The following is a 230686-nucleotide window of genomic DNA, read 5'->3' as shown; positions in this document are numbered from 1 at the left end:
CCGCGCCCACGATTTGCGTGATCTCGCCGGGAAGCGTGCCGCCATTGGTGTCACAGAGCACAACCCAGCGCGCGCCCGCCTGATGCGCAGCCAAGCAGCAATCCAGCGCATAGGTGGGATTAGCCTTATATCCGTCAAAGAAATGCTCGGCGTCAAATAGCGCCTCGCGGCCTTGGGCCACCATATGGGCCACGCTCGCGCGGATATTTTCAAGGTTCTCGTCCAGCGTGATCCCAAGCGCCGCGGTGACGTGGAAATCATGCGTCTTGCCGACCAGACAAACGGCAGGCGTATTGGCATTCATCACCCCTGCCAGCACATCGTCATTGGCCGCCGAGCGCCCTGCCCGCTTGGTCATCCCAAAGGCCGTGAAGGTCGCGCGGGTCTGGGGGCGCGCGTCGAAAAACTCGCTGTCGGTCGGGTTCGCACCGGGCCAGCCGCCCTCGATATAATCAATCCCGACGGCGTCGAGCGCGCGCGCGATCTCGACCTTTTCAGGCACCGAGAACTGCACCCCCGCCGTCTGCTGACCGTCGCGCAGAGTGGTGTCGTAGAGATAGAGGCGTTCAAGAGTCATAATTTTGCGCCTTCATCAATCATATGCCCCGCTCGGCGGCACGCCGGGTCGCGCCCGAAAGCGCGCCCGCCCTCGGGCCGGTGGCAAACCTGCGGTGAGCACGTCATTACAGGTCCTCCAGTTTGGCGGGGTCGAAATCGGGACCGGGCAGCAGTTCCACGCCCACTTTCGACATCCGCACCTCGACGCCTGCCGCAACAAGGGACGCTTTCATCGCATCGACTGGAGCGAAAGCTGCCGCCTTCTCCTCCTTTGAAATAGCAGCTTTGCCAGCTTCCATCGCCCGCACGCGCAGATCGGAAAGTTTGCTTTCGAAAGCCGTGAGATCAACCGACTTCGCAGTCGTCTCCTTTGCGTATTGGACAAGATCAATCCCAAGGAGCCAACACCCCGCAACTAGCCGCCTACGGATCGCGAGTTGCTCATCACCGCTAATTTGGGCTCCAGCCAGGCCTTCAACTTCTTTGCCCGTGGCAATGAGTTTCGTGAGGGCAAGTGAAGTATTGAGGTCATCGCAAAGAGCATCAAGCACGGCTTGGCCGACATATTTTTTCGCAAATAGATCCTTAGTCTTCGGACTATCCCCAAACTCCGCTTTCACCGTCTCATCTGTGCCAACTTCGGATGACCATATGTCGAGACGACGCTTGGCGGAAACTGCGTAAGCTTGCCGCCAATTCATCGGTTTTGTGTAGTGAGTCTGCAGGAAGACGTAGCGAATGACTGCGCCCGGAACGGGCTCTGGCCCCGGAAGTCCCGCGTCCAGCAAATCGCGCACGGTAAAGAAATTGCCCAAGCTCTTGGACATCTTCTTGCCCTCGACCTGCAGCATCTCATTGTGCACCCAGTAGTTCGCAAAGCTGCCTTCGGGATGGGCGCAGCAGCTTTGGGCGATCTCGTTCTCGTGATGGGGGAATTGCAGATCGATGCCGCCGCCGTGGATGTCGAAACTCGCGCCCAGCAGCTCATAACTCATCGCCGAGCATTCGATATGCCAGCCCGGACGCCCGCGCCCCCAAGGGCTGTCCCAGCCGGGTTCGTTCGCATCCGAGGGCTTCCAGAGCACGAAATCCATCGGGTCTTCTTTATAAGGCGCGACCTCGACCCGCGCGCCTGCGATCATGTCATCAACCGTGCGCCCCGAAAGCGCGCCGTAGTCCTTGTAGCTGCGCACGCGAAACAGCACATGGCCCTCAGCGGCATAGGCGTGATCCTCGGCGACCAGCTTTTCGATCATCGCAATCATCGCCCCGATATAGTCGGTCGCGCGCGGCTCATGGGTCGGGGACAGCGCGCCAAGCGCGTCCATATCATCGTGATACCAGCCGATGGTTTCTTCCGTGCGCGCGCGGATCAGATCCTCCAACGCCCCCTCGGCCCCGGCCTTCTGGCGCGCCAAGGCGGTCGCGTTGATCTTGTCATCCACATCGGTGAAATTGCGCACATAGGTGACATGATCTTCGCCATATACATGGCGCAACAGCCGATAGAGGACGTCAAACACCACCACCGGGCGCGCATTGCCTAAGTGAGCGCGGTCATAGACCGTTGGGCCGCACAGATACATCCGCACGTTTTGCGCGTCGATGGGCGTAAAATCCTCGACCTTGCGGGTCAGGGAGTTGCGCAAACGGATCTGGGTCATGTGTCCTCGCGATAGGCAAAGCTGAACCTGCCAGCGGGCTTACAAGGTCATGGCAATTTTGGAAAGAGACGACCGGCCCGCGTGACAGATGTCAGCGGATAATGCAGCAGATGATGGTGCTCACGGTGTTCATGCGCGCAAACCTAGACCCGGCGCGCGCCGCCGTCCAGCCCTTTTGGACGCGCGGTCCCGCATGTCCTTCACGACGCAAGCGGCATCCGTAAGGGCTTGAACGGTTCGATGCTCACGCGTTTGCCCTCAAAGGTGCAAAATGAGCCCGGCGGCACCTCGTGCCAATCGCATTCACCGACTTCCAGCGGCTCTGACACCACCGCCCGGCCCCGGCGCGTATCTGACCAACGATGATACAGCGAGGGCGCGTGATCATCGCTCGCATAGCGCACCGCATACAGACGCACACCGTCGGAAAACGCCGCCGTCAGCCGCATATAAGGTGCGACCCCACGTTCGCGCGCCAGCGTTTCAAACCGGGCGGTGGCACGTTCAAGCGCGCATTTGGGATCGGCCTCCATCCCCTCAGCCATCGCGACCAAGAACAGCGCCTCGCTATCGGTGGCACCGCGCCGTTCAGGATACAGGCTGTCGGGGATCATCATCTCGCCGGCGCGACGAAACCCGTCATAACCGCCAACCTGCCCGTTATGCATGAATGACCACCGGCCATGGCGAAACGGGTGGCAATTGTTGCGCGAGGTGGCCGAGCCGGTCGAGGCGCGCACATGCGCGAGAAACAGCCCCGACTTCACCGTTTCGGTTAACGAGCGCAGATTAGGGTCCGACCAAGCGGGCATCACGTCGCGATACAGCCCCGGTTCGGGGCGCTCGCCATACCACGCCACACCGAACCCATCAGCATTGATCGCGGTGTGACACATCGTGGCACATTGGCTTTGATGGATCAGGGAATGGCCTGGGCGGCTGACAATGTCTTCAATAAAGATCGGCTCTCCGACATAGGCAGCCCAGCGACACATTCGTTATTTCCTATCAAAACGTTGCAAGACGACCTTAAAGTTCGTCGCTGGCCTCAAGGATCATCAGATCACGCTCGGATGCGCTTTTGGCATGGGCCAGTGCGGCTTGATAGTCGTCCGAGTGATAGCATTGCTCGGCCGCCTCAAGGCTGGGAAACCACGCCAAGACATTGCGCGAACGATCATTGCCTTCAAGCTGCACATAGCGCGTGTTGCGCGCCAGAAACTTGCCGCCATGCTTGGCAATCGCAGGACCGGCACCCGCAGCATATTTGCCATAGGCTTCAGGGTCGGTGACCTTCACATGTGCGATCCAATATGCGCCTGCCATTATAGCCCCTCCAGATAAGATTTTACGGCCGCAACCGCATCTTCAGATTTCGACGGATCGGCCCCGCCCGCCTGCGCCATGTCAGGACGACCACCGCCGCCCTTACCCCCAAGCGCAACCGCTGCCGCCTTGACCATATCCACGGCGCTCGCACGATCTGTCAGATCGGCGGTGACGCCCGCCGCTACAGCAGCCTTGCCGCCCGTATCGGCCACAACCAAGATCACACCGCTGCCGATTTGCTCTTTGAGGGCGTCGACAATGCCGGGCAAATCCTTGCCGGTGACACCGGAAACCACCTGAGGAAGGAACTTCAAGCCATTGATTTCCAGCGTCTCTGCGCCACCAGAGGCACCGCCCCCCATCGCCAACTCGCGACGCAATTGCGCCACCTCGTTGCTCAACGCCTTGCGCTCATCCAGGATCGCTTGCAGCCGCGCAAGAACATCTTGCTCGCTTACTTTCAGCAGCGCTTCCATATCCGACAGCAACAGATCACGACGGCGCAATTCGCTCATCGCGGCGTCCCCTGTCAGCGCTTCAATCCGGCGCACCCCAGCCGACGAGGCCGTTTCGCCGGTCAAAACGAAGCTGCCAATATCGCCGGTGCGCGCCACATGCGTGCCCCCGCAAAGTTCCAGCGAATAGACATCGCCACGCACGCCCTTGCGCGATCCCGGTAGGGTGCCCATCGAGACAACACGCACCTCGTCGCCATATTTCTCACCAAATAACGCCTGAGCCCCAAGCCCGCGCGCGTCGTCGGGTGTCATGATCCGGGTTTCAACCGGCGTATTTTGGCGAATGAATTCATTGACTTCGCGCTCGATCTTGGTGATTTCATCCGCGCTCATCGCTTTGTTATGCGAAAAATCAAAGCGCAAACGGTCGGCGGCATTCAGCGAGCCGCGCTGCGCGACATGATCGCCCAAAGCGCGGCGCAATGCTTCGTGTAGCAGGTGCGTCGCCGAGTGATTGGCCCGGATCGCCGAGCGGCGCGCATGATCGACCTCAAGGCGTGCGCCCTGCCCGACCGCGATCTCGCCTTCGGTCACATCGGCGAAATGGATGAACACGCCAGCAACCTTTTTCGTGTCGCTCACTCGCGCCTTGCCCGTGCCGGTCACGATCACGCCTTGATCGCCGACTTGCCCGCCACTTTCGGCATAAAACGGTGTCTGGTTGGTGACAATCTGCACCTTGCCCTGAGACGCATCCACACGCGCGCCCTCAGAGACAAGCGCCACAATCTGACCCTCGGCGCTCTCGGTATCATAGCCCAGGAATTCGGTCGTGCCGGTTTTCTCGGCAATATCAAACCAGATCGCTGCATCCGCGGCCTCGCCCGAACCCGACCAGCTTGCGCGCGCCTTGGCCTTTTGCTCGGCCATCGCAGAATCAAATCCCTCGGTGTCGACCTCACGCGCCTTTTCGCGCAGCGCATCCTGAGTCAAATCCAGCGGGAAGCCGTAGGTGTCGTACAATTTGAACGCGGTTTCACCGGGCAGTTTATCGCCGTCAGGCAGGTCAACCAGCGCCTCATCCAGCAGCTTCAGACCGCGATCCAGCGTAGTTTTGAACCGCGTTTCCTCGGACAAAAGCGTCTCTTCAATCAGCGCCTGCGCACGGCCCAATTCGGGATAAGCCGCCCCCATTTCGCGCACCAAAGCGGGCACAAGACGATACATCACCGGGTCTTTCGCACCCAGAAGATGCGCATGGCGCATCGCGCGGCGCATGATGCGACGCAGCACATAGCCGCGCCCGTCCGACGCCGGCATCACCCCATCCGCAATCAGGAACGAAGTCGAGCGCAGGTGATCGGCGATCACACGGTGATGCACATTGCCCGGCCCGTCCGGATCGCTCGAAGTCGCATTCGCCGAGGCCTCGATCAGGTGGCGCATCAGATCAGTGTCGTAATTGTCATGCTTGCCCTGAAGCAGCGCACCGATCCGCTCCAGCCCCATGCCAGTATCGATCGATTGCATATCGAGCGCGCGCATCGAGCCATCTTCGAACTGCTCGTTCTGCATGAAAACAAGGTTCCATATCTCGATAAAGCGGTCGCCATCTTCATCGGCGCTGCCCGGCGGGCCACCCCAAATCTTGTCGCCGTGATCAAAGAAAATCTCGGTGCAAGGGCCACAAGGGCCAGTCGGGCCCATCTGCCAGAAATTGTCATTCGTGGGGATGCGGATGATGCGCTCATCGGGCAGGCCTGCGACCTTCTTCCACATCTGGGCCGCCTCATCATCGGTGTGATAGACGGTGACCAGAAGGCGATCCTTCGGGATGTCGAAATCCTTGGTGAGCAATTCCCAAGCGAAAGGGATCGCACCCTCTTTGAAATAGTCGCCAAAGGAAAAATTCCCCAGCATTTCAAAGAACGTATGGTGGCGCGCCGTGTAGCCGACATTATCGAGGTCGTTGTGCTTGCCCCCTGCGCGGACACATTTCTGCGCTGATGTCGCGCGCACATAATCGCGTTTCTCCACCCCGGTGAAGCAGTTCTTGAACTGCACCATCCCGGAATTGGTGAACATCAAGGTAGGGTCATTGCGCGGAACAATGGATGAGCTGTCAACGACACGATGGCCGTTGCGCTCAAAGAAGTTCAAAAACGTGGAGCGGATTTCGTTAAGGCTGGGCATGTTTATCTCGCCTGATCGAGCTGGTTCGCTCCCGTTTAACGCCGCCCCCGCGTGCTGTCCAGCAAGTGAAAAGGCCGGGCATGTAGCCCGGCCAGTCTAAAGCGCGTTTTGCGCGTTTATTCTTCTTCCGTTAACGAGTCGTCCTCACCCGTCACACCAAACTCAAGCCCGTGACTGGCACGGATCTTATCTTCGATCTCATAGGCAAGATCAGGGTGCTCGCGCAGGAAGGTTTTGGCATTTTCGCGCCCCTGCCCGATCCGCTCATCGCCGTAGGAATACCAAGCACCCGATTTATCAACGATCCCAGCCTTCACGCCCAGATCGACAAGCTCGCCCATCTTGGAAATGCCCTCACCATACATGATGTCAAACTCGACCTGCTTGAAGGGCGGCGCGACCTTATTTTTAACAACTTTCACACGGGTCTGGTTGCCCACGACTTCATCACGATCCTTGATCGCACCGATGCGGCGGATATCCAGGCGCACTGATGCATAAAATTTCAGCGCATTGCCGCCCGACGTCGTTTCAGGAGAGCCAAACATCACGCCGATCTTCATACGGATCTGGTTGATAAAGATGACCATACAGTTTGAGCGCCCGATCGAGGCGGTCAATTTGCGCATTGCTTGGCTCATCAAACGGGCCTGCGCGCCAACCGTATGATCCCCCATATCGCCTTCGATCTCAGACTTTGGCGTCAGTGCTGCGACCGAATCTATAACGACCATGCTCACCGCGCCCGAGCGCACCAAAGTATCGACAATCTCAAGCGCTTGCTCGCCCGTATCGGGCTGCGAGATCAGCAAATCTTCCAGCTCGACCCCCAGCTTACGCGCGTAATGAGGATCAAGCGCATGTTCGGCATCCACAAACGCGCAAACGCCGCCTTTTTTCTGCTCTTCTGCGATTGCATGCAGCGTCAGCGTGGTTTTCCCCGAGCTTTCCGGCCCATAGATCTCAACGATGCGCCCTTTCGGAAGGCCACCGATTCCAAGCGCAATATCAAGCCCAAGTGAACCCGTTGACGTCGCCTCGATTTCGCGCACGGGGGTCTCGCCCCCAAGCTTCATGATCGAGCCTTTGCCAAATTGCCGCTCAATCTGCGCAAGCGCGGAATCGAGCGCCTTTTGCTTGTCTGCTTTATTGTGTTTTTCCATCTCGAGAATTTTCGCTACTGCCATTGTCCCAATCCTTATTCCACAGACATGATGCGGCGGCAATGCGTTCCGACGCGACCTGTTCACCCGATGTTCTCATTCCGTTATGTGGACAAAATGAGAACATTTCAAGCGAATTTTTACCAGGCCAGTCTGCTACAGGAAGCTTAATGAAAGGTTTACCGTGCTGCGAGCAGTCGGTATGCAGAGAACATTCTAAGATTAAGGGGGGCAACTTGCTGATTTTCTGGAAACAAAAGTTAGTTTTTCTTGCAACCCCAAAGGCGGGTTCATCGGCAATCGAAGCTGCGCTTGAGCCACTCGCTGAGGTGGCCATAAAACGGCCTGCGGAATTGAAACACATTTCAGCGCAAGACTTTCATCGACATTTCGCCCCCTTTTTGGCGGCGCGCAGCGGCGAATCCTTCACCACTGTCGCGCTGATGCGCCAACCGATCGACTGGTTGCGGTCGTGGTACCGGTTTCGACTGCGCGACGATGATGAGGACCCCAATCATCCGATGATCGGACGCTCATTTGAGCAGTTCGCCCAAGATTACATGTCCGATCCGACACCAGCCCATGCAAATTTTGGCACGCAATCGGAGTTCCTTTGCGACGCCGCCGGAAAACCAAATGTGGATACCATATTTCGCTACGATCAGATCGACAGCTTTGTTCATTTCCTTGAAGAACAGCTTGATTTTGCGATCACCTTACCGCGTGTCAACGTGCCACCCGCGGTGGATGTGGCGCTATCCGAACAAACACAGGCCGATTTGACCCAAGCCATGGCGCGGGATATCGCTCTGTATAACTCTTTGGGATGATCAGCCCAATTGGTTTTGCACCGTTGCGGTCAATTCACTGAGTGAGAAGGGCTTGGGCAAAAAGACGGCATTCTCCACCGGGCAGTCGCCATTCTGGAAGACGTCTTCGGCATACCCAGACATGAAGACGGTCTTTGTTCCAGGACGCATTTCGAGCGCTTTGGCAACCCAAGTTGGCCCGTCCATTCCCGGCATGATCACGTCTGTGACGAAGATGTCGACATCCAGATCGGGCGCGCCAAGCATTTCCAGCGCCTCTTCAGCATTTTCCGCCTCGATCACAGTATATCCGCGCAGTTTGAGGGCACGCGAGGCAAAGGCGCGCACGGGGGCTTCGTCCTCGACCAAAAGCACGGTCGCATTGCCCTGCACAGCCATGTCCGAATGCACACGCACGCCAGTAGGCTCCGGTTGATCAGAGTCGCTCTGCGCAAGGTGCTCATGCACGGGAAGGTAGATTGTGAAACAGGTACCAGATCCAACAACGGAATCGCAGAAAATATACCCACCCGTCTGCTTGACGATGCCATAGGCCGTCGACAGCCCCAGACCGGTTCCTTCTCCGGTGCGTTTGGTCGTAAAGAAAGGTTCGAAAATCTTGCCCAGTTTGTCGGGCGCAATCCCCGTACCCTCATCTGACACTTTGACGGCGACATAATCGCCCTTGGGGACTGTGACCCGATCGCGCGGCATATCCTGTACGAGATGCAGGTTTTCGGTTTCGATCTTGATTTCGCCACCGCCCGGCATGGCGTCGCGGGCGTTCACAACAAGGTTCATCAACACTTGTTCGAGCTGGCGCTTATCGGCCCGGATCGAATGCAATTCCGCGTCATGTGTGAGCGCCAGAAAGACCTTTTCGCCCACCAGACGATTGAGCAGATGCGTCATGTCAGACAGGGTGTCACGCAAATCGATGACCTGAGGCTTGAGCGTTTGCTTGCGGGAAAACGCCAGTAACTGACCGACCAAAGAAGCGGCGCGATTGGCATTTTGGCTGATCTGATCGAGATCGGCGAAATCGGGATCACCTTTATCATGGCGCAGCATCAACAGATCGCAATGGCCCGAAATCGCAGTGAGCAGATTGTTGAAATCATGCGCCACGCCCCCGGCGAGCTGACCAATCGCCTGCATCTTCTGACTTTGGACAAATTGCGCCTCAAGCGTCTTGAGTTGGGTGGCATCCGAGAGCACGGCCATCAAGCCCGCGCGTCCCTCTTCGACGATCCGCGCCAGCGTGACCTGCAAAAAAACCTCTTTGTCCCCGCGGCGCGCGCGCAAGACTTCGGGTCGGCGATCAGCACGCCCGGCGAGTGCATCCGCAACCCAGTCACTCACCGGGCGGCCTAAACCCTCAAGCAGGTCAGACAAATGCACATCCAGTGCCGCCTTGCCCAACAATCCACGTGCCGCACGATTGATGGCGACCACCTCGCCATGCGATCCCAATTTCATCAAAGCCACGGGCAGGTTTTCAAAGCCCCCGGCGTTTGGTTGCGCGTGTTCGGTCGAGATCGGCAAAAGATAGATTTCCGCGCGCCCGCCCCCGCCATCTATCTGCGCTACGGTTGCGCGCACTTTTCCATCCGGGGTCGTGATTTCATGGGTCTCCCCCGAGCGCAGCGGCAAATCCGTAAAAATCCGCTCAAGCGTGCGCATCCGCTCTCCGACAAGACGGCGCATCGCCTCATTCATAAACAAGATCGTGCCGTTTTCCGTCACCGTCAGCATCGGTAGGCTGATCGTTTCGGCTCCGCGCCCTCCCACCGGGCGCTCTGCCATATCTTCGAGCCGCCAGAGATAGCCATCGCCCCCGATCTGATGAACCGACAGACGCACGTGGCCGCGCCGGGTGACCAAATCTTCGCGCGCCGCCCCCAACGCGTTCGCCTTGCTTTGCAAGCGACGCAAAACTGCAGAGGGATTGGCAAACAACTCGCCAAGAGAACGCGCCAAAACCTGCCCACCGCGAGAGCCAAACCGTTCCACCGCAGCCCGGTTTTGAAACCCGACTTCGCCGTCGCGATCCGTCGTGAAGGACGGCGAGGCGTCATGAGAAATAAATTCTGAAATCAGGCTGTGCAACTGCGTGCGCCGCCCGCGCTGATAGATGCTGGCCACCCGTGTTGCCAACGCGAGCCCCAACAAGGTGCCAGATGCCGAGAACAGCGCCCACATTGTCACGCGATCGGGCACCAACACCCCGACCCCCGCCGCAATCACAGCAGCGAAAGCCAGATATATCCCCCCCGGCGCCAGCAGCGCCATCGTGCGGGTCATCGGTTGCAATGTGGCGTCACGGTCCGGCACGCAGCGAACCCTCCCAGAATCGTTTCTCCTATATGCGCGCATAAAGGATTAAGGCCGCGTTAACGGCCATAGAAACGCAACCTAGGATTGAGTCAATCTGCGCGAAAACTCAGGGAATTACTGCGTTCGGCGCAGCACAGCGGCAAAGAAACCATCGCCTCCTGAAAGCGGCGAGAACCGCTGCGCTTGCTGAATTGACCAGCCCTTTGCGACCATTCTCGCCAACTGATCTTCGTTCTCAGCGCGCAAAATAGAGCATGTCATATAGGCCAGCGCCCCGCCCTGCGCGACGAGATCGCACGCTTGCGACAGGATTTGCGACTGCAATTCACACAGCGCTTCCAATCGAGCGCGATCAAGGCGCCATTTCGCCTCTGGCGTGCGTCGCCACGTGCCGGAACCGGAGCAAGGCGCGTCGACCAAAACCAGATCATAGCCCGCGCCTAGCGCCCCTGGCGGAGATTGCGATATCTTGGCCCCGGCGCGTTTGGCGCGCGCGGGCAGGTCTCGCATCCGGCCCGGATCTGCGTCATGTGCGGTGATATGCGCCTGCGGACAGGCCGCCGCCATCGCCAAGGCCTTACCGCCCCCGCCCGCACAATAATCCAACACGCGATCGCCCGGTGCCAAGGGCAAAAGCGCCGCTGCGGCCTGTGATGCGGCATCCTGAACCTCGACCAGACCCGTCAGATAGGCCTGCGAGCGCTGCACGGCGCGCGCGCCCTGCGTGACCTCCAATGCGGTCGCGGCCAGTGGGTGGGGGCGGGTCGCAATCGCCTCAGCCTCCAGCGCGGCCTGCGCCTGATCGCGCGTTCCCCGCGCAAGGTTGACGCGTAGGAAAACAGGGGCGCGGGCGCGCATCGCCTCGCTGATCGCAACGAAATCATCTCCCAATTCGGTCTGCAGGATCGGGCGCAACCACGCGGGCCAATCGCGCGCGGCAAGATCATCGGGTGCAGGCAGCGTCAGCGCTGCGCGTTCCGCTGCGCTCAGAGGCTCTGGCGCATAACCTTCACCCGTGAAAAGCGCATCGGGATCAAGGCCTTGCGCGCGCAACATCCCCAGCATCAAGGCCCGTCCCTGATCGCCCCCACCAAGGGCTGCGAACGAACCCCGACAGCGCAGCGCATCAAAGACGTGATCGCGAATTGCGGCGCGATCCTTGGAGCCAGCATAACGGTTCGCGCGCGCCCAATTGGTCAGCGCACGTTCTGCCGGTTCGCCAGTGGCGATGCGATCCAATAGCGAAATCGCGGCTGAAATCCGCGCGCCCGGGGTCACATCAAACCCGCAAGTTGAAGAGATTTAAACATATATTTCAACACCTTGTCGCGCGATATTAATGTCATACTTCCGGTCGCAAAAACCACAGAATCCAAGCCCTTTTCAAAAAGACCGCGCCTCCTGAATCGGAATCTCGTATTGACGAATGACACCCAATAATCAAGGCGTTTTATAGCGTTCCTGAGGCGTTCGCCCCCGTCCCTTGCCATGGATGCGCGGCAATTTCCACCGCTTGCCCCGTCGCAATCGAGCGCTGAACCGCCTGCCCGATTGCCACCACAGCCGAGCTATCGCCCACCGACATCTCGTGGGCGGAGGACACCCGCGCATCCATGGCAAGGGCCGGGTCGCGGCGATTTCTTCGAGTTGTTCAAGATGGCGAAAGTTCGGGCTGGTGATGACAAGGCTATCCAGCGCCTCCACCGCCAGAAACTCGGCGATCAAGCCCACAAGCCGCGCCCCGGGCGTCAGTGCACAGGCCGTGCGGGCCATCTCGGGATCTGGTTCAAAAATCGCGGCGACCTGCGTGCCTTGCAGCAGCGCAATATTGCGCAAATGCTCGTGGCCCATCATTCCACAGACCATCATCGCATAGCGGATCGTGTCCGTTCTCGCTGCCTGTCCTAACTCATGCGTTTAGCGTAATGTGCGCGGCTTGTGTCAAACGAAGTGCACAAAAATTCGACCGGCGCGGGGCTGTCGACCCAGCTGAAGGGCTTGATATATCCAGCCGTGTCACCGGGGCGGCAGCTTAGCGCGAAGGGTGCCCAAGCGGGCATCGGCGCAAAGCTCACCCGGTCCTTGGCGTTGCGAATCCAGAAACCGCAACCGGCGGATGCGGCTTGCGCACGCGCTCACGCCGAAATCGGGCAGATCAGCGGGCTCGCTCAGCACGTCAATCGACAGCGTTTGCGCAAGTGGAAAACCACCGCCCGCCAGCAATTCGATGCGAAACCTCGAATAGAAATGCCAGCGCAGATTGCGGGCGCGGATGTAGTTGCCCGAGCCTTGCACCCGCTCAAGCAGCCCTTTTTCCTCAAGATCCTCAAGCGCGCGGCGCAAGGGGCCCGCGGCAATGCCCCACTGCGCCGCCATCGCGCGGTCGGGGGCAAGACGCCTTACGAAGCCCTCAGTGGAAAGCTATCGTCAACAAACGGGATGTCCCAAGAGCAACCGCACCTTACACTGTGCGTCTTCAAGGATTATGTCGAGAACGCCTCGAACGGGAAGATAAAGGTCGAGCTGTATATCGGCACCCAGCTTTGCTCAAGCGGGGCGGAAAGTCTGCAATACCTGTGGGATGGCGCAACTTCGCCAACACCAAGAAAACGGTAGAGACGCCCGCCGATCTCAAGGGGATGAAAATCCGCACCGTGGTGGTCGATGGGTTCTATGCGCTGCAACAGGCAACCTTCGCCTCGCCCAAGCGCAAATCGATCAAGGCCTATCAAGACTTCAAAAGCGAGGGTGACCAGATCTATGCTACCCCCGCGCAAAAGGCCGAATTCGAAGCGGCGGCCAAACCGGTTTACAACTGGTTTAAGATGAATGTGAACGACGGCGATCAGGTCTTTGGCGATCTTGAGACAGCGGTGGCTCAGGCCAAGAAAACCGTGGATTTCGAGCGCGCGCGCCATGCAATAAGCGCGCCATTTACCACAATATCCTGCCGACTAGCGCCCTGAGTGTTTCCGTTTTTTGCGGGGCAATCGCAGGGGCTACCCTTGGGTCAGACGCGCCCCACAGCCCGCGGCGCAAAACGCCACCAGACCGTCAATCGTGACCTGCGCCCCCGCCGCCTCTGACAGGGCGGCCACGCGCCATTGCGAGGTCAGAAACGCCAAAAGGGCAGCCACCGAATAGACAAAGGCCTCGGCCGCCACCGCGCGCCCCACTTGCGGATATAACCCCGCGATTTCATCAATGAAACGCTGCGCGGTCGGGTCAAACAGTTCGGCCGAAATCTTGGCCCAGGCGGGATCGGCAGAGACGATCGCAACTAGGCGCGCATAGGCCAGCCATTGCGCATCGCCACCCTCAGCCTTCTCCAGATAGGGCTGGAAAAAGCAGCGCAGAATGTCACTCAGGCTCAGCGCCCCATCCGCTTTGGCCTGCGCAAGCGCGGCCAGTCGCAGCCGCGACAGGGCCTCGGCGCGCCGCTCAACCACTTCGTGAAACAGCGCCTCTTTACCGCCTCCGTGATGATGCACCAAGCCCAGCGGCACCTCGGCTGCGGCAGCGATATCACGCACCTTCGCGCCTTCGAATCCATCCCGCGCAAAAACCAGCTCTGCGGCATCGAGAATTCGTGAACGACTCGCGAGAGAACGCTTGGATGGCGCCCTAAGTCTTTGCTTTTTCTCTTTTTTAACTGTCATCACTTGGGGCTTGCTTATTTTGAACATTCGTTCAACTTAAAGGCTCTCTGGGAGGAGACATAGCATGACAGACACGCGGGGCAAATTCGCCCTTATCGGCGCGGGCCCTATGGGTCTGGCCGCAGCCAAGGTATTGCGCGAACAAGATATCGCCTTTCAGGGCTTTGAGATGCACAGTGATGTGGGTGGGCTTTGGGATATCGAGGGGCCGCTTTCGACGATGTATCAAAGCGCGCATCTGATTTCGTCCAAGCGGATGACGGAATTTACCGATTTCCCGATGCGCGAGGAGGTGGCGGAATATCCCAGCCACCGCGAGATGGCGCGCTATTTCCGCGACTTTGCCGATCATTTCGATTTGCGCCGGTTTTACCATTTCGGCGCGCAGGTGACGCGGGCCGAGCCTGTGGGCGGCGATGGTGAAGGCTGGCGCATTCACTGGCGCGATGCGTCGGGCGAGCATGATGAGGTTTTTGCCGGGCTCTTGATCGCCAACGGCACGCTGAGCGAGCCGAATATGCCTGAGTTTCCCGGTGCGTTCGCGGGCGAGCTGATCCATTCCTCAGCCTATCGCGACCCCGAGCAATTCAAGGGCAAGCGCGTGCTGGTGGTGGGCGCTGGCAATTCGGGCTGTGACATCGCGGTCGATGCGATCCATCACGGGATCAGCTGCGATCTGTCGGTGCGTCGAGGCTATTATTTCGTGCCCAAATACGTCTTTGGCAAACCTGCTGATACGATGGGCGGGGCGATCCGCCTGCCGATGTGGCTCAAGCGGCGGATTGATGGCGCGATCCTGAAATGGTTCGTCGGCGATCCCACGAAATACGGTTTCCCCAAGCCCGATTACAAACTGTATCAAAGCCATCCGGTGGTGAATTCGCTGGTGCTGTTTCACGCCGGGCATGGCGATCTGAAAGTACGCCCCGACATTGCGCGCATCGACGGGCAGACGGTGCATTTTAAGGACGGCACGCATAGCGATTACGACATGATCCTCGCGGCGACCGGCTACAAGCTGCACTATCCGTTCATCAGCCCCGAATTGCTGAATTGGCAGGGCGATGCGCCCCATCTTTATCTCAACGCGATGCATCCCAAGCGCGACGATCTGTTTGTGCTGGGCATGCTCGAGGCAAGTGGACTGGGCTGGCAGGGCCGTCATGAGCAGGCCGAAATGGTCGCGCGCTATATTCGCGGCCTGCGTGAAGGCGCAGAGGCCGCGAAGAAACTGCACGCCGAAAAAGCGAGCGGGTTTGAGCGTGCCACCGGCGGCATGGGCTATCTCAAGCTCGCCCGCATGGCCTATTACGTCGATAAAGCCACCTACCGGCGCGCCGTCACCGGCTGGATCAAGGCGCTTGGCAAAGGGGGCGCGTCATGACCGGGCTAGACGCCGTTCATCTGAATTTCAGCCCCGGAGCGTTGCATCTGCTCAACGCAATCCTTGGCATCGTGATGTTCTCCGTCGCGATTGATCTGGCACCGCGCGATTTTCGCGCATTGCTGCGTCGACCCAAATCGCTGATCGTGGGCTTTGCCTCGCAGTTCTTCGTGCTGCCTGCGCTGACATTTGCGCTGGTCAGCGTGCTGCACCCGCGCCCCTCGATCGCGTTGGGGCTGATCCTTGTGGCGGCCTGTCCGGGGGGGAATGTGTCGAATTTCTTCACCCATCGCGCAGGCGGCAATACCGCGCTTTCGGTCTCGCTGACGGCGTTTTCGACGGCGGCGGCGATTGTTCTGACGCCGTTCAATATCGCCTTCTGGGGCAGCCTGTATGGCCCCACCCGGGCGCTGCTGCACCAGACCACGATTGATCCTGTCCAAGTGGCGATTACCGTCGTCGTGATGTTGCTTATACCGCTGCTGGCGGGGATCGCACTCAACCAAGCGCGCCCTGACATCACGGCACGACTGCGCGGGCCGTTGAAATGGGTCTCAATGGGAATATTCGTGGCATTCGTATTGATGTCTCTGGCCGCGAACTGGGGCTATTTCCTGCAATTCGTCGGGCTGATCGCGGGGATGGTGGTGCTCCATAACGCGCTGGCCTTTGCGGGGGGCTATGGCACGGCAACGCTTGCGGGGCTGTCGCCCTATGACCGCCGCTCGGTCACGATTGAGACGGGGATTCAGAATTCCGGCCTTGGTCTGGTGCTGATCTTTGCGTTTTTCGGAGGGCTTGGCGGCATGGCCATCGTCGCCGCCTTCTGGGGGATCTGGCACATCATCGCAGGCTTCACCCTCTCCACTCTGATGGCCCGCACGGAGGCTGCACGATGACGAAAATCCTGATAACTGGTGCGGGTGGTATGATCGGCCGCGCACTGATGGCGCAACTGGCAAACGGCGTGCATGAGGTGATCGCCACGGACCTCAAAGCGCCCAAGAACCTACCCGAAGGCGTGCGTTTCACCCCGCTTGATGTGACCACTGATGCGCCTGCGCGCGTGATCGCCGCCGAGCGCCCCGAGGTGGTCGTCCATCTCGCCTCAATCGTGACGCCCGGTCCGGGCATGGGGCGCGATATGGCCTATGCGGTCGATGTCGAGGGGTCGCGCAAGGTACTTGAGGCCGCACTGGCCAATGGCGTGCGCCGGCTTGTCGTGACCTCGTCAGGGGCGGCCTATGGCTATCACGCCGACAATCCCGTGCCGCTGCGCGAAAGCGATGCGCTGCGGGGCAATCCCGAATTCGCCTATGCCGATCACAAGCGCCAAGTCGAGGAAATGTTGGCGCAGGCCCGCGCCGAGCATCCCGCGCTGGAACAGGTGGTTCTGCGGGTTGGCACGGTGCTGGGTGCGGGCACCGACAACCAGATCACCGCGCTGTTTCGAAAGCCGCGCCTATTGGCGATCCGGGGCGCGGATAGCCCGTTCGTCTTTATCTGGACCCATGATCTGGCCCGCATTTTGCAACGCGCGGCCACCGATGGCCCAGCGGGAATTTATAACGTGGCGGGCGATGGCGCGCTTGGGGTGCGCGATCTCGCGCGGCGCTTGGGGAAACCCGTGCGCGCCCTACCCGCAGGTCTGATCAAGGCCGCCTTGGCGCTGGCCCATCCGCTGCGGCTCAGCCGTTATGGCCCTGAACAGCTTCGGTTTTTGCAATATCGCCCGGTGCTGGCCAATGACGCGCTCAAACGCGAGTTCGGTTATACGCCCGAGCTCAGCAGCGCCGAGGTGTTCGATCTGTGGTGCCGCGAGGCGGGGTTATGAGCGCGCCTGTCGCCGTGATCTCGGGCGGCGCTGGCGGCTTGGGGCGCGCGCTGTCGGCAGGCTTGCGCGATGACGGCTGGCAGGTGGTCATTCTGGATCGCGACATCGCGGCGCTACCAGCCGCGCCAAACCAACAGGCGATTGCCTGCGATCTAAGTGACCCGGCCCAACTTGAACGCGCCTGTGCGCAGGTGATCGCGCACTATCCGCGCATCAATCTGGTGATCTACAATGCCGGCGTGACCCAGATCGGCGCGTTTGAAGCGCTGAACAAAGCCACGCATCGAAAAGTGTTCGAGATCAACTATTTCGCCGCCACGGCGATGGCGCGCGCATTTCTGATTCCGTTGCGGGAAAGCCGGGGCACGCATTTGGCGATCTCGTCGGTGGCCGGGTTTTCGCCGCTCTATCATCGCACCGCCTATGCGGCCTCAAAACACGCGCTGGAGGGCTTTTTCGCCTCGCTGCGCTCAGAAGAAGCGTGCCATGGCGTGCGCATTCAAATCGCCGCGCCGTCATTCATCGCCACCAATATTGGGCATGCCGAGCGGCAAGAGGACGGGATTTCACGCCCCGGAGCCGCAGCGGACGGGGTGGATTACATGACACCCGAGGCGGCAGCAAAGGTGATCTTGCGCGGGCTGAAACGCGGCTCTGCCATGATCCCGGTGGGGCGCATCGCGTGGCTGTCGTGGTGGATCCAAAGCCTGTCGCCGCGCCTATTTCAGCGCCTGATGGAACGGCGCATCACCACCGACCGCCGCTCCTAAAACACCGCTTCGACGCGGCCAAACCTGATGCGCGTTCTGACGCACGGGTTGCGATTGCCTGCACCAAGCGCGCCCACCCGCATCACTCAGCGCGAGGGGGCCGTGTTCAGGCGGATGCTCCTTCACATCGACGTGTCCTCAGATTGCACGGGAACCAACGCCGCTTGCGAGGGGTTCTCTAAGCAACGTCACACGAAAAGGAGTTATCCCATGTTTAGCATGATTGGCGGCCTCGTAGTCCTCATCCTCGATATTTGGGCCATCGTGTCCATCATCGGGTCAGGAGCCTCAACCGGGGCCAAAGTCTTGTGGATTCTGTTGATCCTCATCCTGCCGATCGTTGGCTTCATCATCTGGCTGATTGCAGGCCCCAAAGGCGGACGCGCGATCGCCTGAACCGGTAACAAAACGCCAGTCGGGAGGAGCACCGCCATGCTGAAACGCAACATCATCCCGATTGGCGCCTTGGGGCTGAGCCTTGTGAGCATCGCGCTTGTTTGGCTCAACCCTTGGTATTTAGCGATCCTGATTGTGACCCTGCCGGTTCTGGGGCTGGGTCTGTATGACTACCTTCAGACTGGCTGGACAATCACACGCAACTACCCGGTCGCGGCGCGGCTGCGCTGGCTGTTTTATGACCTGCGCCCCTTTCTGCGCGCCTATATCGTCGAGGGCGATCTTGAGGGAAAACCCTATTCCTACGAGGCGCGCAATCTGGTGCATGCCCGCGCGCGCGGCGAAACCGACACCCATCCGTTTGGCACCGAACTTGACGTCGAAAGCGAGGCATATACCTGGGTCAACCATTCCATCGCGCCCGAGCCCGACCCCGATGAAGCCCCCCGCGTCAGCGTGGGCAACATGCAATGCACCAAGCCCTATTCGGCCTCGGTGCTCAATATCTCGGCGATGAGCTTTGGCGCGCTGTCAGCCAATGCGATTGAGGCGCTCAATATTGGGGCGAAACGCGGCGGGTTTTATCACGACACCGGCGAAGGCGGATATTCCACCTATCACGCCAAACATGGCGGGGACATCGTGTGGGAGTTGGGCTCGGGCTATTTTGGCGCGCGCGATAACGACGGGCGTTTTGACCCTGCCCTATTCGCCGATCAGGCGCAGCGCGATCAGGTCAAGATGACCGAAATCAAGCTGAGCCAAGGGGCCAAACCGGGCCATGGTGGCCTGCTGCCCGCCGCCAAGGTCACACAAGAGATTGCCGAGACCCGCAAAGTCCCCGCCCATCAGGATTGTCTAAGCCCGCGCGGCCATTCCGCCTTTTCCACGCCCTGCGAGATGATGGAATTCGCCGCCAAGATGCGCGATCTGTCGGGGGGTAAACCAGTGGGGCTCAAGCTGTGTATCGGCCAACCCCATGAGGCGTTTGCGCTCGTCAAGGCAATGCAGAAAACGGGCATTTTCCCAGATTTTATCGTGGTGGATGGAGCTGAGGGTGGCACGGGCGCGGCCCCGCTTGAGCTGTCCGATCACGTCGGCATGCCGCTGATTGATGGCTTGGTGCTGATGCGCAACGCCCTTGTCGGGTCGGGCGTGAAAGACAAGGTACGCCTTGCCGCCTCGGGCAAGGTCTATTCCGGCTTTGGGTTGGCGCATCACATGGCAATCGGCGCGGATTGGTGCAACGCGGCGCGCGCCTTCATGTTCTCGATTGGCTGCATTCAGGCGCAGCGCTGTCATCTGGGCACCTGCCCCACCGGCATCACCACCCAAGACAAGGCGCGCCAACGCGGTTTGCTGCCCGAGGTGCAAGGCGAACGCGCCGCCCGGTTTCATCGCAAGACCCTCGCGGCGCTGGCCGATATCGTCGCCTCGGCCGGACTCAAACATCCAACCGATCTGCAACCCCATCACATCGTGCATCGCATCGGCGTCACGCAGGGGCGCACGATCGACAAGATTTACCCCTTCTTGCCCGTTGGCATTCTCAACGACGATCCCGACAGCACCGATTACGCCGATTGGTGGCATGCGGCAGATCCTGACAGTTTCCATGCCAAAACCGATCTGGTGCGTGACCGGACCAGTTTGAAACACCACTCCGATTTGAAAGAGGCTTGATATGAGCAAAACTGTTTCCGAGGTCGTCGCCGATACATTGCTTCAGGCGGGCGCGCTACGCGTTTATGGGATCGTGGGCGACACGATCAATCATTTCACTGATGCCGTGCGCAAAAGCACGCTGACTTGGGTGCATGTGCGCCATGAAGAGGTCGGGGCGCTGGCCGCGGGTGGCGAAAGCTACATGACGGGCGAATTGACGGTCTGCGCGGGCACCTCTGGTCCCGGAAGTCTGCATTTTGTGAACGGCATTTTCGAGAGCCACCGCAACGGGGCGCCTGTCGTCCTGATCGCGTCGAATATTGATCGTGCAGAAGAGGGTCTGGGTTTTCCCCAAGAGGTCGATCAAAAGAAGATATACGAACAGGCTTCGGTCTTTTGCGAACGCATTCATCATCCCGATCAGGCGCGCCGCATCGTGGCGCAAGCGGCACAAGCCGCCTTGGCCAAGCGCGGCGTGGCCGTGGTGGTCGTCAATGGCGATATGTTCCACGAAAAGACCGATGATGCGCTGCATTGGTCGGTGCATCGCCCGCAACCGGTTTTGCGCCCATCCGATGGTGAGCTGGACAGCTTGGCCGCGATGATTGCGCAGGCCAAACGCGTGACGATCTATGCCGGGATCGGCGCGCGCGGCTCGCAAGATCAGATCCGTGCGCTGGCCGAGCATCTGGGCGCGCCTGTCGTGCACACCACGCGCTCTAAGGAATTCATCGAACCCGACCAGCCCAATAATGTCGGCATGACCGGGATCTTGGGCAATCGCGCAGGGATGGAGGCGATGGGGGATTGCGATCTGCTGCTTTGTCTGGGCAGCGATTTCGCCTATACTCAGTTCTATCCGGACAAAGCCAAGATCGTGCAAGTGGATAGCGATGCCACCCATCTGGGGCGGCGTGCGCCGATTGATCTGGGGCTAGTGGGCGATGTGGGCGACACGATCAAGGCTTTGATCCCACAGCTTGAGCGGCGCGAACCGGGCAAGCATCTGACCCGCGCGCTCAAGCAATACGCCCAAGACCTTCAGGGCTATCTCGACAGTGCGAACGAACCTGACCCCAGCCTGATCCACCCCCAAGCGCTCAGCGAAATGCTGGATCGGCTGGCGGCCAAGGATGCGGTGTTTACCGCCGATGGCGGCTCGCCCATGGTTTGGCTGCTGCGCCACCTCAGTGCCAATGGTCAGCGACGCTTCCTCACCAGCCTGCTACATGGCACGATGGCCAACGCCTATCCGCAAGCGATGGGCATTCAGCTGGCCTATCCCGAGCGTCAGGTGATCGCGCTGTGTGGCGATGGCGGCATAAGCATGTTGATGGGTGATCTGCTGACGCTGGTGCAAGAGAATATCCCCGTCAAACTGCTGGTCTTCAACAACGGCTCTCTGGGTTTTGTCGAGATGGAGCAACGGGTCGAAGGGATGCTGGATGCCTTTACCACGCTGCAAAACCCCGATTTCGGAGTGATGGCGCGCGCGATTGGCATGGCGGGGGCGACGGTGGAGTCGATGGATGATCTGGAAAGTGCAATGATCGCTTGGCTGGCCGAGCCGGGCCCTGCGCTGCTGGATGTCAAGGTCAACCGGATGGAGCTGGTGATGCCCCCCAAGATCGAGATGTCACAAGTCACCTCGACCGCGCTGTTTGGGGTGAAAGCGGTGTTGAACGGGCGCATGAATGAGGTGGTGCAACTTGTGCGCAACAATTTCCTGCGCTGAGACGGTCTTGGCCCGGGGATCGGCCAGCATTCGACTTTTCGCCCCCTAAAAAGATACCCCCTAAAGGAAACATTGGACATCCTGTCAAACGCGTCCACATGGTATGGAAAATCGAAAGGATCGAAAATGGCACTGACAGCAATTATCGAAGCGCATGGCGGCCCCGAGCAGTTCAAATTGGTGGATCGTGATGTCGGTGCCCCCGCAAAAGGCGAGGTTCGCATTGCCCATAAAGCGATCGGTCTGAATTTCATCGACGTCTATCAGCGCAGCGGGCTGTACCCGATGCAATTACCCCATGCGATGGGCATGGAAGCCGCAGGCGTGATCGAGGCTGTCGGCGAAGGAGTGACCCATCTCAAAGTCGGGGATCGTGCGGCTTATGCCTCCAATCCGCCGGGCGCTTATGCCGAGGCGCGTGTCATGCCTGCCGCCCAAGTCTGCCCGCTGCCCGATGGCATCTCGTTTGAGGAAGGGGCAGCGATGATGCTCAAGGGGATGACGGTGGAATATCTTTTCCATCGCACCACGCCCCTGAAATCGGGCGATACGGTGTTGTTTCACGCAGCCGCCGGGGGCGTCGGCCTGTTGGCGTGCCAATGGGCGCGTTCGGAGGGGATCACGTTGATCGCAACGGCTGGAACGGACGAGAAATGCCAGCTAGCGCTTGATCACGGCGCGACCCACTGCCTGAATTACCGCACGCAAGACTGGGCCAAACAGGTGCGCGAGCTGACGGGTGGCACAGGTGTCGACGTGGTGATGGACGCTGTGGGCAAAGATACTTTTGAGGGCTCGCTGAATTCGCTCAAACCATTGGGCATGATGATATCGTTCGGAAACGCGTCGGGGCCAGTGCCCCCGTTCGACATTGGTATTCTAGGCAAGAAGGGCTCGCTCAAACTTACGCGCCCTACCCTGTTCACCCATATTGGGGATCACGCTACCTGTCAGGCCATGGCAGCACATCTCGCGCAAAAAGTGCTGTCAGGAGATGTGAAAATCAACATCGGCCAGCGGTTCTCCCTGCGCGATGTCGCCAAAGCCCATATCGCGCTGGAAGCGCGCAAGACCACCGGCTGCACCATCCTGGAAGTCTAGAGGCGCATTTTGAACCAGTGCGGTTTGCGCGCGATCCAATGACCAACACCGGGCGCAAAACCATGGCGCCCGGTGTTGGCCACAATGCGCAAGACGGGCCCTGCGCCTAAAAAGCGTGTCGAGCACAAGGTCCCTTCGCAGCGGTGCATACAGACTTCAAAGGACGCTGCGTGTGAGATTTTTGATTGCCATCCTTGACTGCCCTTCGCCACTCAAAGTGCTTACGGTCATGTGAAAGCTGCTGCGGCTCCCGTCGGGTGCCAGGACCGTGAGGTCGTCGGTATTCGACGCGGACTCCATCTGGTGGCGAGCATATTTCACACCGTGCATTCTCGGCGGCAATATGGAGTCTATGAATGCCTCAATTTCTTCAGCACCTTTGATTACCCCGAACGCAGAGGCTGTCGACCAAATGCCGTCCGGATGAAACAGGCTCGCGGCTGCAGCACCATCCCGTCTGTCCACGCAGTCAAGAAAGCGCATCAGAAGTGATCTCTGAGAGTGTCTGGCGGCGTAATGTGTGTGCAGCAATTCAAGGGCCGCGGGGGAGTTCGGCTTGCCAAGTTCAGAAGCATATAAAGCCTGAACATCCGCATTCTCGTAAGAGCTTCGGCGAGGCGCTTTCGCGTCGACACCGTAGATCGCCTTGGCGCGTTTTTGCAAAATATCCGGATCCATGGATTTCGGTTCGCCGCCTCCACCAAGGCAGCCGCCAACGCATGCCATGACTTCTATGGCGATGAATTCATTGCGCCAATCCTCCTTTTCCAGCATGCGCTGAGCCGCGGCGATGCCGTTGCACACGGCCACGGTGCCAACGCCGGGAATGGTCGCAGACTTTACGCCATCGCGAACGCCGCGCAGCGACTCCCACTCCAGAGAAAGGGCGTCGTCCGCCCCTTTGAGATGCGAGACCGTGCGGACCATAGCTTCCATGACACCGCCGGATGCACCGAAGATTTGGGCAGCGCCCGTGCTCTCTCCGAGTGGGCTGTCGAACTGTCCATCTTCGGCGAGTGCGCCAAATGCGATCCCTCGGGATCGGATCATTCTGGCCAGTTCGCGTGTCGTGAGTACACGGTCCACGTCGCCGGACATGCCAGGCCGCGCGGCCTCATCCTTCTTGGCCGTGCAGGGCATGACGCTGACAACGTATGGCTCGGTTTTGCCATTGGCAAAGTCTGGCCCCAGAGACCGCGCGAAGCCGCTCCGCTTGGCAATTGCACCGTGCATTTGCTGGGGTGATTTTGTCGTGCTCAGATACGGTAGAAGATCGGGGCGATTGAGCTCGACCCAATTCACCCAACCCGGACAGCAGGATGTAAACAAAGGGAGCCGTGTCCCGGCCTCGATACGCGCCAGAAGTTCCGAGCCTTCCTCCATAATCGTGAGATCGGCGGCGAAATTGGTGTCGAAGACATAGTCGAAACCAAGCTGCCGCAGCGCATTAATCAATCGGCCCGTGCTCACGGTGCCGGGTTTCAGGCCGAACTCTTCGCTGATGGCGATGCGGGTTGCGGGAGCGACCTGAACGACGGAAACGCGCCGCCCTGAATCCAGCGCGTGAAGCACGTCATGCCAATGCGGGGCTTCGATCAAAGCTCCGACCGGACAGACAAGCGTGCATTGGCCGCAGGAAATGCAATTCGTGTCCCCCAAGGGCTGGTCAAAGACAGTGACGGGCCGACGGTCGAATCCCCGGTTGGCAAAACCGATAATATGTTGTTGTTGCACGGCCTCTCCGCAGACATCCGCACACAGGCCACACTCAATGCATTTCGAGAGATCCCGCCAGATACTGGGCGATGTATGGTCGGTCGAGAGACATTCTGAAGCGTCTGTTGAACCAGCGGGAACCTTGGGCCAACGTTCTTCCCACTGGTTTTCGCTGACGAGACGCTGCAGCTGGCAGGCCCCGTTCACCTCACAGCGCATACAGTCATTTGGATGGCGCGCGAGCAGCCATTCAGCATTGGCTTGTCGGAATGACTGCAAGGCTTGGGTATCCGTTTCCACGACATCGCCATCCTTCGCCAAAACGTGACAAGCTGGCTGGGGGTTTTGGGTGCCCTCAACCTCCACGAGGCACATGCGGCATACCGCATGGGCTGGCAGGCCGGGATAATAGCAAAGTGTAGGGATATGGACGCCTGCCGCCTTCGCCGCATCAAGCAAGCTGGTGCCATGATCGACTTCGACTTGCCGTCCATTAACCGAAAGCATGATCATGTTGTGACACCTCCCTGTCACTCTAGCATAGCAGATGCCCTTAGCGATGGTGACCTGCCATGGGATATATTCTCCACCGTCGATTGGGCTCAGGACCCATTGATTTCAGCTGCGAGTCGCGTTTCACCACTGGAAAACAGAGCGGTGACATGTCTGACCTTTTCCGGGCGATGCGCAGATGGGTCGGCGCCAGATCGCTCGCATCAAAGGCGGCATGAACCACTGCCCGGCAGGGCATCGCAAAGCGATGGCCCGAGCGAGAGCAAGCGGCGCGCGCTCTGCAATAGCCTGGGACACCCGATCAGCCTGTTCGTAACCGCCGGTCGCCTCAACGTCAGATGCGAAGGTTGCGTCTGATGCGCCGTCTGCACCTTGCCGCTGGCACCGGGCGTCTCTAAACTTGCGCCATGCTCATTCTCGACAACATCATCAGCGACCGCGGATCGAAATATGCGGTATCGGGCGGGCCATGCACCTCCGAAGAAGAGGCCAAAGCCTTTATCAAAGCATTGTGTCGAAAGAAGAAATTTGCCAAGGCAACACATAACACATGGGCCGTTCTTTGCGCCGACACCCCGGTAAAGAACGATGATGGCGAGGCAGGTGCCGGCATGGTCATCCTGCGCATGCTGGAGAGAGAGAGGCTGCGTGACCATATCATCGTGGTCACACGCTGGTTTGGCGGCAAGCATTTGGGTGGCGACCGCTTTCGCCATGTGCAGGAGGCGGTGCGCATCTATCTCGACGAACTTCGCGCGGCCTGACGTGCGGTGCGCCAATGCGTCCCCGCGAACGAAGGGCTGCTGTGGGCGAACAGTAGACGTTCGCAGCCACAGCGGACATTGCTATCGCTTCCTCAGTGCGAGGACGCGTCACTTCAAACCCGCGCAAAACCGCATCGAATCCGAACGGTCCGCGTCGGTGATCCCGGTATATCAAGCCTCGGACCACCGACTTCAGGGCTATCTCAGGTAGACTTGATCGCCGTTTCGCACAACGCTCACTCTGTCACCGACCCTGAATGTGTTTGACGCCTGAATGACGGTGATCGTACCACCGTTTCTGAGCCTCACCGTCCAAGCCGAAGACGTGTATGTGCCCCCTTGGCTGGCAATATTGCCGCCTACGATAGCACCCGTGATCGCGCCAGCCCCTGTCATCAGGTCCTTGCCAGTGCCGGACCCGAACTGATGCCCGATCACGGCGCCGACCAGCCCGCCAGCGACCGTACCGACGACCCGATCCCCGTCGCTTGACCGCCGCATCGTTACCGGTTGCACCGAAACGATGCGACCATATTCAATGGTCTCGGCTTGATAGGATGCGTAAGGAGCCGGACGCGGCCCGGGACTACCCGAATACGGACCCGGTGTCGGGTTACAGGCGGCTACGGCCAACAGTGGTGGCAGAAAAAGAAGGAAACGCATTGCAGACCTCCAAAAAACGATTGCGCCGTATGCTTTATGCATCCGGACGTGAAAGTTAATTTGCGACAAATCGAGAAGTCTCGCTTTGATATAGGACAAGCCCGCGCATCGGAGGGCGCCGCTTCGGCCGTATTTTCCGAAGAGCCACGGCAAGCCGAGGGTCGATGATTGGCGCGTATTGGGTGGCGTGATTTTCATCAATCGCAATGGTTTGCGTTGGCATCATGCTCCCAAAGAATACGGGCCACCCAAAGCACTCAGCAATCGCTGGCAGCACTGGAGCGAGATAGACGTATTCGCGAGGATCTACGAGGGGCTGGCGGCGCAAGCGACTGACAAGACGACGATCATGATGAACGCAACCTCTTTGAAGGCTCACCGAGCGCAGCTATGTTGCCGGCTGGTTTCGCGAAAATCCCTGCGGCGAAAGGGGATCAGAGCATGTATTTCGGGCCGCAAGCTGCGCAAGCACCGTCGTAAAATACGAATAGCGACGCAACCGCATCAAGATCATGGTCGCACGACTGAAGGACTGGCGAAGGGGTGCGACCCGCTCCAACAGATGCCCGAAGGTATTCCTCTGCGCCATCGCTCTCGCTGCTACCGTCATGTTCTGGTTATGAGACCTGAGCCAAATAAATTGCCTATGCAATTGCTGGGCGCCAGTTCGGCCCGTCCGTGATACGCCCCGACATGACCGCTCTCTTTTGTGGATCATTGCAGACCCACTTTGGCACGCCGATGCCGTCAGGGGGCGATTACATCATCAACGCCCTCTTACTCTATCGTCCGCTCCACGACCCTCATGCCGTCTGACAAGCCCGAAGACGGATAGAGGATCACACGCTCGCCCTCAGACAGTCCGCTCACCACTTGTGCCTGGATGCCATTATTCTTACCGATCTCAATTTCACGCAGTTGCGCGGTGCCAGCACTGACGGCAAAGACTGCCCAGCTGTTGTGACTTCGAAACAGCGCGCTTGCCGGGACAATTAGCGTGTCCTTAGACTCCCATACGATGATCTTGGTCTCGACCCGAAAGCCATGGCCAAGCCCCTTGTAATCCTCGGGTGGGCTGGCAAGGGCGATGACGACATCCACACGCTGCTCTTCTACGCCAAGAGCAGAATATTGGGTAAGACCAAATGGCTCGACCCGCATGACTTCGCCTGTCAAATCCTTAGAGCCACCCCAATCCGTTATGATCACCGGATCACCCACCGCAACCTGAACAGCATCGGTCGACAGCAGTTTGACCACCACTTCCAGATTGCTGGCAATGTTGCCGATCTCCATGATCGGCGTGCCTGCAGGCAGGGATGTTTCACTTTTCTGAATGACCCGCAAAATGCGCCCGTCGGCTGGTGCATAAAGCGGAATGTCATCAGAGCCGTTGCCTATGAAGGCGCCAAGTCCGCGATCTTCAAAGCCAATTAATTGTGCCTGCGCATTTACAACTCCGGCCTCGCGCATGGAAATCGCGGCCTCTGCTGTATCTACATTCGCCTGCATCACGCGCGCATTCTGGCGAGCAAGGTCAAGGGTAGCATCACTGTAAACCCCACGTTCGAACAGCTTTTCGGCCCGTGCAAGCTCGGTTTGGGCATAGTCGCGGTTCGCTATGCTGGCATTCAGATCAGCACGCGCGACACGCAGTGCGGCCTCGGCGGCGGCAACCGCCGCCAGTGCTTGCTCTCGGGTACGCACGTCAAGCGCTGCGGGGTTGCTCGGGCGCATAAGGGCCACAATCGTTTCGCCGCGCACAACCGGATCGCCAGGTTGCACGCTGACACGTTGCAACTGTCCGGCGACAGGCGTCGAGACGATATAGGTATCTTGGACCCGAGTGCGGCCTTCATCATCAATCGTTAGCCGCATGGCGCCGCGCATCACCTCGCCCATATCAACCATCGTGGGTTTGGGCCAGAAGGCGGCGGCCAGCGCCCCTACGACCAAAAGCGTCGTGGCAGTTGTCAGGATTAGCCGTGATCGTTTCTTTGCTTTTGCCATGAAGCTATTCCCTAGTTTTCAGTGCCGAGACCAGTTCAGCCCGGTCGATATCGCGTTTCACCAGCCAGCCCGAAGCGACAGCTGCCCCAATGACCACAATCGCGGCGAAGCCATAGCTTGCCGAGTCAAAGACCACGGGGATTTGGTAGATCTCGCTCGAAAATCCCGCAGCGATGCCGAAGGACAAGTAATAGCCCATTAGCGCGCCCAGCGGCAGTGCGATCAACGTCACGATAGCCAATTCGCCCAGCAAGACAAAAGCGGCTTCGCCTTTGGTAAAGCCGATAACGCGCAAACTGGCGAGATCGCGAGATCGTTCGGCATAGGCGATGCGAGCAGCGTTATAGACAATGCCAAAAGTGATAATAAACGCGATGGCCCCCATGACATAACGAATGGCCCCTGCGCCTGTATCCAGTAAGACCTTAAACGCGATCTCTGCATCAGATTTGAGGCTAACGCCAGCGACTGTCGGCATGTCCTGAAGCGCAGTGTAAATTTTGCTTGCGCGCGCTTTGTCAATGGTCAGATAAGCTCCCGAGACGCGGTTTGGTTCGCGCAAGACGCGGTTCAGCGCGTTCAAGTCCATATAGGCGGGCGATCCAAGAAGACTTTCGGCGACTGCCGTCACTGGAATTTGCAGCGCGGGCTGGCGGCCTTCACGAACCTCGACTGTCATCATGTCGCCGGGCCGGATGTGCAGGATGTCGGCCAGCGCGCTCGCAAGGACAATCCCGCCGTTTTGCAAGGGAATTTTGGCCAGATCAGCGTCGAGCGCACGGACAAGCCGTGCATCTGAGCTAAGTCCGGTTATGACGCTGCGACGCGAGATCAACCCATGGCGAAGCACCACCGGAACATAACGCACGGGTTCGACCAGCGTCACACCTTGCATCCGGCGCAACTCGAAAATCGTGGTGTCCGACGCCGCGTGAGTGAAGCTGACGGTCACATCGCTGCGGTCCATAACGTTGAATGTCAGATCAATGATGCGGTCAAATCCTGCGTAGATCGTGATTATGGATACGCTGAGCGCCATGCCACAAGCGATGCCAATCACGGCACCCGCCATCCGCGCCGGTTGCCGTGTGATCCGGCGCAATACCATGCGCGATGTCTGGTCAAGAAAACGGTTCAGCGCGTGCCCAATGGTTCCTGTTCGGCTATAGTCAGCAGGGGCTGGCGCACGCATGGCTGACGCGGGTGTGAGCCCAAAAACCCTGCGCAACACCAAGAGCCCGCCAACCGATGCCGACAAAATGCTGACGCTGACTCCGATGACAAAGGATGCCGGATCAAGGTCGAATACCAGAAATGGGAATTTGAAGTAGGCAACATAAACCTGGATCAGTGCCCGCCCGCTTGCAATGCCCATCAGACACCCCGCCAAGGCTCCGCCGATCGCAATTGCCATAACCAGTTTGAAGTAATGCGCAACAACTTCGATATTGGTGTAGCCGAAGGCCTTCATCAGGCCGATCTCTTCGCGCTCGGATTGCACCATCCGGTTGATTACGATGTATAACAGGAAGGCGGCGACCGCGAGAAAAATGGGCGGTACGACTTTGCTTGACGTCTCAAGTTCCCCGATTTCTTGGCTCACAAACAGATTGGACATCTGATCTTTCAATGGATAGGCCCCGGTTCCGCCGTATGAACCAAGAAGTCGGTCAACAGCATCAAGCACGGCGGCTTCACTGGCTCCGCGCGACAGCGACAACAGCGCTTCGTTGAATGCGCCCTGCATGTCATAGGCGGCAGCGAGAGCGGAACGGCTCATCCAGATGACACCAAAGCGGGCATCGTCAGGGATCAATTCGCCAGGAGCGGTCGTGTAAAGAAACTCGGGGCTTTGAGCGAGGCCAACAATACGAAAGCTGCGCCGCGCACCGTTCATTGTCGCTTGGATATGGTCGCCGGGACGGAGCCCGTGCACGTTCGCGAAAGACTGAAGCAACAGGATCTCGTCGGTGTGGCTACTATCGATCATCCGCCCATCGGTCAGAAAAACATCGTTCAGGCGGGGGCTGTGAAAATCGGGCAGAGACACGGCCTGTGCCTGCACGGGCAAATCAGTATCGATAAGATCAATGAGCGCAGCGCCGACAACGCGCGGTTCGACTGCGCTCACCCCTTCGATGGCCGCAAGCCGACCTGCCATACGGTCCGGCGCGCGCGTGACAGGTGCGAACACATCGGCGAGGCGATAGCGTTCATAATAAGCGGCGCGGGTTTCTTTCAACGAGGTGACCAGCCCCGTCATCATCACCAGCATACCCACACCGACCGCGATCACCATGCCGATAGCGAATGCCTGTCCCTTCATACGCCACAGATCGCGCAAGAGTTTGTGGTCAAGCGGGCTCACCAATCAATCTCCTCAGGGGTGAGTTTGGTTTTGTTCACCACGACCTCGCGGATCGCACCGTCAGCGAAATGGATCACGCGGTCCGCCATCGCGGCCTGACTGGCCGCATGGGTAACGATCAAAACGGTCGCCCCCAATTTCTCGTTTACGTCCTTGAGAACATTCAACACCGCGCGTCCGGTTGTGCTGTCGAGCGCGCCTGTGGGTTCATCGCAAAACAGAACCGTGGGGTTCTTGGCGACGGCGCGGGCAATGGCGACCCGCTGCTGTTCGCCCCCTGACAATTGCGCCGGAAAATGGTCAACCCGTTCGCTCAGGCCAACCATCGCAAGGGCCTCGTCCGGGTCCATCGGATCACGGGCAATCTCTGTCACCAATTCCACATTCTCGCGGGCGGTCAGGCTGGGCATCAGATTGTAAAATTGAAAAACAAAGCCCACATAATTGCGCCGATAAAGCGTCAGTTGCTTGTCGGTCATTTCAGACAGGTTCTGATCTTGAAAAAAGGCATCGCCTGCAGTGGCGCGGTCAAGACCGCCGATAATGTTCAAAAGCGTGGATTTCCCACTGCCCGACGGTCCGAGCAGCACGACGATCTCGCCTTGCGGAATATCCAGCTCAACGCCGCGTAGCGCATGAACCGCCGAACGCCCCTCACCGTAGACTTTGGTCAGACCCTTGGTGGAAAAAGCTAAAGTCTTCATGATTGCGGGCCTCGGCTCTGCGTCTACGCGCACAACATGGCACGGTATTACATTGGACTGGACAAATTTATTCTATGTGAGTGTAAGATTCAGCAGTCTATCAATTTGCACGCTTTCGAATGCCATGCGGTCGTTCATAGTAGCTGTTGTAGGTTCCAGCCTGCCTGTCTCAGCAGTTTGCTCTGCCATTGGGGCGATGAATTTGTGGCCATTCGACAACGCAAAGATCAAGTCTGTGGCAATATCTATGTCAGTTTCGTTTCGACGCCGCTTCGGTGGTGGGATCCGCCCCATCGTCGCCAGAACTCACGACCGAGGTATTTGGATGCTCCTTAGCGCCTCGTTTCTTGCGCCTGCGTCGGCGGTCACAGCCATCCACGGCTTGGCGCTCTTGCGGGGCGGGATGACGACATGCTCATCGCGATCGGTCCGCTCGCATACGCTGCCGGGCAGCGGACTACATCAAGTTCTTCTACACCCCACAGCGCAAACACTTTGGGAACACAAGGCTGTCACCGATCGCCTTCGATCAGCGGCAGAAACTGAAGCAGCAAGCCGTCTAGGCAACTGGGGGCTATTCAGCGACCCTGCATCAGGGACAGGAAAATCTCTGGTTTGGCGGCGGTCGAATACGGCCTGGATCGAACATCCGATAGGTGCGTAGCGCTGCGGTGCGGCGGCGAAAAATCGGTCGCAAGCCGTCTCCGGGGCGGTCGCAGCCTTCGCTCGGCCTACTGCATCGCGCCCTTCAGATACTCAACCGCCAAAGCGACAGTCGCAATGCGGGGATAGTCCGTTTCGGGAATATCCACACCGGTACGTTCGTGCAATGCCGTCACAAGGTTGAGAACATCCATCGAGTCGAGCTCGAGATCCTCTTGAATATGGTCGTTATCACCGACCGTTTCGGGATCGATATCGGGGGCGATACGAGAGAGCTCTTGCAAATAGATGGCACGGATTTCGGCTTTGTTCATAGGTCTTCCGGTTCTTGAATGAGGGTTTCGAATTCGCTGACAAAGCGGGCAGCCTGCCGACCGTCGCTGACGCGGTGATCTGCGGACAAGGTCAGGGTCACGACACTGCGTGGCACGACCTGCCCCTCTATCACCCACGGCCTGGTTTGCGGGGCTCCGATGCCCACAATTGCGACCTGCGGTGGGAATATGATGCCCGCCATAGCTTCGGCCCCCGTTTCACCCAGACTGGTAATCGTGATCGTCCCCTCGGTCATTTCCGACCCCTTGAGCCGCCCGGTGCGGGCACGTGAGACAAGGTCGCGCATCGCCGCCATTGTCTGATCGAGATCCATCGCCGCGGCGTCCATCAGCGCCGGCGCCACCAACCCACCGCCCCGAAGTGCGACGGCGACCCCGGGGTTCACGACATTGGCAGGCTTGAAAGCACCCTCGACGAAATGACCGTTTACGATCTTGATCTTGCTGGCGGCCAGCGACACGGCCCGCACGAAAAGCGCGCCCAACAGGACCCGTTCACCGGGCGGTCTGTCGGCGTTGCGCCGGGCTAGAAAATCGATTGCAGGCTGAACATCAATCGTTTGCGAAAGATAGAAATGAGGAATGGTCTGCTTTGCGCGGGTCATCGTCGCAGCGATAGCCCTGCGCATCTCCTCTACAGGCGATCGTGGTTCGGATGGCTGTCGTTCACCCCCAATTGGCGCGCCATCGACATCGGCCAGAATGATCACCCCGCCCGGCCCGCTGCCCTGAAGCACAGCCAAGTCAACGCCCAGTTCCTGCGCGCGGACCCGGGCCGCTGGTGACGCCCTATGGTGGCCCGCAGGTCCTGCTGGCGCAACGGGTAAGGCGGGCGCGGCTTTTCGCTCTGGTGGTGCCGTTTCAACAGGCTGGGCGGCGACCGCAGCTGGCGTCGGGGCGGGTGGCTTTTCGCCCTCTGCCAGAATGACCGCAAGCGGCATGCCGACCGGCACACTTGCACCGGGCGCTGCGGTTAATTCATGCACCGTGCCATCCTCGAACACTTCGATCTCGATCGCGCCCTTCTGGGTCTCGACCACGGCAATCACGTCGCCTCTGGTGACCGTATCACCCGGCTTGACCAGCCACTCGACCAGCGTTCCGGCCTCCATGTCGGCACCGAGCGAGGGCATCTTGAACACCCCCATGTCAGCGGCCCATCATCGTTTTGACCGCAGCAACAACGCCGGGCGTTTGTGGAACCGAGGCATCCTCCAGATGTTTCGGATAAGGGATCGGCACCTCCTGCGCGCAGACCCGTCCAACCGGCGCGTCGAGCGACCAGAACGCCTGCTCCATGATGCGCGCCGATATTTCGGCCGAGATCGACCCCGACCGCCAGCCTTCGTCGATGATCAGCGCGCGGCGGGTCTTGCTCACCGACGCCATGAGTGTCGCGTCATCCAGCGGCCGCAAGCTTCGAAGGTCGATGACCTCGGCATTGATCCCCGCATCTGTCAGCTCTTCGGCCGCCGCAAGAACCTTGTAGAGCGACCCGCCATAGGTGATCAGGCTGATGTCAGTTCCCTCACGCCTGATCGCCGCTTTTGATATCTCGACCGGCCCCGCTTCCATGTCGATCTGATCGGTTCGGTTATACAACATGACGTTCTCGAAAATCAGCACCGGATCGGGGTCCTGCAATGCCGTCCACAGCATCCCACGGGCGTCCTCCAACGTCGCGGGCGCCAGCACTTTCAGCCCGGGTATATGTGCATACCAGCCTTCCAGACTATGGGAATGCTGGGCCGCCAGCTGTTTGCCCGCGCCGGTTGCCATCCGGATGACCAGCGGGACACCGAACTGCCCGCCCGACATATGCCGGATCGTAGCAGCGGTGTTCATGATCTGGTCAAGCGCGAGCAACGAGAAGTTGACTGTCATCAGTTCAACAATCGGACGCATACCGGCAGCGGCAGCCCCGATCCCGGCCCCGGTAAAGCCGCTTTCCGACAGGGGCGTGTCGCGGATGCGATCTTCGCCGAATTCATCCATCAGGCCCTTCGAGACGGCGTAACAGCCACCATAGGCGCCTACATCCTCCCCCATCAGGAACACCCGGTCATCCCGGATCATCGCGTCGCGGATCGCCTGTTTCACAGCCTCGCGATAGGTCATTTCGACCATCTTTCCCGATGGCTGCGGCGGGGCTGGCGGGTCAGGTTGCGGGCCAAGAACGTGATCCGTCAGAGCCTCGAGAGGTTCCCAGGTTCCGGCTTCGGCGAAGGCAACCGCCTCGGCAATCTCGGCCTGAACGGCCTTTTCGATCTCGGAGACATCGCTTTCGTGGATCAGTCCGTTTTCCACCAACCATCCCTGGAAACGGACGATCGGCCCCTTCTTGCGCCATTCCTCAACCTCGGCCTTTTCGCGATAGAGTTGAGCATCAAACATGGAGTGCGCGCGGAACCGATAGGTGCGGCACTCTAGGAATACCGGGCGCCTCGTCTCGCGGATTCGCGCGATGGCTTTACGCGCTGCCGCTTCAACAGCGACCACATCCATGCCATCAACTACATGCGCCTCGATGCCATAGCTTTCGGCCTTTTGGTGGATGTCGGTTTGCGCCTCGGTTCGTGCCAAGGCAGACCCCATCGCGTAGCCGTTATTCTCGCATATGAACAGCACAGGGAGATCCCAGAGTTCAGCAAGGTTCATGGTTTCGTGGAACTCGCCTTCGGCCACTGCGCCTTCGCCGAAAAAGCAGGCGGTCACGTTGGCCTCGCCCTGGAAACGATCGGCCAAGGCAAGCCCTGCGGCCAACGGCAAGCCGCCACCGACAATCGCGTTACCACCATAGAAATTGGTGGCCGCATCGAACAGATGCATCGACCCGCCTCGACCCGCCGAGCACCCATCGGCCTTGCCAAACATCTCGGCCATGATCCTCGTCATCGCAACCCCGCGCACAAGCGCATGGCCGTGCTCTCGATAGGTTGCAACGATACGATCCTTCGGCCCCAGCACGGGGATCACTCCGGCAGCGATCGCTTCTTCGCCGTCATAGAGATGAAGGAAGCCGCGGATCTTTTCCTCGGTATAAAGCTCGGCACATTTCTCCTCGAACATCCGCACCCGGATCATGTCGTGCAGAAGGCTCAGAACGTGCGCCCGGTCAAGGCGGGGTTTGTCGGTCATGCTCATGTCTCATCCGTTTCCAATGTCGAGATGTCACCTTCAGGAAGGCCCAGTTCGCGCGCCTTGAGAAGCCTGCGCATGATCTTGCCCGACCGCGTCTTTGGCAGCGACTTGCGAAACAGGATCGCACGCGGGGCCACGGCTGCCCCCAACCTTTTTCGCGCATGGCCGCGCACCTCGCGCTCCAGCGCCTCCGAGGGCTCAAAACCGGGGTTCAGCGTGACATAAGCCTTGACGATCTCGCCCGCGGTCTCATCAGGAATGCCGATCACACCGGCCTCTGCGATCGCCTCATGCTCGATCAGCGCGCTTTCAACCTCGAACGGTCCAATCAGATGGCCCGAGGTCTTGATCAGGTCATCGGCGCGGCCAATGAACCAGAAATACCCGTCCGCGTCTCGCATCGCGAGGTCCCCCGTCAGATACCAGCCATCCACAAAGCATTTCTGATAGCGAGCCTCTTCATGCAAATAGGTGCGCATCATGGACGGCCAGCCGGGGCGCAGGGCCAGCTCTCCTATCTCCTTGTCCGGCAGCTCCCGCAGTGTTGCGTTCTCACGCGCCACGATCCCGGCCACGATGCCCGGCATCGGCTTGCCCATCGACCCCGGTTTCACCGTCATTCCGGGTTGGTTGGCAATCATGATCCCGCCCGTCTCGGTCTGCCACCAGTTGTCATGGAATGGTTGGCCAAAAACCCCCTCGGACCAGATCACGGCCTCGGGATTCAGCGGTTCGCCGACACTTGCCAGAAATCTCAGCGAAGAAAGGTCGTAAGCGGCAGCAGCCTCTGCGCCTGCCCGCATCATCATGCGAATGGCGGTCGGGGCGGTGTACCAGACCTCCACCTTTTCATTCTGGACAGTTGCGTACCACCGGTCGAGATCAAACTCGGCCTCGTCCACGATCATCGTCACGCGGTTCACCAGCGGCGCTATAATTCCATAAGATGTGCCCGTCACCCAACCGGGATCCGCAGTACACCAAAAGATCGTCCCGGGCTGCAAATCCAGCGCATGCCGCCCGGAAAACGCGTGATAAGCCACAGCATTATGGACATGCAACGCCCCCTTGGGCTTGCCGGTCGTCCCCGAGGTGAAGTGGATCAAGGCAGGATCCTCTGGTGCGGTATGTACCGGGGCAAAATCCGGCGAGGCCGCCGCGAGTTCAGGACCAAGCGCGACACAGCCCTCCGGCGCGTCGTCGCCAACGATGAGCACAAGCTTCAGCGAGGTTATCTGATCGCGCCATTCGGCTATCTTGCGTTTGTAGATCGCGGCGGTGGTGACCAGTACCTTCGCGCCGCCGATCTCCATGCGCGTGCGGATCGGCTCCGGACCAAAGGCCGAGAAAAGCGGCGTAAAGACCATGCCCGCCCGCAGTGTCCCCAAGGCGCAGGCGTAAAGCTCGGGAACGCGCCCCATCAGGACGAAAACACTATCTCCCTTCGCAAGCCCATGATCGCGCAAGACAGAGGCAAACCGGCAAGACAGGTCTTTCAGATCGCCAAATGTGAGTTCCCGCCGGTCACCATCCTTGCCCAACCAAATCAGCGCCACCTGATCGGCGTGACCGTCCACAACATGGCGATCAACTGCCACGTTCGCGATATTGACTGAGCCATCGCGTTCATTGGCAAAAGCATCCGCATCGAAAGGCGATTTGCCAGCGCCCGATTTCACAGTGACATCTATCCGCTGTGAGTTATCCCGGCCCGAAATCTTCGGGTTTCGACGTTGTGCCATTTCATATCCTCCGCAGTGACTATGAAGGAACCAACAGGACACGATATGAGCGAGATCAATTTTCGCAAAAAGTCGTCACTTGGGCTCAGGGCCCGTTCATCTGCTTGAGGTAGTCGGGTCTAAGAGTGTCGAACGTCCGACCACCGGGGGCATGAGGACTCTTTTTTGGATGCGCGAAGATCAGATGGCGCAGCTTGGGCCGTTGCAAGCCTGCGTTTCCGGGCAAGGGAGCAGCAGCAAGCCGCTCTTGCGCATGGCTGCGTCATAGCCGGACCAGTTCATCATGCGGCAGCGGCACAACCGATAATATGTAAAAAATTTTAGTCCTAAAGGTTATTGAAAGGACATCGTGCGAACCTTCAGCGGAATTAGTATCAACGAACCGCGAGAGCACGCGCTATGAAAGTAAAGTTAAAGATCTTCCTTGTGGTGTCAGTTTCGCTGATTCTGGTTTGGGGGGCGATCGCCGCTATGGTTTTCAGCTTGCTGGACCAAAACCGAAAACTGAATGATGGCGCCACGCGCACCGACGCGATCACCGAAAGTTACATTCCGCTTCTGGTCGCGATCAAGGAAATCAAGACCGACGTGATTCAGGTCCAGCAATGGCTGACGGATATCTCGGCGACACGTGCGACCGCAGGCTTTGATGACGGTTTCACCGAAGCTGAACGATACGCAAATAAGTTCGCACAAGACGTGGAAACCGCACGAATTGCTGCTGAACAGATCAGAAAAACGGGAGTTCTGAAGGCTCTTGACGAACTGCAGACCGCTTTTCCACCATTCTACGCGGGCGGAAAAAAGATGGCGAAAGCCTATATCGAATTCGGCCCGGAGGGTGGAAACACCCAGATGGAAGAATTCGACTCCGTCGCGGAAGTCATGGGCCAGACGACTGATCATCTTGTCGCATTGGTCGAGTCTGAAAGCCATCAAGCCTTGACGGAACTGTCCGCGCTTGGCGGGAACCTGTCGACCGGAAATCAAAACCTTGTACGCCGAGTTCTGTTCTTTCTAGGAGCCGTATCGCTCGTTACCGGTGTTGCGATCGCATTGCTGTTTCGCAGTCTTGCGCGCAGTTTCGGGGATCTCGACAGCGATGTTCAGGCCGTCATGTCCGAGGACGACTCCATTGACCTTCGCCTGAATCCGGAGCGCAAGGATGAATTCGCGCCGATTGCCTCCGCATTGATCGCGTTCCGCGAAAGTCTGGCTGAGGGGCGCCGAAAAGAGGCACAGCTGCGCGATGCGATGGCCAAGGAAATGGAAATGTCCATTGAAAACGAGCGCGCGCAGAACGCCAAGGCACAGCAAGAGGCCAAGGAAATCGCTGAGCGCGAGGCCGAGCAAGCTGTCCTGCGTGCCCGCGAAGCGCAGACGATCAAGGAAATTTCCGATGTTGTCGCCGCTTGCGCAGCGGGCGATTTCATCCGGCGCATCGACACCACCGACAAGGACGGCGTTCTGGCGGAACTGTGTCGGGGGATGAACCAGATCGGCGACGTGGCGAATAACGGATTGGGTGCGGTGCGTGCCGCCCTTGACCATCTAGCGAAGAGGGAACTCGGCGTCAGGATGCCGAATGATTTCAACGGCGTCTTCGGCGAAATCGCGTTCGCAGTCAACAGCACGGCGCAAAGTCTGCGTGACACGCTCGGGGTGATCTCTACCTCGGCGGATACCGTCGATTCCTCGTCGCGCGAAATCGCGGGTGCCATGGACGATCTCGCGAAGCGCTCCGAAACGAACGCGGCCACATTGGAGCAGACGGCATCCTCCGTTGTCGAAATGTCGAATTCTCTCAAATCGGCGGTAACTTCAGCAAAGACCGCGCGCACTGCCGTCGACGACATCTCGGCCAAGGCACAGCAAAGCCGCGATGTGGTCGAACGTACCATGAGCGCGATGGATGAAATCCAGTCCTCGTCGGATGCAATCGGTAAGATCCTGCAGGTCATCGACGAAATAGCGTTTCAAACCAATTTGCTCGCGCTCAATGCCGGTGTCGAGGCCGCGCGTGCCGGCGAAGCTGGCCGAGGCTTCGCGGTCGTCGCCTCCGAAGTGCGCGCTCTGGCGCAGCGCTCCTCTGAGGCCGCGCGCGAGATTGCGCTATTGATCGAGACGGCGGGCCGGAATGTCGCATCGGGCGTCGCGCTTGTGAACGACAGCGGCGAGGCTCTCAACACGATCGTTGGCAGCGTGCAGAAAGTAGCTGAGACCATTCGCACGATTGCCTCCGCAATGGAAGAAACAGGTACCGGAGTCGAGGAAATCTCCCGCGCCACGAGCCAGCTCGACAGCACGACACAACAAAACGCCGCAATGTTCGAAGAGACGAACGCAGCTTCGCGGACGCTTCAGTCCGAAGCTACGGCGCTCGCTGATGCCGTCGCGGCGTTCAAGCTGGACGCGCTGCAAGACGATCATGCTATGGAGGACGACTTTGATGACTTCGACCGTGACGTCGCCTGAAAAGCGAGAGGGCCAACCGTCTTCCATCAGCGCGGACCGCCGGTTTCTTGAGTTTTCCGTCTTTGGTCAGACAACGGCCGAGACACCGCATCAAGACGTTGCAGCTTTGCGCGGAGTCCTTGGGGTTATGCTCCGCTCCCCAAGCTTGGGCCGCCGGAAGCTAGATTTTTCCAGCTTCTTCACGATGACGGGCTGGTGACGCCATCAGGATAATGCATGGCAATCGGGGCGTTGTATCCGATCGCGCTCTGGGGTCGGTCCTCGTTGTAGTGCCTACGCCAATCCTCCAGCTTTTTCCGCGAATCTGCAAGCGTTAGGAACCAGTGGGCGTTCAGGCACTCTGCGCGGAACTTGCTGTTGAACGCTTCTATGAACCCGTTGTCAGTGGGCTTGCCCGGACGCGAGAAATCCAAGGTGACGTTGTTTGCATAGGCTCAAAGATCGAGGTCCCGCGAGATAAATTCGCTCCCGTTGTCGACCCTTATTGTCTTGGGGTAGCTGCCCGATTTACAGATCCGCTCCAGGGAATGGACAACGTCTTCGCCCCGATACGTGAACCGCGGGTCCTTCGCAGGACAGAAGCGGGAGTGCGTATCGACGATGGTCAAAAACCGCAGTTTCCGCCCGGTGGAAAGTTGGTCGTGAACGAAATCCATCGCCCAGATATCGTTCGGGCCGACGGCTTCCTGGGGGTCTTCGCGAAGCTTCGCCTTAACCCGTCGCTTGGGATGCTTGTTGCGGAGTTGAAGCCCGAACTCATTGTAAATCCTGCGGGTCTTCTTGATTCTCACCTGCCAACCCTTCCGGCGCAGCAGCACATGCACCCTTCGATAGCCATAGCGTATGCGGGTCTCGCAGATCTCCTTGATCCTTCATTCCAGCGCGGCCTGCCCGGGGCGGCGGGACTTGTAGTGGTAAGTCGAGGCATAGAACCGCAGGGCATCACATGCCCGCCGGATCGATACGCCCCAGTCCACCAGCATCCCGTCAACCAGCTGTCGCTTCCTGACAGGCCTCAGAGCTTTCGGCGGATGACATGCCTCACAACATCTCGCGGTCGAGCGTCAGGTCGGCCACGATCTTCTTCAGCCGGGCATTCTCGTCCTCAAGCGGCTTCAGCCGCCGCATCTCGTCCGGCAGCAAGCCGCCATATCGCGTTTGGCGGGCAAACAATCCCCCGGACTGTTTGCAGCCCCTCCCCCCTCCAGTTGAAGTAGGTCGCCTGACTGATCCCGGCCTTGCGGCAGATCTCTGCGACCGGCGTGCCTTCCTCGCCCTGCTTCAAGATGAACGCCTTCTGCGCCTCCGTGAACTTCGATGCCTTCATCGTTCTCAACTCCTCTCCAAGCCAGGAAAGCTTAGCCAAAAACTCCAGTTCCAAACGGTCCAGTTTTCAGGGGGCAGAGCAGTGCCGCGCTTCAGCAACGTCATCCAAAGCTGGCTGAATTCACTGATCACCGCGTTCGAAGCCCCGCCCCAAGAGTGTCGGCTTGGGTCGGGCGAATGTCACGCGTTCACGTAGTTGCTGGGGAACAGGGCGCGAAGCGAGGCTTCATCACCGGGCGTTTTGAAGGTCTCGCCCTTGCCAATCTGCTGCGCTTTTTCAACGGCGGGGCGTGCGTTGATTGCCTTGAACCAGCGCGCGACTTCGGGAAACCGCTCCAGACCGTCGCCGCCCAGCACACGCTCGCCGCGGATGGCCCAGCCCCATGCAGAAATGTCGGCAATGGAATAGCTGTCACCCACGATGAACGCGCGGCCCTTCAGATGGTCATTGAGCACCTGATAGTGACGCTCGGCTTCGTGCATGTAGCGGTTCTTGGCATAGGGAAGGTCTTCGGGCGCACTGTGGTGGAAGTGAACGCTTTGGCCCGAAAACGGCCCCAGACCCGAGGCAATGAACAGCAGCCAAGACAGCAACGCTCCGCGATCTTCGGGCGCGCCTCCCAGCTTGCCCGTCTTGTCCGCGAGATAGAGCAGGATCGCCGTACTGTCGAACACGACAGTGCCATTGTCATCAATTGCGGGCACCTTGCCATTGGGGTTGATGGCGCGGAATTCCGGCGTGTGTTGCTGACCCTGCGCGGTGTCGACGGGCACCAATTCGCAAGGCAGATCGGTCTCGGCCAAGAACAAGGCGATTTTCAGCGGGTTCGGCGTCGGATGATAGTAAAATTTCAACATATCTTTTCCTGTGGGCTTGAGAACATCTGGGGTCATTCAACCGCAGTTGCGATTTTGTCTTGGGTTCTCGTGTCGAAATCCGAGGCATCGTGGCGCTCGTGCAATTGCTCGTTCAGCGGACCGCGGGTGCGGTTCACGATGCGGCCACGTTGAACGGCGGGGCGGGCAAGGATCTCTTCGGCCCAGCGACGCAAATGGGTGTAGCTTTCCACATCAAGGAACTCGCCCGCATCATAGGCTTCACCCAAGACCAGATTGCCATACCAGGGCCATGTCAGCATATCCGCGATGGTGTAGTCGTCGCCGCCCAGATACCGGTGCTCGGCCAGTTCCCGGTTCAACACATCCATCTGGCGTTTTACTTCCATCGTGAAACGGTTGATCGGATATTCAAACTTTTCAGGCGCATAAGCGTAGAAGTGACCGAACCCGCCCCCCAGATAGGGCGCAGAGCCTTGCAGCCAGAACACCCAGTTCAGGATCTCGGTGCGTTGCGCGGGATCGCTCGGCAAAAACGCCCCGAACTTCTCGGCCAGATACAACAGGATCGAGCCGCTTTCGAACACGCGCGTGCCCGTGTCGCGATCCATCAGCGCCGGGATCTTGGAGTTCGGGTTCAGGGCCACGAAACCCGAGGAAAACTGATCGCCCTCGCCGATCCTGATCAGATGGGCGTCATATTCCGCGCCCGTCTTGCCAAGCGCCAGAAGCTCTTCCAGCATGATCGTGACCTTCTGGCCATTGGGCGTGCCCATCGAGTAGAGCTGAAGCGGATGCTTCCCGACGGGCAGTTCCGCGTCAAAGGTCGCGCCTGCGATCGGACGGTTTGTCTTGGCCCAGTCGCCGCCGTTTTCAGCATCCCAAGTCCAGACCTTGGGGAGGGTGTAGTCGGCCATAGCGTGTCTTCCTTTCAAGTAGATCGAGTGCCTGAACGCGCGCAACACAGCGCCTTCAATGCTGATCAAGCGCGTACAGGTAGAGGTTTTTTTGCTCAAATATGCAGCGCAACTGTTTTCCGGCCTCACCATGACCACCTCTAAATCTGTCAGGGAGGTCGCAGGGCGGCCTGTTTTCAAACTCTCGTTCACTCCATACGAATTCTTGAGTAATCGCTCAACAATTATCACGTCGATCACAGCCTTGTGAAGCGACGGGCAGGAGGATTAGAGCATTCAAGGCGCGATCAGTGGAAGATAAGGCGCGCATATAGGGACGAAACCCAACGATCCGACCCCGTGAGATCACGCCAACGGGCAACAGCTCTTGCCCCCATTATGCGTGGCCTTTCTATCTGCTTTCCAAAGGCCAGCAGAGGGAGTAGGCATCACAATCCTTAAATATTTGGGGCAAATCATGGCGCAAAATGCCACCATCTATAAAGTTGAACTCTCTGTCTCGGACATGGATCGTCACTATTATGAGACCCATAAACTGACCGTGGCCAAGCATCCCTCGGAGACGGATGAACGGCTGATGGTGCGCATCGTCGCTTTTGCGCTCAATGCCCATGAGCATCTGGAGATGACGAAGGGCCTTTCGACGGATGACGAGCCAGACATTTGGCAGAAAAGCCTGAGTGGAGAGCTTGATGTGTGGGTGGCTCTGGGGCTTCCAAGCGAGAAGGTGATGCGTCAATCCTGTAGCAAAGCCGACAAGGTGATTGTCTATCCCTATGGCGGCAGGACGGCCGAGATGTGGTGGGACAAGATCAAAAACAGCACCACCCGTTTTGATAATCTTCAGGTGATAAATTTCTCCGAGACCGACACTGGCGCATTGGCAAAACTGGCAAGCCGCGCGATGAAGCTCCAGATCAATATTCAGGACGGCGAAGTGATGGTCAGTGTTGATGATAGCATCGTTTACGTCACCCCCGTAAAATGGAAGAGCGCTGCGTAAGTCACGCATGCCCGTCGCAAAGACGGGCGTGAGTTGCTCCGAGGTGGCCCCCTCGCTCAGAGGTGATGCGCCAATATCCGTATCTGGCAAGCCGCCCCGCAGCCGCCGATCCCAGTGATCAGCGACGGCTTTGGGTCGGTTTCCCAACAGAATAAGCTGTGAGCGTTCCTTGTTGATGCACCTGATCGAATACTCAGCCAAGCGCCTCGGCGAGGAAGTCGAAGACGAGACGCAGTCGGCGGTTGCGGTGGACCTCGCGGTGCGCGACCAGCCAGACGGGAAAGGTGACAGGAACGAAGTCGGCCAGCGCGCGTGCGACCTGTGCGTCAGCATCGCCGATGCGCGCGTCGATGAGTGCCAGGCCGAGCCCCTGCTTCACCATCGCCCAAGCGGCGAGGTAGCTGGTGCAGCGCAGCGGGAAATTCCGCACGCCAAGGCCCGGGATTAGCGGACCCAAACGGGACAGGAAGTCCACCGGATCGCCCGGCGCGATCAGGCTGGCGCGCGACAAGTCTGCGGGCGTTTTGAGCGGCCCTATCCGGTCGAGATAGGACGGCATGCCATAGAACCGCCCTTCAGCCTCGCGGATCTTGCGCGCGATCAGCTCGGGCTGCTCGGGTCGGAAGTTACGGATCGCGATATCTGCCTCGCGCCGAATCAGGTCAGAGGCGCTATTCTCGGCGATCACGTTTACCACAATCTGCGGTTCCGCCGCCTGCAACCGCGCGATGATCGGCGGCAATAGCAACCCGGCATAGAGGTCAGAGGCCGAGATTGTCACCTCACCCTCCAACGCCTCGCCCTGCCCCAAGGCGGCAAGCGACAGTTCGCGCGCGGCCTCGCCCATGGCGCGGACATAGGTGAGCAACTCGTGCCCCGCCGGTGTCGGTTGCAGCCCGCGGCCAAAACGCTCGAACAGCACAACGCCAAGCTCGGCCTCAAGGGCAGCGACCTGACGACCCAGCGTCGGCTGTGCCAGACCCAGAGCCCGCGCCGCGGCCGACAGCGACCCCTCCTCAGCGGTCACCAAGAAGGCCCGCGCGCAATTCCAATCAAAGGTTACTGACCGCCAATCCATGCTTTTATGCATATCAGATCGGCAGGTTGCGTCAATTTTGTTGAAGCTTGGGATCGGCTAGAGATGCCCTGACATCGCAAGCAAGAGGCCAGATCACATGAAACGCATCTGCATCATCGGTATTTCCGGCAAGCTCGGCCAATACATGGCCGAACACGCGCTGGCGCGCGGCTATGAGGTTGTGGGTGTCTGCCGACCCAAGAGCGTGGCCAAGCTTGCGCGCATTGGCGAGCGCATCACGATCTTTCCCGGTCGCAGTGATGATCGCGCTGTGATCGATGCGGCGCTGCAGGGTTGCGACGGTGTGCTTACCGTTCTCGTCCCTTGGGGCGTCACGGGCTATGCAACTGGAACGGCGCAAGCGGTGCTTGATCTGGCGTCACCAAAGGCGCGGCTGGTCTTTTCCGGCGGCTGGCATCTCTCGCGCGACGGCAGGGATCGCTATTCGCTGAAGTTGCGCGCTTTCATCGCCGTTTTCCGTCGCCTAGCCCGTTGGCTGCGCGTTGCCGATCTTGGAGATCAAGAAGAGGCGGCGCGCCGCATTTTCGCTTCGGATCGTGCTTGGACGCTTGTGCGTGGCTCGGATCTCGAAGAAGGGCGAGGCGTTGGGCTGCCGGTCTGGGCGCGCCATGTCGGGGACCCGTTGCTGGCCTCCAATCGCACCCGGCGCAGCGATTTTGCGCTGTTCATGCTTCATGCGCTGAGCGATCCGACGCTGATCCGCGAAGCCCCGGCGATTGTCGGACGTGACACCGCTTCCGCGCGCGCCCATGCCGGGGCCAGCGCGCGAATCCGCGAACGCGCGCAACCGCAGGCTTGACCCGCGCCGCGTTCCCCCCTAAACACCATCCCGGCTGCAGACGCCCGCCACCCGCAGACGGCAACGTCATGGTGAAGTTCTGCCTCAGATCATTCTCTGTTATTCTTCTTCCGCGTCTCGCGCGGATGGCAATGCGGGTTCCATCGAGCCAAAGCGAGACCCGCATGAGGAACCAGAGATGTCCGATCTCGCCCACAACCGTTTTCTTGACGCCCCCCTGACGGGGCTTTACGCGCGCACCGCACTGCCGATCATTTTCGTGATGGGGATGAACGGGCTTTTGACCGTGGTCGATGCGCTGTTCCTGGGGCATTACGTCGGCCCTGAGGCGCTGGCCGCCGTCACCCTGATCTTCCCGCTTTACATGTTGCTCGTGGCCTTTGCCTCACTGGTCTCGGGGGGCATGTCGAGCCTGCTGGCGCGTCATCTTGGCGGTGGCCGGGTCGCGGCTGCGCATAGGCTCTATGCCAGCGCCCATTGGCTGGCGTTGAGCGCGGGCGCGGCGCTGATCGTGCTTTATGTGCTCGCCGGTGCCCCGATGGTGCGGCTTGCAGCGGGTGGCAATACCGGGCTTGCAGCGATGGCCACGACCTATCTGAGCGTCTTGGTCACCTTCTCGCCGCTGCTCTTCGTGCTCTCGGTCAATTCCGACGCGCTGCGCAACGAGGGTCATGTCGGCGTCATGGCTGCAATGAGTCTGCTCGTCTCGCTGAGCAATATTGGCTTCGACTACCTGCTGATCGCGGTCTTCGATTTCGGTGTCGCGGGCTCGGCTTGGGGCACGGTTCTGGCTCAGGCCTTGGCGCTTTCCCTCATCATGGCGTTTCGCATCCACAAGGGCACGATCCTGCATCCCGGCGCGATTTGGCGCCACGTCACGGCCCGAGATTGGGGGAGCATCCTCGCGCTCGGCGCACCGCAAAGCCTAAGTTTCATTGGCGTGGCGCTCGCTTCAAGCGCGATCCTGACGGCGCTGCAACTGATCGACAGCCCCGATTATGCGGTTACGGTTTCGGCCTATGGCATCGCGACCCGCGTGATGACCTTCGCCTTCCTGCCGCTATTGGGCCTGTCGCAAGCCATGCAGACGATCACCGGCAATAACCATGGCGCGGGCCTGTGGCCACGTCGCGACACCAGCCTGCATGTGGCGGCGGGGGCGGCGTTGATCTTCTGTGCCGCAGTGCAGTTACTGGTGACCCTGTTTGCCGCAGGGATCGGGCGCGCTTTTGTCGCCGATCCGCAGGTGGTGGCCAAGGTTGGTGCCATCCTGCCCACGATGGTAGCGCTGTTTGCGCTTTCTGGCCCGCAGATGATGCTGGCGGCGCATTTTCAGGCGATCGGCGATGCCCGGCGTGCGGCGGTTCTGGGATTGGCCAAACCCTATCTCTTCGTCTTGCCGCTGACGTTCGCGCTGCCGTTGATGTTCGGCGAAGGGGCAATCTGGTGGACCGCCCCCACCGCCGAAATGCTGTTGCTATGCGTCACGACGCTGGTCTTGATGCAAAGCGCGCGACGGCAATCGTTGCGCTGGGGGCTGTTTGCGACGCCGGCGCAGGTGGGGCAATGAGCACTCCGCTTCCCAGCCTTGCCGCAGCTAAGGCCGAGGCCAAGCGCCTGCGAGCCGGACTCCGGGTCAATGCGACCGAAATCAGCCATAGCGAGTCCCTTGAGCGCCTCGCTCATCGCCACGGGTTTCGCGACTGGAACGGCTTGAGTGCTGCCATTGCGGCCCAGTCATCCAAGGGCTTCACCCCCGGCGGGCGCGTGCAGGGGCGCTACTTGTCCCAGCCCTTCACGGCAACGATCCGCAATGCCACAATGCTGTGGCCGGGCTGGTTCCGACTGGAGCTTGACCTCGACGAAGCCGTCGATGTCGTCACATCCGAAGCGTTCTCCAACTTCCGCAAGCGGATCTCGGCGACGGTCGGCCCCGATGGCTATTCGCGCGAGAGAACCTCGGACGGCCGCCCACAGATGGAGATCACCCTATGATGCTGCTGCGCCTTTGTGCCAGAGACTCGGGGGGATCGCGATCGTTCCGACAGATCATTGCAGTGCTCCACCAGAGCCTGGGCGTCGGACATCGCAAACATTGGAGATTGAACAATGCGCCTTCGGAAAATGAGGCCGGACGAATTCGGGGATTACGTCGCTTACTTCGTGCCCGATTACGCGGCAGAAATTTCGACCAATTACGATGTAGATATGTAAACGGCCCGCGCAAGGGCAGAACGCGAAGTCGCACGAAGTCTTCCCAAAGGGGTCGAGACAGCGGATCAGATCCTCTTATGTGTGGTTCACGACGATGCGGATACGGCGGTCGGATATCTCTGGTGTCATCCAGACAAAGAGAGCCAATCCGTCTTTATCAGCGATTTCTGCATCCTGCCCCCCTATCGCGGCCGGGGCTATGGACGATCCGCTTTGGTGGCGCTCGAAGCGATGTTCGCGCAAACCGAGTTCAAGGAACTTCGACTGCGCGTCGCGGCGGACAATTACGGCGCAGAGCGTCTATATCGGTCGATGGGATACCGACCGACAGGCATTAATATGCGTAGACCCATCGCGAACTCTGAGCGACCCTGATGCTGCACGCATCAGTTGAATTGCGGTACAAAAAATAACCTCAAAGCGATGAATGGAGCCTACTTTAGGATCCAAACGGACGAGTTTGAATTCATGACAATCCTACGCAGGGATTAACGGGACATCGCCAACAATATTATCACGGCGAGCAAGAACAATATATCAACGCCCGGAAGCGGCGCTAGCAAACGCCCAAGGCACAATGTCGATTGCCGATATCTGCCCCTTAAACACAGCCTCATCCGCTGAAAACGGTTTTGCGTTGGCTGCCAAGAATTGCCTGAACGACATGGATTACCCCGTGCTTCATCAAAGAAAAAGACTTCCGGAAACAATCCGTCGTTTCTCCCGTCATTGTTCATATAATTGATACTTCTCAAGTGGTTACGTGGATCTTACATAAGGGGACGTAACCTGCTGGCGCCCTCCTGTGAACCTATACTTTAGGACCATATCACTAATATCAGCTTAATCTATTTGCGGTTCCAGAGTTTAGACACGACGACTGGAATTTGAGAAACCCTATGGAAAGCAGAGCCCGGCACGGCTATCGCCGTTTGGGGGCGCAGCTAGATATTCTCGTCAATAACGCGGGCGTCACGTTCAAGACGCAAAGAGGGGCCCTCGCGCCAGTCGCGCATCAATTCCCCCCGTCAGTAAAGTTAACCGTCAGGATCGCCCCCCCCCCACGTCTCTGCGTGCTGCAGATATCTGCGACGCAAAGGGCGGGAAACATACGGAATTGGCTAGGGATTGGCTGTAATGCCGACCCTTAACATTTCTACGCGCCGTCTCGACAGGGGCGCCCAGAACGGTCAGCAACGTGACGGACGCCACCGCGCACTAGGTGTTCAGTCCCGGCATCTGCTGGATCGGATTTTGGATGAATCGATCCAGCTCAGATGTCCATATCTTGCAGATGTATTCGTAGGGCGTGAGTCCGTTGAGGGTCTTGAGCCTACGTGCGAAGTTGTAGGCGTCAATGAAGTCTGCAAGGTGGGTGCGCAGCGGATCGTGGTTGTCGTAATGGAAACGCTTGACCGTCGCCTTCTTGATCGTACGGCCCCGCTGGCTGGCAGGTGCTTGCCAACAAACACCGAGAAGCATGCGCTCGACTTGGCCATTGGGCCACGGATGGTTGAGCTTGGTCAGGTGGTACTTGACCCCATTTGCCTCGTAGATAATGACGAACCGCATCTGCCCCGAATATGCTGCGTTCCGGTTGCGGGGATGCTCGGCAAACCGGATCCCGTTATCAGGGAGCGCCCCACCAAAATTCGTACACTGACATAAGATGCGATTTGTTATCTGCAGATCTTCAACCCCAAGGAGATCAGACCTGTCGAAACGGAAGCAACATCACCTAGGGCATATTGCCAAGGTGGCGTTGGAAGCGTTGAAGGGCGAAGAGGCGGTCAGCGAGTTGGCCGGTCGATTTGGGGTCCGAGGGTCGCTTGTTCTACAATATCTTCGTGGGGCGACGGTGGTAATCTTTGAAAGACGAATGCGTCTATCTGGATGCCGAAAAGTTTGCGGCAGGACTCGATAGAGGTCACGACCCCACCTTCCAGAAACGCAATCCTGAGCCTCGATACGGCCCAAAATCTGACGACACAAGTCTGCCATATCGCCGACATCACAGCCCGCAAGCGGGTGGCCTGACAGAAAGCCACTGGCGATATCTAACGCAGCTAGCGCGAACTCCTCCTGAATCGCTGAAAAGCCGCCATCGGGACCAAGCTGAAGGCGCGCAACTTCGAAAAATAGAAGGTAGAACCCAGGATTGGCACCCTGGGTCTCAACCGGATGACCAGACTTGGCCACCCAGATTGAGACCGCACGGCCCGAATCCCGTCTCGGAAGGCGCGCGCGCCCGAGTGAGCGTCGAGCTGTGAACAAGGCCTTACAATGCCATCGCGCCCCTTTAAGCGCCGTAGGGCACCCAGATGTTTTTCACCTGCGTGGCGCGTTCAAGGAACAAGCGCCCCTGCCCGCCCCGACCGGCCCAGTCGCGCGCGTCATCGGCCTCCGTCCAGCTTTGCTTGAGGTTTCCTGCGCTTTGCGTTTCGACCATCTTGCAACCCGGTTGATCGCCGAAATACCAAATCGCATCGACCCCGTCATGGGCCGCCAGCGTCTTGGCCAGCTCATCGCGCGGGCCGGTCACGATATTGACCACGCCACCGGGCAAATCCGAAGTATCGAACACCTGATAAAGATCGGTCGCCGCCAGCGGATGGGCTTGCGAGGGCACCAGCACCACATTGTTGCCCATCGCAATAGCAGGCAGCACCAGCGAGATCGCCCCGAGCAACGGCTGCGCACTCGGTGCGACCAGTCCCATCACTCCGATCGGCTCGTTCATCGCGAGCGTCACGAATTCGCTTTTCGTGCTATGCACGGCGCCGTCAAACTTATCGGCTTGAGCGGCATACCAGAAACACCGCGTGATAGCGGTTTCGACCTCGGCCTGCGCCGCCTTGCGGTTTGCGCCGAGACTTTCCAGCCGCTCAGTGAACTCGCCTGCCCGCGCCGAAAGGTTCTCGCCGATATAATACAGCACCTGCGCGCGGTTGTGGCCCGTGGCTTTGCCCCAGCCCTTGGTCTTGGAGGCCGCTTCAACCGCGTTGCGGATATCCTTGCGATTGCCAAGACCGGCAAGCCCGACGACCGCCTTGCCGCCCTTCACCTGATAGCTGTAGCCGCTATCGGGTCGCGCTTGCTTGCCCCCGATATACAGCTTGGCGGTGCGGTCGATCTCGCCCGATTTGATCGTATCGGCCGGGCCGGTCGCAAGTGGCTCGGGCGTGCTGCCTTTGCCTTTACCGGTCGCGGCGGCGGGGTTGCGCAGATAGGCGCGCATGCCCTCACGCCCACCCTCACGGCCAAAACCGCTTTCGCGATAGCCGCCAAAGCCTGCACCCGCGTCAAAGATATTGGTGCAGTTGATCCAGATAATCCCGGCCTTCACCTGTGCCCCGATATCAAGGCAGAGATTGACGTTCTCCGACCAGATGCTCGCGGCCAGCCCGTAGCGAGTGTTATTGGCCAGCGCCACCGCATCAGACGGCGTACGGAAAGTGGTGAGCGTAACCACGGGACCAAAGATTTCCTCGGTCGACAGGATGCTGGCGGGTTCGACATCGGTGACGAGCGTGGGCGGGAAATAGCAGCCCTTCGGTGCGTTCGCCTGATGCAGCGTGGCCCCTTGGCTTGCGCCCTGTTCGACAAGATCACGGATGCGGCTCAGTTGCGAGGGATGCACGATTGCGCCCACATCGGTGCTTTTATCCATCGGATCGCCGGTACGCAGCGTCTTCATGCGCGCGCGCAACAGGGTCTCGAACCGCTCGGCTACGGATTCCGCCACCAGAATGCGCGAGCCAGCACAGCAGACCTGCCCTTGGTTGAACCAGATTGCATCCACCACCCCTTCGACGGCGGCATCAAGATCGGCGTCGTCAAAGACGATGAAGGGCGATTTCCCTCCCAGTTCCAACGTCAGCGCCTTGCCCGAGCCCGCTGTGCGTTCGCGCAAGATCCGCCCCACCTCGGTCGAACCGGTAAAGGCCAGCTTGTCGATCCCCTCATGGCCGACAATCGCCGCCCCTGTTTCACCATCGCCGGTGACGATGTTGATCACGCCCTGCGGGATGCCGCATTCGATGGCGATCTCGGCGAAGGCCAGCGCGGTAAGTGGCGTATATTCGGCCGGTTTCAGCACCACCGTATTGCCCGCCGCCAGTGCTGGCGCGATCTTCCAGGCCAACATCAGCAACGGAAAATTCCATGGGATGATCTGGCCGCACACGCCATGGGCAGCATGGCCCGGCATCTCGTCCTCAAGGATCTCGGCCCAGCCCGCATGGTGATAGAAATGGCGCGCAACCAGCGGGATGTCGATATCACGGCTTTCGCGGATCGGCTTGCCGCTATCAAGCGTTTCCAGCACCGCCAGCAGGCGTGAATGTTGCTGGATGTGACGTGCCAATGCGTAAAGATACTTGGCGCGCTGATGGCCTGACAGCTTGGCCCAATCGGGCTGCGCCTTGCGCGCGGCCGCAACGGCGGCATCGACATCGGCCTGCGTGCCTTGGCTGACCTGCGCCAGCACGGTGTCGCTGGCGGGATCGCGCGTCTCGAACAGCGCGCCCGGTTTGGTCATCTCGCCATTGATGTAATGGCCAAAACCATCCTTGTGTGCATCAAGCCATGCGCGTGCGTGGCTGTCATCTTCAGGGGCCACGCCATACTCCATCGTCTCGAGGATCGTCTGAATGCTCATCTTGGTCTCTCCTCAGGCAAGCGCATGGCGGCTGGAAGCGGCATAGCGCCCGGTCACGTGATGTTCGAGTTGGCGTTCGATATCGCCCAGCATCGAGCTGGCGCCAAAGCGGAACAGATCGGGGTTGAGCCAGTCGCGGCCCAACTCTTCTTTCATCAGAATCTGCCAGGCCAGCGCCTCTTTGGCCTGTTTCATCCCGCCTGCAGGCTTGAAGCCTATTGGATGGCCGGTCAACGCGCCGTAATCGCGCAACGCTCGGATCATCACCAGGCTGACGGGCAGCGTGGCGTTTACGCTTTCCTTGCCCGTAGAGGTCTTGATGAAATCAGCTCCCGCCTGCATCGCCACCATCGAAGCGGCGTAAACAGTGTTGAGCGTTTCAAGCTCGCCCGTGGCAAGGATTGCCTTCATATGGGCATCGCCGCAGGCCGCGCGCATCGCCGTGATCTCATCGTGCAAGCCCTGCCAGTTGCCCGTCAGCGCCAGTTCGCGATTGATCACGATGTCAATCTCGGCCGCCCCTTGGGCCACCGCCCAGCGGATTTCCTCGAGACGCAGATGCAACGGCATCAACCCTGCGGGAAAGCCCGTTGCGACCGAGGCCACAGGGATATTGCTCCCTTCAAGCGCCTTCACAGCATGGGGCACCATCGTGGGATAGACGCAGACCGCCCCCACCGTTAGCGCGCCCGGTTTCAGCCCCAGCCCGGCCTCGATATGGGGCGCAATCGGCTGGCGCGCCTTGGCGCAAAGCCGCTTGACGCGACCCGCCGTATCATCGCCCGCCAGCGTCGTCAGATCAACGCAGCGCACCGCATTGACCAGCCACGCTGCCTGATACTCTTTTTTCACGCTGCGCCGCGTGGTCAGCGTCGCGCATCGGCGGTCAGCGGCGGCACGGTTCACGTGATGGCCCTCGAACATCGCGACGTCCAGCTTCATACCGGGGTTTCGCGCATGCTCGGGATGGGCGGCGGTCGTGGGCACAAGTGCCCCTTCTCGCGACTTCAGATCTGTCTGCGTTTTCATCGCATATCTCCTAGCTCGGAGCCTGTTCGCGCATATCGGCAAGGGCGCGGGACGCAACCCGGCCTGCCCTACGAGAACGGCATATCGGTATCAAGCAAGCGCCTGACTGGAAAGAAACGTCACAAATTCTTGGTCCGTCGCATAGCTTGTCTGGGTGCCGCGACGGGTAATTGACAAGGCGGCGTAGCGCGCAGCGCGGGTGAGCGCGTCATTCGCGTCCACCCCCGCCCCAAGGAAATGCGCGAAACTGCCGATAAAGGCATCACCCGCCCCCGTGGTATCGACGGGGGTGACAGCGACCGGCGCTATCTCGGTGACGCTATCGGCGGTAACGCGACGCGCCCCGCGCCCGCCCAGCGTGACCACGACATTGCGAATGCCGCGTTCGATCAGGCTGCGCGCTGCGGCAACGACCGCCTCATCACTATCCGTGGGCAAGCCCGTCAGCAGCGCCAATTCGCTTTCATTGGGGCAGAACCAGTCCAACCCATTAAGCCGCGCAATATCGAGATCGGGATGCGCGGGTGCGGGATTGAGGATCGTCGCGACCCCTTCGCGCGCACCGAAAGCCACCGCATGATAAACGGTTTCCAGATCGACCTCGAGCTGGAGCAGGATCGCAGAGGCTGCGCGCAGCGTCTTGGCGGCAGCATCGACATCTGACGGGGCCAGCGCGGCATTGGCCCCTTTCACGATCAGGATCGCATTCTCGCCATCACGCTCGACAAAGATCGGCGCCACGCCCGAGGCCTTTCCCGCCACCGTGCGCACATGGGTGGTGTCGATCCCGTTGGCCTCAAGGTTGGCGCGCACTTGCGGGCCAAACGCATCATCGCCCACGCAGGTTACCATCGCGACCTGCGATCCCAGACGCGCGGCGGCAACCGCCTGATTGGCTCCCTTGCCGCCAAATCCCATCGCGAAATCCGGCGCTTCGACGGTTTCCCCGCGCTCTGGCATCCGGTCGATATAGGTCACCAGATCCATCATATTCGAGCCGACTACGGCAATCTTGTCAGACATTCTCGCTCTCCGTCATCTCGGAAATCTTGCGCGCTAGCGCGGCGGTTTGCGCAGCCGTCACATAGCCAAAGCGGGTTGCGAAACGCGCGGTTTCACCCGCCGCAAGGCTGCGCAGGTTCCCCTTGGCTTTCTCGGCAGTGTAGCCCTCGGGTTCGCAGGTCGAAGGCAAGGCAAAGGCCGCAACCGAGGCATCCTCGCCCGCCAGTATCCAGCGCGCGAGATGATCAAGTTGATCGGGCCGCCAGCTCATCACGAACCCGTCGCCCTCGGGGCGTTCAAGCAATGCGTGGCTTTCGCCCTGCGCATCGGCGCACGGGTTTTCGATATACAGTACCTGCTCGGGATGCCATTGCTCAGGGTGATCGAGAACGGCGCTGTCTTGCGGGGTCTTGGCGAGGCGCTCAATGAAATCGGTATAGGCTTGCGTGGGCTGCACATGGGCGGGCACCTCGCGGCGCACACGGGTGCGTTCTGGCGTGAAAGGTGCCGCCTGATGGATGCGCCCGCCTTGCACGAAGGCGAAATTCACATGGCACATATACATCAAGTCCATCGGCAGAGCCGAGCGGTTCTCGACCGTCATCGCCATCTCGATCAGCGTGCCTTCGCGCAGCGTAATCGAGGGCATCGCGCGATAATGGGGACCAAAGCCGCGGATATAATCGACATGCCCGCCAAGGCGCACAAACGCGCCCTGCCCGTCTTCGCCGATCTCCAGATACGCCGTATCCATTGTGGCGCAGGCCATCTCGCCATGCAGCGGATGATCGTCCTGTGGTCCGGGGCAGCCGTTGCGCAACAGCCCGCTGTGATAGGCCAGACAGCCATAGGTTTCCACGATCACCTGCGCAGGACGCGGCTCGCAAAAGGCGCTGTCCATCGTCAGGCGCACCCCGTCAAACACCGCATCCCACAGCATCTGCCCCATATAGGGCAGCATCTCGACCCGACCGCGCGGGGTCTCGACCGCCAGCATCTCAATGCCCAGTCCCGTGCGCCAGCCAGTGACGCTGAAGGCGTCGGTCTTTGCCAGCACAGTTGGTGCTAAACCGAACCGTTCACGCGGGAGGGGGATGATTACGCTCATATTACGATCCTTTCCGGCTGCGCCATGAGTTCAGCGCGATCACCCCGATCAGGAAGCCCCCCCAGACGAAGTCGATCAAGTGGTTGGACACGCGCATCATCTGGAAGCCCGAGGATAGTAGCGTCAGCGAGATCAGCGCCAGCGCCACGCCCAGCACATTCCCGCGACCGCCCGCAGGGTTGGTCCCACCCAACACCGCGATCAGCACCGCCTGCAGCAGGTAGGACGCACCGTAATCGGATTTCGCCGCATTCGTGCGCGCCGATAGCAGCACCCCGGCCATCGCGGCCAGCGCCCCCGTCAGCATATAGGAATAAAAGATCATCTGGCCGCGCTTCACACCCGCATAGACCGCCGCTTTCGGATTGGTCCCGATCAGCTTGAGCCGCAGCCCGAAAGAGGTGCGCGCCAACAGCAAGGACAACGCAATGCAGATCAGCACGAAGATCAACAGCGGCACCGGGATACCGAGCAGCTTCCCATTTCCGATCGCGTTCCAACCCGGCGGAAAGCCCACGATCGCGGGGCCGCCCGTCAGCACAAGGCAGAGTCCGATAAAGACTTGCCCAGTGCCGAGCGTCGCCAAGATCGGCGTGATCTTGAGCACCGAGATCAGAAAGCCGTTCAACAGCCCCGCCGCCATCCCCACAAGCAGCGCCACGATCACCCCAAGCGTTACAGGCCCAAGACCAAGCGCAGCCGAGCCACCATCGCCCGCCATCGTGGCAAACAGCGTGCCCGCGGTGATGCCAGCAAGGTTCGCCACGCCTACGATCGACAGATCGATCCCTCCGGTCAGCATCGCGATCATCATCGCGATCGAGAGAATACCGAGTTCGGGCATGAAAAAGGCCATGGACTCGAAATTATAGGACGACAGGAACATCGTCGGCCTGAGCGCCGTCATGGAGATCAGCACCAGAATGCAAACCACGGCTAGCATCAGGTTGGTCTGCGCCGTCTCACCACTGACCAGATTGCGCAGGCCGGGCCGGGTCACCGTCGAATTTATATCGTTCATCTTCATCTCCTGCCTCAGACCAGCGCACGGCGGTCGCGCAGCGCCGTCACCGTAACTGCCGCGATCAGCATCGCGCCCACGACGATGCGCTGCCAGGTCGTGTCGATCCCCATCAGGATCAGCGAGTTCTGGATCATCACCAGGATGAACACCCCCAGAACCGTACCCAGAACCGTTCCGCGCCCGCCAAATATCGACGCCCCGCCCAGCACCACGGCCGCGATCACGTCCAGCTCCAGCCCGACGAAATCACGCGGATTGGCCAGCCAAATCATCGAGGAGTGCAGCAGGCCGGAAAAACCTGCCAGCGCGCCCGCCGTGACATAGACGAAAATCATCGTGCGCCCGGTCGAGAAACCGACCCGCTTGGCGGCCTCGGGATCGGCGCCATAGGCATAGACCGAACGACCGATCATCGTGTGTTTCAACACCAGATGCAGCGCCAGCGCCAGACCGAGATAAATCACGATCATCGCCGTCAGCCCGTAGGTCGAGCCATTCGCGCGCTCCAGCGTGAACAGATCGGTCTTGCCAAACTCGACCAGCGCATCGGGCATCTTGTTGATATTCACATTCGAGGTGCCCACAAGCCCCAGCACCAACCCGCGCACCACCGAGGCAGTACCAAGCGTCACGATCAGCGGGATCATCTTGAACCGATGGATAATGCCGGCATTCATCAGCCCCAACAGCCCGCCGATCAGGATCGCGGACATGAAAGGCAGCACCAGCCCGTTGTAATCCAGCACCACCATCGAACGCACCGTCAGATACATTCCCGCCACGGCAAAGGCGGTAAAAGACACGTCGATCCCACCCGAGATCATCACCAGCAAGACGCCAAGCGCCATGATGCCGATGACCACGTTCTCCTTGAGCAGGCTGAACAGGTTGGACATTTGCCAGAAGGCCGGATTCACGAGGCCGATGAAGATCATCGCCACGACAAGAATTGCCAGGATAATCGCATCCGAGCTGCGCAGGAATCTCATGCGTGTTCTCCTTCGATTTCACGCGAGAGCGCCGCATCAAGCGCCTCTTCGGTCAGCGTCTCACCCGACAATTCGCCCAGAATGCGGCCCTCGGTCATGCACAGCACCCGGTTGCAGTTCGCGGCCAGCTCGGGCAGGTCGTCCGAGATCATCAGCACGGCAAGATCGGATTTGCGGGTCAGGTCTTGGATGATGCCGTGGATCTGCTCTTTTGAACCGACATCGACACCCACAGTCGGCCCGTTCAAGATGAGCACCCGCGCATCCGTCATTAGCCAGCGCCCGATCATCACGCGCTGCGCATTGCCGCCCGAAAGCGTACCGACCGGCACATCTATGCCGGGGGCGGAAATCGCCATCTCGGCAAACATCTTGCGCGTCTCGGCGCCTGCCTTTTCGGTATCCAGCCAGAGATGAGGCGCGAACCGCTCCATCGAAGAGACAATCGCATTGTCGCGGATCGAGCGGGTCAGGAACAAGCCTTCCGACAACCGGTCCTCGGGAACATAGGCCAACCCCGCCGCGATCGCCTCGGGCACGGATTTCGGTGCGACCGGAACGCCATCAACGCGCATCTCGCCGCTCATGTCTTGGCGCAGCCCAAAGATCGCCTGCGCGATCGCCTTGCGCCCGGCCCCGATCAACCCCGACAGGCCGACGATCTCGCCCGGCATCAGGGTCAGATTGATATCACGCGCCTTGTCGCCCACCGAAACATTGCGCAATTCCAGCCGCGGCTTACGCCCCGTGACATCGGGCGCGACAAAGCGGCCCTGATGCAGATCGCGCCCCGTCATTGCGCGGGTGATCGCGCGCTCGTCAAAGTCCGAAATCGGCCCTTCGGTGACTTTCTTACCATTGCGAAACACCGTGAGGCGTTCGGAAATCTCAAGCATTTCGCGCATCTTATGGCTGACAAACAGCGTGGCGATGCCATCGGCCTGCAAGTCGTGCACGATGCGAAACAGCCGCTTGACCTCACGCCCGGTCAGCGTCGTGGTCGGCTCATCCATGATAATCAGGCGGGCATCCGCCAACATCGCGCGAGCAATCGCAACGATCTGGCGCCCTGCGGCGGGAAGGGTTTCGACAGTCGCATCCAAATCCAGCGACACGTCGAGACGCGCCAGAACTTCGCGCGCCATCTTGCGCGCCCGTGTCCAGTCGATGCGCGTCTTGCCCTCGCGCAGGAAGCTGTTGAGCGTGAGATTCTCAACCACGCTCAGCGTCGGAAACAGTGAGAAATCCTGATAGATCACCTGCACGCCATGCGCGATCGAGGTCACTGGATCGAGGCGATCAACCTTTTGACCATCAATGAATATCTCGCCCTCATCAGGCTGGTAGACGCCGGAGACGACCTTGATAAGGGTGGATTTTCCCGAACCGTTTTCGCCAGCCAGACAATGGATGCGCGCGGCATCAAGCGAAAGCGACACATCGTCAAGCGCACGCACGCCGCCAAAGCGCTTCGAGATGTTGCGCAGCTCGATCAGAGGAGCGGATGTCATGGAATTCTCCTGTTGAGCAGGGGCCACAGAGGGTGGCGCGACAGGCGCACCACCCAGCTTCAGGCGTAGACAGCGATCAGAAGTCGTACTGATCCATGTTGTCCTTGGTCACCCCGACCCAGCCAGCGCCGTAAAGCACCTTGGCATCGGCACTATCGGCCTCTTTAAGATCGCTATAGCCCTGCAGGCCAAGATTGGTGCCCGCACCGATATCGGCATGCTCTTTGCCTGCGTCACGCGCCTTCAACTCGGCCAGCGCGATCATGTTCATCGCGTAACCTGCAACAGCCGGATCCCAGAACTGAATGTAGCTGATATCGCCCTGCGAGATATACTGACCGGCCACCGAGGGCAGACCGGTGCCTGCGAAGTGCAGCTTGCCTTGCAGACCGCTTTCCGCGATCAGACGCCCTGCGCCTGCCGAGGTCGGCATCGGACCACCGACGATCCCTGCGATATCGGGATGTGCAGTCAACGCCTCTTTCAGCTTGTTGTAATCGGTGTTGGCGTCGTCATAGGTTTCCAGCCGTTCAGTCGCGAGCGACATCTCCGGATAGGCTTCTTTCTGGCGCGCGATGGCCCCGTCGATCCACTCGTTTTGCGACTTCGAGGTGAGCGAGCCGACAGTGGCGACATATTGCCCCTTCTCGCCCATCTGTGCGGCGAGGTGATCCATCAGTTCTGCACCATAAGCGAGGTTGTCAAAGGCTTCGATGTCGTAATCGACATTCTTGATGTTGGAGGCCTCGTGGCTGACCACGACGATGCCACGATCGCGTGCCTTCTTGAGAACTGGCTCGAGGGCCTCGACCGAGAACGGCACGACGGCAATCGCGTCCACGCCTTGCGCGATCAGGTTCTCGATGAGTTGCACCTGCGCGGCAGCGTCGGCCTGCGAGGGTCCAACCATCCAAGTGTCGCTACCAGTGTCGTCACCGAACTGCTTCACACCGTCGCGCATCCGGTCAAACCAAGCGATGCCATCGACCTTCACCACGGTCGCGATGTGATAGGTCTTTTCCGAGCTGAGCATGGCTTTGTCGACATTGCTCGTGTCGACCACTTGCTGTGCCAGAACCGGGCTGGCGACAGCCATCGCGAGCGCGACAGCCGGAATGAATCCGAACTTCATGGTTACTCTCCCTTGTTGCGGACCTCCTCGCCCGCGTTTCCCGTCTACGGCACGGGTTTCAACCCACCGCACGAGTTATGTTACGATCGCAACATAACCTCGCCGAACATCTATTCGTGAAAAGGAAGTGTCAACCGATTTTTCAGCTGCGCCGCAGAATAAAGCCCGACCTCTGTGACGAGGCCGGCAATCTCATTGATTTCGCAAAACGCGACGGATTTCGATGCGCCGATCTTGCTTTCATCCAGCACGAGAAAGCTTTGATTTGAAAGGGAAATAGCGGCCCGTTTCAGTGCCACTTCGTAGTCGTGAGAACAGCTGACTGTCCCTCGTTTATCAATGCCACCAGCAGACAGAAACGCGACATCTATGGCCAACGGCGCAAGGCGGATTTCCGGATTGTCCGCGTGACAGGACCGGGTGCTGGATTTGATTTCGCCCCCCAAAAACTCCACCGGAACGTCCGAGCGCCCCTGCAGGATCTCGGCGGTGGTAAAGCAATGCGTGATGATTCGACGCGCCTTGCTATGGGCAAGCAGGCGCGCAAGATGGGGCAGCGTCGTTCCGGTATCGAGAAACACCACCGCGCCATCCGGCACGAGTGCGCGGGCATGTTCGCAGGCTGCACGTTTGGCATCGATCGCGCGTGTCATCTGGGCGTCGAAATCATAATGCTCGGTCGTACGGGTGGCCACAATATAGCCGCCCCGACACGCAAAGCCCGACGCTGCCTGCGCCGCATCCCGGCGCAAGGTCATCTCTGTCACGCCAAGTTGGTGCGATAGATCGCGCAGGCGCAGAGAGGGAGAAACGTCAAGCAGCGCGCTGATTTGCGCGATCCGTTCTTGCTGGCGGCTGGGTCGAGTCACGGGCGAGCCTTGGGGCTAAATAGGGAATAAAAAGGAATGTTAGCTGCGCGAATTGTCCGAAACCCATGCGCCAAAAGCAAGAGGGCTTGCTTTCAAGCGCGGAAAACAGATCACGCGCTTGCCTCGGCCATAGACTGGCGCAACGACTTTGCTGTGCCCTGAAGCGTCAGGAAGGCGTTGAACCGCGCTTCGTGAATGCGTGCGACGGCCCCTATGGCAGGGGCAAATCGATCATCGACATGCGACATTGACCGCATCGCCTCTGTCATCTCTCCAAAGCGCCCCCCCGCCAAAGCCCCCAATATCGCCGCGCCCAAAAGGACGGGCTCGTCACATTGCGTAATCACGGTATCGACCCCCGTCGCATCCGCGATGATCTGGCGCGTGAGCGGATGTGAGCCTGCGCCGCCGGAAATCGAGATCTCGGTTATCGGCGCACCATATTTGGCTTGCGTTTCAATGATCTGACGCAGCCCGTAGCCCAATCCACACACCCCGGCGATGTAAAGCATCACAAGAGAATCGAGCCCCGTTTCCATCCCCTGTCCGACAATCACCGCGCGGGCGTCGGGATCGGCAAGGGGCGCCCGATTGCCCAGAAATTCGGGCACCACATGGAGCGATTGCGCAAGACGAACGGCGTCTGACGCCGAACCCGCCAGCGCCAACGCCCGATCCGCAAGAAATTGCGGCACCGAAACGCGCGCATCTTTCGCCAGAGCGTCCGCCTCAGCCGCAGCCGGATGCATCTGAACGAGATGTGCGATCGCTGCACCTGCCGCCGATTGCCCACCTTCGTTGAGCCACATTCCCGGAATCATCGCCGAATAATAGGGCCCCCAGACGCCGGGCACAAAGACCGGCTCGCGGGTCGACGTCATCGTGCAAGAAGACGTACCGAAAACATATCCCAAACACTGGGCCGGATCGTCTATTCCGCCTGAGGCTGACACGGTCCCGACCCCGCCGGCATGCGCATCAATCAAACCTGCCGCGACAGGCGTGCCTGCACATAGGCCAAGTGCCTGTGCAGCGTCGTCACTCAGGCCGGTTCCCAGCGCGGTGCCCGGCTCAACGATGCGCGTCCCGATCCGGGCGAACCCGTCCTCAGCAAGATCCCCAAGTCCGATGGCGTGAAAATACCCCTCATCCCAGCGATTTTCATGCGCCAGATAGGTCCATTTGCAGGTCACGGTGCAAGAAGACCGCTCCAGTGCGCCGGTCGCCTTCCAAGTGAGGAAATCCGTCAGATCGAAGAACTGCGTGGCAGCAGCATAGGTATCGGGGCGCTCCTCTTTGAGCCAAAGAAGCTTCGGGGTCTGCATCTCAGGCGAGATCCGCCCGCCCACATAGCGCAGCACATCGTGGCGGCCCTCATTGATCCGTTTCGCTTGATCGCGCGCTCGGTGGTCCATCCAGACGATGACATCGCGCTCTGGATGGGTGCTGTCGCTCACCGCAAGCCCGCCTTGCGCGCCGATCACAACAAGCGAACAGGTCGCATCGAACCCCATACCCGCCACGTTCCGGGCGTCGATCTGTCCCGTGGTTAAAGCCTCGCGCACGGCAGCGCATACGGCTTGCCATATCTGCGCACTCGACTGCTCGACCTGACCGAAATCGTCAGACCAGATATCTAACGGATGTTTACCCACCGCTAGAAGTTCCCCCCGATCGTCGAATACTCCCGCCCGAGCGGACCCGGTTCCAACATCGATTCCGATGAACAATTTACCCGCCAAGATCGCCTCCCCTCGTTCGCCGCCAACATCCATAACGACATCAACAAGCGAACGCCAACCCGAGACAGATCATATGCCCTGACGGGCAGCGAACAGACAGGCTTGGCCCAATCATCTTGCGCCTCACTTGCTGGTCCAGAGTTTAGCTTTCTGTCCCCCCAAAAATCGTTGGCGATGGTATCGCCCTCTCTGTCGAAGCAATGTCGTTCGCGGGCTCAACCCCCGATCTTGGCATGCAGGTCCTTTCCCAGCTCTTCATCAACGGCTGGGGGTTTCTTGCCTCCACGCACAAAAACGCCCGATGCGCCTTCAAGCAGCGCATGTTTCCATTGAGGAAGCATCGTCGGGTGGACCCCGAAACGGCTGGTCAAATCGCTGCGCATCTCATCGCCGTTCAATGCTTCCAGCGCGACCTTGGCGGTGAAGTCTGGGGGATGTTACGTCAGTGTCCGAATGTCGGGGGAGTTCTGTCGGGTGAAACGTCCCCAAGCGGGACAAAACGATCGTCAGCGTTGCGTAATCAAGTTCTGCTTTCGGCGTAAAATGTGTCCAGCCTGATCGCATAGTGAAGGCCACGCACAGGATTGTTCTTTATGCAGCACAGCGCATGAGCCTGAGCGCAATCAATGATTAGCGCAATCGTATTTTTGGCAAACCCTTGCCTTGAGTATGCTGGTGGCAATTGTGCCTGTTGGCTCAGCAACCCGCAAAAAGGATCAACATGTTACCGAAAGAGACGGACACGGTTATCGTCGGTGGCGGTCAGGCCGGGCTGGCGATGAGTGAGCATCTCAGCAATTGCGGCATCGCCCACGTAGTCTTGGAGCGCGCGCGCATCGCTGAGCGTTGGCGCACAGAGCGTTGGGATTCGCTTGTGGCGAATGGCCCTGCTTGGCACGACCGTTTCCCGAGCATGGAATTTAGCGATACGGACCCGGACGCATTTGCGTCCAAGCACAGCGTTGCGTCCTATTTCGAAGACTTCGCCAAGCAGATCGACGCCCCGATTTACTGCGGCGTCACGGTGCGAAATGCTCGGCGGATGGAAAACGCGACGGGCTTCAGGGTCGAGACATCGGAAGGGCTGATCGAGGCGCGCAACATCGTCGCCGCAACGGGGCCGTTTCAAAAACCGGTCATTCCGCCTGTGGTGCCCGAGCTAGTCGGTATCAAGCAGATGCATTCCTCGGCCTACCGCAACCCGGAGCAGCTGCCCCAAGGCGCTATCATGGTCGTCGGCGCCGGGTCATCGGGGACGCAGATTGCCAGCGAACTACGGCACGCCGGACGCAAGGTTTACCTGTCGGTCGGGCCACATGACCGCCCTCCCCGCAGCTATCGGGGCCGGGATTTTTGCTGGTGGCTTGGCGTTTTGGGGAAATGGCAGGCCAAGACGCCGCCCGCAGGACAAGAGCATGTCACCATTGCCGTCAGTGGGGCCAATGGCGGCGAAACGGTCGATTTCCGCAAGCTTGCCGAAACGGGAATTACACTCGTTGGCCGCACGCAACGATTTGAAAACGGCAAACTGCTTTTCAACGCCGATCTGGTCGAAAACATCGCTGCGGGCGATGCGAACTATCTGTCCCTGCTGCAAGAGGCGGACGACTATGTGGCGCGTGAAGGGCTTGATCTTCCACCAGAGCCAGAGGCCCACATCATTCCGCCTGATCCGGACTGTCTGACAGAGCCGGTTCTATCATTGGACCTGGCGCAGGCGGGGATCACGACGATTATCTGGGCCACAGGATTTGTGCAGGATTTCAATTGGCTAGAGGTTGACGCCTTTGGCGCAGACGGCAAGCCGCAGCATGATCGCGGCGTGTCCACCGCACCCGGCGTTTATTTCCTAGGCCTGCCGTGGCTGTCGATGCGAGGCTCTTCGTTTATCTGGGGGGTCTGGGTCGATGCGCAGTATTTGGCAGAGCATATTGCGGCCAAGCGCCTTGCGGCGACGGGGTAATGGCGCATGCACACGGTTGAAATTCTAAAGGCGCTGATCGGGTTTCCGACGATCAGTGCGGACCCAAATGACGACCTCATCGCGTACTGCGCAGACCTGCTGCGCGAAACGGGCGCAGAGGTCGTGATCATCAAAGACCCCGATCAGCCCAAGGCAAACCTTTACGCAACGATCGGCCCCACCGACCGTCCCGGTGTGCTGCTGTCGGGCCATACCGACGTGGTTCCGGTGGCGGGCCAGAGCTGGTCGATGCCGCCCTTCGCGTTGACCGAGCGCGATGGCAAGTTCTACGGGCGTGGCACGGCCGATATGAAAGGCTTCGTCGCAAGCGCGCTGTCTGCGGCCTTGCGTGCATCCAAGATGGAGCTGAAAACCCCGTTGCACCTCGCCTTGTCCTACGATGAGGAAGTCGGCTGCCTCGGCGTGCGCTCGTTGATCGACATGCTGGCAGTGGCGCCGTTCCGGCCCCAGTTCTGCATCGTCGGCGAGCCGACGCAGATGATGGTCGCCACGGGCCATAAGGGCAAAACCGCGTGCCGCGTTACATGCACCGGGCGCGAAGCCCATTCCGCGCTGGCGCCGACGGCCCTAAATGCCATCCACTTGGCCTGCGATATGATTTCCGCGATCCGCGCGATCCAAACCGACATCAGCCGCACCTCAGTGCCGGATGATGATTACGACGTCACCTATTCGACGCTTCACGTTGGACGCATCAGTGGCGGTGTCGCGCTGAACATCGTGCCGAATACAGCCGAATTTCTGTTCGAAATTCGCAATCTGCCGGCGGATGATCCCCAAGCCATTTTAGAGCGATTGAAAGCCGCCGCAGAGGATCTGCTGGCCCCGCTTCGCCCCGACTTTCCCGAAGCAAACATCGTGATTGAAACGACTGGCAGCTACCCCCCACTTTCCACCGCTCAGGATGCGGAGGTCGTTCGTTTCGTGAAATCCCTCACGGGCCAGAATGCAACACTCAAACTCGCGTTCGGCGCGGAAGGCGGGCTGTTTTCAACGCAACTTGATATCCCGACGGTCATCTGCGGCCCCGGCTCGATGGCGCAGGGGCACCGACCGGACGAATTCGTCAGCGCCGATCAGCTCGCAAAATGCGATGCTATGCTGGACACGCTTCTGGATCGGCTGGTCGCGGGTCTCTAGGGTTGGTCGTGAGAACGCAGCAGACCCGCGGTTTTCAGATGCTCTTTCGCATGTCGAAAAAACGCGGCGACGATAGCAGAACGATAGTCCGACCCCTTGGTCGCCAGCCCCAGAATGACGGGGCGAATGGCCCCCGTCAGCGGAAGCGTGACGAGTTTTTCGCCATCCGGTGCCAGATCGGATCTTGTGCGCATATTCACCAACCCAAAGCCATAGCCATTGGCCACAAGGCTGCGCGCCATCGACATATCAGACGTCCGCTCGGTGATATTCGGGCGCAAACCGCAATCCTGAAAGATCGACAGGAAATAATCGCGGCTCAGCGGCAGATCGAGCAGGATCATCGGCTCGTCCTTCAGGTCTGCTAGGTTCAAGGACGGCTGTTTCGCCTTCGGGTGATTTGTGGCCAACATGACGTATGGCGGCAAAGACACCACGGCATCAAAGTGAATGTCCTTTGGAATTTCAATATCATAGGTGATCGCGACGTCGATTTCAGCCTGTCCCAGCATGCGCAACAAATCTATCTGACTGCCATCTTTCAGGACCACCGACGCATCAGGATACTCCGCCTCGAACGACCGGCGCAGCGGGGCGCTGAGCAGTGGCGCGATCGTGGAAAGCGCGCCAATCGTGATCGGCCCACGCGCCTTTTCAACGATGTCATTGGCAAGGTCATTGAGGCCGTTCGCGCTGAACAGGATCTGTTTCGCCTCGTTGAAAACGCGCCTGCCGCCCGGCGTCAGGGACAGGCCTTGAGCATGATGGCGCACGAATAACTGCACGCCCAGATCGGTTTCCAACTGACTGATCGCCGATGAAATCGACGGTGAGGACACGTTGACGCGCTGTGCGGCCAAGGCAATCGTGCCCGCCTCGCCGACGGCGACCAGATATTCCAACTGTCTGAATGAAAAACGCAAAGGCATGCGCAAGAGTGGCTTTCGGGGCCCGCAATATCAAGCCGTGTTATTCATCCCCAGCCACGCCATAAGACGGAGCCTCACGCGGATCGAGGGCGCGTTGCACATAGGCGTCCAGTTGCGGCTGATAGATGGCCCATGCCGTGGCAACCGCCTCAATCGGGCAGTCCTCGGTCCAGTCGCACCGCAGATCGGCTACGGGCCATGCCACGGTATCGCACATCTGAAGACCTGCCGAATGGATCGGGCCAGCCTCGCCGCCCGCAGCCAATCCGGCGCGCATCGCCGCCAGCAGGCGATCCCCCAGATGGCCGGTCGCATTCTCGAACCCGGCAACCATCGCCTGTGGCACGTCTTCATTCGCCAACAAGTTGCCCGCCGCAATCACGTTCACCCCGCGCGCTTGCGTCCATATCCCTAGCGAGCGCGGCCCCGAATGGATCGCCGTGCGGCCGTTGCGATCAATCGCCAGCACCTGCCGATACTCCATGAACTGCGCCTGACCCTGAATCTGCGCAATCGCGTCCGTAGCGGACAGGCCGCCTTGCATCAAATCCAGCGCCAACGGCCCCAGTGTCGGGTCGGTGATGTTCTGGCTCGACACTGCGCCAACGCCTGCGCGGGTGTAGGAACACCGCGCCGCCACGGCGGGCGAGGACGATGCGATCGCAGTTCCGAACATGCCTGTTTGCGCGCAGCGCGCGACCAATGAAAATGTCATGCCGGGATCACCGCAGTGCCATCGATCTCAACCAGCCATTCCGGCCGCGCCAATGCCTGCACCACCAGCCCGGTCGACACCGGATGCACCCCTTTGATGTATTCGCCCATCGTGCGATAAACGGCCTCGCGGTGACGCACATCCGTAATATAGACGACAACCTTGACCAGATCGGCCATTTCGCCGCCCGCTTCTTCGATCAACTGCTTGATATTTTGCATAACCTTATGGGTCTGCTCTATTGGATCATGGCTCTCGATGTTTTTGAAGTCATCCAGACTTTGCGGACATTGTCCGCGCAGATACACCGTCTTGCCGCCTTGCGTCACAACCGCTTGGCACAGATCATTGTCGAGCGACTGTTCGGGATAGGTATCTTTGGTGTTGAATTTGCGAATGCGTGTATGGGTCATGAGTTGTCCTACTGATGGTCCGCTGCCTGTATGCGTGCGTTGATATACTGCGCAAAATCATAGTTCGGCCGCTCCAGATGGGACAGATGCCCCGGCGATGCCGATTGTGAGCGCAGCCCCCGATAGACCTTCTCCGTGCACCCCCTATCCTCGACGTTCACGTCATCCAGCAAGGTCTTGAGCTGCACGAAATTGGCCTGCGCATCGGGATCATCTGCGTAGTCATTGGACATGCCGCCGCCAAAGCCGATGCGGACTTGGCCCACGCCGTGCGGATGCAGCGTCAGATACCAGAAATAGCCCGGCGTCAGCGTAATCAGCAGACTCGGATAGATCGCCAACAGAAAGGTTGTGCGACGACGCTCGCCCTGCATCCGCGTGTTATTGGGATGCGCCATCGCGATCCTGAGGGTCTCGTCCTTTAAGATCGTATGATAGTTGAAGCTGTCTTCACCGGGCGGGCAGATCATTTCATTCAACTTGGACAGGCCACCGATTGTCCCCGCATGGCAGACGGGCAAATGGTAGCTCTCCATGAAATTTTCGGCCAAGACCTTCCAGTTGGTGTCCCAGATATGGGTCTCGAAAAAGGTCTCGGTGTAATTTGTCATGTCGTAATCAGCGACAAGGTCTTCGACCTTTGCCAGTTGCTGCGCCACGGCGGGGATGTCGGGGTTTAGCGTCACGAAAACCCAACCAAGCCATTCTTCGCAGCGGATATCCGGTAGGCTGTAGTCCGATTTGCAAAACCCTGCGTTCTGATCCATCGCAGGCGCGCCGCGCAGCGATCCGTCCAGATTGTAGGTCCAGGCGTGATAGGGGCAGACAATGCTGCGCGTGTTGCCACGGCCTTCAAGCAAGGTCGACATCCGGTGGCGGCAGACATTTGACATCGCGCGCAACGCGCCAACCTTGTCGCGCAACACGATGATCGGCTGATCCGCGAGATCCAAAGTGATGTAGTCACCGGGATTGGCCAGCGCATCGGCGCGCCCGGCGCAGAACCAGTCATGGGCAAAAATCGAGGACGTCTCGCGCGCCAAAAACGCCTCGGACGTGTAAACGGAGGGCGGCATCGCGCGGGCTTGTTCAAACGGAAGTGACACGTTTTTGCGAAGGTCTTCGGCTGCGTCTTTCATCTTGTGTCCCTTCGTGATGATCGGGCGTCGGTCAAAGTTTTTATGGCAGATAACGAAATCGCGAAATGCTACGGCAGAATACCTTCGCAGCCTCGGGTCGAACGGCTTTCAAAACGTTGCGCTTTTACGCCTCCACACATCGTCGAAGACCAAACACAAATAAAGCAACCTCTTTCGCAGTCTTGCTTTGCCAAAAACTAATCATGGCCAGCAAGAAAAAGCCGCCATTCGCAGCATCGTCGAAAATCGTCAAAATGCGGTCATGCGACGGCAGGACACAGCCTTCTTGGCGCTCTCAGTCACCATCAACGGTCCCGCCCCTGTCGCATCGGCTAAGTCGGAATTAGCGGTCATCAGAGCGGAATGACGCAGCCTCGCGAGTGCTGCATCGCAAGTTTTGTCTGACATAGATCAAGGCAGCCTGACGCATCATATGCGCAAATGCGCATAAAGGAGAATGCCCCATGATTCTGTCCGCTCTGTCTGCCCTCGCCGAACCGACGCGTCTTGGCGTGATTCCGCTTCTCGCGGATGGATCGGAACATTGCGTCTGCGAATTGATGAAAAAGCTCGACGCCACGCAAAGCCGGATGTCGCGCCACATGCAGGTGCTCAAGCAGGCCGGGTTGGTCGTGGATCGGCGCGACGCGCAATGGGTGCGCTACCGACTTAACCCCGACATGCCGCCCGAGATCCGTGCGGTCATAGAGGCTGTTCTCGCCGCAAGCGCGGCGGAAGCCGAAGAAAGGAAAGCCGCATGAGCGTCGATATCACAAGCCCACCCCGTCCTGCGCGCCCCGACTGGCTTTGGCATCTGGGGGTGGCCGCCTTCGTGCTTGGCTGGTGGCTGCTTTATGGTCAGCTCGTGCCGATCTCGGAATGGATCACCGCGCAACTTCCCGTCGCGCGCCACAGCCACACCGGTGAGGCAATCGCCTTTTTCTTCTACGACGTGCCCAAGGTGATGATGCTCCTCACGCTTATTGTCTTCGCGATGGGCGTCGTGCGCAGCTTCTTCTCGCCCGAGAGGACCCGCGCGGTCCTGTCGGGGCGGCGCGAAGGGGTAGGCAATGTGCTGGCCGCCGGGCTGGGGATCGTGACGCCGTTCTGCTCGTGCTCGGCAGTCCCCTTGTTCATCGGTTTTGTTTCGGCGGGGGTGCCTCTGGGAGTGACCTTTTCGTTCCTGATCGCGGCACCGATGGTGAATGAGGTCGCGCTGATCCTTTTGTTCGGCCTTGTTGGCTGGAAGGTGGCGGCGATTTACCTTGGCTTCGGCCTTGCGATCGCGATCCTTGCGGGCTTCGTCATCGGCAAGCTGCATCTTGAGGGCTGGCTGCAGGATTGGGTGCGCGACATCCATTCCGGCGCGAACACCGCCGGGATCCTCGACGAAGAGCACCTGACGCTGGTCGATCGCTATCGTCTTGGACTTGAAGCGGTGCGCGAGATCTTCGCCAGAGTCTGGGTCTGGATCATCCTCGGGATCGCGATGGGCGCGCTGATCCACGGCTATGTGCCCCAAGACCTGATGGTGCGCATCATGGGCGCGGGGACGTGGTGGTCGGTGCCCGCAGCGGTGCTGATGGGCATTCCGATGTACACCAATGCCGCGGGCGTCATCCCGATCGTCGAGGCGCTTTTGGGCAAGGGCGCGGCGCTTGGCACCGTGCTGGCTTTCATGATGAGCGTGATCGCGCTGTCCCTGCCCGAGATGATCATCCTGCGCCAGGTCCTGACGCTACGCCTGATCGCCGTATTCATCGGCGTGGTGGCAAGCGGCATCCTTGGCGTCGGCTTCCTCTTCAACCTGATTTTCTGAAAGGACTATCCAATGAAAACCGTCAAAGTATACGGCCCCGGCTGCAAACGCTGCGCAGCAACTGAGGACATGGTCAAGGACGCGGCCGCGCGCCTTGGCATCGCGGTTGAGGTCGAGAAAGTGTCCGACCCGCGCGCCATCGCGATGGCCGGAGTCATGTCGACCCCCGGCATTTCCATCGACGGCAAGCTGGTTCACGCAGGCGGCCTGCCGGACCAGACCAAGCTGGAAGGCTGGCTGTCGGCTTGACGGCAGGTTGCGCAACGCGCTTGAGGGGATGGCCGTCTAGGTTTGGCAGCGGTGTCATATCAGAAGCGGCGGGCTTGGCTCACGAAGCAGTCATTTCTTTTGCCGAAATGCGCTGCGCGCCTCAAACCCTATTTCACCTTCAAGAAGCCCTATGAGATTGCCTAAGTGTCTCGGCATGCGCTTTCGCGTTTTGTCATCATCAAAGCTTCCAATAACGGCAGCCAACCTATTGGTTGGTATAGAAAAATAATCGATCTTGGAAAGAATTCTGGTTGCAAGGTCCGCATCAATGCAAGGCATCATATGTTTCCTTTGCCAGCAGCCGATCTTCTATACTTTAAGCAAAGGTAAGTGCCACCTTGACCGTCTGCAACGGGCCCAGAGCCGCCCTTGTTGGAAACCATAATACGCTTAGCCGGGTGTTACGCTCGTAGCATAGCGGCATTCTTCCCCTCAGGCATGCGCCCCAAGCGCTTGCAGCCTAGTCACACCTCCCTCCCCCTCTTGCACAGGGCCTTCTGGCAAGACTGCGGCGCGCTTTAGATCGCGGCCTTGGCCAAGTGCGGTTGCCAGAAATATCGCACCAAGGCCTGACGCGCGTAGGCCGGACGGCTGAGTTTTTGCGGCTTTGGGACGTCTTTCGCGACCTGCTGAAACAATGCCCCGGCAGCGACAATATCCTCCGCAGAGGCCCGCCCTTTCAGGTCAATGCCATGAAAGCGCTCTAAAAACATAAGCGCTGCTTTGCGCCCCTCCCAATACTCTCGTCCGATGATATCGTCTCCCGGCCTGATCTTGGCCAAATCGACGGATGACATACCGGTCCGCGCAAATATGTAGTGAATAATCCAGTTGACCTCATCTGTAAGCGGCGCGCCCTCTAGCCCGGGCCGCTTCAGTCGAACAAGGCTGAAGCACTGAACATTCAGAAAACCGCGCACGAATGGATCATTCCACGCCTTCACCCCGATCCATTTGCCCGAGGGGTTGCGCAGGAGCGGCAACATGAGATTAGAGACCTGATGCGCAAGGGCGGTTTTCTTCCTACGCAGCAAGTCCCAGAAATACCCGTAGCGACCGTAGTCTCGCGCAAGACGTGCGACGAGCCAGAGGCCCGTTAAGGCACTGAGAATAAGGCTGCCGCCGATAAGGACTGTCGGCGCTGGAGAGAACGCAGGCGCGATTTTTTTCACGACCGCCACCGCCACCCCCACGACAAGCATCCAAAAAAACCAGCTTAAATACGTCAGAACCGCCAAGTTGAATGCATGGCGCACAAGACCATCGAGTGACCATCGCCCGCAGCGCCACAGGAATCGAAGCAGGAAGAAGGCAGCGATTGCACACAGCAGCGCGGCGATCGGTAGCAGGACATAATACCAGAGTGCGTTGGCGATAGACTGCTGGTTTTTGCCAATCCACTGAAGACCGGCATAGCCCAATCCCAACAACACGATGGCGCCAAGCGCACCGCCTCCCGAGCCACCAGAAGACCCGCGCGGTCCCTTTCGGATTCTAGCCGGCTCATTCACATAGCCAAAACCCTGGCACCGTTGACATTGCATGAAATCATCGGCCGCGCCGTAAGCCGCGCCACCGGATGCATTTATCCGGCCTGTGCCATTGCAGGCTTTGCATCGCGACATCGCCACACCCCCAAGTGCCGTTGCGGAAATCGCCCTCCCATTGAAGTTAACAAGGGTATCACGGTTTTCTGAACACCCAAATTCCTAGGGCAAGACAGCGGTCGGGCCGAACGCCCCCACTCAGCCCATGCGATTTGAGCTGTAGCTACCGGGCGAGGCCATGAAGACCACGGTCTTGTTTGCGTTCAGAAAAACCCGGTGATGGGCATGGGCGGCTCGCGCCAGCCGGTCATAAGCCCGGCCGCAATCAGCAAAGCCCATGCCGCGCGCCCCCAAAAAACTTTGGGGGTGAGAGGGCGCGCGGCAGCCTAGCTATGCCTATGCGCGCCATGCGAGAACAGCGGCCGGTTGGTCTTGTCCAGCAGCACCTGCTTGAAGCGCGGGCGGTGGCCCATCAGGCTGTCGGCCCCGAGCTTGGCAAAATCCAGCACCACCATCCAGACGAGGTTATAGACCCAGACCAAAGCGATGATATGCCACGGAAGCGCTGGCATCAGCCAGCCAAAGCCTGTCATCAACACCGCCAAGACCTGCGTCGCAAGGATCGCCGAAACCAGCGGCCAAGCCGGATAAGGTTTGCGCCAGAAGCTTTTGCGATTGCGGGTGACGAACAGCATCAGATGGCCACCGACCACGAGTTGCAGGAATATCATCGTTTGCAGATGCGGCGTGTCCATCGCGAACGGGATCTTGCCCAGATACATCAGGCCAAAGGTCTGGATCACCGACAAAAACCCCAGCAAAGACGAGACCCCCAGCACCCAAGGCATGTTCCAGCGCACCGGTTTCTTGCTCAGCCATGTGTTGTCATAGGCGATGGTCATGATCGGAATATCATCAAGCAAAGCCAGCAGGATGATCATCACCGCCGTCAGCGGATAGACCCCAAAAATCAGCATTGCGAGCACTACGAACAGCATGATGTCGATGGTCATCGCGATGCGGTAAATCGTGTAAGAGGTCATGCGCTCAAAGATCCGCCGCGCCTCTTCCACCGCTGAAATGATGGTCGACAACCCCGGCGTGGTCAGGATCAGATCGGCTGCGGCGCGCGCGGCATCGGTGGCGCCCGACACGGCGATCCCCACATCGGCCTGCTTGATCGCGGGGCTGTCGTTCACCCCGTCTCCGGTCATGCCCACAAGGTGGCCGCGATCCTGCAAGGCCTTGACGATGCGGTATTTATGCTCGGGGAAGACACGGGCGAACCCGTCTGCGGCCTCGACCTGTTCGGCGGCATCTGCGGGCACCTGAGTGCCATCGCTCCCGAACAGATCGGTGGCAGGGCGGATATTCGTGCCCAGCCCCAGCTTGCCCGATATCTCGCGCCCGATGGCGGTATCGTCGCCAGTCACCATCTTGACCTCAATGCCATGGGCGCGCGCCTCGGCGATGGTCTGCGCGGAATCTTCGCGCGGCGGATCAAACAGCGGCAGGATGCCAAGAAAGACCCAGCTTTGCCCGGCATCGTCCGAGCGCGCCACACCCAGCGTGCGAAACCCCTTGGTGGCGAGGGCATCCACGATCCCCTTGGCGCGCGTGATGGTGGCGTCATCGGGCGCGCAGAGGCCCAGGATCACCTGCGGCGCGCCCTTGCTGACGCGAAAGGCCCCCTGCGGGCCGGTCACATCGGCCTGCGTGCGTTTGCCCACCGGATCAAAGGGGGTAAAGGCGGTCTGCGTATAGCCAGCAAGAGCGGCCTCGTTCAGTCCACCGATCACGGCAAGGTCGATGGCGTCTTTGTCTTCCGCCTTAGAGGCGAGCGCGCCCGCAAGGATCAGCGCGGGCGCATCGGTGGCCGCGAACAGCTCAGGATCGCCCAAGGTCAGCTTGTTCTGGGTCAGCGTGCCGGTCTTGTCCGAACACAGAATATCGATGCCCGCCATTTCCTCGATGGATTGCAGGCGCGACACGATCGCCTTCTTCTTTGACAGCGCCAACGCGCCCAGCGCCATCGTCACCGACAACACGGCAGGCATCGCCACCGGGATCGAGGCCACGACAAGGATCAGCACGAATTGCAACAGCCTCGCGGGGCTTTCTCCGCGAAACAGCTCGACCAAGATCAGCACCGCCGAAAGAACCAGCGCCACGAGGATCAGGAAATCCCCGATCCGCAAGACGGCGCGCTGGAAATGCGACACCGCGCCCGCGCCTTCCACCAGCTTGGCGGTGCGCCCAAAGAAGGTGTTCGCGCCCGTCGCTATGACCTGCGCCACCATCTCGCCCTGCTTGGCAATCGAGCCGGAATAGGCGTCTTCACCGGGCTTTTTCGCCACCGGCAGGGACTCCCCCGTCAGCGCGGCCTGATCGATCGAAAGATACGCGCCCTCTCGCAACCGCACATCGGCCGGGATCACATCGCCAAGGCGAATGCGGATCACATCGCCGGGCACCAGATCGGCGGCGTCGATCTCTGCCCATTTACCGTCGCGCAAGGCGCGCGCCCTCAGCGCAAGTTGGTTCTTCAGTGCGGCCAAAGCATCATCAGCCTTGCGTTCCTGCCAAAACCCGACGCCTGCATTAAACAGCAGCAGCACCAGAATGATCGCCAGATCCGCCCAATGCGCATCCAGCGCCGAAAGCACCGCCGCCGCCTCGATCATCCACGGGATCGGCCCCCAGAAATAGCCAGCCAGCTTTTTCAGCGGGCTGACCCGGTGCTCTTCCAGCGCGTTGGGGCCGAATGTCTCTAGCCGCTTGCGGGCCTCAGCCGCGCTTAGCCCCGCCGTCAGATCAGTTTCCTCAATCGGCGCGGCAGCATTTGCGCCCGCCGTCATGACACCGCCTCCATGATCCACTTGGCGATACCCGGCCAAGTGTCTTTCAGCGTATTGGAGCCCATGAACAGTCCGATATGCCCGCCCGGCACCGTCTGCTTGACCATCTTTGCAGGATCGGTGCCAACAAGATGCTCGGCAGCGTAGACCTGCTCCCATGTCGTGATGTCGTCGCTTTTGCCCGCCAGCATATACAGCGGACAGGTGATCGCCTTGAGATCAAGCGTTCGCCCCAACCCGACGAATTGGCCCTTGGCGAACATGTTTTTCTTAAACAGCAATTCAATCGACTGCAGGTAATACGGCCCCGGCAGGTCGATCGGGTTTTCATACCAGCGCTCAAAAGCCTTGGTGCGTTTGAGGTATTTTTCATCCGTCGCATGGGCGTAGAGGTCGATGAATTTGCCTAGGTATTGCTCGCCCGGGTGCATATTCTTCCAGCCTGCCAGCATATATTGCCCCAGCATCCGCCCACCGCCGCTTTTGACCATCTCGCGATACAGATCGAGCGGCATTTCATGCGCCAGCTTGCGGATCGGTCCGTGTCCAGCATTGGTGTCGATGGGCGATCCCGCCAGCACCAGCGCGGCCACCTTTTCGGGGAAGCGCGCGGCATACATTGCCGACATCCAACCGCCCTGACACAGCCCGACCAAGGCCACGCGCCCGCCCAGATCATCGACCACCGCGTTGATCTCGGCAAGATATTTGTCGATGTTGAAATCACGCATTTCGGGCGTGGCCGCCTTCCAATCCATCGCCAGCAGACGCGGCACCCCGGCATCCAGCAATGTTTCGATCAGGCTTTGCCCTTTTTGGTAATCCGCGATGGTCGAGCTGTGCCCGGCATAGGGCGGATCAATCAAGACCGGCACGCCACCCTGCCCTGCCCCTTTGCGGGTGAAATCGCGCAGCCGCATCGTGTCCATCTCTTGGAGAACGCGGTTTTCCGTGGCCCAGACCGAGGGCTGCGGATCGGTGATCTCGGCAATCTCGGCCACGGCTTTCATGTTCTGGCGAAACAGGTCCAGACCGTCCTGACCCATCTCCATGCTCATGGCCAAGGGCCAGAACCATGGAACGGAATGGTCGATTTTCGGAGTTTTAATGGGTGATGTCGTCATGATCTTTCCTTTCGAGAAATCGGCACGCGTCTCCTCCCCAAGCGCGGCACTTGCTTGCGTTACTGGGCGGTAGATCCGCCATCGACCACCGGCGCGCTGCCGGTGGCGCATTTCATCTTAGCCGATGCCAGTTACAGCACCGATCCCTGAGCCCTCGTCCTTCACACGATCCAATTTCCTGCCTCCTTAGTCCAACCGCTCCAGCGCTAGCGCGATGCCCTGACCGCCACCGATGCACAGCGTCACCACGCCGCGCCGGATGCCGTCGCGCGCCATTGAATGCAAAAGCCGCGTGGTCAGAACCGCACCAGTCGCGCCGATGGGGTGGCCATGCGCAATCGAGCCGCCCTCGACATTGACGATGTCTTCGGGGATCGACAGCTCCTTCATCACCGCCAGCACGATGGCGGCGAAGGCCTCGTTGATCTCGAAGCGTTCGACATCGCCGATGGACCAGCCCGCCCGATCAAGCGCCTGACGCACGGCGGGCACCGGGCCAAGGCCGAAAAAGCCCGGCTCAACCGCGCCGATGCCGTAAGACACCAGCCGCGCCATCGGGGTGACGCCCTTGCCCTCGGCCCAGCCGCGTTCGGCCACGATCATCGCCGCCCCAGCCGAATTCAGCCCCGGCGCATTGCCTGCGGTGATCGTGCCATCCTTGCGAAAGGCGGGTTTAAGCTTGGCGAGGCTTTCCAGCGTCGTTTCGGGGCGGTTATGTTCGTCCTTGGCAAACATCACCGACCCTTTGCGCGATTTGATCTCGACCGGGGCGATTTCGGCGTCGAACTTGCCCGCTGCCTGCGCTGCTGAAAACCGCTCCTGCGAGCGCAGCGCAAAACGGTCCTGATCTTCGCGGGTCAAACCGAATTTCGCCACCAAATCCTCGGTATGCCAACCCGAATGCTGATCTGAGAACGCATCGTTCAGCCCGTCCAGCAGCATCGAGTCGTAAATCTCAGCATTGCCCATCCGGTAGCCCCAGCGCCCGCCCGCCATCAGGTAGGGCGCACGGTCCATGTTCTCCATGCCGCCACCGACGGCGCTGGAAAGGTTACCAAGCCAGATTTCCTGCGCCGCACTCGCGATCCCCTGCGCGCCCGACCCACAGACCCGGTTGACCGTCATCGCGGGCACATCGACAGGCAGCCCACCCCCAATCGCGGCTTGGCGCGCCGGGTTCATCTTGTTGCCAGCCTGAACGACATTGCCCATGACGACCGTGCCGATATCGCCGCCGCTCAGACCGGATCGCTCCAGAGCGGCGCGGATCGCGACTGCCCCGAGCTCGGTCGCCGGGGTGCTCTTGAGCGTTCCATCATAGGTACCAATGGCGGTGCGCGTCGCAGCCGCGAGAATAACTTCGATCCTGGACATGATTAGCTCCTTGGTTGAATTCACTTATTGTCTCGCGCGCCCCACCACGGCCGGGCGCAGCACGTGCAATGTGTGGCGTGCGATCATCAGATCTTCGTTCGTGGGAATGACGAAGACGGGAACCGCGCTATCCCCATCGCTGATGCGTGGCCCGTCAGTTTGATTGGCAGTCTCATCCAGCCGGATACCCAGCCACTGCGCACCCGCACAGACGCCTTCGCGCACCGGGGCGGCATGTTCGCCAATACCGCCGGTGAAGATCAGCGCATCCAACCCGCCCAGTGCTGCCACCAACGAGCCAAGTTCGCGCCTAATCCGGTAGATGAACAGATCGACGGCCTCGCGCGCCTCGGGGCTGGGGCTGGCCAGAAGCGTGCGCATGTCGCCGCTGATCCCCGACACGCCCAGCAGGCCCGAACGGCGATACAGCAGATCGCTCAGCGCCGTTTCATCCATGCCCCGTTCGCTCATGAGATATAGCAGCACACCGGGGTCAATCGCGCCAGAGCGGGTGGCCATCACCAGCCCGTCAATCGCCGAAAACCCCATGCTTGAGGCAACCGAGCGCCCCTCGCGGATCGCGCACATGCTCGCACCCCCGCCCAGATGCGCCACCACCACACGGCCATTCGCCTTGGCCCCCAGATATTCAGGCAGGGTCGAGGCGATATATTCGTAGGACAGCCCGTGAAAGCCATAGCGGCGAATCCCCGCGTCATGCATCTCGCGCGGGATCGCATAACGGGTGCTTAGCGGCGCGTTGCTGGCGTGAAAACCGGTATCGAAACATGCGACTTGCGGCAAATGCGGATGGCTTGCGCTTAGCACACGCACGGGCACAAGGTTGTGGGGCTGGTGCAGCGGCGCCAGCGGGTTAAGCGCGGCCAGCTTGCGGGTGATCGCCTTGCTCAGGCGCACAGGTGCCGCAAATTCGGGGCCGCCATGCACGATGCGATGGCCCGCGCCGATCAGGGTCATGCCGCTGTCATGGGTCTCGATCCAGTCCAGCACGCGTGCCAGCACCGCCTCGTAATTGCCCGACTCCAGCGCAGTATCAATGCCGCCACTGGCCGCAGAGATTTTGAGATGGGGCGCATCGCCCAACCCGTCGGCCTCGCCATCGGCAAGGGCCGTCGGATCGACCCCGTCTGGCCCCGCCGCGAACAGTGAAAACTTGAGACTGGTTGAGCCTGCGTTGAGGGTCAGAATGACCTCGCTCATGCCACGCCCCCGGCCCGATGCGCATGGATCAACGACGCCACCGCACATGAGGCCAACCGGCTTTGCGCAGAATCCGCGCGGCTAGTCAGCACTATGGGCACCCGCGCGCCCAGAACCACCCCGGCGGCCTCGCTGGAGGCGAGGTATTCCAACTGCTTGGCAATCATGTTGCCCGCGTCCAGATCGGGCGCAAGCAAGATATCGGCGCGCCCGGCCACATCGGAATGGATATGCTTGATTTCCGCCGCCAGCGTCGAGACCGCATTATCAAGCGCCAATGGCCCATCCAGCACCGCGCCGGTGATCTGCCCGCGCTCGGCCATCTTGCACAGGGCGGCGGCATCCAACGTCGAGGGAATGCGCGGATTGATTACCTCCACCGCCGAAAGAATGGCGACGCGCGGGGTTTCAACGCCCAGCGCATGTGCCATCTCAATCGCGTTCTGCACGATCTCGGTCTTGGCGGCGAGATCGGGCGCGATGTTGATCGCGCCATCGGTGATGAACAGCAGACGATCCGTGCCCGGCACATCCATCAAAAACACATGGCTGAGGCGGCGTTTGGTGCGCAGGTTCAACTCGGGCTGCAAGATCGGGTGGAGAAATTCGTCGGTATGCAGACTGCCCTTCATCAGCGCGTGAACACGACCCTCATGGGCCATGCGCGCGGCCGTTTCGGCGGCGGCATCGGAATGTTCGGTGTCCTCGATGGGCCAGTTGGACAGATCAAGGCCTGCCTCTTTTGCAGCGGCCCGGATACGCGCCTCGGGGCCAACAAAGACGGGAGAGATCAACCCGGCCTGCGCGGCCTCGATAGCGCCCGCTATGGCGTTGGGTTCGACCGGGTGCACGATGGCGGTGAGGATGGGCTTTAGTGTTTTCGCCTGCGCGATCAGTTTGCGAAACTTCGCGCCGCGTTCGCCGATAATAAGGTTAGGGCTATCCGATGGGGCGCGGGTGATCTGGTTGGCCGGGGCGGTGACCTGCAAGCTGCCCTCGACCAGTGACTTGCCCTTGGGCCCGGTGCCGGTGCAGTCGAACACGACCGCCCGCGTTGCGAGATCGACACTGCGCACGCGCACCTCGAGATCCAGCGTATCCCCCACCGCGAGCCCCGCGTGAAAGCGCAGATCCACCGCGTCGATCCGGCTGCCCGCACCGGGCAAACGCGTGCCGATCAGCGCCGCAAGGCTTGATCCGGCCCAAGCAATTGGTCCGGTTTCGCAGGCAACTGGCCCGCCGCCGCCGCCAAGGGCTGAGATCAGCTCAAGATCGCGCACGGTCAGTTTGCGGCTTAGCCGGGCGCTATCGCCCGGCTTGATCTGCCCGATGGTGCGATTGGCGATGAGGTCGGTGTCGGTCTGAAGCATCTGCTTTCTCCTGTTTCGCTGTCTCATCGGCGCGTCAAATCAGTCGATGACGTGATAGCCTCCGTCGATATACAGAATGTCGCCGGTCACGCTGCGCGCGCTGTCACTGACCAGAAACGCCGCCATCGCGCCGACCTCGTCGATGGTCGTCAGGCGATGTGACGGGGCCTTGGCGACGGCCTTTTCCATCAGCGCGTCGAAATGCGCGATCCCCGAGGCGGCACGGGTCTTGATCGGCCCCGGCGACAGGCTGTTGACGCGAATGCCGCTACCGCTGAGTTCAGCCGACAGCGAGCGGGTCGTGGCCTCGAGCGCGGCCTTGACCGGGCACATCAGGTTGTAATGATCGACGACTTTCTCGGCGCCGTAATAGCTCATCGACAAAAGCGCGCCGCCCTTGTCCATCAGCTTCTCGGCACGTTTTGCCATACGGATGAAGGAGTGCACCGAGATATCCATCGCGCGCGCAAACCCCTCGGGCGAGCAATCCGTCACCCGACCATGCAGATCCGCAGCGGGCGCGAAGGCGATCGAATGCAGCGCAAAATCAAGCCGCCCCCAGTCCCGTTCGATCTGATCAAACACCGCATCCAGCGCGCCGGGCTTTTCAACATTACAGGGCAGGATGATCGGGCAAGATAGCGCCTCGGCCAGCGGTCGGACAAAGGGCTCGGCCTTGGCGTCGAAATATGTCAGCGCGAGGTCGGCGCCCGCATCACGAAAGGCGCGCGCGCAGCCATACGCGATGCTTGTCTCGTTGGCGACACCGATGACAAGACCCTTCTTTCCACTCAGGGGAAGGTGCATCGGTGTCATCGGCGTCACTCCTGTTAGCGTTGCAACACGTATTCGCCCGGTGCCGGGCAAAGCGGGGGATAGCCAGCCTCCTCGCGCCCCATCTGCGGCAGCGGGCCCGGTTTTCCTGAACGCTTGGCGAGCCACGCTTGCCAAGCGGGCCACCATGACCCCTCATGTTCGGGCGTGCCGTTGAACCACTTTTTCGGCGGCACAAAGCTGGAATTGGCGCAGTGATCGCCGATGCGGTAGTGGCGGCGTGGATGGCCGGGCTCGCTGACGATCCCGGCATTATGCCCGCCACTGGTCAGCAGGAAGGTCACATCGACATCCGTCAAAAGCGTGACCTTATAGACCGAGTGCCAAGGGGCCACATGATCGTGCTCGGTCCCGACGGCAAAGATCGGCGTGGTGATATCGGGAGGGGCCACGGTGACATCGCCCAGCTCGAACCGACCTTCAGAGAAGTCATTATCTAGAAACAGTTTTTGTAGGTATTGCGAGTGCATCTGATAGGGCATCCGGGTGACATCGGCATTCCACGCCATCAGATCGTTTAACGGGCGGCGTTCGCCCATCAGATAGTCATGCACGATGCGCGACCAGATCAGATCGTTCGCGCGCAGCATCTCGAAGGCGCCCGCCATCTCGCCCGCATCAAGATAGCCGCGCTCGGCCATCATATCCTTGAGAAAGGCGACCTGACTGTCATCGACAAACAGCAAAATCTCGCCCGCCTCGGTAAAATCGATCTGCGCGGCAAATAGCGTGAGCGATGCCAGACGATCCTGCCCGGTCTTGCCCAGAAGGGCCGCGGCAAGCGACAAAAGTGTGCCGCCGATGCAATAGCCCACGGCATGCACCTTGGGCCCCGGCACGATTGCCTGCACCGCATCCAGCGCAGCAAGCACCCCCTTTTCCACATAGGTCTGAAGGCTGAAATCACGCTCTTCCTCGTCGGGGTTTATCCACGAGATCATGAAGACGGTGTGGCCCTGTTGCACCAGATAGCGCACCATCGAATTCTTCGGGCTCAGATCGAGAATGTAGTATTTCATGATCCAGGCCGGAACGATCAGGATCGGTTCTGGATGCACCTTGTCTGTGGTCGGCGTGTATTGAATCAGCTCGATCAATTCGTTGCGATACACCACCTGTCCGGGCGTCACCGCCACCTCATGGCCGGGGCGGAACTGCTCGGCCCCTTCGGGCGGCTTGCCCTCTGTTTCGCGCATCAAATCCTCAAAGAAATGCCGCGCGCCCGTCACCAGGTTCTGGCCACCCGTTTCATGGGTGCGGGCAATGATTTCTGGGTTTGTGGCCAAGAAATTGGACGGGGACATCATATCAAGCCACTGCCGGACCCCGAAATTCACCAGATCAAGATGGTGGCGCGACACCCCCGCGATCCCCTTTGTCAGCTCGTCCCATAACTGCTCGGTCGCAAGGAAGGACTGGGCATAGGCTGCGAAGGGCCATTGTTGCCATGCTGGGTCATCGAAACGGTGATCCTCGGGGCGCGGTGTGATCGGGGCCGCGCCCTCTTTGGTGTGATCGACAGCGAGCGCAGAGAGATACCCCGCCAACGCCATCTGACGCGCAAGCGCCGCGCGCAGGATTTCTGATCGTTTGCCCGGCGCATTGGCCAGATGCAGCGCCCAGTCGAGATAGGCGAGCGCGGCAGAGGCCGGTGACAACCCACCCGTCAGCCGCCCTTCACTGGCATGCAGCATCAGATCGAACGGATTGGCGGGCGGTATTGTCTTTGTCATGGTTCAGTTACTCACCTTTGCGGCGGCGCGCTTGCCTGCCCCAGACTCGGGCACTTCTTGCGTCGCGGCCTGCACTTGCAAATCTCCTGCCACCTCGCGAACAAGCTCGGCATAGCGGTGGCCCACCTGATCGGCCAACGCACCCCAGGTTTCGGCGCGCACAAAGGCAGTTTCCATCATCATCCCCAGCAGCTCCAGCTGAAAATCCGCAAACTCTTTTGGATCACGGCTTTGCGTCAATTTCGCAAAATGCCTGGAAACGTCTTCGTGGTCTTTCAGCACAGGGTCGATGTGACGCTGAATGGCGTCGGTATAGAGGCGTTGCAGATCGCTGGCGAAATCCGTGAGGTGCTCAAGCTTGGTATTTCCGCCCGCGATCGTGATGGCACCCGGAGTGTTCAGCCCGTTCCGGGGCAGCGCGGTTCTCTGTTCAAGGCTTTGTTTGAAGACATCCTGCGTATCGGGCATGCGTATCTCCTTAGATGCTATCTGCGGCGGGGAAGCGCCCCGTCCATCGCTGCAATGACACAAGCATCACGCCCTTGATTGCTAGATGGTGTTCGCATTGGCCGCTTTCATCCATCTGACGCTACGCTTCAGCACTTTGTGAAACCTGATCAGAAAAATGAGACGCGCGACACGGGCGTTGCCTCGGGCGCACCGGGAAAGGCCCGGTTGCGCAGGAAGGAAGCGTCACAGGAACGCGGTCAAGCATTCTTCCAAGCCATTTGCGTATCAGGTGATCTAGCCAATGCCAATCCTTGCTAGACAGGATCAGCCCCACTTAGACGGTGAAAAACGAGGTCGCATAAAGCCTCGCCAATCGGGGCGCCTTGGCGCAAATCACCGCCACGCTTTCACGCGATTTCTCTGTCCAAGCTGTCAGACAGCGACCTGCGCCGCCTGTGCAAACGGCCCAATCAGGCGAAATCGAGGCCGCCGCTATCGCTGCCCCATCCGCAACAGACAGGAGCAGAGCATCTCCCAGACATCTTCACCGGGCGCGCCCAGAGTTCGGGCGAGACGTTGGGGAGGTTGCGCATCATCTATCGCCGCGACGATCACCGCATCCTTGGTCTCCATGTTCTGGCCGAAGGAGCCGTCGATCTGATGGGCGAGGCCGCATTGGCGGTGCGCAATGGGCTGACGCTGGAACAGATCGCCGCCAGCATTCACCCGCACCCGCACCTGACCGAGGCCTTTCGCCTCACCGCGCCTTCCGCGCTTGCCCAGCCGCCGCAAGGCTAAGGCTCATCTCAGCGCGGCCATATCGCTGCCAGACGGGGAAAGGTGCCGATCTGTTTCCCGCCATTCCCTTTTGCGGGCATTGCCAATACCCTGTTCGCGCAAAACGCGCGGCGGAGTATCCCTTGCCCCCGTCGCATGCCTGAACCGCATGCCGCCCAAATCTGCCTGAAGGCGGCCAGCGCGCCCTTACCCTGACGCCAAAAGCGCATTGACGAGCTGGCTTGACGGCTCGCAAAGGTCATCGATCACGTCGAAATGATGGCGGCGGGGCGCTGCGATCAGATCGGCGGGGGCCCAGCTTTCGGCAAGCAAGGCGGCTTGGCGCAAAAACTCCGGGCGCTCCGCCGCGCCGACCCAAGCGGTGACCCGCACACCCGGGCGCACGCCGTGCAAAGCCGGGCTTTCGGCGGCGGCGATTTCTGGGGTAAGCCCCAGTATCTCGTTGAGGGAGTTCAACACCAAGGGGCGCAGGTCGTGCAACCCGCTGATCGAGATAACCCGCGCGATGCGTTCGGCGATGGGGGCGGGCAGCGTACTGTCATCTGACACCATCCGCGTCGCCAGATGACCGCCCGCCGAGTGGCCCGCCAGATGGATCGGCCCATCCACAAGCCCAGCCGCCTGCGTGATGGCGCGGCTGATTTGCCCGGTGATGCCCGGAATGGTGTTTTCGGGCGCAAGCGTGTAGCCGGGCATAACCACCGTCCAGCCCCGCGCCAAGGCCCCCGCCGCCAGATGCGACCAGTGATCCTTGGAAAATGCGCGCCAATATCCGCCATGCACGAAGACCAGCAGCCCTTTGGAGTCACTCTCGGGGCGGAAAATATCCATCTTCTCGCGTGCAGCTGCACCATAGGCGACTTCGCTCAGACGGCCTTCGATCTGCGCCCGAAAGGCGGCGGCGCGGTCCAACCAAAGCTGCGGATAGCTCTCGCCGTTTTCGATATGGGAGGCGTTCACAAAAGCATCTTCCCAGTCAATTCCACTTTGATCGTCCATGACGCCTCCCGTTGGTTTTGCGCATCCTGTGCAGCCTCGGCTCACAAGGGTTTGATATTGCGAGCCGCTGCCGGCCTCGCTAACCTCCGCATCAAGCCGAACTCTCTCTCGTAACACTCTGTTTTGCAGAGGAGTCCGGCGCAGGCAACCCCAGGAAACGTCCAATGCAAGGCGGGCGTGTATCTTGCAGGGTCGCGCAGTTTAACGGAGGCGGTATGGCTTACGATCCAGCAAGTGAAGGGGCGAAGATGTCGTTCGCGACGGACATGTCCTATAGCGATTATCTGGGCCTTGATAAGGTTTTGTCGGCGCAGGACACGCTGTCAGATGCCCATGACGAATTGCTCTTCATCATTCAGCATCAGACAAGCGAGCTTTGGATGAAGCTGGCCCTGCACGAACTGCGCTCTGCGCGCGAGATGATCCGCGCCGGAACCCTGCGTCCGTGCTTTAAGATCCTCTCACGGTTGGCCCGGATTTTCGAGCAACTTAACGGGGCTTGGGATGTGCTGCGCACCATGACGCCCAGCGACTACACGCGGTTTCGCGAGGCTCTTGGGGCCTCATCGGGGTTTCAATCTTATCAATACCGCCTGATCGAATTCGTTCTTGGCAATCGCAATCTGGCGATGACGCGGGTGCATAAACATCGCGCCGACATCATGGGTTTGCTCAATGACGAACTGGCGCAGCCAAGCCTGTATGACGAAGCGATCCGCTTTGCCGCCGCTCGTCTTGGGGTGACTGCTGCGAATTTGCCCGAACCCAACCTGAACATGCCGCATGATGCGGATGATCGGATCATGGCGATCTGGCAGCGGGTTTACGAGGCACCCGAAGAGCATTGGGAACTTTATGAACTGGCCGAAAAGCTTGTCGATCTCGAGGACTATTTCCGTCGCTGGCGCTTCAACCATGTCACGACCGTCGAACGCGTGATCGGATTCAAGCGCGGCACGGGGGGCACGGCCGGGGTCGCTTACTTGCGCCGCATGCTTGAGGTCGAGCTGTTCCCAGAGCTTTGGAATGTGAGAGGAAATCTGTAATGGCGAGCCTGCCCAGAAAGCACCTGTTCGATCTGCCCGAAGGGGTGATTTATCTCGATGGAAACTCGCTTGGCCCCTTGCCGCGCGGCGTGGCCGAACGGCTTGAGCGTTGCGTGCATAAGGAATGGGGCGAGATGCTCATTCGCGGCTGGAACGACGCGCAGTGGATGGATCAGCCCGCGCGAGTGGGCAATAAGATCGCGAGGCTGATCGGCGCGCCCGAGGGCGCGGTGGTGATCGGCGACACGCTATCGATCAAGGTCTATCAGGCGCTGGCCTCGGCGCTTGAGATGCGACCCGATCGCAAGGTGGTGCTGTCGGACAATGGCAATTTTCCGACCGATCTTTATATGGCCGAGGGGTTGCTGCGCTCGCTGGGGCGCGGGCATGAACTGCGCACCCCGCCCCCCGAAGAGGTCGCCGATGCGATCACCGAAGAGGTGGCGGTCGTGATGCTGACGCAGGTGGATTACCGCACGGGCCGGATGCACGATTTCACAGCGATCACGCAAAAGGCCCATGCGGTCGGGGCGGTGATGATCTGGGATCTGGCCCATAGCGCGGGCGCAGTGCCCGTCGACATGGTCGCAAATAACGCTGAATTCGCCGTAGGCTGCACCTATAAATATCTCAACGGGGGGCCCGGCGCGCCCGCCTTCATCTATGTGCGCCCCGATATCGCCGAGACGGTACGCCCGGCGCTCAGCGGCTGGCTGGGCCATGAGGCACCGTTCGCCTTTGATCTCGGCTATCGCCCGGGGCGCGCGGTTGAGCGGATGCGCGTGGGCACGCCACCGGTGCTGCAGGCCACCGCGCTTGAAGAAGCTCTGAGCGTTTGGGACGGGCTGACGATGGCGGAGGTGCGCGCACGTTCCATCGAGCTGTCCGAGCGGTTCATCCGCGAAGTCGAGACGCGCTGCCCCGATCTGACCTTGCTCAGCCCGCGCGATCCTATGGCGCGCGGCAGTCAGGTCTCGTTCGGTTTCTCCGAAAGCTACGCCGCGATTCAGGCCCTCATCGAGCGGGGCGTGATTGGCGATTTCCGCGCCCCCGATGCGATGCGGTTCGGCTTTACCCCGCTATACATTGATGAGGGCGACGTGGTGCGCGCGGCTGAAATCATCGAGGATGTGATGACCAACAGGCTTTGGGACGATCCCGCTTATAAGGCGCGTTCGCGCGTCACCTGAAAAACCGCGGCTGATGGCGGAGCCTATTGGCCGAGAAACGCAAAAACCCAACCCGATCAGCAGACGCAAAACGGCGCTGAATTTAGACCAGTGAGCGTCCAAGGATCGGGGGGGTCATAAGGGAAGTTCGTGGCTGCGTTTGACCTCGCGCAGGACGACATTGGTTTCGGCGCTTTGAACCGCAGGCAGGCGGAACAGAAACTCTTCGAGGAAGACGTTATAGGCGTCGATATCCTTGCACAGCAGGCGCAGATGATAATCCGCCTGACCGGTGGTCGCGTAGCACTCCAGCACCTCGGCGCGGGTCGTGATCGCGTCGATGAACTCTTTGAGATGCTCGGGATTGTGCCGGGTCAGGCGCACCTGCACCAAGGCGCTAAAAGCCAGCCCGGCCACGCGCGGCGACAGCTCGGCCTTGTAGCGTTCAATCAGACCCTGCTCTTCAAACAGGCGCACTCTGCGCCAGCATGCCGAGGCTGACATGCCAACCCGCTCCGCGATCTCGGCATTGGAAACACGGGAATCCGCTTGCAGTATTTTGAGGATTTCTTTGTCGCGACTGTCCAGTTCCATTTGGATAATATGACCACATAAGTCACTTATGTCGACACAAGATTTCGAACTATCGGCAGTGATTCCAGAAACGAGATCAGATTATCCAAAAACTGCGTGATATATTTCCGGTGATTTTAGGGGGGAAGGCCGATGAACCAGACCACGCATCAGTTTCAAAGCTACGCATTGTCGGATCGCTATGACGCATCGCACGGCCGGGTGTTTCTGACCGGGACGCAAGCTTTGGTGCGGATCATGTTCGATCAGGCACGTCGAGATCGCGCGGCGGGCCTGAACACCGCAGGGTTCATTTCGGGCTATCGTGGCTCACCGCTTGGCGGGCTTGATCTGGAGCTGTGGCGATCGCGTGCGCAGACCGATGCGGCGGGCATCACCTTCCTGCCTGCGGTGAACGAAGATCTTGGCGCAACGGCGGTGCTGGGGGCGCAACAAGCCGTGCTTGACCCCGATGCCACGGTCGAGGGCGTGTTTTCGATGTGGTATGGCAAAGGCCCCGGCGTTGATCGCTCAGGCGATGCGCTGCGCCATGGAAATGCCTACGGGTCCTCGCCCAAAGGGGGCGTTCTGGTGGTCGCGGGCGACGATCATGGCTGCGTTTCCTCATCGATGCCCCATCAGTCCGACGTGGCGTTCATGACGTGGTTCATGCCAACGCTGAACCCCGCCAATGTCGCGGAATATCTGACCTTCGGAGAATACGGGATCGCGCTAAGCCGCTATTCGGGCACATGGGTCGGGTTCAAGGCGATTTCAGAGACGGTGGAAAGTGGTCAATCGGTGGAATTACCCCAAGACCGGGTGTTTTCGCTCCCCGAGATCGACTTGCCGCCGGGCGGGTTGCATGTGCGCCGCTCGGATTTGCCCAGCCCGCTGATCGAAACCCGGATCGAACACAAGCTGCGCGCAGTCGAAGCCTTTGTCGAAGCCAACCCGATTGATCGCCACATCTATGACATCCGTGATGCCAGCTTTGGCATTGTCACCACGGGCAAAGGCCATCTTGATCTTATGGAAGCGCTGCGGCTTCTGGGGATTGATGAGGCCGCGTGCCGTCGCCTTGGCATTGATATCTACAAGGTCGGCATGGTCTGGCCGCTGGCGCGCCGCGATGCGCTGGCCTTTGTGCGCGGCAAGACCGAGGTTCTGGTGATCGAAGAAAAGCGCGGCATCATTGAGAGCCAGTTCAAAGAGTATTTCTACGACTGGCCCGGCGACAAGCCCAAGAAGATGGTGGGCAAGCACCGCGCGGCGGGCGATCCCCTGGTGCCCTGGACCGGAGAACTAAGCCCGCTTGGCCTAGTGCCCATCGTGGCAGAGCGTCTGAACGCCTATTTCCCCGATGAGGGCCTGCTGGCCAAGGCCCGCGCCCTGACCGATCATCCGCCGAGACTGCTCAACGTGCCCGGCGCGACCCGCACCCCCTATTTCTGCTCGGGCTGTCCGCATAACACCTCGACCAAACTGCCCGAAGGCAGCAAGGCGGCCTCTGGCATCGGCTGTCATGTGATGGCCAGCTGGATGGACCGCGAAACCGGGGGCTATGCGCAGATGGGCGCCGAGGGCGTGCCCCATCTGGTGGCGTCGAAATACTCCGGCGGCAAGCACATGTTCCAGAACCTCGGGGAAGGAACATGGTATCATTCCGGCTCGCTCGCGATCCGTCAGGCGGTCGCGACCGGGGCCAATATCACCTACAAGATCCTCTATAATGATGCGGTCGCGATGACCGGTGGCCAGCCGGTCGATGGCCCGATCAGCGTCAGCGCCATTGCGCAGACCTGCCGCGCCGAAGGGGTCGATCGGATCGCGCTAGTCTCGGACGACATCGCGAAATTCGAGCGCGCAGACTTCCCGCACGGGACCAGTTTCAACCCGCGCGAAGACCTGGACGCCGTTCAACGCGAGTTGCGCGACGTGCGCGGCGTCAGCGTCCTGATTTATGAGCAAACCTGCGCCACCGAGAAACGCCGCCGCCGCAAGCGTGGCACGATGCCCGACCCCAAGCGGTTTGCCTATATCAACCCCTCGGTGTGCGAAGGCTGCGGCGATTGCTCGGTGGAAAGCAACTGCCTGAGCATCGAGCCGCTCGACACCGAGTTTGGTCGCAAGCGCAAAGTCAATTTGTCGACCTGCAACAAGGACTTCTCGTGCCTCAACGGGTTTTGCCCCAGTTTCGTGACCATAGAAGGCGCAGTGCGGCGCAAGAAAACCGGGCGCGACGTGGATGTGGCAAGCTTGCTACGCGCCCTGCCCGCGCCGAAAATGTCAGGCCTTGCCAAGCCCTACGACCTACTGGTGACCGGTGTCGGGGGCACGGGCGTGGTGACGGTCGGGGCGCTGATCACGATGGCCGCGCATCTTGAGGGAAAAGGCGCATCCGTTCTTGATTTCACCGGATTTGCGCAGAAATTCGGCACCGTGCTCAGCTATATTCGTCTGGGCCAAAGCCCGGACGCAATCCATCAGGTGCGCACCGATATTGGCTCGGCCGAGGCTGTTATCGCCTGCGACATCGTGGTGTCCTCGGCACCGCGTGCGTCGGCCTATTTCAAGCCCGGCTCGCGGATCGTGCTCAATACCGCTGAAATGCCAACCGGTGACTTGGTGTTGCATCGCGATGCGAGCCTGAGTGTCGATCTGCGTGAACAGGCGATCCGCAGTATCGCGGGAACCGAGAACGTCTGGAGTTTTGACGCCAACGCATTGGCTGAGACGCTTTTGGGCGACAGCGTGTTCGCCAATGTCATCCTGCTTGGCTATGCGTGGCAAAAAGGGCTGGTGCCGGTCAGCGAAGCGGCTCTCAAACAGGCGATCACCCTGAACGCCGTGGCAGTTGAGAAAAATGCTCGCGCATTCGATCTGGGCCGGGTGCTGGCAGAGACGCCGGATGCCATCCTTGCGCAAGAAACCCCGGCTGCGCCCCCAAGTCTTGAGGCGCTCATCGCCAAGCATGTGGCTTTTCTGACCGAGTATCAGAACGCCCGCTACGCAGAGCGCTACACGCGCTCCCTCACGCGTTTCCGTGCGGCTCTGCGCGATGATCTGGACCCAGCCTGTGCGCAGGATCTGACCACAGCGGCGGCGAAATCGCTATTCAAGCTGATGGCCTATAAGGACGAATACGAGGTCGCGCGCTTACATGGGCAAGACAGTTTCGCCACGGCTCTGGCACAGGAATTCGAGCCCGGCTTCAAGATCAATTATCACATGGCCCCGCCGATTTTCTCTCGCAAGACGGATGCGCGCGGACGGCCCGTCAAACGCAGCTTCGGCCCGTGGATGACACCGGCACTGCGCGCGCTCGCCTCGCTGCGCCGCCTGCGGGGGACCAAGTTCGATCTGTTTGGCTACAGCCAGGAGCGTAAACAAGAAGTTGCCCTGATCGACTGGTTCGAAACCCTTCTTGAAACCCTACCCGCGCTGATCTCGGACAAGACCGCGGCCTCGGCGCAAGAGGCGCTTGAAATACCGATGCAGTTCCGCGGCTATGGCCCGGTTAAAGATGAGGCGATCCGCAGGTTCAAACCCAAGGCAGACGCGCTTGTCAAAGCTATGGCTTAGGACAGGCGCGCCTGAGCCCCTAGCGGTGCTTGCCGCTCGCAAACATCGGGCCACCTTTCCAGCGCGGGAAACCGTAGCCGTGGATCTCGACCAGATCGATATCGCTGGCCTTGTCGGCGATCCCCTCTGTAAGAATGGCCTCGCCTTCGGCTGCCATCGCCGCAATCAGTTGCGCGGCGATCTGAACGTCCTCAAGACCGGGCGCGTCCTTGGCGATGTGGGGCGCAAGCAGTTCTGCCACGCGCGCTGAGGGCTGGGGCGTGCGATCGCCCTCGGTGTAATCATACCAGCCGCCGCCCGTTTTTTGCCCCTTGCGCCCTGCCCCAACAAGGATATCGCCCAGCGTCTCGGGCACGTCCTGACCCGCAGCGCGCGCGCCCTCGCGTTGCAGATAAGCGATGTCGAGCCCGCCCAAGTCTTGCGCCTCAAACGGGCCCATCCGAAAGCCATATCCACGCATCGCGGCGTCGACCTGTGCAATCGGCACACCGCGCCGCACGAGGGTTTCCGCCTCGGCACGGTAGCGTTTGAGAATGCGGTTGCCGATGAAGCCCTCGCAGATGCCAGCGCGGACCGGGATCTTGTTCAATTGCTTGGCCAGTGCGAAACCCGTGGCCAGAACGTCTGGTGCCGTGTCTGGCAGGGGCACGATTTCCAGCAGCTTCATGATCTGGGCGGGGCTGAAGAAATGCAGGCCGATGAAACGCTCGGCCCCCGGCAATCCGGCGAAGATCTCGCGCGGGTCAATATAAGAGGTGTTCGTGGCCAAGATCGCATCGCGGCGACAGTGCGCGATCAGGTTTTCAAACACCTGCCGCTTGACGGACAGCTCCTCAAAAACCGCCTCGATAACCAGATCACACTCCGACAATGCCGCATAATCGGTAGCCCCCGTGACACCCTCCATCAGCGCATCGCGCGCCTGCTCAGTGAGCTTGCCCCGCTTGATCGCGCCGGCGAATGTCTTGGCCAGCGTGTCGATCCCGCGTGCCAGCGCGTGATCGTCGCGCTCGATCAACACCACCGGCAGCCCGGCGCTGCGCAGAGCTGCCGCGATCCCTGCCCCCATCGTCCCGCCGCCCACAACGCCAACCTGCGCCAGCTTGCGCGGCGTCACGTCGCGCAGCGCATCTGGGCGGGGTGCGGCGCGCTCAGCAAAGAACACGGCGCGCAGGGCTGCCGCCTCATCCGAGGTGCGCAGCGCGAGAAAGCTCTCACGCTCTGCGGCCATGGCTGCGTCAAAGGGCAGTTCGGTGGCGCGGCGCAGCGCGGCGAGCGCCTCAAGCGGTGCGCGATGGCCCGGTTTTGCCGCCAGTTTGCGCTTGGCCTCCCAAAACGCGTCATCCATTTTCGCGACCGGACGCGCCGAAATCGGCGCTGGCAGGGGTTTGGCCAAAGCTGCCTTGGCAAAGGCAATCGCGCCTGCCTCGAGATCGCCCTCGATCACCGCATCAATCAGCCCTGCTTCGCGCGCCTTGGACGCCGCCATCGGCTTGCCCGACGTCACCAGATCCACGGCCACCTCGACGCCTGCCAGACGGGGTGTGCGCACGGTGCCCGACGCGCCGGGGATGATGCCAAGCGTGACCTCTGGCAGGCCGATTTTCGCCTGCGGCACGGCCACGCGAAACCGGCACCCCATCGCAATCTCGAACCCACCGCCCAAGGCCGAACCGTGGATTGCTGCGATCCATGGCACGCGTGCGGCTTCGAGATGATCCACCAGATCGGGCAGATGCGGCGGCTCTGGGGTCTGCCCGAATTCGCGCACATCCGCGCCCGCAATGAACGTGCGGCCCTGACAGATCAGGATCGCGGCGCGCAAGGTCGGATCGGCATCGATGTCCTCAACGGCCTGCCACAGCGCTTTGCGCACCGCCGCCGAGATCGCATTGACCGGCGGGTTGTCGAGCGTGACGATAGCGATATCGCCCTGAGGATGGATCGAAACGGGAGTGTTCATATTGGCCTCTTCAGATTCCCAGATAGGCTTCGCGGATGCGCGGATCCGCAATCAACTCGGCCGCGGGGCCAGTCATCGTGATCTGGCCGGTTTCCATGACATAGCCACGATCCGCAATCTTGAGCGCGCCATAGGCGTTTTGTTCCACCAGCAAGATCGTGACATCGCGCGCGCGCAGACTTTCCACCACCTCGAAGATTTGCGCAACGATCAGCGGCGCCAACCCCATTGAGGGTTCATCAAGCAACAGGCAATGCGGCCGCCCCATCAAGGCGCGCGCAATCGCCAGCATCTGCTGCTGCCCGCCGGACAATCCGCCCGCCACCAGATTGCGCTTTTCGCGCAGGATCGGGAACATCGCGAAGGCATCTTGCATATCGCGCTCGACCCGCTCGTCGGTGAATAGGAACGCCCCCAGCCGCAGGTTTTCCTCAACCGACAGGTTGGTGAAAATTTGCCGCCCCTCGGGCGATTGCGCCAATCCGCGCCGCAAGCGGCGATAGGCGGGCACCGAGGTCAGCTCATCGCCGCGAAAATGAATGCGACCCGCACTGACTGGCTGTGTTCCCGACAGGCATTGCAATAGCGTTGTCTTGCCCGCGCCATTCGCGCCCACAACAGTCACGATTTCGCCCGAGCGGACCTCAAGGTCCACGCCGTGCAACACCTCGATCCGCCCATAGGCCGAGCGCAACCCCTCAACTGTCAGCATCGACACTCTCCTCATCTCCCGCGCCCAGATAGGCCGCGATCACCGCAGGATTCTTCGACACGCTTTGCGGGCTGCCTTCGGCGATCTTTTCACCGTGATCGAGCACGACGATATGGTTCGAGATCCGCATCACCATCTTCATGTCATGCTCAACCAGCAAGATCGCAATGCCCGACTGCGCCAGTTCCGCGATCAGATGGTCGATCTCTTCGGTCTCGACCGCGTTGCAGCCTGCGGCGGGCTCATCCAGCAGCAAGACACGCGGCTGCATCGCAAGCGCCCGCGCGATCTCAAGCCGTTTGAGCGCGCCGTAAGACAGGTTGCCCGCCAATTCTTCGGCGGCCTTGTCCAGACGCACCCGTTTGAGAAGCTCTTGGGCCTGTGCGCGTGCAATCTGGGAACGCCGACGCGCGGCGGGCAAGGCCAACAGATCTGCGATCAGCGAGCCGCTTTCGCTTTGGTGAAAGCCCACGATCACATTTTCCAGAACCGTCATTTCCTGAAATATCTGCAGGTTCTGAAACGTGCGGGTCAGCCCCATGCGCGCGAGGCGATGCGGCTCGGCTGCGGTCACATCCTGCCCGTCAAGGCGCACATGGCCGCTATCGGGCAGATAGACCCCCGAAATCATGTTGAACAAGGTCGTTTTTCCAGCGCCGTTGGGGCCGATGATTGACACGATCTCGCCCGGCTCGGCGGAAAACCCGACATTATCGACCGCGCGCAATCCGCCAAAACCGATGCCAAGGCCCGATACTTCCAGCAAGCTCATTCGCCCCTCCCCTTCAACTTGGCCGCGATCGAGGGCAACAGCCCACGGGGCAGGAAAATCATCACAAGGATCATCACCAGCCCCAGCACAAGCTGTTCGTATTCGGCAAAGACCGTCAGCACCTGCGGCAGCAGCGTCAGGATTGCACTCCCCGTCACCGCGCCAAGGACCGAGCCAACACCCCCCAGAACAGCCATCGTCACCATCTCGATCGAGTGCATGAAGCCTGCGATATCGGGGGTGACGAACTGGTTTTGCAGCGCCAGAAGCGAGCCTGCGACCGATGCATAGACGGCCGAGATAACAAAAGCTTGCAGCTTGAGGCGTGCTACATCAATGCCCACGGTGCGCGCTGCCACCTCAGAGCCGTGCAGCGCGCGCATGGCGCGCCCGGTGGCGCTTTGGAACAGGTTGAGCGCGATCCAGACGCCGACCAGCATCGCCAGCGCGCTCAGGATATACCAGAACTCTCCGCTCGACAGCTTCCAGCCCCAGCCGCGCAGGATTTTGCGCAACGCAAGCCCTTGTACCGCCATCCCATCGGGACCGCCGGTCAAGGCGCGCTCATTGGTCAGCACCATGCTCACAAGAATGCCAAAGCCAAGCGTTGCGACCGCCAGATAATAGCCGCGCAACCGCAAGATCGGCTTGCCGATCAACACCGCAAGCACCGCAGAGATCACGGCCCCGAGCAGGATCGACAAGGATGGCGGCAGGCCCAGATGCGCGGGCGCAAGCGCACAGGCATATCCGCCAATGCCGGCAAACCCAGCATGGCCAAGGCTGATCTGCCCGGCATAGCCGATCAGGATCACAAGCCCGGTCACTGCCAGTCCGTTGACAAAAATCAGCGCCCCGACCCGGTAATAATAGCCCGAGGGAAAGAACAGCGGCAGCACCGCAACCAGCACCGCAAGCGCCGCCAGTTGCATCCATTTCGAAGACAGTTTCATGGTTCAGACCCTCTCCGTCGTGCTTTTGCCAAACAGGCCCTGAGGCATCACGAACAGCACCGCGAGGATCACGATGAAGGCGACCGCATCCTTGTATTGCGAGCTCAGATAGCCTGCGGTCAGCGCCTCGAGAAGACCCAGTGAGATGCCCCCCACCAAGGCCCCCTTGGGATTGCCCATTCCGCCCAGCATCGCAGCGGCAAAGCCCTTGAGCGCAAGCCCGACACCTACGTCATAGCCGACCAAAGTGATCGGCGTGACCAGCACGCCCGCCAGCGCCCCGATCGCCGCCGAAAGCGCGAAAGACAGCGTCATGACCCAGCCGGTATTGATCCCCACAAGCTGCGCGGCAAGGCGGTTATTTGCGGTGGCCAGCACTGCTTTGCCCGTCAGCGTCTTGGTGAAGAACAGCCATAGACCGATGAAAACAAGCACCGCGCCACCAATCACCCACAGGCTTTGCGGCACGATTGTCGCGCCAAAGATGTGGATCGGTTGATCGCCGGAAAAGGACGGAAAGCGGTGCAGTTGCTTGTCAAAAATCAGCTGCGCCGCGCCACGGATAAAGATCGAGGCGCCGATGGTGATGATGATCAGCGACACCACGGGTGCGCCGCGCGCGGGCTCCAGCGCAAGCTTGTTCAGCGCGACCCCGACCAGCGATGTGATCGCAATCGCGAGAACAGCCGCGAGGGGCAGGGGCAGCCCCGCCTGATAGGTGAAAACCGTGATCATCCCGCCCAGCATGACGAATTCGCCCTGGGCGAAATTCACCACGTCGGAGGCGTTGTAGATGATCGTAAACCCAAGCGCGACCAGCGCATAAACCGCGCCAACCGTCACGCCGGACAGCAAAAATTGCAACAAGGCGTCCATGAACGTCTCCGATGAAGTCTGGTCCTGTCCGGGGCGATCGCGAAACCGCCCCGGACCGATGAACCTGGCCTGTGGATTAGTCGATCAGCGTCCAGCCGCCATCGCGGATTTCAAGCATCTTGAAGGCCGACAGATCGAGACCAAGGTGATCCTCGGGCGAGAAGCTATAGATGCCCGTGGTGCCGACATAGCCTTGCGTGGCCTCCAGCGCGTCGCGAATGGCCGCGGGATCGCTACCGCCCGTCTTCATCGCATTGGTCATCAAATCGACAGCGTCATGAGCATAGCCCCCGAATGTCGAAACCGTCTCGCCGTATTTCGCCTCATAGGCGGTCTTGTAGGCCGTCACGACAGGCTTTTGCGGATCGCTATCGGGCAGGATCGCGGCCACCAGCAGCGCGGTGCCCGGCAGGCGCACACCTTCGGCCGCTGCAGCCCCGGCAAGTTCGATGAACCCATCTGACGCAACCCCATGGCTTTCATAAAGCGGCAGATCGATGCCAAGCTGGGCCTTGTTGCGCGTCACGATAGCCGGGCCTTGACCGAAACCGGGATTAAGAATGGCCTGAACACCGTCCGTATTGCGGATCTTGGTCAGCTGCGGGGTCATATCGGCATCTTGAGGCCCGTAGGTTTCATCCGATAGGATCTCGATTGCGTATTTCGGCGCAACATCCTTGCACTGCGCCTGCATCGAGGCACCAAACCCGTCCGTCCCCGAGATCATGCCAATCTTGGTGATCCCCTTTTGCTGCATATCGCTGAAAATCTTTTCACAGGCCATGCGATCGGTATGGGGCGTCTTGAACACCCATTTATGCACCGGATCGATGATCTGAATGGCACCCGCCAGCGAGATGAACGGAACTTCTGCATCCTCGGCAACCGACAGGATCGACATCGTCGTGCCGGTGGTCGAGCCGCCGATGATTGCGACAACCTCGTCATCCTCGACCAGACGCGTGGCAAAGGTGCGTGCCTTGTTCGGGTCACCGCCATCGTCATACAGCACCAGATCAATCTTCTCGCCGTTGATCCCGCCAGCTTCGTTGATTTGCTCGACCATCATCTCGATGGTCTTGGCCTCTGGATCGCCCAAGAAGGCCGCCGGGCCCGAAGCCGACAGGCTTGCCCCCAGCTTGATATCAGCCATCGCCGCAGTGCTTCCCAACACCACAAGTGCGCTTACAGCCGTTGTCATTAACAGTTTCATAGATAGTCCTCCCATACTCTCCAAAACCAAAGCTTGCCGTTGGCGTCTCTCCTTATGCCGCTTTCGGCCAGCGGATCATCACGCGCCGGAACCGGGACGCGACGAAGGCGGTGTCAGTCAGGCTGGCATTTCCGGCCGGATTGGCTCCGGTGACGTGGAAATCGGAAAATGCAGCGGACTGATTGACATAGATATTGCCGGTCAGATTGACCGACAGATTGACCCCGGCTGCTGCAAAGGCCATCGCGGCCTGCTCGATCAAGTCCGGGTCATTGGCGTAAAGCGCGGCTGTGATCGCGCCTTTGCGCGTCGCGATGCCTGAGGCACGCGCAATCGCATCTTGCGCATCCTCGCAGGGGATTACAAAGCTCACCGGGCCAAAACATTCGTCGTCTTGCAGGCCAGACCCCGCCCCATCCACCACCACCAAAAGCGGCGTAGCCGAGCGCCCTGCCCCAGTCTCGTCGCTCTCGCGCACCACCTGCCCCGCGTGACGCGCAGCCGCGATACGTTCCAGCGTCGCGGGGTTCACGATGGCACCACAAATTGCCGAGGCGCTTTGGGGATCTGCCAACAAGGCGTCGATCGCCGCCACGATACCGGCGACCACCGCGTCAAAGCTTTTGTGGCCCTCGGCTGTCTGAATGCCACCGCGCGGGATGTAGATGTTTTGCGGCGCGGTGCACATCTGCCCCGAATACAGCGACAGCGAGAAAGCCAGATTGGCGCACATCCCGGCGAAATCGTCCGTGCCGGTGATCGAGACCGAATTCACGCCAGTTTCTTCTGTGAAAACAAGCGTCTGAGTGGCATTCGTGCGCAGCCAATCCGCAAAGCTGGATGAGCCCGTGTAGTCGATGATCGCCACAGCCGAGTCGGTCGCAAGCTCCTTGGTGATTTCGGCACCGGGTGCGTCAACGGCCAGCAGCACCGCGTCTTGCGGCAAACCGGCCTCGGCAAACACCTCACGCAGGACCTTGACCGTCAGCGCCAGCGGCAAGATCGCGTGCGGGTGCGGCTTGACGATCACCGTGTTTCCTGTGGCGAGACTGGCAAATACGCCCGAATAGCTGTTCCACGTCGGAAAGGTGTTGCACCCGATCGCCAAAGCCACGCCGCGCGGCACCAGATGCCAGCGCTTTTCGATCACCAGCGGGTCGGATTTGCCCTGCGGCTTCTCCCAAATCGCTGTTTGCGCCGTTGCCGTCATCTCGATCCAGGCGGCTGCGATTGCCTCAAACCCACGATCCTGCGCATGCGGGCCACCGGCCTGAAACGCCATCGGAAAAGCCTGCCCCGTGGCGTGCATCGTCGCCTCGCCGATCAGGAATGACATCTGGTTCAGCCGGATCAGGGCCTCGATCAACGCCCCCACGCGCGCCTGCATTGAGGCTTTGCCCCACTGCGCCCCCGCCGCCTGCGATGCCGCGATCAGCGCGGCCGGAGGCACCGCAGGATAGCTGATTGCCACATCCTGCCCCCAAGGGGACTGCTCTGCCCCAAGGCGTGCGGTCTCGGGATGGCCGGGCAGCATGAACGCGCCGCCAAGCAGCGCCTCATAAGCCGCATGGCCGTCCCGGCGCGCATCGGCCCCGTAAATTTTTGTGCTAGGCGTTTCGGGAAAAGGCGTCCAGAATTCACGCACGCGCCACGCATGAACAGCACGATCCAGCAAGTCGCGATGGCGATCAAAGAAATCCGTCATGTCTCCTCCCAGAGTTCGATTCGTATCATTGACCGACCGGACGGTTTATGCAACTATTTGTTTGAGGGGCTCGAAAAAGAGCCAGGGAGACAGACATGACATCATCACAAACTTTGCTTTCCTTTCAGGAGGCTGGCGTCCTGAAGCTGACGCTCAACCGCCCGGAAAAGTTGAACTCTTTTAACGAAGAGATGCATCTCGCGCTGCGCGGCGAACTGGAACGCGCCTGCGACGATGACGCGATTCGCGCGGTGCTTCTGACCGGGGCCGGACGAGGGTTTTGCGCAGGCCAAGATCTGGGCGACCGCGATCCGCGCAAGGGTGGACCCAAGCCCGATCTGGGCGCGACCATCGAGACGTTTTACAACCCGCTCCTGCGGCTGATCCGCAGCCTTGAAAAGCCAGTCATTTGCGCCGTCAACGGCGTGGCGGCGGGGGCTGGCGCGAATATTGCCTTTGCCTGCGACATCGTTCTTGCCGCGCAATCGGCGAAATTCATTCAGGCGTTTTCCAAGATCGGGTTGATCCCGGATGCCGGTGGAAGCTGGTCTCTGGCGCGCATTCTGGGCGAGCCGCGCGCCAAGGCCCTCACCCTTCTGGCCGAGCCCCTGCCCGCGCAGACGGCAGCTGACTGGGGGTTGATCTGGCGCGCCGTAGAGGATGACGCGCTCCAAGCCGAAGCCTTGGCCATTGCAAGTAAACTCGCAGCCGGTCCGACCACAGGTCTGGGCCTGACCAAGCGTCTTATTCAAGAGGCCGCGACAAGCGATCTCGACACGCATCTCGATCGGGAACGCGACTGCCAGCGCGAAGCCGGGTTCACCGACGATTATGCCGAAGGCGTCACCGCCTTTCTGGAGAAACGTTCCGCCAATTTCACGGGGCATTGATCATGGCCAAAGATATGAAACCGCTGACGGATATGACACCGCAAGAGCTGGCCGAGGCCTGCGCCGCCGCGATGTGGAACGACGATTCCGCCTCGCAACGCCTCGATATGGAGCTGCGCCACATCGCACCGGGCGCCGCCACTTTGGCGATGACGATCACCAACGCCATGACCAACGGGCACGGAACAGCGCATGGCGGCTATATTTTCACGCTGGCCGACAGCGCCTTTGCCTTCGCTTGCAACACCTACAATCAGGTCACTGTCGCACAGCATTGCTCGATCACCTACATCGCGCCGGGGGCGAGCGGTGATCAGTTGATCGCCACCGCGAAGGAGGTGTCGCGGCGCGGGCGCTCGGGCATCTATGACGTGCATATCGCGCGCGCGGACGGAACCTTGATCGCAGAATTCCGCGGCCATTCGCGCAGCTTGGGCACACCGCATCTGTCGGATGAAACGCCGACAAAAGACGTATGATTTTTGGGAGGAAACCAGATGATCAACCTAAAACCCAGCAAAGAAATGCTCGATCCGATCGAGACCGCCTCGCGTGACGAAATCTCCGCGCTGCAGTTTCACCGGATGCGGCGCTCGCTGACCCATGCCTATGAAAACTCGCCCTTCTATCGCAAACGCTTTGACGAGCACGGCGCGCATCCCGAAGACCTCAAAACACTGTCCGATCTGTCGAAATTCCCCTTCACCTACAAGCAGGATCTGCGCGACAACTACCCGTTCGACATGTTCGCCGTTCCGCGCAAAAGTCTGGTGCGCGTGCATGGGTCGTCGGGCACGACCGGCAAACCCACGGTGGTGGGCTATACCAAGGGCGATATCGATGTCTGGGCCGATGTGGTTGCGCGTTCGATCCGCGCTTCGGGCGGGCGGCCCGGCGATATCTGCCACATCGCCTATGGCTACGGGCTGTTCACGGGCGGGCTTGGGGCCCATTACGGCGCGGAACGTCTGGGCTGCACGGTTGTGCCAATCTCGGGCGGGATGACAGAGCGTCAGGTCACGTTGATGCAGGATTTCAAGCCCGACATCATCATGGTGACCCCGTCCTATATGCTGTCGATCCTTGATGAATTCCGCCGTCAGGGGATCGACCCGCGCGAAAGTTCTCTCAAGGTCGGCATTTTTGGCGCCGAGCCTTGGACCAACAAGATGCGCGAAGAGATCGAGCAGGCCTTCGACATGCATGCCGTTGATATTTATGGGCTATCCGAAGTGATGGGGCCGGGTGTTGCGAATGAATGTGTCGAGACCAAAGACGGGCTGCATGTCTGGGAGGATCACTTCTACCCCGAAATCATCGACCCCGTCACCGGCGAGGTTCTGCCCGACGGCGAGATGGGCGAGTTGGTCTTTACCACGCTCACCAAGGAAGGTCTGCCGATGGTGCGCTATCGCACCCGCGATCTGACGCGCCTATTGCCCGGCACTGCGCGCTCAATGCGGCGGATCGAAAAGATCACCGGGCGCAGCGACGACATGATGATCCTGCGCGGCGTCAACGTCTTCCCGACACAGATCGAAGAGCAAATCCTGAAAGTGAAAGGACTTGCGCCGCATTTCCAGATTGAACTGGTGCGCGCGGGTCGGATGGATGCGATGATCGTGCATGTCGAAGCCACGCCCGAACGCGCCTCAGCTGACGCCCGGTCTGCGGCGTCCAAAGAGCTTGCTCATCACATCAAATCGGTGGTTGGCGTTTCGTCCAAAATCGAAGTGCACGATCCCGGACAGATCGCGCGCTCTGAGGGCAAAGCCAAACGTGTGATCGACAATCGCCCCAAAGAATAACCCGACCGACTGGTCAATCACATACTCACTAGTCTATAGGGGGCAAACTTGCCCCCTTCAGCATTCAGGCCCATCAGGAGGCTGACCCCCATGGCCAGAACACGCGCCAGCGATTTTGAAGAAAAGCAACATAACCTATTACTCGATGCCGCCCGAGTTTTTGCCTCTCAGGGGATGGAGAAAGCCTCGATGTCGCAGATCGCGCTTGAGGCGGGCGTGTCGAAATCACTGCTTTATCATTACTACCCCTCGAAAGACGCGCTTATTTTCGCGATCATTCAGGCCCATCTTGAAGACCTCGATTACGCATTGGCCGAGGCAAATGACGCCACGCTGCCCCCCCATAAGCAGCTCAAGGCTTTGGTGATGGTGGTGCTGGACGCCTATCGTGGCGCTGACGATCAACACAAGGTTCAGCTGAATGCGGGACCGGCGCTCTCGGATGCGCAGAAGGCAGAACTGACCAAGCTTGAGCGCAAGATCGTGGGCTATTTCTCAAACGTGCTGCGCGCGATTCATCCCGAACTTGACCGCCCAGAGCGCCCGCTGGTGATGCCCGTGACGATGTCGCTGTTTGGCATGATGAACTGGGTCTATATGTGGTTCAAGGAAGGCGGGCCGATCTCGCGCGAGGATTACGCCGATGTTGCCACCACGCTGATCCTGGAAGGTGTGAAAGCCGTTCGCTAGAGCCGTGTTTTTGGCACTAATCAACACAAGTTAGTATCAGGGCCCGAAGATTTCCCCGGGCCCTTTTTTCATGTCGCGTCTTCGTAGATCAGGCCGCTTGCGGCCATGTCTTGGCCACCAGTGTCAACACATCATACTGGGCAACGACCTCGTCTTTCTGGTTGCTCACCCGACAATCCCAGCGCACCTCGCCGTATTCGCCATTGGCGCGCGGGTTGATCTCTTTGCAGGTCAGACGCACCTGCAGGCTGTCCCCGAAATAAACCGGTGTCAGAAAGCGCAAGTTATCCACGCCGTAATTGGCCAAAACCGGGCCCGGCTCGGGGTCGACAAACAGGCCCGCCGCGAAGGACGCGATCAGATAGCCATGCGCCACGCGATCCTCGAAGAAGGGATTGGCCTTGGCCGCGTCGCTATTCATATGGGCGTAGAACGTGTCCCCCGTGAAATGGGCGAAATGCTCGACATCCTCTTGCGTGACTTCGCGCGACTTGGTGAGGACCTGATCGCCGATGCGCAGCTCAGCAAGCGATTTGCGGAACGGATGGCCATCGGATTGCGCAGGCGCCCCGTCGACCCATTGCCCGGTTACCGCCGACAGCATCTCGGGCGTGCCCTGAATAGCGGTGCGCTGCATGAAATGTTTGACGCCACGAATGCCGCCCATTTCCTCGCCACCACCCGCGCGCCCCGGACCGCCATGCACCAAAGGCGCCAGCGGCGAGCCATGTCCCGTCGAGGTCTTGGCCGAGCCGCGATTCCCGATCAGGACGCGACCGTGATAGGGGGCAAGCCCCGTGACGACATCGCGCGCAATATCGCGATCATTGGTAAACAGCGAAGACACAAGCGAGCCGCGCCCCTTGCGCGCCAGCGCCACCGCCTCATCCGCGTCTTGATAGCCCATCACCGTAGCGACCGGACCGAACGCCTCGATACCATGTGCCGCATCCGCCGACATCGGGTCGCGCGCCCGCATCAGAACCGGTGTCATGAAGGCACCCTGCCCCGCATCACCGCTCACAAGCGTGACGTTTTCGGGATCGCCCGAAACGATCTCACAATCGGCGGCAATTTCGCGGATCTTCTCGCGCACGCCGTCGCGATCCTTGCGCGAAACCAGCGCCCCCATCTGCACGCCTTCGCCGTCGGGCAGACCAATCGCCGTCTTGGCCAAACGCGCGGAAAGCGCCTCGATCACGGCGTCTTCGAAACGGCTTGGAACGATCGCGCGCCGGATTGCAGTGCATTTCTGCCCCGCCTTGACCGTCATTTCACGCGCGACTTCCTTGACGAACAGATCGAATTCCGGCGTGCCCGGCTCGGCATCTGCCCCAAGAACGGAGGCGTTCAGGCTGTCCGCCTCCATCGTGAAGCGTACGGAATTCTGCACGATGGCCGGCGTCGCCTTAAGCATCCGCCCCGTGCCCGCAGAGCCGGTGAATGTCACAACGTCCTGCTCGCTCACATGATCCAGCAGATCCCCGGCCGAGCCCGTCACCAACTGCAACGCGCCCTCTGGCAGTAGCCCCGTTTCCAGCATCCGGCGCACCACCAGCTCGGTGAGATAGGCGGTCTGGGACGCCGGTTTGACGATGCAAGGCATCCCCGCAATCAGCGACGGCGCGATCTTTTCCAGCATCCCCCAGATCGGGAAATTGAACGCGTTGATATGAACCGCGACGCCTTCCATCGGGCTGAGCACGTGCTGGGCAACAAACGACCCGTCGCGCGACAACCTCTCGACGGGGCCTTCGGTGATCAGTTTCGCATTGGGCAGTTCAAGGCGCGCCTTGGACGAAAAGGTCAGCATCGTGCCGATGCCGCCATCAATGTCGATCCAGCCATCCTTGCGGGTCGCACCGGTGGCGAAATTCTCGAGGTAGAACTCCTCTTTCATCTCCATCAGTTTCAAACCAATGGCCTTGAGCATCAAGGCACGCTCATGGATCGTCTGCTTGCGCAGAGCAGGCCCGCCAACGCGACGCCCCCATTCCAGTGCTGCCTTGAAATCAAGCCCCTCGGTCCCGATCAGCGCGTGGATCTGACCGGTCGCGGCATTGTAAACCGGGCGCCCCTCGCCAGTGCCTGCACGCCAAGCTCCTTCAAGATAGCTTTGCAGACGGCGTGGTTTCACAGCCGTATCCTTCATGCCTTGTCCTTCCATGTCATGCGAGTCCAAGTGCCGCCAGCGCCTCGGCACTGCGTGCCTTCCAGCGCCCCAAAAGCACTTCATTCGGTGCGTGGCGCAGCCCCATCGCGGAGAGGCGATCAAACCTCTCCGAGGCGGCAACGCCAAAGGTCTCGGCCACGCGATCCTGCCAATAGGCAAGCGAAGCCGCGATGTCGGCCTTTCCCTCGGCGGTGGCGGCGATCCGTTCGAGCCCCTCGAACCCAAGCTCCATATGGCGCGTCTCAATCGGGGTGATTTCGCGCATCACTTCGGCAAACGGCGTGTAGGAAACACCCACCATCTCTTCGATCTGCACACAGGTCGCAAGGCCCATCAATGCGTTCATCACGCAGGCATCGACCCAGCCCGACAGAGGGTAGTGAAATACCGACAACCGCATGTCGCCACCCCGGCGGGTCGGGGCGCTTCGATCCTCGCGCGCCCCGCGGGCCGCCCAATCGTGGCTTTGATTGTAAAGCGCCTTGTCGGTGCCGAAATCTTCCATCAGATCCAGCACTTTTTCCGCATTAGAGGCTTTTTCCAATGTAATCCGGCTGGCCGCGATCCGTTCCTTGATACCCGGTGCCCAGTTGATCGCATTGGCAAAACCCGCCGATCCCGCCAACTCACTGTCGACAAAGGAGGACATCATGCGCATCAACTCGGCCCGATAGCGTGGCGAGACGTTTTCAGGCGACGTGACCTTGCCGCCCTGCGCGAGGTATTCAGCGACCGACATCGTTTCTGCATCATTCGTCATAGCTAAGCACCACCTTGTCCGAGAGCGGGATACATTGGCACGACAGCACATAACCCGCGCGCACTTCGTAATCCTCAAGCGCGTGGTTGACGTCCATCTCGACTTCGCCCTCAAGCACCTTGGCGCGGCAGGTCGAACAGACCCCGGCCTTGCAGGCATAGGGCGCATCCATTTTCTGCGCGAGCGCTGCATCCAGAATGGCCGTGCCATCCTTGGCCATTGCAAAGCTGCGGGTCGCGCCATCCAGCGTGATCGACACTTCACAGCTATTGGCCGTGCTTGCGCTGTCTTGCGAAACGGCACGCGCCTGCGCACGACCCGGCTGCGAGGACGCGAACAGTTCAAACTTGATCTGGCTGTCATCCAGACCGTGCTTGCGCAGGCTTTCGGCAATCGTCAGCATCATCGGCTCGGGGCCACAGATAAACGCGGTATCGACGGTCTCGGCATCGATCCACATCCGGAACAGGGCCTCCATTTTTGCAGCGTCGATGCGCCCGGTGAACAGCTCGATATCCTGACTTTCGCTTTCGAGGATATGGATCAACGAGAAGCGGCCCAGATAAGTGTTCTTCAGATCTTCCAGCTCTTCGCGGAACATGATCGAGCTGACCTGACGGTTGGCATAGACCAGCGTGAAGGTCGATTGCGGTTCCCGCGCAAGCACGGTTTTCACGATCGAAAGCAAAGGCGTGATCCCCGAACCGCCCGCAAAGCCAAGGTAGGTTTTGGTCTGCGCCGGGTCCAGTTGCGTGTAGAACTTGCCCATCGGAGGCATCGCCTCAATCACGTCGCCCGACTTGAGGGTTTCATTCGCCCAAGTCGAGAACGCCCCCCCGTCCACGCGCTTGATGCCGACTTTCAGACAGCCCTCATCAAGGCCAGCACAGATCGAATAGGACCGGCGCAGTTCTTGACCGTCGAAATCATGGCGAAAGGTCAGATATTGACCCTGGGTGAAATCAAATTGCGCTGCCGCATCCGTTTGCGGCTTCAGCGTGACAACGACCGCATCGCGCGTTTCCTTGCGGATTTCGGTCACTTCCAGCGGGTAGAAACGGGACATGAGCCTCTCCTCCTTTGGCTCAGATGCACTTGAAATAGTCGAACGGCTCGAGGCAATCCTTGCATCTGTAGGACGCCTTGCAGGGGGTAGAGCCGAATTGACTCACTTTTTCCGTATTGGTCGATCCGCAGCGTGGGCAGGCAACGCTGAGATTGCCCTCACCGCTCAACTTTGAAATCCGCCCGGCCAACACGCCATCGGCAGCCGTGCCATCGATGGGCGGAGCGATACCGAATGCGCGCAGCTTTTCGCGCCCGGACTCGGTTAGCCAATCTGTCGTCCATGCCGGGCTAAGCTGGCGCTGAATCTCGATCTTGTCGATCCCATGCGCACGCAAGGCGGCCTCGACATCAAACGAGATCACGCTGGTTGCCGGGCACCCCGAATAAGTCGGCGTGATTTTCACGGCCAGCGTATCGCCCTGCCATTCCACATCCCGCACGATCCCAAGATCGACAACCGAGATCACGGGAATTTCGGGGTCGGGAACGCCATCAAGCCATTCCCAGATCTGCTCTACACTGGGGCGCGACATCGCTTACCACTCACAGCCGGGATAGGCGCGCTGCAACCACTGCAACTGCGTCAATAGATGACCCAAATGTTCAGTATGCATATAGCCGTTGCGCCCGCCCTTATGGGCGAAACTGTCTTCGGGAATGCGCAGTGTCGCCTCGCTTAGAACGCGGCCAATCAACGCGTCATATTCCGCGCGCAAGCCCGCCGGGTCGGGGCCAATACCGGCCTCGGCCATGGCCTGATCGACGCCATCGCTGGCAAACATCTCGCCAACATAGGGCCACAGATAATCCAGCGCCTCTTGCATGCGCGCATGACTTTCCTCAGAGCCATCGCCCAGACCAACAACAGTTTGCGCCGATCTTTCAAGATGATAGGCGACTTCCTTGGTGGCCTTGGCCGCGATTTCCGCAACGCGCGGGTCTGCGCTTTTGGTCAAAAGCGGCAAATAGATCGCGCTGAAAGCGTCAAACAGGAACTGACGCAAAATCGTGCGGCCGAAATCGCCATTGGGCAGTTCTACCAGCAGCAGATTGCGGAAATCCCACGCATCGCGCAGAAACGCCATGTCGTCTGCCGTACGGCCTTCGCCCTCGATCTCGGCGGCGAGACCAAGCCACATCTGCGTCTGCCCGATCAGATCAAGCGCCGTATTGGCTAGCGCGATATCCTCTTCGAGAACAGGCGCGTGACCGCACCATTCAGACACCCGATGGCCAAGGACCAACGTGTTGTCGCCCTGACGCAGTACGAATTCCAGCAGGGCCTTTTGATCGACCTGTGCCATCACATATGCCCCACGTCTTTGGGGATGTCGTAAAAGGTCGGGTGACGATAAACCTTGCTTTCCGAAGGCTCAAAAAGCGGGCCCTTATCGCCCGGTGCCGAGGCCGAGATATGGCGGGCCTCGACAACCCAGATCGACAGCCCCTCATTGCGCCGCGTGTAAACATCGCGCGCGTTGAGGATTGCAGTTTCCGCATCGGGTGCGTGCAGCGACCCGACATGACGGTGGTTCAAACCGTGCTGACCACGGATGAACACTTCCCAAAGCGGCCATTCCTTTTTCATGTTTTCCTCCTCCGAAACGCAATTATTCCGCTGCGACTTTGGCTGCTGCCCGCTTCTCGGCATGCGCCAGAAGCCCTTCACGCACCCATGCGCCATCGTCCCACGCCTTACGGCGCGCATTCAGACGATCGGTGTTGCAGGGGCCGTTGCCTTTGAGAACCTCGAAGAACTCGTCCCAGTCGGGCTGCGAAAAGTCGTAATTGCCCGTCTCTTCGTTGAATTTCAGGTTCTCATCGGGAATCGTAAGCCCAAGATATTCCGCCTGCGGCACCGTCTCATTGACGAATTTCTGGCGCAGCTCGTCATTGGTGTTGATCTTGATCTTCCAGGCCATCGACTGCGCGGAATGCACGCTGTCCTTATCCGAGGGGCCGAACATCATCAAAGACGGATACCACATGCGGTTAAGCGCATCTTGCGCCATCTTGCGCTGCGCCGCAGAGCCTTGCGCCATCTTCATCATGATCGCGTAGCCCTGCCGCTGATGGAAACTCTCTTCCTTGCAAATCCGCACCATCGCGCGCGAATAGGGCCCGTAAGAGGTGCGCTGCAACGGCACCTGGTTCATGATCGCCGCGCCATCGACCAGCCAGCCCACAGCGCCCATATCCGCCCAAGTCAGGGTCGGATAGTTGAAGATCGAGGAATATTTCATCCGTCCCGACAGCAGCTTTTCGGTCAGATCGTCGCGCGTGACCCCCAGCGTTTCAGCGGCGCAATACAGATACAGACCGTGCCCGGCCTCATCTTGAACCTTCGCGAGCAAGATCGCCTTGCGCTCCAGCGTCGGAGCGCGGGTGATCCAGTTGCCCTCGGGAAGCTGGCCCACGATTTCGGAATGCGCGTGCTGACCGATCTGGCGGATCAGCGTCTTGCGATAATCATCGGGCATCCAGTCGCGCGGCTCGACCTTGATATTGGCATCGACCTTGTCTTGGAAATGGCGTTCGTCATCGCTCATTTCTTCGCGCGATTTGACGGCGTCACCAGTGGATTTGACCATTTGAGCATACATGTTCCGATCTCCCTTCAGACCCGTTCGAGGATCATGGCGATCCCCTGCCCGACCCCAACGCACATCGTGCACAGCGCATAGCGCCCACCCGTGCGGTGAAGTTGATTGCTTGCGTGCAGCACCAGCCGCGCGCCCGACATTCCCAAAGGATGCCCCATCGCGATGGCCCCGCCATTCGCGTTCACAAAGGGGGCGTCATCGGGCAGACCCAATTCGCGCAGCACCGCCAAAGATTGCGCCGCGAACGCCTCGTTCAGCTCGATCACATCCATCTGCTCAAGGCTCAGCCCTGCGCGCGCCAGCGCCCGACGTGCCGCAGGCACCGGACCGACGCCCATGATCCGGGGCGGCACACCGGCCGCAGCCATCGCCACGACCCGCGCTCTCGGCGTCAGCCCATGGCGTTTCGCCGCTGCCTCCGAGGCGACAATCGCGCCCGCCGCGCCATCATTGACACCCGAGGCATTGCCCGCCGTCACCGTCAGATCCGCGCCGTTCACGCCACGCAGCTTGGCCAACAGCTCTGCCGTTGTACCGGGGCGCGGATGCTCATCGGTATTGACGATTTTCGGCTCGCCTTTGCGTTGGGGAATGGTCACCGGCACGATTTCTTCTGCGAAAATCCCGGCCGTCTGCGCAACCTCCCAGCGGCGCTGGCTTTCGGCGGCGAAACGGTCCTGATCCTCACGGCTGATATTGTAATCGGCGGCGACGTTATCTGCGGTTTGCGGCATCGTGTGGGTGCCATATGCGGCGTCCATCTTCGGGTTCGCAAAGCGCCACCCGATCGTCGTGTCATACATTTCGCCATTGCGTGAGAACGCCGTCTCGGCCTTGGCCACGACGAAGGGCGCGCGGCTCATGCTCTCGACACCGCCTGCCAGCATCAGATCCCCGTCACCCGCCCGCACAGTGCGCGCGGCAAGACCAATCGCATCCATACCCGAGCCGCACAGCCGGTTCACCGTCGTTCCGGGAACTTCGACCGGCAGCCCTGCCAGCAACGTGGCCATGCGCGCGACATTGCGGTTGTCTTCGCCGGCCTGATTGGCGCAGCCCATGATCACGTCATCAACCTGCGTCCAGTCGACGCCGGGGTTTCGCTCTTGCAAGGCCCGCAGCGGAATCGCGGCCAGATCATCGGCACGCACGCTCGACAAAGCGCCACCATAGCGCCCGATTGGCGTGCGAATGGCGTCACAAATAAAGGCCTCGCTCATAGAATCCTCCCCTATTCCTTAGCGTGAACAGAATAAACCGACCGTTCGGTCACCAATATAGGAAGAATCATATCACATGAAAAGAGAAACCTTCGAAAATCCGTAATACGTTTCTGTGGGGCGAAATATGTCTCGGAAAGTCAGCAGCTTAAGCCAGACACTCTCGGCGCAGACGATCTTCCCGAAGCTCTGTGGCTGCCGTCGCCGTCGCCAACCGCCCGCGCGAATCGTGGAACGTCAAACCGATATGCTGGTCGGCCGCGTGGGTCAGTGCCAGATATCCGCGCACGAAAAGCGCGCGCGCCCGCCCCCCCGGCCAACCTTCGGGCAAAGCCGCCTCAGGCAGGCGCGGATCGACAAGAGCCGCATGACGATAGGCATGAACGAGTTGCAGCCGAAGCGCGAGCGCCTCTGGCCCCGGCGGCGCGCCAGCCTCCCACACATGCGCCAAGATCGGCTCAAACACCGAGAGAAACGCGTCATATTTCGCGCCCACCTCGGCCAAAGGCCAAGCTTGGGCCGCAAAGTCCCGCAGCGCCCCTATCCCTGCAACCGTATCGCAAGATAACACCGCAGCATTAGGGCGCAGGACATCATTGCGACGCGGCGCGATGAAGGCCTTGGGCCCAATTGGCAGCCAATCCGTCGAGACAGTCTCAGCCTCGCTTAGGGTCACAAGCCACCCTGTCGGCTGCGGCGGCGGCGCATAGAGAACCCGCGCAGCCGCCTCGAATTCCTCCTCGGCCATGTCAGTAAGGCGGTAATAGCTTTTTCGCCCGATGCGCTCGCCCTCAAGACGCCCAGAGCTGACAAGCCGGGAAACGGCCGTGCGCACCAGCCCCTCGCTCAGACCATGCGCCGCGCAGCATTCGATCAACGTCCCGATCCAAAGCACACCGCCTCGCGGCGCGACGATATCGCCATAGAGCGTCACAATAAACGACGGCGCGCGCGGCGACGTCAGCGCATCGGCCTCGAGTTGATGCATGATGATCGCCGCCCCCAGACATTACACCAAGACACATATTAGGACAAAACTGTAACGAAAAGCAATGAAACTTGGAACCCGCCCCTTTCCGCAATCGCAGCAAGTTCGCGCCTTGAGCTTGGTTTCGAGACCGCCGCGTCTGGTCGAGATACCGCCCTCGCAGACTCGCTACACTCCTTGGCATTCGTTCCGGAGCCTGCGCCGCACCCTTTGGCCGCAAAGGTTGCCGCTATTTCGGGCCCGGCGAATAGGTGCGCTGCACCTGCGCGGCCACACGCTCTGCCGCGGCCAAGGCGCCCTCCATATAACCGCCAATCTCAGGCGCGGTTTCGCTAGAGGCAAACTGCAGCCGTCCGTCCCACACCCCTGCCAACACGGCGGGCAACCCATAGTCGGGATGCGCGCGCAGCGGATCGAGGTCACGCGGGCGCGCCGTCAGTGGCTCGCGCGCCCAATCCTGAAGGTAATGCGCCTGCGGGCTCAGCGCGCGCGGGCCGAAGAACCGAGCGAATTGATGCAGCGCGGCTTGCGCCAGCGTGGTATCCTGGGCCTGCCGCGCGCGTGCATCCAGCCCGAAAAATCCAAACAGTGCAGCGGGTTGCCCTGAATCCCCTGACGCATCGTGGATTTCCATCAGCGGTCCGCGCCGGCTCATCGCATCGCCCGACAGCCCGTCGGCACGCCAAAACGCGTTGTCGTAAACTGCGACGAATTTCGCATGCCCCGCCATCCAGGTCGGGATCGCGTCAAGCGCGCTCAGTTGCGCAGGCGTCAGCGCGGGCGCGAAAGGCAGCGCCTGCGCGATGCGCGGCGGCACCGCCAGCACGACCTGACCGGCGCTGCACGATTGCCCGTCCGCCAGCGTGATCTTCCCCCCCGCACCCGAACGCGCAATCCGCGTAACCTCTGCGCCCGTATGCACCCGATCTTGCGGCAAACACGCCACGAGCGCGTCAATCAACGCCACCAGACTGCCCTGAAGCCGCCATGAGCCCGACATCGAGGCATACCCCATCCCGCGTTGAACTGGGCCGCTGGCATCCTCAAAACACAGCGCGCCTTGGTCATATTGTGCGAATTTCGCCAGTCCAAGAGCGTCGATCAGCGCCGCGATCCGGGGTTGACCGGGCCAAAACCACGAGGGGCCAATATCCACCCGACCCTGCGCGCTCTCAAACGCCTTGATGCGTCCGCCAAAGCGCGCGCGCGCCTCAAACAACTCAAACGCGACACCCGCGCCCTGCAACTGATGCGCCAGCGCAAGGCCCGTCAGCCCGCCCCCGACAATCGCAACCTGCGTCTGCATCATCGGTTGACCGACAGGGGGCTTTGCTGCGTCCCTGCACGCTTACGCATCAGGAGCAGCCACAAAACGCAGATGCCCGGTCTTCATCCAAAGATCGCAGCCCGCATCGCCCGCAATGGCAATAAGCGGCGCGCCATCGGGCAGACGCAGCCACGCGCCCTGCCCCAGCGTATCGCCCTGCTCGCCGATCTCGCCGCGCAGCACGAACAGCTCAATTCCGCCCGGCTCATCAACGCGCAACGTGGCCCCCGGCGCGAGGGTGAAATGGCTCACGACCTCGCGGTCATCGCGGTGCAATTCGGCCCGCTCAACTCCCGGCCCGGCCGGGCTGCGCCCCTCAGAGATATGCTTGCGAAACTGATCGCGATCTGCGGCGTCGAACTGCCAGAGCTTGACGAAAATCGTGCAGCCCTCTTGCGCGCCCGGCGTGTGGCGCGTGCCGGGCGGATTGCGCACATAGGTGCCCGCTGGATAATCGCCATGTTCGTCTTGAAACACCCCCTCGAGCACAAGAAACTCCTCGCCCCCGCCATGGGTGTGGGGAGTGAATTTATGCCCCGGCTCAAACCTCACGACACTGGTTGCGCGCGCCACCTCGTCGCCAATCCGATCCAACATGCGCCGCGCGACCCCCGCCGAGGGTGAGCCGACCCACGCCAACGCCTCGGATTGCACCAATACCCGTTTTGAAAAATCCGAATTGAGTTCCATAACATCCCCAGAGTTTCACGCCCCACCCCAAGCAAGCGGCTTGGCAGGACGCAGTTTCTCGCTTGCGCCTCACCTATCGCGCGCAGACGAGATTTCAACAGTCGCGACGGGGTGATGGGGGGCCGCGTTCGGTGATGAAATGCACCTGAGACGCGCTAGATGTCGTCTCAAAGGCAACAAGGTATTGCATCCCCCCGCTGAAAACGGGCAAACGAGGCGAAACTTAAGGACCCCGGGAGCCATGCCCGAAAACGCCAACATCCCAAAGCAAGCCGGATCAGACATCCGACGCGCCGCCCGCCTGTCCGTTGCCCCGATGATGGACTGGACGGATCGTCATTGCCGGATGTTTCACCGTCAGATCTCGCGCCATGCACTGCTTTATACCGAGATGGTCACGGCGCCTGCCGTCATTCATGGTGATCGTGACAAGCTGCTGGGCTTCGATGTGCGCGAACATCCTGTGGCGTTGCAACTGGGCGGCTCGGACCCCGCGCAACTGGCGCAGGCAGCGCGGATTGGGGCGGATTGGGGCTATGGCGAGATCAACCTCAATTGCGGCTGCCCCTCGGATCGCGTGCAATCGGGGGCGTTTGGCGCGGTGTTGATGAAATCGCCCGATCTTGTGGCTGAATGCGTGGCCGCAATGATCGCCGCACAACCTGTTGAAGTAACGGTGAAATGCCGCATCGGCGTGGATGATCAAGTCCCTGAGGCTGTGCTGCCAGATTTCTTGTCCAAGATCGCCGCCGCCGGAGTCTCGCGCGTCACAATCCACGCCCGCAAAGCGTGGTTGCAGGGGCTCTCGCCCAAGGACAATCGCGAAATACCACCGCTCGATTATCCGCTGGTGCATGCCATGAAGGCTGAATTCCCCCAGTTGCACATCTCGATCAATGGCGGGATTGCCACGCTCGCGGAGGCGCAGGCCGAGCTTGCGCAGGGGCTGGACGGGGTGATGGTGGGGCGCGCGGCGTATCACCAGCCGATGGAGGTTCTGGGCGCGGCGGATGCCGAGATTTGGGGCGATGGTCGCCCGGTTGACCCGTTTGAGGTGGCCGAGGCGATGAAACCCTATATCGCGCGCCATATCGCCTCGGGTGGGCGGCTGCATCAGATCACACGCCACATGCTGGGCCTGTTTCACGCCCGCCCCGGCGCGCGCCGCTTTCGCCAGATCCTCTCGGAAGGGGCCACGCGCGAGGGCGCGGGGCTTGAACTTTTCGAGATCGCATTGTCAGCCCCGCGTGAGCAGGCTAACGAGGCGTAACCCTTAGGAGATTGCCCCATGCCCGATCTGTCCACGCTGTTGCCGCTTGTCGCAATCTTGATGGCGGTGGGGGCGTTCGCGGGCGTTCTGGCGGGGCTGCTGGGCGTGGGCGGGGGCATCGTTCTCGTGCCCGCGTTTTTCTACCTGTTCAGCGGGCTGGGCTATGGCTCGGATGATCTGATGCAGGTCTGCGTGGCGACCTCATTAGCGACGATCATCGTGACCTCGATCCGTTCGGTGATGGCGCATAACAAACGCGGCGCGGTCGATTGGCAAATCTTGCGCCAATGGGTGGTGCCGATTGCGATTGGTGCGGTGATCGGGGTGTTGGTCGTGCATCAGCTCAGCACGAGCACGATGCAGATCATCTTTGCGATTATGGTCTTTATCATCGCAAGCTACATGATGTTTGGCAAATCGAGCTGGCAGATCGCTGACGGGCTGCCGGGAGGGCTGTTTCGGGCGTGGTTCGGGCCGCTGATGGGGTTTTTATCGGTGCTGCTGGGGATTGGCGGCGGGTCTATCGGCACGCCCATGCAAACCCTGCATGGCATTCCAATTCACCGCGCTGTGGCGACCTCGGCGGGCTTTGGGGTGACCATCGCCCTGCCCTCTGCGATTGGCTTTTTGCTCACACCCGTGGCCGATGCGCCGCCCTATTCAATCGGCGCGATCAACATCCCCGCCTTCCTGATCGTGATTGCAATGACCATGATCACCGCGCCGCTGGGCGCAACGCTTGCCCATAAGCTGGACCCGAAAAAGCTCAAACGCGTTTTTGCCGTCTTCCTGATGCTCGTCGCGCTGAACATGCTGCGCAAAGCGTTCCTCTAAGTGGCGCGTTATTCCCCCTTTTCGGCACGATGATAGCGCATAGCGAGTACGCCCCTCTTGCCTTCCGCACCGTCGCGCCCTAATGGCAAGATTATGACACAGCACCAGCGCCTTCTCATCATTGACTTTGGGTCCCAGGTTACGCAGCTGATCGCGCGACGCCTGCGTGAACTCAACGTCTATTGCGAAATCCATCCCTATCAGAACGTCACCGACGCCTTCCTGAAAGACTTCGCCCCGATGGCGATCATCTTCTCGGGCGGTCCCGATAGCGTAACGCGTGAGGGCTCTCCGCGCCCACCGAAAAGCGCGTATGAAATGGGCGTGCCGATCCTTGGCATCTGCTATGGCCAGCAGGTCATGATGCAGGATCTGGGTGGCTTGGTTGAGGCCGGTCAAAGCCACACGGCCGAATTTGGCCGCGCTTACGTCACGCCCACGCAAACCCGTATCGACCTGCTCAAAGGCTGGTTCATGGATGGCTCTGGGCGCGAACAAGTCTGGATGAGCCATGGTGATCATGTCAGCCGCCTTGCGCCGGGCTTTGAGGTTTATGGCACTTCGCCGGGTGCACCCTACGCGATCACCGCCGATCTGAGCCGCCGCTTTTATGCCGCGCAGTTCCACCCCGAGGTGCATCACACCCCCAACGGCGCGACCTTGTACGAGAATTTCGTGCGCGATGCGGGCTTTACGGGCGACTGGACGATGGCGGGATACCGTCAGCAAGCAATTGATGCGATCCGTGAACAGGTGGGCGATGCGCATGTAATTTGCGGCCTGTCGGGCGGCGTGGACAGCTCGGTCACCGCGATCCTGCTGCATGAAGCGATTGGCGATCAACTGACCTGCGTCTTTGTCGATCACGGCTTGCTGCGCCAGAACGAGGCCACGGAAGTGGTCAAGATGTTTCGCGACAACTACAACATCAAGCTGATCGCCGCCGATGAAAGCGATCTGTTCCTGGGCGAGCTTGAGGGCGTTTCCGACCCCGAGCTGAAGCGCAAGACCATCGGACGGCTGTTCATCGACGTGTTCCAGAAATACGCCAATGACATCAAGGATGCCGAGTATCTGGCGCAGGGCACGCTTTACCCGGATGTCATTGAATCGGTGTCGTTTTCCGGCGGCCCCTCGGTCACAATCAAGAGCCACCATAATGTCGGTGGCCTGCCCGAGAAGATGGGTCTGAAACTGGTCGAGCCGCTGCGCGAGCTGTTCAAGGACGAGGTGCGCGCGCTGGGTCACGAGCTCGGCCTGCCCGCCTCGTTCATCGGGCGTCACCCCTTCCCCGGTCCCGGTCTGGCGATCCGCTGCCCCGGTGAAATCACCCGCGAAAAGCTGGACATTCTGCGCAAGGCCGATGCTGTTTATATCGACCAGATCCGCAAGCACGGTCTGTATGACGAGATCTGGCAGGCCTTCGTGGCGATCCTGCCGGTGCGCACCGTGGGCGTGATGGGCGACGGGCGGACCTATGATTTTGCCTGTGCGCTGCGTGCAGTGACCTCGGTCGATGGCATGACCGCCGATTACTACCCGTTCAGCCATGAATTCTTGGGCGAAACGGCGACGCGGATCATCAACGAGGTCAAGGGCATCAATCGCGTGACCTATGACATCACCTCCAAACCCCCCGGCACGATTGAGTGGGAGTGAGCGGCGGCGGCCCCAACGGGGCCGCAAATTCTTTCCAGTGAAAGGAATTTAGCCGCGAACGCACGAGGTCCCTGTCCAAGGGCTGCCGAGGTACCCCCCCTATTCGCATCCCTCGCGCGTCAACCTGCCCCAGCCGCATCCGCGATCTCTGTTGAGCCCCGCGTCACCACGAGACATTCAGTTGATCGACGCAGGCAATTTCCATAAAACAGCCTCTTCTCGCCACGATCCTTTCACTTGCCGCCCTCACCGCTTGCCGCTTTTCCGGGTGCCGCTGAGGGTCAGAAAAAGCTGATCGCCGATGAAACCACGGTGATGCACTTGTGATCAGGCTCGACAAATGCGCACACGATCGCCTAGCCTTGATGCCCGGACGGCGCCGCTCCGGGCCTTTTCACCCCTCGGGAGACTTGCCATGCCGCTGACCCTCACTGGCCGCCTGATCTGCACCGATCGCGCGCAGCTTGACATCTTGCGCACGCACCTGCCCGAGCATATCCGCCTCACCCATCTTGAACCGGGCTGTGAGCATTTCGAAGTCACCCAATCAAGCGATCCGCTGGTGTGGGAACTGCACGAACGCTTTGCCAGCCGGGCCGATTTCGAGGCCCATCAGGCGCGCACCAAAGCCTCGCATTGGGGCCAGGTCAGCACGGGCATCGCGCGCGATTATCAGATTACCGAGAGCGCGTAATCGCCCCTTTCGCACGCGCGCGCCCTGCCCTAGTCTCGCCCAAACACAGAGCGATGACAGAGGCCCCGATGACCCCGCTTTACGACACAAGCCTGCCCTTTTGGCGCGGCAATCTGCACACCCATTCCAACCTGTCAGATGGCGCGCTTGAGCCCGCCGAAGTCTGCCGACGCTACCGTGCCGAAGGCTATGATTTTATCGCGTTGACCGATCATTTCATTGGCTTTTTTGGCTATCCGATTGCCGACACCGTGCCGTTTCGCGATGCCGATTTCACCACGATCTTAGGCGCGGAACTGCATTCGGGCGCGATGGAAAATGGCGAGTTGTGGCATATCCTTGCGGTCGGACTGCCGCCCGATTTCGCGCCCGGAAAGGTGTTCAGCTTTGATGCGCATCCCGATCAGGAAACCGGCCCCGAGATTGCCGCGCGCGCCGTCGCTGCCGGGGCGTTCGTGGCGGTGGCACATCCGCATTGGTCGGGCTTGACGCTGGCGGATGCGCGCGCGCTTGAGACCGCGCATGCGGTTGAAACCTATAACCACGGCTGTGCAATGGGCTGCGATCGCGCGGACGGGTTTCATACGCTCGATCTGTTGCTCGGCGAAGGGCGGCGGCTTAACCTGATCGCCACCGACGACGCCCATTTCACCGAGCCCGATCATTTCGGCGGTTGGGTGCGGGTGGGTGCGCGCGAAAACACCCCCGAGGCGCTGCTGGCGGCGCTGAAATCGGGGCATTATTATTCCAGCCAAGGGCCGGAGCTGCGCCAGATTACGTGGAATGAGACCTCGGTCACGGTCGAATGCTCGGCGGTAGCCTCGGTGATCGTGCAGGGGCAAGGCACGGCGGCGGTGGCCCAGCATGGCCAGTCGCTGACCCGCGTCGAGATCCCGCTGTCGCGGCTGTCCAAATCGCCTTGGTTCCGGGTCAGCGTGATTGACGCGGCGGGCAAACGTGCGTGGTCTAACCCGGTCTGGCGCAGCGCGTAACCTCGCGCCCCGTGGCAAGAAAACGCGGCCCCAAGTCCCCTTGAGGCCGCGTAAACGTCAGTGATGATCGTATGTGCCCAAGGCCGATAGCCGGTCGCGAAACACCCAGATCTGATACCAATTATAGATCAGGATGACCGGGATGAACCCACCCATCGCCACCGTAAACCCGACCAAAGACAGCGACGGATCGGCAGCATCATAAACCGTCCATGTCCCCGGCACGAGCCAAGGGTAAACCGTCAGCGCCATCGCCCCCAGCGACGAGGCCGTCATCACCGCATACCACACCATCGCGGCAAGATCGCGCTCGCGGCGCGTCGCGTCCCAGATGTTCCACAGCGCATACAAGACCCAGACCGCAATCACCCCCCAGCCCCAGATCCACGGGCCCGTCCATTTCTGCGCCGCCCAAGGAAAGCGCAGCCAGATCCAGCCCAGCGTGATCACCGAGGCAATCACCAGCACGATAAAGCTGCCATTCACCCAGTCTTTCATATCTGCGCGCACCGGGCTGTCATGGACAAAGCGCGCGCGCAGATACAGCGCCCCAGCAAAGACCGAGGTGATTACCCCGACAATCCCGGTCCAGATGGAAAACGGGCTGATGAAGTCAAACAGACCGCCTGTGAAGGTCAGCACCGTGCCGCCCCCCGCATAGGTCACCGTGCGCGGCGTCAGTTGCACCCCGTCCAGCACTGCGCCACCCGCCGCCCCGATCAGAAAGGCCACAACCAGCGAGCCCACGGCAAAGCCCAAGCCCCAAAACCGCTGCGAGCGCGCTGCGTGATGGTGAAATTCCAACGAGACCGCGCGCAGCATGATCCCCAAAAGCAGCACCATCAGCGGCAACATCAGATAGTGAAACACCGAGCCATAGATGAAGGGAAACCCGCCAAACAAGATCCCCCCGGCCACCACGAGCCAAGTCTCATTGGCATCCCACGTCCCCGCCATCGAGGCCATGATCGCCCCGCGCGTCTGATCATTGCCATAAAACAACGAGATGATCCCCGCGCCCAGGTCTGCCCCGTCGAGGATCAGATAAATCGTGACACTCAGCGCCAGCGCCACAGCCCAAGCGAGCGCGAGAATATTATGCTCGTACAAGGCGTTGCGCAGCAATTCGTGCTTTTGTCCGGCGCTGAGGGCGGGGTCATCGGCCTGCACCTTGTCGCGCAACTGGTGAAACGACAGCGGCACCGAGCCGGTTTGCGATTGCGCACTCCAGAAGCCACCCGAACCGGGCAGCTCATTGGCTTGCGTGCCCTTGACGCTGGGCGCGCCCTCATGTCCGACGGGGACATTTTCCTGCGCCAAGGCAGGCAGGCCAGCAAGGCTGATCAGCACCGAGAGCGCGACAAGAAGCGTCTTTAACATCTGGAAAATTTTCATTTTATCGCTCCTCACTGGCCTTGCGCCGCGGTTTCGATGGGGGGCAGAGTGCCCAGCGGTTGGTGGTCCTCTTCGTTTTCACGCGGGATTTTGGCGCTCATATCGGGGCCTTTTGCGATCACCTTGAACAGGAAATACGCCGTCGAGATCAGCACCCCAAAGCCAAAGATCGAGAAACAAACGAACCACGCGATCTCTCCGGCAGAGCTGATTTGCGAGCGCCCCTCGCTCACCGTCATCATGCCGTAAACGATCCAGGGCTGGCGCGCGACTTCGCGCGTCCACCACCCCGTCCAGATCGCGAGATAGGGCAAGAAGGCTGAGACAACCACGGCGCGCAGGAACCAGCGGTTCTCAAAATCGGTGATTTTGCGATTGGCCAGCCGCCCGCGCCCCCACAGCCACACCCCCCAAAGGGCCACGCCAAACAGCGCGACACCAATCGCAACCATCACGCGGAACGAATAGAACGGCACTAGGATGGGGGGGCGATTTTCGGCTTTGAATTGATCGAGACCGGGCACACGACTGACCCATTTATGATCTTCGAGCAGGCTGAGAACATGCGGAATCGGCAGCGCCCATTTGGTGCCCGAATTGTCGGCATTGGGCCACATCACCACGTTCCAGGACGTATTGGGCGTGCCATCGGCATTGTCGGTTTTGAAATGGCCCTCCATCGCGGCCAGCGCGGCGGGTTGTTCCTCGGCCACGGTGCGCCCAAGGCTGTCCCCGATCCAGATTTGCCCTGCCGCTGCAATCAGCAAAACCGGCAAACCCGCGCGCAATGCCGGGGCAAAGACCGACACATGGCGCTGCTTGAGCAACTGCCACGCCGAAACGGCGGCCACGAAAAACAGGCTCAATTCGAGACAGGCAATGATCATATGAGGAATCGCCGTCATCGAGTCAGGGTTAAAGATGATCTGCACCCAATCGCTCACCAAAAACTGGCCGCCGACCATTTTCACGCCCGCCGGGCTTTGCATCCAGCTATTGGCCGCGATGATCCAGAACGCCGACAGGAACGAGGCCACCGCCACGTTGAACGTCGCAAACAGGTGCATCCCGCGCCCGATCTTGTGCCAGCCAAAAATCATCAGCCCGACAAAACCAGCCTCATACATGAACGCCGTGATCGTCTCGAACCCAAGAAGATGGCCGAAGACCGGCCCGGCTGCGGTCGAGAAAGGTCCAAACAAAATGCCAAAGGCCAATTCCATCGTGACCCCAGTCGCCACGCCTGCGCCAAAATTGATGATGAAAAGTTTTTCGAAGAACCGCGTCAGACGATACCATTTCTCTTGATCGGTGCGCAGCCAGCGCCATTCCGCAAAGAAAATCAGCAGCGACAAGCCAATCGTCAAAGGCGGGTAAATGATGTGGAGACTGGTAATCAGCGCGAAATCAAGGCGCGCCATAAGATCGGCGAATGTGCGTTCCATTTTTAGCGTCCGAAGAAGAGGGCAGATATCGCGATAAGGGCGATAACGGTCACCCGAACGGCGCCGCTAAGATGGGGATAGCCCGCGCTCAGCCCCCGTCCACGCAAACGGCCAGTTTGTCGCAGCCCTCTCGCATGCCTGTGATCTGTCGTGATCTTGAAATGGGCTCAAAGCCCCCCAGTGCCCTGCCCGGCCTGTGAAATCAGCGCGCGGATCGCTTCGAGCTTGGCAATCACCGGGGGGCGCAGCACGAAGGGGTAAAAGCTGGAATGGCCCATCGCGGCATTGACTGCATTCAGCGCAATCGACAGGTCGATCCAAGGCCCGGCAAGGCGCTTCATTGGCACCCCCAGCAAAGCGCCCGCGTTGCTCGGCAGCCCCGTGGGGCCGAGCAAGCCATAGGCGGTCGCTGTCTCGATCCCATCAAGCAAATGCAGCACATGCGCCCAGCTTTCGGCGAAATCCTCCCACGGGTGCGACGAGGCATAGGCCGAGACATAGAACTGCGCCCAGTCGCGGCGCGGGCCATTGCGGTAATGCGCAGCCAATGCCTCGCGGTAATCGGCGCGATCATCGCCAAAGACAGCGCGGATGTCCTGCAATCGCTGGGGATCGTTTTGCACCAAAACCTGCCAGAAATGATGCGCAACCTCGTGGCGCAGATGGCCCGGCAAAGATCGGTAGGGTTCGCCCATCTCGCTGCGAATACGCTCGCGCTCGGCATCATCGGCCTCGGCAATATTGAGCGTAATCACCCCATCGGCATGCCCCGTCAGCACCCGAGGCGCCCTTGGATCCATCGGATCGGCGCGAAACTCAAAGCGCGGGCTGGGCGCGCCCTCGGCATCGCCAAGCGGCAATCCCAGCGCCCCAAGCAATGCCAAAAGCGCACGTTTATCGGTTTCAAACCGCGCCCATTTCACGTCATTGCCCGGCACGCTCAGATCCGGCACGACTGTGGTATGACGACACGAGCGGCACAGCCGTTGCCCCGCCATGGCCTCCCAGTTGCACCGGATGACTGCGCGATTGGCACAGGTTGCGTGATCCGGCCCGGTTTGCACAAACGCCCCGCCGCCTGCTTCGGGACGCCAAAGCAGGCCCGCCCCGCATTGCAGGCAATCGGTGTTATGAAACCAGATTTCGCTGGCACAGGCGGGACAATGAAAACGCTGCATCGAGGGACCTTTCAGACAGTAGTGCAGCCCCTAACGCGGGCCGGCGCAAGCTGGGTCCCTCACAGCGTTTATACCCGCCCGAGCTTTGCCATCCGATTGTCACGCATCCGCGCGAAATCATCGCCCGCATGATAGCTAGAGCGCGTCAGCGGCGTCGCCGAAACCATCAAGAACCCTTTGCCAAAGGCCGCTTTCTCGTAGCTCTTGAACTCATCAGGGGTGATAAACCGTTCAACCGCATGGTGTTTCGGCGTGGGCTGTAGATATTGCCCGATGGTGAGGAAATCGACATCGGCCGAGCGCATGTCATCCATCACCTGACGCACCTCATGGGCCTCTTCGCCCAAGCCCACCATGATCCCCGATTTGGTGAACATCGCCGGGTCCAGTTCCTTAACCCGCTGCAACAGCCGCAAAGAGTGGAAATAGCGCGCGCCGGGGCGCACACCGGGATAGAGGCCCGGCACGGTTTCCAGATTGTGGTTGAACACATCCGGGCGCGCCTCGACCACCTTTTCCAACGCTTCGGGCGCACATTTCAGGAAATCGGGGGTCAGGATTTCGATCGTGGTGTCGGGCGCACGATGGCGCACGGCGCGAATCGTCTGGGCGAAATGCTCTGCCCCGCCATCGTCCAGATCGTCGCGATCCACACTGGTGATCACCACATGCTTCAGACCCAGCGTCTGCACCGCATGGGCCACTCGCCCCGGCTCGAATGTATCAAGCGCATCAGGGCGCCCCGTGGCAACGTTGCAGAACGAACAGCCGCGCGTACAGATCTCGCCCATGATCATCATCGTGGCGTGACCCTGGCTCCAACATTCACCGACATTGGGACAACCCGCCTCTTCGCAGACCGTAACCAGCTTGTTGGTCTTCAAAATCTCGCGGGTTTTCTTATAGCCCTCAGAGACCGGCGCCTTGACGCGGATCCAGTCAGGTTTCTTCGGCTGAGCATTGCTGGTGCGATGCGCCTTTTCGGGATGGCGTTCGCCGGGCATCTTGAGATCGCGCATAGGACGTCCCTTTGCGATTGCAGGTTCGCTTTGACATAGGCCGATTGCGGGCGCGATGCAAATGCAGCTTGGTGCAAGGCGGCACTGCACGCGGCGCAGATCACGCAATTTGCGCCGCGCGCGCCGTCTCCCTCGTTTCATCTAGCCAGAAATACTCCGGGGGCTGGCGCAGCCAGCGGGGCAGCGCCCCTCGCGCTTGCCCCGCGCGCCCGGCGTCACCCGATCATCGGGCTCGCCCCGCCATAGGTCTCGTCATAATGCTGTTTGAGCCGCTGTAGCGCGATGCGCAGCACAATCTTGCCTGACCGCGCAGACCATCCAAGGCGCTTTTCGGCCGCCTCCAAACCTTCGAGAAAGCAGCAACAGCGCAGCGCCATATCGCCCAGCCCCGGCCCCAGATCGCGCAGCGCCAACCCGACGCGTTCGCGTGCGCGCTCCGAGCCACCACCGCCCTGTGTCAGATCAGGGCGATATTGCCCGCGCCCACCGCCTCCGGTCAGGAAACGCTCCCAGTTCTGGCCAACGCGCGGCCCCATCTGCGCCAGTTCGAAATCCTCACGAAGCTGCTCTCCGGCGGCGACCAATTCGGCACTGAGAAAGGGCTCGCCATCCTTGTCACGGCGGCGTGCCAACACCCCCAAAGGGCTTTCGGCCAAATTGATCCGCATCCGGCGGCGCGCCCCATCGGGCGCAACACCCTCACGCGCCTCAAAGCTGCGATGCTGCGCCCCAAAGGGCTGCGCGCCGTCTTCGCTTTCACCGCCAACCGGTTGATCTTGTTCCAATAACCGCTTGAGCGCCGCACGCCCCGCCTGCGTCACCCGATAGCTGGTGACACGGCCCGCATGGGCCACCTCGATCCAGTCCTTCAGCGCAAACGCCTGCGCGACGGCGCGTTCCAACACGGCGGTGCGCACCGTGCCGCGCAAAACGACCGATTTGTCCATGTCAGCGGCAACGATCAATAGCGCAGCGGGTTCGCACAGGCGGCGCAAGATGCGCTTTGCCTCACGCATCAAGGCAGCTTCGTCAGCAGGGATTTCACTGGGGCGAAAAGGGGCAGTCATGGGCGTTTCGTCCTTATCAAGGACGGTGGTATGTGGGGCGGCAGGCTCATTGGCGGCGCCGATACCGGCCGTGCGGCCCAGCGTTGCCAATGCTTCATCGACCAGCGGATCATCCCGCCGAGCCTCGATCCGGCGCACGCGGCGCAGAATGGTCGAGGCGGCGCACCCTTCGGCCCTAGCAAGCGCCCGGATCGGCACGCCCTGCTCCACATGGCGCAGGTAAAGCCGGGCATGGTCAGGCAGCCAGGCGGGTAAATCCGCCAAGACTGGTGCGATCGAATTCATGTGCTCCCCCAGATGGAACCGGTGTTACCCGGCGGGTCTGTTGCATACAACCGTGGGTTGCTTTGGTTACCCGTTCGTTAATAAATCGGGCGAGAGCAAGAATTCCTTAAACTTCCTAAACAAAGCTTTGCATGGCGCACGGTGCAACTGGCCCACACGCAACACCCGTATAGGTTGAGTATAGGTGGATCGCATCAGTCACAGGAGATCGCCATGACCGCGCCCATTCTCACCCCGCTCATCCCCGATCTGCACCAAAGCCTCGCTGCGTTGCGCCGCCCGCAATTGCTGGTGCGCGCGGCCCGCTTTGGCGCGCAGGAGTATAACCGCAAACGCGATCTCAAGCGGCTGTTGCGCGTGCCCGTCCTGCCCCGCCCCACGGCGGCCCTTTCGCAGCTGATCGAGATTGAGACAGAGCAAGACGCGCTGCGCCGCGCGGGTGAGGCCAGCTACAGCCTGACCCACCACATTGATCTGTTGATCGCGGTGATGGGCGAGGCGCGCTTGCTGGCGCGCGACGCCGATACCGCCTGAACGCTAGCGCGATTTAAACAGCGATCCCAGCACACCGCGCACCAGCGCCTGACCGGTTTTGGTGCCCAGTTGGCGCGCCAGCGACTTGCCAAAGGTCGCGACGACCGAATCGGACCGGCTTGATCGTGTCGTCTTTTTGCGCGGCTTGGCTTGGCTCGCAGGCTCATAACGGCGCGCGTTGTTGAACTCGGCAAAGCTGTCTTCAAGCTTGCCCTCCGCCCCCGCTTTCGCTGCCGCCTCTTTGGCCTCTGCGTCAGCGGCCTCTTTCGCCGCAGCATCCGCCCGGCGCGCCAGAATTTCCTGCGCCGAGTCGCGATCCACCGGCGTGTCGTATTTCGCCCCGAAACCGGAATTGGCCATCATATCGGCCCGTTCGGCATCGGTGAGCGGGCCAAGACGCGATTGCGGCGGGCGCACCAAGGTGCGCTCGACCATGCCTGGCACGCCTTTGTTTTGCAGAAATGAAGTCACGGCCTCGCCGGTACCAACCTCTTTGATCGCGATTTCTGTGTCGAAGCGTGGGTTGGTGCGATAATTTTCCGCCGCGCGGCGCAGATCGCGTTGATCGCGCGCGGTGAAGGCGCGCAAAGCGTGCTGCACCCGATTGCCCAGTTGCGACAAAATACCATCGGGCACATCGGTCGGGTTCTGCGTGATGAAATACACCCCAACCCCCTTGGAGCGGATCAGGCGCGCGACCTGTTCCACCTTATCCACCATCGCTTTGGGCGCGTCGTCAAACAGCAGATGTGCCTCGTCAAAGAAGAAGACCAGCTTGGGCTTGTCGGGATTACCGACCTCGGGCAGTTCCTCGAACAATTCCGAAAGCAGCCACAGCAGGAACGTCGCATAAAGCTGCGGGCTGGCCATCAATTGATCGGCGGCCAGAAGGTTGATCTGGCCCATGCCATTGGAATCAGTGCGGATCAGATCGCTCAGTTCCAGCGCTGGCTCGCCAAAGAACTGATCGCCGCCTTGGTTTTCCAGCACCAAAAGCTGACGCTGAATCGCCCCGACCGAGCGCACATCGACATTGCCATATTCCAGCGCAATCTCTTTGGCCTGCTCGCCGACATAGCGCAGCATCGCGCGCAGATCATCCAGATCCAGCAGCGCCAGACCCTCTTTATCCGCCAGATGGAAGGCGATGTTCAGCGCACCTTCCTGCGTATCGTTCAGCCCCAAAAGACGGCTCAGCAACAGCGGCCCCATTTCGGAAACCGTGGTGCGTACCGGATGGCCTTTTTTGCCAAACATATCCCAGAAAACAGTGGGATAGCTGCGATAGTTCAAGTCAAATCCGATGGTCGCGGCGCGCTCCATGAAAGGTTTGTGCAGCTTGCCCGTTTCCGAGCCCGCCGCCGCGATCCCCGACAGATCGCCCTTCACATCGGCCATGAAGACTGGCACGCCCGCGCTGGAAAAGCCTTCTGCGAGAACTTGCAGCGTGACCGTTTTGCCCGTGCCCGTCGCGCCCGCGATCAACCCGTGACGGTTGCCATATTTCAGGGTCAGCTGTTGCGCCTCGCCATAGCCTTCGCCGCCACCGCCCACGAACACCCCGTCTTCGGTCAAAACACCCGTCATATCCACCGCCTCCGCCAAATTCCGTCGCCTTGACAATACTAAATTAACCCTTCTGCGCCAGTCTGTTCCTGTCCCCTCCCCAAGCTTCTTTTTGGGATCGTGGACTTCCTCCCTGTCAGACTTGGCCGCGCCCTTTTGGCGCGGTCTTTTTTTCATATGCGCCAAAGGCTTCGCAGACAGCATTCGGGGCGCATCCCTCGCTCAACCTTGATCACAATTGCCTGTTGACCTGTGAAAATTTCCGCAATAGCGTCAGGTTCAATAATGAAGTCGGCCAGTCCGACAGGGGGAACAAAGGAAGGGGTCCAATGTGGCCCCTTTCGATATTTCGTGCCCCGCGCGGCTGCGATCCGCCCCGTTTTCACGTGATCGGCTGCTGCGCGCTTATCCGTGATCTGAAAGTGCCAGATTGGCCCTGACATGCCTGAAAGAGCATGGTAAACCCTGTCGCAATGATGTTCAGGAGAAGAGTAACCATGTCTCAACTGACGAAGCCGCTCGTTCTGGCGCTGGCGCTGGGTATGGCGCAAGGCGCTTATGCACAAGATACCACACCTGCAGTTCCGGCTGCCCCTGCAGCTCCGGCCGCAACCCCGGCCCCTGCAGCACCGGCGAGCGATGCAACGGCACCCGCTGCCGATGCAACGACCCCGGCAGCGCCCGCCGCAACCCCGGCCGAGCCGCAGCAACCCGAGAATAATACCTACGTCAAAGCCACCTACGATGACTGGGAAATGCAGTGCATCAAGACGAAAGATGGCAAGGATCCCTGCCAGATGTATCAGGTGATCAAGGATGCGAATGGCGGCAATGTCGCAGATATTTCGCTGTTCGGTCTGCCCTCTGGGGGCAAGGCCGTTGCTGGCGCTACGATCATGGTGCCGATGGATACGCTGCTGACGCAAAACCTGACGATTCAGGTCGATACCAGCGCGCCCCGGGTCTATCCCTACACGTTCTGCCAGCCGATGGGTTGCTTTGCCCGCATCGGTCTGACGCAAGCCGAACTGGACGCCTACAAGAAGGGCAGCAAGGCGACGATCACCATCGTGCCGCTAGCCTCTCCGAACCAAAAGGTCACGGCGGACATCTCGCTCAAAGGATTCACCAATGCCTATGATGCGGTTGTGAAATCCAATGCAGAGACCGGCGCAGTCAAGTAATCTGCGTTAAGATCGCTGCACAAGTGGCTGATAAATAATAAGAACGCCGCGCCTTGCCCGCGCGGCGTTTTTATATTGCGCGCAGGGCGAGCACCGCGTTGAAGCCGCCAAAGGCAAAGGCGTTGGACAAGACCGCCCCCACCTGAACATGGCGCGCGACATTGGGCACAACATCAAGATCACAGGCGGGATCAGGCGTTGAGTAGTTGATTGTGGGCGCGATCACCCCCGCGCGCAGCGCCATCAAACAGGCCACCAGCTCCACCGCGCCCGTCGCCCCGATGCAATGGCCGTGCATCGCCTTGGTCGCGCTGACCGCCACATGATCAGCCACCGCCCCAAACACCTGCCGGATTGCGGCGGTCTCGATCCGGTCATTGGCGGCTGTGCCCGTGCCATGGGCGTTGATATAGCCGACCTCGTCGGGGGCCATCCCGGCATCACTCAGCGCTCCCGCAATCGCGCGCGCCGCACTGTCCTGATCGGGCATCACGATATCGCTGGCATCGCAATTCATCGCAAATCCCGCGATCTCGGCCAGCGGCGTCGCACCGCGCGCAAGCGCCCCCTCGAGCGTCTCCAGCACGAAAACGCCCGCGCCTTCGCCCTGCACCATGCCATTGCGATCCGCGGAAAACGGGCGACAGCCATCGGGCGACATCACGCGCAGCCCCTCCCACGCCTTGAGCCCGCCGAAATTCAGCATTGCCTCGGCGCCGCCCGCCAGCATGCCCTCGACCATACCCGAGCGCACCATCTGAAATGCGAGCCCAATCGCGTGATTGGAACTCGCACAGGCCGTCGCCACCGCAAAACCGGGGCCTTGCAGGTGGTAGCGGATCGCAAGATGGGCCGGGGCGGCATTGGCCATCAGCTTGGGCACGGTCAGCGGATGCACCCGGTTCTTGCCCTGCGCATACACCGCGCGATAGGCGTCATTGGCGGTGCCATGCCCACCGCCAGCCGAGCCGATGATACAGCCCCAGCGCGCAGGATCGGGGGCGTTTTCCAGCCCCGCCTGCGCCATCGCCTCGGCCCCTGCAACCAGCGCATATTGCGTGAACGCATCATACAGCGCGAGCTTGCCCAGTTCGAAGCGATCCTCAGGGGCAAAGCCGTGGATCTGCGCGCCGATCTGCACGCTCAACCGCTCAACATCGCTGAATTGCAGCGCCCCGATGCCTGATCGCCCCGCCGCCATCGCGGCCTGTGTCGCGCCCACCCCCTCGGCCAGCGCGTTGATCGTGCCCGCCCCGGTGATGACAACGCGGTGCATCACGCGACCGCCGCTGAGGGCGTGTCTCCGGCGACCAGCTTTTCGACCGCGCGCACAATCGCGCCGACCGAGGTAATATCGAACTGCTCTTGCGCGGTCTCATTGGCGTTGAAGGGGACGGTGATGTCAAATCGCTCTTCAATGGCGAAGATCACCTCGACCAGTCCAAGACTGTCGAGCCCCAATTCCTCCAGCGTCATCTCGGCGCGCAACTCTTCGGGCGCGCGATGCGCTTCTTGGGCGATGATGGCGAAAACCTGATCGTGCACCTTAGACCTCATGCTCTGCTACGTATCGCCCCCTTTTTGCGTGAGTCGCGTAACAGTTTCCCGAAGTTCTTTGACTTGCGCAAACAATCTGGGCAATCGACGCAGCGATTTGTTGATTTCGACCTGAGTTTCCATCTTGACCGCCGGGCTGCCCCAGACCACGCGCCCCGAGGGCACATTGGTGAAAACATCCGTGCCGCCCCCGGTAATCACGTCATCACCGATGAAGATATTGTCCGACACGCCGACCTGCCCGGCCAGCACCACGCGATCCCCGATCGAGGTCGAGCCCGCAATCCCGACCTGCGCGCATAGCAGGCAATCACGCCCGACCTGTACGTTATGGGCAACATGCACGAGGTTATCGAGCTTGGTGCCCGCCCCGATTTTCGTCGCGCGCACCGTGCCGCGATCAATGCAAGAGTTCGCGCCAACCTCGACATCATCACCGATTTCGACCGTGCCGAGGGAATGGATACGCACCCAAGATTGATCTCGAATTTCAGCGTGTTTACCAAGGCTTGCGCGCGCTTCTTCAACCATCGACGGCTCGGGCGTGACAAAGGAAAACCCATCCGCCCCGATCCGCGCACCGGGTTGGCAGATGAAGCGCTCACCAATCACCACACGTGCGCCGATATGCACCTGCTCCAAAATCAGCGCATCGCTGCCGATCTGGGCACCTTGCGCGATGCTGACATGGCTGGCGATGCGCACATTCGCCCCGATCACCACATCGCGCCCGATCACCGTGAACGGTCCAATCGCCGCGCCCGACCCGATCACAGCACTTTCATCAATTATCGCACTTGGGTGGATGCCCGGCGCAATCTCGGGGCCCGGATCAAAGGCGCGCGACAGCCCCGCCATGGCCAGCCGCGGGCGCGTCACGAATATCGCAGCCTTCAACCCGTAGCTTTGCCAATCTGCCCCCTGCCACAAGATCGCAGCCTGTGCATGGCCCTGCCCCAGACCTTCGCCATATTTCGGGTTCATTGCCAAAGCGATCTGATCGGCTCGCGCGCTTGCGGGTTCCGAGGCGCTATGCACCACAAGGCTCAAATCGCCCACGGCCTCGGCCTCAAGCGCCTGCGCGATCTGCGCGATTGTCTGCGACATGAGAGCGGTCCTTTTGTCGGGTCAAACCTTAGCGGCGGGCCTGCTTGACACCCGTCGCGCTAGATTTAACCCTTCGATCCGGGCAATTCCACCCCAGCCCGTTGCAAGGCCGCGAAAAGCGCCGCATCCCGGCCATAGACATCGCGGCGATATTCCACATGGCCGGTGGGCGTTGGAAAGGCCGTGAAATAGACCAGATGCACTGGCACGGGCTGTTTCAAAGGCACCGTGGTCTCGCGCCCGGTATTCAGGATACGCTTGAATTCCGCGCGCGGATCGTCACTTTGCGCACCCAGCAAAACATACGCCAGATCAAAGGGTTGCCCTACCCGAATGCAGCCATGACTAAAGGCGCGGCTCTCTTTTTCGAACAGCGATTTTGACGGCGTATCGTGCAGGTAGATGTTCCATTTGTTGGGAAACAGGAATTTCACCAACCCCAGTGCGTTGCGGTTGGAGGGCGGCTGTTTCATCGCAAAGGGGAAGTTGCTCGCACTATAGGCGGCAAAATTCACCGCCGAACGCGGCACGACACGCCCCCGCGAGTCGATCAAATCCAGTTGCCCCGCCGCGTTGGGATTGCGCTGCATCATCGGCAGATATTCTTTGGTCACGATCGAGCGGGGCACATGCCAAGCGGGGTTGATCACCAGCCGCTCCATCTCGTCGGAAAACTCGGGCGTGCGCCGATCGGGGTTATTCTGCCCCACCACCGTGACCGAGCGGAATATTGTCTTGCCGTTATCCACAACGCGCACCGAGAAATCAGGGATATTCACCCAGACATAGCGCCCAGAAAAATCGAGCCCGTTCATCCAGCGCAAGCGTTCCAGCGCGACAAGGATCGACTTCATGCGATCTTCAGGCGATTGGTTGATCTCTTCCAGCGTGCCCGGCCCCACCACACCGTCGGGCGTCAGCCCCTGATCGGCCTGGTAGGCTTGCACCGCTTTTTGGATGGCGGCGTCATAGACAGCCGTGGCCGAACGCCCAAGATAGCCCATCTTTTGCAACCGGTCGCGCAGCGCAATCACCGCAAGGCCCGTGTCTCCGGGTTGCAATTTTTTCGCCGAAACGCGCGGCCCCCACCCGCCCTCTGCCAGTTGCTCTTGCAGGTCGAGCTTATCTTTCAAAAGCTGCGCATATTGGGGCATTTTCGGCGTCAGCGCGCGCAGGAACAGCGCCGGATTGGCGCTCGTGGCAAAGGCCGTCAAGCGGGCCTGTGGATCGGCGCGCATCGGCTCGCGCTTGATATCGGGCAGCACTTTGGACGGATCCAGAACGCCATGGGAAACATCATGGGCATAGTCGAGAAACACGCGGCTGAGGGCGACCTCTAACAAGCCCCGCTGGCGTTCCGATTGCACTGCGCCAAACCGCGCACGCAGCCCTTCGGGATCGTAATGCGCCTGCGGCAAGCCCTGCATTCCCGAGACATCGAGCGCGGAAAACAGCGCGGCGCGGCGCGGCGCGTCATCAGCGGAGGTCCAGATCGGGCGGTAATCGCGCGCGGCGTAAAACGCGGCAAGCGCGGGGTCAAAGGCAGCCGCTTCGGCGATCGCTTGGGTGAAACCGCTCAACTCAATTCCGCTGATCGGAGACATTGCTCCTTGGGCCGCGATCTGGGCCGTGCCCTGAGCGAGCGCGCCAAACGCTATCCCCGAGACTGTTGCCGCAAGAGCGACACCGCGCAAACCGAACCCCATAAAACTTGTCCCAACACCAGAAAACCCACTACCGATGTTTCAAATTAAGGTGGACGAGTCCAGAAAAGCTTTGTCAAAACTGCGCGAAAGCGGCGCGTATCAATCGAAAGATGCACCCGCGCAACAGCCAGAATCTTGGCGCTAACAGGCGGGTTCCTGCCGATTTTTAGTCACGTGCGCGTGTTCGACAATTCGATTCTTTATCGCCCCAACGGTCTATGCCATAACAGTGGCGAAGTTTGGGTTTAAGCTTTCGTTAGTCACCCGACGAACAGGGTGGAAACGAAGGACAGGCAACGACAGGACAGTGAGCATGACGACGATCTCCCGGCGCGGACTATTGGGCGCTTTCGCTGCGACCATGGTAACCGCAGCGCCGACGATGAGCAGCGCATTTGGTCTTCTTAAAGGTGCCGGCGATATCCGACGCATTCGAATGTATAACGGGCGCACCGGTGAGAGCCTCGATACGATTTATTGGATCGAAGGGGAATATATTCCCGAGGCCCTGAAAGAAGTGACCTATTTTGCGCGCGACTGGCGCACCAATCAGCTCAAAACCATCGACGCGCGCACGATTGATATCGCAGCCGCAGCGCATAACCTGATGGATATCAACGAGCCCTATCTCTTGCTTTCGGGATACCGCTCGCCCAAGACCAACGCGATGTTGCGTTCGCATTCCAAGGGCGTGGCGAAACACTCGCTGCATATGCAAGGCCAGGCCACCGACCTGCGGCTCAAGTCGCGTTCGGTCAGCCAGATGTATCGTGCCGCGTCTGCCTGCCACGCGGGCGGCGTCGGCAAATATTCGCGCTCGAATTTCGTGCATATGGATTGCGGCCCGGTGCGCACTTGGGGCGCCTAAACCCTTAGAATATGACACATTGATCTGAAAATAGCGTCGCTTTTGCGGCGCTTTTTCTTTTGCGCCCGCGCCCGGACTTGCAGCAGAAGGCGGCGTTTAAGCCGGCGTATCACTCGCGACAGCCACAGCCGCACTCCCCCATTTCATCTAGCCAGAAATACTCCCGCCGGAGGCTCCGACAGACGCCAAGCCACACACCATACCATGAAGAAGGGTCCCTGTTTCCAGAGGCCCTTTTGCGTTGGATCAGAAGCCGCCATGTCAGTCGATGACGCGCCCGGTTTGACGGAAATAAGCCTCTGCCTCGGGAGTCAGGTCGACCTGCTCATACCCCGTTACCATCGGGCGCACATGGTGGCGGAAGCCACCGATGGTGAGCAGATAGACATGGATCACCACAAAGCTTGCAATCGCGAAAGCCGCAAGAACGTGGAAGTTCGCGATGATCTGGAGGAAAAAGCTCCCGCCATCAAGATGATCCCAAAAGCCATAGCTGAGATACGCCAAGCCCGAGCTCCAGATCGCCGGGAACAACGCCATCTTCAGCACAAAATAAGAGGCAGCCTGAAGTGGGTTATGTCGATGTTCAAAGCTTTTCTTATAGGGATGCTTTTCCCCCTTGAAGACACCATAGGCGTAAAAGCGCGAGACTTGCCACATCCCCGAAAGCCGCGGCACGAACTGCCGCCAGCCGCCCGTAGTGAACAGCCAGAACGAGGCAAAAGCCCAAAGCACCAGCAAGGCCAGCGCCACGACCGTGTGCACCATCACCGCAAGGCCGAACGGACCCAACTGATGCAGCCCCAACAACCGAGCCCCAGTGAAGAACAGCAGCATGATCGAGACAACCTGCGACCAGTGCCACAGCCGGTTGAACCGCGAATAGACCTTAACGCAATGTTCAGCCATGATGATCCCCTTTTCCTTTGGAGCGGCTGATCACGCGCAGCAAGCCATGGCCTAGCGCCCCCAGCAAGGCCATCAAAAAGACCGCTAGGCCAATTTTACCGCCCAGATTGATCTCCGCGCCGGGCACATAAATCCCTGCGATATTCGCCATCCGGCCATCTTTCGCGTGGCAGCTTTCGCATTGCACGGCGTCTTCCTTTGGCGCGACCATATGGGTGATGGGCCAATACATGTAGGTATCGACAAAGCCGAAATCGCCCGAATATTCCGCGCCGACATAGTCCATCCCGGCCTGAAGCGATTTCTTCCAATCGTAATATTGCCACAGCGCCGTGCCATCCCCCGGGCCATAGACATGGTTATAGAGCAAGACTTCGCGTTGCTTGTCATAGGCTTGCGAGCCATCAAGACGCTTGAAGGGGAAAATCCGGCTATCCGCAGCCCCCGGCGTGCCGCCGATCTTGTTGATCTCGACAACCTTGGAGGGGTCGATTTTCTCCTCGGGCAACGTGTAGGTCATGACGCCGTTGGACCAAGCATAGACCGGCACGACATTCTCACCATATTCGAAATTGCCCTTGATCGTCAGATAGGTATGCAGATGCTTGCCATCGGATTGAACGTAATTCTCTTCCGAATAGGGTTTACCATCTTTGAGCTTGCCCGCCGTCGACCAGTCCCACTTGGTTTTGGTCGCGACGCCACCGCGCGCAAAGCTGGGGATATGACAAGTCTGGCAAGCCAGCGTATCGGTGTGATCATTCAGCTTGGCTGCGATCAACGCGTTCGGGCCCTTATGCGGGGTGTCCGTGTGGCAGGACTGGCACGCCGCCGCATCATGGGCGCTTCCGGCCATCCGGTCGGGATGGGGATCGACCACATCGGTCTGATAACGCGAGCCCTCAAACACATGCTTGTCCGAAACGTGGCAGGTTGCGCAGGCGAAATTGCCGCCATCGGGGGACATATGCACATCGACATCCAGCGGCGGGTTGAACAGCACCGAACTCAGATCGCCATGCTTCACGTTATCGCCGCCACCGCCGTAAAAGTGGCAATTGCCGCAATTGTCGCGCCCCGGAGGTGGCCCGACAGATTGCGCCGCCTCGGCCAGATCAACGGGCCAGGCGGGCTCGCCGGTGATGGTTTTCGCGCCCGCCGCGACGGGTTCCAGCGGAGGCTCGCCCGCCAAGTTATCTTGCTTGGTGTATTGGCCCGATTTGTCATGACAGACCAGACAATCCACCTTGGTCGGATCATCGGGCATCTGCGCACGAATATCGGTCCAGCCATAGCCGGTGTGACAAGAGGTACAGCGCACCTCATTAGACGCGACATTGCCACAAAACGCGTTCATCTCATGCGCTTTTCCCAGCAATTGCCCGGTCTTTTCGTTCTGATATTCCCATTTCCAATGCACCGAATGCATCACCTGATTGCCCGCCTCAGTGTGGCACGACAAACAAGCCTCGGTGACCTGAGAGCCCGAGGCAAAGGGCCCCTTGAGCTTCATGAATTTCGAATGATCCGCCGTACTGTCGGAAACCGGGTCGCTCATATGGGCGGGGGCCGATCCAGCGGGGCGTGATTGCGCACCGATTGCGGGTGTCTCCTCCTCGGGTGCGGCTTGCTGCGCATACGCAGGTAGCTGGCCCATCATTACGGCCGAGACGAGTGCCGTAATACACAATGCGGTCTGTCTCATCAGCTCTCCGATAGGTTTGGTCTTTGGCTGGAGATCATAACTTACCGCAATTCTACGTTCACGGATACGTTATGATGCGTGAACCTCTCGTGACCAACTGTCGCAGCTTGCTGTCACAAAGGCCTTAACAAGCGTGAGAGCGCGTGCAGGAACACGCCCTCTCGCCACTCGTTGGACGGGTCTTTGCGCGGCGGACATATGCCCGGCTTCACGCCGCTTTCGAGCCAAAGATACGGGTATTGATCACCTCAAACACCAGCGCAAATAGCACGACCCCGGCAAAGACCAGCAGTTCCAGATCATGCCCACCAAAGAGGTGATAGATGAAAAACAGCCCCAACCCGCCATTGCCAATCACCGCCAGCCACAGCAACACCGGATTGGCCCCCGTCCTTTGCCGCTGATTGAGCACATTGCCCAGCGGAATAAAGCTGTGCACCAGCAAGAAGGTCAGGCTCGCAACATCGCCGATCTGGCCCAGATCAAGGGTCAAGATCATCGCCATCACGATCACTACGGTCAGGATCATCGCGATATTGCCTTGGCGCAAAAACAGCCGCTTGGAGAGTTTGGGGCTGAGCTGCCCGGCCGATCCCATATAGGAAATCGTATTGGCAGCCGAAAAGGTATTGGCGTTGATATTGGTCATCGTTGAAATGATCGCTGTCAGCCCCAGCACCACGAACCCCGCCTGCCCCAAGACTGGCCGTGCAGCCTCGGCCAAGGCGTAGTTCTTGGCGGTCTCGATCGTATCCAGTGAGATCGAGCCAAACACCGCGATATCGAGCGAGACATAGACCAGTGCCACCACAGCAATCGCTATGAAGATCGCGCGCCCAATCGTGTCCGCACCCGCGCGCACGCTGCCCCCAGCATTGGCAATCACCGCAAATCCCGCAAACGACAGGTTCGCCAGCGCAACCGCATTGACGAATTTCCCGAAATCAAAGGCCACCGTGCCCTGATTTCCGCTATAGACCGAGGCGTTGAAATGGGTGAAGGCGATGACGGTAAAGCCCACTAAAACGACCAACTTGGCGATCACGAGGATCTTCTCGGAGATGCCCATGAACTTGATGCCTGCGGCATTCACCAGCAAAAACACCACCATAATCGCAATCGCGAGCGGGTCGGTCATCGCGTTGCTCAGTCCGAACACCTGCACCGAGTAGTGCGCGAAAGACTTCGCCACCAATCCCAGCACGATCGCGATGGACAGAAAATAGCACAGCGAAATCACCGACCCCGTCAGCCCGCCGTTCCAGCCCCGCGTCAGATATTCCGCGATCCCGCCATTGGTCTTCGAAATTTTCGACAAGCTGAAATAGGAATAGCCCGCCAATCCCGAGATCACACCCGCCGCCAGAAAAGCAGCCCAGGCATACCCGCCCGCAAGTGTCGAAATCTCGCCAAACAGCGCAAATATTCCCGCGCCGATCATCGTGCCCACGCCCAGCGACGTGACTTCGATCAGCGACAATTGAGAAGGTTTCGCTGCGGCCATATCAATCACCTTTGGTTGAAAAATGGGGCGCAGACGGAATTGCTCGCCCTCTTGTCGCGCAACGCGAACACCCCGCGCCATGTTCCTGAAACTGCGCGCTTACGTCTTTTGTAGAAACTCCAGAACCGAACGCGCGGCGCGCAGGCCCGGCGGGTCTCCGCCCTCGCCCAAGCGCTCCATTGTCAGCTCCATCGCCGCAAATTGCTCTGCGCGCGCATCGTCTTGTTCAAGCACCTGCAGCAGCTTGCGCGAGATTGCGCGCGGCTTGCAGTCGGGCCCCAGAAATTCAGGTATCGCGCGCGTATCCGACACCAGATTGACCAGCGTCACGGTGTCCACCTTCATCATCAGGTTCCAGATCAGATGCCATGTAAGGAAACTGGCGTCATAGGCAATGACCATCGGCACACGATTGGCGGCCAATTCAAGGCTCACCGTGCCGCTTGCCGCAAGGGCGACATTGGCTGCGGCAAAGGCCGCGCGTTTGTCGGCGGGCTGTTCGACCACGATCGGGGCGATGGGCCAGCGCGCAGACATTTCACGCACCATCGGGGCCACGCCGCGCACCGTGGGCAGCACCACGCGCAAGCCCGGCTCGCGATCGCGCAACTGCATCAGCGCCTCGTCAAATCGCTTGCCCAGCCGCTTGACCTCGCCCGCGCGCGAACCGGGCAGACACAGCGCCAAGGGTTGATCGGGGCCGATCATGTGGGTTTCGCGAAAGGCCGCGGCCTCGGCGGCGCTGGCGCGCTGTTCGGCCACCACCGGATGGCCAACGAAATCGCAGCTCATCCCGGCGGCCTGCATGTAGGGCGGCTCAAAGGGCAGCACCGCCAGCACATGATCGACCACCTGCGCCATCTTAGCCGCACGCCCCGGACGCCACGCCCAGACTGAGGGCGCAACATAGTGGACCACCTTGAGATCAGGGTGCTGTTCGCGCGCAAGCCGCGCCACGCGCAGGCAAAAATCGGGGCTGTCGATGGTGATCAGCGCATCGGGGCGCATCTCCACCACCGCCTGCGCGGTTTCGGCAATCCGGCGTTTCAGGTGGCGATATTTCGGCACCACCTCCATCAGGCCCATCACCGACAGTTCTTCCATCGCGATGCGGCTGTCCAACCCTTGCGCGGCCATCTCTGGCCCGCCAATCCCTTGCCATTCGATGCCCGGAGCAAGCTTTGCAAGCCCCTCCATCAGTGCCCCGCCAAGCTTGTCCCCCGAGGCCTCCCCCGCGATCACGAACAGCTTCATGGCGCACAGGCCCATAGGAACAGACCGGCGTCCTGCGCAGCGGCTATCACCGCGTCGCGTTCCAGCAACATCACGCCGCCCGCCTCAAAGGCGATGCCCGACAGCCCGGCTGCGGCCGCCTTTTGCACGGTACGCACACCGATGACTGGCAGGTCCGCGCGGCGATCCTGGCCCGGTTTCGGGGCCTTATAGAACACCCCGGATGCGGCCTTAAGATCATCGCGCAACCCTTTGTGAAGGTGCACGAAATCGAGCATCGCATCGGTACCCGGCAAAGTTTCGACCGCCAAGCACAACCCGCCCGCCACAACCGCGCCCTGACCAATATCGGCGCGCCCCAGATCGGCGACGATGGCGGCGGCGCGAGCCATATCGGCGCGGTCGCGGTCACTGGGCGCACCGCAGATCACGCCAGGGGCACAAACCAGATCGGGCGCGATCTCATGCGCGCCCACGACCTGAAAATCCCAATCCTCGAAAATCTCGATCACCGCGCGCAGGGTCGCATCATCGCCCCCCTGCATCGCCATCGCGAGGCGCGGCACAAGCTGGGCCGAGCGTGGGTCGATCAGCTCCATATCGACGCGCGGGCGCTGCAAGGCGCCGGCAAACACCACCTGCTTGATCCCGCGATCTGCCAGCGTATCGAGAAACGGCACCAGACGTTCGACGCGAAAGCGCAGCGTCTCGGGTGTGCCAATCTCGCTTGGCGTGCCCTCCATCTCACAGACCAGCAGTCCCGGCGCGGCTCGCGCAATCAGACCGGGCAAAACGCCCTGTCCCGCGATCAGCGCAATATCCCCGGACCCGCTCATTTATGCGGCGTCAGAAAACTGCGATCGGACGGGCCGAGAATGAAATCAATCACCTCACGCGCCAAATCGCCCTCGACCTTGCCCTCAGACAGACGGCGCGCAGAGTCGCGGAAATTACCCGTGGACAGCTCAGCAAATGTCGCGCGCAGCGCCGACAGCTCCTCGCGCGAGGTGCCACGGCGCTTGAGCCCCACCAGATTGAGCCCCTCAAGCGTGGCACGCGGCCCCGCAACCAGCGCATGCGGGATCACATCGGCCGTCACCATCGAGAGCGCCCCGATAATCGCGCCGCGCCCGATGCGCACCCATTGATGCACCCCCGACAGCCCGCCCACGATCACGTCATCTTCCAATACGCAATGACCTGCGACGGCGACCGAATTGACCAAGATCACCCGGTCCCCGATCTTGCAATCATGCGCGACATGGCAGGACGACATGAACAGACAGTCATCGCCGACCTGCGTCAGGCCACCACCGCCCTCGGTGCCGGTGTTCATCGTGACATATTCGCGGATGCGGTTGCGTACCCCGATCTTGAGGCGTGTCTTTTCGCCTTTGAATTTAAGATCTTGCGGGATCTGTCCTAGCGAGGCAAAGGGAAAGACCTCGGTTCCTTCACCGATTTCCGTGGCGCCCTGAATGACGACATGGGACTGCAACGTCACGCCGCGCCCCAGCACCACCTCGGGGCCGATGACGCAGAACGGGCCGATCTGGCAGTCCGGGCCAATTGTGGCGCCCTCTTCGATCACCGCCGAGGCGTGGATCTGCGCGCTTGGGTCGATGGTCATGCCGCTCAGCCCTGCAAGTCCATCATCGCGGTGAACTCGGCTTCGCAGGCCAACTCTCCTTCGACCATCGCGCGACCCTCAAACTTCCAGATCTTGCCACCGCCGCGTTTCACGTTGACATGCAACTCCAGCACATCGCCCGGCACGACCTTGCGGCGGAATTTGCATTTGTCGATGCCCATGAAATAGGTCAGCAGGTCGCGATCCACCACGTTGAGCGAAATCCCCACCACCACGGCCGAGGTCTGCGCCATCGCCTCTACGATGGTGACACCGGGCATGATCGGCATATCGGGGAAATGGCCCTGAAAATGGGGTTCGTTGCAGGTCACGTTCTTGATTCCGACCGCGCCCTTCATCGGCACGATGTCACGCACCTTGTCGATCAGCAGGAAAGGGTAGCGATGGGGAATGATACGCTTGATCAGCGCCAGATCAGCTTCGGTATAGGGGGCGGGTTCGGTCATCGAAAAGGCTCCTTCAACTCAGGCTGCGTCTGGTGCGGCCCGTTCGATTGAGTCGTTGCTAGCAACGGATCAGGGACTTGGCAAGGATTGCCGGGGTATGGTTAGTTCTTCAACTTGGGCATCGGCAGACCAAGAGGCGGCGTCGGATCGGGTGGGCTGCCCCCGTTCAGCGCAGGATCAGCACCCGTTTTGGCATTCGAATTGAGGCTGTCATCCACAAAAACGCCCCCATCCCCATTCGTGCTGCCTGTGGGCGCATCGGGGGCCGCGGGCGCCGTATTTTTGCTATCGGGTTGCGTACCAGTCGCGGGAACGCTGGCGGTCACCTGCCCTGCCCCATCGCCGACCTCGGAATCGATCCGTTCGCCCAGTTGCGCAGTCACATCCGCCGAGGCGAGGCCGCGAATGATCACCCGCGAATCCAGAACCACCTCGGCGCCGCGCGCGCGCAAAACCTCGTCCAGTTTGGGCATTACAGCTTGTAAAAACCCTTGCCGCTCGTTGTTGAGTTGCTGCTGGATCGCATCCGCCTTGGCCTTTTGCGCGGCGCGAATGGCAGTGGCGCGTTTGTCAAACACATCCGCAGCGGTTTGAAATGCGGCCGGGTCCATCTTGGGGCGGCGATCTGTCAGATCGCGTTCTTCGGCCTCAAGCTGAGCGGCGATGCGGTTGTTTTCGGTGCGCAGATCGGCTGACGCGGTCTCGATCTCGCGCGCCACCCGTTTGCCCCAGAGCGAATTGTCGTACAAACGCTCCCAGTCCAGCGTCAGAACCGGGGTTTGCGCCGCAGGCGGAACCGGGGACGCAGACGGAGCCTGTTGCGCAAGCCCCGGCGCGGCGAAACCCGCCAACACCAGAGCCAGAGCAAACGCACCTCTCATCCGATCAGACCAATCAGAATTGCGTCGACAAAGTCAGGTCGAAATTCTGCGGCTTGTCGTAGGTTTCTTTCTTGACCGTTTTCGAGAAATTCAGGCGCAGCGGACCAATCGCCGAGTCCCAGAAGATCGACACCCCAACAGCAGAGCGCACATGCATGGAGTCATCCACGGTCCCTGCTCCCGCTGTATTGTCGAGCCCCCAGACAGAGCCGACATCGAAGAACACACCACCGGTGACGCCATATTCTTCGGGCAGGCCGATCGGGAATTGTGCCTCGACTTTGCCGACCCAGTAGAAATTCCCGCCAAGCGCGTCTTGGTTGGCTGCAGCGGTATCACGCGGGCCGATGCCGTAGCTTTCAAAGCCGCGAATCTGGCTGCCACTATAGCGTTGCAGGATCGTGGTGCCGCCAGAGGCATGAACCGCGCCGCCTTCAAGCGAGGCGCGCAGCGTGACCTCTTCGTTCATGATCTTGCGCTCGCCCTGAATCTTGGCCGAGGTGATGCCGCCAGTAATATCACCGCCCAGCCCCCAGAAATCCTGCGAGACCGTGAACTTCATGTTGTAGCGCGGGTCAATCTGATCAATCGAGGTGTCGAACGTGTAAGTATATCCCGGACCGGAATAGACCCGCTTGCCTTCCTCGCTCTGCAAAATCGGCGATGAGGCGGTCGTGACATTTTTCAGCTCATCTTGACCAAGCTTATAACGCACTTCCAGACGGCCACGCTCGGAGACCGGGAATTCAAACGCCGGCGAAATCGACATGCGTTTGGTGTCGTAATTGGTGTTCGAAGCACTGCTCGAGGTGTTGTAATACGCCCCGAACGAGAATTTCACATTCCGTCCCAAGAAGCGCGGCTCAACGAAGCGCAGGCTTGAAGAGTTGTTATCCGTCGTCGTGCCAAGCGATAGGCCCAAGTATTGCCCACGCCCAAGGAAGTTGTTTTCCTGCAAGGACGCGTTCACGCCGACACCGTCCGTCGCACTATAGGACGCGCCGAAACCAAGCGAGCCGGTGGGCTGCTCTTCGACGTTCACACCCACAACGACCTGATCGGGAGACGAGCCTTGCTTGGTGTTGACATCGACATTCTTGAAATAGCCGGTGCCACGAATGCGATCAGCGGCGTTCTTGATTTCGCGCGGGTTGTAGGGGTCGCCCTCAACCGTGCGGAATTCGCGCCGTACCACCCGATCCAGCGTGCTGGTATTGCCTTCAATATCAATGCGCTGCACGAAAACGCGCGGCCCGCGCACCAATGCAAAGGTGACATTGACAGATTGGGTGCGCTGGTCTTCGGTAATACGCGGCTCGACACGCACGAATTGCGCGCCGTCCTTGATCGCCTGCTGTTCCATCCGCGTCACAACCAGATCAATCGCTTGGGGCGAATAGGTTTGCCCCGTGCTGATATTTGCCAGCTTGGCAAATTTCGCAGAATCCAGCTCGGGAATTTCTGAAACGGTATCGACCTTGTTGAAGTGGAATTTCTGCCCTTCAATCACGTTGAACGTCATGAAAAAGGCATCACGCTGGCGCGTCATCTGCGAGGATACACCCGTTACCTGCACATCTTTGAAGCCGCGCGACTGATAGAAATCGACCAGCTTTTGCTGATCCAGCGGAACACGATCAGGGTTGAATGTGTCATTTTTCACGAAGGTGCGGAACAAGCCAGCTTGTTTGGTCGCAAGCGCCTGACGCAAACGGCGATCCGAATAAGACCGGTTACCGGTAAACGAGATCCGCTCAACCGAGGTGATCTTGCCCTCTTTGATTTCAAAAGCGATGTCGACGCGATTGTTCGAGCGTCGGATCACCTTGGGCGTCACGCGCGCCGCCATCCGGCCATCTTGGGAATAGGCCTGCACCAGACGCTGGGCATCCGCCTCAACTTCTGAGGGTTTATAGACACGGTTCGGTTTGCTTTGCACGATCGAGGCCAGCTGCTCATCCTTGATGCGCTTGTTGCCCTCGAAGTTGATCACGCTGATCGTGGGATATTCCTGCACCTGAATAACCAATGTGCGGCCCTGAGGCGTCAGCGACACAGTTTCAAACAGGCCCGAGCCAGAAATGCGCTGATAGGCAGCATTTAGATCGGCCGCAGAAACCGCCTGATTACGAGCGATTCTCGCATATGCCAGAATCGTAGCGGGCTCGATACGCTCGTTGCCCACCACTTTTACCGAAGAGAAACTATATTGCTGCGCTTGGGCTACCTGGGGCACAGCCAAGCAAGCCATTGCTACCGCAGGAAAAACCACGCTCGCCCGAAGGGCATTTCGCGTCGCACAGATTCTGAGCACTGATTGCAAGCCGATCGACATCGCCCTCTCCCGCCAAGTATTCACTTTTCTTTTGTAAAGTGACTACCGAAGCAGGCCCGTCTTGTCAAAGTGCACAGCCCCCCATGACGCAACTATTTGCGTTGGGTTACGCAAGGGCCACAACTGATCGAAAGATATATGCTATTTTAGATGCGGTGCAGCAGGGCGGGATCAATGCCGAGGACATCGAGAAGCTGCACCCCGACCAAAGCCGCCCCCATCAGCGCCACAATCACCGCAACCGGTACCAAAAGGCGATCCGCGACGATTTCAAAGATCACGCCCATACCGCGGTAGCTTTCCGCAATCACCATACCCATAGCGCGATCCTTTTTCGGCACAAACCCACATATTCAACACCTATCGCCTGAAAATGGCGCAATTCAGAGCCAATTAGGGCAAAATTGCGGCAGCCGCGCCGAGCGGGACCTTAGCAGGTGATATCGTTCCACAGACCAAACAGCATCAGCGTAGCGACCAAAGCCAGCCCCACCGACATGAACACGTTCATCAGCCACTCGGACGGGGGCTTGCCCGCCAGCGCCTCATAGGCGTGAAACATCAGGTGACCACCATCCAGAACCGGAATCGGGAACAGATTGAGAAACCCCACCGCCGTGGAGAGCACCGCGATAAACCAGATGAACTCCAGCGGGCCGGATTTGGCCGCCGCAGCCGAGGTTTCCGCAATGCGCAGCGCGCCTGACAGGTTACACGAGGAAATCTGCTGCGCGATCATCGCCTTGATGCCGGAAACCGACTGCGCGACGATGCCATAGGTGGATTTCACCGCCCCCGTCAGCGCGTCTACCGGACCAACTGCGACCGTCATCGGGGTGAACATGTAGCTGCCCGTCGCGCCGATCAACAGACGGGTCTCAAACCCGCCTTTGCCATTGGGAATATCAGTGCGGCGCGGCACAAGCGTGACGTCAAACACCTTGGGCGCGCCGCCGTTTTCAGAGCGCCAGATCGACAGCACCATCGGCGCCCCATCGCCCGCCTTCACCGCGTCTTGCAAATCCGCAAACCGCCAGATCGGAGTGCCGTCAATCGCCGTAATCACATCACCGCCCTGCAGTCCCGCATCATAAGCGGCAGAGTTTGGCGCGATCCCGGCAAAGCGTGCCGGAAACAGCTGCGGTCCCGTCACATCCAGCGTTTTTCCTGCGCGTTCAACCGTGTAGGGCACTGTCGGCCCGGCAGGCATCTGATCAATCGCACTGTTCAAGGCGGCGTAATCCGAAATTTTGATCCCATTCACGGCCACGATCTTGTCGCCATGCTGCAGCCCAACCGCCCCTTGGGGCAGGGCCACGATAGTGTCGATATCAGGCGTATCTGTCGCCTGCCCTGACCACATTGTAAGCCCCGAAATGATGGCAATCGACAGGATAAAGTTGAACACCGGGCCCGCCACCACGGTCGCTGCGCGCGCCCAAAGCGGGGCGCCATGCATGGTGTGGCGACGCTCGGCATCGCTGAGTTGCGCCATCTCTTCTTCATCCGCGCCCGCCGAGGCCGCATTCGCATCGCCAAGGAATTTCACATACCCGCCCAGCGGGATCGCCGCGATCTGCCAGCGCGTGCCATGTTTATCCACCCGGCTCAGCAGCTTGGGGCCAAAGCCCAAGGAAAACACCTCGGCCTTGATGCCCGACCAGCGCCCGACGATGTAATGGCCAAACTCATGAACCGCCACGATGATCGAAAGCGCCACGACAAACGCGACAACAGTATAGAGCAGATTGCCGAACTGGGGCAGAAGATCCAAAACTCAAATCCTTTTTTGATCACAGAGCGCGAGGGCGAGCCTGCGCGCTTCGGTATCGGTGTGCAGCACGTTATCTAGGCTCATCGCGGCATTTCCAAGGCCCTGCCGCGCGCTCATGTCCGTCAAAACATCCTCGACCAGACCCGCCATATCGAGAAAGCCGATCCGGCCCGCGATAAACTGATCCAGCGCGGTCTCTTTGGCCGCGTTGAAAGCCGCCCCCGCCATCCCGCCGATCTCCATCACCTCGCGCGCAAGACGCAAGGCCGGGTAGCGCAGCGGATCGGGAGCGCGAAAATCAAGCTGGCCGATTTTGGCCAGATCGAGCCGTTCCACCGGCAGTTTATGCCGCGTCGGCCAGTTGAGCGCATAGCCAATCGCGTGGCGCATGTCGGGCACGCCCATATGCGCCATCAGCCCGCCATCATTAAACCCCACCAACGCATGCACGATGGATTGCGGATGCACGACAACCTCAATTCGCTCAGGCGCTATGGCGAAGAATTCTTTAGCCTCAATGACTTCCAAGGCCTTATTAAACATCGACGCGGAATCGATCGTGATGCGCTGACCCATGTCCCAATTGGGGTGGGATGAGGCCTGCGCGACCGTGGCCGCGGCCAGTTTTTCCATCGGCCAGTCGCGAAACGCGCCGCCTGAGGCCGTGATGATGATGCGCTCGACCGCCGCCATATCCTCGCCCACGAGGCCCTGAAAGATTGCGGAATGTTCGCTATCCACGGGCAGGATCGTGGCGCCATGCGCGCGCGCCTCGCCCAGCAGCAGCGGGCCAGCGGTGACCAACGATTCCTTATTGGCCAGCGCCAGCGTGCGCCCCTGAGACAGCGCCGCAAAGCCCGGCGCAAGACCCGCCGCGCCCACAATCGCCGACATCACCCAATCGGCGGGGCGGTGGGCGGCTTCGATCAGTGCTGCGGGGCCTGCGGCCACAGCGATACCGCTGCCGCCAAGCGCCTCAACCAGATCGGCGTAGCAATCCTCATAGGCGGTCACGGCGATCTCGGCCCGCAGCGCACGCGCCATCTCGGCCAGCCGCTTGATATTGCGCCCGCCCGTTAGCGCGACCGTGTGAAACGCCTCTGGCCCACCTTGGCGCATCAGCAAATCAAACGTGCTTTCACCAATAGAACCCGTCGCCCCGAATATCGAAATTCTGCGCATCGCTTAGCCTTCCGTGAGCGGCAGCGGCATCACTTGCGACAACAAGATAAGAAAAACCACCGCCCCCGTCAGCGCGTCAAAACGATCCAGCACGCCGCCATGGCCGGGGATCAGCGCAGAACTATCCTTGACCCCGACCGCGCGTTTGAGCGCGCTTTCCACGATGTCCCCCATCTGCCCGGCAAACGCCAGAAGCGGCGAAATCCAGATCAGCGAGGTCGCGGCCCCGAACTGCACGAAAACCACCCCGACAAGGGCAGCCCCAACCCAGCCCGCAACGGTGCCAGACCATGTTTTCTTCGGCGAAATCTTGGGCCAGAATTTCGGGCCACCCATCAGGCGTCCCACGAAATATCCAGCAATATCAGAGACAACCACCACAACGACGATCCAGAAGATCACGCTAAGCCCTGCCCCCTCGCGCAGCGCCACCAGACCATAACCTGTCAGCATGATCGCAAACGCATAGGCCGCGCCAACCAGACGCCGCCCGCGTGCATAGGCAAGCGCAAGGATCGGCACGATCAGCAGATAGAGCAGCGCAAACGGGCTGTGCAGCCAGAGCACCGCCACCAGCACTGCCGCCGCAACAAGCGCCAACCCGACCGCATTGCCCGCGCGATTGGGCGCGAGCATCATCATCAATTCCCAGATCATCAGCGCGCTGACCACGACAGCAAGCCCTGCAAAGACCGGCCCGCCCCACCAAATCGCGAAAACACCCACCACGACCATCGCCAGACTTGACGCAAATCGCGGCGCCAGATCGCCCCATTTGCCGCCCAGCTTTGGCGCGCTCACGGTTGCACCCCGCCAAAGCGGCGCTCACGCCCGCTGAAACGGGCCAAGATGTCGGTCAGCTCTTCGACCGTAAAATCAGGCCAAAGCGTTTCGGTAAACTCATATTCAGCATAGGCCGCCTGCCAAGACAGGAAATTGGAAATCCGGGTTTCACCAGATGTGCGGATCACCAGATCAGGGTCGGGCATGCCCACCGTGTCAAGCCGCGCGGCCAACGCTTCATCATCGATATCCTCGGCGGCAATGCGACCCTCTGCGCAATCGAGCGCCAGCTGGGCGGCAGCACGGCGCAGCTCATCGCGCCCGCCGTAATTGATTGCGACCGCCAGCGTCAGGCGAGTATTGGTCTTGGTGCGTGCTTCGATCGCGTCCATCGTTTCGCGCAACGCCGGATCAAGGCGCGAGCGATCCCCGATAAAGCGCAGATTCACGCCTTCAGTGGCCAGCGCATCCGCCTCGCGCCGGATCATAAAGCGAAACATCTTCATCAGGCCAAGCACTTCGATCAGCGAGCGTTTCCAATTCTCGGTCGAAAAGGCGTAGATCGTCATGTAGCGGATGCCCAGATCAGGGGCCTCGCGCACGATTTTCTTGATCTGCTCAGCGCCCTTGCGATGGCCCGCCAAACGTGGCCAGCCACGCCGTTTGGCCCAGCGCCCATTGCCATCCATGATAATCGCGACATGGCGCACGCCATAATCGGTCATAACAGATGCGGGGGCCTTCTTGGCCGGCTTGTCGTCTCGCAGCGCCATTTCGGGGATTCTTTCGCCTCAGACCTGCATGATTTCGGCTTGTTTGCCCTCAAGTGCCTTATCCACCAGCGCGGTGTGGGTATCGGTCAGTTCTTGCACGGAGGTTTCCCAGAACTTCACGTCATCTTCTGACATGCCGTTGCTTTTGGCTTTCTTGATCTGGTCCATCCCGTCGCGGCGCACATTGCGGATCGCGACGCGCGCGCTTTCGGCATATTGCGCTGCGACCTTGGTCAGCTCGCGGCGGCGTTCCTCGTTCAATTCAGGGATCGGCAGCATGATGATCGTGCCGTTGGTCTGCGGGTTGATCCCCAGCCCGCTTTCGCGGATCGCCTTTTCAACCTTGCCGACCAGACCCTTGTCCCAGACGTTCACGGTGACCATGCGCGGCTCGGGGACGTTCACGGTGCCGACCTGGTTGATCGGGGTCATGGAGCCGTAGGCATCCACCATCACCGGCTCGACCATCGAGGCCGAAGCCCGCCCCGTGCGCAGCGAAGCAAATTCATGTTTGAGCGAAGTCATGGCACCTTTCATGCGGTGCTCAAGGTCATCGGTGTCGATCTCAATCTCGTCGGACATTGTTGGTTTTTCCGTCTTGGTTGCAGCCTCGGGCACTGGTTTAGCGCAGTGCCGAGGCGAAAGATAGCATTTGCGTGGCTCTTAACCCTGCACAAGTGTGTAGGTGCCCTGCCCCGCAAGGATGCCACGAAACCCGCCCGGCTCATCAAGCGAAAACACGATGATCGGCTTGTTATTGTCGCGCGCCAAAGCAATCGCCGAGGCATCCATCACGCCCAGGTTCTTTTGCAGCACGACGTCATAGCTGACCGTGTCATAGCGCTTGGCATCGTCGAATTTCATCGGGTCTTTATCATAGACGCCATCCACCTTGGTGCCCTTGAAGATCGCTTCGCAATTCATCTCATTGGCGCGCAGGGTCGCGGCGGTGTCGGTGGTGAAATAGGGGTTGCCGGTGCCCGCAGCAAAGATACAAATCCGTTTCTTTTCAAGGTGACGCACGGCGCGGCGGCGAATGTAGGGCTCGCAGACCTCATCCATCGGGATCGCGCTGATGACGCGGGTGTGCAGCCCTAATGCCTCAAGCTGCGCCTGCATGCCAAGCGCGTTCATCACCGTGGCCAGCATGCCCATGTAGTCAGCGGTCGTGCGTTCCATCCCTTGGGCCGAGCCTGCCAGCCCGCGGAAAATATTGCCTCCCCCGATCACCATGCAAATCTCGACGCCCATCTCATGGACCGATTGCACCTCGCGCGCGATGCGCGCCACGGTCGGCGGGTGCAGGCCATAGCCCTGATCGCCCATCAGCGCCTCGCCTGAAATCTTGAGAAGGACACGTTTATATTTGGTTTGCGGTAGCGTCTCGTCGCTCATTGCGGTCCCCTCAGGTCAGACGGTTGTCATCGGCGCGCAAAATGTCGCAAATGGGGGCCGGGTTCAACCTCTCGTGGCGAGGGATCGCACCCGCCCTGCCCTTGTGATCCTGTGATCGGCTTTATTATGCTGCAAAACCTGCCTGAAATCGCGTCAAATATCCCGGTTTTGATTGCCGGACCGACGGCCAGCGGCAAATCCGCGCTGGCGTTGGAAATCGCGCAATCAGCGGGGGGCGTGGTGGTGAATGCCGATGCGTTGCAGGTCTGGTCGTGCTGGCGGGTGCTCTCGGCGCGCCCTTCGGTCGATGAGGAATCGCGCGCGCCCCATCGCCTTTATGGTCATATTGCGCCGGGGGCCGACTATTCGGTGGGCCATTGGCTCAAAGAGGTGGCGACGATCTTGGCCGATCACGCCCAAGGCGGCCCGCGCCCGATCATTGTCGGGGGGACGGGGCTGTATTTCACCGCTCTCACGCAAGGATTGGCGCAGATTCCCGCCACCCCGCCCGCCATCCGCGCCGAGGCAGATGCGCGACGCAACCGTGAGGGGCATGGCGCGCTTTTGGGCGAACTGGACGCCACCACGCGCGCGCAGATCGATACGCAAAACCCGATGCGGGTGCAGCGCGCCTGGGAAGTGTTGCGCACGACAGGTGAGGGGCTTGCGGTTTGGCAGGCACGCACCCCCGCGCCGCTGCTGGCGCTGCGCGATTGCGTGCCCCTGCTGCTGGAGGCCGATCGCGACTGGTTGGCAGATCGCATTGATCGCCGCTTTGATCTGATGCTGGAACAGGGCGCGTTGGATGAGGTGCGCGCCGTCGAACCGATCTGGGACCCCGAGGCGCTCTGGGCGCGTGCAATCGGAGCGCCCGAATTGATCGCCTATCTGCGCGATGAGGTCGATCTGGAGACCGCGCGCAGCCGTGCACAGGCGGCTTCTCGCCAATATGCCAAGCGTCAACGCACTTGGTTTCGTGCTCGCATGAAGGCTTGGCACAAGATCGCGTGTGCGTGACCCTGCCGCCACAGCGATGCAGGGACAATGTTGAAAAACTATTGGTTGAAAGCGGGTTACAAGGTAATATTAACGCATTCCGCCCTTCGAAAGATCGCAAAAGTGAAACTTTTTTCGACCCCGCCGCTGTCGCAGTTTTCGCAATCCAAGCCCCGGAATCCGGCAGACGCACGCGGCCCCGAGGCGGCCCGCAGTTCCCTGCCAGCCGCGCCTTCCGCGGTGCGCATTAGCCAGATCAGTCGCTTGGCCAAGGCCGGGCGCTGGCGCGTCGAGGCGATGCGCGCACGCTCTGAGCCATGCTTGCTGTGGTTCACCCGTGGCCAGGGGCGTATCACGTTGGGCGGTGTGACGCGCGGCTACGGCCCCAATAACGTGATCTTCATTCCCGCCGGGGTGATGCATTCCTATGAATTGGGCTCACAACCGCAAGGACAGATCGTGCATTTTGGGCGTGACAGCGATGTCGTGCTACCCCATGCGATCCAGCATTTACGAGTGCGCGACGGGGTCGCACAAGGCGAGATCGGGTCGATCATTGAGGCGGTGCAACGTGAGTTGGACAGCGACCGCCCTGCCGCAGACCGGGCGCTACAGCACCAGCTTGGGCTTTTGAGCGTCTGGCTGGAGCGCCAGATTGCCTCCAATCAGACGGCTGCGATCCAGCCCTCGGGCGCGCGTCGGTTGGTGGCACGCTTCACTACCTTGGTAGAGCGGAATTTCCGCTCGGGCATCGGGGTTGGTGAGATGGCGGATGAGTTGGGGGTCACGTTGACGCATCTGACGCGCGCCTGTCGCGAAAGCTGCAACAAAGGCGCGTCCGAAATGCTGCAAGAGCGCAGGCTATATGAAGCGCGCGAATTGTTGCGCGACACAAAACTGCCCGTCAAAGAGATCGCGGCCAGTCTGGGCTATACCAGCCCGGCCTATTTCACCCGCGCCTTTCACGCCAAAACCGGCAAAACCCCGATTGATTTTCGCCGCACCGGTTAGCACGCGGCAGCGGTTAGCGCGCGACACCTTATTGCGCCGCGATCATCGCGGTTGGGTCTTGGGCCGCCTTGATCGTTGCCGGATCGGGCAGCGTAAAGGCTGCGACCGATCCCATCAGGCGCGCACTTTCCCCCAGCATGGCCCGGCTCGCGGTCGTGGTGCGATCAAACATCGCCGCGCTGCGTTGAGTTGCCTGATCGAGCAGATGTAAGGCGGAGTTGATTTCGGAAATGCCGCTGGCTTGCTCGCCCGACGAGACGGCGATGGTGCTGACTCGGTCGTGAATATCGCGCACCGACGTCACGATCCGCCCAAGCGCCTCGCCGGTCTGCCCCACCAAAGTAACGCCCGATTGCACCTGCACATCTGACGAGGCAATGAGTTCCGAAATTTCCTTGGCCGCATCCGAGGATCGCTGCGCCAGCGCGCGCACTTCAGAGGCGACAACGGCAAAACCGCGCCCGGCCTCGCCCGCACGTGCCGCCTCAACCCCGGCATTGAGCGCAAGCAGGTTGGTTTGAAACGCGATATCATCGATTACCGATGTGATGCGCGAGATCGACTTGGCCGAACTTTCGATCCCCGCCATCGCAGAGACCGCGTTTTCCACGATCTGCGCACCGCTTTCGGCATGGCCGCGCGCGTCATTGGCCAGCGAACGCGCTGATTGTGCGCCCTCGGCTGCAGATTGCACCGAAACGGTCAATTCATTCAGCGCAGCGGCGGTTTGCTCTAGCGTGGCGGCGTTGCGTTCAGTTTGCTGGCCCAGTTCGTCCGCCGAAGTGGCAACCGTTTGCGCCTCGGAATCAATCAGCTGTGCGCCCTGTTCAATCTGGTAAAGCGAGCGCGCGAGCTGGGCCACAGCTGCGTTGAAATCAATGCGCAACTGTTCGTATTCGCCCGGCAAGGCATCTTCAAGCGTGCTGGCCAGATTGCCATGCGCCAAGGCATTGAGGCCAGCCGCTAGAACCGAAACGATCTGCGCCTGTTCCTCAAGCTGGCGCCGCGCGACCTCTTCACGCTCGCGCAGGGCCGCTTGTTCCTCTGCTTGGACCTGGCGCCGCAGTTCCTCGGCCTCTTCCTTGGCTGCGGCTTGATTTATTTCCGCCTCGCGCGCCTCGGCCTGACGCTTGGCCTCTGCCTGACGGGCGTTTTCCTCTTCGATGCGCAAGGCGTTTTGCATCTGCGCGTTCTTTTCGAGGTTTTCGGCAAAAACCGTGAGGGCGCGGGCCATGTCTCCCAGTTCATCGTTGCGATGTGTTCCTGCGACCTGTGTGGTGAGATCGCCTTGCGAAATCCCTTGCGTGGCCTTGGCCAATCCCGAGATCGGGCGCACGATCGCCCCGCCGAGCCGCCATGCAATCAGCGCCGAGACCACAAAGGTCACAGCCGCAAGGACGAGCGATATTTTCGTCATCATTGCGTTGAGGGCCGCGACCTGCGTTGAAGGCGAGGCCATCGAAAACACCCCGACCACATCACCGCTATAGTCGCGAATGGCAAACGCGCGCAGAAAGTTTTGCGCGCCGGCAATGTTGATATCCCCCTCCAGTGTGCCACCCGCATGCAGCTCTGTGAGCTGTGCGGCACTCAGGAATGCGGGGCTGTCCCCGGTTTTGGCCAGCATCTTGGCGGGGCCTTGTGACTGATAGGCGTAATATTCGTAGTTCACCCCGGTGGTCTTGGCGAGTTCATCAAGCAGGCTTTGCCCGACATTCAATCCAACCTCAACCGAGCCAACTTGAACACCGTTATGCACGACGGAAACTACGCCACGCGCGCCAATCCCCGCCTTGCCCGCTTCGAGCGCAGAAATCGCCTTGCCGGAGGTATTCACATCAACCACTGTTTTGCGGAACGCTGACAGGTCATCGCCGCGTTTGTCGAGATTGTGAATGCGGATCAGCGAGGTCGCGGGTGCGGTATGAAATTGCAGCTGATCAATCCCGGTTTCATCGCGCAAAACCGGCCAGTTTTTTGCCAAAATCGCCTCAAGCGCGCCATCATCGCGCGCAGCCATTGCCGCTTGCACCTGCGGCAGGCCCGCGATCAGCTTTGCGCGATCCAACGCCTCGTGCTCTGCCGATGCGATCTTGGCCTGTAACCGCGCGTCAGCGCCATCCATCAGATTGGCGCGGGTCATAGTATCGACCTGCTGGCTCATCCAGATGGTCCCGATCTCCATTAATGCGCAGGCAAGAAGGGCCACGAAGATCGGCAGGATCAATATCTGGCGGCGTAGGGTCATGGCATGGCTCCGATTGGCAAGGTGCCATCGGGATAGAGGCAATTCGCTAAAATCGCGTTTACGAAATTCGCGCAATGCGCCGCGAATGGCGGCCTTTTTGGGCTATTCAGAGATAAAAAAGGGGCCGCACCCCGAAAGGTGCGGCCCCGGCTTGGGGAGGCAAGCCGATCAGAAGAACCCGAGCTTGTTCGGATTGTAGCTTACCAGCATGTTCTTGGTCTGCTGGTAGTGATCAAGCATCATCTTGTGGTTTTCGCGACCGATGCCCGATTGCTTATAGCCACCAAACGCAGCATGCGCCGGATAGGCGTGGTAGTTGTTCACCCAGACCCGACCGGCCTGAATGCTGCGGCCAAAGCGATAGCAGGTATTGGCATCGCGCGACCACACGCCCGCGCCCAGACCATACATCGTGTCATTGGCGATCTCGAGCGCCTCGGCCTCGTCTTTAAAGGTCGTGACCGACACGACGGGGCCAAAGATTTCCTCTTGGAAGACCCGCATCTTGTTATGGCCCTTCAGGATCGTGGGCTGGATGTAATAGCCGTTGGACAGCTCGCCGTTAAAGCGCGCCGCCGCGCCGCCAATTAGCACCTCGGCCCCCTCTTCGCGACCGATCGTGAGATACGAGAGGATCTTGTCTTGTTGCTGCTGGCTGGCTTGGGCGCCGACCATCGTTTCCATCAAACGCGGATCGCCCTGTTTGATCGCCTCGACGCGGGCAATGCAGCGTTCCATGAAGGCCTCATAGATGTCTTCTTGGATCAGGGCGCGGCTTGGGCAGGTGCAAACCTCGCCTTGGTTGAAGGCGAACAGAACAAACCCCTCGATCGCCTTGTCGAGGAAGGCGTCATCCTTGGACATCACATCGCTAAAGAAGATGTTGGGCGACTTGCCCCCCAGCTCCAGCGTGACCGGGATCAGGTTTTCGGTCGCCGCCTGCATGATCTTGCGCCCGGTGACGGTCGAGCCGGTGAAGGCGATCTTGGCGATGCGTTTGGAGCTGGCAAGCGCGGCACCGACTTCGGCGCCATAGCCGTTCACGATGTTGAGCACACCGGCGGGCAGCAGATCCGCGATCAGCTCGGCCATAACGAGAATCGCTGCCGGGGTTTGCTCGGCTGGTTTCATCACGATGCAGTTGCCAGCGGCCAGCGCAGGGGCCAGTTTCCAAGCGGCCATCAGGATTGAAAAGTTCCACGGGATAATCTGTCCGACAACGCCCAGCGGCTCATAGAAGTGATAGGCCACGGTGTCTTCGTCGATCTGCGACATCGTGCCTTCCTGGCTGCGCAGCACACCCGCGAAATAGCGGAAATGGTCGATTGCCAGCGGAATATCGGCCAGCGTCGTTTCGCGGATCGGCTTGCCGTTATCCCAGGTCTCGGCGGCTGCCAGCAGGTCGAGATTTTCCTCTAGACGGTCGGCGATCTTCAAAATGATGTTGGAGCGCTCTGCCGCCGAGGTCTTGCCCCAAGCGTCTTTGGCAGCATGCGCGGCATCCAGCGCCATCTCGATATCGGCCTCGCTGGAATGGGCGACTTCGCAGACTTTGCCGCCGGTAATCGGGGTGACGTTGTCAAAATACTTGCCACCGACGGGGGCGACAAATTTGCCGCCGATGAAGTTGCCGTAACGCTCGCGGAACGGCGAAACCGAAACGCCCTTGAACTCTGGTGCCATATCATTGGCCATGTGTCTTCCTCCCAAAAATCTCCGCTCCCTCCTCATGAAGAGCGGCATGGGATCAGCGTGACAACGCTGAACGCGCCTGCATAGCGGGCTTGCACCGGGGCATTGCCTCATCTGTCTCAGCCGCGAGACAGGTGCAGGTGCAGAAACCCGCGACACGCTCACGCGGGCGTTATTTTATCAATGGAACAAGGGAAAAATACAAATCGGGCGGGCCCGAAGGCACCGCCCGTTTGATCTGAGACTCATTAGATGCGCGGGGTGCGCTTATTCTTCGACCGTGGCCGAGGCGATGAAGTCGGGATCTTCGACCAGACCGTTTTTCGCCGCATCGCCCTTCTTGATCTTGTCGACCACATTCATGCCCGAAACCACATGCCCCACGACGGTATATTGACCGTCAAGGTTGGGCGCAGGTGCGAACATGATGAAGAATTGCGAGTTGGCGGAGTTCGGGTCAGACGAACGCGCCATGCCGACAATGCCGCGCTGGAACGAACGGTTGGAGAATTCAGCGGGCAGATCGGGCAGGTCAGAGCCGCCCATCCCCGCCATCGAGGTGTCGCCACCCTTTTTGCCAAACTGCACATCGCCCGTTTGCGCCATGAAACCGTCGATCACGCGGTGAAACACCACGCCGTCATATTTGCCGTCTTTGGCCAGCGTTTCCAGCCGTTCGACCGCTTTGGGGGCGACATCGGGCAGCAGATCGATCACGACCTTGCCCGTTGTGGAGCCACCGATTTCCAGCACCAGTTTCGGGCCACCGGTATCGGCCGCGCCCGAGCTGTCGCTGTCGGCAAATGCCGCAGGCGCTGCGAGTGCAAGCGCGGCGGCCAGAACGGTGCGGCGGGTAAAATTACGCATCAGCAGCCACCTTTACAGAAACCATCCGATCAGGCGATTTCGGCGGCTCGCCGCGCGCGATCTTGTCGACATGCTCCATGCCCGAAATCACCCGGCCATAAACGGTGTATTGCCCGTTCAGGAAGTGATTGTCCGAGAAGTTGATGAAGAACTGCGAATTGGCCGAGTTCGGATTGGCCGAACGCGCCGCGCCCAGCGTGCCACGATCATGGGGCAGTTTAGAGAATTCTGCAGGCACATCAGGATATTGCGACGCGCCGGTGCCCGCACGGCCCGGATTGTAGTCTTTTTCCATATTCGCATGGGCAACATCGCCCGTTTGCGCCATGAAACCGTCAATGACGCGGTGGAACGCCACGTTGTCATACGCGCCATCGCGCGCCAGTTGCTTCATGCGCTCGGCATGTTTGGGGGCCACATCAGCAAGCAGTTCGATCACGACGGGACCGTCTTTGAGCTCGATGATGATGGTGTTTTCGGGATCTTTGATCTCGGCCATGAAAAACCTCCTTTGGCATTTGGCGCGACCATAGGGGTGCGAGCGGGTCACTCGCAAGGGTAAAGCTGCGCAATTGAGCGACAGGACGTTGACCTTGGCACCCCATATCGGCAAGTTTACGCGAGCGCACAGCCGCGTGATAAACGCATCGCGATCCAGCGACGAATGGGAGAGATTTTTTATGGCTTGGAAAACCCTCGACGAGGTCGATCTTGCGGGCAAGGTCGTTTTGGTGCGTGTCGATATCAACGTGCCGGTGGAAAACGGGAAAGTGACCGATGCCACCCGGATCGAAAAGATTGTCCCCACTGTGCGCGATATCCTTGAAAAGGGCGGCAAGCCGGTGCTGCTGGCGCATTTTGGGCGCCCAAAAGGGCAGGTTGTCCCCGAAATGAGCCTGAAAGTGCTGGTGCCAGCCCTTGAGGCGGCGCTGGGTGTAAAGGTGAATTTCGCTGAAGATTGCATCGGCGGGCCTGCAAAACGGGCCGTGGGCGCGTTGCAAGCTGGTGAAGTTCTGTTGCTGGAAAACACCCGTTTTCATGCGGGCGAAGAGACCAATGACGCACAGCTTGCCGCCTCGATGGGCGCGCTGGGCGAAGTCTATGTCAATGACGCGTTTTCGGCAGCCCATCGCGCGCATGCCTCGACCGAGGGCATCACCCATGTGCTGCCGTCTTACGCGGGCCGTCTGATGGAGGCCGAGCTTAAGGCGCTCAACGCAGCACTTGGCAATCCAGAACGCCCGGTGACGGCGGTGGTCGGGGGGGCGAAAGTCTCGAGCAAGCTGGATTTGCTGGGCAATCTGGTGGCCAAGGTCGATCATCTGATCATTGGCGGCGGCATGGCCAACACCTTCCTTGTCGCGCAAGGCATCGATGTGGGCAAATCGCTGGCCGAACATGACATGGCCGATACAGCGCGCGAGATCATGGACAAAGCCCGCGCAGCTGGTTGCACGATTCATCTGCCGCTGGATGTGGTTGTGGCGCGTGAATTCAAGGCGGGGGCCGACTGCGAAACCGTGGCCAAAGACGCCTGCCCGGCCGATGCGATGATTCTGGATGCGGGGCCGAAAACGGTGGCCGAGATCGCCAAGGTATTCGAGGGCAGCAAAACGCTGATCTGGAACGGCCCGCTGGGTGCCTTCGAAATCGCGCCGTTTGACATTGCCACCAACGCAGCCGCCGCCAAGGCCGCCGAATTGACCCGCGAGGGCAAGTTGATTTCGGTTGCAGGTGGGGGCGATACGGTCGCGGCGCTGAACAAGGCCGATGCTGCCAAGGATTTCTCCTATATCTCGACTGCGGGCGGGGCGTTCTTGGAATGGATGGAGGGCAAGGAATTGCCCGGCGTCGCCGCCTTGGAGCGCGGCTAACATGAGCGGCCCGCGCGGTTGGGCGCTGGTGACCGGGGCCTCGTCGGGCATCGGTCTTGAACTGGCGCGCTGCGCGGGGGCCGACGGCTATAACCTGATCCTGTCGGGGCGCAATCTTGGCGCGCTTGAGGATCTGGCCCGCGAGATCGAAGGGACAACGGGGGTGAGTGCGCGCCCCTGCCCCGCCGATCTGTCCCAACCCGGTGCGGCGCAGGACCTTTGGACGCGCGCGCAGGCACTGGCCGATGGCCCGATCCATGTGCTGATCAATAACGCAGGCCTTGGCAGTCACGGATTGTTCGCCACTGGCGCGGCGGGCGATGCGCGCGAGGATGAGGTGATTGCAGTCAATATCACCGCCGCGACGCAGTTGATGCGCTTGGCCATCGAGGAAATGCGGGCACGCGGTGCGGGGCGGATTTTGAATGTCGCCTCGGCGGCTGCGTTCATGCCGGGGCCGAATATGGCAGTGTATCACGCCTCGAAATCGTATTTTCTGTCGCTTAGCGAGGCCGTTGCAAGCGAGCTGTCTGATACCGAGATCACGATCACCGCGCTTTGTCCCGGCGCCACGCGTACCGCGTTTTTCGAGCGCGCAGACACCGGCACGACATGGCTGATGAAACTCACCCCGATGCCCTCGGCGCAAAGCGTGGCGCGCGCGGGTTGGAACGGCTGCATGAAGGGGCGGCGCATTGTCGTCACGGGCTGGGACAACAAGTTCTTCACCTTTATGCCCCGGCTGGCACCGCGCGCCCTTGTGACAGCCCTGACAGGCTGGTTTTTGCGCCGCGCGGGCTGAAACGCGCGAAGTTGCGACTGTTAGCGTCACCAGCGTTGCAATGGCGAAACGCCGCGCTTATCCCTGCCAAGACCCATTTCTATGAGGAGGTATAGGCCCATGTCGAACGCTCAACAAACCGCGAAAATGCGCGAAGGGAACGGCTTTATCGCGGCTCTCGATCAGTCGGGCGGCTCCACGCCCAAGGCGCTGGGGCTATATGGCATCACCGAAGACGCCTATAGCTCGGAAGCCGAGATGTTCGATTTGATCCACCAGATGCGCGCCCGCATCATCAAATCGCCCGCCTTCTCGGGTGACAAAGTGGTCGGCGCGATCCTGTTTGAACAAACGATGGATCGCGATATCGATGGCACGCCTACCGCCACCTACCTGTGGGAGACGTGCAATGTCGTGCCGTTTCTCAAGATCGACAAGGGCTTGGAAGCCGAAGCCAATGGCGTGCAGTTGATGAAGCCGATTCCGGGCCTTGATGATCTGCTGGCCCGCGCCGTAAAGGCCGGAATTTTTGGCACCAAAGAGCGCTCGGTCATTTCGGCGGCCAATGCCCAAGGCATCAAGGCGATTATCGATCAGCAATTTGATCTGGGTGCGCAGGTGATCAGCCATGGGCTGATGCCGATCATCGAGCCCGAAGTCACGATCTCGATCAAGGATAAGGCTGAGGCCGAAGACATGCTGCTGGCCGAAATCCTGCGCCATCTTGACGCCCTGCCCGAGGGCCAGCAGGTGATGCTCAAGCTCTCGCTGCCCAGCAAAGCCAATCTGTACAAGCCGCTGGTCGATCACCCCAAGGTGCTGAAAGTCGTCGCCCTGTCGGGTGGCTATCCGCGCGATGAGGCGAATGCGAAACTGGCGCAAAACACCGGCATGATCGCGTCCTTCTCGCGCGCCCTCACCGAAGGGCTGAGCGCGCAGCAATCAGACGCGGAATTTGACGCGATGTTGGGGGGCGCGATCAGCTCGATCCACGCCGCTTCAATCGCAGGCTGATCCCGCACCGGGGGGCGGCGACTTCAGACACGCCGACGCGTTTCACATCGCCCCCCTCAGACGCCGGGCAGCTCGGTCGTCGGCGGGCGCGGTGGTGTGTCGTCCTTCAGTGGCACGGTCTGGCGTTCGATCAGGCGGCGCACGCGGGGCGTCGGCTCAGGCCCTTGGTGGAGCGTCAACAGCTCTTGATAGTTCAGCGCATCATTCTTGGTGCGCCGCGCGTTGTGACGCAGATATTCGATCCAGGTCGGGACGTGATAGCTCTCCATCCAGTAGCGCGGATTTTCAAGGTCGCGCAGCAGCCCCCATTGCCGCGCACCGTCGCGAATTCGAATGCGACGCCGGGCGCGCATCAGCGCCATGAACTGCGCGGTGTCTTTGGGGTCGATTTCATATTCGACCAGCACGAGGATCGGGCCGGAGCGGGCGCGAATATCAAGCTGTGGCTCTGGCGCGTCGAATTGCCCAAGCGGATCAAGATCGACGGTCGAGAACTCTGCCAGGCGTAACCAAGCGCCCAAGCTGGCACCGATCACCAGAACGAACGCGGCCGTCGCCAGTGCAACGCTCACCCCCTGATGGCTTGCCAGAACGCCCCAGACCCAGGCCCCGCTGGCCATGCCGCCAAAGGTCGCCGTCTGATACAGCGAAAGCGCCCGCCCGACGACCCAGCGCGGCGTCGCCAGTTGCACCGTGACATTGAACAGCGACAAGGCCAGCACCCAGAACGGCCCCGCCACGATCAGCGCGAGGCAACTGAGCGCCAGCGAGTTGGAGACAGACAGCGCCGCCACCGCGACCGCGAACCCAATAAAGGATATCCGCACGACCACCTCGTTTGAGAAGCGCTCGCGCAGCGGCGCGTTCAACACGACGCCGCCAATCGCCCCCAGTCCGAATGCCCCAAGCGCAATCCCGTAATCAAGCGCCGTCCCGTGCAACAGATCACGCACGACCAGTGGCAAAAGTGCCAGCACCGAGATCGCGGCAAACCCGAAGATGGCGCCGCGCCCCATGACCCGCAACAGCACCGGAGACAAGATGACGTAGCGCAGCCCGGCCCCAAGCGCGAGGCGCAGCGGCTCGCGCGGCAGCGGGTCACTGGGATAGCTGGGGCGCCAACGAAACAGGATCGCGATCAGGGGCAAATAGCTGATCGCGTTGAGCGCGAATGCCGCCGCAGCCCCCGCCGCCGCCACGATGATCCCCCCGATCGCAGGACCAAGGCTGCGCATCATGTTGAAGCTCATGCTGTTGAGGCTGACCGCGGCTGACAGATCTTCACGCGCGACGATATCGCCCATCGAAGCCTGCCAGGACGGGTTGAACAGTGCCCCACCGCAGCCGATCAAAAAGGTAAAGCCCAGCAACAACCAAGGCGTCAGCAGCCCCGCCCAAGTGCATAGCGCCAATGCGACCGACACCAGAACGACAAAAACCTGCGCAAAGATCATGATCCGGCGGCGGTTGAAATTATCCGCCAGCGCTCCGGCCAAGAGGGACAACACAACCACTGGCAAGGTGTTAGAGGATTGCACCAACGCTACCATATCCTGCGACGGCGTCAGGCTGGCCATCAGCCAACCCGCACCCACCGCCTGCACCAGCGTTCCCAGATTCGAAAACAGCGTCGCCGACCAGAGCGCGCGAAAGGTCGGATTTTGAAAAGGCGACAAGACAGAGCGTTGCGGCACTGGAACCATCCAACTGCGGGATGAAGAAAACGGCGATGTCATCAAATAGGGTCATCCCTTTGCGCCGGATGCAAGAGGGTGACAGCAATGTGCTCGCCGATACTGCGCCGTCCGATCGTTCCAAACCCTCGCGCGCAGTGAATGGACGTGAAAGAGAAAGAGAGCGCGCCTACAAAAGAAGACGCCCGCGCAGGTTTGGGCCTCAGCGGCGATCAACGGGGCGGCGCGCCCGATTTCAGCGCGGCATTTGCGCCGCGCAGCGGATTTTATTCAAAATTGATCGCGAGAGGGATTCCTTTGGCGAATCTGCTATGGCATGGTTTGAACCAACGGCCCAAAGAGGCTGCGCGCAGTCTTGCGATAGGCTGCCCGGATAAACGAGGCCGGAAAGACGAGGCAGGACGATGACGATGACACGCCCCACCGTTGGGCCGCTGATCTTTTTCACCATTGCTGTGGTGCTGGGGGCTTATTTTGCCTTTGCAGCCGTGCAGGGACATTTTGGGATCTTGCAGCGCGCCCAGATCGAAGCCGAGATTGATGCCAAGCGTGCCGAGCGCGACGATCTGCGTGCGCAGGTGGATCGAATGGCCAATCTGACCCATCGCCTGTCGGATGATTACCTTGATCTTGATCTGCTTGATCAGCAGGCCCGCGATGTGTTGGGCGAAATGCGCTCGGACGAGATCGTGATCCGCTAGCGCGCGGGTTTTCCAAATTCCTCCTATGCACACGCTTTCCCTGCCCTAGATGAATCGTGATGGCTGTTGCTATCCCGCGATGCCGTGGGGTCATTGCCAACGTGTTGGCTGTGTTATATAGAATGGTTTAACATTGAACTATCTCGATCAAGGGAGGTGCAGCCATGGCAGCACGGAAAGGATCGGCGAGCAGCGCTAAAGCGGGCGCGAACGTCTCGGCCGAAGAACTGACCCAATATTACCGCGACATGTTGTTGATCCGGCGCTTTGAAGAAAAGGCCGGGCAGCTGTATGGCATGGGCCTGATCGGGGGCTTTTGCCACCTTTATATCGGGCAAGAAGCGGTGGTCGTCGGCCTTGAGGCTGCGGCGAAAGAGGGTGACAAACGCATCACCTCTTACCGCGATCACGGCCATATGCTGGCCTGCGGAATGGACCCCAAGGGCGTCATGGCCGAACTGACCGGGCGCGAGGATGGCTATTCCAAGGGCAAGGGCGGCTCGATGCACATGTTCAGCAAAGAGAAGCATTTCTACGGTGGTCATGGCATCGTGGCAGCCCAAGTGCCGCTGGGCGCGGGGCTGGCTTTTAGCGACAAATACAAAGGCAATGACAACGTCACCTTCACCTATTTCGGTGATGGCGCTGCCAACCAGGGCCAGGTGGCCGAGACCTATAACATGGCTCAGCTGTGGGATTTGCCGGTCGTGTTCGTGATCGAGAATAACCAATATGCAATGGGCACCAGCGTTCAGCGCGCCACGAAATCCCCCGACTTCTACGAGCGCGGCATTGCCTATGGCATCGCGGGCGAAGAGGTTGATGGCATGGATGTGCTGGCGGTGAAGGCTGCGGGCGAAAAGGCCGTGGCGCATTGCCGCTCGGGCAAGGGCCCGTATATCCTTGAGATCAAGACCTATCGCTATCGCGGTCACTCGATGTCGGACCCGGCGAAGTATCGCACCCGCGAAGAGGTTCAGAAAATCCGCGAAGAGCGCGATGCGATTGAGCATGTGCGCCAGCTTTTGCTGACCGGAAATCACGCGACCGAAGACGACCTCAAGGCGATCGACAAAGAGATCAAGGGCGTCGTGAACGAGGCCGCCGAATTCGCCAAAGAAAGCCCCGAGCCCGCGCTCGAAGAGCTTTGGACCGACATTTACGCCGATGCGGCGCCGCAGAACGCCTGAGGGGGAACAACAATGGCAACGAAGATTTTGATGCCCGCGCTGTCTCCGACGATGGAGGAAGGCACGCTTGCAAAATGGCTCAAGAAAGAGGGTGACACCGTGTCCGCCGGTGACATTCTGGCCGAGATTGAGACCGATAAGGCCACGATGGAATTCGAGGCGGTCGATGAGGGCGTCTTGGGTAAAATTCTGGTCGCGGAAGGCACAAGCGGCGTGAAGGTCAATGACCCGATCGCGGTGATGCTGGAAGAGGGCGAGGATGCTTCGGATGCCGAAGCCGCCGAGGCCCCCAAGGCGGCGGCGCCAGCGGCCCCCGCCTCTGCCCCCGCGCAAGCGAAGTCAGCCGATGACAGCACCGACATTCCGCGCCCCGATACCAGCCCCGACTGGCCCGAAGGCACACCGATGAAAACGCAGACCGTGCGCGAGGCGCTGCGCGATGCGATGGCCGAGGAAATGCGGCGCGACGAAAACGTCTTCCTGATGGGCGAGGAGGTGGCCGAATATCAAGGCGCCTACAAGATTTCCCAAGGTCTGCTGGATGAGTTCGGCGCCAAGCGGGTGATTGATACGCCGATTACCGAGCACGGCTTTGCCGGTCTGGGTGTCGGCGCGGCCTTTGGCGGTTTGCGCCCGATTGTCGAGTTCATGACCTTCAACTTCGCCATGCAGGCAATTGACCAAATCATCAACTCTGCCGCTAAGACGCTGTATATGTCGGGCGGTCAGATGGGGGCGCCGATGGTGTTCCGTGGTCCCAACGGTGCAGCGGCCCGCGTGGGCGCGCAGCACTCTCAGGATTACGGCGCGTGGTATGCGCAAATTCCGGGTCTCAAGGTCGTGCAGCCCTACTCGGCAGCCGATGCGAAGGGTTTGTTGAAATCGGCCATTCGGGATCCGAACCCGGTGATCTTCCTGGAAAATGAAATCCTTTACGGGCGGACCTTCGAAGTGCCCGATATCGAGGACTTCACCATTCCCTTTGGCAAGGCGAAAGTCTGGCGAACAGGCGCAGACGTGACCATCGTCAGCTGGGGTATCGGCATGAGCCATTCTCTGGAAGCTGCTGAAAAGCTTGCAAAAGAGGGGATCGAGGCCGAGGTGATCGACCTGCGCACCCTGCGGCCTATCGACTATGACACGGTGCTTGCAAGCGTGATGAAAACCAATCGCTGCGTGACCGTCGAAGAGGGCTTCCCCGTCGCCTCGCTTGGCAATCATATGAGTGCCGTGATCATGGAGCGCGCGTTTGATTATCTCGATGCGCCCGTGATTAATTGCGCCGGCAAGGATGTGCCAATGCCCTACGCGGCGAACCTTGAAAAACTGGCGCTTTTGACCTCGGACGACGTGGTCGAAGCGGTCAAAAAAGTGACCTACCGGTAAGGAGACAGGACTATGGCTACGCAAATCTTAATGCCCGCCCTGTCGCCCACGATGGAGGAAGGCACGCTCGCAAAATGGTTGGTCAAGGAGGGGGACACCGTCTCCTCCGGCGACATTTTGGCCGAGATCGAGACCGACAAGGCTACGATGGAATTCGAGGCCGTCGATGAAGGTGTGGTCGGCAAGATCCTTGTCGCAGAAGGCACGAGCGGGGTGAAGGTCAACGACCCGATCGCTGTGATGCTGGACGAGGGTGAGGATGCTTCGGCCGCCGAAGCGACGAAGGCCCCCAAAGCCGCCCCCGCGCCAGAAACCCCCAAGGCCGAAAGCGCCCCCAAGGCGAAGGCGGCTGCTGCCGCCCCTGCCCCGGCAGCCCCGCAAAGCACGGATGGTAAACGCATTTTCGCTTCGCCACTGGCGCGTCGGATTGCTGCGGATAAGGGCATTGATCTGTCGTCCCTGTCCGGCTCTGGTCCCAAAGGCCGGATCGTGAAAGCCGATGTTGAGGCCGCTCAGGGTGGTGCCAAAGCAGCTGCCCCGGCCGCGCAGTCCACGGCTACAACCGCGAGCGCTCCTGCCATGCAACAACCCTCAGCCTCGGCGATTGCCAAGATGTACGAGGGACGAGCGTATGAGGAAATCGAGCTGAACGGGATGCGCAAGACGATTGCCGCGCGCCTCACCGAAGCCAAGCAGACGATCCCGCATTTCTATCTGCGCCGTTCGGTCAAACTCGACGCGCTGATGAAATTCCGCTCGCAACTCAACAAGCAGCTTGAAGGGCGCGGCGTGAAGCTGTCGGTCAATGACTTCATCATCAAGGCCTGTGCGCTGGCGCTGCAAGCCGTGCCCGATGCCAATGCAGTCTGGGCAGGCGACCGGGTGTTCAAGATGAAGGCATCGGACGTCGCCGTTGCGGTCGCCATTGAGGGGGGGCTCTTCACACCCGTGCTGCAAGACGCGGAAAGCAAATCACTTTCTGCCTTGTCAGCCGAGATGAAAGACCTCGCCAAGCGGGCACGTGACCGCAAACTCGCGCCGCATGAATACCAAGGCGGCAGCTTTGCGATTTCGAACCTTGGGATGATGGGCGTCGAGAATTTCGACGCCGTGATCAACCCACCGCACGGCGCTATTCTTGCAGTTGGCGCAGGCATCAAGACGCCCGTTGTGAATGACGCTGGTGAGATTGAGGTGGCCACGGTCATGTCGATGACGCTGTCGGTTGATCACCGGGTTATCGACGGGGCGCTTGGGGCTGACCTGCTCAAATCGATCTGTGAGAACTTGGAAAACCCGATGCTGATGTTGGCCTGACAACAGGCCTGAAAATGAAAAAACGCCGGGCGCGATGCCCGGCGTTTTCATTTCAATTCAATGCGTTCCACTCAACTATTGTGCAAAAGCTGATCCATTTCAGATGCAGGACGATCACAGCCGGCATCGCCGACTATTTTGGCAGGAACGCCCGCCACAGTCTTGCAGCACGGCACATCCATAAGCACGACAGACCCCGCAGCGATCCGCGAATTGTCACCCACTTTGATATTGCCAAGCACCTTTGCACCTGCCCCGATCAACACGCCATTGCCAATTTTGGGATGACGATCTTCGTCTTCTTTGCCCGTCCCGCCCAGCGTGACAGAATGCAACATCGAAACATTGTCGCCCACCACCGCAGTCTCGCCGATCACGATTGAATGGGCGTGGTCCATCATGACTCCGCGCCCTATCCTCGCACCGGGATGAATATCGACACCGAACAGTTCTGACGCCCGCATTTGCACGAAATAAGCCATGTCCCGACGCCCTTGCACGAACAGCCAATGTGCAACGCGATAGGCTTGAAGTGCCTGAAATCCCTTAAAAAAAAGCAGCGGCTGCAGCAGACGATGGCAGGCTGGATCACGCTCGTGCACAGCCACCAGATCGGCGCGGGCCGCCTGACCAAGGTCTGGTTCTGAACCGTAGGCTTCATCCGCGATCTCGCGCAGGATTTGCTCACTCATTTCGCCCGATGCCAATTTCATCGAGAACCGATAGGCCAAGGCGCGTTCAAGCGTTGGATGATGCAACAGGCCAGCATGAATAAGCGCGCCCAAAAGCGGCTCATCGCGCACAGCCGCGCGCGCCTCATCGCAAATCCGCGTCCAAACTGGATCGACCGCAGCCACCTGCGCCATATGTTTCATCATCGGACTCTCCGTTATCGCGTTTCAGCGTATCACATAGGCTGCCAGCCCGGTAGAGGAAGGGGATGACGCAATTTTCAGCGCGCTTGATAATCGATCAGGGCCCCGCAGACGGCCGAAAGTGCTTCTAAATAGTCATGCTGACCCGCATTGCGCGGCCCCATCGGTTGGCCGAGAGCCCAAGACATCAACGATCCATTCCCCCAATCGGGATGTGATTTACCAACCTTTTCCCGATGTGCATCCGCCGCCTCAACCTCAGCTATCGCGTCGGTCAGTCGCGCGCGAATCTGCGCATGCGGCCACAGCATTGCAACCCGTGCCAACGCGATCAGATCACCGTCTAGCACGGGTCGCATTGCGCTTAGCCCGGCACCGAAACTTGCACGAACAATCCCGGCCCATAAACATCTGAAACCTGCGCCACCGCGACCTTGAAGCCACCCGAGATCCCATCCGCGTTTTTTTTGCGCCTGCGTATAGGTCCAATTAGCGGCGTTGATCTGCTCCTCGCGCCGTATCTGGGCCCCTTCCATCACCCGCACGACGTAACGTTCGCTGGCCTCACCAAGCGGCACATCATAGCCCGACCAATCATCGCCCCCGATCCGCGTACGCCGAACCCAACCGAACTCCCAGCCGCCATCAGCGCTGGTGACGCGAAGGTGGCAGGGCGAATATGGACGCAACCCGATGCCCGAAAACGCCTGCACGGTGTGGACATAGGAAGGATCGTCATAGGGCCGTGCCACCGACCCGATCCGATAATGGCGCGCGATGTTGCGTAGCGATGACGGCAAAGAAATCTGATCAACGCCCCCCGACAGCAGAACCACGACCGAGCCCTCTGGCCAAAGCTTCGGCATCAATCCATCGCTGCCCAACTGCCCGCGCAAACGCAGGCTCAGATCATAGATGCCAGGTGCCACCGGAGTGGCGTCTGCGAACTGAAATATCTCCCAATTATCTGTACTGCCGTCGCCAATCGCCATCGCATTGGCACCCGCCAACACTGCCTCCTCACTTGCACTCGCCAGCGTGCCCCAAGCCAGTTTGACCCGCAGCGCGACGCCACGATCCCAAAGACCGACTTGCGCCGCATTCAAGACATTTTGCGTCTGCCCGATCACCGAGCGCCGCTCAATCGTTGCACTGCGCGTGTATCCGGCATCACTCGCGGCGTCATAGACCGCCACTGCCCCGGGCCAAGGGCGCGCGGTGACCGCCAAATGCGGTGCATAGGGGTCTTCATCTCCACTCAATAGCGGGATATCCAAAAACACCGGCACTACGGGAACGGGCAAGGCAAAGGGCTTGATCGTGACCTGCTCTTCTGCCTCATCAGATGGCTCGTAAACGCCTGGCTCGACGCGCACCGCCTCGACCGAAATCGCTTCAGCGCGCTCAACCCGGTCGATCCGATAGCGCCGTGCTCCGTTAGGAACGTCAAGCCACACAACATCGCCCGGCCCCAACCACCCAGAAGACGGCGGCATCACGAAACGCGCCGTATCGCGCGCCACCCTCGCCTCGGAAAGCCAGCGCTGCGCAATGCGCATCCCTTCAGACCGCGTCAATGCCAAGGGCACTTCGCTTGCCGAAGCCGCCGAAGACGTGTCATCCGGAAACACGGCTTCGGCAGCGCGCGTCTCAAAACTTCCATCCGCCTCAACATAGGTCAGCCGCACACGGCCCGCCATTTCCGCCTCACTCGCCCGACGGGTCTCAAGGCTTTGCGCTGCGTCATCAAGCGCCAGTTCCGGCACTCGCAACACCCCGTCCACATTGGCATCGCGCATCCGAAATACCAACTTGCCATCACGCTCTAATGCATCAAACCCATAGGCAAGGCTCAGCGATTGCAAAGCACCGCGCGGGCTGATTGCGCCATCGACGCGGTAGCCTCGCACCACCCCGTAAACTGCACGGGTATCGATGTCGCTCAGCCCAGCGCGCGCGCAAATCTCGTTGACCACATTGGACAAAGGTTGAGCTGTCACGCGCCCTGAAATCCAATGTCCACGGGCGTAATTGACCCCGTCTGACCAAACCTCGCCCAGCGCTGGAAATTGCGGATAGGGACGCGTGTCCCACGCCCAAACATGGGCGCGCGCCATATCCACCATCGCCCCACCATATACATCCGAGACCGGATTGTGCACCGCCTCCCCCCAATAGCTCACCATCGCGCGCAGGTATTGCATCTGCAAGAAATCATCACGCCGACCATCGGAATAGTGAGGCAGGGAGCTTTCAGAGCTCTTGGGGTCTAGAAACTTATTGGGCTGGTTCGTCCCCTTATCAATCGCCGCACACCCCATTTCAGTGAACCAGATCGGCTTTGATCTTGGCGCCCACGCGGTCGACGTTTCCAGTCGCACGCCCGCCACTCGATCATGATGGTCGTTCTCCCACCAACTGCGCATGTCCTTATACCGCCAGACCCACGGCTCAGCATGCGCGCCATCGGTGATTGGGGTACGAATCTGCGCGTCTCGGTGTTCGCGCGAGGCATAATACCAGTCATAGCCTTCGCCACCCTCGATATTTGAGCGCAGGTAATCCAGATCATAAATCGCGCCCCAATGCGCATCCGCGTGATGCTCACCATCGCGCCAATCTGACATTGGCATGTAGTTGTCGATACCAATGAAATCGATTGCCTCGTCCGCCCATAGGGGATCAAGATGAAAGAACCGATCGCCATTGCCGGGTTGATAGCCAGAATACTCTGACCAATCCGCCGCATAGCCGATCTTGCACTCTGGCCCCAAAATCAGACGTACATCTGCCGCCAAATCGCGCAACGCAGCGACCGCAGGAAAGCTATTCCCCACGCCACGTATCTGGGTCAGGCTGCGCATCTCGGAGCTAATGCAAAACGCATCCACCCCGCCCGCCATCGCGCAAAGATGTGCATAATGCAGAATAAAGCGACGCAGGGACCATTCCGGCGGCCCCGAATACATCACCGTATTGCCGACAGGCGTGAAATCAGTGGGCGCAGCGGTACCAAAGAATGCCGCCACTTCGGCCTGTGCCCCAGCACTTCCATCGGGCGAGCCCGCGCGCCCGGGCGCCTGTGAAAGCGTAATGCGTCCGCGCCATGGCAATGCAGGTTGCTCAGCGGCATCGCTCCACGGATCTGGCAGCCCGTTACCTGCCAATTGCTCCATCAAAATAAAGGGATAAAAGGTCACTGCTTTGCCCGCGGCTTGCAAAGCCTTGATTGCTTCGATCACCGAGGCATCCGCTGGCGTGCCTCCATAAACACTGCGCCCCTCTAGCTTTGCGATTTCTTGCGCATCAACACGCGTCAGGCCCGATGCAACCCATGGCATCTCGCGGCCATCGACGAGCTTGCTCGACACTTTCGGGCGCACCTCGCATTGCGCACAGCGCAAATCATTGCCAAACCAAGACACCACCAACGAGGTCGCACCGCAGCGCGGAAGTTCCTCATCCAACACCATAAGCGAACGCTCAAAATCGGTTTGAGACCCGGGCGCGTTCTGGTTGACCAACCGCATCGTGCCGGCAACACCGGTTCCCGAATAGCCTTGCAACGATGACCCCGCAGGGTAGCTCACTCCGCCGCCAAACCCGGTCTCATATACCTTGGTTGTCGCCAGTGCATATTCGCCCGTGCCAGGGATCAATGCGACCGCCTGCAACCCTTTTGTCAAATCCGCGGCGGCATCCAACAGCGGCCCCTGTGCCGGGCGCACCACCTCAAAAGTGAATTGCGGTACCCGGTTGCCAAAAACGGCAAGCTCAAGATCTTCAAACACGACATAAGCGATGCCACGATAGGCGGGCGCGACACCCAGCCCCTCGACCGCCTCGATTTTTGGGTCCGGCTGCTGGTCTTCGCTGCCCGTATAGACCCGCATGTTGAGCGTTTCGGGATCAACCTCCGCCCCATCCGCCCAAATGCGCCCAACCCGCAAGATTTCACCCTCGCCCAGCGCCACGGCCAAACTCACCGAATAGCTGAATTGCGTGATTTTTGGCTGGTTCTTACCACCGCCGCTCGTCTCGCTGCTCTCAATAAACCGCGTGGCCCAGATCACCTGACCTCCCACGCGCATCCGCCCCCAAACCAAGCCCAGACCATCGCCCTCAGACGCGCCCGTCAACCGCAACCGCTCCACCCGGCCCGTCTCCACCGTGCCAGACCCCGCGCCCAACAAGCGCTGGTCAATTGCGCGCCCCAATGTGGCACCAACAGCGCGCCCAATCACCGCACCCGACAGGCCCAGAACCGTTCCGCCAAAGCCGCCACCGATTGCGGCACCCGCCGCCGAAAGCAAAATCGTCGCCATTCAACTGGCTCCCTCATGGAAAGTGAAACCGCGCCACAATGCGCCGCCGCCAAGGACGCGTGAGCGCACTCTCGACAACGCCGTGACCGGTATAGGCATGGATAAACGCGCCCTGCTCGGCGAGCGCCGAGACAATGCCCAGATGCTTCGCCACACCATTAGCACGCATCCGAAACAGCACCACATCGCCTAGGTTCGCGCCTTGCGCTGGGTGCAAATGCCGCGTCAGCGCGCGCCAAAGAACCTCGTCTCCCGCAGGCTCGCCCCAATCGGCGCTGTAGCGCGGCATGCTCTCGGGCTCAGCCCCATAAATCTCGCGCCAAACGCCACGCAACAGCCCGAGACAATCGCTACCGACACCGCGATGCGAGGCCTGATGCAGATAGGGTGTACCAATCCAGTCCCGCGCAATCGCTACTACGCGCAGCCCCGGATCAAGGCTCAACTGAACAGGCTCCCGCCATCGTTGGCCCCACCCTGCACCGGATAAGACACAAGCCAGTCCTCTCCCGGAATATGGGGAAACCCGCGGAAGTTCAGGAAGTTGGCGAACTTGTCGCGACAGGTTTGCACACGCTTGTCACAACCCGCCTCAAGTCGCACCAGATCGCCCACGCCAATCTCGGCGCCAATACGCTGCCACAGCTCGATCTCACGACGATCCCCTGCCAGCGTGTGATCATTCTTCACGAGTCCAACCAAACCCGCAGATGCACCTGACAAAACCCTGAACCGTCCTTTTTCAAACCAGCGCGCATCAAATCCCGCAACCGCGTCAAAGGTGAACACCACCGCGTCGCTCACGCTCGCAATCGGCCCCTCAAACACAAAGCCCAATTGGTCCAAGTCGAACCGGCATTGCCCATCGCCCAGCACAGCCGAGCAGCGTGGGTGATACACCCGACCACGCTCGACATTGAGCGCCTCGGCCAAACCACGCAATTCCGTCGTAAACGCCCCCTCTTGGCGCGAGATTTCCCCCATTGAGCCACGAAACAGCAACGCATATTCAGACAGATCGGCCCAGTTTACGATCCAGGCGCGCACCTCAGCCCCGTCATATCGGCCCGCCAAAATATCCGCCTCGGTGATCGCCTCCGAACTCAGCGCGCCATAGGCCTCGCTATTGTCCACCGACAGGCCTGTACCCTGCGCAATTGCCTTGGCCGTCATCCCGCTATCGGGCTCAAACTGCACGCCCTCAAAGGAAAACGCCACGTCATGATCAGTGAACCCCAACACGGCTCCATCACCACGCGTCACCGCCCAGGCCCGCGCAATCGTCGTGGCTCCGCTGGCAAGATGCGCTTTTAACGCCTCGGAAAAAGCCATCAGATACGTACCTCCACAATCGGAACCTGCGGCATGTCGCCCGCCTGAAAGGACTGGATCGACACCTGTATCGCATCCGCATCAAAGCGCACGGGCACATCAAATTCGAACCCGGCCGTGATTGGCGCACCCTCACCGGGGGGATCATAAAACGTCACCAGCCCGTTCGCCGTATCCACCTCCCAATCCACCGCTTCCGCTTGATAGGCGCCCTGCACACCGGCCTTCACCGTGCCAGCCACCGGCTTGAGGATCGGACGGCTATAATCCACGCCGCCCGAGCTATATTTCTTGCTCAGCTGAAACACCCGAGTGACCCCGTCACCATGTCCGATCAGCTGATCCTCGTAATCCACATCGCGCGAAGGCACGCAGCTTTTGAAATCCGCCCAATCCTTCCAGCGAAACCCGTGCAACTGCCCACCGCGCGCCTCGAAAAACGCAATCAGCCGCGCCACATCATCAAGCGAGCGCAATCCAACCCCCGCATCATAGCGCCGACGCGAATGCGCCCAGGGCGAGTTGCGCTCTTCAAACCCGTTGCTCAGCGTCACTATCTCGGTGCGCCGCTCGGGCCCGCCAACCGAGCCAAAACTCAAATTAGCGGGAAATCGAATGTCGTGAAATGCCATTTCTTGTCCCTCACCGGTTGCGTTCGCCGCGCGCCAATGCGCGATTGACCTGCGCTGCGATCTGCGTCGAGCTGCGCGCGAATCCGGCCACATCTGGCGTGCTCACATTCATCACAACGTTCACGGCGCGCCCCCCTTGCGAGGCCACACCCAGCCGCCCATCAGCCCCCCGCGTGAGCGGCATGATCGCTTCAGGGCCAGCCTCGCCCATCAGCCCCGTGGCACCGCGCATCGGGAATGTCGTCGGGCTGCTGACCACACCGCCTTTGGCAAACGGCATCACCCGGCCTTGGCTAAACGCCCCACCATTGGCAAATGCGAACATCCCGCTCAAAGCCGAGTTCATCCCATTGGCCAGCGCGCCCCCCACGGCCTGTTGCACCGGCTTCATGGCGACGTTGTAGACGCTGTCAGCCATGCGCTGCGCCACCAGCGACAGCGCATCCGACAGCCGCACCCCGTCAAACGCCACCCCGTCAAACGCACTTTTCAAGGTGCGCCCGAACGAGTTGCTCAACGTGTTCACCTCGCGCCCGGTAAACACCAAACTCTCGCGCATCGAGGACAGTTCGGAATTGAACACTTCCGCCATCGCGCCCACACCGCCCAAGCTTTTTTCCAACTCAGCCGCTTGCTGGCTCAGCCCGTCGATCCCATCCACTTCGATCATTGGTTCGTCCTTTCAGATCCATCCGCGCGATCGGGAAACCGCGCCAGCAGCGCCTCAAACCGCGACCGCCCCATCGGGCGCGCCGCGCTGACCCCCTCACCCAGCATGATCGCCAGTTCTGCAGGTGTGAGCGCCCAAAACTCCGCCGGGCGCAGCCGAAGCTGATGCAGACCCACCCGCATCAGCCCCGCCCAATCCAGCCCCTGCGCCGGCATCATGCTTCCCCCGCACCCGGCACTGCAAACGCCCGCGCCAGCAGTTCCGCCGCACGCTGCGCTGCCACCATCGGCCCGCCGCCAATCTCGACACCGCGCAAATCCTCAGCGCGACCTTGCCAACCGCCTCCCCGCAGCCCCGCCACGATCAGCGCCAGCACATCGCGACTGGAAAACCGCCTCGCCTCGAACCGCTCGACCAGCGCTATCATCCCGCCAGCCTCACCGATCTCAGCCTCCAATTCGGCCAGCGCGCCCAGCGTCAGCTTCGCGCGATGCGCGACACCATCAAGTGTGATCTCGACCTCACCGGTCCAAGGGTTCGCCATGTGTCACTCCCTCAGATTGCAGTGAAGGCCAGCGCGCCCGCCGAGGCCAACGCAATCTCATAGCTCGCCTCGCCATCATGACTGCCCGCATAATCAATCGAGGTGATCATGAACGCGCCCTGCACGATCCCAAAATCGGGGATCACGACCTGAAACTCTGGCACCTCGCCATCGAAAAAGATCTGGCGCGCGCGCTCATCCGTGCCCGCATCCTTGAACACGCCAGATCCCGAAATCTGCGCCGAGCGCACCCCCGCTCCCCCCAGCAATTCGCGCCAACGCCCCTCGCTTTCCAGCGAGGTCACATCGACCGTTTCGGCATTAAAGGTGATGCGCGTGGCGCGCAGCCCCGCGATGGTCTCAAAGGTCTGATTGCCATTGATGTCGAGTTTGATCAAAAGATCCTTGCCGTTCTGCGCCGCCATGGCTCATTCTCCGATTAGTGAAAGAAACCGCCTGCCAGCGCCGATCTGACGCTGGCAGAATGTTGATTTTGTGAAAGTTTTGCTCAGCCTTCAACGCGGGCGCGAAAGGTCAGATCGATCCGGCGCGTTGCACCTTTATCCACCCGCCGAGCCTTGGCCTTGAGAAACCAAAGCCCCACGACATGCCCCCGAGACAGCTCAAGGTCCGCCCCCAACAGCGCATCCGAGATCGCCTCGGCCACCTGTTTTCCCGCCTGAAACCCCGCCTCATCCGTGATCACCGACACGATGAAATCATGCACCGCCCCGTCCCCGGTCTTGTCGGATGCATCACGCGCATCTTCAGGTCCAAGGCTCACATAAGTTCCCGTCACCGTGCCCGCAGGCACCGCATCATAAACCGCAGCCCCGACCAAATCGCTCAGCACGACATCGCCCTGCAAGCGCTGGTAAACCGCGCCCTGCAAGGCCGCGCCAATCGCATAGCTCATGCCACCACCTCCTCACGCGCAAAACAGGTCAGGTAGTGACCCGCCACGTCATTTTCCGCGACCGCCAGAATGCGAAACACCCGCGCGCCGTCGCGAAAGCGCTGCTCGGGCAAGGGGCGGCGCGGCGATCCCTGCGGGGCCGCGCGTACGGTGATCTTCCACGGCACGGAGGCCAGTGTCACAAATTCACCTGCACGTTCCACACCAGTGCCCGGGCTCATCTGCGCCCAGACTTCCCCCAACGCTACCCAAGCATGGCTGAACCCGCCCGCGCCATCGGCCACCCGCTCGGGCGCTTCCAGCACCAGCTTTCGGTTGAGAACAGGCACGCTCATCCCCGCCCTCCCAGCATCCGCACCGTGCGCCAACGCTCAATCAGCGCCAATACGCCAAACGGCATTTCGCTGCCCGCCCCCGCACTGTCATGGCGCAGCTCGAAATACTGAGCTGCCAGCAAAAACACCGCCTGAGCCAAATCGACCGGCAGATCCGCCCAACGCGGGCCAAACCCACCCGTGAACCGGATCTGCGCGGTGCCCCCCGTCGGAATTGTCGGCAAACTCGCGCTAAACGCTTCCAGACACGGGCGTTGCATATCCTCGATCAACCGATAGCGCTCGGGCTCGATAATCGTAATCGCCCCGGCACGATCCACCAATTGCATTTCCAAAACCGCGCGCACCGGCGCCACCGGCAGGGCCTGCACCGCCCCGCCCCGCCACGCCTCTACGCTCAGCACAAAATCGCGTGCCAACAACGCCTTGGCGGTGCGCCCCTCGATCGCGGCCATCGCTGCGCGCAAATACGCCTCAAGTGCCGCATCCTCCGCCCCAAGGTCGCCAAATCCCGTGCCCAGCCGCAAGTGATCGCGAAACTCGACCAAAGGCAGTGCGCTTGTGGCCACCGCCGTCTCTTCTCTTAACATCATGGACTCTCTCCGAAATTCACGAGATGACACCCCGACTCCATCGGGATGCCATCCTTCATGTCGGACGCAGGCCCCGCCACCACTCGAACGGAGGGAGCAGCTAGGCAGCGGCTGACAGACCCGCGCCCGCCCCGAACCGGTCACCCGGCCCAAGGACCGGAGGGCTACGCCCCCCGAGCCCCGTCACGCCTCTCAGGAATCGGCGAATTTCAGCAACTTGATCGCAGCGAAATCGCTTACATCGCCGCCCACCCGCTTAGACGCATAGAACAGCACATGCGGTTTCGCCGAGAAGGGATCGCGCAGCACACGCAGGTCCGGGCGTTCCGCCACGGTGTAGCCGGCGTTGAAATCGCCAAAGGCCACCGCAACCGCATCCGAGGCGATATCGGGCATGTCCTCAGCAATCAAAACCGGATAGCCCATCAGACGCGCAGGCTCACCCGCCGCCAGACCGTCCGACCACAAGAAGCGGCCATCGGCATCCTTCATCTTGCGCACCGCGCCCGCCGTCTTCGAGTTCATCACAAAAGACGCATTGGCGCGGTATTCGGCATCCAGCGCATAGACCAGATCCACCACCGCATCGGCCGGATTCACCGAAGAAAAATCGCCATCCGCACCCGTCGCGACATAGCCCAGACCACCCCAGGCCCAGGCGTCATTGGCGACAGCCGGATGGGTCAGAAACCCGGTGGGTTTATCCACACCATTGCCCGAAATGAACGCCTGCGCCTCGGCACGCGCGAATTTATCGGCAATCCGCTGTGCCAGCCAAGTCTCGACATCAAACGCGCTGTCATCCAACAACCGCTGGCTCGCCTTGGGCATCGCCGCCAACTCATAAAGCGGGATCGAAATCCGGTCGATCTGGGGCGTCGTGGTCTCGGTCAGGTTCGCCGTTTCGGTGGCCCAACCCGACCCCATCTCCGAATGATCCACCAGCACGTCAAACGAACTCGCCTCGACATTGACGACATTGGCGATCATGCGGATCGACGCGGTCGAGCTCAGCACACCGCGGATCGTATCGCTGGTTTGCGGGTCGACCAGATAGCCACCCTCGCCAGCCACTGCGGTATTGAGACCCTTGCCCTCAAGGCTCAGGCCCCGCAGCCCGTCATCATCACCCGAACGCAGATAGGCCGCGAACGCTTTCTGATGAGGGGCCTCTTCAAGGGCGGCGGCGGAAAGGGCGGGACGCCCTGCGGTCATATGTTTGGTCTGCAGCATGGTCAAACGCTCATCCTGTTGTTGCAACTTTACATTCACTTCTTCTTGGAAGCCTTTGACTTCCTTTAGGAACCCGGCCAGCGCGGCTTTCACCTCAGTTGCCGGGTCCGGGCCTTCGGACACACCCGTCCCGGCCCGAGCCTTGATCTCGGTCTTCATGCTCACTCCATCTCCATTGCGATCAATGGGCCGGGCGCTCAGCGCGCGGCCAGTTCAGCTGCAGCGCTGCAAAGCACCCCAGCCAGATCGCGCAACGTGCCATCCAAAGCATCACCCTTGGACGCCACACGCGCCTCGCGAAGCATCGGGAAGGTCACAAGCGACACCTCCCAAAGCTCCAGTTCCGCAAGAAGCCGCTGGCCTTTTGCGTCCTTCTCGGCAGCCACCGTGCGGTAACCGATCGACAAGCCGTCAATCGCCCCCGCCGCGATCAGCGCTACCGCCTCGCGGGCGCGAGCCACGTCAGGCAGCAACCGCCCCTTGACGTAAAGCCCACGCGCATCCTCATAAATCTCGTCCCAGATCCCGATTGGCTGAGCAGGGTCATGCTGCCAGAGCATCTTGACGCTGCCCCCACGCCCCTTGAGCCGCTCAAGACCGCGCCCATAGGCCCCTTTGCAGACCACGTCGCCACCCTGATCGGGCAGACCAAACAGGCTGGCATAGCCCTCGATCACCGATCCATCGCTGACTTGCAAAGTCGTCGCCTCGCTCGCGCAAAACTTTAACTCCAGCCCGTAATCATCTGTTGTCATGTGCTTTTCCTTACTTCGGCGCAAAGTCCAATACGCCCTGAACGGCTTGGGTCAGGATCACCGCGACCACCCCGTACACCGTCATCCACAAGCGCCGCTCAAGCCCCTCGATCATCGTCTCGATCCGCCCGAGCCGCTGATCGACCTGAGCGAACTGGATCTCCATGATCTTCTCGGTCGCCTCCATGCGCTGCTCATGCACCGCGAAAGGCTCCTTGAGATAGCGCGACCCACCTGTCGCCATGCCCTCACCCCTCGGCCAGAGGCGGCAGGCCCAACAGCACCCGTTTCTCCGCGTCACTCAGGAATTGCGCCTCGCCCACGCGCTTCCATTGCTGGTCACGCTCGGCCGCCAGCGCCGGGATCTGATCGAGGTCAGGCTTGAGCAAAACCCGCTCGCCCAAATGCGTCGACAGCCACCACGCCACATCCGCCGCGACCTTGCTGGCCAAGGGCAGAATGGTCAGTCGATAGAATGCCCGATGCGCCTCGGCGTAATTGGCATAGGTCGCATCCCCGGGAATCCCGAGCAGCATCGGCGGTACGCCGAAAGCCACCGCAATCTCGCGCGCCGCGCCCGCCTTGGTCTCATGGAACTCCATATCCGAGGGCGAGAACCCCATCGGTTTCCAGTCCAACCCGCCTTCCAACAGCATCGGACGCCCCGCATTGCGCGCGCCCTGATGGTGGCTCTCCATCTCATAGACCAGCCGATCATATTGATCCGGGCTCAGGCTGCCCTGACCATCCGCACCTTTGTAAATGATCGCCCCCGAAGGCCGCGCCGCATTGTCCAGCAGCGCCTTGGACCACGCGCTTGCCGAATTATGCACATCCAGCGCAACCGCCGCCGCCTGCATCGGGCTCAGCCCGTAGTGATCATCTTGAGGATGAAAGCTTTTCAGATGGCAGATCGGGTCGGGACTGCCCGTCATATCAAAGCGATGCTTGCGCCCGCTCACGGTGTAGTCATACGCCACCGGCCATCCATCCGCGCCCGGCACGATGCTCATCCGATCCGCGCGCAGCACATGCAGCTCGCGCGGCAGCCCCGGCTCAACCGCAACCGCCTCCAGATAGCCATTACCCGACAGCATCATCTGCCCATAGAGCGCCTCAAAGAACTCGCCCTGCCCTTGGCCGGCATTCGGTCGCGCGATCAGATCGATCAGCGGGTGGATATCATAGCGCCGCTCTGCGTCCTGACACACCAAAGGCACCGCCGCTGCGGCTTCCGCAATCAGCTTGACACAGCGAAAGCCAATCGGGTTCCCCGTAAAGCCTTGGCGCGTCAAAGACGCCGTGTCGCGCGGACTCCACACCACGCGCCCAGACCCCGACGCCATCGCCACGATACGTCCCGTCGCCGAAGCCTTTTGCTCCGGCGCGCCACCCGCATCGGATTTGCGAAACATTTTCCAACCCATTCCCGTCTCCTTCTCGCGACCGCACCCGGTCCGGCAAAGAAAAGGGCCGGGAAAGATCCCAGCCCTTGCTCTCGAATTTCATCTGTCGAACCGGGGGTTTTGCACCCCCGGCCCCCCGCAGGATATTTAAATCAAGAGGAAGACAGCCCTCTCAAAGCCCGCGCACCTGCGGTCGTTTCCAATGGGCTGCGGGTTCCAAAATCAGCTCATGCAGCGCCCAAACCAGCGCATCCACCCGATCGGGCGAGCCCTTGCCCTGAAAGCCCTGCAAGCTCATCTGCGCCATCTGGTCTTCCAGCGCACCAAGGTTTCCCGCCTTGAGATGGCGCACCCGACCCTGCTCATACAGGGCAGCCACGGGTTCGGCGCGCGCCGATTTCCCACGCGTCGCCCGCAACGCCTTAAAGGGAATAAGCGGGTCGATCTGGCGCAGCACGCTCTCGATCAAATCACCGCCTTGGTTGACCTCTGCCACCAGTTTTTCCGCGCCCCAACGCTCCATCGCCGCCACACCTGCGCGCGCCCAGTCGGTGGGTTTGCCGCGAATGCTCGCATCCTCCAACACCACCGCGCGCCAGTCTTGCACCGGGCCGCGTGTGCACGCTCCGACAACGACGATCCCACATTCATCCGAAGCCGCCTTGCCACTCACCGATGGGTCCAGCGCCACCACGATACGATCCAGATCGCCGGGCGCGTCCACATGAGACGCCTCCAGCATCGCATTGCTCCAGAGCGCACCCTCGACATCATCCAGCAATACGCCGTCCAACTCTTGCCGTCCCAACCGCGTGCCAGCATAGCGCGCCTGCACTTCGCTCAGAAAACTCTCGGCAAGATAGGCCTTGTTCGCCTCGGTTGGCGCATGGGTCACGACAGTGGATGGGTTATTCAAAATCGTCTTGAGCACCCCGACATTGCGCGGCGTGGTCGTGATCACCTGTTGGGGATGCGTCCCCAGCCGCAACGCGAATTGCAGCATGTCCCAACTGTCCTCGGCCTTCTTCCACTTCGCCAACTCATCCACCCAAGCCGCATCAAATTGCGGCCCGCGCAGCGACTCAGGCTCAAAGGCCGAAAACGCCTGCGCTATCGCCCCGTTGGGCCAAACCAACCGCTTGCGCCCAGCCTCCCAAACCGGGCGTCGATCCGGGGGAGAGCACGCCAAGATCCCGCTTTCGCCAAAGATCATCACCTCTCGCACCTGATCAAAGGTCTCACCTACCAGCGCCACGCGCCGCGCCTGACCGGGGTCGAGCGGCTTTGCACCTTCCACAATGGAACGCACCCACTCGGCCCCGGCCCGCGTCTTGCCCGCACCGCGCCCGCCCATGATCACCCAGGATTTCCAGGCACCACTCGGGGGCAGCTGATGGGGCAGCGCCCAAAACTCAAAGATCCACGGCAAGGCCAGAAGCGCATTGTCATCCAACCCTTCAAGGAACGCATCAACGTCCTTCTGCGTCGCGCAGGCAAGCCAAGCGGCGCCCGATCTCAGCACGGGCGAGGTCGAAATCAAGCGCGCCTTCGCGCCCGGTTGCGACCCCGGCAAGCTGTTTGCGGAGTTTCTCGACACGCGTTCTCTCCTCCATCACCAATTGGAATGCGGTGCGCAAATCCTTGACCGCCAGCACCGCCGCTTTCGCCTCAGCTACCTCGCCGCGCCGCACCCCCAGCAGCGCCGTCGCCAGCTCTTCGGCCACATCCCTGTAGAGCGCTTCCGTCAGATCCAGAAGATCGACCGAAGCACCGCCCCCACCCACAGTTTCATTTTTCATGAAGTCCGAACCCACCCTTCAAAGTTGGTCCGTTCGAGAGACATGAAAAAACGCCGTCGGGTTTCCCCGCGGCGCTTGCCCACTTCTCCTAGCATGCATAATTACTACTTTAGAGCGTTCGCAAAGTCAAGCGCTAAATCCAGGGTTGTTTTTAGTGGCCAAATAAAAACCCGGCCTTAACCGGGTTTCTATAATAAAATCAATTGCCTGAGCCGGTTTCTTGCGCCTTCTTCTCCAGCGCACGCCAAGCCGCAACATTCTTGTTATGCTCTTCAATCGTACTGGCAAACGCATGCCCACCCGACCCATCAGCCACGAAAAACAGGTATTTGGTCGAATCGGGATGCAAAGCCGCCTCGATCGCCGCGCGTCCCGGATTCGCAATCGGTCCCGGAGGCAGCCCGTCGATGACATAGGTGTTATAAGGTGTCGCCTTACGCAATTCAGACTGGCGCAAGCCACGCCCCAACATCCCCTTGCCGCCCGTCACCCCGTAAATCACCGTCGGGTCCGTTTGCAGCTTCATCCCTTTTTCAAGCCGGTTGATGAACACACTCGCCACCTCGGGCCGCTCCGACGCAACACCTGTTTCCTTCTCGACAATCGAAGCCATCGTCAGCGCCTGTTCCGGGTTCGCATAGGGCAGCCCATCCGCGCGCCCAGCCCAAGCATCCGCCAAGATTTTCGCCTGCCGTGCCTCCATCATATCCAGCAACGCCTGACGATCCGCCCCGCGCTTGACCTCATAGCTATCGGGCGCCAGCGATCCTTCAGTAGGGACATCGGCAATCGTGCCATCCAGGAACGGCGCCTCTCGCAACCCCTGCACGATCTGCCAGCTTGTCACCCCGTCCACCACCGTCACACGGGTGCGCACGTCGGCAGCCTCGGCTTTGCTCTCAAACCCTTCGGGCGGCTTTTCGCTCTCGGGATTATACTCTGCGACCTTCTCATAATTGCCCGTCGCCGGGTCAAGCTCGCGCAGCAGCACCTCATTGCCACTCACCCCGATGCGAAACACCAACTCGGTCCCGCATGTCGAGGGCCCCCCCGCGGTGATCTGATTGACAATCGCCTCCATCGTGGAATGGGGTTCAATCAGATACGAGCCGAATTTCAGCTGGCTCGCCTTGTTCTGATATTGCGCACCGGTGCGGAAAATATAGGCCGAACGCACGGCACCGCCGCTCTCAAGATCGCCCGAGACTCCGCGAATATTGGCCCCTGGCGCGACACGCAAACACATCGCCTGCGCCAGCGGACCCGGTTCAACATATTGCCGCTTTGCCCAAGCGACCAAACCGCCCAATGCGACCAGAATGATCACCGCAAGCGTCAGAAAATTCGAGACGATATTGCGCCACATCACCCTTGCACCTTACCCAGCACGAGGCTCGCATTCGTTCCACCAAAGCCAAAACTGTTCGACAATGCCACGTCAATCTTGCGTTTCACCGCCACTTTCGGTGCCAGATCCAACCGCGCCCCTTCGGGCGGATTGTCCAAATTCAACGTCGGCGGCGCGATCTGATCGCGGAGCGCAAGCACGCAGAAAATCGCTTCCACTGCACCTGCCGCGCCCAGCAAATGCCCGATCGAGGATTTCGTCGAACTCATCGTGGCCGTCTTGACCCCCTCATCGCCCAGCAACCGCTCGACTGCGCCCAACTCGATCGTATCCGCCATCGTCGAGGTGCCATGCGCGTTGATGTAATCGACCTGCGCAGGCGCAAGATCGGCGCGCTCCAAGGCCGCTTTCATCGCACGAAACCCACCATCGCCATCCTCAGCAGGTGCCGTGATGTGATAGGCATCGCCCGACAGACCATAGCCCAAAACCTCGGCGTAAATCTTCGCACCGCGCGCCTTGGCATGTTCATATTCCTCAAGCACAACACAGCCCGCGCCCTCTCCCATCACAAACCCATCGCGATCCGCGTCCCACGGGCGGCTTGCCGTCTGCGGCTCATCTCCCCGCTTGGTCGACAGCGCCTTGCAGGCGTTAAACCCGGCAATCCCGATCTCGGACACCGGGCTTTCCGCACCACCCGCGACCATCACATCGGCATCGCCCAGCATGATCAGCCGCGCCGCATCGCCAATCGCATGTGCCCCCGTCGAGCAGGCCGTGACGACCGCATGGTTCGGTCCCTTGAACCCAAACCGGATCGAGACCTGCCCCGACACCAGATTGATCAACGCGCCGGGAATGAAAAACGGGCTGACGCGACGCGCGCCGCGTTCCTTTAGCAGCACAGCCGTATCGGCAATCGTGCTCAACCCGCCAATGCCCGAACCAATCATCACACCGGTGCGACACCGGCTTTCCTCATCTTCAGGCACCCAACCGGAATCGCGCACGGCCTGCGTCGCGGCCGCCATTCCATAAAGGATGAAATCATCAACCTTGCGACGCTCCTTCGGCTCCATCCAGTCATCAGGATTGAACGTGCCATCGCTGCCATCACCCAGCGGAATCTCGCACGCATATTTTGTCACCACGCCCGACGCATCAAAGCGCGTTATCGGCCCCGCCCCAGATTGCCCGGCGATCAACCGCGCCCAAGTCTCCTCGACCCCGCATGCCAGCGGCGTGACCATCCCAAGACCCGTAACAACAACCCGGCGCATCCCCGACCTCTTTCGCTGAAAACTCTCGAAAGTTCTGATACACGCGAGGCCCGCGCGGCGCAATCATCCAGACGAGCCGCACCCCCCCTAAGCCCCCCAGCGCGCAAGTCTCTGCCACCCAAATCGCGACGGCCCCGCAAATGCGCGCGACCACGCGTCTCTCACGTTCCACGAAAAACCGGGCGGCTCATCTCAAACGCGCAAAATTTGAGACCTGCAACTTCAACACACCCACAAAACCCGGCAATCCGCCCGGCCGCCTCACTCAACTCAGATCACGCTAGGCAACGGTCCGACACCGGCCTGCCACAGACCGCTTCAGCAGATGGCGGAAACGGCGCATCACTCACAAGCTCACCCATTCGATCAATCCGCTCGCCAAAGCCCTGCCCTGTCGCCAACAAAACCCGGTTCCGCCCCAATTTCTTGGCCTCATACAGCGCGCCATCGGTGCGCGCATAAATTTCATGCATGCTTTCCCCAGCAATCCATTGCGCCACTCCGATCGAGGCCGTCACCCGTTGCACAGACCCATCCTCACGCGCGACCCGCACATCCTCGATACAGGCGCGCAAACGCTTGGCGATCTCATAGCTGTCAACCAAAGTCGCGCCCGGCAAAATCACCGCAAACTCCTCACCGCCGACACGGGCCAGGGTATCATCCCAGCGCATCTCCAGCCGCAGCGCCCGCGCCACATGAGACAACACCCGATCCCCCAGCTCATGCCCGCCCAGATCATTGATCGACTTGAACCGATCCAGATCAATCATCAACATCGAGAACGGAACGCTACCGTCTTCTGCCTGTGCCACCGCCCGCACAAAACGGCGCTCCAACATTACCCGGTTGAACACCTTCGTCAGCCCGTCGCGCAAAGCCAGATCCGACATCATTCTCTCTAGCTGACGACGCTTGTGATCGGCCCGCTCCATCACCATCGCCGTCACCACGATCAGCGCGATATTGAACCCTGTCAGGGCGGCAATCAGCAAAAAGACCTCGCTTTGCCCCTCCAACCAATCGGGCACACGCATGAACAGCCCGCCCAAAACAAGCGGTGTCAAAATCCCGAGGAATAGCTGCATGCGCGCATTGCGCCCCGACGCGTAGGGTCCAAGAAGAACCCGCATCACGCCGCGATTGGCATGGATTGCGGCAATTGACCCGGCCAACGCAGCCGTCATCATGGCCGTTGGCAGCGACATCTGCCCCAGTATCTCATGCTGCTGCCAGATGCCTGCAATCATCAAGATCACGGTCAATCCCATTGCCAGAAAACACAACAGCGCCCCCACCGAATGAAACCGCGCCTCGCTGATCAGGAAACCAGCCGCAATCATGCCCAGCACCAACGCGGTGTTCCAGCCCATCATGTAAGGCCCGCCAACTCCGAAAACCGGCCCGAATTGCGGAATGAACCGCGCTATCACAATGCCCAGACACAGCGCCGCCAATAGGTTTGCAACGCGCAGATCGCGTCGCCGCATCTGCACTGCAAAAGACAGAAGCAAAACCAAAATCGACGTCATTTCATGGGTTTTATAGCTATCCGTGAAAACCCCAAACATCCGCTCCGAACGCAGAAAATGTCCCATCAAAGGCCAAAGCGCGATCGCCGCCGCCAGCCACGCCAAGGGGCGTACCAGAATTTGAGAAAGACGATAAACGGTCAAATCTTGGCTCCTCACTCTCGCACGCATTGCGCATCTACGTCGCGCGCCACGGAACGTGTTGGCCAAGCAAGGGAAAAATGCTGAACAAATCCTTAACGACGATCATCAAACAGTCGCTCCCGCTACGCGGGATTCAAACCTTGCCGCACTCAAAACGAAAAACGGCGCCCCACTCTGGAGCGCCGTTCAAATAGCTCAATCGCCAAAAGCGCGTTACGCGGCTTCCGTGATGAATTTGACCGCATCGCCGACGGTCTGGATGTTCTCAGCGGCGTCATCGGGAATCTCGATGCCGAACTCTTCTTCGAACGCCATGACCAGCTCAACGGTGTCAAGGCTGTCAGCGCCCAGGTCGTCGATGAACGAAGCGCTCTCGGTGACCTTGTCTTCTTCCACGCCGAGATGTTCCACGACGATCTTCTTCACGCGATCTGCGATGTCGCTCATGTCAATTCCTCAAAATTCTAGGGCCCAAGGCCCAGTCTATGCTCGTTCGAGCGTCTCATACACCCCCGACGGATCACGAGGCCGCAAGCAGACCCCACGCAATTTGCGCAAGGCCCGTCTGCTGCGCTCTTAGCGATTGGTGCGCTGCATGGCAAGCCGTTTCTGATGCCCGCGCAAGGCGGAATTGCCCTCAGATAACACGATTGTCAAAGCCACAGCCTCAGATCATCGCCATCCCGCCATTCACGTGCAACACGGCCCCCGTGACATAGCCCGCCTCGGGGCTGGCCAAATAGCGCACAGCCGCGGCGATCTCGTTCGGCGTGCCCATCCGCCCGACCGGAATCTGGCCCATCAGCGCACCCTTCTGATCGTCATTCAGCTTGTCCGTCATCGCCGTCGCGATAAAGCCCGGCGCGACACAATTCACCGTCACACCCCGGCTCGCAACCTCTAGCGCCATCGATTTCGACGCGCCCACCAGCCCGGCCTTGGCGGCAGCATAATTCACCTGTCCCGGATTACCGGTCTGACCGACAATAGAGGTGATGTTGATGATGCGCCCCCAGCGCGCCTTCATCATCATGCGCAACGATCCGCGCATTAGACGAAACGCCGCCGTCAGGTTCACATCAATCACCGATTGCCAATCATCATCTGACATCCGCATGCTCAGCCCGTCGCGCGTGATCCCGGCGTTATTGACCAGAATATCCAAGCCCCCCATCGCCGTAATCGCCGCCTTTGGCAGCGCCTCGACCGAAGTCGCATCGCTCAGATTTGCGGGGCACACATGCGCGCCTTCGCCCAATTCAGCGGCCAATGCCTCCAGCGGCTCCACCCGCGTGCCCGACAGCGCCACAACCGCACCGCCCGCATGCAAAGCGCGCGCAATCTCGGCACCAATGCCTCCGGACGCCCCGGTCACAAGCGCACATTTTCCAGTAAGATTAAACATCTGCGAACCTTTCTTCATCTGGCTTTCATCTGGCCAAAAATACTCCTGGGGGTCCGGGGGGAAGATCCCCCGGCGCGCCCTTAGCCCTTCAGCGCCGCAATATCCTCGGGCGTGCCCACTGCGCGACATGTCACGTCCTTGGCGATGCGGCGGATCATGCCCGACAGCGCCTTGCCCGCGCCGATCTCCCAGATCTCATCCACGCCCTGACCGGCCATCCAGGCCACACTCTCGCGCCAACGCACCGAGCCCGTCACCTGCTCCACCAGCAACTGGCGGATCAGATCGGGGTCGCTTACGGCCTCAGCGCGCACATTTGCCACCAGCGGCACGACAGGCGCTTTGATCGCAACATCGGCCAAAGCCGCTGCCATCGCATCGGCGGCGGGCTGCATCAATGCGCAATGGAACGGGGCCGACACCGGCAGCATCACCGCGCGTTTGGCCCCGGCTTCCTTGGCCAGAACCGTGGCGCGCTCGACCGCTTCTTTATGGCCCGAAATCACCACCTGCGAGGGATCATTGTCATTGGCGGCCTGACAAACCTGCCCCTGCGCCGCCGCTTGCGCCACCGCCGAGGCTGCCGCAAAATCAAGCCCAAGCACTGCCGCCATAGCGCCCACACCCACCGGCACCGCCGATTGCATCGCCTCACCGCGCAGGCGCAACAGCCGCGCGGTATCAGACAAGCTCAATGCCCCCGCCGCACACAGCGCCGAATATTCACCCAGCGAATGCCCCGCTACAAACGCCGCATCGCTCACCGAAAACCCTTCGGCCTCCAGCGCGCGCATCGCCGCTATCGAGGTCGCCATCAGCGCAGGCTGCGCATTCGCCGTCAGCGTCAGCGCCTCAGCCTCGCCTTCCCAGATCAGCGCGCTCAGGCTCTCGCCCAAAGCCGCGTCCACCTCGTCAAACACCGCCTGCGCAGCCGGATAGGCCTGCGCCAATGCGCGCCCCATGCCGATGGTCTGCGCGCCCTGCCCGGGAAATACGAATGCTCGGCTCATCTCGGCCTCCTCCTGCGTTTTCTTTGCAGTCCCAATAGCGCGCGCGCGACCTTGGGGCAAGTTGTGCAAGCGGATAGAAAAAGGGCGAGGCCGCGTGCCCCGCCCTCTCTCTCAGTTCAAATCCAAATGCGCCACCCCGTCCGAGCGCCGCCCGACCGAACGCCGATCCGGCCCGATCGTCGCGCGCACCCGTCGGCGCAGCGAACTGAACGCGGCGCTTTGCACCACATCCACCGGAGTATCGAGCGCGATCTCGATCTCGAGATGCTCGGCCCCTTTGCGTTTGAGTGCATGCACGCGGCCCGTGATCGGCTGCCCCATGTAACGCCCGCGCACCGGCTCGCCCAAGGCAAGCCCTTGCCCGACCGGCGCCTTCAGCGCCGCCGCCATCGTGTTCCAATCCGCATGCCCCGAGGCCTGCGCATGGATCTCATAGGCTCGCGACAGGCTGACGGGTTGGCCCGCCCGCTTCATTGCATCGGCCAGACGATGCGCCTGTGCCTTGGCCTCTTTGATATCTTTCGCAATCATTGTGTCGTCTCCACGGGGGATAATCCCACCGCTCCGGTGCCCGCATTGCCGTAACGCCCCCGATAAGAGAGCTTAGAATATCCGAATTTCACCAAAGGTCTCCCCGCGGGCGGCTGGCATCCGGGCGCCAAGGCGGTCAAATGGGAGGAGCAGGGCTGGCTGTCAAGGGGTGAGGACAAATGCCAACCCAGCGCGTTGCACCAAGGTCAAAACGGATTCGCGCCAGCAGATTGGACCATCCAGACGACCCGCCCAAGGGCGCTGAACGCGATGCGTTGCAGGGAAGACCACAGAACAGTGCGCGACCGTCAGACGCCAACAACGTCGGGACGAAGCGTGTGGAAGATATAGAGCACTTCCGCTTTCTCGTGATCCCCCACGTCAGCATTCGTCAACGCCTTCATCAGATCATCGACAGCCGCCATATATTCGTTGTCGGAAATGTTCATGTGTTTGTGGGCGCTGAGCATGTCCAACCCATCATAATTGTTGGGACCACCCGACCCCATCACAAAGAAATCCGTGGCCTTCTTTTTTATAGCGACCGGATCGCTGCCTGCGAAACGCTTGCCAATCAACGGGTTGGCAATGTGGAAGTCAACAAGGTCGGATGCGATTTGGGCGATTGCGTCGGCACCTCCGAGGCGCGCGTAAAGGGTATCGGTCATCAGCTTTCTCCATTGTCTTGAGGGGCAAGCATGAGAGAAACCAGAAACCCTCGATAGTCCTGAAACTGGACTCCCAGGGGGCGACAGCTAGCCCGCGATCTTCTTCTGTGCGGCGAAAGGACTAAGGCCCAACCATTGCGCCATGGACCGGGCCAAGGCCGGGTCACCATCCACCAAAAGTTTCGATTGCGCCTCGCGCACCGAAGACAGCCCCATCCAGATGGCGGTCATGGTTTTGAGATCCGTGGTGACCCAAAGGTCGACATCAAACCCCGGATCCGTCGAACACAGATCGACTTCGACCTTTGCCTTGGGGTCGATGATCAGCCACCATTCGCGACGATTGGCGGGGAGTTCCGGATAGCAGAACTGCACGACAGTGCGTTGCGTTGGCAGCGGCGCGGGATTGATATTGCGCCGCATGTCCCACATCAAAAGCGCAGGATCGAGGTTCTCAAGAGTGGCCTGAGTCTTGACCCATTTCTGCCCCCAAACACCAAAGGATTCGACGACCTGTTTCAAATCCTGTCCGGCCGCCGTCAGTTGGTAATCGTGAATACCGATCTCATCGGCGACCGGCGTGCGCAGGACGATCCCAGCTGCTTCAAGCTCCTTGAGCCGTTGTGACAGAAGTGTCGGAGACATCCGGGGAACGCCGCGCCGCAGATCCCCGAACCGGGTCGAGCCTGCCACGAGTTCACGCACAAGAACCATGGTCCATCTCGTGCACAGAACCTCGGATGCCATCGCAACCGGGCAGAATTGCCCATAGCTCCCCTTCGTCATCCAAGAGCCCTCCCTAGGCCCAAATGACCTAAAGATGCAGCATAGCATTATTAACGCCCAATTTCATTCGAATTGCAGCGGAGCGATCCGAACGACACGCGAAACTTCCACAGCGTCTTTTCGCCCGCCGCAATGCGTCAGGTTCGGGCTCACGCTAGACAGCCCTTCCCCCACCACGAAAAAGGGCGCCCGAAGGCGCCCTTTTCCAAATTCATCACACCCTGCCTCAGCAGGAGTAATACATCTTGTATTCCACCGGGTGGGGGCAATGCTCGTAGGCATAAACCTCTTCCCACTTGAGCGCCATGTAGCCCTCAAGCTGGCTTTTGGTGAACACGTCGCCCGCCAGCAGGAACTCGTGATCCGCTTCCAGCGAGTCCAGTGCTTCGCGCAACGAACCACACACGGTCGGGATCGCGGCCAGCTCTTCGGGGGGCAGATCATACAGATCCTTGTCCGAGGACGGGCCGGGGTCGATCTTGTTCTTGATGCCGTCAAGACCCGCCATCAGCAGCGCTGCAAAGCACAGGTAGGGGTTTGCCGAAGGATCGGGGAAGCGCGCCTCGACACGTTTCGCCTTGGGGTTCTCGGCCCACGGAATACGCACACAGCCCGAGCGGTTGCGGGCCGAATAGGCGCGCAGCACGGGGGCCTCAAAGCCCGGGATCAACCGCTTGTAGCTGTTGGTCGAGGGGTTGGTGATCGCGTTTAGCGCCTTGGCATGCTTGAGGATGCCGCCGATGAAATACAGCGCCTCTTGGCTGAGATCGGCGTATTTGTCGCCTGCAAACAAGGGCTTGCCGTCTTTCCAGATCGACATATTGACGTGCATCCCGGTGCCGTTATCGCCCGAGATGGGCTTGGGCATGAAGGTCGCCGACTTGCCATAGGCATGGGCCACGTTGTGGATGACGTATTTGTATTTCTGGATCTCGTCGGCCTGATGGGTCAACGAACCAAAGACCAGACCCAGCTCGTGCTGACAGCTCGCCACTTCGTGGTGATGCTTGTCGACCTTCATCCCCATGCGCTTCATGGTGGACAGCATTTCCGAACGCAGATCCTGCGCCTCGTCGATCGGGTTGACCGGGAAATAGCCGCCCTTGATGCCGGGGCGATGGCCCATGTTGCCCATTTCATACGAGGTGTCGGTGTTCCACGAGGCGTCGATCGCGTCGACCTCGAAGGACACTTTGTTCATCTCGACCGAGTAGCGCACGTCGTCGAACAGGAAGAATTCGGCTTCCGGCCCCCAGAACGACTGATCACCGATACCCGAGGCTTTCAGATAGGCCTCGGCTTTTTCGGCGGTGCCGCGCGGGTCACGATCATAGGCCTCGCCGGTGTCGGGCTCGACCACGGTGCAATGCACGCACATGGTTTTTTCAGCGTAGAAGGGGTCGATATAAACCGAGCCCGCATCGGGGATCAGTTTCATGTCGGATTGATCAATCGACTTCCAGCCAGCAATCGACGAGCCGTCGAACATGAAGCCTTCTTCGAAGAAATCTTCATCGACTTCAGTGTTGATCAGCGTGACGTGCTGTAGTTTGCCGCGCGGATCGGTAAACCGGACGTCGACATATTCGACCTCCTCGTCCTTCATCAGCTTTACAGCGTCCTTAATCTTGCTCATGTCGCTAAATCCCTTTCGTTGAGCATTGGGAAGGCCCCGACCCGAAGGCGCGTGGGGCCGAATTGGGGAAACTTACAGCGCGTCGTCGCCGGATTCGCCGGTTCTGATGCGGATCGCCTGCTCCATTGAAGAGACGAATATCTTGCCGTCACCGATCTTTTCGGTGCGCGCGGCCTGCGTGATTGCGTCGATGGCGGCATCGACCAGATCGTCGGGCAGCACCATCTCGATTTTGACTTTGGGCAGGAAATCAACGACATATTCGGCGCCGCGATACAGCTCGGTATGGCCTTTCTGGCGCCCGAACCCTTTGACTTCAATCACCGAAAGCCCCTGAATTCCGACTTCCTGAAGCGCTTCTTTCACTTCGTCGAGCTTGAAGGGCTTAATGATCGCCTCAACTTTTTTCATGCCGCCGACTCCCCCGTCTGGTCTTGTTACCGACCCCCTCAGACCACTTTCCTACAGCCCTCGCAATCGGCGAGGCTGGGTGTATCTTGGTGCAAGCGGGGAATCCCAAAGGCGCGCCCTCTTTTCGGGCAGATGGCGCAAAAATTCAGCAGTTTTGAAACTTTTGGGCGCAAACTCCCCCCTTGCCCTGTTGTATGTCTTTGGCGCAGAGCACATCCTCACGCCAGTGGCCCTGCACCATTCACCAAATCCTCAGACAGCGCCGCTAGACCGTATGCGCCTTTTCCATTGCCCAACGCCCCCGACGGAGGCCCCATGACCCACCAGATTGCCCTAAGCGAAAGCATGCGCGCCAATCTCGCGAAATCGTCGCAGGCACATAAATACGGCCACGGCCATGCGGTGATCTTGTCAGGGGGCGCGGGTCAGGGGGGGGCGGCCCGACTGGCCGCGCGCGCCGCCCTGCGCGTGGGGGCCGGACTGGTCACCATCGCCGCCCCGACCGCGTCATTTTACGAACAGGCCGCGCAATTGACCGCAATCATGCTCGCCGCCCTGCCCGACAGCTACAGCCTGCGCGGCCTACTACAAGACGAGCGCCTGAACGCGCTGTGCCTTGGCCCCGGACTTGGGCGCAAACGCGCGCTTGAAATGGTGCCCGCCGCCCTGTGGGGCGCGCGCGCCACGGTACTGGACGCCGATGCGCTCACCGCCTTTGACGAGGAGCCCGAGCATCTTTTCACGCAGCTGCATGAGAGGGTCGTTTTGACCCCGCATATGGGGGAATTTCGCCGCCTCTTCCCGGATTTGGCGGACGCGCTCAGCGCCCCTGAAACGCCCCTGTCGCATAAGATCGAGGCGACTGCGAAAGCCGCCAAGCGCGCGGGCTGCACCGTGCTGCTCAAGGGGGCCGAGACCACGATCGCAGATCCGAGCGGCAGAACCGCGCTGCATTCTGCGACCGGCGCGCGCGCTGCTCCTTGGCTTGCCACGGCGGGCGCGGGCGATGTGTTGGCGGGGCTGATCACAGGATTGATGGCGCGCGGGCTCACGCCCTTTGATGCAGCCTGCACCGGGGCCTGGCTCCATGTCGAGGCGGCGCGGGCCTTTGGCCCCGGCCTGATCGCTGAAGACCTGCCCGAAATGCTCCCCCGCGTCTTTCGCGAGATTGGGCTGTAAGCGGATGTCATCGCAGGCCGAGAACACGGCGCGCCCCATGCCCCGGCGTGCTTGGGCGCGACCCGCCCGCCCCACAAATGACCTTAGGCGGTGACGCGCGCAGGCGTCATCGCAACCTCGACGCCATCGACATAGATCACTTCGGGCCCGTCAAATTCCAGCACGAACATGCGCGCCCGCCCGTTGCCCTTGGTCACATATTGCCCATCAATCATCGAACAAGCCGCGACCAATGCCTCCTGCTTGCCATAGATCAGTTTCACACGCCAATCGCGCAGCAACAGGCGCGCTTGCAGACCCAGCAGCAACGGCGCACCGGGGCGGTCATGCCCCAACGCGCCCGGCGCCACGCGCACCAACGGCCCAACATAATCCCCGCTGCGCACAGCGCGCAGCCTGCGCGCCCCAGCGCGCGTGATGATGTGATCGCCCGGCTCGAGATATTCGATGGGCAACGCCCCATCCAATGTGTAAATCCGCGCGCCCTGTGCAATCGCACCGGCCAAATCGCGACTATCGGCACTCGCGTCGTCGCGCGTGCCGGCCTTCAAATCGATCAATTCGTGCAACAAGGCGCTCACCCCATCGCACCCCGGACCGGTTTTGCCCATGGTGATACCTGCTTATCTGCCTCAAGTCATGCGGCGTCTTTTGCGCCTTTCCAACAGCTTAGGCGCATCCACGCCAAAGATGCGAGCAAAAAAGCAAGCACCCCCTTTCCAGCGCGCACTGCTGTTGCTATTACGCCCCGCATGCGGGTGTGGCGGAACTGGTAGACGCACCAGATTTAGGTTCTGGCGCCTTTGGCGTGGGGGTTCGAGTCCCTTCACCCGCACCATCAACTTCGGTTGAAACCCTTTCTCATTGACGAACAAGTACTTGCGCCGTTGTGCCAAGGCACAGCCTTGGACACAGCGAGAGCATTTCGATGTCCGTTACATTGAAGCTGAATCCTATCACCGAATTGTCGGGAGACCAGAAAGGGCTCCGCAGACGCCCGCCCCAAGGATGCGGCCGGGGCCAAGGGAATGAACGCCAAAACAGGCATAGAGGACACGACGTCCGACATCAATTTTGCTCAACATGTCCCCCTGTCGCCAAGCCGGACACAGCAACCTGCACGCTTTTTAAAATCGTATTTTCCTGACACATACCGAAATCAAATCAATCGTTCCGACCCCAATGCCCCCACCCTCGCCCGATTTCATGGTGCCTGCGCGGCGATGTTTGGGGAAATACATGACACCGAGATGATCCGCGCACGCCTGTTTTCGCCTTGCCACCAAGGCGCGCGCCCCCTAGAAGGGCGGCTGAAATTGCGAACCGGCCGCGATCCGCGCGGCGTTAAGAGATAAAGGACATTCCATGCAGGTCACCGAGACCCTCAACGACGGCCTCAAGCGCGGCTATGAGATCACCATCACCGCCAAAGAGCTGGACGACAAGGTCAACGCCAAGCTGGTCGAGGCTCAGCCCGAGATCGAGATGAAGGGCTTTCGCAAGGGCAAAGTCCCGATGGCAATGCTGCGCAAGAACTTCGGCCCGCGCATCCTTGGCGAAGCGATGCAGGAATCGGTTGATGGCGCGATGAGCGAGCATTTCGAAAAAACCGGCGATCGCCCCGCGATGCAGCCGAAAATCGAAATGAAGGGCGGCGAAGAGTGGAAAGAGGGTGACGATGTTGTCGTGACCGTCGAATACGAAGCCCTCCCCGAGATCCCCGACGCCGATCTGTCCGATGTCACGCTCGACCGTCTGGTTGTCAAAGCCGAAGAGGCCGCGATCACCGAAGCGCTGGAAAGCCTTGCCAAGACCGCCAAGAATTTCGAAGCGCGCGCTGACGGCGCTGCCTCGGAGACCGGCGACCAGGTCGTGATCGACTTTGAAGGTTTCGTCGATGGCGAAGCGTTCGAAGGCGGCAAAGGCGAAGGTTACCCGCTGGAACTCGGTTCGGGCTCGTTCATCCCCGGTTTTGAAGAGCAGCTGATCGGCAAGAAAGTCGGCGAGAATGTCGACGTGACCGTCAACTTCCCGACCGAATATGGCGCAGAGCATCTGGCGGGCAAAGAGGCCCTGTTCAAATGCACCGTGCATGAAGTCAAAGCGCCCAAAGCTGCCGAAATCAGCGACGAGATGGCCAAGCAATTCGGCGCCGAGGACCTGTCGGGTCTGAAGGGCCAAATCGCAGAGCGTCTTGAGGCCGAGTATCAGGGTGCCGCACGTCAGGTGATGAAGCGTGGTCTTCTCGACCAGCTCGACACCAAGGTGAAGTTCGACCTGCCCCCGAGCCTTGTTGAGGCCGAAGCCAAGCAGATCGCGCATCAGCTGTATCACGAAGAGCATCCCGAAGATCACGGCCATGACCATGGCGAGATCGAAACCACGGATGAGCACAACTCGCTGGCCGAGCGCCGCGTGCGTCTGGGTCTGTTGCTGGCTGAAATCGGTCGCAAGCAAGAGATCGAAGTCACCGATGCCGAGATGACGCAAGCGATCATGAACCAAGCCCGTCAATACCCGGGTCAGGAACGTGCGTTCTTCGAATTCGTGCAGCAAAACCAGCAGATGCAACAGCAGATGCGCGCGCCGATCTTTGAAGACAAGGTCGTCGACTACATCGCCGGCGTGGCCAAAGTGACCGACAAAGAGGTCACCAAGGAAGATCTGCAAAAAGCCATCGAAGCGCTCGACGAACTCTGAGCCAGATCGACTGGATTATACGAAAGGCCGCCCCTCGGGGCGGCCTTTTTGCTTTGGCGTAGGGCGCGGATCTTAAGTATAGACGCCAAGCGCTTCGTCATAAGCCAGCAGCGCCGCGCCCCCTTGCCGGATCAGATAGGGCGGGATAGCCAAACACCAGCCCCTCTTGCGCGACGGCCTACAGAACACTGTCCGGGTCGAGTTAGGGCAAATACCTAAAATCGCCATAACGCTGCACCCTATCCTGCCCCGGCGTAAAATCGGTGATCATCGCGCCGGTCAACACCGCTAAAAATCAGTGTCGAGAAAATCACCCGTCGCCCCCGGCCAATCAAATTTGGGTCCGCCCATGAAAAAACCGCGCCCCTGAGGGCGCGGTTTCCGATCAGATCAGGTGATCTAAATCTTAAGCGTCGTCTTCGGGGGTCGCGACGCGGCCACCCTCGTCCTCGTCGTTATCGTCGTCTGCGGCAGCGCCCATATCGTCGAACAGCTCCGAGATTTCGAACTCAGCCGCCGCATCTTCTTCGGCAGCCATGTCTTGGATCGACTTGCCCGTTGCCTGCAATTCGGCTTCTTCGGCCGAACGCGCGACGTTGAGCGTGATCACAGCCACGACCTCGGGGTGCAGATGCACCTCAAGCTCGTGCAGACCCAGCACCTTGATCGGCTGACGGATGATGACCTGCTTGCGGTCCACCGAGAAGCCCTCTTCGGTTGCGATCGTTGCGGCGTCACGGGTGGTGACGGACCCGTACAGGTTGCCACCATCAGAGGCCGAGCGGATCACGACGAACTGCTGACCATCAAGACGGGCCGACAGCGCTTCGGCCTCGGTTTTGGTTTCAAGGTTGCGTGCCTCAAGCTGTGCCTTGCGCTCCTCAAAGGAGGCAATGTTGCCGGCATTGGCGCGCAGCGCCTTGCCTTGGGGCAGCAGATAATTGCGACCGTAGCCGTCCTTGACGGTCACGACATCGCCCATTTGGCCCAGCTTGGCCACACGTTCCAGAAGGATCACTTCCATTGGTCGGTCTCCTTATTTCACGGCATAGGGCAGCAGCGCGAGGAAGCGCGCGCGCTTGATCGCACGGGCCAGTTCACGTTGCTTTTTCGCCGAAACGGCGGTGATACGGGCGGGCACGATCTTGCCACGCTCGGAAACGTAACGCTGCAAAAGACGGGTGTCTTTATAGTCGATCTTGGGCGCGTTATCGCCCGAGAACGGGCAGACCTTACGGCGACGGAAAAACGGTTTTGCCATGGTGTTGCTCCTATGTCTCGATCAACGGCGCTCGCGACGGGTGTCGCGTTCGTCGCGTTTCTGCATCTGGGCCGAGGGGCCCTCTTCGTGAGCGTCGACCTTGATGGTCAGCACACGCATCACGTCGTCATGCAGACGGGCCAGACGCTCCATTTCCTGCACCGCAGCCGAAGGGGCATCGGTGCGCAGGAAGGCGTAATGGCCTTTGCGGTTTTTGTTGATCTTGTAGGCCATGGTCTTCACGCCCCAATACTCGTGCTCAACGACTTTGCCGCCGTTGTCCGAGAGGACCGTGGAGAAATGTTCGATAAGACCTTCAGCTTGCGTGTTGGACAAGTCCTGACGCGCAATGAGGACATGCTCGTAAAGCGGCATGCGAACTCCTGTTTTCAAGGCGGCTTCATAGATGGGCATTTGGCTTCCGCAACCCATCACGAGAGGCTCCGCCGGTTCAATTCAACGCGGAAGATGGGGCCTTATAGGGGAATAGGCGTGGCGCGCAAGGGAAAACCGGGCGCGGGGCCGGGAAACGGGGGCTGTTGGTTCGCGTGGGCGGCGAAAGGCGGCTTCGAGCCCATTTTGCAAGATTTCTGCTTCGCAGCGAATGTCGGTTTGCAGAAGAAGCTCAAAAACCTTCAACTAGGTCTTTGGTTTGAAACGGGGTTTTTGGTAGCCTCCAACAAGGTAGTTTGCGCGTGTTCCACAAACGAGGGTTTTTGGAACACCCTTGAGGCGTTGCTCAAGTTTTCACTACATCTTTCCCAACTATTGCACCGGCGACCTGACTCCAACTTTCATGCAAACCTTCGATGGCAGACGATGGTTCGAAATCATCGTTCAATTTGAACAGGCCTGCTTGGATTTGACCGGGGTTTATTTCAAACTCAGCACAGTCATCAAACAGAACCATCATATCGGACAGTGAGTGGTAAACAGCGGTTTTGACAATCAGAGCCAAGTCGGCAGATGACACACCTGCATCTTCGTTCCGCTTTACCGCATTACGCACTTCGTCAGTTACCCAAGCCGCATCTGCAAACAATGCGGGCATTCTAGAAGATCTAACGACTACGTCTGCCATGGCTCTAAGCACGGTAGCTCGGGACAGTTGGTCAATGCCCTCATTAACCTGTGATTTTGCCCAGCTGGCTGGGTCCGGCACACCTAACATCTCAAACTTTGCCGCAAGATCTTCCGTATTGGTCATCAATGGGTCCTCTAATAAATTGATATGAGTATCAATCTGCCGCTATTCGACCTGCGGTCAAGCTTCCCAAAACCACCGTTTTGGAACGTTGCTGAAAGCGGTCGTTGGCGCAACCGCAGCGAAAGCTCACTTTGTCCGCACTCCCGACACTCCCCGCCCCCTCTCAACGCGCGCCCGCGTTAATCCGGCCCATCGCTTCAGCCCCAATGGTGAAACTCTCGCGCCGGGCGGGCTGGTCAAAGATATGCCCCGTCAAAATCACCTCATCGGGGCGATAGCGCGCGATCAGATCGCGTAGCTGCGCCTCGACCTGTCCCGGATCGCCCAGCGCCACGACGCGCAGCGCGGCCTCGGCCATCTTGATCTCAGCATCGCTCGCCACCGTGCTCAGATCGGCCACAGGCGGGGGCAGCGGCCCGGCCATGCCTTTGCGCAGCCGGATGAAGCCCTGCAGCATCGAGGAGCGCAGCAAATGTGCCTCGGCCTCGGTTGGCGCGGCAAACAGGTTCACCGCCAGCATAAATCGAGGCGCGTCGGTCACGCCGGGGCGGAACCGCGCGCGATAGATCTCTACCGCCTCGCCCAGCATATCGGGCGCGAAGTGACTGGCGAACGCGTAAGGCAGCCCCAGATGCGCCGCCAGTTGCGCGCCAAACAGCGACGAGCCCAGCATCCAGACCGGCACATTGGTGCCCATGCCCGGCACCGCGCGCACCCGCTGACCGATCTGTTCGGGGCCAAGAAAGTCCAGCAATTCCACCACATCCTCGGGAAAGTGATCGCCGCCGCCCATCCCGCGCCGCAGCGCCTGCATGGTCGCGGGGTCGGTGCCCGGCGCGCGCCCCACGCCCAGATCAATGCGCCCCGGATACAGGGTTTCGAGCGTGCCAAACGCCTCGGCCACCTGCAAGGGCGCGTGATTGGGCAGCATGATACCCCCCGCACCGACGCGAATGCGCGCAGTCTGACCCGCGACATGGCCGATCACCACCGCCGTTGCGGCACTGGCAATGCCCGTCGAGTTGTGATGCTCGGCCAGCCAAAAGCGGGCATAGCCCAGACCCTCGGCGTGCTGCGCCAATGCGACGGTGTTGGTTAATGCATCACGCGGGCTGGACCCTTGCGGGATCGGCGAAAGATCGAGAACGGAAAACGGGATCATCGGGCACTCCTGGTCTAAGAGGCCTGATCTAGCGCGGATTGCGCGCGCGCACACCCCGCAGGACGTCACGAAAAAGGCGCGCAAGGCCCCCTGCCCTGCGCGCCCTCCTGTATCTGATTGCGATGGGCTTAGTTGCCCGCCTGAATGCGCTCCATCAAGGCCCCGGTCTCTTCGGCGGGCAGCGCGGAATTCAGCGCCATCCAGATCACCACCAGCGACCAGATCGCGACAAGCGCCATCCCGGTCCAGAACCCGACCAAGGCAAAGCCATTGCCCGTCGCTCCCAGCGCTGACAGCACCCAAAGCCCGCCAAACCACGCGGCCAGCCAGCCGATATGTTTCCAGCCGAACTCGGCAGCCGATTTCTTTTGCACGACATGAAAGACAAAGGCGTAGATCGCAAAGCCTACGGCCAGCATCCCGAACAGGATCGAGTCGGTGTAAAACCCGGTCCAATAGATCACGAGATTAGAGGCCACAAAAGCCAGCGGCGCCAACACCTCCGCCCCTTTCAGGCGGAAAGCGCGGTCAGCGTCGGGTTGGCTGCGGCGCAACACCATCAGCACGATCGGCCCCAACCCGTAGGTGAGAACGGTGATCGAGCTGATATAGCCCACCAGCAATTGCCACGCCGGGAACGGCAGCAAAAAGAACACACCCGACGCCCACATCACGACAACGGCCAACCACGGCACGCCAAATTTGGTGGTCTTGGTCAAGGATTGCGGCCCGCTATCGGTATCACCCACCGCGAACAAAATACGCGACCCGCCCGTGACATAGATCAGCCCAGTACCGCCGGGCGACACATAGGCGTCGATATACAGCAGCAAGGCCAGCCACCCCATGCCCAGCGTCGCCGCCAAGCCTGCGAACGGCCCGGCAGAGCCAACAAAGTTGAGATGAGACCAGCCGTTTTTCAGATCCCCGGGCGAGAGCGCCATGATAAACGCCACTTGCAGCAAGATATAGACAAACGCCGCCAACAGCACCGATCCAATCACCGCCATCGGAATGTTGCGCCCCGGATTGGCGCTTTCTCCACCCAGATCAATCGCGGTGCGAAAGCCGAGGAATGAGAACACGATGCCCGCCGCCGGAATGGCCGTGAACATACCTTGCGAGCTATAGGTGCCCACACCGGCCTGCCACACGCCCCAATGGGTCGAGGCTACGATCAGGCCAACCACGGTGATCAGCGGCACCGCGATCTTCCACCATGTCACGGCGTTATTTACCCGCAACAGCGCCTTGATCGCCAGCAGGTTCAGCACCGCCAGCACCGACAGCAGCACGGCCGAGGCCAAGAACCCCATGCCGGTCAGCGTGCCCGAGCCATCCGCCTTGATGAAATAGGGCAGGTAGTTATTGGCGTAGGTGACGATCCCCTCAGCCTCGACTGCGGGCACGGGCGCGTAGCTGAGAAACAGCATCCAGCCCCAAAGCCTGCCCAACGTCGCGCCGTGGCTGGCATGGCTCATATGCACCAGCGCGCCGGATTTCGAAAACATTGTCGACAGCTCTGCGAAACACAAAGCAATCAACATGATGATTGCTGCCCCGATCACCCAGGACCAAACGCTGAGCGGCCCAGCGATCTTTGAGGCGTGATAGGCCCCAAACAGCCACCCCGATCCAATCATCGAGGTGGTAGAAGCAAAGAGCAACCCTGTGACGCCGGCATCTCGGCGCAGCTTACCCGATCCTGTGACAAATTCTGTTGAAGCCATTTTAATTCCCCCCTTTTGATGAAACCTTTTTCAAGGGTCATCATAGGGCGCGTGCTGCTTTATCCTTGCAATTACACGGCTTTGTGCAGGTCTGCGATTGCGCGTGACGAAACAAAATTGTGAATTCACGGTGAAAAATCGACCCGCAGATCGCTTTGCCCAGCGCAAAACGCAGCAATTCTTCCTGACCTAGCGTAAGGTTAACGCCCTAGCGCCCCAACACCCGCGCCATCACGCGTACCAGCCGCTTGCGCGCACCGCGATAGGGCGGCATCAAGGGCGCAATCGGGGCAAAGCGATTTTCCAGCACCGATTTTTCATAGCTGAATGCGTTGAACCCCCAGATCCCATGCGCCGCACCAAGCCCGGAATTTCCGATCCCGCCAAATGGCAGGTTGAGATGCAGGAAATGTACCAAGGTCAGGTTCACGCCCAGCGCGCCCGAAATCGAAGAGCGCGACACCTGATCGATCACAGCGCGATCGCGTTCGAACAAATACAGCGCCAAGGGGCGCGGCCCCGCCTCGATGCGCGCCAAGACGCCATCCAGACGATCATAGGGGATCACCGGCAGAACGGGGCCGAAAATCTCGTCGCGTTCGACGCCCATCTGGGAATCCGTGCCCATCAGAACGGTGGGCGCGATATAGCGGCTTTGCGCATCGCTGGCCCCGCCCGTCAGCTTGCGCGCGCCCGCTGCCTCGGCCTGCGCGATCAACCCCGAAAGACGCTCGAAATGGCTAGGGTTGATGATGCGGGCAAAATCGCGCGAGGCTGCCTGAGCCGCCTCGTCGCGGCCATACATCTTGGCGATTGCGGCTTTCAACTCGGCCAGAAACTGCGTCTCGACCGATTTCGCCACAAAGACATGATCGGGCGCGATACAGGTCTGCCCGGCATTGGCGAACTTGCCCCATGCCGTCATCTTGGCCGCGCGCTTGATATCCGCGCCCGCCCCCACGATCACCGGCGATTTCCCCCCCAGTTCCAGCGTCACCGAGGTAAGGTTCTTCGCCGCCGCCTGCATCACGATCTTGCCCACGCGCGGGGAGCCAGTGAAGAAGATATGATCAAAGGGCAGATCAAGCAGCAGCTCGCTGACCTCAACGCCGCCCTCACAGACACTCACCAGATCTTCAGGCAGCGCCTCGGCCACGATCTGGGCGACAACCGCAGCGCTGGCGGGTGCCAGTTCCGAAGGTTTGATCACCGCGCTACAGCCCGCCGCCAAGGCCGACACCAGCGGGCCCAGCGCCAAAGTCACAGGGTAATTCCACGGCGAAATGATCAACGCCGTGCCTTTGGGTTGGGGCACGATGCGGGCGCGCGTGCCAAAAGAGACAAGGGTTGAGGCCACCTTGCGCGGACGCATCCAGCGCTTGAGGTGACGCAAAGCATGCGAGATTTCAGCCTGAACGGCCATGATCTCGGTCAGGCGGACCTCGGTTTCGGGCTTGCCGAAATCTTGCGCCAGGGCGGCGATGATCGGCCCTTCAAATTCGCGCAGGGTCTTGCGCAACGCCAGCAGGGCTGCGCGCCGTTCGCTATAGCCAAAATGCGTGCGCCGCTCGGCATTGCCCATGCTGAGGCGGCGAAACATCTTGCGCAGCTGCGCCTCTTGCGTTTGGGGTCCGCCGTCCATGATCGTTCCTTTGTTGTGCGCGCGTCAGCCTACCTGGCCCGGCCCTATTCGGGTTTGCGCGCCGCGATGCAGCGATAGCTAAGCGGGCCCTGCCCATCTGCGCGCCCCGGGATCGGCGCATGCGCGTGAAAGCCCATCAACCCGGCCGCTCCATTGCGCGCAAGATAGCGGGGGAGCGTTTTCATTAGCACGCGTTTGAAGCCGCCCTCAATCCCAATGCAGCGTTCGTGCAGCATCACCAGTGTTGGCAGAACCTGAAGGTTGTAATCCTCATCTGCCACCAACTCCAACCCCGCCCCTTTCACCGCATCCATCCAAGCGGGCACGGTGTGAAAGCCGCTGTTCACCGCCACTGTGATTTCCGCGATTTCCATTGCGCGGGCGTAATCTTCGCTCAGTTCACCGGGCTGAAAATTGCGGAAACTGTCAAACACCATAAAGCGCCCGCCCGGACGCAGGCGCGCGGCGATTTGCTTGAACAGGTTGGGCAGTTCGGGCGCATGGCACAAAGCCTCGACCGAATAGATCAGATCGAACTGGCCAAGATCTTCGGGAATTGACGCAAAATCGCCTTCGCGCGCCTCCATGTTGGTCAGCCCATTCTTTTTCGCCCGTTTGCGCGTGCGCCCGATATGGTCTGGCAGCAGATCAATCCCCGTAACCTTGGCATCAGGAAAATTCTTGGCCATCCAGACAAGGTTGAACCCAGCCCCCGATCCCAGCTCAAGGATATTCTCCATCTTCTCGCCGCTCATCAGATCACGAAACCGTTTCACCTGCTTTTGAAACCCGCCCAGCCCCGGCTCTGACCCATCGTTGAGCGCCATATGCATCGCACCGCGCGCATGGTAATATTTCTCATAGCCGATCAAAGATTGTTTGTAATAGGCGCGCACCTGGTCTTTGCCACGGTCGTTCAGAATCGTATTTGCGCCAAACACACGGTCCAAAAGGGCAAGAGACTCCGGCAGTGGCAAAATGCTGGACGGGGGCTGGTACTCCGACATTGCAGCACCTTCCAAATAAGGATTTAGCGCGCAAATTAGCATCCAACCCGCGCCATCTCAAGGCGCATCAACTGGCTCCTGCCAAGCCCCCTGCGCAGGCGCCAGAACAGAGAACGCCATGCGCTGCGCCCGAGCCTGCCGATTGGGCCGCGCGCGCCAGCAGCATGATCGCGCAAATATCAGTATTTTCGCACGGAGAAATGCCGAAATGCAGCTACGCCGTGCAGAAACGCCCACACCGTTCTGCGCGATTGGGCGCTTGCCCGACTCCACCAGCCCTTGCAAAACTTGTGCAAGAATCGGAGATTAAATAAACGAGCGTTCAATTTATCTAGGTTTCCGGGGAGGAATAACATGGATTTCGCACTTAGCGAGGAGCAGCAGGCCATTTTCGACATGGCTTATGGCTTTGGTCAGGATGAAATCGCCCCGCATGCCCGCGCTTGGGAAGCCCAAGGCACGATCCCCAAGGATCTATGGCCCAAAGTGGCCGCGCTGGGATTGGGCGGGATTTATGTCAGCGAAGAGCATGGCGGCTCGGGGCTGTCGCGCCTTGATGCGACGCTGGTCTTTGAGGCCCTCGCGATGGCCTGCCCGGCCGTGGGCTCGTTCCTATCGATCCACAATATGTGCGGCGGCATGATCGACAAATTCGGCACGCCGGAGAACAAGGCGCGCTGGTTGCCTGATCTGTGCTCAATGGAGAAAATCTATTCCTATTGCCTGACCGAGCCGGGATCGGGATCAGACGCCGCCGCTCTGCGCACACGTGCGGCCCAGAGTGATGCGGGCTGGGTGATCAATGGCACCAAGGCGTTCATCTCGGGGGGCGGCTATTCGGACGTTTACATCGCAATGGTGCGCAGCGGCGGCGATGGTCCCAAGGGGGTTTCCACCGTCATCGTAGAAGACGGCACCAAGGGGCTGAGCTTTGGCGCGCTGGAGGACAAGATGGGCTGGCGCGCGCAACCCACCGCGCAGGTGCAGTTCGACGATTGCGCAATTCCCGCCGAGAACCTGCTGGGCGAGGAAGGGCGCGGTTTCAGCTATGCGATGGCGGGGCTCGATGGTGGGCGGCTCAACATTGCGGCCTCGGCATTGGGGGGCGCGCAATCCGCGCTGAACCAGACGCTCGATTACATGGGCGAGCGCAAGGCGTTCGGCAAATCGCTCGATCAGTTTCAGGCGCTGCAATTCCGCCTCGCCGAGATGGAGGTCAAGCTGCAATCGGCGCGCATCTTCCTGCGCCAAGCCGCATGGAAGCTGGATCACAAAATGCCCGATGCGACGAAATTCTGCGCCATGGCGAAAATGTACGTCACAGATGTCGCCTTTGACGTGGCCAATCAATGCCTGCAACTGCATGGCGGCTACGGCTACCTTGCCGATTACGGGATCGAGAAGATCGTGCGCGACCTGCGGGTGCACCAGATCCTTGAGGGGACCAATGAAATCATGCGCCTGATCGTCTCGCGTCAAATGCTCGCAGAGCGCGGCCAATGAGCGATGCAACCATGATCGCGCGCATCGAGGGGCGTGCGGGTCGGCTGACCTTCAACCGCGAAAGCGCGCTCAATGCGCTTGATCACGATATGGCGCTGGCGATTGAGGCGGCGCTGGATGCGTGGCGCAACGATGCGGCAGTTGACCTGATCATCATCGACGCGCGCGGAGATCGTGCCTTTTGCGCGGGCGGCGATATTGCCGCCGTTTACCGCGCCGGCATCGCGGGCGATTATGCGCCCGGTCGCGATTTCTGGCGCGACGAATACCGCATGAACGCCAAGATCGCGGAATATCCCAAGCCGATCGTCGCCTTCATGCAGGGCTTCGTGATGGGCGGCGGGGTTGGTGTGGGCGGTCATGCCAGCCATCGCATTGTTGGCGAATCCACGCAGGTCTCGATGCCCGAAAGCGGGATCGGGCTGATCCCCGATGTCGGCGGCACCTTGCTGTTGGCACGCGCACCGGGACATGTCGGAGAATATCTGGGGCTGACAGGCACGCGGATGGGTGCGGCGGATGCGCTTTATGCAGGTTTTGCCGATCTGTTCGTGCCGGAAACTGAATGGGAGGCCGCCAAGGCGCGCCTGATCGCAACCGGCAAGATCGACACCCTGCCCGATGCCCGCACGCCCCCCGAGCCCGGCACGCTAGAACGCTTGCGCCCCGAGATCGACCGGATCTTCTGGTCCGATGATCTGGACGCGATCATGGCGGCGCTGGAAACCTCGGGATCAGATTTCACCACGCGCACGCTCAAGACGATGTATCGCAACTCGCCGCTGTCGATGGCGGCCACCTTGCGACTGGTGCGCATGACACGCGCCAAACCCACGATCCGCGCCGCACTGGAGCACGAGTTCCGCTTTACCTGGAGGGCTGCGGAGCTAGGTGATTTCCTGGAGGGGGTGCGCGCGCAAATCATCGACAAAGACCGCAATCCGCATTGGAAACACACGCTGGCCAACCTGCCCGAGGCAGAGGTCATACAGATGCTTGAACCACTGGGCCCGGACTGGGCTATCTGGGAGGAAACACCATGAAAATCGCATTTATCGGCTTGGGCAATATGGGCGCGCCAATGGCGGCCAATCTGCTGGCGGCAGGGCATCAGGTCGTGGGGTTTGATCTAACCGCCCCAATGCCCGAGGGCGTGACGCGCGCCGACAGCGCCGCGGCGGCCGCCAAACAGGGCGAGGTCGTCTTCACCATGCTGCCCAATGGCGCCATCCTGCGCGACGTGGCCGCCAAGATTATCCCGGTGATGCCTGCCGGCACTGTCTTCTGCGACTGCTCTACGGTCGATGTGGACAGCGCGCGCGCGGTGGCCGCGATGGCCGCCAAGCGGGGCCTCGGTGCGCTGGACGCGCCTGTTTCCGGGGGCACGGTTGGGGCCACCAACGGCACGCTAACCTTCATGGTCGGGGGCGATGATGCTGCCTTTGCCACGGTCAAGCCGCTGTTTGACATCATGGGCCAGAAGGCGGTGCATTGCGGCGCGGCAGGGGCTGGTCAATCGGCCAAGATCTGCAACAACATGATCCTCGGCGTGACGATGATCGCCACCTGCGAGGCCTTTGCGCTGGCCGACAAGCTGGGCCTAGACCGGGCGAAAATGTTCGACGTGGTGTCCACCTCGTCGGGGCAAAGCTGGAGCATGAACACCTATTGCCCCGCCCCCGGAGTCGGGCCGCAAACGCCTGCGGATAATGACTACAAGCCGGGCTTTGCCGCTGAGCTGATGCTCAAGGATCTACGCCTCAGCCAGCAAGCCGCCGAAAGCGCCGATGCCGACACGCCGATGGGCCAGCTTGCCGCAGCTCTTTATGCCGCTTTCGTCGAAGCCGAAGACGGCAAGGGACGCGATTTTTCCGCCATGCTGCCCCGGTTCGAAAAACGCTCGCGCACCTGAGGGAACGCCGCATCCCGCAAGTAAACCTTGCCGGATGCGTATCTGTATGCAAGCTCTAAGGAAGCGATCAATCCGAAAGGGATTCATTATGTTCAAAAACAATGTTGGCGGCATCGACCGTATCCTGCGTGTCGTGGTGGGGCTGGCTCTTATTCTGGGCTTTTTCCTGTTTCCGACCGCGTCCTATCGCTGGCTGTTCCTGATCGGGATCATCCCTCTGGCCACCGGCTTGCTGGGCACTTGCGGGCTATATTCGATCTTCGGGATCAATACCTGCAAACGCTGATTGCCACTGTGAAAATCGTAAAACCCGCCAAGGCCCTGAGTGGTTTTGGCGGGTTTTTCTTATGCGTCGCTTGGGGATGCGCGCGGTTGACCGACCCGCCGGGGCTAGCTAACACGGGGGGATGAACCGCTTTTTGCTCGCCCTGCCTCTGATCGCCTGTTGTGGCTCCGTTTCGGCGCAATCCAGCCTCCCCGAGGTGATGCGCGCAGGCAAACTGCCCGCCCCCGACGGCCCAAACGCGCAAACCAAAGCCCAAGAGCCCGAGTGCAAAACGCTCACCTCGGGCAGCACGTTTTGCAAAGTCACCCGGAACGGGGCCATGCGCTGGGTGCTGCAAGGCAAGCTGCGCGCTGACTTCAAGGTCGGCGATGCGTTTCCAGTTTACCAACATTCCATGCTGATGGATCTGCGCCGCTACAAGCTGCCCGCAGTGACCGGGGCATGGCGCTATTACGTCCTGCGCGGAACGATTTACCGGGTTGATAACGCATCCAAAAAAGTAATCGAGGTCGTGGGCCCAACCTATGCCCGCTAACGCCTGAGTGCCCGCAAGGCTGGCGCGCGCTATTGCGCGGCCACCTTGCCCATCAGCATCGGACCCAGATATTGCCCGGTATAGCTGCGCGGATTTTCCGCGATCTGTTCGGGCGTGCCCTCGGCCACGATCTCACCGCCACCATCCCCGCCCTCGGGGCCGATGTCGATGATATGATCGGCGGTCTTGATGACGTCGAGATTGTGCTCGATCACCACCACGGTATTGCCCTGATCGACAAGGCTGTGCAGCACCTCCAAAAGCTTGCGCACATCCTCGAAATGCAGACCCGTCGTGGGTTCGTCCAAGATATACAACGTGCGCCCCGTGGCGCGTTTGGACAGCTCTTTGGACAGCTTCACACGCTGCGCTTCGCCGCCCGACAGCGTCGTGGCTTGCTGGCCGACCTTGATATAGCCAAGCCCCACCTCCATCAACGCATCCATCTTTTCACGGATCACCGGCACGGCCTTGAAGAACTCTTGCGCGTCCTCAACCGTCATATCAAGAACGTCCGCTATGCTCTTGCCTTTATAGTGAATTTCCAAAGTCTCACGGTTATAACGCTTGCCTTTGCAGGTCTCACATTCGACGTAAACATCAGGCAGGAAATGCATCTCAATCTTGATCACGCCATCGCCCTGACAGGCCTCACAGCGCCCGCCCTTGACGTTAAACGAGAACCGCCCCGGCTTGTAGCCACGCGCCTTGGACTCTGGCAGACCGGCGAACCAGTCGCGGATCGGGGTGAAGGCCCCCGTATAGGTCGCCGGGTTGGAACGCGGCGTGCGCCCGATGGCGCGTTGGTCGATGTCGATCACCTTATCCAGATGCTCCAACCCCTTGATCGTGTCGCAGGGCGCGGGCGTTTGGCGCGCCCCGTTGAGCCGCATCGAGGCGGTCTTGAACAGCGTTTCAATCGTCAGCGTGGATTTCCCGCCGCCCGAAACGCCGGTCACGCAGACGAATTTTCCCAGCGGGAAATCGACGGTCACATCCTTTAAGTTGTTCCCGCAAGCCCCAACAACCGTTACCTTTTTCTTGTTTCCCTTGCGCCGGGTCAGCGGCACCGAAATCTCGCGCGTGCCCGACAGGTATTGCCCGGTGATCGACGCCGGATCGGCGGCGATTTCCTCTGGCGTGCCGCGCGCAATGATCTGCCCGCCATGCACCCCCGCACCGGGGCCAATATCAAAAACGTAATCGGCATGGCGGATCGCGTCTTCATCATGCTCGACCACGATCACCGTATTGCCCTGATCGCGCAGGTTTTTCAGCGTTTGCAACAGGCGGTCATTATCGCGCTGATGCAGCCCGATCGAGGGCTCATCAAGCACATACAGCACGCCCGTCAGCCCCGAACCGATCTGGCTGGCAAGACGAATACGCTGGCTTTCCCCGCCCGACAGCGTGCCCGCAGCGCGGCTCATCGTGAGGTAATCCAGCCCGACATTCACAAGGAATCCAAGACGTTCGCGGATTTCCTTAAGAATTGCCGCCGCGATTTCATTCTTCTGCTTGGACAGCGCCGCCGGCACGCTTTCGGCCCAATGATGCGCCTCGCGGATCGACATTTCCACGACCTGACCGACATGCAAGCCACCGATTTTCACCGCCAGCGCCTCGGGGCGCAGGCGATAGCCGCCACAGGTGTGGCAGGGGCGGTTGTTCTGATAGCGCTCCATCTCTTCGCGCGACCAGGCGCTATCGGTTTCACGGTAGCGGCGCTGCATGTTGGGGATGATCCCCTCAAAGGTGCGGCTGACCTCATAGACCCGCCCGCCCTCGTCAAAGCGGAACTTGATCTCTTCGTCACCCGATCCGTGCAGGAACAGATTTTGCACCTTTTCCGGCAGATCTTTCCACGGCTTCTTGGGATCAAACCCGTAATGCTTGGCCAGCGCCTCAACCGTCTGCGTGTAATAGGGCGATTTCGAGCGCGCCCAAGGCGCCAACGCCCCGCCGCGAACCGAAAGCGTCACATCGGGCACCACGAGACGTTCGTCAAAGAACAGCTCGACGCCCAGACCGTCACAGGCCGGGCAGGCCCCAAATGGCGCGTTGAAGGAAAACAGCCGCGGCTCGATCTCGGGGATCGTAAAGCCCGACACCGGGCAGGCGAAGTTTTCAGAGAAGGTCACGCGCTCGGGCTCGGCCCCTTCTTCGGCTTCACGCGGCGCATCTTCGAAAATCGCAATGCCATCGGCCAGATCGAGCGCGGTGCGGAAACTGTCGGCCAGCCGCGTCTCCATGCCTTCGCGCACCACGACGCGATCCACCACCACGTCGATATTGTGGCGGAATTTCTTGTCGAGCGTCGGCGGGTCTTCCAACTCGTAAAACGCGCCATTCACCTTGACGCGCTGAAAGCCCTGCTTGCGTAACTCAACGAATTCCTTGCGGTATTCGCCTTTGCGGTCGCGCACGATCGGGGCAAGCAAGTAGCCGCGCGTGCCCTCCTCCATCCCCATGATGATATCGACCATGTCCTGCACCTGCTGGGCCTCGATCGGCTCACCAGTGGCGGGGGAATAGGGCGTGCCTGCGCGCGCAAATAGCAGGCGCATATAGTCGTAAATCTCGGTGACCGTGCCCACAGTCGAGCGCGGGTTTTTCGAGGTGGTCTTTTGCTCGATCGAGATCGCGGGCGACAGGCCCGAGATGTGATCGACATCGGGTTTCCCCATCATATCAAGGAATTGACGGGCATAAGCCGACAGGCTTTCGACATAACGACGCTGCCCTTCGGCATAGATCGTGTCAAACGCAAGGCTTGATTTCCCCGATCCCGACAGCCCCGTGATCACCACGAACTGATCGCGCGGAATATCAAGATCGATATTCTTGAGGTTATGCTCGCGCGCGCCGCGCACTTCGATGAACTTCTGCTCAGCCATTCACTTCCCCGGGTTTCATTGCCCCTAGATAGGGGCTGGTGGGCGAGTCTCCAACGGAAAAACGCGAACGAAGGGCGAACTTGGCGTCTTTATCTTCGTCACGCGCCCCAGACGCGGCTGGCCGGTCTTCACGAAACGCTCAAAATCACGGCACTTTCACATCAAATTCGCTAACATGAATGTATTTCTAACTCGTGACGCCGTATGTCTCTTGAAAGCGTGGCGCGATCTGCCACATGAGGCAGAGACCCGGGCTGCGGCCCCTGACTGATGACAAGAGGAATCGAGATGTTCAACTTTCTACGTCCTTCGGGCGCCAAAGGCGGTCATGTCGAGAAAATCGACCCCAAAAGCGCGGTGGCCAAGGCCAAAGCGGGCGAGCTGGTCGTGATCGACGTGCGTGAGGGCATGGAGGTCAAAAGTTCGGGCAAGGCCAAAGGCGCGCTGCATATCCCGCTGGCGACGCTGAAGATGAAATGTGACCCCTCCAGCCCCGAGAAGCTGCCCGAATTGGACTTGTCCAAACCGGTCGCACTGTATTGCGCCTCAGGCGCACGCTCGGCGGGGGCTGCGCAGATGTTGGCGCAGATGGGCTATGAGACCGTATATAATATCGGCGGCCTGTATGACTGGCACGCTGCGGGCGGCGAAGTCGTGCGCTAAGGCGCCTTTCCATCGCATGACATTCCAAGGGGCCCTTCGTGGCCCCTTTTTCACTTTCAGACATGGACCGCGCCGGGGGCGAAGGCGATGAATCGCTCGGGGGCGATGTTTGCAGCAGACAGGCTGGCGGCGAGCCCCTCTTTTGGGGCGTCCAATGCTTCGTCGGTCAACTGAAACGTGCCCCAGTGAAACCCGAGCGCGCGTTTCGCCCCGATATCTTCGAAGATCCGAACGGACTCCTCTGGCGCGACGTGCTGAGCCGACATGAACCAGCGTGGCTCATAGGCACCGATCGGGATCAGCGCGATGTCGGGCGCGCCGTGACGCGCGCGGATATCGCGAAAGACCGATCCGTCGCCATAGCCCGTGTCGCCAGCAAACCAGACCTGCCCCTGCGGGCTATCGATCCAGAAACCGCACCAAAGCGCCATCCGGCGATCTCCAATCCCGCGCGAGGACCAATGATTTGCCGGGGTCAGGCTTATCGAAACGCCCGGCGCAAGTGTGACCCGATCATGCCAGTCGCCAGTCACGATCTGCGCGCCCCGAACGGCCCCGCGAACGGTTACGTCCGTCCCAAGCGGCATGATCATCTGCGGGCGGTATTTGGCCTGCAACCGCCGCAGCGTCGCAATATCAAGATGGTCGTAGTGGTTGTGGCTCAGCAGAACCGCATCGATGGGCGGCAGGTGCTCAAAGCCGATCCCCGGGGCGCTGACGCGCTTGGGTCCGGCAAAACGGATCGGGCTGGCGCGCTTGGACCAGACTGGATCGGTCAGCAGGTTCAGCCCCGCGATCTGGATCAGAACCGTCGCATGTCCCACCATCGTAATCCGCGCGGACTCGCTGCGCGTGGGGGGTACGACGGGGGTCACAGCCACCTTCGCAGGCCAACGGGCGCGCCCGCCCTCGCGCCGCCAGCGCCAAATATCGCCCAGCGATCGGTCGGGCGAAGGCTGCCCGGGTGAATGAAACCGTGCCCCGTCAAAATGGTCGCTGACAGGGCCGGTGTAATAGCGATTGCGCGGCATGGTTTTGTCTGTTCCTGCGATATGGTGCGATGCGAAGATCTTTTGTCCGCCGAAAGTCGCGGCGCATTGCGCACACGCGATTGCTTGCTGACGTCGGTATTGCCCAACTACGACAGCAAATATGACGAGCGCGAACAAGACTTCAATGACACAAGCTGTTGAGCATCACGCAGCCATCTGCCGCGCGAGTTGCACATTCTCGCAAGACGACGCGACAAAAGCGGCGAAAGGGCAAGCTTCAGGCAGCGCTGGTCTCGATTGCGCGATGGGGCTGCATGATATCGGCAAGGCCTGCGGATTCCTCGGTCAGCGCCGCGCGCGCGACTAGCCCCGCACGATCCAGCACCCGCACTTGGACGGGGTCAATCATCTCGATCAGCCCCTCCTTCTCAAACGCTTTCAGCGTGCGACAGATGGTTTCGGGTGTAGTCGCCAACAAATCCGCGATGTCGCGCCGGTTGAGCGCAAGCGTCAAAACGCCCCGATCATGGCTCTGCGCGCGCCAAGGCATGAAAAACTTCCCGCTGAGAAGCAAGGTCGCAACACGCTCGTTCGGGCGCAGCGCCCCGATCATCAAGGTCAGCCAGCGCAGCCGATCCACTTGCGCCATGCTGTTGAGGTAATGCTTGCGCCGCAGCAACGGATCAGAGCGCAGCAAGGCGTCATACACCTTGCGATCAAACCAGTAGATCGTCGCATCGGTCGCCGCTTCAAGGCTCATATCCGAGCGCCTGCACACCCGTTCTCCGACAATATCACCCGGCACCACGAGCCCGACGATCTGGCGGCGTCCATCCAGTCCGTTGCGCTGAAATCGCAAATAACCCTGACACAGAATCCCGATTTCTGGCTGCTCCATCCCGTCTTTCCACACGACAGATTTGGCCGCGACCTTTTGGGCATGCGCGCTGCGGCGCAACGCTTCAAAGGTTTGCGCCTGTATGGTGTCCTGCAGCCGCGTTTGCATCTCGCTGCAGTGCACATCACCATTCGGTTTCGACATAAGATGATATTCTTTCACAAAGCCCCCCAGCCACTTTACTCATACAAAACACAACCGCCCACGACAGCATCCCTGCGCCTTTCTCGCTCTTATCGGCGCTACACTTCAGCCAAGGCTTACGCCCATTCTCGAAGCGGACATTAAGTTTACGTTAGCCTTCCCTTGCAGACATTGATTGCGATCAATGCATACTAGCCATTCGTCCAAATATTACGCAATCTCACATGGTTATTCTCGACCCCGCCCGGGCCGGGCTCTTAGTTGGAGATCAACAGTGCCAAACAATTTGAAACCGAGCCATCTTTCCGAGATCGAGTCGCTCGCGCATGGGCGGATTGAAACACTCCTTCACGCCCTTCCCGAAACGGCCCGCGCGGCGCTCTCCTCTGCGGCAAGGATTACTCAGATTGACAGCGGCACCTGTATTTTGGCCGAAGGCGATCACGCGAACGCGCTTAGCTATCTTCTGGACGGCGCGCTGGCGATGGAGAAGACGCTAGCCGATGGGCGCCGCCACATCATCGGCGTCTTGGTGCCCACCGACATGTTTGGACGCCTCTTTGACGGCGGCAGCGTTTACGACATCGTCGCGCTGACCGAGTGCCGTATCCTGAGTTTTGAGCGCAGCTATTTCGAAGCGATCCTGACGGAATTCCCCGAACTCGAGCGCATCTTTCTGGTCAGCGTTCTGGACGAGCTCGATTCCGCGCGCGAATGGGTGCTGCTCATGAGCGCGCGCAAGGTCTCGGAACGGCTGGCGTCGTTTCTGTTGATCCTGTTGCGGCGCAATTTGCGCACGACGCTTCCAAAGGAGCAATGCCAGAAGCACACAATCGTGCGCATCCCGATCCGGCGACGCGATCTTGCCCATCATCTGGGGACCACCACTGAAACGATCAGCCGCGTATTGACGGAATGGGAACGTGACGGGGTCATCCTGCGCAAAGAGGCCAACGAGATCGAGGTTCTCGACCCGGCGGCCTTGGTGCGGATCTCGGGCGCGGAAGATCTGGACACCACAGACCCCGGCCAGCCCTTGGCCAAGTGAGGCACCTTCAGGCTTTAACCGAGGCCGTCACTCCAGCGTCAGCTCAGGAAAGGTCAGCCCCAGCGAGCGCCAGTAGCCCGACATCTGCGCGACGGCTGCGTTGGTGGGCGCGTGCCAGTCGGGGAAGGCCTTGGCCTTGTCGTGGATCAGCAGCGGCTCGGGCGGTGTCGCGGTGGCGTGGCGGGCGCGATAGCTGCGGATCGCGCCCTCAAGCGCATCGCGGCCATAGGGCAGCAGGGTGATCTCATCGCGATTGCTCAGAAACAGTCCCGAACTGGCCATGCGGCCGTGAAACAGGCTCCAGCTGATCTGCACCGCCTCGAAATAGCTCAGCGCGGCGATCTCGGCCTCGGGCATGCCCAGCATCATCAGATCGTTCAGCACCCAGCGTTCGATCGCGCTGCGCGGCTGGGCGGCTGGAAAGCGCAGATTCTCGGGCAGACCGCCGCTTTTCTCGGCAATCGAGATTGCGGTGGGCAGCGGGTGGCGCAGGGTCACAAGATAGTCGGCCCGCCCCTGCCCCAGCAGCATCTTGAAGCTGCCCGCCCAATGGATGATCTTGTGCATCTTCTTGGGTGCCAGCCAGGTGCCATCGCCGCCGCGCCGGGTCTTGATCTGGTAGTAGAAATTGGCGATCACCAGAAACTCGGCGGTTTGGAAGGCACTGCTTTGCAAGTGGAAATACGGCTTTTCGCCCTCGCGATCATACCAGATATCGCGCAATTCGGGAAAGCCATCATGGGCCAGCGCCTCTGACACCCGCATGTGATCAAGACCGACCGTGCGCAGCAGTTCCTTGGTCATATAGCTGCCGCCCGAACGGGGATATCCGATCACAAAAGCAAACCGGATCTGGGCAAGATAGGCCCGCACCGCCAGAAAATCCCCGCTCATCAGCGCCATTGCGACATGCAGCAGATCATTGACCGCGCGCTGACTTAGCGGGGTCTTGAACAGGCTGGCGTCGAATTCCGGCAGCGGCACCGGGTTGTGCAGGAAATCGGTGGTCTGCGCGGCCCAGTCATAGCTGCCATCGGTCCAGTCGGAATATTGCTCGTTCAGTTCGGCCAGAACGCCGATGAACCAGCCCGAAGGCTGAAAGCGTAGGTTGATGTTGAAATCCACTTTCGCTCCGGTGCCTGAGATCAGAAGGACAGGGTTGAGCTGAGCCAGATCCGACGCCCGGTCGCAAGCCCGTTGCCCCCCGCCGGCGCCACCACCGCAGCCTGCACGGAAAACGCGCCTTGCGTGTAATCCAGCCCAAGGCCGATCGCGCCCCCGCTCAGATGCTCGGGCCCCGCAGCGTAGCGCGTATGATCCAGTTTCACCGCGCCGAACTGCGCCAGAACCGCGCCGTCCAGCCGCCCGGGCAGCGTCACCTGATCCAGCCCGTGCGACAGCTTGAGACGCATTATCACGCCCACATCGCCCCCGCCCGTGCCTGCCGAGGCGCTCATCACGCCATCGGGCCCGCCGAGGTAGAATTTCTGCGAACTGTCGAGGTTCTTACTGGCAAGCTGACCGCTCAGATCGGCGCGCAGGCTAAAGCCCTGCCCCAGATGCTGATCGCGCGTCAGCCGAAAGCGCAGCAGCGAGAAATCCCCCGCCGCGTTCGGCCCCGCCGCATCCGCCACTCGCGCGGCGTCCGGACCCAGCGTCAACCGCCCCTGCGAGAACGCGATGCGCCCCGAGGTGACATTGCCCTTGGCATCGCTGATCGCCCCGCTTAGCCCCAGCCGCGCCAGCGTGACCTGCTGATTGGCCTGCGTGGCGGTGCTGCGGGTGTCCTGCGACATCCAGTTCTTGAGCAGATCGAGACGCAGATCAAGCCGCCGACCCGTTTGCAACAGCAGCGGATAGCTTAGATTGACGCCAGCCTGACGCGCCTTGCCATGCTGATCGAGCGCGGCGAAGTCCTGTCCCAAAACATAGCTGGTCACCGAGCCATAAACACCCGCGCGCAAACCATTGCCCAGATCGGGCGACAGCGCCGCAAACCCGCCCGCCTTGAGCCCACCGCTTTGTGAGATCAGCCCATTGGCCGACAGGCTGCTGCCCATGCCAAAGGGATCATTCGCCGTGACGTTAAAATTGCCCAGATCTGTGACCGCCGATGGCTCTGAAATCGCCCGAGCTCAGATCGGCGGTCACAGCCATCAGCGTGCCCACTTCGGTCGAGGCATAGTCCCTGCGGCCCTGCGTCACCTCAATCTGATCGCCCGGCACAAACCCGCTGATGCTGAAATCACCCGGCACCAGATTTGCCACCATGTTCCATCGTAGGCGCGCGCCGCCAGCCCCCAGCGCCGTCTTGCCGCCCGGCGTGATGATCTGCCCCTCATTGTCGACATGACGCCCGATGAAGGCGACATAGCCGCCTTGGCCCGCGCGGATCGTGCCGTCATTGGTGACGCCTGCCGTGCTGTCACCGCTGAAATTCAGCCGCCCGGCCATGAAATCGCTGTCGCTGATGCCCAGCGTCGAGACCAACAGACCGCCCGCGCTGACCTGCGCGCCGGGCGCGAAATAGACGCCATTTTGGTTGACCAGAAACACCTGACCATTCGCATCCATGCCGCCATAAATCGCGCTGGCAGTGTTGCCCACGACCCGGTTGAGCGCGACCGAGCTGGTCGAGGGTTGGGCGAAGGTCACGCGCTCCTGCGCGCCAATGTCAAAGCCTTGCCAGTTCAGGATCGCCTTGTCGCTGGACTGGGTAATCGTCATCTGGCTGCCGTTCTGCGCGATCGCGGCCTGCCCCGCCACAACCTGCCCGCCCGTGGGCAAAGCCTGCGCGCCAAGCGGCACCAACATGCCAAGCGTCAACGCCGCAGCCCCGGGCCCGACCATCTTGCGCATCAACCGGCGCAAACGACGCATCATCCGACGGTTCTTGCGCCCTGCCGTCCCCAGCCCGACCGAGATCAAAGTGGCGACGCACCAGCGTGACCAGATGCAGTCTGAGGGCCGAATTGCGCGGGCTGGGCCTTTCAAACGGACCGGCCCCTTTGCGTTTGCGCGGGCCGAAGGTTTGCCCCTCGGATCGGGTTTTGCGACCTGCAGGCCTAAGCAAGCCCGCCCCTCTGGCCCGGTGAAACGCGCAAGCCTGAATAGCCTTTTGCCAATCCCGATGAGCAGCCCTAGCCACCATGATCTCGGTCGGACTGGATATCATGGGCAGGATCTGGCTGGACGCGCCCCCGACCCGATCGTTTGTGGCGCTTTCACCGCGGCGTGACAGGCGCAAGCCTACGTTTTTCACGGCTTGGACATCCTGTCTTCACATTGGCGATGTGGGGCGCTCTCAAATGTTCGCCAAGTCGTGACAGGGATTGAATGGGCTGACCCCGAGGCGTGACTTAGGACAGCGCAAGAGGAGAACCGAAATAGCCCTGCAGTGTGGGGCATAAGGGAGGAAAAAATAATGACATTCACAGGTTCGAGGCTGATCGCAACCAGCGCCGCTTTGGCGCTTGCCGCCGCGATTGGAGCCACCGGCGCCAGCGCCGAAACCGCCCCCAGCGCCATCAAGATTGGCACGCTTTATGCGGGATCTGGCGAGTTTGCCGTCTCGTCGCAGGCGCAATATGACGGCCTGAAGTTCTGGGCCAAGAAGGTGAACAAGGACGGCGGCGTCTTTGTCAAAGCCTATAACAAGAAAATCCCGGTCAAGATTGTCGCCTATGACGACCAGAGTTCGACCTCGACCGCGACGACCCTTTATAATCAGTTGATCACGCAAGATCATGTTGACCTGCTGGTCGCTGATTTCGGCTCGGTGCTGACCTCGGTCGCGGTTCCGCTCGCCAAAGAGCACAATCAGCTTCTGGTCGACGTGACCGGATCGTCGGCAGGCTTTTTCAGCAGCGACAACAAGTATCTTGTCGATCTGTCGATCCCCTCATCGGGGGTGTGGCCCGTTCCGCTTGCCAAATACCTGATCAAGGAAGGGGTGACGAAGGTCGCGATTGTCTACGGCTCGAACGACTTTGACAGCTCGCAAGCCGATACGCTGAAGACCGAGTTGAAGAAGGCCGGCATCACGCCCGTTTATGACCATGCGGTGCCGACCAACGAGACGAACTACACCGTTCTTCTGCACGCCGCTGCCGCACGCAAGCCGCAGGCGATGGTGGAACTGGGCTACATGTCCAACGACGTGGCCTTCCTGAAGTCGCTCAAATCGAGCGGGCTGCATTTCCCGATGGTCTTCACGATTTTCCCCGGCCAGTTCAAGACGCTGATGGAAAAGAACGCAGGCAAGAATGCGCTGGCCTACACCTACTCCTATCCAGCCCCGCCAATGATCAAATATGACAAGGTCAGCCTTGGTCTGAACACCGATCAGTTCATCAAGGCTTGGGAGGCTGATGGCAGCAAATCCGCGCCCAACTTTGTCAACGCGGCGGGCTACAGCACCGGGATTCTGCTGAGCAAGGCTTTGGCCAGCGCGCCCGATATGAAGCAGCTTTCGATCCGCAGCGCGCTTGAGGGGCTGTCGGGCAACACCTCGACATTGGTCGGCCCCTTCGCCCTAAGCGATACAGGCGCGCAGATGGGTGAGAGGCTGCCGGTCGCGCAGTTCCAACCCCAAAAGGATGGCAGCCTGAAAACCGTCGTCGTCTATCCCGACAAAATGGCGACTGGCAAAGCAATCTATCCCTCCCCGCAGGGCTAAGCCCCGGCTTTGTAACATGAAACATGCAGGGCGGTCCCGGACTGAGGGCCGCCCTTTCTGACGGAGGGGGCGCATGACGGCGTTATTGGAATACGCGATCGTCGGAGGGGTGCTTTACGGCATCTTCTTTGGATTGGTGGCGGTTGGGCTGAACCTGATTTTCGGGGTGATGCGGATCATCAACCTTGCCCATGGCGAGTTCGTCGTGCTGGGGGGCTTTGGCGCTTATTGGCTGACCTCGGCATTCGGGCTGAACCCGCTTTGGGGTGTTCCGCTTGCGGCGCTTGGGGCGATCGTGATCGGCTTTCCGCTGTATTATGCCATCGTACCGCGGCTACAGCGCTCACGCGACCCCGAGATGCTGTCCTTCATCCTGTTCTTCGGGCTTGCGCAGGTCATTGAGGCGCTGGTGACGCTGGGCTTTGGTCCCGATCAACGGACCTTGCCATCAGATGCGCTTGGCGCGGGCAGCCCCGCGATGTTCGGGCAGGCCTTTCCCGACAGCTGGTGGTGGGCGGCGGGTGTTTCGGTCGTCGCGATCATCGGGCTTTGGCTATACCTCACCCGGACCCGGCTTGGATTTGCCACCCGTGCGATCATGGCCAACCGCGATGAGGCCTTGGCGACCGGGATCAGCGTTGATCGCGTTTCCGCCATCGCATTCGTCATCGGCCTTGCGCTGGCGGGCGCTGCGGGGGTGTTCGTGCCCTATCTGCAAGGCTCTGTCGCGCCGGGGATCGGCAACGATCTGACCACCACGTCTTTCGCAATCCTGATCATCGGATCGCTTGGCAATCCGATCGGAACGCTGTTTGGCGGGCTGGTATTTGGTGTCGGCTCGATGCTGATGCAAACCTTTTACGCCTCGTGGTCGAACCTTGTTCCCTACGTCCTGCTGGTCGCGATCGTGCTGATCCGTCCGCAGGGGCTTTTTGGAAAGTCGGTGCGTCATGCTTAAGTCGAATTTGTCTCGCGCCTGGCCGGGGATCTTAACTGCCGCGCTTTTGGCTTTGGTCTTTGCGCTCGCGCCGATGGGATATGGCAATACCTCACTGCTGTTCATGATGATGACCTTCATCGTCCTCGCCCAAGGGCTGAACCTGCTTTACGGGTTCACCGGCTATCTGCCCTTCGGCTATGTCGGGTTTTTCGGCACCGGAGCCTATGCGGCGGCGCTGATGGTGATGAAGCTGCACGCGCCGGTCTGGGCGGCGATGCTGTCGGGGCCGCTGGCGTCGATGGCGGTCGCGCTTATCTTGGGGCCGCTGCTGCGGCTGTCGGGGGCCTATTTCTCGATTGCCAACCTTGCCGCCTCGCAGATCCTGTTCTTTGTCGTGTCGAACCCGCATTTGGCGGACATCACAGGGGGGCCCTACGGCGTCAAGCTGGACCGGATCTTTGCCCCGACCGCCAGCTATGCTGCGATGATCGTGCTTGTTGCACTGACCACTCTGGTTGCGGCCTACTTTCGCCACTCGCGCTTTGGTCAGGGGCTGCGTGCGATGGCCGATGACCCCGTCAGCGCCGAGATGAGCGCGATCCCCGTCGTCCGAATGCGCCTGATGGCGTGGCTGACCTCTGCCGCCGTCGCGGGCCTTGCCGGGGCGCTTTACGCGTGGAACCTGTCGGTGTTTTACCCCGACGCGGTCTTCAGCTTGCAGATATCTGTCCTTGCAATCGTATTCGCGCTGTTTGGCGGGGTCGGCACTGTGTTGGGGCCGATCATCGGCGCGGGGCTGCTCTATGCGCTTTACAACGCGATCGGCATTTCGGCACCGCAATATTTCCAGCTGATCTACGGCGTCCTGATCGTCGGGCTGGTGATGTTCTTGCCTGAGGGGATCGTCTCGCTGCTGACCCGGAGGGGCATCAATGTCTTCTGAACCGCTTCTGAAACTGTCTGGCATCGAGAAGTCCTTTTCCGGGCTGAAGGTTCTCAACGGTGTGAACTTTGAGCTGCAAGAGGGGGAAATCATTGGGCTTGTCGGGCCGAACGGGTCTGGCAAAACCTCGGTCATCAACCTGATCTCGGGTGTGTTGCGCCCCGAAGCGGGCACGATCCAATTCAACGGCTCCGAGGTTCAGACCCTGCCAAGCCATACCCGCGTGAAGGCCGGGATCAACCGGTCGTTTCAGGTTCCCAAATGCTTTGTCTCGATGACCGTGCGCGAAAATATCGAGGTCGCGGCACATTTCAGCGGTCATGCGGGCGATACATCCGCGATCTTGTCCGAGATCGGGCTGGAGCATTTGGCCGACAAGTCTGCCGGGGCGTTGACGGCAAATCAGCAGAAAATGCTAGACCTCGGGCGGGCGCTTGCGACGGGGCCAAAACTGCTGCTGGTCGATGAAATCGGCGCGGGTTTGAACCCCGCGGAACTGTCCGGCATTGCGACCCTTCTCAAGGGCATCGCTGCGCGCGGCGTGTCGCTGATCGTGGTCGAGCATCTGATGGAGTTTCTCAACGCGCTGACCGAGCGGGTGATCGTGTTGTCTGCGGGCAAGATCATTTTTGAGGGCAGTCTCGCGGCCGCCTCTCGGGATGCAGCTGTGGTCACCGCGTTTTTTGGAGGTGCGGCATGAGTGCGTTGCTGGAAGTCGACAAGGTTGAGGCGGGTTACGGCGATGTGCAGGTGCTTTGGGGCGCCGACATGATCGTCGCCAAGGGCGAGACCGTGCTGTTGATGGGCGTGAATGGCGCTGGCAAAACAACGCTGCTGCGCAGCTTGGTCGGGTTGCAGCCCTGCCGTGGCGGCGCGATCCGCCTGAACGGCGAAGATATCAGCGCGCTGCACCCCGACGCGCGGATCCGGCGCGGCATGGCCTACATGTCTGAACTGGGGGTTTTCCCGACGCTGTCGATTGCTGAAAACCTGCGACTTGGGGCCTATGCGCTGTCGGGGGCGCAGGCGCGGCAGCGGGCCGATCAGATGTATCAGATGTTTCCCGATCTCGCGAAAAAGCGGCGCGCTGCGGCGGCGTCTCTGTCGGGCGGACAGCGCAAGATGCTGGGCCTTGCCAAGACGCTGATGTCGGGGGCAGAGCTGATCTTGCTGGACGAGCCGTCGTCGGGTCTGGCGCCGGTCTTTGTCAGTCAAGTGATCGAGACGCTGAAAGAGGTGATCGGGACCGGGACATCGCTGCTGATCGCTGAGCAAAACATCGCCTTTCTGGCGCTTGCTGATCGGGGCTATCTGATGGATCACGGACGTATGGCAGTGTCTGGCACGCGCGCTGAGTTGGAAGACTCGGACGCGGTGCGAAAGGCGTATTTCGGTGTGAGTGCAAACGGTTAGGCGGCGTCTTTTATCCAAGGGCAGGCCGACGCCCCCCTGCCCTTTCTTGAAACCTAAGATGCAAAACTTGCGCCTTAATACTGTGACGCCCCCCACTGACAGGCGCGGCCTCTGTCTCGCGCAGGCGTCTTCGCGTGCTTGCACTCCCCATCTTGCGAGTTCGCCGCCGCGCCCTCTCCTTGCCCCAAGCGATTATGACCAAGGCGGCGGGGATCAGCATCCCGACACTGCGCAATCTCGAATGAGGTAGCGAACAATCTGGCGCGTTCGATCCGTTTGTTTCCGCTCTGAAAACAGTTGGCAGATCTGAACTGACGGATTCGTGGAATTTTCGTGCATTTGGCAACTTATGGTTGCATCTTTGCGTTTTGCACATCCTATTAGAGAGGCACACGGGACTGTTAAGCCAGCGATGGCACCTTTTCGAGTCCGCCCACGGGCGCGCATGAGAAGGAGGCAACGCAATTTTTCCGGGGTATCTTTATGGTGACGCGCACCACGACTCTTGACGATCTTTACACGTTCGACGGCTCACTGCTGACGGTTGGTCAGACCTATGCCCTCTCTGCGTTTTCCAGCGAGCCCGACGCCACTCTCACGCTTGATGATGTGAACAATGACCGCGTGATTGACCCGACCGAGACCACTCAGCTCGGGGGCGAGACAGTCGATGCGGTCTATAGCGGCAGTTCCACAATCGGCGTGTCGCTTCTGGGGATTCAGGTCGATCTGTCCTCGCCCGCCGCCGTGACGGTCTATGACATCAATGGCGTTTCCCATCTCGATTATGTCGATACAAATCAGGCTGAACTTCTGGATGGTCTGGCATCGCAGATTCTCGAGACACCTGCGCTGTCCACCACGCTCAGATCGCTTAACATTAATAATGCAAACCAGCTTGTCCGATATCTGGAAAACAACGCGGTCCTGACGTTTGATCTTACGCCCGGGGCTGATTTTCCAGTCTGCTTTGCTCAAGGCACGCGGATCATTACGCGCAAGGGCGCCCTGCGGATCGAAAACCTGCGCGTCGGCGACAAAGTGTTGACCCGGGACAATGGCTACAAGGAAATCCGGTGGATCGGACAAAGTTCGGTCGCGGCCTATGGGAAATTCGCCCCGATCCTGTTTCACCCTGGCGCCTTGGGAAACCAGTTCGAGCTTTTGCTTTCAGCCGAGCACCGGGTGCTGTTGTCGGGCTGGCAATGCGAATTGCTCACCGGCGAAACAGAGACACTGATCGCGGCAAAGCATCTTGTGAACAATCCCTTGGTCGAGAGACGTGTCGGTGGCCTGATCACCTATTATCATATCCTGTTCGAGCAGCATGAAATCGTGTTTGCGAACGGTGCTGCCTGCGAAAGCTTTTATCCCAACAGGATGGCGATGCAGGCCTTGGACACCTCAAGCTGCCACGAGATCGTCTCGCTCTTTCCCGAGTTGCACCCTCTGCACCACGAGGTGCCGGTTGCTGCCCGCAAGATCCTGCGCAAGCACGAGGCGCAACTGGTGGCCCGCAAATTTTTTCGCTCATCTACAAGGTCATAAAGCCCGGTCACGGGCTCGAAAACCAGCAATCGTCAACAGGGGCAATTCCGTTGCCTTGACACTGCGGAAGTGATCACGAAACGGCGGCAGGGTTAATTCCTTCGCTACCATTCCCAGTGCGCTTGAAGAAAATCGACTGTTTCGCGTCTCGTTGTGCGCAATGAACTGAAGCCTACGATATGTAGATCGCTGGCGGAATCTTGCCTGAAAATCGCTATCCACATGGCGTAGGTGCGTCGGCCCAGCTATCGTATAGGTTGTATTTTTTTGACCAGTTACACTGCCACCAACAAGGACGCTAACCATGGCTGGCGAACAGTTTCTACTATCGGGCGATCAGCTAGCCACCTATCAAGGTTCATCGACAAGTTACCCACCGCCTGACTATCAAACCAACCCGACGATCTCGGGGATCTCAGCCCTTGGGTCCGCAGCCGACCGTTTTGTCCTTGTTCGAATACAAGGCAGCGGTGATCCAATCCAGAATAGCGATCTTTTCGCCATTTATCCTGCGGTGGACAATGGAAGCGGCACGCTTGTACCCGATTTGACGCAACCGCTTTTCCAGTTAGCAACCGCAACTCCCGATGCCTATCAATCGAACGGCAGCGACGGCTTAGGGGCTGGTGATGATTATCTCGCGCTCGGCCTGTTCAATGGGCCCAAGATCCTCGTGAAACTGATGGCATCAACGGCCAAGACAGCTTCACTGTCGCGCGCGGCGAAGATGTGACTGGCAACGATGGGGAAATGTCGCTTGAGGAACTGACGGCTGCAAACCCGGATCAGGTTGTGTGCTTTGCTGAAGGAAGCCCCATCGCGACGATCAATGGGGAGATACCGGTCGAACGTCTGAAAATCGGAGACAAAGTGCTGACCTATGACCACGGGTTTCAGCCTATCCGGTGGATCGGGTCATCGACGGTCACGTTCAATAGCATGAACGACGACCTTGTTCCGATCCGGATCGAAGCGCATGCGATGGGGCGCGGCCAACCTGATTGCACGATAATGGTTTCACCTGCGCATCGGATCTTGTGGAAAAGTGTGCGCGCTGAAATCATGTTTGGTGAACCCGAGGTTCTTGTCGCGGCGCGGCATATGGTCAATGGCAAGAACGTGCGCCGCGAGACCAGCATGAAAACTGTGACCTACTGGCATTTCATGTTTGAAGAGCATGAGGTTGTCTTCTCAGCCGGTCTCAAAACCGAGAGCTTTTTCCCAGCGGCCTACGGCATAAGCACGATGGCGCGGGAGAGCCGGCAGGAATTGCTGCGCCTCTTTCCTGAACTGGCGTCTGGTGGCCGGATACGCGCGAAAGATGCGGCACGTCCCGTGCTGCGCGCCTATGAGTTCAAGGCGCTTCAAGCCTCTCTCGGTGAAGGTCAGACTTTGGCCTGATTGGTATCGCGTCGCGTTTCGACGACAGCGGAACGGCTTTGATAACCGGCACATCACAGGATGACGGTCAGGGGCTATTGCGGCTGCCCGACGGGACGGAGCAACACATCCTTGCCGCGCGCGATGATCCCCGAATTGCCGCATCCTGATCAGTGCCAGCCGCTTGGGCGACAAGTCTGAGCGGGATCGACACCTGCTGCTGGTTGCTCAAGACGCTTGGCTCCGGGCAAAACCGTGGCGCATATCGCGTTTACCTGCGATGGCAAATATGCCTTGGTTTCGATCTGGGAAGACGACGGCGCGGTGATCGTCTACGATGCCAAAACGCTTGCAGAACTGCGCCGCGGGGCGATGCGCAAACGATCGGGAAAATACAATGTTTGGAACAAGTTCACAGTCGCGGATGGCACCAGTGACGGCCCCCGGCCTTCTCATTGTCGCCCATGGCAGCCCGTCCGAGCCTGAGCCGCAGGAAGAGGCGCTGCGCGCTTTGGGCCGCGCTGTGGGCGAACACCTGCCAGGCTGGCGCGTCGAGGGCACGACATTGGCGGCCGAGGGCTGTTTTGAGGCCGCCGTTGCGCGGCTGGGGCGGCCGGTGGTCTATCCGTTCTTCATGTCCGAGGGCTGGTTCACGGGCCGGTTCCTTGCCGGAAAAACATCAGAGCTGGGCCTTGAACAGCTTGCCCCCTTCGGCGTCGATCCCGCATTGCTGGCCTGCGCGGCGGCACGCCTCATGGCCACATTGCAGTCGCAGGGCTGGGCCAGCCGCGACACCGCCCTTCTGCTCGCCGCCCATGGCAGCGCGCGCTCGAAAACCAGCGCCGACGCGCCGCGCGCTTTCGCCGAGAAACTGGCGCAAGCAATCGGGTTTCGCAGCGTGACGACCGGCTTTGTCGAGCAGCCCCCCTACCTCACCGATGCCGCCCGCGATCTGGATCAGGCGATGTGCCTTGCGTTCTTCGCCCTGCGCTCGGGCCATGTCGAAGGCGACCTGCCCGAAGCGTTCCGCGCGGCGGGCTTTGGCGGCCCCGTCCTTCCGCCTTTCATCGAATGGAACGAGGTGCCAAAGCTGATCGCACAAGGCACCCTGCGCCAAATCGACCAGCAAAAAGAGACGATCAGATGAACATGCGCAAACCTCTCCCCGCGACATGGGCGGCGGCGCGCTGGGTGCAGCATCTGATCGCCGAGGCCGAGCCCACACCGTCCTAAAAGGCCCGATCGGCAAGATCGACTGTGCCGATAGCGCAATCTCGCCCAGCGCGTTCGGTCTTGGCGATCCGCTACGCTGCGGTCTCGCCGCTGAGATTGCACGCCAACAAGCGCCCGCGCTGGTGCGGTCCTTAAGGTGATCGACAATTGCGATCCCATAGGTAGCTGTGTCCTGCATCCCCGCATTCAATGCGTGATCATCTGTCACGATCCGGGCCGCGGCGTGACAGGGAAGCGCCGTTTCAATCTGATCTCTCCGCCAAAGCCGGGGCGCGATGGCGGCCGGGTCTTGCGCGCGTTAACCGGGGCGATGCGCGCTGAGCCACTCCACCCGCATATGACTCACATGGCCATCGTCATAGTGGAGCATCACTTCGTCCCCCTGACGCTGCGCAGAGCTCAGCACCGGTGACGCTTGCAATGCAAGCAAATCCAGCAGGCGTTCATGGGTCTGCGGATGCAAGCCCGACGGGAAATTGTCGCGCAGCCAGATGGTTGGGAATGACGTCTAGATCTCATCTCCCCCAGTCACGACACGCGTGTCAGCGCGGCCCACAAGAGTGTTCACGGCCTTCGGATATCCTGTTCAGCTTGAGAGGATGATCGCAAGTAAGGGATCAACGGCAGGGTGGCGGTTACATCATCAGAGCCTGGGCGAACAGCATCTCGACCTTCTTCCGGAGGTTCTTGGCGATTGCGTATTGCGTGGTCTGAGCGATCGCACGGACCCGATCGCGGGATGGTTCGTAAAACGACCGGAGCACCTTGCGTGCAGGTTCCTTCGGGCCGCCGCGCGATTTCAGCTCGCAGACATCGCAATCGGCCTTGCTCGCCCAGTAGCGGAGCATGCCATCCTCCTCTGGTTTCTTCTCCGAAGCTATCGCTCACCCTGTCAATCCTCCTCCGCACCAATCCAACCTCGGCTTGGCGGATCGAGCGCGTGGCCTCCACGTCGAGGATCATGCCGTTGTCGGTGTCGGTGGCGATCAAGTCGTTGATGGAG

General features: G+C 60.4%; 211 protein-coding genes, 1 tRNA gene and 7 pseudogenes (2 of these 219 only partly in view). 70 read left to right on the top strand and 149 right to left on the bottom strand.

All coding sequences use genetic code 11. The features are described from left to right. The 6 genes from cimA to recA all read right to left on the bottom strand — a co-directional run. Nucleotides 1-577 carry the start of a citramalate synthase gene (gene cimA / locus AB4874_RS09665; RefSeq protein WP_368391828.1) on the bottom strand. The gene continues 1046 nt to the left of window position 1, outside the view, so 577 of the gene's 1623 nt are visible here — the first part of the coding sequence; it begins with the start codon at nt 575-577; its stop codon lies beyond the left edge, outside the window. Between the two features lie 106 nt (nt 578-683). Then, complete coding sequence (gene cysS, locus AB4874_RS09660; protein ID WP_368391827.1) at nt 684-2222, bottom strand: cysteine--tRNA ligase; 1539 nt, start codon at nt 2220-2222, stop codon at nt 684-686. A gap of 200 nt (nt 2223-2422) precedes the next feature. Continuing rightward, a complete protein-coding gene (locus AB4874_RS09655; RefSeq protein ID WP_368391826.1) occupies nt 2423-3217 on the bottom strand; it encodes a class II glutamine amidotransferase in 795 nt (264 codons plus the stop codon). A gap of 34 nt (nt 3218-3251) precedes the next feature. Continuing rightward, entirely contained in the window at nt 3252-3548 is a 297-nt protein-coding gene (locus AB4874_RS09650) for a DUF1330 domain-containing protein (protein WP_368391825.1), read from the bottom strand. Further along, on the bottom strand, nt 3548-6202 hold the full coding sequence (gene alaS / locus AB4874_RS09645; RefSeq protein WP_368391824.1) for an alanine--tRNA ligase: 2655 nt from the start codon (nt 6200-6202) through the stop codon (nt 3548-3550). The genes AB4874_RS09650 and alaS overlap by 1 nt, the downstream gene beginning before the upstream one ends. Before the next feature lie 116 nt (nt 6203-6318). Further along, on the bottom strand, nt 6319-7389 hold the full coding sequence (gene recA, locus AB4874_RS09640; protein ID WP_295536412.1) for a recombinase RecA: 1071 nt from the start codon (nt 7387-7389) through the stop codon (nt 6319-6321). Nucleotides 7390-7601: 212 nt separating this feature from the next. On the opposite strand from recA, the gene AB4874_RS09635 reads away from it, so the two are divergent. Further along, nucleotides 7602-8195 carry a sulfotransferase family 2 domain-containing protein gene (locus AB4874_RS09635; protein ID WP_368391823.1) on the top strand — a complete coding sequence of 198 codons (594 nt, stop codon included), beginning with the start codon at nt 7602-7604 and terminating at the stop codon, nt 8193-8195. Here the strand turns inward: AB4874_RS09635 and AB4874_RS09630 are convergent, their stop codons facing one another. From AB4874_RS09630 to AB4874_RS09615, 4 genes are all read right to left on the bottom strand, one after another. Next, nucleotides 8196-10376, bottom strand: a complete 2181-nt coding sequence (locus tag AB4874_RS09630) for an ATP-binding response regulator (RefSeq protein WP_438273463.1) — start codon at nt 10374-10376, stop codon at nt 8196-8198. Between the two features lie 249 nt (nt 10377-10625). After that, a complete protein-coding gene (locus AB4874_RS09625) occupies nt 10626-11789 on the bottom strand; it encodes an RsmB/NOP family class I SAM-dependent RNA methyltransferase (RefSeq protein WP_368391822.1) in 1164 nt (387 codons plus the stop codon). 162 nt (nt 11790-11951) lie between these two features. Then, nucleotides 11952-12380, bottom strand: a complete 429-nt coding sequence (locus AB4874_RS09620; RefSeq protein ID WP_368391821.1) for a Gfo/Idh/MocA family oxidoreductase — start codon at nt 12378-12380, stop codon at nt 11952-11954. Between the two features lie 147 nt (nt 12381-12527). Further along, nucleotides 12528-12887 carry a GntR family transcriptional regulator gene (locus AB4874_RS09615; RefSeq protein ID WP_368391820.1) on the bottom strand — a complete coding sequence of 120 codons (360 nt, stop codon included), beginning with the start codon at nt 12885-12887 and terminating at the stop codon, nt 12528-12530. 200 nt (nt 12888-13087) lie between these two features. On the opposite strand from AB4874_RS09615, the gene AB4874_RS09610 reads away from it, so the two are divergent. Beyond that, nucleotides 13088-13477, top strand: a complete 390-nt coding sequence (locus AB4874_RS09610) for a type 2 periplasmic-binding domain-containing protein (protein ID WP_438273460.1) — start codon at nt 13088-13090, stop codon at nt 13475-13477. Between the two features lie 33 nt (nt 13478-13510). Here AB4874_RS09610 and AB4874_RS09605 read toward each other — a convergent pair whose 3' ends face one another. Continuing rightward, entirely contained in the window at nt 13511-14170 is a 660-nt protein-coding gene (locus AB4874_RS09605) for a TetR/AcrR family transcriptional regulator (protein WP_368391819.1), read from the bottom strand. A 64-nt stretch (nt 14171-14234) separates the two neighbouring features. Between AB4874_RS09605 and AB4874_RS09600 the strand changes: the two genes are divergently transcribed. The 8 genes from AB4874_RS09600 to AB4874_RS09565 all read left to right on the top strand — a co-directional run bounded on the left by AB4874_RS09600 (nt 14235) and on the right by AB4874_RS09565 (nt 23055). Continuing rightward, nucleotides 14235-15554 carry a flavin-containing monooxygenase gene (locus AB4874_RS09600; protein ID WP_368391818.1) on the top strand — a complete coding sequence of 440 codons (1320 nt, stop codon included), beginning with the start codon at nt 14235-14237 and terminating at the stop codon, nt 15552-15554. Beyond that, nucleotides 15551-16453: a bile acid:sodium symporter family protein gene (locus AB4874_RS09595; protein WP_368391817.1), complete on the top strand. Its 903-nt coding sequence runs from the start codon at nt 15551-15553 to the stop codon at nt 16451-16453. Before AB4874_RS09600 ends, AB4874_RS09595 begins: the two co-directional genes overlap by 4 nt. Further along, nucleotides 16450-17388, top strand: a complete 939-nt coding sequence (locus AB4874_RS09590) for an SDR family oxidoreductase (protein WP_368391816.1) — start codon at nt 16450-16452, stop codon at nt 17386-17388. The genes AB4874_RS09595 and AB4874_RS09590 overlap by 4 nt, the downstream gene beginning before the upstream one ends. Next, entirely contained in the window at nt 17385-18158 is a 774-nt protein-coding gene (locus AB4874_RS09585; protein WP_368391815.1) for an SDR family NAD(P)-dependent oxidoreductase, read from the top strand. The genes AB4874_RS09590 and AB4874_RS09585 overlap by 4 nt, the downstream gene beginning before the upstream one ends. A 210-nt stretch (nt 18159-18368) precedes the next feature. Next, nucleotides 18369-18554 (top strand): PLDc N-terminal domain-containing protein, encoded by a 186-nt coding sequence (locus AB4874_RS09580; protein ID WP_295536764.1) that lies wholly within the window; start codon nt 18369-18371, stop codon nt 18552-18554. 36 nt (nt 18555-18590) lie between these two features. Then, nucleotides 18591-20237, top strand: a complete 1647-nt coding sequence (locus AB4874_RS09575; protein ID WP_368391814.1) for an FMN-binding glutamate synthase family protein — start codon at nt 18591-18593, stop codon at nt 20235-20237. 1 nt (nt 20238) lies between these two features. Next, nucleotides 20239-21954 carry a thiamine pyrophosphate-dependent enzyme gene (locus AB4874_RS09570; RefSeq protein ID WP_368391813.1) on the top strand — a complete coding sequence of 572 codons (1716 nt, stop codon included), beginning with the start codon at nt 20239-20241 and terminating at the stop codon, nt 21952-21954. A gap of 126 nt (nt 21955-22080) precedes the next feature. After that, the gene (locus AB4874_RS09565) at nt 22081-23055 is read left to right on the top strand and encodes a quinone oxidoreductase family protein (RefSeq protein WP_295536758.1); all 975 of its coding nucleotides are present in this window, start codon (nt 22081-22083) and stop codon (nt 23053-23055) included. 156 nt (nt 23056-23211) lie between these two features. Here the strand turns inward: AB4874_RS09565 and AB4874_RS09560 are convergent, their stop codons facing one another. Beyond that, the gene (locus AB4874_RS09560) at nt 23212-25284 is read right to left on the bottom strand and encodes a [FeFe] hydrogenase, group A (protein ID WP_368391812.1); all 2073 of its coding nucleotides are present in this window, start codon (nt 25282-25284) and stop codon (nt 23212-23214) included. 407 nt (nt 25285-25691) lie between these two features. On the opposite strand from AB4874_RS09560, the gene AB4874_RS09555 reads away from it, so the two are divergent. Continuing rightward, nucleotides 25692-26048 (top strand): YigZ family protein, encoded by a 357-nt coding sequence (locus AB4874_RS09555; protein ID WP_368391811.1) that lies wholly within the window; start codon nt 25692-25694, stop codon nt 26046-26048. Nucleotides 26049-26246: 198 nt separating this feature from the next. On the opposite strand, the gene AB4874_RS09550 is transcribed toward AB4874_RS09555, so the two are convergent. Next, nucleotides 26247-26711 carry an outer membrane lipoprotein gene (locus AB4874_RS09550; protein WP_368391810.1) on the bottom strand — a complete coding sequence of 155 codons (465 nt, stop codon included), beginning with the start codon at nt 26709-26711 and terminating at the stop codon, nt 26247-26249. Between the two features lie 121 nt (nt 26712-26832). Here AB4874_RS09550 and AB4874_RS09545 point away from each other — a divergent pair. Beyond that, nucleotides 26833-27334, top strand: a pseudogene (locus AB4874_RS09545) (transposase); the annotation flags it as partial. 154 nt (nt 27335-27488) lie between these two features. Here AB4874_RS09545 and AB4874_RS09540 read toward each other — a convergent pair. From AB4874_RS09540 to acsA, 8 genes and pseudogenes are all read right to left on the bottom strand, one after another. Further along, nucleotides 27489-28613: an efflux RND transporter periplasmic adaptor subunit gene (locus AB4874_RS09540; RefSeq protein WP_368391809.1), complete on the bottom strand. Its 1125-nt coding sequence runs from the start codon at nt 28611-28613 to the stop codon at nt 27489-27491. 112 nt (nt 28614-28725) lie between these two features. Continuing rightward, the gene (locus AB4874_RS09535; RefSeq protein ID WP_368391808.1) at nt 28726-31089 is read right to left on the bottom strand and encodes an ABC transporter permease; all 2364 of its coding nucleotides are present in this window, start codon (nt 31087-31089) and stop codon (nt 28726-28728) included. Next, nucleotides 31086-31793, bottom strand: coding sequence for an ABC transporter ATP-binding protein (locus AB4874_RS09530; protein WP_368391807.1), 708 nt, complete (start codon nt 31791-31793; stop codon nt 31086-31088). Before AB4874_RS09530 ends, AB4874_RS09535 begins: the two co-directional genes overlap by 4 nt. Before the next feature lie 251 nt (nt 31794-32044). Beyond that, nucleotides 32045-32219, bottom strand: a pseudogene (locus AB4874_RS09525) (IS5/IS1182 family transposase); the annotation flags it as partial. A 305-nt stretch (nt 32220-32524) separates the two neighbouring features. After that, a complete protein-coding gene (locus AB4874_RS09520) occupies nt 32525-32770 on the bottom strand; it encodes an acyl carrier protein (RefSeq protein WP_368391806.1) in 246 nt (81 codons plus the stop codon). After that, the gene (locus AB4874_RS09515; RefSeq protein ID WP_368391805.1) at nt 32767-33939 is read right to left on the bottom strand and encodes a dihydrolipoamide acetyltransferase family protein; all 1173 of its coding nucleotides are present in this window, start codon (nt 33937-33939) and stop codon (nt 32767-32769) included. The genes AB4874_RS09520 and AB4874_RS09515 overlap by 4 nt, the downstream gene beginning before the upstream one ends. A 1-nt stretch (nt 33940) precedes the next feature. Continuing rightward, nucleotides 33941-35929, bottom strand: a complete 1989-nt coding sequence (gene pdhA, locus AB4874_RS09510) for a pyruvate dehydrogenase (acetyl-transferring) E1 component subunit alpha (RefSeq protein ID WP_368391804.1) — start codon at nt 35927-35929, stop codon at nt 33941-33943. Between the two features lie 2 nt (nt 35930-35931). After that, nucleotides 35932-37674, bottom strand: coding sequence for an acetate--CoA ligase (acsA, locus tag AB4874_RS09505; protein WP_368391803.1), 1743 nt, complete (start codon nt 37672-37674; stop codon nt 35932-35934). A 471-nt stretch (nt 37675-38145) separates the two neighbouring features. Here acsA and AB4874_RS09500 point away from each other — a divergent pair, with 471 nt between their 5' ends. Then, a complete protein-coding gene (locus AB4874_RS09500; protein WP_368391802.1) occupies nt 38146-40149 on the top strand; it encodes a methyl-accepting chemotaxis protein in 2004 nt (667 codons plus the stop codon). Nucleotides 40150-40328: 179 nt separating this feature from the next. Here the strand turns inward: AB4874_RS09500 and AB4874_RS09495 are convergent. The 3 genes and pseudogenes from AB4874_RS09495 to yghU form a co-directional block, all read right to left on the bottom strand. Beyond that, nucleotides 40329-41476, bottom strand: a pseudogene (locus AB4874_RS09495) (IS3 family transposase). 179 nt (nt 41477-41655) lie between these two features. Next, nucleotides 41656-42333, bottom strand: a complete 678-nt coding sequence (locus tag AB4874_RS09490) for a glutathione S-transferase family protein (RefSeq protein WP_368391801.1) — start codon at nt 42331-42333, stop codon at nt 41656-41658. A 32-nt stretch (nt 42334-42365) separates the two neighbouring features. Next, nucleotides 42366-43229, bottom strand: a complete 864-nt coding sequence (gene yghU, locus AB4874_RS09485; RefSeq protein ID WP_368391800.1) for a glutathione-dependent disulfide-bond oxidoreductase — start codon at nt 43227-43229, stop codon at nt 42366-42368. A gap of 457 nt (nt 43230-43686) precedes the next feature. On the opposite strand from yghU, the gene AB4874_RS09480 reads away from it, so the two are divergent. Continuing rightward, nucleotides 43687-44232: a YaeQ family protein gene (locus AB4874_RS09480; protein WP_368391799.1), complete on the top strand. Its 546-nt coding sequence runs from the start codon at nt 43687-43689 to the stop codon at nt 44230-44232. A 193-nt stretch (nt 44233-44425) separates the two neighbouring features. On the opposite strand, the gene AB4874_RS09475 is transcribed toward AB4874_RS09480, so the two are convergent. Continuing rightward, nucleotides 44426-45310, bottom strand: a complete 885-nt coding sequence (locus AB4874_RS09475; RefSeq protein WP_368391798.1) for a LysR family transcriptional regulator — start codon at nt 45308-45310, stop codon at nt 44426-44428. 97 nt (nt 45311-45407) lie between these two features. On the opposite strand from AB4874_RS09475, the gene AB4874_RS09470 reads away from it, so the two are divergent. From AB4874_RS09470 to AB4874_RS09455, 4 genes are all read left to right on the top strand, one after another. After that, entirely contained in the window at nt 45408-46130 is a 723-nt protein-coding gene (locus tag AB4874_RS09470; protein WP_368391797.1) for an NAD(P)-dependent oxidoreductase, read from the top strand. A 178-nt stretch (nt 46131-46308) separates the two neighbouring features. Beyond that, the gene (locus AB4874_RS09465) at nt 46309-47700 is read left to right on the top strand and encodes an MATE family efflux transporter (protein ID WP_368391796.1); all 1392 of its coding nucleotides are present in this window, start codon (nt 46309-46311) and stop codon (nt 47698-47700) included. Beyond that, on the top strand, nt 47697-48125 hold the full coding sequence (locus AB4874_RS09460; protein ID WP_368391795.1) for a glyoxalase superfamily protein: 429 nt from the start codon (nt 47697-47699) through the stop codon (nt 48123-48125). The genes AB4874_RS09465 and AB4874_RS09460 overlap by 4 nt, the downstream gene beginning before the upstream one ends. Before the next feature lie 288 nt (nt 48126-48413). After that, on the top strand, nt 48414-48719 hold the full coding sequence (locus tag AB4874_RS09455; RefSeq protein WP_368391846.1) for a GNAT family N-acetyltransferase: 306 nt from the start codon (nt 48414-48416) through the stop codon (nt 48717-48719). 843 nt (nt 48720-49562) lie between these two features. Here AB4874_RS09455 and AB4874_RS09450 read toward each other — a convergent pair. From AB4874_RS09450 to AB4874_RS09395, 12 genes and pseudogenes are all read right to left on the bottom strand, one after another. Beyond that, nucleotides 49563-49982 (bottom strand): annotated as a pseudogene (locus tag AB4874_RS09450) (IS3 family transposase); the annotation flags it as partial. A gap of 661 nt (nt 49983-50643) precedes the next feature. Then, entirely contained in the window at nt 50644-53004 is a 2361-nt protein-coding gene (locus AB4874_RS09445; RefSeq protein ID WP_295533180.1) for an aldehyde dehydrogenase family protein, read from the bottom strand. Between the two features lie 12 nt (nt 53005-53016). After that, entirely contained in the window at nt 53017-53946 is a 930-nt protein-coding gene (gene deoC / locus AB4874_RS09440; RefSeq protein ID WP_295533323.1) for a deoxyribose-phosphate aldolase, read from the bottom strand. Between the two features lie 177 nt (nt 53947-54123). Beyond that, nucleotides 54124-55056, bottom strand: coding sequence for a ribokinase (rbsK, locus tag AB4874_RS09435; protein ID WP_368391794.1), 933 nt, complete (start codon nt 55054-55056; stop codon nt 54124-54126). Continuing rightward, nucleotides 55049-56143 carry a DUF4432 family protein gene (locus AB4874_RS09430; protein ID WP_368391793.1) on the bottom strand — a complete coding sequence of 365 codons (1095 nt, stop codon included), beginning with the start codon at nt 56141-56143 and terminating at the stop codon, nt 55049-55051. Before AB4874_RS09430 ends, rbsK begins: the two co-directional genes overlap by 8 nt. Nucleotide 56144: 1 nt before the next feature. After that, nucleotides 56145-57164, bottom strand: coding sequence for an ABC transporter permease (locus AB4874_RS09425; RefSeq protein WP_368391792.1), 1020 nt, complete (start codon nt 57162-57164; stop codon nt 56145-56147). Between the two features lie 14 nt (nt 57165-57178). Beyond that, nucleotides 57179-58156, bottom strand: coding sequence for an ABC transporter permease (locus tag AB4874_RS09420; RefSeq protein WP_368391791.1), 978 nt, complete (start codon nt 58154-58156; stop codon nt 57179-57181). Beyond that, complete coding sequence (locus tag AB4874_RS09415) at nt 58153-59667, bottom strand: sugar ABC transporter ATP-binding protein (protein ID WP_295533190.1); 1515 nt, start codon at nt 59665-59667, stop codon at nt 58153-58155. The genes AB4874_RS09420 and AB4874_RS09415 overlap by 4 nt, the downstream gene beginning before the upstream one ends. Nucleotides 59668-59743: 76 nt before the next feature. Further along, nucleotides 59744-60799: an autoinducer 2 ABC transporter substrate-binding protein gene (locus AB4874_RS09410; protein ID WP_368391790.1), complete on the bottom strand. Its 1056-nt coding sequence runs from the start codon at nt 60797-60799 to the stop codon at nt 59744-59746. A 110-nt stretch (nt 60800-60909) separates the two neighbouring features. After that, the gene (locus AB4874_RS09405; RefSeq protein ID WP_295533194.1) at nt 60910-61668 is read right to left on the bottom strand and encodes a DeoR/GlpR family DNA-binding transcription regulator; all 759 of its coding nucleotides are present in this window, start codon (nt 61666-61668) and stop codon (nt 60910-60912) included. A gap of 110 nt (nt 61669-61778) precedes the next feature. Further along, the gene (locus AB4874_RS09400) at nt 61779-63443 is read right to left on the bottom strand and encodes an FGGY-family carbohydrate kinase (protein ID WP_368391789.1); all 1665 of its coding nucleotides are present in this window, start codon (nt 63441-63443) and stop codon (nt 61779-61781) included. Between the two features lie 182 nt (nt 63444-63625). Beyond that, complete coding sequence (locus tag AB4874_RS09395) at nt 63626-63793, bottom strand: hypothetical protein (protein WP_368391788.1); 168 nt, start codon at nt 63791-63793, stop codon at nt 63626-63628. 338 nt (nt 63794-64131) lie between these two features. Between AB4874_RS09395 and AB4874_RS09390 the strand changes: the two genes are divergently transcribed. Together AB4874_RS09390 and argE are read left to right on the top strand one after the other, a co-directional pair. After that, the gene (locus tag AB4874_RS09390) at nt 64132-65373 is read left to right on the top strand and encodes a flavin-containing monooxygenase (RefSeq protein WP_368391787.1); all 1242 of its coding nucleotides are present in this window, start codon (nt 64132-64134) and stop codon (nt 65371-65373) included. A 6-nt stretch (nt 65374-65379) separates the two neighbouring features. After that, on the top strand, nt 65380-66534 hold the full coding sequence (gene argE / locus AB4874_RS09385; protein ID WP_368391786.1) for an acetylornithine deacetylase: 1155 nt from the start codon (nt 65380-65382) through the stop codon (nt 66532-66534). On the opposite strand, the gene AB4874_RS09380 is transcribed toward argE, so the two are convergent. The 4 genes from AB4874_RS09380 to AB4874_RS09365 form a co-directional block, all read right to left on the bottom strand. After that, the gene (locus AB4874_RS09380; RefSeq protein ID WP_368391785.1) at nt 66531-67436 is read right to left on the bottom strand and encodes a LysR family transcriptional regulator; all 906 of its coding nucleotides are present in this window, start codon (nt 67434-67436) and stop codon (nt 66531-66533) included. The genes argE and AB4874_RS09380 overlap by 4 nt on opposite strands. Nucleotides 67437-67503: 67 nt before the next feature. Beyond that, a complete protein-coding gene (locus AB4874_RS09375) occupies nt 67504-68178 on the bottom strand; it encodes a DUF1028 domain-containing protein (RefSeq protein WP_368391784.1) in 675 nt (224 codons plus the stop codon). After that, nucleotides 68175-68591, bottom strand: a complete 417-nt coding sequence (locus AB4874_RS09370) for a RidA family protein (RefSeq protein ID WP_368391783.1) — start codon at nt 68589-68591, stop codon at nt 68175-68177. Before AB4874_RS09370 ends, AB4874_RS09375 begins: the two co-directional genes overlap by 4 nt. An 8-nt stretch (nt 68592-68599) precedes the next feature. Then, nucleotides 68600-69730, bottom strand: coding sequence for an aromatic ring-hydroxylating oxygenase subunit alpha (locus tag AB4874_RS09365; protein WP_368391782.1), 1131 nt, complete (start codon nt 69728-69730; stop codon nt 68600-68602). A gap of 464 nt (nt 69731-70194) precedes the next feature. On the opposite strand from AB4874_RS09365, the gene AB4874_RS09360 reads away from it, so the two are divergent. Genes AB4874_RS09360 through AB4874_RS09350 form a run of 3 tightly spaced genes read left to right on the top strand, consistent with a single transcriptional unit; the run spans nt 70195 to nt 71798 of the window. After that, nucleotides 70195-70491: an ArsR/SmtB family transcription factor gene (locus tag AB4874_RS09360; protein WP_295533213.1), complete on the top strand. Its 297-nt coding sequence runs from the start codon at nt 70195-70197 to the stop codon at nt 70489-70491. Further along, nucleotides 70488-71549, top strand: coding sequence for a permease (locus AB4874_RS09355; protein ID WP_295533215.1), 1062 nt, complete (start codon nt 70488-70490; stop codon nt 71547-71549). The genes AB4874_RS09360 and AB4874_RS09355 overlap by 4 nt, the downstream gene beginning before the upstream one ends. Nucleotides 71550-71561: 12 nt before the next feature. Beyond that, the gene (locus AB4874_RS09350; RefSeq protein ID WP_295533217.1) at nt 71562-71798 is read left to right on the top strand and encodes a thioredoxin family protein; all 237 of its coding nucleotides are present in this window, start codon (nt 71562-71564) and stop codon (nt 71796-71798) included. A 539-nt stretch (nt 71799-72337) separates the two neighbouring features. Here AB4874_RS09350 and AB4874_RS09345 read toward each other — a convergent pair. The 10 genes and pseudogenes from AB4874_RS09345 to AB4874_RS09300 all read right to left on the bottom strand — a co-directional run bounded on the left by AB4874_RS09345 (nt 72338) and on the right by AB4874_RS09300 (nt 84348). Next, complete coding sequence (locus AB4874_RS09345; RefSeq protein ID WP_368391781.1) at nt 72338-73444, bottom strand: DnaJ-like cysteine-rich domain-containing protein; 1107 nt, start codon at nt 73442-73444, stop codon at nt 72338-72340. Nucleotides 73445-73564: 120 nt separating this feature from the next. Next, a pseudogene (gene purU / locus AB4874_RS09340) lies at nt 73565-73669 on the bottom strand (formyltetrahydrofolate deformylase); the annotation flags it as partial. Nucleotides 73670-73752: 83 nt separating this feature from the next. Then, nucleotides 73753-76224, bottom strand: coding sequence for a plasma-membrane proton-efflux P-type ATPase (locus AB4874_RS09335; protein ID WP_368391780.1), 2472 nt, complete (start codon nt 76222-76224; stop codon nt 73753-73755). Next, on the bottom strand, nt 76221-77348 hold the full coding sequence (locus AB4874_RS09330; protein WP_368391779.1) for an alpha/beta fold hydrolase: 1128 nt from the start codon (nt 77346-77348) through the stop codon (nt 76221-76223). The genes AB4874_RS09335 and AB4874_RS09330 overlap by 4 nt, the downstream gene beginning before the upstream one ends. A 186-nt stretch (nt 77349-77534) precedes the next feature. Next, a complete protein-coding gene (locus tag AB4874_RS09325) occupies nt 77535-78722 on the bottom strand; it encodes a thiolase family protein (protein WP_368391778.1) in 1188 nt (395 codons plus the stop codon). Nucleotides 78723-78746: 24 nt separating this feature from the next. Beyond that, on the bottom strand, nt 78747-79943 hold the full coding sequence (locus tag AB4874_RS09320) for an acetate/propionate family kinase (protein WP_368391777.1): 1197 nt from the start codon (nt 79941-79943) through the stop codon (nt 78747-78749). Continuing rightward, nucleotides 79940-81313 carry a bifunctional enoyl-CoA hydratase/phosphate acetyltransferase gene (locus tag AB4874_RS09315; protein WP_368391776.1) on the bottom strand — a complete coding sequence of 458 codons (1374 nt, stop codon included), beginning with the start codon at nt 81311-81313 and terminating at the stop codon, nt 79940-79942. Before AB4874_RS09315 ends, AB4874_RS09320 begins: the two co-directional genes overlap by 4 nt. Before the next feature lie 39 nt (nt 81314-81352). After that, nucleotides 81353-82120, bottom strand: coding sequence for an enoyl-ACP reductase FabI (gene fabI, locus AB4874_RS09310; RefSeq protein ID WP_368391845.1), 768 nt, complete (start codon nt 82118-82120; stop codon nt 81353-81355). A gap of 23 nt (nt 82121-82143) precedes the next feature. After that, entirely contained in the window at nt 82144-83880 is a 1737-nt protein-coding gene (locus AB4874_RS09305) for a PHA/PHB synthase family protein (protein ID WP_368391775.1), read from the bottom strand. 3 nt (nt 83881-83883) lie between these two features. Next, on the bottom strand, nt 83884-84348 hold the full coding sequence (locus AB4874_RS09300) for a hypothetical protein (RefSeq protein WP_368391774.1): 465 nt from the start codon (nt 84346-84348) through the stop codon (nt 83884-83886). A gap of 354 nt (nt 84349-84702) precedes the next feature. Between AB4874_RS09300 and AB4874_RS09295 the strand changes: the two genes are divergently transcribed. After that, nucleotides 84703-85128 (top strand): oxidoreductase dimerization domain-containing protein, encoded by a 426-nt coding sequence (locus AB4874_RS09295; protein ID WP_368391844.1) that lies wholly within the window; start codon nt 84703-84705, stop codon nt 85126-85128. Between the two features lie 186 nt (nt 85129-85314). Here the strand turns inward: AB4874_RS09295 and AB4874_RS09290 are convergent, their stop codons facing one another. Continuing rightward, nucleotides 85315-86127 (bottom strand): hormone-sensitive lipase, encoded by an 813-nt coding sequence (locus AB4874_RS09290; RefSeq protein WP_368391773.1) that lies wholly within the window; start codon nt 86125-86127, stop codon nt 85315-85317. 215 nt (nt 86128-86342) lie between these two features. Between AB4874_RS09290 and AB4874_RS09285 the strand changes: the two genes are divergently transcribed. Both AB4874_RS09285 and kynU read left to right on the top strand, forming a co-directional pair. Then, entirely contained in the window at nt 86343-87173 is an 831-nt protein-coding gene (locus AB4874_RS09285) for a tryptophan 2,3-dioxygenase (RefSeq protein WP_368391772.1), read from the top strand. Then, entirely contained in the window at nt 87173-88363 is a 1191-nt protein-coding gene (gene kynU / locus AB4874_RS09280) for a kynureninase (RefSeq protein WP_368391771.1), read from the top strand. Before AB4874_RS09285 ends, kynU begins: the two co-directional genes overlap by 1 nt. A gap of 114 nt (nt 88364-88477) precedes the next feature. On the opposite strand, the gene AB4874_RS09275 is transcribed toward kynU, so the two are convergent. Continuing rightward, entirely contained in the window at nt 88478-88936 is a 459-nt protein-coding gene (locus AB4874_RS09275; protein ID WP_295533248.1) for an Lrp/AsnC family transcriptional regulator, read from the bottom strand. Nucleotides 88937-89068: 132 nt separating this feature from the next. Here AB4874_RS09275 and AB4874_RS09270 point away from each other — a divergent pair, with 132 nt between their 5' ends. After that, nucleotides 89069-92500, top strand: a complete 3432-nt coding sequence (locus AB4874_RS09270) for an indolepyruvate ferredoxin oxidoreductase family protein (protein ID WP_368391770.1) — start codon at nt 89069-89071, stop codon at nt 92498-92500. A gap of 19 nt (nt 92501-92519) precedes the next feature. On the opposite strand, the gene AB4874_RS09265 is transcribed toward AB4874_RS09270, so the two are convergent. From AB4874_RS09265 to paaN, 7 genes are all read right to left on the bottom strand, one after another. Beyond that, nucleotides 92520-94463, bottom strand: coding sequence for a 3-hydroxyacyl-CoA dehydrogenase NAD-binding domain-containing protein (locus AB4874_RS09265; protein ID WP_368391769.1), 1944 nt, complete (start codon nt 94461-94463; stop codon nt 92520-92522). A 10-nt stretch (nt 94464-94473) separates the two neighbouring features. After that, complete coding sequence (locus tag AB4874_RS09260) at nt 94474-95175, bottom strand: ABC transporter ATP-binding protein (RefSeq protein ID WP_368391768.1); 702 nt, start codon at nt 95173-95175, stop codon at nt 94474-94476. Next, nucleotides 95162-95947, bottom strand: a complete 786-nt coding sequence (locus AB4874_RS09255; protein ID WP_368391767.1) for an ABC transporter ATP-binding protein — start codon at nt 95945-95947, stop codon at nt 95162-95164. The genes AB4874_RS09260 and AB4874_RS09255 overlap by 14 nt, the downstream gene beginning before the upstream one ends. Continuing rightward, nucleotides 95944-96900 carry a branched-chain amino acid ABC transporter permease gene (locus AB4874_RS09250; protein WP_295533259.1) on the bottom strand — a complete coding sequence of 319 codons (957 nt, stop codon included), beginning with the start codon at nt 96898-96900 and terminating at the stop codon, nt 95944-95946. Before AB4874_RS09250 ends, AB4874_RS09255 begins: the two co-directional genes overlap by 4 nt. 3 nt (nt 96901-96903) lie before the next feature. Further along, the gene (locus AB4874_RS09245; protein ID WP_295533261.1) at nt 96904-97776 is read right to left on the bottom strand and encodes a branched-chain amino acid ABC transporter permease; all 873 of its coding nucleotides are present in this window, start codon (nt 97774-97776) and stop codon (nt 96904-96906) included. Nucleotides 97777-97852: 76 nt separating this feature from the next. Then, nucleotides 97853-98989 (bottom strand): ABC transporter substrate-binding protein, encoded by a 1137-nt coding sequence (locus tag AB4874_RS09240; protein WP_368391766.1) that lies wholly within the window; start codon nt 98987-98989, stop codon nt 97853-97855. A 52-nt stretch (nt 98990-99041) separates the two neighbouring features. Continuing rightward, complete coding sequence (paaN, locus tag AB4874_RS09235; protein WP_368391765.1) at nt 99042-100694, bottom strand: phenylacetic acid degradation protein PaaN; 1653 nt, start codon at nt 100692-100694, stop codon at nt 99042-99044. A 95-nt stretch (nt 100695-100789) separates the two neighbouring features. On the opposite strand from paaN, the gene paaG reads away from it, so the two are divergent. From paaG to AB4874_RS09215, 4 genes are all read left to right on the top strand, one after another. Further along, complete coding sequence (gene paaG, locus AB4874_RS09230) at nt 100790-101584, top strand: 2-(1,2-epoxy-1,2-dihydrophenyl)acetyl-CoA isomerase PaaG (protein WP_368391764.1); 795 nt, start codon at nt 100790-100792, stop codon at nt 101582-101584. A gap of 32 nt (nt 101585-101616) precedes the next feature. Next, nucleotides 101617-102063 carry a hydroxyphenylacetyl-CoA thioesterase PaaI gene (gene paaI / locus AB4874_RS09225; protein ID WP_295533327.1) on the top strand — a complete coding sequence of 149 codons (447 nt, stop codon included), beginning with the start codon at nt 101617-101619 and terminating at the stop codon, nt 102061-102063. A gap of 18 nt (nt 102064-102081) precedes the next feature. Further along, nucleotides 102082-103392, top strand: a complete 1311-nt coding sequence (paaK, locus tag AB4874_RS09220) for a phenylacetate--CoA ligase PaaK (protein WP_368391763.1) — start codon at nt 102082-102084, stop codon at nt 103390-103392. A gap of 90 nt (nt 103393-103482) precedes the next feature. After that, complete coding sequence (locus AB4874_RS09215) at nt 103483-104082, top strand: TetR/AcrR family transcriptional regulator (RefSeq protein WP_368391762.1); 600 nt, start codon at nt 103483-103485, stop codon at nt 104080-104082. Between the two features lie 88 nt (nt 104083-104170). Here AB4874_RS09215 and paaZ read toward each other — a convergent pair whose 3' ends face one another. From paaZ to AB4874_RS09160, 11 genes are all read right to left on the bottom strand, one after another. After that, nucleotides 104171-106234: a phenylacetic acid degradation bifunctional protein PaaZ gene (paaZ, locus tag AB4874_RS09210; RefSeq protein WP_368391761.1), complete on the bottom strand. Its 2064-nt coding sequence runs from the start codon at nt 106232-106234 to the stop codon at nt 104171-104173. Between the two features lie 16 nt (nt 106235-106250). Beyond that, nucleotides 106251-107015, bottom strand: coding sequence for a Phenylacetic acid catabolic protein (locus tag AB4874_RS09205; protein ID WP_368391760.1), 765 nt, complete (start codon nt 107013-107015; stop codon nt 106251-106253). Next, nucleotides 107005-108081 (bottom strand): 1,2-phenylacetyl-CoA epoxidase subunit PaaE, encoded by a 1077-nt coding sequence (gene paaE / locus AB4874_RS09200; protein ID WP_368391759.1) that lies wholly within the window; start codon nt 108079-108081, stop codon nt 107005-107007. The genes AB4874_RS09205 and paaE overlap by 11 nt, the downstream gene beginning before the upstream one ends. 19 nt (nt 108082-108100) lie before the next feature. Next, nucleotides 108101-108616 carry a 1,2-phenylacetyl-CoA epoxidase subunit PaaD gene (paaD, locus tag AB4874_RS09195; RefSeq protein ID WP_368391758.1) on the bottom strand — a complete coding sequence of 172 codons (516 nt, stop codon included), beginning with the start codon at nt 108614-108616 and terminating at the stop codon, nt 108101-108103. A 3-nt stretch (nt 108617-108619) separates the two neighbouring features. Then, entirely contained in the window at nt 108620-109387 is a 768-nt protein-coding gene (paaC, locus tag AB4874_RS09190; protein WP_368391757.1) for a 1,2-phenylacetyl-CoA epoxidase subunit PaaC, read from the bottom strand. Next, on the bottom strand, nt 109387-109671 hold the full coding sequence (paaB, locus tag AB4874_RS09185; RefSeq protein ID WP_295533283.1) for a 1,2-phenylacetyl-CoA epoxidase subunit PaaB: 285 nt from the start codon (nt 109669-109671) through the stop codon (nt 109387-109389). The genes paaC and paaB overlap by 1 nt, the downstream gene beginning before the upstream one ends. A gap of 22 nt (nt 109672-109693) precedes the next feature. Further along, the gene (gene paaA / locus AB4874_RS09180; RefSeq protein ID WP_295533285.1) at nt 109694-110686 is read right to left on the bottom strand and encodes a 1,2-phenylacetyl-CoA epoxidase subunit PaaA; all 993 of its coding nucleotides are present in this window, start codon (nt 110684-110686) and stop codon (nt 109694-109696) included. Between the two features lie 14 nt (nt 110687-110700). After that, a complete protein-coding gene (gene pcaF, locus AB4874_RS09175; protein ID WP_368391756.1) occupies nt 110701-111906 on the bottom strand; it encodes a 3-oxoadipyl-CoA thiolase in 1206 nt (401 codons plus the stop codon). Between the two features lie 148 nt (nt 111907-112054). Continuing rightward, complete coding sequence (locus AB4874_RS09170; protein WP_368391755.1) at nt 112055-112894, bottom strand: PaaX family transcriptional regulator C-terminal domain-containing protein; 840 nt, start codon at nt 112892-112894, stop codon at nt 112055-112057. Nucleotides 112895-113123: 229 nt separating this feature from the next. Then, nucleotides 113124-114200 carry a flavin monoamine oxidase family protein gene (locus AB4874_RS09165; RefSeq protein ID WP_368391754.1) on the bottom strand — a complete coding sequence of 359 codons (1077 nt, stop codon included), beginning with the start codon at nt 114198-114200 and terminating at the stop codon, nt 113124-113126. Between the two features lie 42 nt (nt 114201-114242). Next, nucleotides 114243-114911: a cupin domain-containing protein gene (locus tag AB4874_RS09160; protein ID WP_295533292.1), complete on the bottom strand. Its 669-nt coding sequence runs from the start codon at nt 114909-114911 to the stop codon at nt 114243-114245. Nucleotides 114912-115152: 241 nt separating this feature from the next. On the opposite strand from AB4874_RS09160, the gene dusA reads away from it, so the two are divergent. From dusA to AB4874_RS09135, 5 genes are all read left to right on the top strand, one after another. After that, complete coding sequence (gene dusA, locus AB4874_RS09155; protein ID WP_368391753.1) at nt 115153-116181, top strand: tRNA dihydrouridine(20/20a) synthase DusA; 1029 nt, start codon at nt 115153-115155, stop codon at nt 116179-116181. 18 nt (nt 116182-116199) lie between these two features. Next, entirely contained in the window at nt 116200-117015 is an 816-nt protein-coding gene (locus AB4874_RS09150) for a sulfite exporter TauE/SafE family protein (RefSeq protein ID WP_295533296.1), read from the top strand. Between the two features lie 93 nt (nt 117016-117108). Further along, nucleotides 117109-118674, top strand: a complete 1566-nt coding sequence (gene guaA, locus AB4874_RS09145; RefSeq protein ID WP_295533298.1) for a glutamine-hydrolyzing GMP synthase — start codon at nt 117109-117111, stop codon at nt 118672-118674. 415 nt (nt 118675-119089) lie between these two features. Next, entirely contained in the window at nt 119090-119368 is a 279-nt protein-coding gene (locus AB4874_RS09140) for a putative quinol monooxygenase (RefSeq protein ID WP_368391752.1), read from the top strand. Nucleotides 119369-119436: 68 nt separating this feature from the next. After that, the gene (locus AB4874_RS09135; RefSeq protein ID WP_368391751.1) at nt 119437-120360 is read left to right on the top strand and encodes a CehA/McbA family metallohydrolase; all 924 of its coding nucleotides are present in this window, start codon (nt 119437-119439) and stop codon (nt 120358-120360) included. A gap of 57 nt (nt 120361-120417) precedes the next feature. Here the strand turns inward: AB4874_RS09135 and AB4874_RS09130 are convergent, their stop codons facing one another. The 5 genes from AB4874_RS09130 to AB4874_RS09110 all read right to left on the bottom strand — a co-directional run bounded on the left by AB4874_RS09130 (nt 120418) and on the right by AB4874_RS09110 (nt 126749). Continuing rightward, nucleotides 120418-121755 carry a cytochrome d ubiquinol oxidase subunit II gene (locus tag AB4874_RS09130; protein WP_368391750.1) on the bottom strand — a complete coding sequence of 446 codons (1338 nt, stop codon included), beginning with the start codon at nt 121753-121755 and terminating at the stop codon, nt 120418-120420. A gap of 11 nt (nt 121756-121766) precedes the next feature. Further along, entirely contained in the window at nt 121767-123200 is a 1434-nt protein-coding gene (locus AB4874_RS09125) for a cytochrome ubiquinol oxidase subunit I (protein WP_368391749.1), read from the bottom strand. A gap of 167 nt (nt 123201-123367) precedes the next feature. Beyond that, complete coding sequence (locus tag AB4874_RS09120) at nt 123368-124378, bottom strand: zinc-binding metallopeptidase family protein (RefSeq protein WP_368391748.1); 1011 nt, start codon at nt 124376-124378, stop codon at nt 123368-123370. Between the two features lie 68 nt (nt 124379-124446). Next, nucleotides 124447-125397: a lipoyl synthase gene (gene lipA, locus AB4874_RS09115; protein WP_295533308.1), complete on the bottom strand. Its 951-nt coding sequence runs from the start codon at nt 125395-125397 to the stop codon at nt 124447-124449. A gap of 215 nt (nt 125398-125612) precedes the next feature. Then, on the bottom strand, nt 125613-126749 hold the full coding sequence (locus AB4874_RS09110; protein WP_295533310.1) for a DUF6456 domain-containing protein: 1137 nt from the start codon (nt 126747-126749) through the stop codon (nt 125613-125615). A gap of 213 nt (nt 126750-126962) precedes the next feature. Here AB4874_RS09110 and AB4874_RS09105 point away from each other — a divergent pair, with 213 nt between their 5' ends. Then, nucleotides 126963-127283: a DUF6477 family protein gene (locus tag AB4874_RS09105; protein WP_368391747.1), complete on the top strand. Its 321-nt coding sequence runs from the start codon at nt 126963-126965 to the stop codon at nt 127281-127283. A 3-nt stretch (nt 127284-127286) separates the two neighbouring features. On the opposite strand, the gene AB4874_RS09100 is transcribed toward AB4874_RS09105, so the two are convergent. Then, complete coding sequence (locus tag AB4874_RS09100) at nt 127287-128870, bottom strand: helicase HerA-like domain-containing protein (protein ID WP_368391746.1); 1584 nt, start codon at nt 128868-128870, stop codon at nt 127287-127289. Between the two features lie 476 nt (nt 128871-129346). Between AB4874_RS09100 and AB4874_RS09095 the strand changes: the two genes are divergently transcribed. Then, a complete protein-coding gene (locus AB4874_RS09095) occupies nt 129347-130033 on the top strand; it encodes an invasion associated locus B family protein (protein ID WP_368391745.1) in 687 nt (228 codons plus the stop codon). Nucleotides 130034-130103: 70 nt separating this feature from the next. On the opposite strand, the gene AB4874_RS09090 is transcribed toward AB4874_RS09095, so the two are convergent. The 4 genes from AB4874_RS09090 to AB4874_RS09075 all read right to left on the bottom strand — a co-directional run bounded on the left by AB4874_RS09090 (nt 130104) and on the right by AB4874_RS09075 (nt 134403). Then, complete coding sequence (locus AB4874_RS09090; protein WP_368391744.1) at nt 130104-131309, bottom strand: beta-ketoacyl-[acyl-carrier-protein] synthase family protein; 1206 nt, start codon at nt 131307-131309, stop codon at nt 130104-130106. Then, nucleotides 131309-131590: an acyl carrier protein gene (locus AB4874_RS09085; RefSeq protein WP_295533319.1), complete on the bottom strand. Its 282-nt coding sequence runs from the start codon at nt 131588-131590 to the stop codon at nt 131309-131311. The genes AB4874_RS09090 and AB4874_RS09085 overlap by 1 nt, the downstream gene beginning before the upstream one ends. A gap of 6 nt (nt 131591-131596) precedes the next feature. Then, nucleotides 131597-132697, bottom strand: a complete 1101-nt coding sequence (lpxD, locus tag AB4874_RS09080; RefSeq protein ID WP_295533321.1) for a UDP-3-O-(3-hydroxymyristoyl)glucosamine N-acyltransferase — start codon at nt 132695-132697, stop codon at nt 131597-131599. A 65-nt stretch (nt 132698-132762) separates the two neighbouring features. Next, complete coding sequence (locus AB4874_RS09075; protein WP_368391743.1) at nt 132763-134403, bottom strand: L,D-transpeptidase family protein; 1641 nt, start codon at nt 134401-134403, stop codon at nt 132763-132765. 313 nt (nt 134404-134716) lie between these two features. Here AB4874_RS09075 and mepK point away from each other — a divergent pair, with 313 nt between their 5' ends. Next, on the top strand, nt 134717-135271 hold the full coding sequence (gene mepK, locus AB4874_RS09070; protein ID WP_295537222.1) for a peptidoglycan L,D-endopeptidase MepK: 555 nt from the start codon (nt 134717-134719) through the stop codon (nt 135269-135271). Between the two features lie 261 nt (nt 135272-135532). Here the strand turns inward: mepK and AB4874_RS09065 are convergent, their stop codons facing one another. The 16 genes from AB4874_RS09065 to pyrH all read right to left on the bottom strand — a co-directional run bounded on the left by AB4874_RS09065 (nt 135533) and on the right by pyrH (nt 151842). Then, nucleotides 135533-136180 carry a cytochrome b/b6 domain-containing protein gene (locus tag AB4874_RS09065; RefSeq protein WP_368391742.1) on the bottom strand — a complete coding sequence of 216 codons (648 nt, stop codon included), beginning with the start codon at nt 136178-136180 and terminating at the stop codon, nt 135533-135535. After that, nucleotides 136173-137885 (bottom strand): tetrathionate reductase family octaheme c-type cytochrome, encoded by a 1713-nt coding sequence (locus tag AB4874_RS09060; RefSeq protein WP_368391741.1) that lies wholly within the window; start codon nt 137883-137885, stop codon nt 136173-136175. Before AB4874_RS09060 ends, AB4874_RS09065 begins: the two co-directional genes overlap by 8 nt. A 208-nt stretch (nt 137886-138093) precedes the next feature. Next, nucleotides 138094-139389 (bottom strand): APC family permease, encoded by a 1296-nt coding sequence (locus AB4874_RS09055; protein WP_368391740.1) that lies wholly within the window; start codon nt 139387-139389, stop codon nt 138094-138096. Nucleotides 139390-139488: 99 nt separating this feature from the next. After that, complete coding sequence (gene lpxB, locus AB4874_RS09050; RefSeq protein WP_295537227.1) at nt 139489-140643, bottom strand: lipid-A-disaccharide synthase; 1155 nt, start codon at nt 140641-140643, stop codon at nt 139489-139491. Continuing rightward, nucleotides 140640-141458 (bottom strand): LpxI family protein, encoded by an 819-nt coding sequence (locus AB4874_RS09045; protein WP_368391739.1) that lies wholly within the window; start codon nt 141456-141458, stop codon nt 140640-140642. Before AB4874_RS09045 ends, lpxB begins: the two co-directional genes overlap by 4 nt. Beyond that, on the bottom strand, nt 141455-142252 hold the full coding sequence (lpxA, locus tag AB4874_RS09040; protein WP_368391738.1) for an acyl-ACP--UDP-N-acetylglucosamine O-acyltransferase: 798 nt from the start codon (nt 142250-142252) through the stop codon (nt 141455-141457). The genes AB4874_RS09045 and lpxA overlap by 4 nt, the downstream gene beginning before the upstream one ends. A 5-nt stretch (nt 142253-142257) precedes the next feature. Next, the gene (gene fabZ / locus AB4874_RS09035; protein WP_295537233.1) at nt 142258-142719 is read right to left on the bottom strand and encodes a 3-hydroxyacyl-ACP dehydratase FabZ; all 462 of its coding nucleotides are present in this window, start codon (nt 142717-142719) and stop codon (nt 142258-142260) included. A 101-nt stretch (nt 142720-142820) separates the two neighbouring features. Further along, nucleotides 142821-143600 carry an OmpH/Skp family outer membrane protein gene (locus AB4874_RS09030; protein WP_368391737.1) on the bottom strand — a complete coding sequence of 260 codons (780 nt, stop codon included), beginning with the start codon at nt 143598-143600 and terminating at the stop codon, nt 142821-142823. Nucleotides 143601-143613: 13 nt separating this feature from the next. Continuing rightward, nucleotides 143614-145851, bottom strand: a complete 2238-nt coding sequence (gene bamA / locus AB4874_RS09025) for an outer membrane protein assembly factor BamA (RefSeq protein WP_295537237.1) — start codon at nt 145849-145851, stop codon at nt 143614-143616. Nucleotides 145852-146081: 230 nt separating this feature from the next. After that, nucleotides 146082-146255: a hypothetical protein gene (locus tag AB4874_RS09020; protein WP_368391736.1), complete on the bottom strand. Its 174-nt coding sequence runs from the start codon at nt 146253-146255 to the stop codon at nt 146082-146084. A gap of 110 nt (nt 146256-146365) precedes the next feature. Continuing rightward, nucleotides 146366-147709 carry an RIP metalloprotease RseP gene (gene rseP, locus AB4874_RS09015; protein WP_368391735.1) on the bottom strand — a complete coding sequence of 448 codons (1344 nt, stop codon included), beginning with the start codon at nt 147707-147709 and terminating at the stop codon, nt 146366-146368. A gap of 3 nt (nt 147710-147712) precedes the next feature. Beyond that, nucleotides 147713-148891, bottom strand: coding sequence for a 1-deoxy-D-xylulose-5-phosphate reductoisomerase (gene dxr / locus AB4874_RS09010; RefSeq protein WP_368391734.1), 1179 nt, complete (start codon nt 148889-148891; stop codon nt 147713-147715). A 3-nt stretch (nt 148892-148894) separates the two neighbouring features. Beyond that, entirely contained in the window at nt 148895-149692 is a 798-nt protein-coding gene (locus tag AB4874_RS09005) for a phosphatidate cytidylyltransferase (protein ID WP_368391733.1), read from the bottom strand. After that, the gene (gene uppS, locus AB4874_RS09000) at nt 149689-150399 is read right to left on the bottom strand and encodes a polyprenyl diphosphate synthase (protein WP_295537221.1); all 711 of its coding nucleotides are present in this window, start codon (nt 150397-150399) and stop codon (nt 149689-149691) included. The genes AB4874_RS09005 and uppS overlap by 4 nt, the downstream gene beginning before the upstream one ends. A 66-nt stretch (nt 150400-150465) precedes the next feature. Further along, entirely contained in the window at nt 150466-151029 is a 564-nt protein-coding gene (frr, locus tag AB4874_RS08995) for a ribosome recycling factor (RefSeq protein WP_295537218.1), read from the bottom strand. A gap of 81 nt (nt 151030-151110) precedes the next feature. Continuing rightward, nucleotides 151111-151842, bottom strand: a complete 732-nt coding sequence (gene pyrH, locus AB4874_RS08990; protein WP_295537217.1) for a UMP kinase — start codon at nt 151840-151842, stop codon at nt 151111-151113. Nucleotides 151843-151968: 126 nt separating this feature from the next. Here pyrH and miaA point away from each other — a divergent pair, with 126 nt between their 5' ends. Then, nucleotides 151969-152859, top strand: coding sequence for a tRNA (adenosine(37)-N6)-dimethylallyltransferase MiaA (miaA, locus tag AB4874_RS08985; protein ID WP_368391843.1), 891 nt, complete (start codon nt 151969-151971; stop codon nt 152857-152859). 102 nt (nt 152860-152961) lie between these two features. Next, complete coding sequence (locus AB4874_RS08980; protein WP_295537216.1) at nt 152962-153849, top strand: AraC family transcriptional regulator; 888 nt, start codon at nt 152962-152964, stop codon at nt 153847-153849. A gap of 28 nt (nt 153850-153877) precedes the next feature. Here AB4874_RS08980 and AB4874_RS08975 read toward each other — a convergent pair whose 3' ends face one another. The 4 genes from AB4874_RS08975 to AB4874_RS08960 form a co-directional block, all read right to left on the bottom strand. Then, the gene (locus AB4874_RS08975) at nt 153878-156097 is read right to left on the bottom strand and encodes a methyl-accepting chemotaxis protein (RefSeq protein WP_368391732.1); all 2220 of its coding nucleotides are present in this window, start codon (nt 156095-156097) and stop codon (nt 153878-153880) included. 168 nt (nt 156098-156265) lie between these two features. Further along, nucleotides 156266-157792, bottom strand: a complete 1527-nt coding sequence (adh, locus tag AB4874_RS08970) for an aldehyde dehydrogenase (RefSeq protein WP_295537214.1) — start codon at nt 157790-157792, stop codon at nt 156266-156268. A gap of 264 nt (nt 157793-158056) precedes the next feature. Continuing rightward, the gene (locus AB4874_RS08965; protein WP_368391731.1) at nt 158057-158656 is read right to left on the bottom strand and encodes a peptidylprolyl isomerase; all 600 of its coding nucleotides are present in this window, start codon (nt 158654-158656) and stop codon (nt 158057-158059) included. Beyond that, the gene (locus AB4874_RS08960) at nt 158649-159155 is read right to left on the bottom strand and encodes a peptidylprolyl isomerase (RefSeq protein ID WP_368391730.1); all 507 of its coding nucleotides are present in this window, start codon (nt 159153-159155) and stop codon (nt 158649-158651) included. Before AB4874_RS08960 ends, AB4874_RS08965 begins: the two co-directional genes overlap by 8 nt. A 181-nt stretch (nt 159156-159336) precedes the next feature. Between AB4874_RS08960 and AB4874_RS08955 the strand changes: the two genes are divergently transcribed. The 3 genes from AB4874_RS08955 (at nt 159337) to AB4874_RS08945 (ending at nt 162325) form a co-directional block, all read left to right on the top strand. After that, nucleotides 159337-160530, top strand: coding sequence for a phosphoglycerate kinase (locus AB4874_RS08955; RefSeq protein WP_295537211.1), 1194 nt, complete (start codon nt 159337-159339; stop codon nt 160528-160530). 1 nt (nt 160531) lies between these two features. Then, nucleotides 160532-161332 carry an SDR family NAD(P)-dependent oxidoreductase gene (locus tag AB4874_RS08950; RefSeq protein WP_368391729.1) on the top strand — a complete coding sequence of 267 codons (801 nt, stop codon included), beginning with the start codon at nt 160532-160534 and terminating at the stop codon, nt 161330-161332. Between the two features lie 99 nt (nt 161333-161431). Further along, a complete protein-coding gene (locus AB4874_RS08945; RefSeq protein ID WP_368391728.1) occupies nt 161432-162325 on the top strand; it encodes a fructose bisphosphate aldolase in 894 nt (297 codons plus the stop codon). A gap of 56 nt (nt 162326-162381) precedes the next feature. Here the strand turns inward: AB4874_RS08945 and AB4874_RS08940 are convergent, their stop codons facing one another. Next, on the bottom strand, nt 162382-164028 hold the full coding sequence (locus tag AB4874_RS08940) for an MFS transporter (RefSeq protein WP_438273462.1): 1647 nt from the start codon (nt 164026-164028) through the stop codon (nt 162382-162384). A 132-nt stretch (nt 164029-164160) separates the two neighbouring features. Here AB4874_RS08940 and AB4874_RS08935 point away from each other — a divergent pair, with 132 nt between their 5' ends. From AB4874_RS08935 to AB4874_RS08915, 5 genes are all read left to right on the top strand, one after another. Beyond that, entirely contained in the window at nt 164161-164427 is a 267-nt protein-coding gene (locus AB4874_RS08935; RefSeq protein ID WP_368391726.1) for a hypothetical protein, read from the top strand. Then, nucleotides 164424-164720 (top strand): FtsB family cell division protein, encoded by a 297-nt coding sequence (locus AB4874_RS08930; RefSeq protein WP_295537206.1) that lies wholly within the window; start codon nt 164424-164426, stop codon nt 164718-164720. Before AB4874_RS08935 ends, AB4874_RS08930 begins: the two co-directional genes overlap by 4 nt. Before the next feature lie 164 nt (nt 164721-164884). Next, nucleotides 164885-165910 (top strand): pyruvate dehydrogenase (acetyl-transferring) E1 component subunit alpha, encoded by a 1026-nt coding sequence (gene pdhA, locus AB4874_RS08925; protein WP_368391725.1) that lies wholly within the window; start codon nt 164885-164887, stop codon nt 165908-165910. 12 nt (nt 165911-165922) lie between these two features. Beyond that, nucleotides 165923-167296, top strand: a complete 1374-nt coding sequence (locus tag AB4874_RS08920; protein WP_368391724.1) for a pyruvate dehydrogenase complex E1 component subunit beta — start codon at nt 165923-165925, stop codon at nt 167294-167296. A 12-nt stretch (nt 167297-167308) separates the two neighbouring features. Then, on the top strand, nt 167309-168613 hold the full coding sequence (locus tag AB4874_RS08915; RefSeq protein ID WP_368391723.1) for a pyruvate dehydrogenase complex dihydrolipoamide acetyltransferase: 1305 nt from the start codon (nt 167309-167311) through the stop codon (nt 168611-168613). A gap of 71 nt (nt 168614-168684) precedes the next feature. Here AB4874_RS08915 and cysE read toward each other — a convergent pair whose 3' ends face one another. The 30 genes and pseudogenes from cysE to AB4874_RS08765 form a co-directional block, all read right to left on the bottom strand. Continuing rightward, nucleotides 168685-169491: a serine O-acetyltransferase gene (gene cysE / locus AB4874_RS08910; RefSeq protein WP_368391722.1), complete on the bottom strand. Its 807-nt coding sequence runs from the start codon at nt 169489-169491 to the stop codon at nt 168685-168687. Between the two features lie 74 nt (nt 169492-169565). After that, on the bottom strand, nt 169566-169847 hold the full coding sequence (locus tag AB4874_RS08905; protein ID WP_368391721.1) for a DUF7742 family protein: 282 nt from the start codon (nt 169845-169847) through the stop codon (nt 169566-169568). 5 nt (nt 169848-169852) lie between these two features. Next, nucleotides 169853-173813: pseudogene (locus tag AB4874_RS08900) on the bottom strand (baseplate multidomain protein megatron). A 13-nt stretch (nt 173814-173826) separates the two neighbouring features. Continuing rightward, entirely contained in the window at nt 173827-174258 is a 432-nt protein-coding gene (locus tag AB4874_RS08895; RefSeq protein ID WP_368391720.1) for an NlpC/P60 family protein, read from the bottom strand. Continuing rightward, nucleotides 174255-175145 carry a phage/gene transfer agent baseplate hub protein gene (locus AB4874_RS08890; RefSeq protein ID WP_368391719.1) on the bottom strand — a complete coding sequence of 297 codons (891 nt, stop codon included), beginning with the start codon at nt 175143-175145 and terminating at the stop codon, nt 174255-174257. The genes AB4874_RS08895 and AB4874_RS08890 overlap by 4 nt, the downstream gene beginning before the upstream one ends. Continuing rightward, nucleotides 175145-175777, bottom strand: coding sequence for a DUF2460 domain-containing protein (locus AB4874_RS08885; protein WP_295537118.1), 633 nt, complete (start codon nt 175775-175777; stop codon nt 175145-175147). Before AB4874_RS08885 ends, AB4874_RS08890 begins: the two co-directional genes overlap by 1 nt. A gap of 10 nt (nt 175778-175787) precedes the next feature. Continuing rightward, the gene (locus tag AB4874_RS08880) at nt 175788-176447 is read right to left on the bottom strand and encodes an RcGTA-type gene transfer agent tail tape measure protein (RefSeq protein ID WP_368391718.1); all 660 of its coding nucleotides are present in this window, start codon (nt 176445-176447) and stop codon (nt 175788-175790) included. After that, complete coding sequence (locus AB4874_RS08875) at nt 176444-176665, bottom strand: rcc01693 family protein (protein WP_368391717.1); 222 nt, start codon at nt 176663-176665, stop codon at nt 176444-176446. The genes AB4874_RS08880 and AB4874_RS08875 overlap by 4 nt, the downstream gene beginning before the upstream one ends. Next, nucleotides 176662-176991, bottom strand: a complete 330-nt coding sequence (locus tag AB4874_RS08870; RefSeq protein ID WP_368391716.1) for a gene transfer agent family protein — start codon at nt 176989-176991, stop codon at nt 176662-176664. The genes AB4874_RS08875 and AB4874_RS08870 overlap by 4 nt, the downstream gene beginning before the upstream one ends. Nucleotides 176992-177002: 11 nt before the next feature. Continuing rightward, nucleotides 177003-177416, bottom strand: a complete 414-nt coding sequence (locus tag AB4874_RS08865) for a phage major tail protein, TP901-1 family (RefSeq protein ID WP_295537124.1) — start codon at nt 177414-177416, stop codon at nt 177003-177005. Nucleotides 177417-177499: 83 nt separating this feature from the next. After that, nucleotides 177500-177907, bottom strand: coding sequence for a DUF3168 domain-containing protein (locus AB4874_RS08860; protein ID WP_295537125.1), 408 nt, complete (start codon nt 177905-177907; stop codon nt 177500-177502). Beyond that, nucleotides 177904-178242, bottom strand: coding sequence for a head-tail adaptor protein (locus tag AB4874_RS08855; RefSeq protein WP_295537126.1), 339 nt, complete (start codon nt 178240-178242; stop codon nt 177904-177906). The genes AB4874_RS08860 and AB4874_RS08855 overlap by 4 nt, the downstream gene beginning before the upstream one ends. Then, entirely contained in the window at nt 178239-178835 is a 597-nt protein-coding gene (locus AB4874_RS08850) for a head-tail connector protein (RefSeq protein WP_368391715.1), read from the bottom strand. Before AB4874_RS08850 ends, AB4874_RS08855 begins: the two co-directional genes overlap by 4 nt. A 192-nt stretch (nt 178836-179027) precedes the next feature. Further along, nucleotides 179028-180227 (bottom strand): phage major capsid protein, encoded by a 1200-nt coding sequence (locus tag AB4874_RS08845; protein ID WP_368391842.1) that lies wholly within the window; start codon nt 180225-180227, stop codon nt 179028-179030. 38 nt (nt 180228-180265) lie between these two features. After that, a complete protein-coding gene (locus tag AB4874_RS08840; RefSeq protein ID WP_295537128.1) occupies nt 180266-180823 on the bottom strand; it encodes an HK97 family phage prohead protease in 558 nt (185 codons plus the stop codon). Nucleotides 180824-180833: 10 nt separating this feature from the next. After that, complete coding sequence (locus AB4874_RS08835) at nt 180834-181067, bottom strand: GTA head formation protein, RCAP_rcc01685 family (RefSeq protein WP_295537129.1); 234 nt, start codon at nt 181065-181067, stop codon at nt 180834-180836. Nucleotides 181068-181071: 4 nt separating this feature from the next. Further along, nucleotides 181072-182250: a phage portal protein gene (locus AB4874_RS08830; protein ID WP_295537131.1), complete on the bottom strand. Its 1179-nt coding sequence runs from the start codon at nt 182248-182250 to the stop codon at nt 181072-181074. A gap of 151 nt (nt 182251-182401) precedes the next feature. Continuing rightward, nucleotides 182402-183748: a DNA-packaging protein gene (locus AB4874_RS08825; protein WP_295537143.1), complete on the bottom strand. Its 1347-nt coding sequence runs from the start codon at nt 183746-183748 to the stop codon at nt 182402-182404. Continuing rightward, nucleotides 183699-184028 (bottom strand): hypothetical protein, encoded by a 330-nt coding sequence (locus AB4874_RS08820; protein ID WP_368391714.1) that lies wholly within the window; start codon nt 184026-184028, stop codon nt 183699-183701. The genes AB4874_RS08825 and AB4874_RS08820 overlap by 50 nt, the downstream gene beginning before the upstream one ends. Nucleotides 184029-184227: 199 nt before the next feature. Beyond that, the gene (gene mltG, locus AB4874_RS08815; protein ID WP_368391713.1) at nt 184228-185394 is read right to left on the bottom strand and encodes an endolytic transglycosylase MltG; all 1167 of its coding nucleotides are present in this window, start codon (nt 185392-185394) and stop codon (nt 184228-184230) included. After that, nucleotides 185394-186659, bottom strand: a complete 1266-nt coding sequence (gene fabF / locus AB4874_RS08810; RefSeq protein ID WP_368391712.1) for a beta-ketoacyl-ACP synthase II — start codon at nt 186657-186659, stop codon at nt 185394-185396. The genes mltG and fabF overlap by 1 nt, the downstream gene beginning before the upstream one ends. A gap of 275 nt (nt 186660-186934) precedes the next feature. Further along, a complete protein-coding gene (locus tag AB4874_RS08805; RefSeq protein WP_368391711.1) occupies nt 186935-188335 on the bottom strand; it encodes a GGDEF domain-containing protein in 1401 nt (466 codons plus the stop codon). 213 nt (nt 188336-188548) lie between these two features. Then, entirely contained in the window at nt 188549-188782 is a 234-nt protein-coding gene (locus tag AB4874_RS08800; RefSeq protein WP_038061267.1) for an acyl carrier protein, read from the bottom strand. 220 nt (nt 188783-189002) lie between these two features. Further along, nucleotides 189003-189740, bottom strand: coding sequence for a 3-oxoacyl-[acyl-carrier-protein] reductase (gene fabG, locus AB4874_RS08795; protein ID WP_368391841.1), 738 nt, complete (start codon nt 189738-189740; stop codon nt 189003-189005). Nucleotides 189741-189820: 80 nt separating this feature from the next. Beyond that, entirely contained in the window at nt 189821-190750 is a 930-nt protein-coding gene (gene fabD / locus AB4874_RS08790; RefSeq protein WP_295537437.1) for an ACP S-malonyltransferase, read from the bottom strand. 111 nt (nt 190751-190861) lie between these two features. Beyond that, a complete protein-coding gene (locus AB4874_RS08785; RefSeq protein ID WP_295537436.1) occupies nt 190862-191281 on the bottom strand; it encodes a glyoxalase superfamily protein in 420 nt (139 codons plus the stop codon). Between the two features lie 308 nt (nt 191282-191589). Next, complete coding sequence (locus tag AB4874_RS08780; RefSeq protein WP_295537435.1) at nt 191590-191949, bottom strand: group I truncated hemoglobin; 360 nt, start codon at nt 191947-191949, stop codon at nt 191590-191592. A gap of 87 nt (nt 191950-192036) precedes the next feature. Continuing rightward, the gene (locus tag AB4874_RS08775; RefSeq protein ID WP_368391710.1) at nt 192037-192735 is read right to left on the bottom strand and encodes a winged helix-turn-helix transcriptional regulator; all 699 of its coding nucleotides are present in this window, start codon (nt 192733-192735) and stop codon (nt 192037-192039) included. A gap of 226 nt (nt 192736-192961) precedes the next feature. Next, the gene (glnA, locus tag AB4874_RS08770) at nt 192962-194371 is read right to left on the bottom strand and encodes a type I glutamate--ammonia ligase (protein WP_295537434.1); all 1410 of its coding nucleotides are present in this window, start codon (nt 194369-194371) and stop codon (nt 192962-192964) included. Nucleotides 194372-194443: 72 nt separating this feature from the next. Next, on the bottom strand, nt 194444-194782 hold the full coding sequence (locus tag AB4874_RS08765) for a P-II family nitrogen regulator (protein WP_295537433.1): 339 nt from the start codon (nt 194780-194782) through the stop codon (nt 194444-194446). A 315-nt stretch (nt 194783-195097) separates the two neighbouring features. On the opposite strand from AB4874_RS08765, the gene AB4874_RS08760 reads away from it, so the two are divergent. Continuing rightward, on the top strand, nt 195098-195961 hold the full coding sequence (locus AB4874_RS08760) for an NAD(P)H-hydrate dehydratase (protein WP_368391709.1): 864 nt from the start codon (nt 195098-195100) through the stop codon (nt 195959-195961). Between the two features lie 83 nt (nt 195962-196044). Here AB4874_RS08760 and AB4874_RS08755 read toward each other — a convergent pair whose 3' ends face one another. Beyond that, nucleotides 196045-196572: a Hint domain-containing protein gene (locus AB4874_RS08755; protein ID WP_368391708.1), complete on the bottom strand. Its 528-nt coding sequence runs from the start codon at nt 196570-196572 to the stop codon at nt 196045-196047. A 143-nt stretch (nt 196573-196715) separates the two neighbouring features. Between AB4874_RS08755 and AB4874_RS08750 the strand changes: the two genes are divergently transcribed. The 3 genes from AB4874_RS08750 to tig all read left to right on the top strand — a co-directional run bounded on the left by AB4874_RS08750 (nt 196716) and on the right by tig (nt 198661). Next, a tRNA-Leu gene (locus tag AB4874_RS08750) sits at nt 196716-196799 on the top strand. 190 nt (nt 196800-196989) lie between these two features. After that, nucleotides 196990-197316, top strand: coding sequence for a hypothetical protein (locus AB4874_RS08745; protein ID WP_368391707.1), 327 nt, complete (start codon nt 196990-196992; stop codon nt 197314-197316). Between the two features lie 10 nt (nt 197317-197326). Further along, entirely contained in the window at nt 197327-198661 is a 1335-nt protein-coding gene (gene tig / locus AB4874_RS08740; protein WP_295537430.1) for a trigger factor, read from the top strand. 406 nt (nt 198662-199067) lie between these two features. Here the strand turns inward: tig and rplI are convergent, their stop codons facing one another. The 8 genes from rplI to AB4874_RS08700 form a co-directional block, all read right to left on the bottom strand. Further along, the gene (rplI, locus tag AB4874_RS08735) at nt 199068-199685 is read right to left on the bottom strand and encodes a 50S ribosomal protein L9 (RefSeq protein WP_368391706.1); all 618 of its coding nucleotides are present in this window, start codon (nt 199683-199685) and stop codon (nt 199068-199070) included. A 12-nt stretch (nt 199686-199697) separates the two neighbouring features. Next, nucleotides 199698-199922, bottom strand: a complete 225-nt coding sequence (gene rpsR, locus AB4874_RS08730; RefSeq protein WP_038130090.1) for a 30S ribosomal protein S18 — start codon at nt 199920-199922, stop codon at nt 199698-199700. A 21-nt stretch (nt 199923-199943) separates the two neighbouring features. Continuing rightward, nucleotides 199944-200297 carry a 30S ribosomal protein S6 gene (gene rpsF / locus AB4874_RS08725; RefSeq protein ID WP_295537556.1) on the bottom strand — a complete coding sequence of 118 codons (354 nt, stop codon included), beginning with the start codon at nt 200295-200297 and terminating at the stop codon, nt 199944-199946. A gap of 364 nt (nt 200298-200661) precedes the next feature. Further along, complete coding sequence (locus AB4874_RS08720) at nt 200662-201129, bottom strand: hypothetical protein (RefSeq protein ID WP_368391705.1); 468 nt, start codon at nt 201127-201129, stop codon at nt 200662-200664. A gap of 163 nt (nt 201130-201292) precedes the next feature. Continuing rightward, nucleotides 201293-202291: an LLM class flavin-dependent oxidoreductase gene (locus AB4874_RS08715; RefSeq protein ID WP_368391704.1), complete on the bottom strand. Its 999-nt coding sequence runs from the start codon at nt 202289-202291 to the stop codon at nt 201293-201295. Between the two features lie 128 nt (nt 202292-202419). Further along, nucleotides 202420-204021, bottom strand: coding sequence for an APC family permease (locus AB4874_RS08710; RefSeq protein WP_368391703.1), 1602 nt, complete (start codon nt 204019-204021; stop codon nt 202420-202422). Between the two features lie 208 nt (nt 204022-204229). Further along, complete coding sequence (locus AB4874_RS08705; RefSeq protein WP_368391702.1) at nt 204230-205663, bottom strand: aldehyde dehydrogenase family protein; 1434 nt, start codon at nt 205661-205663, stop codon at nt 204230-204232. Between the two features lie 44 nt (nt 205664-205707). Then, the gene (locus tag AB4874_RS08700) at nt 205708-206670 is read right to left on the bottom strand and encodes a class I SAM-dependent methyltransferase (RefSeq protein ID WP_368391701.1); all 963 of its coding nucleotides are present in this window, start codon (nt 206668-206670) and stop codon (nt 205708-205710) included. Between the two features lie 354 nt (nt 206671-207024). On the opposite strand from AB4874_RS08700, the gene AB4874_RS08695 reads away from it, so the two are divergent. The 5 genes from AB4874_RS08695 (at nt 207025) to AB4874_RS08675 (ending at nt 210906) form a co-directional block, all read left to right on the top strand. After that, nucleotides 207025-208173: an acyl-CoA dehydrogenase family protein gene (locus AB4874_RS08695; RefSeq protein ID WP_368391700.1), complete on the top strand. Its 1149-nt coding sequence runs from the start codon at nt 207025-207027 to the stop codon at nt 208171-208173. Further along, nucleotides 208170-209216, top strand: a complete 1047-nt coding sequence (locus AB4874_RS08690) for an enoyl-CoA hydratase/isomerase family protein (protein ID WP_368391699.1) — start codon at nt 208170-208172, stop codon at nt 209214-209216. Before AB4874_RS08695 ends, AB4874_RS08690 begins: the two co-directional genes overlap by 4 nt. Further along, complete coding sequence (mmsB, locus tag AB4874_RS08685) at nt 209213-210085, top strand: 3-hydroxyisobutyrate dehydrogenase (RefSeq protein ID WP_368391698.1); 873 nt, start codon at nt 209213-209215, stop codon at nt 210083-210085. Before AB4874_RS08690 ends, mmsB begins: the two co-directional genes overlap by 4 nt. Before the next feature lie 88 nt (nt 210086-210173). Then, complete coding sequence (locus AB4874_RS08680; protein WP_295537024.1) at nt 210174-210371, top strand: YgaP family membrane protein; 198 nt, start codon at nt 210174-210176, stop codon at nt 210369-210371. A 121-nt stretch (nt 210372-210492) separates the two neighbouring features. Continuing rightward, on the top strand, nt 210493-210906 hold the full coding sequence (locus AB4874_RS08675) for a hypothetical protein (RefSeq protein ID WP_368391697.1): 414 nt from the start codon (nt 210493-210495) through the stop codon (nt 210904-210906). Between the two features lie 29 nt (nt 210907-210935). On the opposite strand, the gene uvrA is transcribed toward AB4874_RS08675, so the two are convergent. Beyond that, complete coding sequence (uvrA, locus tag AB4874_RS08670; protein ID WP_368391696.1) at nt 210936-213803, bottom strand: excinuclease ABC subunit UvrA; 2868 nt, start codon at nt 213801-213803, stop codon at nt 210936-210938. 288 nt (nt 213804-214091) lie between these two features. Here uvrA and AB4874_RS08665 point away from each other — a divergent pair, with 288 nt between their 5' ends. Next, nucleotides 214092-214466: a rhodanese-like domain-containing protein gene (locus AB4874_RS08665; protein WP_368391695.1), complete on the top strand. Its 375-nt coding sequence runs from the start codon at nt 214092-214094 to the stop codon at nt 214464-214466. Between the two features lie 56 nt (nt 214467-214522). On the opposite strand, the gene AB4874_RS08660 is transcribed toward AB4874_RS08665, so the two are convergent. Both AB4874_RS08660 and AB4874_RS08655 read right to left on the bottom strand, forming a co-directional pair. After that, nucleotides 214523-215497: an MBL fold metallo-hydrolase gene (locus AB4874_RS08660; protein WP_368391694.1), complete on the bottom strand. Its 975-nt coding sequence runs from the start codon at nt 215495-215497 to the stop codon at nt 214523-214525. Nucleotides 215498-215735: 238 nt separating this feature from the next. Then, nucleotides 215736-216500: a Crp/Fnr family transcriptional regulator gene (locus AB4874_RS08655; RefSeq protein ID WP_368391693.1), complete on the bottom strand. Its 765-nt coding sequence runs from the start codon at nt 216498-216500 to the stop codon at nt 215736-215738. Nucleotides 216501-216774: 274 nt separating this feature from the next. Between AB4874_RS08655 and AB4874_RS08650 the strand changes: the two genes are divergently transcribed. Then, nucleotides 216775-217548: a Crp/Fnr family transcriptional regulator gene (locus AB4874_RS08650; RefSeq protein WP_295537015.1), complete on the top strand. Its 774-nt coding sequence runs from the start codon at nt 216775-216777 to the stop codon at nt 217546-217548. A gap of 27 nt (nt 217549-217575) precedes the next feature. On the opposite strand, the gene AB4874_RS08645 is transcribed toward AB4874_RS08650, so the two are convergent. Genes AB4874_RS08645 through AB4874_RS08635 form a run of 3 tightly spaced genes read right to left on the bottom strand, consistent with a single transcriptional unit; the run spans nt 217576 to nt 220431 of the window. Beyond that, the gene (locus AB4874_RS08645; protein WP_368391692.1) at nt 217576-218673 is read right to left on the bottom strand and encodes a hypothetical protein; all 1098 of its coding nucleotides are present in this window, start codon (nt 218671-218673) and stop codon (nt 217576-217578) included. 20 nt (nt 218674-218693) lie between these two features. Further along, the gene (locus tag AB4874_RS08640) at nt 218694-219608 is read right to left on the bottom strand and encodes a ShlB/FhaC/HecB family hemolysin secretion/activation protein (RefSeq protein ID WP_368391691.1); all 915 of its coding nucleotides are present in this window, start codon (nt 219606-219608) and stop codon (nt 218694-218696) included. A gap of 25 nt (nt 219609-219633) precedes the next feature. Further along, complete coding sequence (locus tag AB4874_RS08635; RefSeq protein WP_368391690.1) at nt 219634-220431, bottom strand: two-partner secretion domain-containing protein; 798 nt, start codon at nt 220429-220431, stop codon at nt 219634-219636. Between the two features lie 541 nt (nt 220432-220972). Between AB4874_RS08635 and AB4874_RS08630 the strand changes: the two genes are divergently transcribed. The 10 genes from AB4874_RS08630 to AB4874_RS08585 all read left to right on the top strand — a co-directional run bounded on the left by AB4874_RS08630 (nt 220973) and on the right by AB4874_RS08585 (nt 229597). After that, nucleotides 220973-222226 (top strand): ABC transporter substrate-binding protein, encoded by a 1254-nt coding sequence (locus tag AB4874_RS08630; protein ID WP_368391689.1) that lies wholly within the window; start codon nt 220973-220975, stop codon nt 222224-222226. Nucleotides 222227-222299: 73 nt separating this feature from the next. Beyond that, complete coding sequence (locus AB4874_RS08625; RefSeq protein ID WP_295536620.1) at nt 222300-223184, top strand: branched-chain amino acid ABC transporter permease; 885 nt, start codon at nt 222300-222302, stop codon at nt 223182-223184. Continuing rightward, on the top strand, nt 223177-224109 hold the full coding sequence (locus AB4874_RS08620; RefSeq protein ID WP_368391688.1) for a branched-chain amino acid ABC transporter permease: 933 nt from the start codon (nt 223177-223179) through the stop codon (nt 224107-224109). Before AB4874_RS08625 ends, AB4874_RS08620 begins: the two co-directional genes overlap by 8 nt. Beyond that, nucleotides 224099-224809, top strand: coding sequence for an ABC transporter ATP-binding protein (locus AB4874_RS08615; RefSeq protein WP_295536614.1), 711 nt, complete (start codon nt 224099-224101; stop codon nt 224807-224809). The genes AB4874_RS08620 and AB4874_RS08615 overlap by 11 nt, the downstream gene beginning before the upstream one ends. Beyond that, nucleotides 224806-225522 (top strand): ABC transporter ATP-binding protein, encoded by a 717-nt coding sequence (locus AB4874_RS08610; protein ID WP_368391687.1) that lies wholly within the window; start codon nt 224806-224808, stop codon nt 225520-225522. Before AB4874_RS08615 ends, AB4874_RS08610 begins: the two co-directional genes overlap by 4 nt. A 483-nt stretch (nt 225523-226005) precedes the next feature. Then, nucleotides 226006-227070, top strand: coding sequence for a Hint domain-containing protein (locus AB4874_RS08605; RefSeq protein ID WP_368391686.1), 1065 nt, complete (start codon nt 226006-226008; stop codon nt 227068-227070). Between the two features lie 304 nt (nt 227071-227374). Beyond that, a complete protein-coding gene (locus AB4874_RS08600; RefSeq protein ID WP_368391685.1) occupies nt 227375-227803 on the top strand; it encodes a hypothetical protein in 429 nt (142 codons plus the stop codon). Continuing rightward, entirely contained in the window at nt 227800-228471 is a 672-nt protein-coding gene (locus AB4874_RS08595) for a Hint domain-containing protein (protein ID WP_368391684.1), read from the top strand. The genes AB4874_RS08600 and AB4874_RS08595 overlap by 4 nt, the downstream gene beginning before the upstream one ends. 234 nt (nt 228472-228705) lie before the next feature. Next, nucleotides 228706-228936, top strand: coding sequence for a cytochrome D1 domain-containing protein (locus AB4874_RS08590; protein ID WP_438273461.1), 231 nt, complete (start codon nt 228706-228708; stop codon nt 228934-228936). After that, a complete protein-coding gene (locus AB4874_RS08585) occupies nt 228848-229597 on the top strand; it encodes a CbiX/SirB N-terminal domain-containing protein (RefSeq protein ID WP_368391683.1) in 750 nt (249 codons plus the stop codon). Before AB4874_RS08590 ends, AB4874_RS08585 begins: the two co-directional genes overlap by 89 nt. 721 nt (nt 229598-230318) lie before the next feature. On the opposite strand, the gene AB4874_RS08580 is transcribed toward AB4874_RS08585, so the two are convergent. Next, nucleotides 230319-230531, bottom strand: coding sequence for a hypothetical protein (locus AB4874_RS08580; protein ID WP_368391682.1), 213 nt, complete (start codon nt 230529-230531; stop codon nt 230319-230321). A 25-nt stretch (nt 230532-230556) separates the two neighbouring features. Further along, nucleotides 230557-230686: pseudogene (locus AB4874_RS20055) on the bottom strand (IS5/IS1182 family transposase); its annotated part runs 158 nt beyond the window's last position; the annotation flags it as partial.

The organism is Thioclava arctica, from assembly GCF_040892615.1.
GTDB lineage: Bacteria > Pseudomonadota > Alphaproteobacteria > Rhodobacterales > Rhodobacteraceae > Thioclava > Thioclava arctica.
The sequence above is the reverse complement of the archived record's forward strand: the minus strand, read 5'-3'. Positions and strand labels throughout refer to the sequence as shown.

What these genes read in the sequence shown, in the direction of transcription:
- paaI (WP_295533327.1), top strand. Translation starts at nt 101,617, where the DNA reads ATGACACCGCAAGAGCTGGCCGAGGCCTGCGCCGCCGCGATGTGGAAC.
- uvrA (WP_368391696.1), bottom strand. Translation starts at nt 213,803, where the DNA reads ATGGCTGAGCAGAAGTTCATCGAAGTGCGCGGCGCGCGCGAGCATAAC.
- AB4874_RS09315 (WP_368391776.1), bottom strand. Translation starts at nt 81,313, where the DNA reads ATGCTTCAGACCGACACCGACCTCATCGCCAATCGCACCATCGGGCAG.
- AB4874_RS08605 (WP_368391686.1), top strand. Translation starts at nt 226,006, where the DNA reads ATGGTGACGCGCACCACGACTCTTGACGATCTTTACACGTTCGACGGC.
- AB4874_RS09595 (WP_368391817.1), top strand. Translation starts at nt 15,551, where the DNA reads ATGACCGGGCTAGACGCCGTTCATCTGAATTTCAGCCCCGGAGCGTTG.
- pcaF (WP_368391756.1), bottom strand. Translation starts at nt 111,906, where the DNA reads ATGAGCGAGGCCTTTATTTGTGACGCCATTCGCACGCCAATCGGGCGC.
- AB4874_RS08660 (WP_368391694.1), bottom strand. Translation starts at nt 215,497, where the DNA reads ATGCCGCGCAATCGCTATTACACCGGCCCTGTCAGCGACCATTTTGAC.
- AB4874_RS08710 (WP_368391703.1), bottom strand. Translation starts at nt 204,021, where the DNA reads ATGGCTTCAACAGAATTTGTCACAGGATCGGGTAAGCTGCGCCGAGAT.
- paaZ (WP_368391761.1), bottom strand. Translation starts at nt 106,234, where the DNA reads ATGAAGGATACGGCTGTGAAACCACGCCGTCTGCAAAGCTATCTTGAA.
- AB4874_RS08830 (WP_295537131.1), bottom strand. Translation starts at nt 182,250, where the DNA reads ATGGGTTGGAAAATGTTTCGCAAATCCGATGCGGGTGGCGCGCCGGAG.
- AB4874_RS09350 (WP_295533217.1), top strand. Translation starts at nt 71,562, where the DNA reads ATGAAAACCGTCAAAGTATACGGCCCCGGCTGCAAACGCTGCGCAGCA.
- yghU (WP_368391800.1), bottom strand. Translation starts at nt 43,229, where the DNA reads ATGGCCGACTACACCCTCCCCAAGGTCTGGACTTGGGATGCTGAAAAC.
- AB4874_RS09275 (WP_295533248.1), bottom strand. Translation starts at nt 88,936, where the DNA reads ATGGAACTGGACAGTCGCGACAAAGAAATCCTCAAAATACTGCAAGCG.
- AB4874_RS09075 (WP_368391743.1), bottom strand. Translation starts at nt 134,403, where the DNA reads ATGGGGTTCGGTTTGCGCGGTGTCGCTCTTGCGGCAACAGTCTCGGGG.
- AB4874_RS08840 (WP_295537128.1), bottom strand. Translation starts at nt 180,823, where the DNA reads ATGACAACAGATGATTACGGGCTGGAGTTAAAGTTTTGCGCGAGCGAG.
- AB4874_RS08620 (WP_368391688.1), top strand. Translation starts at nt 223,177, where the DNA reads ATGCTTAAGTCGAATTTGTCTCGCGCCTGGCCGGGGATCTTAACTGCC.
- uppS (WP_295537221.1), bottom strand. Translation starts at nt 150,399, where the DNA reads ATGACCGATTATGGCGTGCGCCATGTCGCGATTATCATGGATGGCAAT.
- AB4874_RS09540 (WP_368391809.1), bottom strand. Translation starts at nt 28,613, where the DNA reads ATGGGCGAGGTGATGCGCGGCGCCATGCGGCTAACGATTGATGATGAA.
- paaG (WP_368391764.1), top strand. Translation starts at nt 100,790, where the DNA reads ATGACATCATCACAAACTTTGCTTTCCTTTCAGGAGGCTGGCGTCCTG.
- AB4874_RS09520 (WP_368391806.1), bottom strand. Translation starts at nt 32,770, where the DNA reads ATGAACAAAGCCGAAATCCGTGCCATCTATTTGCAAGAGCTCTCTCGT.
- AB4874_RS09030 (WP_368391737.1), bottom strand. Translation starts at nt 143,600, where the DNA reads ATGAGAGGTGCGTTTGCTCTGGCTCTGGTGTTGGCGGGTTTCGCCGCG.
- AB4874_RS08885 (WP_295537118.1), bottom strand. Translation starts at nt 175,777, where the DNA reads ATGGCATTTCACGACATTCGATTTCCCGCTAATTTGAGTTTTGGCTCG.
- AB4874_RS08955 (WP_295537211.1), top strand. Translation starts at nt 159,337, where the DNA reads ATGGCTTGGAAAACCCTCGACGAGGTCGATCTTGCGGGCAAGGTCGTT.
- AB4874_RS09570 (WP_368391813.1), top strand. Translation starts at nt 20,239, where the DNA reads ATGAGCAAAACTGTTTCCGAGGTCGTCGCCGATACATTGCTTCAGGCG.
- AB4874_RS09305 (WP_368391775.1), bottom strand. Translation starts at nt 83,880, where the DNA reads ATGACAAAGACAATACCGCCCGCCAATCCGTTCGATCTGATGCTGCAT.
- AB4874_RS09045 (WP_368391739.1), bottom strand. Translation starts at nt 141,458, where the DNA reads ATGAGCGGGTCCGGGGATATTGCGCTGATCGCGGGACAGGGCGTTTTG.
- AB4874_RS08875 (WP_368391717.1), bottom strand. Translation starts at nt 176,665, where the DNA reads ATGATGCCGGCGCAGGGGCTGGATTGGGCGGGGCTGATGCGGGTGGGT.
- cysS (WP_368391827.1), bottom strand. Translation starts at nt 2,222, where the DNA reads ATGACCCAGATCCGTTTGCGCAACTCCCTGACCCGCAAGGTCGAGGAT.
- paaK (WP_368391763.1), top strand. Translation starts at nt 102,082, where the DNA reads ATGATCAACCTAAAACCCAGCAAAGAAATGCTCGATCCGATCGAGACC.
- AB4874_RS09245 (WP_295533261.1), bottom strand. Translation starts at nt 97,776, where the DNA reads ATGGACGCCTTGTTGCAATTTTTGCTGTCCGGCGTGACGGTTGGCGCG.
- AB4874_RS08755 (WP_368391708.1), bottom strand. Translation starts at nt 196,572, where the DNA reads ATGGGCAAAACCGGTCCGGGGTGCGATGGGGTGAGCGCCTTGTTGCAC.
- AB4874_RS08945 (WP_368391728.1), top strand. Translation starts at nt 161,432, where the DNA reads ATGTCGAACGCTCAACAAACCGCGAAAATGCGCGAAGGGAACGGCTTT.
- AB4874_RS09515 (WP_368391805.1), bottom strand. Translation starts at nt 33,939, where the DNA reads ATGGGGGTGTTCAAGATGCCCTCGCTCGGTGCCGACATGGAGGCCGGA.
- AB4874_RS08905 (WP_368391721.1), bottom strand. Translation starts at nt 169,847, where the DNA reads ATGCGACCCGTGCTAGACGGTGATCTGATCGCGTTGGCACGGGTTGCA.
- AB4874_RS08600 (WP_368391685.1), top strand. Translation starts at nt 227,375, where the DNA reads ATGGCTGGCGAACAGTTTCTACTATCGGGCGATCAGCTAGCCACCTAT.
- AB4874_RS09360 (WP_295533213.1), top strand. Translation starts at nt 70,195, where the DNA reads ATGATTCTGTCCGCTCTGTCTGCCCTCGCCGAACCGACGCGTCTTGGC.
- AB4874_RS08870 (WP_368391716.1), bottom strand. Translation starts at nt 176,991, where the DNA reads ATGGCGAACCCTTGGACCGGTGAGGTCGAGATCACACTTGATGGTGTC.
- cysE (WP_368391722.1), bottom strand. Translation starts at nt 169,491, where the DNA reads ATGATGAAACATATGGCGCAGGTGGCTGCGGTCGATCCAGTTTGGACG.
- AB4874_RS09575 (WP_368391814.1), top strand. Translation starts at nt 18,591, where the DNA reads ATGCTGAAACGCAACATCATCCCGATTGGCGCCTTGGGGCTGAGCCTT.
- AB4874_RS09580 (WP_295536764.1), top strand. Translation starts at nt 18,369, where the DNA reads ATGTTTAGCATGATTGGCGGCCTCGTAGTCCTCATCCTCGATATTTGG.
- AB4874_RS09605 (WP_368391819.1), bottom strand. Translation starts at nt 14,170, where the DNA reads ATGACAGTTAAAAAAGAGAAAAAGCAAAGACTTAGGGCGCCATCCAAG.
- AB4874_RS08675 (WP_368391697.1), top strand. Translation starts at nt 210,493, where the DNA reads ATGAACCGCTTTTTGCTCGCCCTGCCTCTGATCGCCTGTTGTGGCTCC.
- fabZ (WP_295537233.1), bottom strand. Translation starts at nt 142,719, where the DNA reads ATGACCGAACCCGCCCCCTATACCGAAGCTGATCTGGCGCTGATCAAG.
- AB4874_RS08915 (WP_368391723.1), top strand. Translation starts at nt 167,309, where the DNA reads ATGGCTACGCAAATCTTAATGCCCGCCCTGTCGCCCACGATGGAGGAA.
- AB4874_RS09630 (WP_438273463.1), bottom strand. Translation starts at nt 10,376, where the DNA reads ATGTGGGCGCTGTTCTCGGCATCTGGCACCTTGTTGGGGCTCGCGTTG.
- AB4874_RS08960 (WP_368391730.1), bottom strand. Translation starts at nt 159,155, where the DNA reads ATGGCCGAGATCAAAGATCCCGAAAACACCATCATCATCGAGCTCAAA.
- AB4874_RS09125 (WP_368391749.1), bottom strand. Translation starts at nt 123,200, where the DNA reads ATGGAACGCACATTCGCCGATCTTATGGCGCGCCTTGATTTCGCGCTG.
- AB4874_RS09410 (WP_368391790.1), bottom strand. Translation starts at nt 60,799, where the DNA reads ATGAAGTTCGGATTCATTCCGGCTGTCGCGCTCGCGATGGCTGTCGCC.
- AB4874_RS08615 (WP_295536614.1), top strand. Translation starts at nt 224,099, where the DNA reads ATGTCTTCTGAACCGCTTCTGAAACTGTCTGGCATCGAGAAGTCCTTT.
- lpxB (WP_295537227.1), bottom strand. Translation starts at nt 140,643, where the DNA reads ATGAAGCTGTTCGTGATCGCGGGGGAGGCCTCGGGGGACAAGCTTGGC.
- AB4874_RS09320 (WP_368391777.1), bottom strand. Translation starts at nt 79,943, where the DNA reads ATGAGCGAGGTCATTCTGACCCTCAACGCAGGCTCAACCAGTCTCAAG.
- mepK (WP_295537222.1), top strand. Translation starts at nt 134,717, where the DNA reads ATGACGACGATCTCCCGGCGCGGACTATTGGGCGCTTTCGCTGCGACC.
- AB4874_RS09290 (WP_368391773.1), bottom strand. Translation starts at nt 86,127, where the DNA reads ATGGACGATCAAAGTGGAATTGACTGGGAAGATGCTTTTGTGAACGCC.
- dxr (WP_368391734.1), bottom strand. Translation starts at nt 148,891, where the DNA reads ATGCGCAGAATTTCGATATTCGGGGCGACGGGTTCTATTGGTGAAAGC.
- AB4874_RS09335 (WP_368391780.1), bottom strand. Translation starts at nt 76,224, where the DNA reads ATGACGGCGGGCGCAAATGCTGCCGCGCCGATTGAGGAAACTGATCTG.
- AB4874_RS08935 (WP_368391726.1), top strand. Translation starts at nt 164,161, where the DNA reads ATGGACGTGAAAGAGAAAGAGAGCGCGCCTACAAAAGAAGACGCCCGC.
- paaA (WP_295533285.1), bottom strand. Translation starts at nt 110,686, where the DNA reads ATGTATGCTCAAATGGTCAAATCCACTGGTGACGCCGTCAAATCGCGC.
- AB4874_RS09425 (WP_368391792.1), bottom strand. Translation starts at nt 57,164, where the DNA reads ATGAACGATATAAATTCGACGGTGACCCGGCCCGGCCTGCGCAATCTG.
- AB4874_RS09325 (WP_368391778.1), bottom strand. Translation starts at nt 78,722, where the DNA reads ATGTCCAGGATCGAAGTTATTCTCGCGGCTGCGACGCGCACCGCCATT.
- AB4874_RS09530 (WP_368391807.1), bottom strand. Translation starts at nt 31,793, where the DNA reads ATGAAGACTTTAGCTTTTTCCACCAAGGGTCTGACCAAAGTCTACGGT.
- AB4874_RS09470 (WP_368391797.1), top strand. Translation starts at nt 45,408, where the DNA reads ATGAAACGCATCTGCATCATCGGTATTTCCGGCAAGCTCGGCCAATAC.
- AB4874_RS09400 (WP_368391789.1), bottom strand. Translation starts at nt 63,443, where the DNA reads ATGGATGTTGGCGGCGAACGAGGGGAGGCGATCTTGGCGGGTAAATTG.
- AB4874_RS09370 (WP_368391783.1), bottom strand. Translation starts at nt 68,591, where the DNA reads ATGACCCATACACGCATTCGCAAATTCAACACCAAAGATACCTATCCC.
- alaS (WP_368391824.1), bottom strand. Translation starts at nt 6,202, where the DNA reads ATGCCCAGCCTTAACGAAATCCGCTCCACGTTTTTGAACTTCTTTGAG.
- AB4874_RS09390 (WP_368391787.1), top strand. Translation starts at nt 64,132, where the DNA reads ATGTTACCGAAAGAGACGGACACGGTTATCGTCGGTGGCGGTCAGGCC.
- AB4874_RS09020 (WP_368391736.1), bottom strand. Translation starts at nt 146,255, where the DNA reads ATGGGTATGGTGATTGCGGAAAGCTACCGCGGTATGGGCGTGATCTTT.
- rpsR (WP_038130090.1), bottom strand. Translation starts at nt 199,922, where the DNA reads ATGGCAAAACCGTTTTTCCGTCGCCGTAAGGTCTGCCCGTTCTCGGGC.
- guaA (WP_295533298.1), top strand. Translation starts at nt 117,109, where the DNA reads ATGACACAGCACCAGCGCCTTCTCATCATTGACTTTGGGTCCCAGGTT.
- AB4874_RS09345 (WP_368391781.1), bottom strand. Translation starts at nt 73,444, where the DNA reads ATGTCGCGATGCAAAGCCTGCAATGGCACAGGCCGGATAAATGCATCC.
- AB4874_RS09365 (WP_368391782.1), bottom strand. Translation starts at nt 69,730, where the DNA reads ATGAAAGACGCAGCCGAAGACCTTCGCAAAAACGTGTCACTTCCGTTT.
- AB4874_RS08765 (WP_295537433.1), bottom strand. Translation starts at nt 194,782, where the DNA reads ATGAAAAAAGTTGAGGCGATCATTAAGCCCTTCAAGCTCGACGAAGTG.
- AB4874_RS09600 (WP_368391818.1), top strand. Translation starts at nt 14,235, where the DNA reads ATGACAGACACGCGGGGCAAATTCGCCCTTATCGGCGCGGGCCCTATG.
- rpsF (WP_295537556.1), bottom strand. Translation starts at nt 200,297, where the DNA reads ATGCCGCTTTACGAGCATGTCCTCATTGCGCGTCAGGACTTGTCCAAC.
- pdhA (WP_368391725.1), top strand. Translation starts at nt 164,885, where the DNA reads ATGGCAGCACGGAAAGGATCGGCGAGCAGCGCTAAAGCGGGCGCGAAC.
- AB4874_RS08820 (WP_368391714.1), bottom strand. Translation starts at nt 184,028, where the DNA reads ATGAAAAATGAAACTGTGGGTGGGGGCGGTGCTTCGGTCGATCTTCTG.
- AB4874_RS08855 (WP_295537126.1), bottom strand. Translation starts at nt 178,242, where the DNA reads ATGAGCGTGCCTGTTCTCAACCGAAAGCTGGTGCTGGAAGCGCCCGAG.
- AB4874_RS08775 (WP_368391710.1), bottom strand. Translation starts at nt 192,735, where the DNA reads ATGACGAAGGGGAGCTATGGGCAATTCTGCCCGGTTGCGATGGCATCC.
- AB4874_RS09590 (WP_368391816.1), top strand. Translation starts at nt 16,450, where the DNA reads ATGACGAAAATCCTGATAACTGGTGCGGGTGGTATGATCGGCCGCGCA.
- AB4874_RS08850 (WP_368391715.1), bottom strand. Translation starts at nt 178,835, where the DNA reads ATGATGTTAAGAGAAGAGACGGCGGTGGCCACAAGCGCACTGCCTTTG.
- AB4874_RS09560 (WP_368391812.1), bottom strand. Translation starts at nt 25,284, where the DNA reads ATGATCATGCTTTCGGTTAATGGACGGCAAGTCGAAGTCGATCATGGC.
- AB4874_RS09265 (WP_368391769.1), bottom strand. Translation starts at nt 94,463, where the DNA reads ATGAACACTCCCGTTTCGATCCATCCTCAGGGCGATATCGCTATCGTC.
- AB4874_RS09500 (WP_368391802.1), top strand. Translation starts at nt 38,146, where the DNA reads ATGGTTTTCAGCTTGCTGGACCAAAACCGAAAACTGAATGATGGCGCC.
- frr (WP_295537218.1), bottom strand. Translation starts at nt 151,029, where the DNA reads ATGTCCGACGAGATTGAGATCGACACCGATGACCTTGAGCACCGCATG.
- AB4874_RS08835 (WP_295537129.1), bottom strand. Translation starts at nt 181,067, where the DNA reads ATGGCGACAGGTGGGTCGCGCTATCTCAAGGAGCCTTTCGCGGTGCAT.
- pdhA (WP_368391804.1), bottom strand. Translation starts at nt 35,929, where the DNA reads ATGACCGACAAACCCCGCCTTGACCGGGCGCACGTTCTGAGCCTTCTG.
- AB4874_RS08715 (WP_368391704.1), bottom strand. Translation starts at nt 202,291, where the DNA reads ATGATCCCGTTTTCCGTTCTCGATCTTTCGCCGATCCCGCAAGGGTCC.
- AB4874_RS09205 (WP_368391760.1), bottom strand. Translation starts at nt 107,015, where the DNA reads ATGACGAATGATGCAGAAACGATGTCGGTCGCTGAATACCTCGCGCAG.
- AB4874_RS08680 (WP_295537024.1), top strand. Translation starts at nt 210,174, where the DNA reads ATGTTCAAAAACAATGTTGGCGGCATCGACCGTATCCTGCGTGTCGTG.
- paaD (WP_368391758.1), bottom strand. Translation starts at nt 108,616, where the DNA reads ATGTCGCGCCCCAGTGTAGAGCAGATCTGGGAATGGCTTGATGGCGTT.
- AB4874_RS08845 (WP_368391842.1), bottom strand. Translation starts at nt 180,227, where the DNA reads ATGAAGACCGAGATCAAGGCTCGGGCCGGGACGGGTGTGTCCGAAGGC.
- AB4874_RS08610 (WP_368391687.1), top strand. Translation starts at nt 224,806, where the DNA reads ATGAGTGCGTTGCTGGAAGTCGACAAGGTTGAGGCGGGTTACGGCGAT.
- acsA (WP_368391803.1), bottom strand. Translation starts at nt 37,674, where the DNA reads ATGGCACAACGTCGAAACCCGAAGATTTCGGGCCGGGATAACTCACAG.
- mltG (WP_368391713.1), bottom strand. Translation starts at nt 185,394, where the DNA reads ATGTGGCGCAATATCGTCTCGAATTTTCTGACGCTTGCGGTGATCATT.
- paaE (WP_368391759.1), bottom strand. Translation starts at nt 108,081, where the DNA reads ATGTCCCGTTTCTACCCGCTGGAAGTGACCGAAATCCGCAAGGAAACG.
- fabD (WP_295537437.1), bottom strand. Translation starts at nt 190,750, where the DNA reads ATGAGCCGAGCATTCGTATTTCCCGGGCAGGGCGCGCAGACCATCGGC.
- AB4874_RS09285 (WP_368391772.1), top strand. Translation starts at nt 86,343, where the DNA reads ATGGCTTACGATCCAGCAAGTGAAGGGGCGAAGATGTCGTTCGCGACG.
- AB4874_RS08665 (WP_368391695.1), top strand. Translation starts at nt 214,092, where the DNA reads ATGTTCAACTTTCTACGTCCTTCGGGCGCCAAAGGCGGTCATGTCGAG.
- AB4874_RS08640 (WP_368391691.1), bottom strand. Translation starts at nt 219,608, where the DNA reads ATGGGCAGCAGCCTGTCGGCCAATGGGCTGATCTCACAAAGCGGTGGG.
- AB4874_RS09655 (WP_368391826.1), bottom strand. Translation starts at nt 3,217, where the DNA reads ATGTGTCGCTGGGCTGCCTATGTCGGAGAGCCGATCTTTATTGAAGAC.
- bamA (WP_295537237.1), bottom strand. Translation starts at nt 145,851, where the DNA reads ATGGCTTGCTTGGCTGTGCCCCAGGTAGCCCAAGCGCAGCAATATAGT.
- AB4874_RS09215 (WP_368391762.1), top strand. Translation starts at nt 103,483, where the DNA reads ATGGCCAGAACACGCGCCAGCGATTTTGAAGAAAAGCAACATAACCTA.
- AB4874_RS09250 (WP_295533259.1), bottom strand. Translation starts at nt 96,900, where the DNA reads ATGAAACTGTCTTCGAAATGGATGCAACTGGCGGCGCTTGCGGTGCTG.
- AB4874_RS08975 (WP_368391732.1), bottom strand. Translation starts at nt 156,097, where the DNA reads ATGACCCTACGCCGCCAGATATTGATCCTGCCGATCTTCGTGGCCCTT.
- AB4874_RS09160 (WP_295533292.1), bottom strand. Translation starts at nt 114,911, where the DNA reads ATGGAACTCAATTCGGATTTTTCAAAACGGGTATTGGTGCAATCCGAG.
- glnA (WP_295537434.1), bottom strand. Translation starts at nt 194,371, where the DNA reads ATGAGCAAGATTAAGGACGCTGTAAAGCTGATGAAGGACGAGGAGGTC.
- AB4874_RS08965 (WP_368391731.1), bottom strand. Translation starts at nt 158,656, where the DNA reads ATGCGTAATTTTACCCGCCGCACCGTTCTGGCCGCCGCGCTTGCACTC.
- AB4874_RS08920 (WP_368391724.1), top strand. Translation starts at nt 165,923, where the DNA reads ATGGCAACGAAGATTTTGATGCCCGCGCTGTCTCCGACGATGGAGGAA.
- AB4874_RS09105 (WP_368391747.1), top strand. Translation starts at nt 126,963, where the DNA reads ATGACCGCGCCCATTCTCACCCCGCTCATCCCCGATCTGCACCAAAGC.
- AB4874_RS08880 (WP_368391718.1), bottom strand. Translation starts at nt 176,447, where the DNA reads ATGATCGAAGTGGATGGGATCGACGGGCTGAGCCAGCAAGCGGCTGAG.
- mmsB (WP_368391698.1), top strand. Translation starts at nt 209,213, where the DNA reads ATGAAAATCGCATTTATCGGCTTGGGCAATATGGGCGCGCCAATGGCG.
- AB4874_RS09085 (WP_295533319.1), bottom strand. Translation starts at nt 131,590, where the DNA reads ATGAGGTCTAAGGTGCACGATCAGGTTTTCGCCATCATCGCCCAAGAA.
- AB4874_RS08890 (WP_368391719.1), bottom strand. Translation starts at nt 175,145, where the DNA reads ATGGCTTTTTCCGAGGCGTTAAAAGCGCATCTTGCCAGCGGAGCCACG.
- deoC (WP_295533323.1), bottom strand. Translation starts at nt 53,946, where the DNA reads ATGAAGCTGGACGTCGCGATGTTCGAGGGCCATCACGTGAACCGTGCC.
- AB4874_RS08930 (WP_295537206.1), top strand. Translation starts at nt 164,424, where the DNA reads ATGACGATGACACGCCCCACCGTTGGGCCGCTGATCTTTTTCACCATT.
- AB4874_RS09415 (WP_295533190.1), bottom strand. Translation starts at nt 59,667, where the DNA reads ATGACATCCGCTCCTCTGATCGAGCTGCGCAACATCTCGAAGCGCTTT.
- AB4874_RS08800 (WP_038061267.1), bottom strand. Translation starts at nt 188,782, where the DNA reads ATGAGCGACATCGCAGATCGCGTGAAGAAGATCGTCGTGGAACATCTC.
- tig (WP_295537430.1), top strand. Translation starts at nt 197,327, where the DNA reads ATGCAGGTCACCGAGACCCTCAACGACGGCCTCAAGCGCGGCTATGAG.
- rplI (WP_368391706.1), bottom strand. Translation starts at nt 199,685, where the DNA reads ATGGAAGTGATCCTTCTGGAACGTGTGGCCAAGCTGGGCCAAATGGGC.
- AB4874_RS09060 (WP_368391741.1), bottom strand. Translation starts at nt 137,885, where the DNA reads ATGAGACAGACCGCATTGTGTATTACGGCACTCGTCTCGGCCGTAATG.
- AB4874_RS09330 (WP_368391779.1), bottom strand. Translation starts at nt 77,348, where the DNA reads ATGACGACATCACCCATTAAAACTCCGAAAATCGACCATTCCGTTCCA.
- AB4874_RS09270 (WP_368391770.1), top strand. Translation starts at nt 89,069, where the DNA reads ATGAACCAGACCACGCATCAGTTTCAAAGCTACGCATTGTCGGATCGC.
- paaN (WP_368391765.1), bottom strand. Translation starts at nt 100,694, where the DNA reads ATGACGGATTTCTTTGATCGCCATCGCGACTTGCTGGATCGTGCTGTT.
- AB4874_RS09650 (WP_368391825.1), bottom strand. Translation starts at nt 3,548, where the DNA reads ATGGCAGGCGCATATTGGATCGCACATGTGAAGGTCACCGACCCTGAA.
- AB4874_RS08720 (WP_368391705.1), bottom strand. Translation starts at nt 201,129, where the DNA reads ATGACCAATACGGAAGATCTTGCGGCAAAGTTTGAGATGTTAGGTGTG.
- AB4874_RS08585 (WP_368391683.1), top strand. Translation starts at nt 228,848, where the DNA reads ATGTTTGGAACAAGTTCACAGTCGCGGATGGCACCAGTGACGGCCCCC.
- AB4874_RS09585 (WP_368391815.1), top strand. Translation starts at nt 17,385, where the DNA reads ATGAGCGCGCCTGTCGCCGTGATCTCGGGCGGCGCTGGCGGCTTGGGG.
- AB4874_RS09420 (WP_368391791.1), bottom strand. Translation starts at nt 58,156, where the DNA reads ATGAGATTCCTGCGCAGCTCGGATGCGATTATCCTGGCAATTCTTGTC.
- AB4874_RS08940 (WP_438273462.1), bottom strand. Translation starts at nt 164,028, where the DNA reads ATGGTTCCAGTGCCGCAACGCTCTGTCTTGTCGCCTTTTCAAAATCCG.
- AB4874_RS08625 (WP_295536620.1), top strand. Translation starts at nt 222,300, where the DNA reads ATGACGGCGTTATTGGAATACGCGATCGTCGGAGGGGTGCTTTACGGC.
- AB4874_RS09460 (WP_368391795.1), top strand. Translation starts at nt 47,697, where the DNA reads ATGAGCACTCCGCTTCCCAGCCTTGCCGCAGCTAAGGCCGAGGCCAAG.
- AB4874_RS09090 (WP_368391744.1), bottom strand. Translation starts at nt 131,309, where the DNA reads ATGCACCGCGTTGTCATCACCGGGGCGGGCACGATCAACGCGCTGGCC.
- AB4874_RS09065 (WP_368391742.1), bottom strand. Translation starts at nt 136,180, where the DNA reads ATGGCTGAACATTGCGTTAAGGTCTATTCGCGGTTCAACCGGCTGTGG.
- argE (WP_368391786.1), top strand. Translation starts at nt 65,380, where the DNA reads ATGCACACGGTTGAAATTCTAAAGGCGCTGATCGGGTTTCCGACGATC.
- lipA (WP_295533308.1), bottom strand. Translation starts at nt 125,397, where the DNA reads ATGCGCGATCTCAAGATGCCCGGCGAACGCCATCCCGAAAAGGCGCAT.
- AB4874_RS08655 (WP_368391693.1), bottom strand. Translation starts at nt 216,500, where the DNA reads ATGTCGAAACCGAATGGTGATGTGCACTGCAGCGAGATGCAAACGCGG.
- AB4874_RS09100 (WP_368391746.1), bottom strand. Translation starts at nt 128,870, where the DNA reads ATGACGGGTGTTTTGACCGAAGACGGGGTGTTCGTGGGCGGTGGCGGC.
- AB4874_RS08700 (WP_368391701.1), bottom strand. Translation starts at nt 206,670, where the DNA reads ATGTCGGAGTACCAGCCCCCGTCCAGCATTTTGCCACTGCCGGAGTCT.
- AB4874_RS08865 (WP_295537124.1), bottom strand. Translation starts at nt 177,416, where the DNA reads ATGGCGGCGCAGAACGGCAAGGATCTTTTGATCAAACTCGACATCAAT.
- AB4874_RS08785 (WP_295537436.1), bottom strand. Translation starts at nt 191,281, where the DNA reads ATGATTGCGAAAGATATCAAAGAGGCCAAGGCACAGGCGCATCGTCTG.
- AB4874_RS09615 (WP_368391820.1), bottom strand. Translation starts at nt 12,887, where the DNA reads ATGGCGGCGCAGTGGGGCATTGCCGCGGGCCCCTTGCGCCGCGCGCTT.
- AB4874_RS08695 (WP_368391700.1), top strand. Translation starts at nt 207,025, where the DNA reads ATGGATTTCGCACTTAGCGAGGAGCAGCAGGCCATTTTCGACATGGCT.
- AB4874_RS09490 (WP_368391801.1), bottom strand. Translation starts at nt 42,333, where the DNA reads ATGTTGAAATTTTACTATCATCCGACGCCGAACCCGCTGAAAATCGCC.
- AB4874_RS08780 (WP_295537435.1), bottom strand. Translation starts at nt 191,949, where the DNA reads ATGACCGATACCCTTTACGCGCGCCTCGGAGGTGCCGACGCAATCGCC.
- AB4874_RS09355 (WP_295533215.1), top strand. Translation starts at nt 70,488, where the DNA reads ATGAGCGTCGATATCACAAGCCCACCCCGTCCTGCGCGCCCCGACTGG.
- AB4874_RS09130 (WP_368391750.1), bottom strand. Translation starts at nt 121,755, where the DNA reads ATGAAAATTTTCCAGATGTTAAAGACGCTTCTTGTCGCGCTCTCGGTG.
- AB4874_RS08950 (WP_368391729.1), top strand. Translation starts at nt 160,532, where the DNA reads ATGAGCGGCCCGCGCGGTTGGGCGCTGGTGACCGGGGCCTCGTCGGGC.
- AB4874_RS08690 (WP_368391699.1), top strand. Translation starts at nt 208,170, where the DNA reads ATGAGCGATGCAACCATGATCGCGCGCATCGAGGGGCGTGCGGGTCGG.
- AB4874_RS08860 (WP_295537125.1), bottom strand. Translation starts at nt 177,907, where the DNA reads ATGAGCTATGCGATTGGCGCGGCCTTGCAGGGCGCGGTTTACCAGCGC.
- AB4874_RS08705 (WP_368391702.1), bottom strand. Translation starts at nt 205,663, where the DNA reads ATGGACGGCGGACCCCAAACGCAAGAGGCGCAGCTGCGCAAGATGTTT.
- AB4874_RS09110 (WP_295533310.1), bottom strand. Translation starts at nt 126,749, where the DNA reads ATGAATTCGATCGCACCAGTCTTGGCGGATTTACCCGCCTGGCTGCCT.
- AB4874_RS09135 (WP_368391751.1), top strand. Translation starts at nt 119,437, where the DNA reads ATGACCCCGCTTTACGACACAAGCCTGCCCTTTTGGCGCGGCAATCTG.
- pyrH (WP_295537217.1), bottom strand. Translation starts at nt 151,842, where the DNA reads ATGAGCGACGAGACGCTACCGCAAACCAAATATAAACGTGTCCTTCTC.
- AB4874_RS09550 (WP_368391810.1), bottom strand. Translation starts at nt 26,711, where the DNA reads ATGCGTTTCCTTCTTTTTCTGCCACCACTGTTGGCCGTAGCCGCCTGT.
- AB4874_RS09375 (WP_368391784.1), bottom strand. Translation starts at nt 68,178, where the DNA reads ATGACATTTTCATTGGTCGCGCGCTGCGCGCAAACAGGCATGTTCGGA.
- dusA (WP_368391753.1), top strand. Translation starts at nt 115,153, where the DNA reads ATGCCCGAAAACGCCAACATCCCAAAGCAAGCCGGATCAGACATCCGA.
- AB4874_RS08635 (WP_368391690.1), bottom strand. Translation starts at nt 220,431, where the DNA reads ATGATGCGTCGTTTGCGCCGGTTGATGCGCAAGATGGTCGGGCCCGGG.
- AB4874_RS09120 (WP_368391748.1), bottom strand. Translation starts at nt 124,378, where the DNA reads ATGCAGCGTTTTCATTGTCCCGCCTGTGCCAGCGAAATCTGGTTTCAT.
- AB4874_RS09140 (WP_368391752.1), top strand. Translation starts at nt 119,090, where the DNA reads ATGCCGCTGACCCTCACTGGCCGCCTGATCTGCACCGATCGCGCGCAG.
- AB4874_RS09465 (WP_368391796.1), top strand. Translation starts at nt 46,309, where the DNA reads ATGTCCGATCTCGCCCACAACCGTTTTCTTGACGCCCCCCTGACGGGG.
- adh (WP_295537214.1), bottom strand. Translation starts at nt 157,792, where the DNA reads ATGGCCAATGATATGGCACCAGAGTTCAAGGGCGTTTCGGTTTCGCCG.
- AB4874_RS09445 (WP_295533180.1), bottom strand. Translation starts at nt 53,004, where the DNA reads ATGAGCATTCAGACGATCCTCGAGACGATGGAGTATGGCGTGGCCCCT.
- AB4874_RS09430 (WP_368391793.1), bottom strand. Translation starts at nt 56,143, where the DNA reads ATGAGCGTAATCATCCCCCTCCCGCGTGAACGGTTCGGTTTAGCACCA.
- AB4874_RS09260 (WP_368391768.1), bottom strand. Translation starts at nt 95,175, where the DNA reads ATGCTGACAGTTGAGGGGTTGCGCTCGGCCTATGGGCGGATCGAGGTG.
- AB4874_RS09475 (WP_368391798.1), bottom strand. Translation starts at nt 45,310, where the DNA reads ATGGATTGGCGGTCAGTAACCTTTGATTGGAATTGCGCGCGGGCCTTC.
- fabI (WP_368391845.1), bottom strand. Translation starts at nt 82,120, where the DNA reads ATGCACCTTCCCCTGAGTGGAAAGAAGGGTCTTGTCATCGGTGTCGCC.
- AB4874_RS09165 (WP_368391754.1), bottom strand. Translation starts at nt 114,200, where the DNA reads ATGCAGACGCAGGTTGCGATTGTCGGGGGCGGGCTGACGGGCCTTGCG.
- recA (WP_295536412.1), bottom strand. Translation starts at nt 7,389, where the DNA reads ATGGCAGTAGCGAAAATTCTCGAGATGGAAAAACACAATAAAGCAGAC.
- miaA (WP_368391843.1), top strand. Translation starts at nt 151,969, where the DNA reads ATGCTGCAAAACCTGCCTGAAATCGCGTCAAATATCCCGGTTTTGATT.
- AB4874_RS08760 (WP_368391709.1), top strand. Translation starts at nt 195,098, where the DNA reads ATGACCCACCAGATTGCCCTAAGCGAAAGCATGCGCGCCAATCTCGCG.
- kynU (WP_368391771.1), top strand. Translation starts at nt 87,173, where the DNA reads ATGGCGAGCCTGCCCAGAAAGCACCTGTTCGATCTGCCCGAAGGGGTG.
- lpxA (WP_368391738.1), bottom strand. Translation starts at nt 142,252, where the DNA reads ATGACCATCGACCCAAGCGCGCAGATCCACGCCTCGGCGGTGATCGAA.
- AB4874_RS09565 (WP_295536758.1), top strand. Translation starts at nt 22,081, where the DNA reads ATGGCACTGACAGCAATTATCGAAGCGCATGGCGGCCCCGAGCAGTTC.
- AB4874_RS09300 (WP_368391774.1), bottom strand. Translation starts at nt 84,348, where the DNA reads ATGCCCGATACGCAGGATGTCTTCAAACAAAGCCTTGAACAGAGAACC.
- paaC (WP_368391757.1), bottom strand. Translation starts at nt 109,387, where the DNA reads ATGGCACAGGTCGATCAAAAGGCCCTGCTGGAATTCGTACTGCGTCAG.
- fabF (WP_368391712.1), bottom strand. Translation starts at nt 186,659, where the DNA reads ATGCGCCGGGTTGTTGTTACGGGTCTTGGGATGGTCACGCCGCTGGCA.
- AB4874_RS09255 (WP_368391767.1), bottom strand. Translation starts at nt 95,947, where the DNA reads ATGAGCTTGCTGGAAGTATCGGGCCTTGGCATCGGTTTTGGCGGATTG.
- AB4874_RS09620 (WP_368391821.1), bottom strand. Translation starts at nt 12,380, where the DNA reads ATGATGGTCTGTGGAATGATGGGCCACGAGCATTTGCGCAATATTGCG.
- AB4874_RS08745 (WP_368391707.1), top strand. Translation starts at nt 196,990, where the DNA reads ATGAACGCCAAAACAGGCATAGAGGACACGACGTCCGACATCAATTTT.
- AB4874_RS09055 (WP_368391740.1), bottom strand. Translation starts at nt 139,389, where the DNA reads ATGGCCGCAGCGAAACCTTCTCAATTGTCGCTGATCGAAGTCACGTCG.
- AB4874_RS08630 (WP_368391689.1), top strand. Translation starts at nt 220,973, where the DNA reads ATGACATTCACAGGTTCGAGGCTGATCGCAACCAGCGCCGCTTTGGCG.
- AB4874_RS09480 (WP_368391799.1), top strand. Translation starts at nt 43,687, where the DNA reads ATGGCGCAAAATGCCACCATCTATAAAGTTGAACTCTCTGTCTCGGAC.
- AB4874_RS09555 (WP_368391811.1), top strand. Translation starts at nt 25,692, where the DNA reads ATGCTCATTCTCGACAACATCATCAGCGACCGCGGATCGAAATATGCG.
- rbsK (WP_368391794.1), bottom strand. Translation starts at nt 55,056, where the DNA reads ATGTCTGACAAGATTGCCGTAGTCGGCTCGAATATGATGGATCTGGTG.
- AB4874_RS08580 (WP_368391682.1), bottom strand. Translation starts at nt 230,531, where the DNA reads ATGCTCCGCTACTGGGCGAGCAAGGCCGATTGCGATGTCTGCGAGCTG.
- fabG (WP_368391841.1), bottom strand. Translation starts at nt 189,740, where the DNA reads ATGTTTAATCTTACTGGAAAATGTGCGCTTGTGACCGGGGCGTCCGGA.
- AB4874_RS09095 (WP_368391745.1), top strand. Translation starts at nt 129,347, where the DNA reads ATGTCTCAACTGACGAAGCCGCTCGTTCTGGCGCTGGCGCTGGGTATG.
- AB4874_RS09170 (WP_368391755.1), bottom strand. Translation starts at nt 112,894, where the DNA reads ATGCATCAACTCGAGGCCGATGCGCTGACGTCGCCGCGCGCGCCGTCG.
- paaB (WP_295533283.1), bottom strand. Translation starts at nt 109,671, where the DNA reads ATGAAAAAGGAATGGCCGCTTTGGGAAGTGTTCATCCGTGGTCAGCAC.
- lpxD (WP_295533321.1), bottom strand. Translation starts at nt 132,697, where the DNA reads ATGTCGCAGACAATCGCGCAGATCGCGCAGGCGCTTGAGGCCGAGGCC.
- AB4874_RS09395 (WP_368391788.1), bottom strand. Translation starts at nt 63,793, where the DNA reads ATGCGCAGCGATTTGACCAGCCGTTTCGGGGTCCACCCGACGATGCTT.
- AB4874_RS09240 (WP_368391766.1), bottom strand. Translation starts at nt 98,989, where the DNA reads ATGAAACTGTTAATGACAACGGCTGTAAGCGCACTTGTGGTGTTGGGA.
- AB4874_RS09150 (WP_295533296.1), top strand. Translation starts at nt 116,200, where the DNA reads ATGCCCGATCTGTCCACGCTGTTGCCGCTTGTCGCAATCTTGATGGCG.